Raw genomic sequence first — 230,686 nt, 5'->3', positions numbered from 1 at the left:
AGCGCCGTCCGTCAGTCCATTTGGTCTGCGAAGAGGTCGAAGGGCGGCATGGCGGCGTTCTTCACCTCTTTCGTGACGATATAGGTGAAGTAGCGCGCGATGCCGATCCGCGCGTCCAGCATCGAGTCGATCAGCCGCTGATAGGCGTCGATGTCACGGGTGACGATCTGCATCAGATAGTCGAACCCGCCGCCCAAAGCCCAGCAGCCCACGACTTCGGGGTGCTGATCGAGCGAGCGCTCGAATGTCTGGAAACTGGCGGCGGTGTGGTCGGCCAGTTCGGCGGCTACGAACAGCGTCACATGCGGCCCGAGCTTCTTGAGGTTGAACGTCGCGCGATAGCCCGCGATCAGCCCCGCTTTTTCCAGCTTTTTCAGGCGGTCCCAGGCAGGGGTGGGCGAGAGGTTGATCTTCTCGGCCAGCGCCGCCTTGGTGATGCGGCCCTCGCGCGCCAGCACGCGCAGAATTTCGATATCGCGGGGGTCGAGCTTGATCATGGCGCCACGCTACACCGGGTTAACGCCCTGCGCATCCCCGATTTTTCGGGTCCGGTACAGCTCTGCTCATTCGGCTGGTTCACGTTGCTTGGATTGCGGCGCGCGGAAGCGCTCCTTGGCCGAACCGTAGGGCTCCACCGTTCGGCGTTTGCGGCGCAACCCGTCGGCATCACCCCGGCGCAGGCGGAGGAAATAGAGCGCCGAGAGCGGCCCCGTCGCGCCCGCAATCGCAAAGCCCCAGAGGAAGGCGTGGATCGGGATCATCTCGGCCCCGGTGGTGGTCGCCGCCGAGCCTGCGGTCAGTTCCAGCACCACGCCCGCCAGCGCGATCCCGAGCGCGAGCGAGACCTGACGGCTCATCGCGGTGAAGGCGGTGGCGGGGCTCATCTCGCGCGTGTCGAGATCGGCAAACCCGATGGAGTTGATCGCGGTGAAGACGACCGATTGCGCGGCGCCCCCGATCAGCAGAAGCGGGATCAGCTGCCAGTCATGAATGCTGGTCACGGTAAGGAAGCCGAAGATCGTGGCCCCCCGGATCACCGCCGCCCAGATCATCACCCATTTGAAGCCGAACCGGTCGAGGATGCGCGGTACGAAGGTCCGCAGGCTGACCGCGCCCACCGCGTTCAGACCCGTCAACGCGCCCGAGACCATCACGGACGCGCCGAGGCCGAGCTGGAAGAACAGCGGCAGCAGCAGCGAGATCGCCCCGTTCGACAGCCGGAAGATCAGCCCGCCGGTGATCGAGACATCGAAGGTGCGGTGCCGGAACAGCCGCAGATCGAGAAGCGGCTCCTCCGTATTGCGCGCCCGCAGCCAGTAGAGGACAAGCAGCGCCACACCCGCGACGCTGAGGCCCGCGGCGGCCTGCCACGGCAGGATATGCTCGCCCAGCGCGGAAAACCCGGTCATCACCGCCGCCAGCCCCACGGCAGACAGCAGGAAGCCCGGGAAGTCGAACGGTTTCGGCTCGGGCGGGCCGTCGGCGGGCATGTGGCGCAGCGTCAGCCAGATCGCCAGCGCGCCGAGCGGCAAGTTCATCAGGAAGATCGAGCGCCAGCCGAGGAAGGTCGTCACTGTCGCGCCCACGAAGGGGCCCAGCGCCGGGCCGATCAGCGCGGGCAGGGTGACATAGACCATCGCGCGGGTCATCTCCTCCTTGGAGGTGTGGCGCAGCACGATCAGCCGGCCCACGGGGCTCATCATCGCCGCCCCGATGCCCTGCAGCGCGCGGGCCAGCACCAGCCCGGTCAGGCTCGTCTGGATGGCACAGAGAAGCGAGGCCACAAGAAACACGCCCATCGCCGCGAGAAAGGTGCGCCGCGCCCCGATCCGGTCCGCGATCCAGCCCGAGATCGGTACGAAAGCTGCGAGCGCGATCAGATAGGTCGCCATCGCCATCTTGAGCGACAGCACCGGCACCGAAAGGTCCCGCGCGATCACCGGGATCGCGGTTGCCAGCACGGTCGCGTCGATCAGCTCCATCAGGAGCGACAGCGCCACCGTCAGCGGAATGATATTGTCTCGAAGCCTGCTCAACATGACCGGGCATAGCTAGCACGCGGGCGACCGGTGTCACCCCGCGGCCGCGCGCAGGCTTGCGTGCTCTATCGCGCAGGTGAGGCGGGCAAAGAAAAGCCCCGCCCGAGAGGGGCGGGGAGTTGGGAGTGAAGGGGCCTGCTTCCGGGCAAGAGAGACAGGAGAACCCGGAAGCAGGTCGGTCGGAAACCCGGGCAGGGAGGGTGGAGAGAGAAAACCCGGTCTTTCCGTATGTCGTCGGGCATCGGCAGTGGACAGCGGTCCTCGAGGGTGGCGTGTCCCGGTTTGCCATCTCGCCTTTGCCCTTGCGTCTCGAGATGTGCAGGGTGAACCGATGCAGCAATGCCTCAGTTCCGATATTTCAAGCGCCTCCCGCCCATGTGAGATCGGCTCTTATTTGCGTGAAGAGTCGCGAGGGCGCGTTCTCTTGCGTCAGGTCAAACCGCTGTCATCGTTTTTGCGGTAAGTTCTGCGCGGAATCGCAACGCTAGGAGGCTGCGGGATGAAGGATATGGCCGGGGACAAAACGCCGCCGCGCAAGGGCACGGGCAAGGGTGCCGGGAAGGCTGCGGGCAAATCCGCACAGGTCGACACGCCTCAGGCCGAGGAGCACAGCGCGGCGCTGGCCTCGTTCGAACGGCTCGACCGGTTGTCCCACGCGCTGATGGGCCGGGCCGAGGGCGGGCTGTCTCCGATTTCGCTCGGGCTCGCGTTTTCCGATTGGGCGACCCATCTTGCGCTCAGCCCCGGCAAGCAGGCCGAGTTGGGCTGGAAGGCGGGTCGCAAATGGATGCACCTGATGCGCGAGATGGCGCCGCACCGGAGCGACGACGAGGGCGCGCAGCCGCTCGAGCCGCTGCCGCAGGATCGCCGCTTCTCTGCGCCCGATTGGCAGAAGTTCCCCTATTCCCTCTATGCGCAGAGTTTCCTCCATGCCCAGCAATGGTGGCACAACGCCACGACGGATGTGCGCGGGGTCGAGGCACGCCACGAGCAGATGATGCAGTTCTACGCGCGGCAATGGCTCGACATGGCGTCGCCCACGAATTTCATCGCGACCAATCCGCTGGTCCTTGCCCAGACGCTGAAAGAGGGCGGCGTGAACCTCATGCGCGGGGCGCGCTACTGGGGCGAGGATGCGGTCAAGGTGATGACCGGCGATACCAAGCCGGAGCCCACGTTGATCCCGGGAACCGATGTCGCGCTGACGCCGGGCAAGGTGGTGCTGCGCAACGATCTGATCGAGCTGCTGCAATACGAGCCCAGCACGCCGAAGGTCCATTCGGTGCCGCTGCTGATCGTGCCGGCATGGATCATGAAATATTACATCCTCGATCTGGAGGAGACGAATTCGCTGATCCGCTGGCTCGGGGGGCAGGGTTTCACCGTCTTCGCGATCTCGTGGAAGAACCCCGACGAGGGCGACCGCGATCTGGGCTTCGACGATTACCGCGAAGAGGGCGTGATGGCGGCGCTCGATGCGGTCTGCGAGATCACCGGGGCGGAGAAGGTTCACGGGCTGGGCTATTGCCTCGGCGGCACGCTTCTGTCGGTCGCTGCGGCGGCGATGGCGCGCGACGGGGACGAACGGCTGGCCTCGCTGACGATGCTGGCGGCACAGGTCGATTTCACCGAGGCCGGGGAGTTGAGCCTGTTTACCAATGAAGACCAGCTCAGCCTGATCGAAGACATGATGTGGGAGGAGGGCTATCTCGACAAGACCGCGATGGCGGGCACTTTCACCATGCTCAAATCGAAGGACCTGATCTGGTCGCAGGCGGTCCACACCTATCTGATGGGCGAGCGCGAGACGGATGGTGCGCTGGCCTCGTGGAGCCACGACGCGACGCGGATGCCCTACAAGATGCATTCGCAATATCTGCGCCGGCTGTTTCTCGACAACGATCTTGCCGAGGGGCGGATGGACACGCGCGGCACGCCGGTCTTCCTGCAGGATATCGAGACGCCGGTTTTCGCCGTCGCGACCCAGACCGATCACATCGCGCCCTGGCATTCGGTCTTCAAGCTGACATGGTCGCTGCCGGGCGCCGTCACCTTCGCGCTGGTCTCGGGCGGGCACAATACCGGGATCGTGCGCCCGCCGGGCGCGCCGCGCGCGAGCTACCGCTTGATGGAGCACCGCCCCGGTATGCTGCACCCTTCCGCGTCGGACTGGGCTGCGGAATGTGAGCCCCGCGAAGGGTCGTGGTGGGAGCCGTGGGCGAAATGGCTGCGCAAGACCGGCGACGGGCAGGAGATCGCGCCGCCGCCCATGGGCAAGGGGCGCAAATACCGCCCGCTCTGCGATGCGCCGGGATCTTATGTGCTGACCCGCTAGGGCTGCTCGACCTCGGGGAGAATTGCGTGCAGCGTCTCGATCCGGTCGGCCTCGCCTGCGGGCTTGTCCCAGCGGATGCGCGAGATGCGCGGGAAGCGCATCGCGACGCCGGATTTGTGCCGGGTGGAGCGGTTGAGCCCCTCGAAGGCGACCTCCACCACCAAATCGGGCGACAGGGACCGGACCGGGCCGAAGCGCTCCACCGTGTGATTGCGCACGAAGCGGTCGAGCTTGCGCAGCTCCTCGTCGGTGAAGCCGGAATAGGCTTTGCCCACGGGCACGAGCCGCTCGCCGTCCCAGACGCCGAAGGTGAAATCGGAATAGAAACCCGAGCGTTTGCCATGCCCGCGTTGCGCATACAGGATCACCGCATCGATGATGCGCGGGTCGCGTTTCCACTTGAACCACGGCCCCTTGGGGCGGCCTGCCATATAGGGCGTGTCGCGGCGTTTGAGCATCACGCCTTCGATCACCACTTCGGGCGGTTCTTCGCGAAGGGCGGCGAGGTCGTCCCACGTCTCGAAAGGCAGCAGCTCCGAGACGTCGAAGCGGTCGGAGTTCAGTTCGGCCACGAAGGCCTCCAGCCGCGTGCGGCGGGTGTCGAAGGGCAGGGGACGCAGGTCCTCCTCGCCCTCGATGAGGATGTCGTAGAGGCGCAGCGCCGCCGGATGCGAGGCCAGCATCGCCTTGCCCGGAGACTTCCGCCCGAGCCGCTTTTGCAGATCGCCGAAGGGCGCGACCTGATCGCCGCGCCGCACGATCAACTCGCCATCGAGCGCGCCCTCGAACCCCATATGCGCAACCACATCGGGAAAGGCGCCGGAGATATCCTCGCCGGTGCGCGAATAGAGCCGCCGCTCGCCGCCCTCCGCCACGGCCTGCACCCGGATGCCGTCCCATTTCCATTCCGCGGCGAAATTGCCCGGCGGCAGGCCGGTCAGCGCGTCGAGATCGGTCGGCGTCGACAACATCACCGGCCGGAACGGCGCGAGGCCCGCGCGCTCGGGCTTCTCGCCACCCTCGATCCAGTCGAAAAGCGGCTGATAGGGCGGCGAGAGCCCGTGCCAGATTTCCTCGATCTCCTCCAGCTCCGGCGCGCCCACGGAAGCCAGAGCCACCCGCGCGAGCCGCGCCGAGACCCCGACGCGCAGCCCGCCGGTCGCGAGTTTCAGCAGCGCATAGCGTTCCGAGGGCTCAAGCCGGTCCAGCCAACCCGCGATCAACGGCCCGACGCGGGTTTTCGGCGTGTCCTGCAAGGTCTCGACGATTTCCACCAGATCGACGTCCTGGGCCGTATTCTCCTGCGGCCAGATCAGCGCGATCGTCTCGGCCAGATCGCCCACGTAGTCATAGGACAGCGCGAACAGCTCGGGATCGACCCGTTCGCCCACCATCGCGCGCAGGACCGCAGGCTGCGCGCGGCCCAGCTCCAGCTCTCCGGTCAGGGCCGCCAGCGCATAGCCGCGTTCGGGGTCGGGCGCATGGCGCAGGTAATCGGCCAGCACGTCGAGCTTGGCATTGCGCCCCGGCGTGAAGGCGAGCCGTTCGAGAAGGACCGCGAAGGCTTTCATTCCGGCTCCTCCTCGTAGCCCACGAGGTGCAGTGGACGGGCGACGCGGCCCTCCAGTTCGGCCCAGCGCATCAGCGCCTCCTCGCGGCCATGGGTGATCCACAGCTCGGACGGATCGACCTCGCGCACCGTGCGCGTCAGGTCCACCCAGTCGATATGGTCCGAGATCACCAGCGGCAGTTCGACGCCGCGCTGGCGGGCGCGCGCCCGGATCTGCATCCAGCCCGAGGCGAAAGAGATCACCGGATCGGCGAAGCGCTGCACCCAAGGCGAGGAAAAGGCCGAGGGCGGCGCGATCACCAGCGCCTCGCGCAACGCCCGCGCCTCTGCCTTGTCCATCGTGGCGGGGCGCAGATCGCCCAAGGGGATGCCCTGCTCGATATGATAGTCGCAAAGCCGCTGCAGCGCGCCGTGGATGTAGATCGGCGCGTCATAGCCCGCCTCGCGCGCGAGCATGATCACCCGCTGCGCCTTGCCCAGCGCATAGGCGCCCACCAGATGCGGCCGCTCCGGCGCGGCCCGCATCGAAGCCATGAGCTTGGCCATCTCGTCAGCCGGGTCGGGATGCTTGAAGACCGGCAGCGCGAAGGTCGCCTCGGTGATGAACGTATCGCAGGGCACCGGCTCGAAGGGCGCGCAGGAGGGATTTGCCACGCGGGCGTAATCGCCCGACGCCACGATCCGCTGGCCGCGATGTGTGATCGCGATCTGCGCGGAGCCGAGAACATGGCCAGCCGGGTGAAAGCTGACATCCACGCCGCCTACGGAGAGCGGTCCCTCATAGGCCTGCCGCTGCCCCGCGAAATCCTCGCCATAGCGGATCGCCATGATCTCCAGCGTCTGGCGCGTGGCCAGCACATGCCCGTGGCCTGCGCGCGCGTGATCGGCATGGCCGTGCGTGATCAGCGCGCGCGCCACGGGGCGACTCGGGTCGATGTAGAAGTTGCCGCTAGGGCAGTAGAGCCCCTCGGGGCGCGGGATCAGAAGCGGCTCGGCCATCGGTCCTTCTCTTACGCTAACGCTTGAAATGCATACGCGGGCGCGCGTTCTCGGCCCAAATTTTCGGCATTTGCCCTGAGCCAAGCTTTTCGCGCTGCGATTGTTCCAAATCAAACGCTCTGCGCCGCACCCATGCTACGCTCGCGCCATCCAGTCACAAGGGAGGCTGACATGGCACAGAAGAAATCCGCACCCGGTATGAACATGGCTGGCTGTATGCCAGTGCCGGATATGGGGTCGGTAAGCTCGGTGATGGCACCGCAGCTCAAGATGATGGAATCGATGATCGCGCAGAATATCGAGCTGCTCGAGTTTCTGAAGACCCGCTTCGAGCGCGACCAGGAGATGGTCACTCAGTTGGCGGAAACGCCCGATCCGATGCGCGCGATGAGCCTCTGGGGCGAATTCTGGCAGCGCACGGCCAGCGATTACACCGCCGAGATGACGAAGCTCGCAACCTCGATGACTGGGATTGCGGAGCGCGCGGTGCGCTCGGCCACCGAAGAGGGCGAAGCGCTCGCCAAGGCGGTCGGAAAAAAGTGACGACTCGGGTCGGCAAGCACGGGGTGAGCCTCGGAGACGTGCCGGTCTGAGTGATCCGACAGATAGTTAGGCGCGGCAAGCTGGTGGGCTCGCCGCGCGCAGTGCTGTGTGCAGGCCTGTTCGGCGCTTACTTCTTGTAGATCCAGCCACCGCCGAAGATGCGGCTGTCTTCGGGCGCGTAGAATACGCAGGCCTGACCGGGGCTGACGCCTTCCTCCGGCACGACCAGTTCGACTTCCGCCTCGGTTTCCGAGATGGGCCGGATGATCGCTTCGCGCGGTGGGCGGGTCGAGCGGACCTTGACCTTCAGGTGCCATTCCTTGCGCGAGGTGAAGGGCTCGTCGCCCAGCCAGTTGATCTCGCGCACCGGGATGGTGCGGGTGGACAGCGCCTCTTTCGGGCCGACGACCACGTGGCGGGTGTCGGGATCGAGCTTCACCACATAGAGCGGGTCTTCGAGCCCGCCGATGCCGAGCCCGCGCCGCTGGCCGATCGTGTAATGGATCACGCCGCGATGCTGGCCGAGGACATTGCCCTCCATGTCCACGATATCGCCGGGATCGGCCGCGCCGGGACGCAGCTTCTCGATGACGCTCGCGTAATTCCCGTTCGGCACGAAGCAGATATCCTGACTGTCGGGCTTGTCGGCCACCGCCAGCCCGTATTTCGCTGCCAGTTCCCGCGTCGCATCCTTCGAGGGCAGGTGGCCCAGCGGGAAGCGCAGGTAATCGAGCTGCTCGGGCGTGGTCGAGAACAGGAAATAGCTCTGATCGCGGTTCGCATCGGCCGCGCAATGCAGCTCGGGCCCGGCCGCACCGTCCTTGCGCTGGATGTAATGGCCCGTCGCCATGCAATCAGCGTCGAGGTCCTTCGCCGTCTCCAGCAGGTCCTTGAACTTCACGCGCTCGTTGCAGCGGATGCAGGGCACCGGCGTCGCGCCGCCAAGATAGGCGTCGGCGAATTCGTCGATCACCGCCTCGCGGAAGGTGTTCTCGTAATCGAGCACGTAATGCGGAAAGCCCATTTCCTCGGCCACGCGGCGCGCGTCGTGGATATCCTGCCCGGCGCAGCACGCGCCTTTCTTGGCCAGCGCCGCACCGTGGTCGTAAAGCTGCAGCGTCACGCCCACCACGTCATAGCCTTCCTCGGCCAGTTTGGCGGCCACGACCGAGCTATCGACGCCGCCCGACATGGCGACGACGACGCGGGTGTCCGCGGGCGGTTTGGCGAAACCGAGCGAATTGAGCGGCTGATCCTTGGGCATGATGAAGCGTCCTTTAACGAGACGTGCAGCAATATAGGAAAATGCGACCCACTCTCAACCCCGCGTTTCACGCAGTGTTAAGGGCCCGCGCGCCAGTGTGGCCGGCGTGAAGAGCTTGAAGGGGTGAGCCCATGTATCTCAAGAAAGTCGATGGTCCGCGCGCGGTGACCCTCGCCGACGGCACGATCCTGACGCGCGCGGATCTGCCCTCTCCGAAAACCCGACGATGGGTGGCGAGCCGGAAAGCGGTGATCGTGCAGGCGGTCGCGCATGGGTTGATCGCCCGCGACGAGGTTCTGGAGCGTTACGCGCTCTCTGACGAAGAATTGGATCTTTGGATCGAGGGCGTCGAAAGGCACGGGATTCAAGGCCTTAAAGTCACCGCGATCCAAAAGTTGAAACAACTTTAGATTGCGACGTAACGGAAACGTGACAAGGTAACCCGGTGTTAACCATTTGGTGTAAGTCTCGACCCCTATCGAGGGATTAATGCGGAGAACCCAGGATGCGGATTTTATTGGTGGAAGACGACCCGACGACGTCGCGCAGCATCGAGTTGATGCTGACGCACGCGAATCTCAACGTCTACTGCACCGATCTGGGGGAGGAGGGAATCGATCTCGCGAAGCTCTACGATTACGATCTGATCCTTCTTGACCTCAATCTTCCCGACATGAACGGGCACGAGGTGCTGCGGCAATTGCGTCTGGCCAAGATCGACACGCCGATCCTGATTCTCACCGGCGCGGACGACACCGAGAACAAGATCAAGGGATTCGGCTTCGGCGCCGATGACTACATGACGAAGCCGTTCCATCGCGAGGAGCTGGTGGCGCGCATTCACGCGATCATCCGCCGGTCCAAAGGTCATGCCCAATCGATCATCCGCACCGGCAAGATTTCGGTCAATCTCGATGCGAAGACGGTCGAGGTCGACGGCAAGCCGGTGCATCTGACCGGCAAGGAATACCAAATGCTCGAACTGCTCAGCCTCCGGAAGGGTACGACCCTGACGAAGGAGATGTTTCTCAACCACCTCTATGGCGGCATGGATGAACCCGAATTGAAGATCATCGACGTCTTCATCTGCAAACTGCGCAAGAAGCTCGCCGATGCCACCGAGGGCGAAAATTACATCGAAACCGTCTGGGGCCGCGGCTATGTGCTGCGCGATCCCGACCCGTCCGAGTTGGAACGTCGCATCGCTATGGGTGCCTGAGTTCCCTCAAGCCGATGATCTCCGTCGTCACGGCTCTTTACGCCCCCTCGGCGCTTGCCTAAACCAAGGTCAGCACGAGGGGGTCTTTTTATGTCCGAGCCAAGCCGCACCGAGATCGACGCGCTGAGCGAGGCCGAGGCCCGCGCCGAGCTGCCCGAGCTGATCGCGAAGATCGCGGCGGCCAATACCGCCTATCACACCCATGACGCGCCCGAGATTTCGGATGCGGAGTATGACGCGCTCAAGCAGCGACTCGCGGCGATCGAGGCGAAATTCCCCGCGCTGAAATCGGAGCAGTCGCCCAGCGAACAAGTGGGCGGGCAGCTGGCTGAAGGCTTCGGCAAGATCACCCATGCGATCCGCATGATGAGCCTCGCCAACGCGTTCTCCGACGAGGACGTGACCGAATTCGACGAAAGCATCCGCAGCTTCCTCGGCCTGAAATCCGACGCGCCGCTCAACTACACGGCCGAACCGAAGATCGACGGTCTCTCGCTGTCGATCCGCTACGAGAAGGGGAAACTGATCCATGCCGCAACGCGCGGCGATGGTCAGGTCGGTGAAAACGTCACCGAGAATGCCCGCACCATCGACGATATTCCAACGTCGATTGCCGATGCGCCAGACGTGCTGGAAGTCCGCGGCGAGGTCTATATGAGCCATGCTGATTTCGAGGCGCTCAATACCCGAAACGAGGCCGCGGGCGAGAAACGTTTCGCCAATCCGCGCAACGCTGCCGCCGGGTCGCTGCGCCAGCTCGACTCGAAAGTCACTGCCGCGCGCCCGCTGAAATTCTTCGCCTACGCCTGGGGCGAGCTGTCCGCGCCGCTGGCCGAGACCCAGATCGACGCCATCGCGCGGCTGCAATCGCTCGGCTTCCAGACCAACCCGATGACCGAGCTGTGCGATGGCCCCGCCGATATGCTTAGCCATTACCGCGAGATTGAGGCCAAGCGCGCCACGCTCGGCTACGATATCGACGGCGTCGTCTACAAGGTGAACGACCTCGCGCTGCAACGCCGCCTCGGTTTCCGTTCCACCACGCCGCGTTGGGCGATCGCGCATAAATTCCCGGCCGAGCTTGCCTGGACGCAGCTCGAAGGGATCGACATTCAGGTCGGTCGCACCGGGGCGCTCTCGCCGGTCGCGCGGCTGACGCCGGTGACGGTGGGCGGCGTCGTCGTCTCGAACGCGACGCTGCATAACGAAGATTACATCGCCGGGCGCGATTCCAAGGGCGCCGAGATCCGCGGCGGCAAGGATATCCGCGTCGGCGATTGGGTGCAGGTCTATCGCGCGGGGGACGTGATCCCGAAGATCGCCGATGTCGACCTCACGCGCCGTCCCGACGATGCGGTGCCCTACGACTTCCCAACCCATTGCCCCCGCTGCGGATCCGAGGCGATCCGCGAAGAGGGCGACGCCGTGCGTCGCTGCACGGGCGGTCTGATATGCCCCGCGCAAGCCGTAGAAAAGCTAAAACATTTCGTCTCCCGCGTGGCTTTCGATATCGAAGGTCTGGGCGCGAAACAGGTCGAGCAATTCTACGAGGACGGCTGGATCAAGGAGCCCGCCGACATCTTCACGCTCGAAGAACGTTATGGTCAGGGCCTCCAGCAACTCAAGAACCGCGAGGGCTGGGGCGAGAAATCGGCGCGCAATCTCTTTGCCGCCATCGCCGAGAAACGCAGGATTCCGCTGCAACGCCTGATCTTCGCGCTCGGCATTCGCCATGTCGGCGAGACCAGCGCCGGGATGCTCGCCACGCATTACGGCACATGGGAGGCGTTCGAAACCGCGATGACGCAGGCCGAGTGCGGGCAGGGCCCGGAATGGGACGACCTGATCTCGATCGACGGGGTGGGCGAGACGCTCGCAACATCCGTCGTGACGACGTTCCAGCAAGAGGCCGAGCGCGCCTCGATCGACCGTCTCACCGCGCATCTGAGTGTCGAGGAGGCCGAGAAGCCGAAATCCGACAGTCCGGTTTCGGGCCTCACCGTCGTCTTTACCGGCACGCTGGAGAAGATGACCCGGGCCGAGGCCAAGGCGCGGGCCGAGGCACTTGGTGCGAAAGTCTCGGGCTCGGTCAGCGCCAAGACCGACCTGCTCGTCGCAGGGCCCGGCGCGGGCTCGAAAGCCAAGAAAGCGGCCGAATTGAACATCCGTGTCATCGACGAGGATGAATGGATCGCGCTCGCGGGGGGCGCATGAGCACGCGGCCCGCAGAGCTTTTCGAGCTCTTCGCCGAGCTCGACAGCCTCGCGGGCGTCGGCCCGAAAACGGCCAAGCATTTCGAAGGGTTGGGGATCACCCGCCCGCGCGATGTGCTGTTCACCTTGCCCTATTCGGTGATCGATCGCCGCCCGGTCGCGACCGTGCAGGGGGTGCCTGCGGGCACCACCGTCACCGTCGAAGTGACCATCGGCGCTCATAGCCCCGCGCGCAAACAAGGTGCGCCGGATCGGGTTTTGTGCCATGACGCGCAGGGCGATATCACGCTGGTTTTCTTCCGCGCGCGCGGCGACTGGCTCGCGAAACAGATGCCCAACGGGGCGCGGCGGATCATTTCGGGCAAGCTCGAGATTTATGACGGGCAGGCGCAGATCGTGCATCCCGATTACATTCTGCCGCCCGAGAATGCGGGTGAGATGCCCCGGTTCGAGCCGGTCTATCCGCTCACCGCGGGCGTCACGCAAAAGCTGATGGCGAAGGCGGCGGAGGGGGCCTTGGCGCGCGCGCCCGATCTGCCGGAATGGATCGATGATGCGCTGAAACGCCGCGAGGGTTGGCCGGATTGGCAGGATGCGGTGAAAACGGCGCATCACCCTGAAAAGATTGACGATCTTTCGGCCACTGCGCCGGCACGCGCGCGTCTCGCCTATGACGAGCTTTTCGCCCACCAGATGACGCTCGCGCTCGCGCGGCGCCAGTCGCGGCGCAAGAAGGGCCGAGTGACGCGCGGCACGGGCAAGCTCTCGGCGCAGGTGTTGGCGAGCCTGCCGTACAAGCCGACCGGGGCGCAGACCCGCGCGATTGCCGAGATCGCGGGCGATCTGGGCTCCGAGCGGCGGATGAACCGGCTGCTTCAGGGCGATGTCGGCGCGGGCAAGACGCTGGTCGCCTTCATGGCGCTGCTGACCGCGGTCGAGGCTGGCGGGCAGGGCGTGATGATGGCGCCCACGGAAATCCTCGCGCGCCAGCATCTCGAAGGTCTGGCGCCGCTGGCCGAGGCGGCGGGCGTCCGGCTGGAGATCCTGACCGGGCGCGACAAGGGGGCGGAGCGGGCGCGCAAGCTCGCCGATCTGGCCTCGGGCGCGATCGGCATCCTCGTCGGCACCCATGCGGTTTTTCAGAAAGACGTGGAATTTCAGGATTTGCGGCTTTCCGTGATTGACGAACAGCATCGCTTCGGCGTCGCGCAGCGGATGGAGCTGGGCGCCAAGGGGCAGGCGGTCGACGTGCTGGTGATGACCGCCACACCGATCCCGCGCTCGCTCGCGCTGGCGCAATATGGCGACATGGATGTGAGCCTCTTGGACGAGAAGCCGCCGGGCCGGACGCCGGTGAAGACCGCGCTCGTCGCGATGGAGCGGATGGGCGAAGTGGTTGAGCATCTGCGCAAGGCGGTGACCGAGGGACGGCAGGCCTATTGGGTCTGCCCGCTGGTCGAAGAGAGCGAGCGGGTCGATCTGAGCTCTGCGACCGACCGTTTTCTGGCGCTGCGCGCGGCGCTTGGCGACGATGTCGTGGGGCTGGTTCATGGCCAGATTCCGTCGGCCGAGAAAGACGCCGCCATGGCGGCCTTCGTGAAGGGGCAGACCCGCGTTCTGGTCGCGACGACGGTGATCGAGGTGGGCGTGAACGTGCCCAACGCGTCGATCATGGTGATCGAGCGGGCCGAGAGCTTCGGTCTCGCGCAGCTTCATCAGTTGCGCGGGCGGGTCGGGCGCGGGGCCGCGGCCTCGACCTGCCTGATGATCTACCAGACGCCCTTGAGCGAGACGGCCGAACGGCGCCTGTCGATCCTGCGCGAAAGCGAGGACGGGTTCCGCATCGCCGAAGAAGACCTCGCCATGCGCGGGGCGGGCGATGTGATCGGCACCGCACAGTCGGGCCTGCCGCGCTTCCGCGTGGCTGACCTCGAACGGCAGGCCGGTCTGATGGCGGTGGCGCAGTCGGATGCGCGCAAGCTCCTGTCCGACGATCCTGAGTTGAGCGGCCCGCGCGGACAGGCGGCGCGGGTGCTGCTGTGGCTGATGGAACAGGACCGCGCGATCCGTCTGATCGGCATCGGCTGAGCCCCGTTCGACTCACATTCTCCCCTAGTGTTCTCAAATGTTCCTAAAAAGTTCTTTACACGCCACGTCAACTGTGAGAACAAAGTAGCAACAGAGGGAATGGAGGTGCCAGATGGCCAAGGAAATCAAGGAACTTCTCGACCGCAATCACAGCACTTTGCTGGCCGACGCCGTGGGGGGCATCGCGCTTTGCGCAAGCTTCATCATGGCGCTTTGGCTGCCGGGGCTCCTCTAAGCCCGACCTGTCTCATCGTTACTGCCTCGCGCTTTTTGGCTGCCGCACCTGTCCCAAACCCGCGGCTTCGCCTGTCCCCCAGGCCCGCCTGTCCGTAAAGCGCAACTTCAGCCGCCGCTCTTTCGAGTGGCGGCTTTTTTCATCGCGAGGAAGAGAGGTTAGCGGCTCAGCACTGCTCGAGCGCTTCGAGCGTGGCCTCGGGGGCGAGCAGGATTGAGCCATGACGGTTGGGATAGTCGCGCGCGGCTTGCAGAACCTCATACTCGCCGAAAGGCGCATCGGGGACGGGGCCGCCCTTGAGCATCTCGGCCAACTGGTCGCGCAGATTCGCGACCTCGTCACGCGTGCGGCCCACCACCTGCGCTCCGAAAATTGCAGCCGAAGCCTGACCCAGCGCGCAGGCATGCACGGTCTGGCTATAGCCGGTCACGCGGCCGTCCGCGCAAGTCAGCGAGACTTCGACCGTGGAGCCGCAAAGCGGCGCGCGCTTGCGCACGGTCACATCGGGCTCGGGGAGCGGATCGGTGCCCGGCATATCGGCGGCGAGCGCCAGAATACGCTGCGAATAGAGCTTGATCAGATCGGTGTCGCTCATCTCTTTCCCCTTCGGCCCGTCCGGCGTAGATAGGACCTGAGCCACAGGAAGGAAAGAGCCGATGCCATTCGATCCCGCCAGCTTGACCTATGACGCCAACGGTTTGATCCCCGCGATTGCGCAGGATGCGCTCTCGGGCGATATCCTGATGATGGCATGGATGAACGCGGAAAGCGTCGCAAAGACACTTGAAACAGGGCGCGTAACATATTGGTCGCGCTCGCGGAAATCGTTCTGGGTGAAGGGCGAGACTTCGGGCCATGTGCAGCGCCTGCGCGAGATGCGGGTGGATTGCGACCGCGACGCGCTTCTGGTTCTGGTCGAGCAGGAAGGCCCGGCCTGCCACACCAATCGCAGGTCGTGCTTCTACACCGCGATCCGCGATGGCGAAGAGGTCGAAATTCTTACGCCGATGGAAGATTGAGAGCGACCCTTCGGGGAGGATATTTCCGTCAAGAGGAAGCGGGCAGCCCGACCATGCGGCGAATGTCGTCTGGGGTGGCCCCGTCCTCGCGGTATTTCGCGATGGCGCGGGCGTCGTCGCGCTTGGCGAGGCGTTTACCATTCTCGTCGCGAATCAGGTCGTGATGGCAATAGGTTGGCGTCGGAAGTTCAAGTAGGGCCTGAAGCAGCACATGGATCTGCGTGGCGTCGAACAGGTCCGCGCCGCGGGTGACATGGGTGATGCCTTGCGCGGCGTCGTCGAGCACGACGGCGAGGTGGTAGGACGTGCCCATCTCGCGCCGCGCCAGCACGACATCGCCCACCTTGTCGATCAGATCGGCGCGGGAGATGTGATGCGTGCCTTTGTGCAGCGCGCAGATTTCCTCGAAGCGGATATCGCGGGCGGCGCGGGTCATGTTCAGGCGTAGCGCGCTGTCGGGCAGCGGAGTCCCGGGGCGGCGCGAGCCACGCTCACGGCAGGTGCCCGGATAGATCAGACCGTCGGGGCCGTATTGCACGCCTTCCTGCGGTGCGGAGGCTGCCGCCTCGATGTCGCGCCGCGTGCAGGTGCAGGCAAAGAGAAGGTCGCTTTCCCAAAGCGTTTCAAGGGCTTCGCGGTAGATGTTCAAGCGGTCTGACTGGCGCAGAATCGGCCCGTCCCAGGTCAGCCCAAGCCAGCGCAGATCGTCGTATATCTGCTCTTCCCAGTGCGGTCGCGCGCGGCTTTGGTCGATGTCTTCGATCCGCAGCAGGAACTGGCCGCCGGCCTTGCGCGCCATGTCATGCGCGAAGATCGCACTATAGGCGTGGCCCAGATGCAGCGGGCCCGTTGGCGAGGGGGCGAAGCGTGTGATCATCGACGCGCGCAACCCGCCAAATCAGCCGCCCGCGCGGCGATCCGCATGCGCCTGATAGATCAGGATCCAGGCGAGCAGGATGAACATCGGATGCGTCAGCCCGCCCGAGAAGATGATCGCCGGAATCCAGATCACGAAGACGAGGATCGCAAGGAAGATGCGCCCGATCAGCACGATTGAAAGCGGCGGCAGAAACAGGGCCAGAACGTAATTCATACAGTCTCTCCTTGCTGCGCCAGCCAGTCGCCGAAGGCCGTCTTGGCGCGATCGGTATAGGCCTTGTAGCGGTCTTTGCGGCCACGCCGCCCGCCCTTGGCGTCGATCGGCGGGAAGAGCCCGAAATTGACGTTCATCGGTTGGAATGTCTTCGCCTCGGCCCCGCCGGTGATGTGGGTGATCAACGCCCCCATTGCGGTTTCGGGTCCCGGGGGCGCGAGATCGCGGCCCTGAAGCTCGGCGGCGGCCATACGACCCGCCAGCAGCCCCATCGCGGCGCTCTCGACATAGCCTTCGACTCCGGTGATCTGGCCGGCGAAGCGCAGGTTCGGGTGCGATTTCAGACGCATCTGCGCATCGAGCAGCGTCGGCGAATTGATGAAGGTGTTGCGGTGGATGCCGCCGAGACGCGCGAACTTGGCGTCCTGAAGGCCCGGAATCATCCGGAAAACAGCAGCTTGCGCGCCATACTTCATCTTGGTCTGGAAGCCCACGATATTGTAGAGCGTACCGAGCGCGTTGTCGCGGCGCAGCTGCACGACGGCCCAGGCCTTGGTCTGCGGATCGTGTTCGTTGGTCAGACCGACCGGCTTCATCGGCCCGTGGCGCAGGGTTTCACGGCCGCGTTCGGCCATCACCTCGATCGGCAGGCAGCCGTCGAAATAGCCCGCGGTTTCACCCTCGTGGAACTCGGTCTTGTCGGCCTCGAGCAGCGCGTCGATGAAGGTCTCGTATTCGTCCTTCGTCATCGGGCAGTTGATATAGGCCGTGCGCTCTTCCTCGGTCTCGCCCTTGTCGTAGCGCGACTGACGCCATGCGACGGACATGTCGATCGTGTCGGCATAGACGATGGGCGCGATGGCGTCGAAGAAGGCCAGACGCTCTTCGCCGGTGGCTTGCAGGATCGCTTTGCCCAGGGATTCCGAAGTCAGCGGGCCGGTCGCGAAGATCCATTTTCCGCTTGAAGGAAGCTCCGTAACCTCTTCCTCGGTAAAGGAAATATTCTCATGGGCGCGCAGCGCCTCGGTCACGGATTGCGAAAACGCCTCGCGGTCCACGGCCAGCGCGCCGCCTGCGGGCAGACGATGCTTGCGCGCCGTGTCCATGATCAGCCCGTTCGCAGCGCCCATCTCCCAATGGAGCTGGCCCACGGCATTGCGCTCGTGATCGTCCGAGCGGAACGAATTCGAGCAGACCATCTCGGCATAGTTGCCGGTCTGGTGCGCAAAGGTTTCGACCTTGGGCCGCATTTCGTGCAGCACCACGCGGATGCCGGCATTCGCCGCTTGCCAGGCCGCTTCCGAGCCCGCCATGCCACCGCCGACGATATGGAGTTCTTCTGTCATGGCCGCTCATGTAGTGGTCAAAGCGGCAAAAGGGAAGGCCGATCGCAGATGCTCAGTCCAGGGCGAAGGTGCCGCGCGCGAAGAGGCCGTCGAGCGGGCGGATCGGCGCGAAGCTCTTGTTGCGCACGCCGTGGCCGCGCGAGCCGAAGCGCAATGTGAGGCCGAGGGCGAGACGGGTCTCGTCGCGGCTGTCGGGGCGGCCGGTGAAATGGGCGCGCTCGATCCGGGTGAAGAGCGTCGCGGGGCCGTCGCCCAGCCGGTGGCCTATGCCGAGTGCGGCGGTGGTCTCGCGGGAGCTGAAGGCCAATTCGGAGATGTCCACGACGGAAAGGTCTGCGGTCAGCGTCGTGCGCGGGCTGACGTCCCACAGGCCGGCGAGGCCTGCGAAGACGTAATCGTTGCTGCCGGGTTTGATGGTGCCGAGCCCGCCGCGCGCCGAGACGCTGCCTCTTGCGCCGACAGCCCACATCGCTTCCGCGCCCGCCGCATAGGCCGTCTGGCTGGCGTGGCTGGTATCGGAGACGGCGGCGAAGAGCCCGTATTTCGCGCGCTCCGTGGGCGCCATGTAGAGATGCGCCGCCAGATCGCCGCGCCAGCGCGGCCCGGCATCGTTTGCGCCGAGGTCGAGTTGCAGCCCATGCGCTGGGGTCAGGGCGAAATCGGCGCTCAGATCGGCGCGGGCGGCTCCGAAGTCGCCGCTGGTGTCCTCGATCGTCAGCTCGGCCCCGGTGAAACCGAGCGCGCTTTGGGCGAGCGCGGGGCCAGCGCTGACGGCTGCGGCGAGACAGAAAACGACGCCCCGCAGGGCAAAGACAGAAGCGTGGCGCATGATCGGACCTCGTGACGCGGTAACTGAACAAGGCCGAACTTCGCCGGCTGCGCTTCGGACCCATGCTCCGCTGCGGCTTTGATCTCTTGTGGCAGGCGGGCGGGTCTTAAGGAAGGGTTAAACTTTCTAATGGGTTAACGGCCCGGAGCGTTTCCACTCCGGGCCGTTCGATAGGGTCCGACCTTGGGATCGCGCGATTAGAAATCGTCCAGCTTGGGCCGCTTGCCGATCGAGACGTGGTCGATATCCTCCAGCGCGAAGCCCTTTATGATCGAGGGGATCATCATCGACACGAGGATGAAGATCGGCAGGCCTACGACCGTGATGACCTGTTGCAGCGCGGTCAGCCCCGCATCGCCCGCCAGTACGATCAGCATCGCCGCGACCAGCCCCTCGGCCGCGCCCCAGAAGACGCGCTGATGGACTGGGCCGGGGGTTGGCGTGCCGGTGCAGAGCATGTCGACCACCAGGGACGCCGAGTCCGACGAGGTTGCGAAGAAGATCGCCACCACGATCACCGCGATGCCCTGGACGATATGGACGAAGGGGAAATGCTCGAAGAAGGCGAACATCGCGAGCGGCACGCTATCCGAGACGGCTTGCGACAATTGCCCCGCCTGATCGCCCATCGCATCGCGTGCGGCTTGGCCGATGCCGTCGAACTCCATCGCCTGCCAGCCGAAGATCGCGAACCAGATCAGCGTGAAGAGCGAGGGTGCCAGCAGCACGCCAAAGACGAATTCGCGCACCGTGCGACCGCGCGAGATGCGGGCCACGAACAGGCCGATGAAGGGTGACCAAGTCACCGTCCAGGCCCAGTAAAATACCGTCCACGAGCCCTGCCAGCCCCAGCCGGGCGTGTCGGGGTTCTCGTTGGCCAGCATGTCGTTCCAGAAGGCCAGATGCGGCAGGTTGGTGAGATAGAGGCCGACGGTCTGCACGATCCCGCGCAGCAGGAACAGGGTCGAGCCGAAGATCAGCACGAAGACCATCAAGCCCACGGCCATGCCGATATTGATGTTCGACAGCAGCTTCACGCCCTTGTCGAGCCCCGCCACGATCGAGGTGATCGCAACGGCGGTCAGCACCGTCAGGATCGCGATCTTGACGAACGTGCCGTCACCCGTGCCCAGAAGCGCATCCAGACCGGCGGCGATCTGGCTAGAGCCGAGACCGAGCGAGACGGCGACGCCGAACAGCGTGCCGAGGATCGAGGCGATGTCGATCGCCTTGCCGATCGGCCCGTTGATGCCCTCTTTCAGCAGCGGATAGAACACCGACGACACCCGCACCGGCAGGTCGTAGCGGTTGATGAAATAGGCGAACCCCAGACCGGGCAGCGTGAAGATCGTCCAGGTATGCAGGCCGAGGTGATAGACCGCGATGGAGATCGCGTCTTTCGCGGCCTCGTCGGAATAGGGCGCGACGCCCGGCAGCGGCGGCTTGGAGAAATGGCTGATCGGCTCGGCCACGCCCCAGAACATCAGCACCGTGCCGATGCCGCCCGCGAACAGCATCGTGAACCATGACAGATTGCCGTATTCCGGGCGGCTGTCCTTGGGCCCGAGCCGGATATGGCCGTGGCGCGAGATCGCGGCCCAGATCAGGAAGCCCAGCCAGACATTGACGCCGAGAATGAAGAACCAGCCGAGATTGGCGACGATCCAAGAACGGCCCGTGGCGAACGCATCGCCAATCGGGCCGGGAAAGATGACAAGTGCGAGCACGAAGAGGATCGTGAAGCCTGCCGATACGAAGAAAATGGTCGGGTCGGTTCTCAGACCGAGCCTGTCTGCAAAGGCTTTCATGAAACTCTCCCTGTTTCTAATAGTGCAACCGCAACGGGTGGCTTCAGGGGTGGTTCCGCGCAGAAGGGGCATTGGAGGAAAGAAAAAATGGAAACCGCCCGGCGCGTGGCCGGGCCGCAACATCGGATCCCGTCTGTAATCAGAAGCTGGGTCGGTAGCGGAACAGCTTCTTGTTCCAGCCTTTGTAGGGCGCCACGCGCCCGCCGAAGTTCCAGACGTCGAACCCGTGCTGTAACAAGAAAAAGCCCCCGTCCTTGCGGAGCGGGGGCTCGATTTCATTGCTTTTTGCGAAGCCGTTCCGAATTGGGAACAGCCTCGGCGGTTCAGCTTTCGCTATCCGGCGTGCCGCCGTCACCCGACGTGTCGGGCGCGTCCGGCGCATCGGTCGACCCTTCGGCGTCGGCGTCCAGATCGTCGTCATCGCCCTGATCGGCGATCCGCGCGACCGAGACCACGACCTCGCCCTTGGCGGTGTTGAACACACGCACGCCACCGGCAGAGCGCGAGCGGAAAGAGATGTCTTCCACCGGGCAACGGATCGACTGACCCGTCGAGGTGGCGAGCATGATCTGATCGCTCATCTCGACAGGGAAGGAGGCCACAAGCGGGCCGCCCCGCATCGCCTTGTCGATCGCCGTCACGCCCTGACCGCCGCGACCGCGGGTCGGGTAGTCATGGCTCGACGAGATCTTGCCCGAGCCTTTCGAGGTGATCGTCAGGATCAGATCCTCGGCGGCGGACATCTCGGCGTAGCGTTCGGTCGAAAGCTGACCTTCGGCCACGGCTTCTTCGTCCTCGTCGGGCTCGATCTCTTCCTCGGTGACGCCCGCCATCAGGCGACGTTGCTTGAGGTAGGCCACACGCTCTTCCGAAGTGGCCTCGAAGTGGCGGATGACCGACATCGAGACGACCTCGTCATCGCCCTTGAGCTTGATGCCGCGCACACCGACCGAGTTGCGCGAGTTGAACACGCGCACTTCCGGCACGGGGAAGCGGATCGCGCGACCGCTGGCGGTGACCAGCATCACGTCGTCGTCCTCGGAACAGATGCGCGCATTGATCAGGCGCATGCCTTCGTTCTCGTCCTCGAATTTCATCGCGATCTTGCCGTTGCGCATGACGTTGGTGAAATCCGACAGGCGGTTGCGGCGCACGGTGCCCTTGGAGGTCGCGAAGACCATCTGCAGGTCGTCCCATTCCGCCTCGTCGCGATCGACCGGCGTGATCGCCGCGATTGAGACGCCGGTGGGGATCGGCAGGATGTTGACGATCGCCTTGCCCTTCGACTGGCGCGAGCCGAGCGGCAGTTGCCAGCACTTCATCTTGTAGACCATGCCGCCGGTCGTGAAGAACAGAAGCTGCGTATGGGTGTTGGCGACAAACAGCGTGGTGACCGTGTCGTCATCCTTCAGCGCGCCACCCGACAGCCCCTTGCCGCCGCGCTTCTGCGAGCGGAAATCGGCGAGCGGCGTGCGCTTGATGTAGCCGCCCTGGGTGACCGTCACGACCATGTCTTCGCGCTCGATCAGGTCTTCGTCGGCCATGTCGCCGGCCCAGTCGATGATCTCGGTGCGGCGCGGCACGGCAAACAGCTCGCGCACTTCGCGCAGCTCGTCGGCGATGATCGCCATGATCCGCTCGCGCGAGGCGAGGATGGCGAGGTATTCGCGGATCTTCTCGGCCAGTTGGGCGAGTTCGTCCGTGACTTCCTTCACCCCGATCTGGGTCAGACGCTGCAGGCGCAGATCAAGGATCGCGCGGGCCTGCGTTTCCGACAGGTTGTAGGTGCCGTCATCGTTGACCGGATGCAGCGGATCGTCGATCAACTTGAGATATTCGACGATGTCATGGGCCGGCCAGCGGCGCTCCATCAGGCGGGCGCGGGCCTCTGCCGCATCGGCCGAGGAGCGGATGGTGGCCACGACCTCGTCCACGTTCGACACTGCCACGGCCAGACCGCACAGGACGTGGCTGCGCTCGCGTGCCTTACGCAGTTCGAACGCGGTGCGGCGCGCCACAACTTCCTCGCGGAAGCTGATGAAATAGCTGAGGAATTGGCGCAGCGTCAGCTGCTCGGGGCGGCCGCCGTTCAGCGCCAGCATGTTGCAGCCAAACGAGGTCTGCATCTGCGTGAAGCGGAAAAGCTGGTTGAGCACCACATCCGGGGTCGCGTCGCGCTTCAGCTCGATCACGACGCGCACACCGACGCGGTCGGATTCGTCGGCGATGTTGGAGATGCCTTCGAGCTTCTTCTCGCGTACCAGATCGGCGATCTTTTCGATCATCGCCGCCTTGTTCACCTGATAGGGAATCTCGTCCAGCACGATCGCGAAGCGGTCCTTGCGGATCTCTTCCACGCGGGTTTTCGCCCGGATAATGACCGAGCCACGACCTTCAAGGTAAGCTTTGCGTGCGCCACCACGGCCCATGATCAGGCCGCCGGTGGGGAAGTCGGGAGCGGGGACGATCTCCATGATCGCCTCGTCCGACATGTCCGGGTTGTCGATCAGCGCCAGCGTCGCGTCGCAGACCTCGCCGAGGTTATGCGGCGGAATGTTGGTCGCCATGCCCACGGCGATACCGCCCGCGCCGTTGACCAGCATGTTCGGGAAGCGCGCCGGAAGCACCGTCGGTTCTTCCTGCTTGCCGTCGTAGTTGTCCTGGAAATCGACCGTGTCTTTCTCGATATCGGCGAGAATGTAATTGGCCGGTTTCGCCATGCGCACTTCGGTGTAGCGCATCGCAGCCGCGTTATCGCCGTCCATCGAGCCGAAGTTGCCCTGACCGTCGAGCAGCGGCAGCGACATCGAGAAGGGCTGCGCCATCCGCACCAACGCGTCGTAGATCGCGGCGTCGCCATGCGGGTGATACTGACCCATCACGTCGCCGACCGGACGTGCCGATTTACGATAGGGCTTGTCGAAGGTGTTCCCGGTCTCGTGCATCGCGAAGAGAATGCGCCGGTGAACGGGCTTCAGACCGTCGCGCAGATCGGGGATCGCGCGGCTCACGATCACGCTCATCGCGTAATCGAGATAGGCGGTCTTCATCTCATCCGCGATGGAAACGGTGGGGCCGAGATAAGCGGGCCGCCCGGGGCCTTCTTCTTCGGTTTCCGGCGGTTCAGGAGTGTCGGTCACGCGCGCCTCGATATTCTAGATATTGTTGTGGAACCTTATAAAGGCCGCAAGCGGCGGGTGCAATCATGGAGAAGACCCCGGCGGGTGCGCGGGGCCTTCTTCGTGACGTCAGCTTGCGGTGTTCCGATGCGGCGCGGGCCGCAACCGATCACGCTTCGCGCGCGGCGCGCTTACGCTCGTGCGGATCAAGGTGCAGTTTGCGCAGTCGGATCGACTTCGGCGTGACCTCGACGAGTTCGTCATCGTTGATATAGGCGATGGCTTCCTCGAGCGACATCCGCGTCGGCGGGGTCAGGCGGACCGCTTCATCCGTGCCCGAGGCGCGGACGTTGGTCAGCTTCTTGCCCTTGAGCGGGTTCACTTCGAGATCGTTCTCGCGCGAATGCTCGCCGATGATCATGCCCGTGTAGACCTGCTCCTGCGCGCCGATGAACAGCTTGCCGCGTTCTTCGAGGTTCCACAGCGCGTAGGCGACCGATACGCCATTCTCCATCGAGATCAGCACGCCCTGACGGCGGCCGTCGATCGGGCCCTTGTAAGGGGTCCAGCCATGGAACAGGCGGTTGAGCACGCCCGAGCCGCGCGTGTCGGTCAGGAACTCGCCCTGATAGCCGATCATGCCGCGCGAGGGGACATGGGCCACGATGCGGGTCTTGCCACCCTCGGCGGGGCGCATCTCGGCCAGCTCGCCCTTGCGGTAGCCGGTCAGTTTCTCGATCACGACGCCGGAATATTCCTCATCCACGTCGATGATGACTTCCTCGATCGGTTCCATGCGCTGGCCGTCTTCCTCGCGGAAGATCACCTTCGGGCGCGAGATCGACAGTTCGAACCCTTCGCGGCGCATGTTCTCGATCAGAACGCCCATCTGAAGTTCGCCACGGCCCGAGACCACGAAGGCGTCGCCGCCGGGGGTGTCCTCGACGCGGATCGCGACATTGGTTTCGGCCTCTTTCATCAGGCGGTCGCGAATGATGCGCGACTGCACCTTCGAGCCGTCCTTGCCGGCGAGCGGCGAGTCGTTGATGCCGAAGGTCACCGAGATCGTCGGCGGATCGATCGGCTGCGCGTCGATCGGGGTGTCGACTTCGGGCGCGCAGAGCGTGTCGGCCACGGTCGCCTTGGTCATGCCCGCGACGGTGACGATGTCGCCTGCGACGGCTTCGTCGATCGGCTGCTGCGACAGACCACGGAAAGCGAGGATCTTGGTGCAGCGGAAGGCCTCGATGCGGTCGCCCTTGCGCGAGAGCGCTTTGAGCTGATCGCCGACTTTCAGCGTGCCCGCCTCGATGCGACCCGTGAGGATGCGCCCGATGAACGGGTCGGCCGAAAGCGTGGTGGCCAGCATCTGGAAGGGCTCGTCGGCGCGGAATTCCTGCTTCGGCGGCTCGACATGCTTGAGGATCAGATCGAACAGCGCGTCGAGGTTCTCGCGCGGGCCGTCCAGCTCTTCGTCGCACCAGCCGCCGATGCCGGAGGCATAAAGGTGCGGGAAGTCGAGCTGCTCTTCATCGGCGTCGAGGTTCGCGAAGAGGTCGAACACTTCGTCGAGCGCGCGATCGGGCTCGGCTGCGGGCTTGTCGACCTTGTTGAGCACGACGATCGGCTTCAGGCCGAGCGCGAGCGCTTTCGAGGTCACGAACTTGGTCTGCGGCATCGGGCCTTCGGCTGCGTCCACCAGCAGCACAACACCGTCCACCATCGACAGGATACGCTCCACCTCGCCGCCGAAATCGGCGTGGCCGGGGGTGTCGACGATGTTGATGCGGGTGCCTTTCCACTCGACCGAGGTGGCCTTGGCGAGAATGGTAATGCCGCGTTCGCGTTCGATGTCGTTGCTGTCCATCGCGCGTTCGGCGACGGCTTGGTTTTCACGGAAAGCGCCCGATTGGCGCAGAAGCTGGTCCACGAGCGTCGTCTTGCCGTGGTCCACGTGAGCGATGATCGCAATGTTGCGAAGGTCCATGGGAGGTCGTCCTGTTCTTGAGTTGCCCCGCCCATAAAGGAAAGATTGCCTCTCGGCTAGCCCCCAGCTCGGCAATCGCGCCGCGATGCGGCATCACGTCAGTGGAAATGCGATTTCGAGAACAGGTTGATCACGATGATCCCCATCAGAATCAGCGCGATCCCGATCAGGGCGGGCAAATCCAGCCGCTGATTGAACATCAGCCAGCCCACGCCCGCGATCAGCACCATGCCGATCCCGGACCACAGCGCATAGGTGATCCCGAGCGGCAGCACCTTCAGCACCAGCGTGAAGAAATAGAGCCCGCCGATGAAGCCCACCGCGACGCCCACCGTCGGCCAGAGACGCGTGAATTGCTGGCTGGCCTGCAGACAGGCCGAGCCGAAGGTCTCGAAGGCGACCGCGATGAGCAGGAAGAGGTAGGTGTTGAACATGCCCGGCAGTCTGCCGGATCACTCGGCGATATACCAGTCGCGACGGTGGTTCATCGCGACGATGAAGTTCAGCACGATCGCGCCCAGAAGCGAGTAGAGCACCAGCGGCGGCGCGAGGATGAAGCTAGCGATGACAAACAGGCACAGGTCATGGATCAGCTGCGTCCAGCCGGCGCGGAAGCCGAACTTGTCCTGCAGGATCACGGCGACGATGGAGACGCCGCCAAGGCTGCCCTTGTGGCGGAAGAGACCCAGCAGGCCGACGCCCGCCGAGATACCGAACAGCACGGCGGCCACGGCGGGGTGAATTTCCGCGACATGCAGGACGGGTTTGAGCGCCTCGGCCATCAGCGACACGAGCGTCACGGTCACGAGGCTTTTCAGCGCGAAACCTGCGCCGCGCGCGAAATAGGCGAAGGCGTAGAAGGGGATGTTGATCACGAAGAACACGACTCCGAAGCTGAACCCCGTGATATAGGACAGGATCAGCGCGGCGCCTGCGGTGCCCCCGGTCACGAGGCCCGCGGCGCGCAGCAGGTGAATCCCCAGCGCGGCCTGTGCGGCTGCCACGACAAGGCCCTGCAGATCCTCGAGCTTCGAGTAATGCGGACGGGTCGCCTCTTTGGCTGCGATCTGGTCGGCGGTGATATGTGCGTCAGTGGTCATGACCTAATAATAGGGCATAAAAGCTGACCTACCAAATCGCTGGGCGCAGGTCGGCTTTGCGTCGCGCGAAAGGGTCGGGGCAGGGTGCTCGGACCCGTTGCCCGCAGATCACGCCCGGGTCAGGTGGCGATATAGCGGTCGCGGCGGTGGTTGATCAGGATGATGACGTTGAGAACCATCGCGCCCAAGAGCGACCACAGCACCTTGTCGAGCGGCAGCACGAAGAGCGCGAAGAGGAACACGCCGCAGTCGAACAGGATCTGCGTGCGGCCCGCTTTGAAACCGGTCTTGTCCTGCAGATAAAGCGCCACGATCCCCACGCCGCCAAGGCTCGCGCCGTGACGGAACAGGGCCAGAAGGCCCGCGCCTGCGGTCACGCCCGCCAGAACGGCGGCAGCGCCGGGGTGGAGGATGGCGAAGCTCAGAAGATGCGGAAAAACTTCGGTAAATCCGGACAGGAGCGCGACCGAGAGCACCGTCTTCACCGTGAACCGCGCGCCCATCCGGCGGAAGGCAAGCCAGTAGAAGGGCAGGTTGAGCGTGAAGAAGATCGCGCCGAAGCTCCAGCCGGTGACGTAAGACAGCACCAGCGACAGGCCCGCGATCTGCCCGGTAAACAGCCCCGCGCCATGCAGCAGCGACACCGACAGCGCCACCAGCAAGGTGCCGGTGAGAAGCCCTTGGGTGTCCTCGGGCAGGGTGTGGCGGTGCGGGTCTTGGATACGGGTCTCGCTCATGGCGCTCAGATGCCACGCGGCAACGCCAAGCGCAAGAACTGAGGCGCATCGGCAACAGAGGTGCTCCAATACCTGCGGATCACAGTCGCGTGAGTTGCCGCCGCTTTCGGGATCGGGCCAATTGGCGCCATTCGCAATGCCCAAGACAAGAGGAGGGCCGCCATGATGTCATATCGCCAAGCCCTCGCATCGCAGTGCGAAACCCGTATCGGTTTTTCGGGCACCACTCGCGTCGCACGACGCCAGGACTGACCCTCCCGATACGCCCCGGGGCCTAGGCCCCACTCCCGCAAACTGACCCGATTTCCGCGTCCCGATCCTGTCGCGACGCATCTTGGCCGCGCTCTCGCGGTCCCCGTCGGGTCTTCTTTCACATCAGTAGAAGAAAGGCCGGTTGCGGGGATGGTCCCGCGCCGGGACATGACATGATCCAGACTCTCGAGCGTCCGAGCGACGCGTTCACCATCGAAGCCGCCATCGCCAAGTTCGGCGCAGGCAAAGTTCTCCGCGCGGCGCTGTTCGCGCTCATCGCGCGTGGCGGCAAGCCGCGCCCGCTCGATGCGGAGCAACTCAGCGACCACTTGCGCAGAGATATCGGGCTCGGGCCCGCCGAGCCTCCGCCAGAGCCGTGGAGCATGATGCGGTAAGCGAAAGGGCCGGGCGTGTGATGCGCCTGGCCCGACTAAGGATTGAGGGACGCGCCCGACCTCGGGTGGGCGCTGTGCCTCGTTCGTGATTTGGCGCTTTATCGTGCTGCCCGTGTGTCGGTCGTGCCTGCGCGGACATCGCCGATGCGCCCTCCCGGGGGGAGGTCGGGCGCGGCCCGGGGCTGGTCGCCCCATGCCAGTCAGGAGCCAACCGCCTCGCCAAATGAAAAAGGCGGGGAGAACCCCGCCTTCCTCAACCCGTTTCGCGCGCTTTACAGCGACAGCGACTTGTTCAGGTATTCGTCGATTTTCTCGAGGAAGCCCATCGTGGTCAGCCACTTCTGATCGGGGCCGACGAGCAGCGCGAGGTCCTTGGTCATGTGACCGTCTTCGACCGCCTGCACGCAGACCTTCTCGAGCGTTTCCGCGAAAGTCTGAAGCTGCGCGTTGTCGTCCAGCTTGGCGCGGTGCTTCAGGCCACCCGTCCAGGCGAAGATCGAGGCGATGGAGTTCGTCGAGGTCTCCTTGCCCTGCTGATGCTGGCGGTAGTGACGCGTCACCGTGCCGTGCGCGGCCTCGGCTTCCACCGTCTTGCCATCGGGCGTCATCAGGATCGAGGTCATCAGGCCCAGCGAGCCGAAGCCCTGCGCGACCGTATCCGACTGCACGTCGCCATCGTAGTTCTTGCAGGCCCAGACATAGCCGCCCGACCATTTCAGCGAGCTCGCCACCATGTCGTCGATCAGGCGGTGCTCGTACCAGATGCCCGCGTCCTTGAACTTCTCGGCGAATTCTTCTTCGAAGACCTGCTGGAACAGATCCTTGAAGCGCCCGTCATAGGCTTTGAGGATCGTGTTCTTGGTCGAGAGATACACCGGCCAGCCCTTCAGCAGACCGTAGTTCAGCGAGGCCCGCGCGAAGTCGATGATCGATTTGTCGAGGTTGTACATGCCCATCACGACGCCCGCGTCGGGGGCCTTGAACACTTCCTTCTCGATCACCTCGCCATCGTCGCCCACGAATTTCAGCGTGATCGTGCCCTTGCCGGGGAAGCGGAAATCGGTGGCTTTGTACTGGTCGCCATAGGCGTGACGACCCACGACGATCGGCTTGGTCCAGCCCGGAACGAGGCGCGGGACGTTCTTGCAGATGATCGGCTCGCGGAAGATGACGCCGCCGAGGATGTTGCGGATCGTGCCGTTGGGCGAGCGATACATGCGCTTGAGGTTGAATTCCTCCATGCGCGCCTCGTCCGGCGTGATCGTCGCGCATTTGACGCCGACGCCGTATTGCTTGATCGCCTCGGCCGCGTCGACGGTGATCTGGTCGTCGGTCGCGTCGCGGCTCTCGATGCCGAGGTCGTAATATTTCAGGTCGATATCGAGATAGGGCAGGATCAGCTTCTGCTTGATGAAGTCCCAGATGATGCGGGTCATCTCGTCGCCGTCGAGTTCGACGACGGGGTTGTCTACCTTGATCTTGGTCATGCGCGTTCCTTCCAAAATTCACGGGTTTGTGTTCCGGGGAGGCCGGGAATCGAAAGGGGCGGCCCGCGCCGCCCCCTCTGTCTCAGTGCTCTCAGCCGATGATGGCGTTGAGCGTTTCGCTCGGGCGCATCACCGCCGAGAGCTTTTTCGGATCGGCGTGGTAGTAGCCGCCGATATCGGCGGGCTTGCCCTGAACCTCTGCCAGTTCGGCCACGATCTTCGCTTCGCCATCGGCCAGCGCCTTGGCAATGGGGGCGAATTCGGCGGCCAGCTCGGCATCGCTCGACTGTGCGGCCAGCGCGTCGGCCCAGTAGCGGGCGAACCAGTAGTGGCTGGCGCGGTTGTCGGGCTCGCCGACCTTGCGCGAGGGCGAGCGGTCATTGTCGAGAATGCCCTGCGTCGCGGTCTCCACGGTTTCACCCAGCACGCGCGCTTTCGCGTTGTCGGTCTGGTCGGCGAAGAACTTGAAGCTCTCGCCCAAGGCGCAGAATTCGCCGAGGCTGTCCCAACGCAGGTGGTTTTCTTCAACCAGCTGCTGGACGTGCTTGGGCGCCGAGCCGCCCGCGCCGGTCTCGAACAGACCGCCGCCCTGCATCAGCTTCACGATCGAGAGCATCTTGGCCGAGGTGGCCAGCTCGAGGATCGGGAACAGGTCGGTCAGGTAGTCGCGCAGCACGTTGCCGGTGATCGCGATCGTGTTCTCGCCCTTGGTGATGGTCTCGAGCGAGGCGATGGTCGCCTCACGCGGGGCCATGATCTCGAACTTGTCGGCCACGCCTTTGGCCTCCAAGATCGGCTTCACGAAGGAGATCAGCTCCGCATCGTGGGCGCGGGTCTCGTCGAGCCAGAAGATCGCGCGGTAGCCGGTCGCCTTCTGACGGTCGATGGCGAGGTTCACCCAGTCTTCGATCGGCGCCTTGCGGGCCGAGGCCGAACGCCAGATGTCGCCCTTCTTCACGTCATGCGAATGCAGGACCGTGCCGTCGTCCAGAACCATCTTCACGGTGCCGTCGGTCGGGATCTCGAAGGTGGTCGGGTGCGAGCCGTATTCCTCGGCTTTCTGTGCCATCAGGCCGATGTTCTGAACGGTGCCCGCGGTGGCGGGGTTCAGTTTGCCGTTGGCTTTGAAATACTCGATCGTCGCATCGTAGACAGGTGCATAGGAGCTGTCCGGGATCACGCAGACGCAGTCATGCTCCTTGTTGTCCGGGCCCCAGCCCTTGCCGCCGGCGCGGATCAGCGCGGGCATCGAGGCGTCGATGATGACGTCGGACGGCACATGCAGGTTGGTGATGCCCTTGTCCGAGTTCACCATATACATCGGCGGACGCTGGTCGCGGACTTCCTCGATCGCGGCGAGGATCTCCGGCTCGCCCTTCACGCGCTCCAGCAGGTCGCCCATGCCCGAGGCCGGATCGACGCCGAGCGACTTCATCTTGTCGCCGTATTTCTCGAAGACCGGCTTGAGCCATTCCTTCACCGCATGACCGAAGATGATCGGGTCGGAGACCTTCATCATCGTCGCTTTCATGTGCAGCGAGAACAGGACGCCTTCGTCCTTGGTTTTCTTGATTTCCTCGGCAAGGAAGGCGTCGAGCTTGTCAGCCGACATGTAGGTCGCATCGACCACGGTGCCTTCGGGGTAGCTCACGCCGTCCTTGAGAATGGTTTCGCCATCGGCGCCTTCCAGAACGATCTTCGCGGTGGATGCCTTCGGCACGGTGGCCGAGAGTTCGTTCGAGAAGAAATCGCCTTCCGACATGGTGGCCACGCGGGTCTTGCTGTCGGCGGTCCACTCGCCCATGCGGTGCGGGTTGTTCTGCGCGAATTTCTTCACGGCGGCGGCAGCGCGGCGGTCGGAGTTGCCCTCGCGCAGCACCGGGTTCACGGCCGAGCCCTTGATCGAGTCGTATTTCGCGCGGACGGCTTTTTCCTCATCCGTCTTCGGCTCTTCGGGGTAGTCGGGCAGGGCGTAACCCTGACCTTGCAGTTCGCGCACGGCGGCGACCAGCTGCGGCACCGAGGCCGAGATGTTCGGCAGCTTGATGACGTTGGCCTGCGGCGTCTTCACGTAATCGCCGAGCCAAGCCAGATCGTCCGACTGGCGCTGCTCTTCGGTGAGCGCTTCGGGGAAGGTGGCGAGGATACGGCCCGCGAGCGAGATATCCTTGGTGCCCACCGAAATCCCGGCCGCTTGCGCGAATTTGCGCACGATCGGCAACAGCGATGCGCTCGCCAGTTCCGGGGCCTCGTCGACCTTGGTGTAAATGATGTCAGGAGTGTTCTTGTCGCTCATGGCACAGCCCTCTTCGGTTGAAGCCTCGGTTTGCTGCCTCTTACCCGATTCAGATGCGCTTGGCTAGACGGTATGCGATTGTATACGGAGGTTCCGCGAAATCCCGGAGGAACGCCTCGGATTAGGGGGGGGCGAGGGCCGGGCGCGGCTTAGCTGCGCGCGGCGAACCAGCCTTCGACCCGATCGCGTACCCAGTCCCACACCGCGGGCGCGCCACGGGCGATCTTGGTGCCGATGCGCTCTTCGAGTTGGGTGAAGCTGACATCGTAATCGATCCACGACCCGCCGCCCGACTGGTGGTTGAGCAGCACAGGCTGCACCCGGTCGAGCGATTTCGCGAAGATCGCGTCGGGGGTCTCGTTGGCCTCGAATTCCTGCCAGAGCGCCAGCATCTGCGCTCCCTGATCCCCGGGCAACAACCCGAAGATACGTTCGGCGGCGGCGGCTTCTGCTTTCAGGATGTCTTCCGCGCCATGCGCCGTGCCGCCTTGGCTGTGGATCGGAACATCGCCCACGTCGATCTCGACCAGATCGTGCAGCAGGAGCATCCGGATCACCCGGTCGATCGAGACGCCTTCGGGCGCCTGCTCGGCCAGCGTCAGCGCATAGAGCGCGAGCGACCAGCTATGCTCTCCGGAATTCTCGGGGCGCGAGGCGTCGTGGATCGGCGTCGCGCGGGTCACCGATTTCAGTTTCTCGGCTTCGGCGAGGAAGGTGAATTGCTGATCGAGCCGGGTCATGTACGTCTCCAGAGCCGGGGCAGAAGCAGAAGCAGGGCCACGAAAGCGAAGAGACCGCCGGCGCGCCAGCTCATCGCGCGGTCGGTATAGCCGGAACAGTCGAGGTTCGGCGCCGCGAAGGCGTAGAATAGGACCGTGGCGAGGATTGAGAAGACGACGATTCCCATCCCCAGAACCGGCGGGATCGCGCGGTTTGCGGCCGCGAGCAGCAACCCGGCCCAGCCCAGCCAGAGCGGGGCCACAACAAGGATCAGATGCATCGGGTTCGCGAGGAGTTCGCCGAGGCCCATCACCAGCGCCGCACCGCGCGACGACGCGCCGTCCCACTCTCCATCGCAAATCATGTGGCTTGCATGAAAAGCTGTCGCGATGATCAGCGACAGGGCGAGGGAGAGGGCTGCCGCGAAAACGACGCGCGCGGCCCCCGGGCTCATGACCCGGTCCCGGAATCCGGTGTCTTCGCCGCTGCCTGCGCCCGCTTTTCCAATTCCACCAGCTTGCGCTCGAAGAATTCGCGGCCACGCTGCTCGGCCATATGCAGGCGACAGGCCGTGATATAGGCCTCCTGCAGCGAGGGCGACGACGTGCCGATATAGTTGCTCACCTCCATGAAGAGGCGTTCGTCGTCGTATTTGCGCATCGCCTCCATCGTGTCGGTGGCGAGCTTTTCAGCAAGTTCGTCGATCAGCGCCATTAGCGCGTGCCCTCCGTCAGGCGGCGGCGGACATAGGTCTGAACCGTGTCGATCATCGGTTGCATATGGGCTTCTTCGTTCTTGAAGAAGTGGTCCGCGCCTTCGATGACCTCATGGGTGATCGTGATGCCCTTCTGCTCCTGCAGCTTGGAGACCAGTTGTTCGGTTTCCTTGGGCTGCGCGATCCGGTCGTTCGTGCCGTTGATGATCAGACCCGAGGACGGGCAGGGCGCGAGGAAGGAATAGTCGTAGTTGCCGGGGCCGGGCGACGAGGGGCCGGGCGGGGCCACGGAGATGAAGCCGGTGATCTCGGGGCGGCGCATCAGAAGCTGCATGCCGATCCACGCGCCGAAGGAATGGCCCGCGACCCAGCAATGTTTCGAGTTGGGGTTCATCGTCTGCAGGTAGTCCAGCGCCGAGGCCGCATCGGACAATTCGCCCACGCCTTGATCGTATTCGCCTTGGCTGCGGCCCACGCCCCGGAAGTTGAAGCGCAGAACGGTGAAGCCCATTTTGTAGAAGGCGTAGTGCAGGTTATAGACGACGCGGTTGTTCATCGTGCCGCCGAATTGCGGATCGGGGTGCAGAATGATCGCGATCGGCGCGTCGGGTGCGGGCTGCGGGTGGTAGCGCCCCTCGAGGCGACCTTCGGGACCGGGAAAAATGACTTCGGGCATCGTCTCTCGTTTTTATTGCGCCAGCTCTGGGTTCCTTGGGCGCCTGCGCTCCTGCCTTTCTTGACGGGTCGGCGCGGCTGGCCTAGGAGAAAGCCTCCCCCGGCGCCATGCCGGGAGATCGGGCATTGGTGGAGGTAATCGGCCCTCGCGCTTGCGTCAATGCTTTAGCAATGATTCACTCCTGCGCGGGCGGTGTTTTCGGGCCGATTTTCGGCTAAATACGGGTTCGGATGGGTCTCGGGCCGAGGAGGGTGCATGAAACTGTCGACGAAAGGCCGTTACGCGATGGTCGCGCTGGTCGATCTGGCGCTGGCGGGCGAAGGCAGCCGGACCTCTCTGGCGGCGCTGTCGGAGCGTCAGGATATCTCGCTGCCCTATCTGGAGCAGCTCTTCGTGCGGCTGCGCCGGGCGGGGCTGGTGAATTCGGTGCGCGGCCCGGGCGGCGGCTACCGGCTGGCGCGCTGCCCGTCGGAGATCCGCATCTCGGAGATTTTCGAGGCCGTGGACGAGACCGTCTCGGCGATGCATGTCGGCGCTGGCGCGTCAGGGGCGATTTCGGGATCGCGGGCGCAATCGATGGCGAACCGTTTGTGGGAGAGCCTGTCGGCACAGGTCTTCGTCTTCCTGCACCAGACGACGCTGGACGATGTGGTGAAAAACCGCATGAAACCCTGTCCCGCCGTGCCGAGCCTGTTCTCGGTCGTCGACGAATAATTCCAACCGCCGGGGTGTGATGGCCTCTCGCGGACGCTCCGCGGGGGATATTTTTGCCAAGTCGAAGGCACGCCCTTTCTTCTGGGGCGCGGCTGCCCTATCCCCGCCGCAGCTATCCGACACCCAACCAAGCGGAGCGTATCATGGCGCGCAGCTATCTCGACTGGAACGCGACAACGCCGCTGAGGGCAGAGGCCCGTCAGGCGATGATCGAAGCGATGGATGTGGTCGGCAACCCGTCCTCCGTCCATTCCGAAGGGCGCGCGGCGAAGGCGCTGATGGAGCGCGCGCGCGCTCAGGTCGCGGCCGCTTTGGGCGCCGAGGGGCAGGATGTGATCTTCACGTCCGGCGCGACCGAGGCGGCGGCGCTGGCGCTGAGCGGGCGCGAGGTGCATTGCGCGGGCGTCGAGCATGACGCGATCCGCAGCTGGTGTATCGAGGATTTGCCCGTGGACCGGGCAGGGCGGATCACCGTCACCGATCCCGCAAACTCGGCCCTGCAACTGGCCAATTCCGAGACCGGCGTGGTCCAAGATCTGCCCGAGGGGCTGTATCTGAGCGATCTCACCCAAGGCTTCGGCAAGATCCCGTTTGCGTTCAACTGGCTCGGCACCACCTGTGGCATCGTCTCGGCGCATAAGCTGGGCGGGCCGAAGGGCGTGGGCGCGCTGATCGTCAAGCGCGGCACGGATATCGCGGCGCAGCTCAAAGGCGGCGGTCAGGAGATGGGTCGGCGGGCCGGCACGGAGAACCTGATCGGCATCGCGGGCTTCGGTGCGGCAGCCGAAGCGGCCTCGCGTGATCTTGAGGGCGGAATCTGGCGCGAGATCGAAAAACTTAGAAACATTCTAGAAAACGCCATTGCGGATCGGGCAAGCGAGACTATTTTTGTCGGGAATGAATCGCACAGGCTTCCGAACACCTCCTGCTTCATCACGCCCGGCTGGAAGGGCGAGACGCAGGTGATGCAGATGGACTTGGGCGGGTTCGCGGTTTCCGCAGGCTCCGCCTGTTCGAGCGGGAAGGTCAAAAGCTCTGCTGCGCTGGTCGCAATGGGCTTTTCGGAAACCGAGGCGGGATCGGCATTGCGGGTCTCGCTGGGGCCGCAGAGCCGCGAAGAAGATGTCATGCGTTTCGCCGAACACTGGCTGAAATGCGAAGCGAAACACCGCGCACGGCGCGGGTAAGAGATGGGAGAGCCGGATATGGCGGGCGTTGATCAGGTGGAAGTACGTGAGGGCGTCGATCGCGAGACGGTCGAGACCGTCCAGAATATGGGCACCTACAAATACGGCTGGAACACCGATATCGAGATGGAATACGCGCCGAAAGGCGTGAACACGGATATCGTCCGCCTCATCTCGGACAAGAACAAAGAGCCCGAGTGGATGACCGAATGGCGTCTGCAGGCGTTCTCGCGCTGGGAAGATATGCCGAAGCCGAACTGGGCGCTGCTGAAGGTTCCGGAGATCGATTTTCAGGACCAGTATTACTACGCGCGTCCGAAAAGCATGGTCGAGAAGCCCAAGTCGCTCGACGAGGTCGATCCCAAGCTGCTCGCCACCTATGAGAAGCTCGGCATTCCGCTGAAGGAACAGATGATCCTCGCGGGCGTCGAAGGCGCGGAAGACATCAACCTCGAAGATCGCCAGATCGCGGTCGACGCAGTGTTCGACTCCGTCTCCGTCGGCACCACCTTCAAGGACAAGCTGGCCGAGGCGGGCGTGATCTTCTGCTCGATCTCGGAAGCGATCCAGGAACACCCGGAGCTGGTGAAGAAATATCTCGGCTCGGTCGTGCCGCAGGCGGATAACTTCTACGCTGCGCTGAACTCGGCCGTGTTCTCGGACGGCTCCTTCGTCTACGTGCCGCCGGGCGTGCGCTGCCCGATGGAACTCTCGACCTATTTCCGCATCAACGCGGAAAACACGGGGCAGTTCGAGCGCACCCTGATCATCGCCGACAAGGGCTCTTACGTGTCCTATCTCGAAGGCTGCACCGCGCCCAAGCGCGACACCGCGCAGCTGCACGCGGCCGTGGTCGAGATCATCGTCGAGGAAGACGCCGAGGTGAAATATTCCACGGTGCAGAACTGGTTCCCGGGCGATGAAGACGGCAAGGGCGGCATCTACAACTTCGTCACCAAACGCGCCGATTGCCGCGGCGACCGCGCCAAGGTGATGTGGACGCAAGTCGAGACCGGCTCCGCGATCACGTGGAAATACCCGTCCTGCATCCTGCGCGGCAATGAGAGCCAGGGCGAGTTCTACTCGATCGCCATCGCGAATAACTGGCAGCAGGCCGATACCGGCACCAAGATGATCCATCTGGGCAAGGACACCCGCTCGCGGATCGTGTCCAAGGGGATCTCGGCCGGTCAGGCGCAGAACACCTATCGCGGTCTCGTCTCGATGCACCCGAAAGCCACCGACTCGCGCAACTACACGCAATGTGACTCGCTGCTGATCGGCGACAAATGCGGCGCGCACACGGTTCCCTATATCGAGGTGAAGAACAACTCGAGCCGGGTCGAGCACGAGGCCACCACCTCGAAGGTCGATGACGATCAGCTGTTCTATTGCCGCGCCCGCGGGATGGACGAGGAAGAGGCCGTGGCCCTTGTGGTCAACGGGTTCTGCCGCGAAGTCCTCCAGGCGCTGCCGATGGAATTCGCGATGGAAGCTCAAAGCCTTGTGGCGATCTCGCTGGAGGGGAGCGTCGGGTGATCTGCACGCGCGCAAATATCGAAATTGCCGAGGATCTGCCCCATTTCGGGCATAATCCTTATGCATGTCTTAACCTGTCCAAAGGGATAGGTGAGGGCCATGACGGTATCGAGCGCCAGCTTCAACGATCGCCTCGCGCGGATCGAGAAAACGCGGAAATCGGCGAAGGGCCGGATTCAGCTGCATATAGGGGATCAGGAAGCCTGGGTGGCCAACGATTCCGCGATGCTGCGTCAGGTCATCGCCAAGCCGCGTCACTCGCGGCTGGCCGTGTTCAAGGTCCTGCCCGCGCTGATGGTCGGTGCGATCGGGATGATGGTCGTCACCGCGCTCAAGATGCGCTTTCTGACGCCGGAACTGGCCGAAAAAGTGGGCTCCAACCCGGATCTGGTCCTCGTGGTTGCGGCAGTGCTGACCGCCTTCGGGCTGGGTATGATGCTGCGGCTGGCGTCGGTGAAACTGATGGCGGTGCAGCTGCTGGGCGTCGCGCTGGCCTTCGTGGGGCTGCACAATATCGCCTTCTGGCAACCGGATATGGCGGCGCTCGCCTTCACGCCCGACTGGGTGGAGCAGCAGACCGCGCAATTCGAGCCGCGCACCCTGCGCTACGCCGAGACCACCATCCGCTTCTGACCCTTCGCGCGCCCGCTGCGGCCCGCACGGGTCGCCAAACGGGAGGGCGCGCATGATCGTCACCACCACCCCCAGCATCGAGGGTCGCCCGATCGCGACCTATCATGGCATCGTCGTGGGCGAAGCCATCATGGGCGCCAATGTCGTCCGCGATATCTTCGCGCAGGTCACCGATATCATCGGCGGCCGCTCCGGCGCTTACGAATCCAAATTGCAAGACGCGCGCGCCACGGCGCTCGGCGAGCTTGAAGACCGCGCCCGCGAGCTGGGCGCGAATGCCGTTGTCGGCGTCGATCTCGACTACGAGGTCGTCGGCCAATCCATGCTTATGGTGTCGGCCTCCGGCACCGCTGTAACCGTATCCTGAGGAAGAACCATGCTTGATATCAAGAACCTGCACGTCAAACTGGAAGAAGAGGACAAGCAGATCCTCAAGGGCGTCAACCTGAGCGTCGAGTCCGGGAAGGTCCATGCGATCATGGGGCCGAATGGCTCGGGTAAGTCCACGCTGTCCTATGTGCTCTCGGGCCGCGACGGCTACGAGGTCACCGAAGGCGAAGCGCATCTCAACGACACCGACCTGCTGGATTCCGAGCCCGAAGAGCGCGCGGCCGCAGGCCTGTTCCTCGCGTTCCAATACCCGGTGGAAATCCCCGGCGTCGGCAACATGACCTTCCTGCGCACCGCGCTCAACGCGCAGCGCAAGGCGCGCGGCGAGGAGGAAATCTCGGCTGGCGACTTCCTGAAACTGGTGCGCGGCAAGGCGAAATCGCTCAAGATCGACGCAGACATGCTCAAGCGTCCGGTCAATGTCGGCTTCTCGGGCGGTGAAAAAAAGCGTAACGAAATCCTGCAGATGGCGATCCTCGAGCCGAAGATGTGCATCCTCGACGAGACCGACTCCGGCCTCGACGTCGACGCGATGCGTCTGGTGGCCGAAGGCGTGAACGCGCTGCGCGACGAGGGCCGCTCCTTCCTCGTGATCACCCACTACCAGCGCCTGCTCGACCACATCAAACCCGATGTCGTCCACATCATGGCGGATGGCCGCATCATCGAAACCGGCGGACCGGAACTGGCCCTCGAAGTCGAGAAGAACGGCTATGCCGACCTGCTCGCAAAACACGGGATCTCGGAGGTGATGGCGTAATGTCGGCAGTCGAGAAAATGACCCCCGCCGAGACGCGGCTGGCGCGCGTTTCTCTGCCCGACGGGTTCGGGCCGCAACGCCGCGCCGCGCTGGACCGTCTGAACGCGATGGGCCTGCCGGGCCGTCGCGACGAATACTGGCGCTGGACCAATCCGACCGATTTCATCGCGCCCGATCCGGTGCCCGCAGCGCCGTTCAGCGACGACGAGCCGGAGATCTTCGGCGAGATCGATCGTCTGAAGATCGTGTTCCGCGATGGCGTGTTCGATGCTGAGGCCTCCGACGATCTGGCGATGTCCGGCGTCGAGATCCTGCGTCTGGCCGATGCGCCCGACGTGAACTGGGCCAGCAGCCTCTATGGCACGCTGGAAGCCAACGGTCAGGACCCGGTGAAACGTCCCTTCGCGGCGCTCAACACGGCGTCGGCCACCGATGGCGTGCTGATCCGCGTGACCGGTGCCGCCGAGAAACCTGTGAGCCTGATTTACACCCATGAATCAGAAACTTCCGACCCGATCCTGCATCACCTCGTGAAGCTGGAAGAGGGCGCGGAGATCACGGTTCTGGAGAACGGCCCGGCAGGTGCGCGCTTCAACAAGCTGATGGAAGTGGACGTCGCCAAGGGCGCGAAATTCCACCACATCCGCGTGCAGGGCCGCGATCACGAGCGTCGCGCCGTGACCTCGATCTTCACCCGCGTGGCGGAAGGAGGCCTGTTCAAGAGCTTCACGCTGACCTCGAACGGGGTGCTGACGCGCAATGAATGCGTGATCGACATCGTGGGCGACGACGCGAATGCCCATGTCGCGGGCGCAGCCCTTGGCGATGGCAAGACCGGCAAGTTCCACCACGACGACACCGTCTTCATCACCCACGGGGCCGAGCGCGGCGAGAGCCGTCAGGTCTTCAAGAAAGTGCTGAAAAACGGCGCCGAGGGCATCTTCCAGGGCAAAATCCTCGTGAAGCCGGGCGCGCAGAAGACCGATGGCTACCAGATCAGCCAGTCGCTGCTGCTCGACGAGAACAGCCAGTTCCTCGCCAAGCCGGAGCTTGAGATCTACGCCGATGACGTGCAGTGTTCGCACGGCTCGACCACTGGCGCGATCGACGAGACCGCGCTCTTCTACCTGCGTTCGCGCGGCGTGCCGGAAGAGGAAGCTACCGCGCTTCTGGTTCTGAGCTTCGTGGCTGATGCCATTGAAGAGATTGAGGAAGAGCGGTTCCGCGATGCGATCCTCACCCGGTTGGAAGGGTGGCTTGCACGCCATCGCGGCTGAGGCGCTGCGATGTCCGCGAGTGACGATATCCGGCGCAGCTATCGGCGTCCGCGCGTGGTGATGCGCGAGCATCTCGCGCGCCCGGCCTCCGAGCCGCGCGCGCTGGTCTTCCTGCTTGCGGCGCTGACCGTGATCTTCATCGCGCAATGGCCGCGGCTGTCGCGGATCGCCCATGAGATGCCCGACCAGCCGATGGTCGGGCTGATGATGGGCACGGTGCTGGCGCTGCTCGCGACCGTGCCCGTCTTCTACGCGATTGCGGCACTGAGCCACCTTGTGCTGAGGCTCCTCGGCGGGCAGGGAAGCTGGTATGGTGCGCGCGTCGCGCTGTTCTGGTCGCTTCTGGCGGTCTCGCCGCTGATGCTGCTGCAAGGGCTCGTGGCGGGGTTCATCGGGCGCGGGGCGGAACTTTCGCTGGTCTCCGCGCTTGTGACCGTAGCCTTCGTCCTGCTATGGGGCGCAGCGTTGCGCGTGGTAGAATTCGAAGGAAAAACAAACTGATGCAGCCCGATCTTAAAGAATGGCTTATCCGTAGCTTCACCGATCCGAAATCGGTTGCGCGCGATTTGATCGGGCTGGATTTGAACGCCAATGCGCGGTTCATGGCGATGGTTCTGGTGGTCGTGATGACCGCGATCCTCGGCACGCTCGCGCAGTTGGTCTTCAGCTTCATCACCAAGGTGGATATCGGCACGGTGACGCCGCCGCTGACCGTGGTGGGGCTGCAGGGCGCGCTTCTGGTCTATGGCGCTTTCGCCATGTCTTTCGTGGGCCAACGCTTTGGCGGGCATGGGAAATTCTCCGATGCGCTGCTGCTTCTGACCTGGATCGAATTCGTTCTGATGATCGGTCAGATGATTCAGGTCGTGCTGATGGTCTTCTTCCCGATCTCGGCCACGCTGATGTCGGTGCTGCTGGTGGCGCTGATGTTCTACTTGCTGGTGCAGTTCACGATGGTTCTGCACGGGTTCGAAAACCCCGTGGCGACCGGCTTCGGGGTTATCCTGACCTTTCTGGGCTCGGCGATGATCGCGGGGATCGTGCTGGTGTCGACCGGCCTCGTGCAAATGCCCGCAGACCCCGCGTCACTCTGAGGTGCTCCATGTATGATATCGAAAAAATCCGCGCGGATTTCCCGATCCTGACGCGAGAAGTGAACGGCAAGCCATTGGTTTACCTCGATAACGGGGCCTCGGCGCAAAAGCCGCGCGTTGTGATCGATGCAATGACCCGGATGTATGAGCACGACTATTCCAACGTGCATCGCGGGCTCCACACGCTGTCCAATATCGCGACCGAGAAATACGAGAGCGTGCGCGGGATCGTCGCGCGTTTCCTGCATGTCGCCGATGAAGAGCAGATCGTGTTCACCACCGGCTCGACCGAGGGGATCAACCTCGTCAGCTACGCCTGGGGCGCGCCGAACCTCGAGCCGGGCGACGAGATCATCCTGTCGGTCATGGAGCACCACGCCAATATCGTGCCGTGGCATTTCCTGCGCGAGCGGCAGGGCGTGAAGCTGGTCTGGGTGGAGCCCGAGGCGGACGGTTCGCTGCCGCCCGAGAAGGTGCTGGAGGCGATCACGCCGCGCACCAAGCTGATCGCGATCACCCATATGTCGAACGTGCTGGGCACACGGGTCGATGTAAAACCGATCGCGCAGGCTGCACGGACGCGCGGGATCGCGACGCTGGTGGATGGCTCGCAGGCGGCGGTGCATGGCCCCGTCGATGTCGATGATCTGGGCTGCGATTTCTACGTCATCACCGGACATAAGCTATACGGGCCAAGCGGTTCCGGGGCGCTCTTCATCCGTCGCGACCGGATGCTGGAGATGCGTCCCTTCCTTGGCGGCGGCGACATGATCGACACCGTCACCCGCAACACGGTGATCTACAATACGCCGCCGATGAAGTTCGAGGCGGGCACGCCCGGCATCGTGCAGCAGATCGGCATGGGTGTCGCGCTCGATTACCTGATGGGGATCGGGATGGAGAATATCGCCGAGCATGAGCGCGATCTGCGCGACTACACTGCCGAGAAACTGAACGGGCTGAACTGGCTCAACCAGCATGGCACGGCGGCGGATAAGGGCGCGATCTTCTCGCTCACGCTGAACGGTCCCGCCCATCCGCATGACATCTCGACCATCCTCGACAAGCGGGGCGTCGCGGTGCGCGCGGGGCAGCATTGCACCGGGCCGCTGATGGAATGGCTTGGGGTCACGGCCACGGCGCGTGCGTCTTTCGGGATGTACAACACCCGCGAAGAGGCCGATGCGCTGATTTCCGCGCTCGAATTGTGCCACGATCTGCTAGGCTAAGGGCGCCGCTCGGCGAGGGGACTTGCTTTTGCTGCGATGCAGCATAACTCTGCGGCAGGGAGGCAGGCAGCGAAAGGGCCGAGCCGATGAACCGCAAGAGCATTAACCTCGCATTGCAAGGTGGGGGCGCGCATGGCGCGTTCACTTGGGGCGTACTTGACCGTTTTCTGGATGAAGAGTGGCTGGACTACGCAGCGATCTCGGGCACCTCGGCCGGGGCGCTGAACGGGGCTGCGTTCAAGGCAGGCTATGCCCGTGCCGGTCGCCAAGGGGCGCGCGCATCTCTGGATGAGCTTTGGAGCCAAGTCGCCGAAAGCGTCGATCTGCGGCTCGAGCGGCTGATGCCTGCGCAACTGCCCGGCACCGAGGCGCTGACGCGCTGGTTCGACGCCTTCACGCCGGCGGCCTTCATCGACGGCATGTCGCGGGTCTTCTCGCCCTATGACGCGGGGCCGTTCTACGTCAATCCGCTGAGTTCGGTGGTCGAGCGGTTTCGCTATCGCGATGTCTGCGCGAGCGAGGGACCGCGGCTGCATGTCTCGGCCACTAATGTGCGCACCGGCAAGATCCGCGTCTTCACGGGTGAAGAGATTACCGCGGATGCCATTCTCGCCTCCGCCTGTCTGCCGGAGATTTTCCAGGCGGTCGAGATCGAGGACCCGAAAACTGGCCGCACAGAGGCCTATTGGGATGGCGGCTATACCGGTAATCCGCCGCTTTTCCCGCTGTTCGAACCGGCTTATCCGCGCGACGTGGTGGTGATTTCGATCAACCCGCTCTGGCGCGACGAGATCCCGAAAACGCCCGCGCAGATCGACGAGCGGGTCAACGAGATCAGCTTCAACTCCTCGCTGCTGCGCGAATTGCGAGCGATCAATTTCGTGCATCGGCTGATCCGCGAGGACCGGCTGCCCGAAGGGGCGATGAAGGATGTGCTGATCCATATGATCGCCGATGACGACGTCATGAGCGAATTGAGCGCGAAGTCGAAGATCCTGCCCGAATGGGGGATGCTCGCGAAGCTGAAACTGGCGGGCCGGGCGGCGGCGGATCGTTGGCTCGACGCCCATGCCGACAAGATCGGCAAAGAGGCGTCGACCGATCTTCAGGCCTTGTTCGACTGAAGTTTCACCTTGGTTTTCTTCGCGGGTTTCGCCTCTTTCGGCTGCGGGTAAACCAGACCGGCCGAGATGATCAGCTTCGCCGCATCCTCGACCGACATGTCGAGATAGGTCACCTGCGATTGCGGAACGAAGAGCAGGAACCCCGAGGTCGGGTTCGGCGTCGTCGGCAGGAAGACCGAGATCAACGGATCGCCGTCTTCTGCCTTGGCCGCGATTTCGCCCTTCGCGGTCGAGGAGACGAAGGCGACCGCTTTCAGTCCCTCGCGCGGGTATTCGATCATGCAGGCGCGGTCGAACTTGCCCTCGGACTGGCTCAGCACCGTTTCCGCGATCTGCTTGAGCCCGCTATAGACCGTGCGCACGAAGGGTAGGCGGTCGACGATGCTCTCGCCGAAGCGCAGCATCGTGCGCCCGAAGAAGCCCTTGGCGAGCCAGCCGACGATCACGGTGAAGACAAGGAAGATGATGACGCCGAGCCCGCGCACATTGATGCCGATATAGCGTTCGGGGCGAAGCTCTGGCGGCACCAGCGGCAGCACCCAGCCGTCGACCCAGCCGGCCATCGTCCACATGAGCCAGATCGTCAGACCGATCGGCGCAACGACGATCAACCCGGTGAAGAAGGAGGCGCGCAGCGCGGCGAAACGCGAGCGGCGGCGCGGATGGGGGTCGTCTTTGGTCATGATCTGGATGCGCCCTCTCGTGGCGATGCGTTGCCTGCTATCTAGGCAGCGCCGCCACGATGAGCAATGGGCCGCGCATCAGGCGCCGCGAGCTGTGATGATTTCGCCCGCGATTGCGGCAGCAAGACGGGCATTGTTCAGAACGAGGGCGATATTGGCCTCGAGCGAGCGGCCTTCGGTCAGCTCGAAGATGCGCGACAGCAGGAAGGGCGTGACCGCCTTGGCGGCGATACCCTGCGCCTCGGCCTCTTGCAGGGCCTGTTCGATGACCGGCACGATTTCCTCGCGGGCAATTTCGGCCTCTTCGGGGATCGGGTTCGCGATCAGCTGGCCGCCCGGCAGACCTAGCGACGCGCGCGCCAGTTGCGATTTGGCGATCTCGGCGGCGTTGTCTGCGCGCAGCGGCGCGGGCAGACCGGAATTGCGCGACCAGAAGGCGGGGAAGGCGTCCTGACCATAAGCGATGACCGGCACGCCGTGGGTCTCCAGCACTTCGAGCGTCTTCGGCAGGTCGAGGATCGCCTTGGCGCCCGCCGCGACCACGCTCACCGGGGTTTGCGCCAGTTCCAGAAGGTCGGCGGAAATATCGAAGCTGTCTTCCGCGCCGCGATGCACGCCACCGATCCCGCCGGTGGCGAAGACGTCGATGCCCGCGAGGTTCGCGCAGATCATGGTCGCGGCGACGGTAGTCGCGCCGGTCGCGCCCTTCGCAAGGCAGACCGCAAGATCGGCGCGGCTGACCTTCATCGCGTCCTTAGTCTGCGCGAGCGCCTTCAGCTCCTCGGGCTCGAGCCCGATATGGATCTTGCCGCCCATCACCGCGATCGTGGCCGGGACCGCGCCCGCCTTGCGGATCTCGGCCTCGACCGCCTGCGCGGTCTCGAGGTTCTGCGGATAGGGCATCCCATGGGTGATGATCGTCGATTCCAGCGCGACGATGGGACGGTTTTGGGCTTTCGCGTCAGCGACTTCGGCGGCGAAGGTGAGGGGAGCGGTCATGTGGCGAGTTCTCCGGAAACATAGCGCGCGGCGGCGGTCAGGGCGCTCTCGAGCGCCTCCATGCGGTTCGCGCCGCGCTGTTCGGCCACGAGATGTGCGGCCATGAAAGTATCGCCCGCGCCAGTCACGCGGGTCACGAGGACAGGGGGCGGCGCGGAGGAAATCACGTTGCCCGCCGCAGCGCTGCCGTCGGCGGCAGCCTTGCCGCCATCGGTCACCAGCACGCGTTGCGCGCCGCGCTCCAGCAGGGTCTCGGCGGCATGTTCAGCGCTGTCGAAACTGCCCTGACACAGGATGCCCGCCTCTTCGAGATTGACGTAAAGCGTCGCCGCCGGATGGGCCAGAAGCGGCGTCAGCCGTTCCGCCTTGCCGGGGCTGGCGGGGGCCACGCGCAGATCGGCCTTGGCGAAAAGCGGCGAATGCGCGATCTGGCTCAGAAGTGCCTCGGTGAGATTGCCGTCGAGCGCGATGGCGCCGGTCCATGGCTCGTTTTCCGTGCCGAGCCGCCCATCCGCGAGCGGCGCGAGGATTTTCTCGCCCGCAGCCTCCAGCGAATGCGCATCCGCAATGGCCGCAATCAGCCCGTTCGCGCCCTCGATCGCCATATAGCGGTCGGTCGGCAGATCCTCGGAGCGATACAGATAGTTGCAATCGACGCCCAGCACCTCGGCTGACTGGATCAGGTCGTTGCCCTGACTGTCGCGCCCCAGTGCGGTCAGCACCGCAGGTTTCAGCCCATAGCGGCGCAGCGTCATCGCGATATTCATCGCGACCCCACCGGGCAGCCGCTCGATCCGCCCCGGCACGTCGGAGCCTTCATGCATATGCACCGAGGCGCGGCCGATGATGTCCCACAGGACCGAACCGATGCACAGAATATCAGGTCTGGATTCGCTCATGCGCGGTTCTTGGCGCGGTTTCCCGGGCGGAGCAAGGGGCTTTGCCCCCGCTCAGGCGCGGCGCGATTTCAGGAAAGCCCAGAGCCAGATGCCTGCCAGCACGAGCGAGCCGACCGCGTTGAGGTTCGCCATGGTGATGCCGAAGATGTCCCACGGGATCTCGTCGCAGCGCACCAGCGGGGCCTCGTTGATCTGCTTGAGCAGGTCGGCGGCGGAGACGGTGGTGTCGACGGCGCTCGAGGTGCAATCGGTGGGCCCTTCGAAAATCTTCCGCTCCACGCCCGAGTGATAGAAGCCGATGACCGAGGTGGTCAGCGCGGCCAGCATCCCGAGAAGGGCAGTCCAGCCGGGCAGGCGGAAGGTGAGGATCACGATCCCGATGATCGCGGCGGCCAGATGCGGCCAGCGTTGCAGCAGGCACAGATGGCAGGGCGCGTAGCCGAACGCCTGAAAGACGAAGGCGCCGGCCAGCACGAAGGCGGAGCCCGCGGCGGCGAAGCCCACGAGGCTGCGGAAGGAGGTCAGGGTTTGCATGCGATCTTGCATCGGGGGCCTCAGAGATATTTCAGAAGATAGAACCCGCCGATCAGCAGGATGACGAAGATGGTGAAGAGCGGGCCGAGCCAGCGCTCGATGAAAGTTTTGATCGGTTCGCCGAATTTCCACAAGAGCCCCGCGACCACGAAGAAGCGTAGCGCACGGGCGACAAAGGAGACGCCGAGGAAGAGCACCGGGCTCAGGTTCGTAGCGCCGGCGAAGATCGTGATCACCTTATAGGGGAAGGGCGTGACGCCTGCGATCAGCACGGCCCATCCGCCCATTTCGTTGAACCGGGCCGCGAGCGAGTTGAAGTCGTCGGCCTTGCCGTAGAAATCCAGCACCGGCTTGCCGATCGCATCCATGAAACCATAGCCGATCAGATAGCCCAGACAGCCGCCCGCGACCGACGACAGGGTCGCCACCAGCGCGATGCGCCATGCCGCCCAAGGCCGCGCGAGGATCATCGGGATCATCAGCACGTCGGGCGGGATCGGGAAGACCGAGGCCTCGATAAAGGCGACAGCGGCGAGATACCACATCGCATGCGGGTGGCTCGCGCGGGCCATCGTCCAGTCGTAGATGCGGCGGATCATGGCGGCATCCTTTTCCTTGCTGCTCGGTTCGCTTCATCTCCCGCGCGGGCCGCAAGGTCAAGTCACGCGCGTTGCACCTTTGCTTTTCCCGACCTCACGCTAGACTTCACATAAAAGCGAGGGAGGCATTCGCGAATGCAATGGCGAGGACGGCGCGGCAGCCGCAATATCGAGGACCGGCGCGGCCAGCGCAGGGCAGGGGGCGGCGCGATCCGTCTGGGTGGCGGTGGCCTGGGCGTCGTCGCGATCGTCGTGGTGGCCTATTTCCTCGGGATCGATCTGACGCCGCTGCTTGACGGCGGGTCGGGTGGCTCGGGGCAGGTGGTCACCCAATCGGGTGAGCTGAGCGATCGCGAGAAGGCGATGGGCGATTTCGTCTCGGTGACGCTGGCCGATACCGAGGAGGTCTGGCAGGGCGTGTTCCAATCCGATCTGGGGCGGCAATACGATCCGGCGGTGCTGGTACTCTATAGTGGCATCACGCAATCGCCCTGCGGCAATGCGAGCGGCGCGACGGGGCCGTTCTACTGTCCGGGCGATCAGAAGGTCTATCTCGACACGGCGTTTTTCGACACGCTGAGCCAGCAGCTCGGCGCGCGGGGCGATTTCGCCGCCGCTTATGTAGTCGCGCATGAGGTGGCCCATCATGTGCAGGACGAGCTGGGGATTCTCAGTAAGGTTAACGAAGTGCGCGCGCAAAGCTCCGAGGCTCAGTCCAACGCGCTCTCGGTTCGGATCGAGTTGCAGGCCGATTGCTTCTCAGGGATATGGGCGCGCCGGGCCGAGGATCAGATCGGCGCGATCGAACCCGGTGACATCTCCGAGGCGATGAACGCCGCCGCGCAAATCGGCGACGACACGTTGCAGCGCGAGGCGGGCAGGGTGCCGATGCCCGACAGCTTTACCCATGGCAGTTCCGCCCAGCGGCAGCGCTGGTTCGAGCGGGGCTATCAGAGCGGCGATCTCAAGCAATGCGACACGTTTTCAACGCGTAACCTCTAAGCGTACTTGCCTCGGGCGCGGCTGCGCGCTAGAGGACTCGAACTGGGCCCGAGTGGCGGAATGGTAGACGCAGCGGATTCAAAATCCGCCGCAGCAATGCGTGTCGGTTCGAATCCGACCTCGGGCACCAGACCTTCCGAAAATGACAGATCCATGCGCCGACGGTGATCCGACCGGCGCGTTTTGCGCATGTCCTGCGCGGGTGTTTTCCGTGCCCGGCGCCCCTCTGTCCAAAACAGGCGAAATTGGGGCAGAACCCGGCATCGTGAAACGTGGTTATCAAAAGATGATTCGGAGAAATCTCGTTTCGTTCTCAGAACAAACGGGCATCAGATGCCGGATTGCGGCGGTGTTGAGGACAATTGGGACATATTCGCGGCAGAAATATGGTCGCGATTTGGGCCGCTCCGGGAAACAAATCGATCAAGGTATTGTCGCTAAATTGAAGACAGTTTTTCGCCTTTTAAGACAGGCCATACAATCGCCACACAACCCTTAGTTTAAATGTGGCAAAACTTTGGCAAGTTTCCCGACAAAAAGATAGGTCGATCTTTTGCAAAATAGAAACGTCGTTTGAAAACAGGTACTTCGCGATTCGGATTATTGGTGCTCGTTTTTCAAGCAATCCCCCGAAATGAGGCAAGAAAGCGGCAAATTCCCCTTTTCTTTGTGGCGATCAGAAGGGCAAATTGAGGCCAAGCCCTGCTGGGGGGCTTTTGGCCATGGGGGTGGCCGAAGAGAAGAGTTGTCGAAAGAGAGCTCGCCCGGCGCTGCCAAGGGGACCGATCCATAACGGCCTCGACCTTTAGGGCAAAGGAGACGCGGAGCGATCTGCGGCGACTTTGCTGGCAGCGCCCGCGCGCGCTGACGCTTTCCAATTCTTCTCGACATTCACGTTCGGGCTTCGCGTCCGGCCACGTCATGGCGCTGCCGCTTTGCGCCCAAAGTAAGCCACGGCGCGGGGCCACGGAGCCAAGCGGACGGCAAAGGAGAGTTGGGGATGACTTACTACTATTATCATCACGACGACGATGATTGCGACAAGAACTCCGATCCGAACGCTGTCAACGACAGCGCGAACGTGAAGTACAACACCGCGCAGACGATCGCCGTGCTCTCGAATGACAGCGATCCCGACAGCGATCCGCTCAAGGTGACCTGGGCGAGCGATCCGGCGCATGGCTCGGTCACGGTGAATGCCGATGGCACGATCACCTACACGCCCGATCCCAACTATTCCGGCACCGACAGCTTCACCTATCAGATCTATGACGGGCAGGGTGGCTACGACACCGCGACCGTCACGATCGACGTGAGCGCGCCCGACGGCATCGTCGAAGGCACCTCCGGCGGCGATCTGATCGACGACGACTATACCGGCGATCCCGAAGGCGACATGGTCGACAACAACGACGCGATCCTTCCGGGCGCCGCGCCGAATGACGACTACATCATCGCGGGCGACGGCAATGACACGGTCTATGCCGGTCAGGGCGACGACTCCGTCGAGGGTGGCAATGGCAACGACCTGATCTTTGGCGAAGGCGGTAACGACACGCTCGAAGGCGATGACGGCAACGACACGATCTATGGTGACAACGATCCCGCGGGTGGTCCGGCCTGCGATCCGGTCTCGGAGACCGTGGACTGGAGCCATTTCCAGACCGATTGCGGCGAGGTGAAGGACCAGACCGTCGATCTGGGCGAGACCAAGGTCCATTTCGACTTCCAGTCGCAGGATTACGGTGCGAAGGCGACGCTGACCACCGCCGCACAATATACCGAAGCGGGTGAGAACTTCGACAGCTGCTCGGCGCTGCAACTCTATGGTGCCGGCGGCGATTGCGGGGATGGCGTCTCTCCGACCTCGACGACCGTTCTGACCTTCTCGTCGGACAACAGCGATTACACCGGCGAAGTTCAGGGGCTGAGCTTCCGGATCAACGATCTCGACCGCTCCGACAGCTATGACGATCACGTTGATATCGTGACGCTTTCCGCGGTCGATGCTGATGGCAACCCGGTCGACATCACGATCGATCCCGAGGGCAACCAGACCGTCACCGACAATGGGGACGGCACCTATACGATCACCGGTGGCGATCAGGACACCGGCCATCTCGATCAGGACGACAAGATCGGTTCGGTCAAGGTCACGATCAACGATCCCACCGCGAAGCTGACCATCGCCTACTCGAACGGTGGCGATACGGATCAGGCGATCTCGATCACCGACATGACCTATGACACCTGCCCGGTAGAAGACGATCCGGGCGAGCCCGGCGATGACAGCATCATGGGCGGTCTGGGCGATGACGTGCTCTACGGTCAGCAGGGCGAGGATACGCTGGAAGGCGGCGCGGGGTCGGACAGCCTCGACGGTGGCGAGGGTAACGATACGCTCGATGGCGGCGCGGGTGCCGACACCGTCTATGGCGGCGACGATCGCGACCTGTTCATCGTCGGCTCGTCCGAGGACGGGATCGGCGACACGCTCGACGGCGGCGAGGGCGGCGACGATTACGACACGCTCGACCTGCAGGGCGCGGGCCCGCTGCGCGTCCATTCGACGGTCACCGATTACGATCCGGTCTCGGGTGTCAGCACCTATGCCGGGACGGTCGACTTCCTCGATGGCAGCGGCAATGTCACCGGCACGCTCGAATTCTCCAACATGGAGGATGTCATTCCCTGCTTCACGCCGGGCACGCTGATCGCGACGCCGCGTGGCGAGGTTCCGGCCGAGACGCTGCGCGAAGGCGACAAGGTTCTGACCCGCGACAACGGCATTCAGGTCGTTCGCTGGGCGGGCCGCGCCGAGATGAGCCGCGAGCGTCTGATGCACGCGCCGCATCTCAAGCCAGTGCTGATCCGCAAAGGCTCGCTGGGCAACGATCTGCCCGAGCGCGACATGATGGTCTCGCCGAACCACCGGATGCTCGTCGCCAATGACAAGACCGCGCTTTATTTCGAAGAGCATGAGGTTCTCGTCGCGGCCAAGCATCTCGTCGCCAATCAGGGCGTGGATACGGTGGAGACGCTGGGCACCAGCTACCTGCACTTCATGTTCGACCGTCACGAAGTGCTGCTCGCCAACGGTTCCTGGACCGAAAGCTTCCAGCCCGGCGATCAGACTCTGGGCGGCATGGGCAACTCGCAGCGTCAGGAAATCTTCGAGATCTTCCCCGACTTGCAGACCGCAAAGGGCCGCGATGCCTATCACGCGGCGCGCAAGACGCTGAAGAAGCACGAAGCGAACGTGCTGCTGATGAGCTGACCCGCGCGCCCTATCGGGGCCGTGCCAAAGCGAAAATAGCGACCGCGTCCGGGGTTTCCCCGGGCGCGGCGCTTTTTGTGTTGTTTCCGCGACTTGAACACTTCGTTTCCGCTACTCCACACGTAGAAGTGGTAAAACACGTTTTCGCCTTAGAGTTTTGTCGCTATCGTGTCATTCTGGATCTCGACTGTTGGGAGGCAGGAGGATCGGATGACGCGGAGCATGCGCGCAACGGATATCGCGGAGATTTTGGCGCAATCGCCGGCTCAGGGCCTGCGCTGCACCGCGATGGCGCGCACCGAGGCGCTGCGTCTGGAATTCGACAGCCATGACGAAACCGACGGCCATATCAGCGGCTATGACGCGGCGGGCGAGACGGTGTTTTCCGGCTCGATCGCGGCGTTCCGCGCGTCCATTCCCTGCGTCACACCTGAGACGAGCGTAGCGACCGAGGCCGGTGGCGTCGCGGCGGGCGATCTGCGCCCCGGCGCCCGGCTCGTGACCCGGGATTCCGGCGTTCAGGTGCTGCGCTGGATCGGATCGCGGGTCTTCACCGAAGCCGATCTCGCGCTCAATCCGCTGTTGCGCCCGGTGTGCATCCGCGCGGGCGCGCTTGGCGAAGGGCATCCCGCGCAGGATCTGCGCGTCTCGCCCAATCACCGGTTGCTTGCGCCGTTGCGCGGAAATGTCGTTATGGCACAGGAGCTTGTCGGGTTGGACGGGGTGGAGGTCGATCACGCGGAGGGCGGCGTGCGCTATCTCCAGCTGCTGCTCGACGCGCCGGAGATGCTGCTTTGCGAAGGTTTGTGGGTCGAGAGTTTCCGGCCCGAGACCGCCATGCTGGCAGGTTTCGATGCGGCGCAGCGGGCGGAGTTGCTGTCGCTACGTCCCGATCTTTCGCGGCGCGATGCGGGGGCCGCACCCGCCGAGATGCAGTCCAGCGAGTGAGCTTCCACTAAACGGCAAAAAAAGAGCCGGGCGCGAGGCCCGGCTAAAATACGATTCCGGTCAGGGGAATTGCCCGGATCGTTCGCGTCACAGGAAGCGGCGCCCTTCTTGCCGGGCAATCTCCCGGCTGATTCCGATATCTTCGAGCAGATGGTCATCGAGTTTCCCCAGCGCCATCCGCGAACGGCGCGCTTCGAGGACGCGCGCAACGCGCGCGATCAGGCTCAGACGGCCATGACGGGCGGGAACGGGACGGGTCCGCGACAGGGTAAACATTGCGATACCTTTCTGTATTGATACAATGTGATCTTTGTTGCTATAGAAGGGATACAATGACTCCTTTTAGGCAACCAGAGAAATATTGTGACTGATACAAGCTGGTCTCCCGAACTCGCCCATATCTCCGGCCCGAAATATCTCGCGCTGGTCCGTGCGCTGCGCGAAGGCATCCGCCGCGGCGACCTCAAGCCGGGCACAAAACTCCCTACGGTCAGGGACTTGGCATGGTCTTTGGGGGTCACGCCGGGCACCGTGGCGCGGGGGTATCAGATCGCCACGCAGGAAGGGTTGCTGGAGGCCAAGGTGGGGCGCGGCACCTTTGTATCGACACAAACCCAGCGACTCGGTCCTCGAGAGCCGCTTTATCGCCATACCGGAGAGGATATCGACGCCACCCCGGACGATCTGGTCAATCTCAGATCGCCACAATTGCCCGATGTCGGCCAGACAAAAGCGCTACAATGGGCGATGACCGAAGCCGCCCGCGACATCGGCAAGACTTATCTGCAATATCCCGGCCTGCGCCGCGACGCCTATTGCCGCGAGGCGGTGATGGACTGGTTTCCGAAAGATTGCTCGCTCGCGTCGGAGCTCAATGCCGACGACCTCGTGCTGACCCATGGCGGGCAGAACGGGATCAACCTCGTGATGCAGACCTGCCTGCGGGGCGACCGCCCCGGTGTCTATATCGAGGAGCTGGCCTATCCCGGGTTCCGGCACGCGGCGCGGCTGAACCGCGCCGAGGTGCATCCGGTCGCGATCGACGCACAAGGCATGATCCCCGATGCGCTCGACGCGGCCTGCCGCAAACATGGCGGCCAGATCGTCTGCATCACGCCCGATGCGCAGAACCCCACGGCGGGGCGGATGGACGCCGCGCGTCGCGAAGCGTTGGCCGAGGTCGCGCGCCGCCACGATCTGCAGATCATCGAGGACGATTGCTACACTGCGCCGGTCACGGGTCTCCCGAGCTTCCGCGTCATCGCGCCGGAGCGCAGCTGGCATGTCACCTCGCTGTCGAAAACGATCTCGGCGGGCATGCGCTTCGGCGTTGTGGCCGCGCCCGAGGGCATGGGCGAGGTGGGGCGGCTGGCGGCCCAGCACAGTTTCTTCGGTCTCGCGCGTCCGATCACTGACATGGTCGCGCTGCTGTTCGAGAGCGGCGAGGCGATGCGCCTGCGTTACGCCGCGCAGGAGGAGATGGGGCGGCGGCTGCAGATGACGGTGCAATCGCTGGCGGGTCAGGACTTCAACTGGCTGCCGGGGCTGAGCTTCCTCTGGCTGAAACTGCCGATGGGCTGGCGCGGCTCCACCTTCGCGCGCATGGCGGAGATGGAAGGCGTGCTGCTGCGCTCGGCCGACGAGTATGTCGTGCAGGACGGGCAGGCGCCCAACGCGGTGCGTATAGCGATGGCGGGCTCGGTGCCGGAGGAGCGTTTCCGCACGGCGCTGCGCACGCTGACGGGTCTGCTGGAGCGGATGCCCGACGATCTGCCCGTCTGATGGCCTAAGCCTCACGCATCGCCGCCGAAGCGTACTGCACAAATTTACGGCACCTGCCTTGCTCTTACGCGAGTAGGGGCGGTTGCCCTCTTTTCACGCCCGCGACCTTGTGCTTTCGTGACATCCAACGACGCCCGAGACGGGTGCAAATCGGGAGAGATGGATGGCGGGTAAAGGGGAGAGCTGGCTGCGCAGCGAGTCCGCGCAGGGCTATGCGTTGATCTCGCCGTCCTTCCTCTATGCCGTTCTTTTGCTGGCCGCGCCGCTGGTCACGATCCTTGCCTATTCCTTCTTCCAGGACGGCTATCTGACGGTGGTGCATGAATTCACCCTGCAGAATTACATCGCCACATGGACCGATCCGATCTTCCGCGTGATTCTGGTCCGCTCTCTCTTCGTGGCAGGGTTGGTGACGCTGATCACGGTCGCGCTGGCCTTCCCGATTGCCTATTATCTGAGCTTCGGTCTGGCACCGAACCAGAAGGCCCGGTGGATCTTCCTGATCACGATTCCCTTCTGGACCTCCTATCTTATCCGCGTGTTCCTGTGGAAGGTGATCCTTGGCTATAACGGCGTGATCAACTCGGCTCTGGAAAGTATCGGGATCATCGGGCCGAACGGGCTGATCGCGGACCCGCTGCAGATGCTCAATTCGGTGGGGGCGATCGCGCTGACGCTGGCCCATGCCTATGCGCCCTTCGCGATCCTGCCGATCTTCGTGAGCCTCGAGAAGATCGACCGCTCGCTGCTGGAGGCGGGGCAGGATCTGGGCGAGAGCCGCTGGCGCACCTTCCTGCGTGTGACGTTGCCCTTGGCGATGCCGGGCGTGGTGGCCGCGACCCTGATCGTCTTCATCCCGACGGTGGGCGATTACGTCACGCCTGAGCTGATCGGGGGCGGCAAGATGCCGATGGTCGCGAACCTCATTCAGGCGCAGATGCTGCCCCTGGACAACCGTCCGATGGGCTCGGCCATCGCGGTCAGCTCGCTTCTGGTGGTCGCCGCGCTGTCGCTGGTGTTCTTGTGGCTCAATCGCCGCTTCCTGAAGGTCGGAAAGTGAGCCTCGCATGAAAATCCCGTCCCTCAAGATCTACGCGATCGCTTACCTAATCTTTCTCTATGCGCCGATTTTCCTGCTGCCGCTGTTTGCGTTCAATGACGGCACGATCATCGCCTTTCCGCTGAAGGGCTTCACGACCGACTGGTTCGCGAAGATGGCCGAGAACGACACGCTGCGCCACGCGCTGTCGAATTCGCTGATCATCGCGCTGACCTCCTCGGCGGGGGCCACGATCTTTGCGATTTTCGCCGCCCGCGCCTCGACGCGCTATCGCTTCAAGGGCAAGGGCGGGATCATGGGGCTGATCCTGCTGCCGATGGTGCTGCCCGATATCCTGATGGGGATGTCGCTGCTGTTGGTGATGCTCGAAGTGCTGAAGGTGAACCTGTCGATTGCGACGGTGATTTTGGGCCATGTGATCATCTCGCTGCCCTATGCGATCGCGGTGCTGCAAACGGCTTTCGCGACGCTGGATCAGTCGCTGGAAGAGGCGGCGGTCGATCTGGGCGAAACCCGCATGTCGACCTTTCGGCTCATCGTTCTGCCACTGGTGATGCCCGGAATCATCTCGGCCTTTCTGATCTCTTTCACGATCTCGCTCGACGAATTCATCGTGGCCTTCTTCCTTGCGGGCAACCAGCCCACGCTCCCCACCTATATCTTTTCCCAGCTGCGTTTCCCGTCGGCGATCCCGGTCATCATGGCGCTTGGCACCTGCCTCGTCGCGGCCTCGATCCTGCTTCTGAGCGTGGCCGAATTCTTCCGTCGGCGCGGGGTCAAACGGACCGGCGCCAAGGATACCGGAGGTTTCCTGTGACCGACAAACCGATGATCGCCTTTCAGGACGTTCATAAATATTACGGCGATTATCACGCGTTGCGCGGCATCACCGCCGAGATACGCGCGGGTGAGTTCTTCTCGCTGCTCGGTCCGTCGGGCTGTGGCAAGACCACGCTTCTGCGCACCATCGCGGGGTTCGAGGAGATTTCCTCAGGCGCGGTGCTGATCGACGGCAAGACGATGGTGGGCGTGCCGCCGAACAAGCGGCCCACCAACATGGTGTTCCAGTCCTACGCGATCTTCCCGCATCTGAGCGTGGCCGAGAATGTGGGCTTCGGCCTGCGCCGCGATCCGCGCTCGAAATCGGAGAAAGCCAAGCTGGTCGAGGAATCGCTCGAGATGGTCGGGCTTTCCGGCTATGGCGCCCGCGCGGCCCATGCGCTCTCGGGCGGGCAGCGCCAGCGCGTCGCACTGGCCCGTGCGCTGATCCTCAAGCCTAAGGTTTTGTTGCTCGATGAGCCGCTCTCGGCGCTCGACCGCAAGATCCGCGAGCAGATGCAGGTCGAGCTGATCAAGCTGCAGCGCGAGGTCGGCATCACCTTCGTTCTGGTGACCCACGATCAGGAAGAGGCGCTGGTCATGTCGGACCGGATCGCGGTGATGTTCGAAGGCGAGATCGCCCAGCTTGCCGATCCCGAAGTGCTCTATGGCAGGCCCAATTCGCGCCGCGTGGCCGATTTCATCGGGGTGATGAACTTCCTGCCCGCCTCGGTGACGGATGGGCCGGGCGATGCGGTCACGGCGGAGGTCGCAGGTCTCGGGCGACTAGAGGTCGCGCCGAGCCAGATTTCGAGCGCGCCTGCTGGCGATGGGGCGGCGGTGGGGTTCCGTCCGGAAACTCTAACGCTTCTTTACGAAGGTCAACAGGCCTCGGATCGCGAAGCACCCGGCACGATCGACGAGGTCGTCTATTACGGCGACATGACCTATTACGACGTGCGCTTGGACGGGACCGAAAAGCCGGTCCGCATCTCGATGCGCAACGTCTTCGGGCGTCCCGTGCTGGAGGTCGGCACCCGCACCCGCGTCGCATGGTCGCCCGGGGCGCTGGTTCTGTTCCGGTGAACCGGGCAGGGGGCGTTGCCCCCGTTGCCGGGGGGCGACAGTCGATCAACAAAGAGGGGGCGCTGCCCCCGCTCCCTGCGGGAGCCCCCCGGGATATTTTACCCAAGAGGAAGGGGCTTTGGTTTTCGCCGCGACGTGCGCCTTGCACGTTTGCCATTTGACCACCCCCGGCAACGCGGCCTAGATAGGGGCCAAGTGAGGCGCGGAGGCATTTGCCATGAAGGTCATCATCTGCGGTGCGGGTCAGGTCGGTTGGCAGATCGCGCGCCATCTGGCGGGCGAGCGCAACGACGTCACGGTGGTCGATTCCAATCCCGAGCTGGTGCGGCGCGCGGCCGATACGCTCGACGTCCAGGGTGTGGTGGGGTTCGCCTCGCATCCCGATATTCTCGAGCAGGCCGGCGCGCGCGACTGCGATCTGATGATCGCCGCGACCCATTCCGACGAGGTCAACATGGTGACCTGTCAGGTCGCGATGTCGGTCTTCGGGATCACGCGCAAGATCGCCCGCATCCGGGCGCAAAGCTATCTGCAGCCGCAATATTCCGATCTTTACCGTCGCGACCACCTGCCGATCGACGTGATCATCTCGCCCGAGCGCGAGGTGGCCGAGGCCGCGCTGCGCCGATTGGCGGCACCCTCGACCTTCGACACGGAGAGCTTCCTCGACGAGCAGCTGCAGCTGCTGGGGATCGAGCTCGATGCCGATTGTCCGGTGCTCGACACGCCGCTGCGCCAGCTCACCGATTTGTTTTCGACGCTGCGCGCGGTCGTGGTGGGCATTCGCCGCGAGGGGCGGCTGTTCGCGCCCGAGCCGGGCGATCAGCTGTTTGCGGGCGATCAGATCTATGTCTTCGCCCATGTAGAGGACGTGAACCGGACGCTCGATATCTTCGGCAAGTCGACCCAGAAGCAGGAACGCATCGTCATCATCGGCGGCGGGAATGTGGGTCTCAGCGTGGCCAAGGCGCTCGAAGCGCGGACCGAGCGGGTGCGCGCCAAGATCATCGAACGCTCGCGCGCGCAGGCCGAGAAGGCCGCCGATGCACTGGACCGGACCATCGTGCTCAATGGCGACGGGATGAGCTCGGAATTGCTGGAGGAGGCGAATATCGCCACCGCCGATGCGGTTCTGGCAATCACCGATGACGACAAGACCAACATCCTCGTCTCGGTGCGCGCCAAGCAGGCGGGCTGCCGGATGGCGATCTGTCTGATCAACGATCCCACGCTGGCGCCCTTGCTGAGTGCGCTCGATATCGACGCCTATATCAACCCGCGCGCGACGACCGTGTCCTCGATCCTGCGCCATATCCGGCATGGCCGGGTGCGCGCGATCTACTCGATCGGGGATGCCGAGGGCGAGGCGATCGAGGCGCAGGTGATGGGCACCTCGCCGATGTCGGGCAAGGCGGTGCGCGACGTCGATTTCCCCGAAGGCGTGCTGATCGGCGCGATCCGCAAGGGCGACAAGATCGTCAAACCCACCGGCAATACCCGCATCGAAGAAGGCGATATCGTGGTCCTGTTCGCGCTGACCTCCGATGTGCCCGAAGTGGAGCGCCTGTTGCAGGTCTCCATCGACTTCTTCTAAGGGCGGGTCCCCGATGGAACGCATGATCAAGGCCTTGCCGCTGCCGATCCTCCTGATGGGAGTTTCGGCGCTGGCGATGTATGTGCCCGCGATCCATGCGCTTTTGACCCACCATCACCACACGGCGCGGTCCTTCTTCTATTCGGCCACGCTGTTTCTTTTCGCGACCGCGCTGATCGGCTTAGCCAACGGGTCGAACCCGCGGCCTGCGCGCGCCGGGCGGGCGAGCCTTTTGATCATGCTTGCCGCCTTCACGGTGCTGCCGCTGATGCTGGCGGTGCCGTTCTATATCGCGGTGCGCGACACCTCGTTCTTCAACAGCTGGTGGGAGATGGTTTCGGCCTTCACGACCACCGGCGGCACGCTCTACGAGCCCACCCGGCTGGTCGGGTCGGTCCATCTGTGGCGCGGGCTGGTCGCTTGGATGGGCGGGTTCTTCATCCTCGTGATGGCGATCGCGGTGCTGGCGCCGATGCGGCTGGGTGGGTTCGAGGTGTTCTTCTCGGGCGGTCCTTCCGGCGCACCGGCCGCTGCGGCCCCGGCGGCCGATGGCGGGGCGGAAATGTCCGAGCGCATCGCCCATTACGCGGTGTCGCTCGCGCCGATCTATACCGGGCTGACGGTGCTCTTGTGGGTCTGCCTGCTGATGGCGGGGGACCGGTCGCTGACGGCGCTGATCCATGCGATGTCCACACTGTCGACCTCGGGGATTTCGCCGGTCGGCGGGATGGCCAATGCGCGCTCCGGCATGGCGGGCGAGATGGTGATCTTCGTGTTCTTCCTGCCCGCGCTGTCGCGCAGGCTCTGGCCGGGCGGGGGCGAGCTGCGCGCCTCGCCGAAGCTGATCGACGATCCCGAACTGCGTCTGGCTGCAGCGCTGGTGATCCTCGTGCCGCTGTTTCTCTTCATCCGTCACTGGATCGCGGCGCTGGAAGTGCGCACGCCGGGCGATTTCGGCGCGATCTTCAAATCGATCTGGGGGTCGCTGTTCACCTCGCTGTCCTTCCTGACCACAACCGGCTTCGAATCGTCGGCGTGGCATGACGCGCGCGACTGGTCGGGTCTGGGCACGCCGGGCCTGATCCTCGCGGGGCTTGCGATCATCGGCGGCGGGGTCGCGACGACGGCGGGCGGCGTGCGGCTGCTGCGGGTCTATGCACTGCTGCGCCACGGCGAGCGCGAGCTCGACAAGCTGATCTACCCGAACTCCATCGCGGGCGGTGGCATGATGGCGCGCCGGTTGCGCCGGGAGGGCGCCTATATCAGCTGGATCGTGTTCATGTTGTTCGCGATCTCGATCGGCGGGGTGATGATGGCAGTCTCGCTGTTCGGCCTGTCTTTCGAACCGGCGACGATTCTGACGATCGCGGCGCTGTCGAATACCGGTCCGCTGGCGGGGATTGCGGCGGATGTGCCGCTGAGCTGGGCCCATCTGAGCGAGCCCATCAAGGCCATATTCGCCTTCGCCATGGTGCTTGGGCGGCTCGAGACGCTGGCCATCATCGCGCTCTTCAACCCCGAGTTCTGGCGCTCCTGAATCCCGGATTTGATACGCAAATTCTGGCTCAGGGCCTAACAAACTGTTTTTTGGGCTGGAATCTCCCGCTCTGCACTGCATACTTGAATCAAATGGGTGTCTTTGACGCAGGCGCCCGGACGCGAGACACGAACAAGGGCAAGAACAATATGGCTGGCGATAGACAGAACCTGCAGGACGCATTCCTCAATCACGTTCGCAAAACGAAGGTTCCGGTCACGATATTTTTGATCAACGGGGTGAAGCTGCAGGGTGTCATCACCTGGTTTGACAACTTCTGCGTGCTTCTGCGCCGCGATGGGCAATCTCAGCTTGTCTACAAGCATGCGATCTCGACGATCATGCCGGGACAGCCTATTTCGCTTTACGAAGGCGACGACTAAGCGTCGCGACACGCGGCTTTAGCGATACATATCTTGAGCGAAACGACCTCTACCGAGACGCCCGATACCCGGGCCTACGTGATCCATCCCGACATCCCGTCGCGAGAGGGCCAACGGCACTTGCCCCAATTCGCGCTGTCCGAAGCGGTCTCGCTGGCCGCCGCCCTGCCGCATCTGCAGGTCATCGGCGAGGAGATCGTCAAGCTGCGCAAGCCCGAGCCGGGCAAGCTGTTCGGCCAGGGCAAGCTCGCCGAGATCAAGGAGCGGCTGGAAGCGAACGAGATCGACCTCGTTTTCATCGACGGGCCGGTGACGCCCGTGCAGCAGCGTAACCTAGAGAAGGAATGGGGGGTGAAGCTCCTCGACCGGACCGGGTTGATCCTCGAAATCTTCGCCGACCGTGCGCGCACCCGTGAAGGTGTGCTGCAGGTGGAACTGGCCGCGCTGAGCTATCAGCGCACGCGGCTGGTGCGGGCCTGGACCCACCTCGAGCGTCAGCGGGGCGGGCTCGGCTTCGTCGGCGGCCCCGGCGAGACCCAGATCGAGGCCGACCGCCGCGCCATCGACGAGCAGATCGTGCGCTTGCGCCGCCAGCTTGTGAAGGTCGTGAAGACCCGCGAGCTGCACCGGGCCGCGCGCCGCAAGGTGCCGTTCCCGATCGTGGCGCTTGTGGGCTATACCAATGCCGGGAAGTCCACGCTGTTCAACCGCGTGACCGGGGCGGAAGTGTTGGCGAAGGATATGCTCTTCGCCACGCTCGACCCGACGATGCGCGGGCTGGAGCTGCCGACCGGGCGCAAGGTGATCCTGTCCGACACGGTGGGCTTCATCTCGGACCTGCCGACGCAGCTTGTCGCCGCCTTCCGTGCGACGCTGGAAGAGGTGCTCGAAGCCGATCTGATCCTGCATGTCCGAGACATCTCGCATCCCGAGACCGAAGAGCAGGCGGAGGATGTGAACGACATTCTCGCCAAGCTGGGCGTCGCCAAGGAAGTGCCGCTGATCGAGGTCTGGAACAAGATGGACGCCGTCCCGCCCGATCAGCGCCGCGCGCTGATGGTGCAGGAAGCCCGCGAGCCCGATCTGCAGGCGATCTCGGCGCTGACCGGCGACGGGCTCGACGCGCTTCTGACGGCGATCGACGAGAAGCTCTCGGAAGAACGCTACCAAGAGGAAATCACGCTCCGCTTTGCGGATGGGCGCAAGCGCGCCTGGCTGCACGAGCAAAACGTGATCCGCGGCGAGACCCAGACCGAAGAGGGCTGGAGTTTCGAGGTCGAATGGACCGGCAGCCAGCGCAACCGGTTCCGGGCGCTGTAGGCTGGGTCGACCGGGGCAGGGGCGCTGCCCCTCTTCGCTGACGCGAATTCACCCCGGGATATTTTCACCAAGCCGAAGCGGGCCGCGTGGGAAGTTTTTCGCGGTGCGTGACGTGACCGGAGGGGTTGCCAAGCCTGCGCGATGGGTCTATATCGCGCGCACTTCACAGGCGGAGGCGGGCCGATGGGGGAGACATCCTCAAAGGTCCACCGGTTGGGGCATCTGCCCTGAGACCCTCCGCTCAGGCGCAAACCGGAAAAGGAATTGGACATGGCGCTTCCTGAATTCTCCCTGCGTCAGCTCTTGGAAGCTGGCGTTCACTTTGGCCACCAGACGCAGCGTTGGAACCCCCGTATGGGTCAGTACATCTATGGCGAGCGTAACGGCATCCACATCATCGATCTGACGCAGACCGTTCCGATGCTCGATCAGGCTCTGCAGGTCATCCGCGACACCGTTGCGAAAAACGGCCGCGTTCTCTTCGTCGGCACCAAGCGTCAGGCTGCTCGCCCGATCGCTGAAGCCGCTGAGAAATGCGCACAGTATTACATGAACCACCGCTGGCTCGGTGGCACGCTGACCAACTGGAAGACCGTCTCCCAGTCGATCAAGCGTCTCAACGAGATCGACGAGAAGCTCGCGGAAGGCGCTGAGGGCCTGACCAAGAAAGAGCGTCTCGGCATGGAGCGTGACCAGGCGAAGCTTCAGGCGTCGCTCGGCGGTATCCGCGAAATGGGCGGTCTGCCGGACCTGCTGTTCGTGATCGACGTGAACAAGGAAGACCTCGCCATCGCGGAAGCCAAGAAGCTCGGCATCCCGGTCGTGGCCGTGGTCGACACCAACTGCCCGCCGAACGGCGTGGATTACGTGATCCCGGGCAACGATGACGCGGCGCGCGCCATCGCGCTCTATTGCGACCTCGCTTCGCGCGCAGCTCTCGACGGCATGTCGGCCCAGATGGGCGCCGCAGGCGTGGACGTCGGTGCCCTGACCGAGACCCCGGTCGAAGAGGCGCTGACCGAGGCTGAGGCTCAGTAAGCCACGGCCGTCACCCAGATGACATGAGGGCGGGGTATCCCGCCCTCGCAGAGTTCTTGAAGGAGATCCGACCATGGCGATTACCGCCGCTCAGGTGAAGGAACTGCGCGAAGCTACCGGCGCAGGCATGATGGACGCGAAAAAAGCGCTGACCGAGACCGATGGCGACATGGACGCCGCCGTTGACTGGCTGCGCACCAAGGGCCTCGCGAAAGCCGCGAAGAAATCCGGCCGCGTCGCGGCTGAAGGTCTCGTCGCTGTCGCCGTGAACAACGGCAAGGGCGTCGCGATCGAGATGAACTCGGAAACCGATTTCGTCGCGAAGAACGCTGATTTCCAGAAGCTGGTCTCGGACATCGCGGAAGTCGCTCTGGAAACCGGTGAAGATGTCGAAGTCGTTAAGGCTGCGCATCTCAACGGCAAGAAGGTCGAAGACGTGATCACCGACGCCATCGCGCGTATCGGCGAGAACATGAACCTGCGCCGCATGCACATCCTCGAAGGCGACACGCTGGTGCATTACGTGCACAACGCCGCCGCCGACGGTATGGGCAAGATCGGTGTGCTCGTCGCGCTGAACGGCGCCGACAACGGCATCGGCAAGCAGATCGCGATGCATATCGCGGCGACCAACCCGGCCGCGCTGTCCGAAGCCGATCTCGACCCCGCGGTCCTCGAGAAGGAAAAGCAGGTTCAGATCGACATCGCACGTGAATCGGGCAAGCCCGAGCAGGTGATCGAGAAGATGATCGAAGGCCGCATGAAGAAATTCACCGCGGAAGTCACGCTGCTGAACCAGCAATTCGTCGTCAACCCCGACCTCACCGTCGGTCAGGCTGCGAAAGAAGCTGGCGTCGAAATCACCGGCTTCGTCCGGATGGAAGTCGGCGAAGGCATCGAGAAGAAAGAAGAAGATTTCGCTGCCGAAGTGGCGAAGACCGCAGCTGGCAACTAAGCCCGCGCCTCTTCTTTGAAATTAGAAACGCCGCCCTGATCGGGGCGGCGTTTTTCGTTTGCGGGCAAGGCGTTGCGCGGCGAACTTAACGTGCCGCCGCCGCATGCGAGGCGTTGAGGAAGATCTGCTTCTGCACCGAGGCTTTCATCACCGCCTGCGCGGTGGTGTCGACATCGAGCGCTTCGCGCGCCAGCCTCAGGTGTTTCTCCACCGTGGATGGCGTCAGCCCCATGATGATCGCGATATCGGCGGTCGTCTTCCCTTCGGCCACCCATTCGAGCACTTCACGTTGCCGATCCGTCAGCGGGCGGCGTCCGGTGGAATAGGGCATGGTGGAGATGCGCAGATGTACGAGGCTGTTCATCACCATCAACTCGCGCTCGTTCTCGCGCCAGATGCGGTCGATCTCGTCCTGGCTCAACCCCGGCCGCCCCACGAGGCCGATCGCGCCGCGCGCGTAGGAGAGCGGATCGGAAAATCCGATCGAGTAGCCCGTACGGATTCCGAAGCGGTGGTTGATTTCGATGACTTCGATCTCGCCCGGAGTGAGCTCGCCCCGCATCGCACGGTCTGCCACCACGCGCCATGAACAGGGGCCGTCGTTCTGCGCTGCCCACTGAACCATCGGGGCGTTGCGGTATTTTCCCTCCCCGACAAAAATATCGAGATATTCCTTCGGGTGGTTCGATAGGATCAACAAATCGTCTTCGTGGCCGAAATTGTTGCCCTTTCGGAAACTTGTGAAGCCATAGATCAAACGATGGAACCCGTAGCGTTCCATTTCTTGGCAGTGACGTGACCAGATCTCCTGCACCGATTTCGCGCGTAAGACTGCCTCGCAAAAGGATAACATCGCGTTTCACCTCACAATTAGGTAGGTCGCGTAGCTCGTTACTACTATTCCAGCGCGCGAATTCTCCGCTCCGGAAGATATATCCGAATGTCCTATTTTCTGGGCGTTATGGCAACCCGCATGGGCGCCGATCTAGGCCGCGAAGTGCTTTAGCGATGGGTCTCGATGCGGCTCTCGTGCGCGCAACCTTGGGTGGTCTCGGGGGCAAGGGTCGCCAGCGCGTCATAATGGGTGAGGTAGATCTGCCCGGTCAGATGCGTGATCAGGTCCGAGCGCGTGAGCCGGTCCATCACCGGACCCTTCACTTCGGACAGGTGCAGCCGCACGCCCGCATCGTTGAGCTGGTCGTTCACCTCTTCCAGCGCCTCGAGCGCGGACATGTCGATATGGTTGATCGCGGGGCAGTTCAGCACGACATGCTTGATCGTCTCGTCGCTGGCGATGCGGTCGTAGATCATCTCCTCGACGAAGCGGGCATTCGGGAACCACAGGCTCTCGTCGATGCGCAGGCTGAGGATGCCCGGCGCGCAGCTCACGCGGTGGCGTTGAATATTGCGGAAATGCTCGGTGCCGGGAACCTGACCCAGTTCGGCCACGTGCGGGCGCGAGCTGGCCCATAGCCGCAGCGCGATCGAGAGAATGACGCCGAAGGCGATGCCGTCCTCGACGCCCCAGATCAGCGTGACCAGCACGGTCAGCGCCATGCCAATGCCTTCGCGCGGTGCGTATTTGAACGTACGCTTAAGCGCTTTGGTGTCGACCAGCGTCAGCACCGAGACGAAGATCGTGGCCGCGAGCGTCGCTTGCGGCAGATAATAGAGGGCAGGGGTCAGGGTGAAGGTCGCGAGCGCCACCCCGATCGCGGTGAAGGCCCCGGCGGCGGGCGTTGTCGCGCCGGCCTCGAAACTGACGACGGAGCGCGCGAACCCGCCCGTGATCGGGAAGGACCCCGAGATCGCGGAGCCGATGGAGGCGCCGCCCAATGCGATGAATTCCTGATCCGGGTCGATGCGCTGACGTTTCTTCGCGGCCAGTGTCTGGGCGACGGAGATCGTCTCGACATAGCCGATGATCGCTATCAGCAGCGCCGGGACAAAGAGTTCCTTCCAGAGCGCGAGATCGGCGGGCGGAAGGCTCGGCGTCGGGAAGCCGAGCGGCACGGTGCCCACCACGCGGACGCCGCGCCCCTCCAGCCCGAAGAGCCAGGTGATCAGGATGGTCGCGGCCACCGCATAGACGGGGGCCGCGCGGGTCAGGATCGCCGCGAGCCGCTCGGACAGCCCCGCCTTCAGCAGGCGCGGTTTCAACCCGCGCCGCGCCCAAAACAGGAAGACCAGCGACAGGATCGAGATGACGACCGTGTAGCCGTTGGTCTGGCCGAGATGCGCCCAGAGCCCGCCGAGAATGTCGAAAATGCCGCCGCTTTCGCCCTGAATGCCGAAGAAATGCTTCATCTGACCCGCAGCGATCAGGATGCCCACGGCGGAGGTGAAGCCCGACAGAACCGGGTGGCTGAGGAAGGCCGTGATGAAGCCCATCCGCAGGAAGCCCATGATCACCAGCATCACGCCCGACAGGAAGGCCAGCGCCACGGCGGCGGCGATATATTCAGGCGTGCCCTGTGCCGCGACTTTGCCCACCGCGGCAGCGGTCATCAACGAGATCACCGCGACGGGCCCCACGGCCAGAGGCCGCGAGGTGCCGAAGACTGCGTAGATCAGCAGTGGCAGTACCGAGGCGTAAAGCCCGTATTCCGGCGGCATGCCAGCCAGCAGCGAGTAGGCCAGCGATTGCGGGATCAGCATGATCGTCACAATCACAGCCGCGATCAGATCGGCCTCGAAGGTCGGGCGATCGTAGTCGCGCCCCCAGCTGAGGATCGGCAGGTAGCGTTTGAGCATCTCGGTCTTCGGATTAGGCGCGGATCAGGCCTGATCGCGGCGGCTGGCGTAATACTGCATCACCGGCACCAGCGAGGAATGGTCATAGCCCGCTTCGGCCGCCGTGGCGACGATCTTGTCGATCTCCATTTCCCCCGCTTGGCTGACCCCCCACAGATGCGACGAGCGGGTGCCCGAGCGGCAATAGCCCAAGGCGGGCTTTTCCGCGGCATCCATGATCGTTGCGAAATCGTCGACCAGTTCCAGGCTCAGTTCGCCGGGATAATAGGGAAGGTAATAGGGGGTGAGGCCATGCGACTGGCACAGCGCCGCGATTGCGTCCGAGCGTTGATCCGCGTCCTCGATCTCTTCGTCGGGGCGATTGATGATCAGCGTGCGAAAGCCCATTTCGGCGAGCTTCGGCACGTCCTCGGGCTCGATCTGCGGGGCGACGGAAAACTCGTCGGTAAGTTTGCGCAGTTCCATAATCTGTCCTGTTATCCTGCCTTTAGATGGAGACGGGCGGGATCATGCCCGCCCGCTCTCTTATGGTCTCAGAGCCCGTTCACCGGAACTTTGAGATAGGTCTTGCCCTCGTCATCGGCGGGCGGCATCTGGCCTGCGCGCATGTTCACCTGCAGCGAGGGGATGATCAGCTTCGGCATCGCCAGCGTCGCGTCGCGCTCGGTGCGCATCTTGACGAATTCGGCCTCGGACTTGCCGCCGCCGATATGGATGTTGCGCGCCTTTTCCTCGGCCACGCTGGTTTCCCACGCGTATTCGTCACGGCCCGGAGCCTTGTAGTCGTGGCCCACGAAGATGCGGGTCTCGTCGGGCAGGGTGAGGATTTTCTGGATCGAGGAATAGAGCGTTTCTGCCGACCCTCCGGGGAAGTCGCAGCGCGCGGTGCCGAAATCGGGCATGAAGAGCGTATCGCCCACGAAGGCCGCATCGCCGATCACGTAGGTGAGGCAAGCGGGCGTGTGGCCCGGCGTGTGCAGGACCTTGCCTTCAAGTGCGCCCACGGTGAACGTGTCGCCTTCCTTGAAGAGCTTGTCGAACTGTGAGCCGTCGCGCTGGAATTCGGTGCCTTCGTTGAAGATCTTGCCGAACGTGTCCTGCACGACCTGAATGCGGTCGCCGATACCGATCTTGCCGCCGACGCGCTCCTGAATATAGGGCGCGGCGGAGAGGTGGTCGGCATGGACGTGGCTCTCGAGGATCCATTCCACCTCAAGACCGTTTTCCTGCACATAGGCGATGACCTCGTCGGCGGATTTGGTATCCGTGCGACCCGAGGAATAGTCGAAATCGAGCACGCTATCGACGACGGCGCAGGATTTGCTGCCCGGATCTTTCACCACGTAAGAGACGGTGAAAGTCGCGGTGTCGAAAAACGCTTTGACGTCAGGTTTGATCATGGCGGCCTCCGTTAACCTGCCCAGCAGATAGTGCCGGGGATAATCTTATGAAATTGCGGCACTCTGTCCCAGCCCTTCCGTGATCTCGGGCGGTAAGGCATGCGAGAGGTCGGGAAGAACCCACTCCGCGCTCGAGAAATCGCCCCCGTCGGTATAGGCCGAAGGGGTTATCAGCACGCGAAGCCCAGCCCCTTGCGCCGATTGTAGACCCATTTCGCTATCCTCGAAAGCGATGCAGGCCTCGGGCGGCAGATGCAACCGGTTCAGCGCCAGCTCGAACACGTCGGGCGCGGGCTTCTTTGTCTCCACCTCGTCGCCCGCTGCGATCGCGTCGAACAGGTGATCGGGATCGGCGCCCAGCGTCGCGCGGATCAGCGCATCGACATTGGGCCGGTTCGTGGTCGTGGCGATGGCGAGCTTCAATCCCGCGTCGCGCGCAATGGCGATCAGCCGCGCCACGCCGGGGCGCAGCGGCACCTCGCCGTCGGTTATGATCTCGACATAACGCCGGGTCTTGATCTTGTGCAGTTCGGCGATTTCGTCGTCAGAGGGGCCGAAGCCCATGACCTCGCGGTGGCGCGCCATGCGCTCCTTGCCGCCGGTGGTCTTCAGGAGTTCGCGGTACGTTTCCTGCGACCAGTTCCAGTCGACGCCGCGCGCCGCGAAGGTCTCGTTGAAGGCGCGGCGATGCGCTTCTTCGGTCTCGGCCAGCGTGCCGTCGACGTCGAAGATCAGCGCGCTCACCATTTCCAGCCCTCCACCAGACCGGGCAGCATCGCCCAATCCGAGAAGGCCACGTCATGGGGCACTTCGGTCAGCGGCGTCTTGCGATAGCCCTCGGAATAGATCGCGAAGGGCGCCTGCGCGTTCACCGCCGTTTCCGCATCGACCTCGGAGTCCCCGACATAGATCATCGCGCCGCCGCCGAGCGCCTGATGGCAATGGTGCAGCATCTGCGGCTCGGGCTTGCGGGTGGGCATGGAATCCCCGCCCAGCGTCAGCTCGAAATACTCCCAGAGACCGACATGGCGCAAAGCGGCCTCGGCGGGCGCGAAGGGCTTGTTGGTGCACACGGCCATCCGGCAGCCCATCTCCTTGAGCGTGTCGAGCGCGGCGATCACGTTGGGATAGGGCACGTTGCCCTCCACGTCCGTCTCGTAGCGCGCGATCAGCGCGTGCTCCACACGGGCGAAAAGCGGCCCGTCCGGATCTTCGCCCGAGGTGATCAGCAACTGGCGCACGAGGTTGGGCACGCCCTTGCCGACGAAGCTACGGATCATTGGAAGCGAGAGCGGTTCGAAGCCCATCTCGGTCAGCACGGCATTCGAGACGGCATGGATCGCGGGCACGGAGTCGATCAGCGTCCCGTCGAGGTCGAAGATGACGGAAGGGGCGTCGCTCATGCGGCTTTCCACTTGATCGAGCAGCCCATCGACGGGATCTGGTCGCGCGGGCCTTCGCCGGTTTCCGCGACCATCATCATGCCCTCGTAAAGCTCGCGCTTGGCGTCTGCCGCAGCGGCCTGCTTGGTCGAGGCATCGAGACGCCCGCGATATTGCAGCCCGTCATCGGCGTTGAAACCGAAGAAATCGGGGGTGCAGGCGGCGCCGTAGGCCTTCGCCACCGCCTGGCTTTCGTCATAGAGATAGGGGAAGGGGAAGCCCTTCTCCTCGGCCAGTTTGGCCATGTTCTCGAAGCTGTCCTCGGGGTAGTCGTCGACATCGTTGGCCGAGATCGCCACGACCCCGATCCCCGCTTTCTGCAACTCCGCCGCATCGCGCAGGATGCGGTCGAGGATCGACTGGACATAGGGGCAATGGTTGCAGATGAACATCACGAGCGTGCCCTTGGGGCCACGGATGTCTTCAAAGCTATATTGCTTGCCATCGGTGCCGGGCAGGGTGAAGCCCGGAGCCTTCCAGCCGAAATCGCAGACGGGGGGTGTGACGGCCATGAGACCTCCTATTCGAATTCCATTTCCTCGTAGACGACGCCCGCGTTCTTCGTCGCCAGTTCCTCGAACGTGTCGAGGTTTTTGTAGGGGCTCTGATCCACGTAGTAGGCCTCGGTCAGATCGCCACCATTGTCGATATGCTCACCGATCTTGCCGCGCAGGTATTTCAGGTAGCCTGTCGTGCCCCGCGTGACCTTGTCGAGATTGGTCGGGTGGCCGTGACCGGGGATGATGAAGGCGGGCTCCAGCGGCGCGAATTTGGTCTCGAAGGTCTCGATCCAGCAGCTCGTGCAGGTGCCCGAGAAGATCGGCGGCATCCGTTCGGAGAAGGCGATATCGCCCGCGATCATGAACTTCTGCTCCGGCAGCCAGACCTGCGTGTCGCCGGGGCTGTGCGCGGGGCCGAGATGCATCACTTCGATGGTCATGTCGCCCATCTCGATGACGCGCTTGTCCTCGAAGGTCTCGGTGGGCAGTTTCGGATCGGTGCCCTCGGCGGTCTCCTTGCCGTAAGACTTCAGCGCTTCGAAAGCGCCGCCTGCGTCCTGCTCGAACTCGGCCGCCGCATCGACATGGGCGAGCACCGGCACACCCTGTTCGATCCAGTAATTATTGCCGAGCATCGCATGGCCCTGACCGTTCTCGTTGATCACCAGCTTCACCGGCTGATCGGTCACCGCCTTGATCTCGTCATGCAGCGCGCGGGCGAGCTGATAGGACGCGCCGGAATTCACCACGACCACGCCATCGCCGGTGACGATGAAGCTGAGATTGTTGTTATGGCCCGAATTCTCATAGGTCGGCGGCGCGGTGGCCCCGATCGAAGTCCAGACGCCGGGGATCACCTCATAGGGCTTCGAATAGAGAACCGAGCCGGGATACATGTCCGGCACGTCCTCCGAGGCGAGCGCGGGGCTTACATGAAGAAGCCCCGCCAAGACGCTGGTCAAAAGAAGTTTTTTCACCCTCAGACCTCCGGCACGTAGCGATAGGCGTCGCCGTCGCGCTCGACCCGGCCCAGACCACCTTCGGGCAGGTGATAGCCGATGATCGGCAGCTTATCGGTCGCAAGCTGATCCAGCAGCGCCACGCGGGTCTTTGCGCCCAGCTCCGGGTTCTGATCCGAGCCCGCCTCCATGCCCGGCGCCGCGAAGGCGAGGTAGTGGTTCACGATCGCATCGCCGATGATGAAGGCCTGCGTGTTGCCGTTCTTGATGTGGAAGGACATGTGACCGGGCGTATGGCCGGGGGTCATCTGCGCCATGATGCCGGGCAGGATTTCCGCGCCATCGCCGAAAGTGTCGATCTGATCTTCAAGGATTTCGAGGCGGCGCAGCGCGCCGGCCGCGAAGGTCTTGCGGCCATCGTCGATCGTGTCGAGCGTCTCGGGATTCAGCCAATATTCGAACTCGTCCTTGCCCATCATGTGCTGGGCGTTAGCGAAGAACGGCTCGTCGAAATCGTCGAGCACACCCCAGAGGTGATCCGGGTGGCCATGGGTGAAGACGACATGGGTCACGTCATCGGGCGCGACTTCGAGCGCATCCATCGCTTCCATCAGCTTGCCCGCCGAGGGCATGAAATCATTGCCCGAGCCCACGTCGAACAGCACCGTGTTGGTCCCGTCGCGATAGAGCGTGACATTGCAGGGCGGCTCGACCGAGTCTCCGGTGATGCCGTATTTCTCAAGGATCGGCTTGGCCTCGGGGTTATCGGTCACGAAGCCGATCGGCAGCACGAGATTGCCATCGGACAGCGTGTCGAGCCGGGCCGATCCCATTTCGAGGGTCTGGGCGGCGAAGCTGAGCCGGGGAAGGGCGGTCATGGCGCCCATCGCCAGCCCTCCGCGCAGAATGGTGCGTCGCGTGAAAGTCATGCCAGTCCTCCCTTACTGGTATTCAATTCCACGAATATGAACGAGAGGCGGCGGCAGGGCAAGCGGTCAGATCACGGTTTTGCGACCGCGCCGCCCTGCGTCGTTCTGCTCGTCATTGCGCCGCTTTGAGGGCCCCCTGTGCCGCTTCGCGGATCGCGCGCATATTCGCGCCATAGACCTCGGGTTTGTCGACCGAACCGCCCTTGAAGACGGCCGAGCCAGCCACGAAGCAATCCGCGCCGGCTTCGACCAGCGGGCCGACCGTGGTCGGATCGACGCCGCCATCCACCTGAATGTGAATCTCGCGATCGCCAATCATTTCGCGCACTTGGCGGACCTTATTGATGCTGGAGGGGATGAATTTCTGACCACCGAAGCCGGGGTTCACGCTCATCACGAGAACCATGTCGACGAGGTCGAGCAGTTCCGAGATCACGTTGGCAGGCGTTCCGGGGTTCAGCGAGATGCCGCATTTCACGCCCTGCGCCTTGATCGCCTGCAGCGTGCGATGCGGGTGCGGGCCGGCCTCCCAATGCGCCACGATCATATCGGCGCCCGCTTCGGCATAGGCTTCGATGTAGGGATCGACAGGCGCGATCATCAGGTGGACGTCCATGAAGGTCTTCACATGCGGGCGGAACGCTTTCACGGCGGGCGGGCCGAAGGTGAGGTTCGGCACGAAATGCCCGTCCATCACGTCGACATGGACCCAATCGGCCCCCTGATCTTCGATGGCGCGGATCTCGGCGCCGAAATTGGCGAAATCGGCCGACAGGATCGAGGGCGCGATCTTGATGGAACGGTCAAAGCTCATGGGGTCCTCCGGGGATCATTTCGTCAGTTGCGCGAACAGGGTCGGCAGTTTCTCGGGCAGGCGCTCGACCTGATCGATCACGGTGAAGTTGTTGGCCCCGAAAATGCGCGACACATAGGCGTCGGCCTCGGGGTCCAGCGTCAGACAATAGCTGTTAATGCCGATCTGCTGGAGTTCCGCAACCGCCTTCTTGGCATCCATGCGCAGATATTGCGGGTCGCGCTCGTCGATATCGGCCGGTTCGCCATCGGTGACGATCAGAAGCAGCTTATGCGCCTCGGGGCGCAGGCTCAGGTGATGAGCGGCATGGCGCATCGCAGCGCCCATCCGGGTCGAGAGCCCGCCTTTCATGCCCGCGAGGCGGCCTTTGACCTCGGAATCGAGCTTCTGCTCGAAATCCTTGAAGCGCTGGTACTGCACGTCGTGGCGACCGTCCGAGGAAAAGCCGTGGATCGCGAACGGGTCGCCGATGCCCGAGATTGCCGAGGCCACGAGCGCAGAGGCCTCGCGCGTCAGCTCCAGCACGGTCTTGTCCGAGCCGCGCACGGTTTCGTTCGTGCTTTCCGACAGGTCGAGCAGGATGCAGACCGCCAGATCGCGCCGGTTGATGACGTTGCGCATGGTGATCCGCATGTCGGGCTGCATCCCGATCCGCTGCATCACCATCGCATCGACGGCGGCGTTGATATCCAACTCGTCGCCATCCTCCAGCCGCCGCTGGCGCGAGATACCCTGCGGGCGCAGCCGGTCGACGATCTGTTTGATGCGATGCCGGATGCCGCGATGCGCAGTCAGGATTGTGTCGATCTCGTCCGGGTCGCCCATCGGCGGGCGGTGTTCATAGACGGTCGACCAGGATGGGCGCATCAGCTGCACCTTGTAATCCCACTCGCCGTAATGAAACGGGTCCGAGATCGGGGCCTTGCCCTCCATCTCGTTATAGCTGACGCCCTCATCCTCGTAGGGGAACAGCTCTGACGACAGCACCCAGACCTCCTGCGCATCGTCACCTGCGGTCTCGACATCGACCTCGTTGACGAATTCCATCAGGCCCACGCGCTTGCGCACCTGACCCTGCGCGGGCTGGTAGGCGTTCTGGTTCGACCAGTCGTAATCCGAGAGCGACCAGATGAAGCGGTTGTCGTCGCGATACGGAATTTTCAGAGATTCGAGAATGCGAAGGGACGGCACCGCGCGGCGCTGCGCCAGCAGGTTGAACAGCTCGACCCCGAGCGACCAGGAGAACATCGTCTCGCGCGCATTGCCCGCAATCTCGCTGTGGAAGGTCTCGACGAGATTGTCGATCTCCAGATCACCGGTGCGGGTGCCGGGCGTGTTGAGCGCGCGGGCGACTATTTCCAGCAGATACATCGTCTCGTGCTCGTAAGCTCCGTGCGGCGTGTCCGGCATCAGCCGGTCGAACATCGCGCGCAGCCCCGGAAAGGCCTGCGTCGCGCAATACTCGACGCGCGCATCCTCGATCATGCCGATCAGGAAGATCTGCGCGGGGTTCAGCGCTTCCTGCCCCAGCCCGTGATCGGAATAGACGATATGGGCCGCCATATGGGCGCACATCGCGCGGTAGAGATCGAGGCCGGAGGCGCCGTTGATCCCGTCCACCGCATCGGGCAGATGCAGCGCGCCGTCCTCGATGAAGGGGCGGAAGCCTTCGAAGTCGGCGGCAGAGGGACGCAGGAAGAAATCGCGGGCCCAGAAGGCGCGGAGGTAGAAGTTCAAGCGACGCTGGCTGTCGATGAATAGCGTGCCGCGGCGTTCCTGTTTGAGCACCGCACGGCTGTCTTCCGAAACAAGCCCGAAGTAATCCGCCTGTTTCGGCAGGTCGCGGCGATAGGCTTCGGCCCCGAAATCCACCCAGCGGCGCAGACCCGAGAGGGTGAGTTTGCTCAACAGCTCTTCGAGCACGCCGAACATCGGACGCAGGCCCCGCGGCGCGCGGGCCGCCAGCCGGTGCAGCAGCGCGAGATAGCCGCGCAGCAGTTCCGGGTCGCCGAAGCGGTTGGCGGCGCCGGGCAGCGTGTCGAGCATCAGCACCAGGATCTCGCCCGAGACCATCGAGGCCAGTTTCAGGACCGCGCCCACGACATCGCGGATCACGTCCTCTCCGCATTCCTTGGCGACCTGCGGCATCTCGTCGAGATAGGAGATCAGCAGCCGCGGGCCCTTGCCGAGCGAGGTCATGGCCTTCGCGCCGTCCATGTAATCCTTGAGACCGGCGGGCGACATCATCCGCGCCGCCTCGTGGAAGAGCCCGTCGAGGGTCTCCTCCAGCTCCGGCGCGGATTTGATCAGATCGGCGGCGTAATCGTCGAGATCGACCTTCATCGGACGCGCTCCTTACGCCACCTTCGAACTGTCGGTGATCTCGGGGAAGAAGGTCTGGACGGCCGCCTGCAACGTGTCGCGCATATCCGCGTCATCGGTCAGCGGCTCCACCAGCGCCATCTGGCAGGCGGCGGGCGCGGGAATGTCCTGCGAGATCAGCTGGCCCGCATAGACCAGAAGGCGCGTGGACATGCCCTCGTCGAGGCCGTGGCCCTTGAGGTTGCGCGAGCGTTCGGCCACCTGAACGAGGCGTTCGGCGGTCTTGAGGTCGATCCCGGCCTCGTGGCTCACGATCTCGGCCTCGGTCGCGGCCTGCGGGTAGTCGAAGCTCATCGCGCCGAAGCGCTGCTTGGTCGATTGCTTGAGGTCCTTCATCATCGACTGGTAGCCGGGGTTATACGAGATCACGACCTGAAAATCGGGATGCGCGTCGACCAGCTCGCCTTTCTTCTCGAGCGGCAGTTGGCGGCGGTGGTCGGTCAGCGGGTGGATCACGACGGTGGTGTCCTGACGGGCCTCCACGACCTCGTCGAGATAACAGATCGCGCCGATCCGCGCGGCGACGGTCAGCGGGCCGTCCTGCCACTTGGTGCCGTTGATATCGAGGAGGAACCGCCCGATCAGGTCGGACGCGGTCATGTCCTCGTTACAGGCCACGGTGATGAGAGGACGCTGCAACTTCCACGCCATATATTCGACGAAACGCGACTTGCCGCAGCCCGTGGGGCCCTTGAGCATCACCGGCATGCGCACGTCATAGGCGGCGGCATATTGCTCGATCTCGTTGCCGACGGGCCGGTAATAGGGCTCGGTCTTCACACGGAACTGGTCTGGGTCGATATCGCTCATGGGTGGCTCTCCGTCGCGCTGGAAAATCCGGAAAAATGGGGCAGGGCGGGCCGCCGCGATCGGCAGCCCGCCCCGGTGTCAGATCAGGCAGAGGCCGACATGTCGGCGCGGTGCACCACCATCGAGGTGCCCTGCGTCTGCTTGAAGTTGTCGTAGCCGACGAGGCGGACATGGTTGCCCGGGTTCGCCTTCTTGCACATCTCGATCTCGCGGAAGATCGCATCGACATCGGTTTCCCCGAACATCGGCAGCTTCCACATATACCAGAAGTTCGACCGCATATTCTCGGGCTCGGTATGCTCGATGGCCGGGTTCCAGCCTTTCGAGACGATGTATTCCACCTGCTTGCGCAGCTCGTCGTCGTTGAGCTGGGGCAGATAGGAGAAGGTGCCCATCTTGCGGCTGTTCGGGTCCGAAATACGCGAGCCGTAATCTTGCATTTCACTCATGGTGTCAGTCCTTTCTCAGGCGTTGGTGGGAGGGGCGCGCCTTAGCGGTGCGCCACGTCCAGCTTGTCCACGGTGTCGAACTCGAACTTGATCTCTTTCCACGTCTCCATGGCGATCTTGAGTTCGGGCGAGTGCTTGGCGGCCGAGGTCATGATGTCTTTCGACTCCTTCTCGAGATCGCGGCCCTCGTTGCGTGCCTTGACGCAGGCCTCGACCGCGACGCGGTTGGCCGCTGCGCCGGCTGCGTTGCCCCAGGGGTGGCCCAGCGTGCCGCCGCCGAACTGAAGGCAGCTGTCATCGCCGAAGATGTTGACCAGCGCGGGCATGTGCCACACGTGGATGCCGCCCGAGGCCACCGGGAGCACGCCCGGCATCTGGCCCCAGTCCTGATCGAAGAAGATGCCGCGCGAGCGGTCTTCCTTGACGTATTTGTCGCGCATCAGGTCGATCCAGCCCAGCGTCGCTTCGCGGTCGCCTTCGAGCTTGCCGACGACGGTGCCCGAATGCAGGTGGTCGCCGCCCAGAAGGCGCAGCATCTTCGCGAGAACGCGGAAGTTGATGCCGTGCTTGGGGTGGCGGTCGATCACGCCATGCATCGCGCGGTGGACGTGCAGCAGCATGCCGTTATCGCGGCACCAGCGGCTCAGCGAGGCCTGCGCGGCCCAGCCCATCGTCAGGTAGTCCGACATGATGATCGGCGAGCCGATTTCCTTGGCGAACTCGGCGCGCTTATACATTTCTTCGATGTTCGGCGCGGTGACGTTCAGGTAGTGGCCCTTGCGCTCGCCGGTCTCGCGCTCGGCTTTCTCGATCGCTTCCTGACAGAACTCGAAACGGTCACGCCAGCGCATGAAGGGCTGCGAATTGATGTTCTCGTCATCCTTGGTGAAGTCGAGACCGCCACGTAGCGCCTCATAGACCGCGCGGCCGTAGTTCTTCGCCGACAGACCGAGCTTCGGCTTGATCGTGCAGCCGAGGAAGGGACGACCGTATTTGTCGAGCTTGTCGCGCTCGACCTGAATGCCGTGGGGCGGGCCGTCGCAGGTGGTCACGAACCACAGCGGGAAGCGCACATCTTCCAGACGCAGTGCACGGACGGCCTTGAAACCGAACACGTTGCCCACGAGCGAGGTGAAGACGTTGACGACTGAGCCTTCCTCGAACAGACCCATCGGGTAGGCGATGAACGCGTAGTAGCTCTCGTCGTCGCCCGGCACGTCCTCGATCGCATAGGCGCGACCCTTGTAGTAGTCGAGATCGGTCAGCAGGTCGGTCCAGACGGTGGTCCAGGTGCCGGTCGAGGATTCCGCGGCGACGGCGGCTGCGGCTTCCTCACGCGGGACGCCGGCCTGCGGCGTGATCTTGAAGACGGCGAGCACGTCGCTGTCCTTGGGGGTGTAGTTCGGCTCCCAGTAGGTTTCACGGTACTCTTTGACGCCGGCGCTGTATTTACCGGGATTTGCATGCTGGTTCATCGGGGTCTCCTTATCTCCCTAAATCCGATATCTGCGGCCCCGGGCGCTCGACTGCCGGGATCGCGGGTGTGTCAGGCGGCTTTTGCAGCCGAAATCACCGGGTCGAGCGATCCGTCGGCATAGCGCTTGGCCATGTCGTCGAGGTCGATCACCTTGATCTTGCTGGCATTCCCGGCGGTGCCGAAGCGCTGGAACCGGTCGAGGCAGAGCTTCTCCATCTCTTCCATCGCGGGGATCATGAATTTGCGCGGGTCGAACTCTGTCGGCTTGTCTTGGGCGACCTTGCGGAACTGCGCCGTCAGCGCCATGCGGTTGTCGGTGTCGATATTGACCTTGCGCACGCCCGACTTGATGCCGCGCTCGATCTCTTCGACCGGGACGCCGTAGGTCTGGGGCATCTCGCCGCCGGATTCGTTGATCAGGTCCTGCAGATATTGCGGAACGCTGGACGAGCCGTGCATGACCAGATGCACATTCGGGATCTTCGCGTGGATCTTCTCGATCTGGCTGATCGCGAGGATGTCGCCCGTGGGCTTGCGCGAGAACTTGTAGGCGCCGTGGCTGGTGCCGCAGGCGATCGCCAGCGCGTCGACCTTGGTCAGCTTGACGAAATCGAGCGCCTCGTCGGGATCGGTCAGCAGCTGGTCATGTCTGAGTTTGCCAACCGCGCCCGAGCCGTCTTCCTCCGCCGCTTCGCCGGTCTCGAGATTGCCGAGCACGCCCAATTCGCCCTCGACCGAAGCGCCGACCCAATGGGCCATGTCGGCCACGCGCTTGGTGATCGCGACATTGTAGTCCCAATCGGCGGGGGTCTTCATGTCTTCCTTCAGCGAGCCGTCCATCATCACCGAGGTGAAGCCGTGGCGGATCGCGGTGAGGCAGGTGGCCTCGTTATTGCCGTGGTCCTGATGCATGCAGAGCGGGATATCGGGATACATCTCCGACAGCGCCTGGATCATGTGGCGCAGCATGATGTCGCCGGCATAGCTACGCGCGCCGCGCGAGGCCTGCATGATGACGGGGGCGTCGCATTTCGCCGCCGCCTTCATGATGGCGATCCCCTGTTCCATGTTGTTGATGTTGAACGCCGGCACGCCGTAGCCGTATTCCGCGGCGTGATCGAGCAATTGTCTAAGCGTAATCAATGCCATATCAGGTGTTCCTTACGTTGTGGGCCAAACGGTTCGAACCGCGGTTAGAGGAGCTTTCCCATCGCGACGGCGGTGTCCGCCATGCGGTTGGAGAAACCCCATTCGTTGTCGTACCAGCTGAGGATGCGGACCATCCGGCCATCCATCACTTTGGTCTGGTCCATGTGGAAGACCGACGAGTGAGGATCGTGGTTGAAGTCGCTGGAAACATTGGGTTTGTCGGTGTAGCCGAGGATGCCTTTCATCGGGCCGTCAGCGGCGGCGCGGATAGCCGCGTTGACCTCTTCGACGGTGGTGTCCTTCGCGGCTTCGAAGACCAGATCGACCACGGAGACATTCGGCGTCGGCACGCGGATCGCGACACCGTCGAGCTTGCCATTGAGCTCCGGCAGCACGAGGCCCACGGCCTTCGCAGCGCCGGTCGAGGTCGGGATCATCGACAGCGCGGCGGCGCGGGCGCGATACATGTCGGAATGCATCGTATCGAGCGTCGGCTGGTCGCCGGTATAGCTGTGGATCGTCGTCATGAAGCCTTTAGAGATGCCGATCGCGTCATTGAGCGCCTTGGCGACCGGCGAGAGGCAGTTCGTCGTGCAGGATGCGTTCGAGACGACCAGATCGTCCTTGGTTAGCGCACCGTCATTGACGCCGAAAACGATAGTCTTGTCGGCACCGGCCGCCGGGGCGGAGACCAGAACGCGCTTAGAGCCGTTCTCGAGATGGAAGGCTGCTTTCTCCCGCGCGGTGAAGATGCCCGTGCATTCCATCGCGATGTCCACGTCGCCCCAGGGCAGTTCCTTGGGATCGCGGATCGCGGTGACCTTGATCTTGCCGCGGCCTGCGTCGATCCAGTCCTCGCCGGTGGTAACCTCCTGCGGGAAGCGGCCGTGGACGCTGTCGAATTGCAGCAGATGGGCGTTGGTTTCGACCGGGCCGAGATCGTTGATCGCGATCACCTCGATATCGGTGCGACCCGATTCAATGATCCCGCGCAGCACGTTGCGGCCGATACGTCCAAACCCGTTGATGGCAACTTTAACCGTCATTCTCGTTAGTCCCTCAGATCAGTTCTTTTGCTTCCGAAACAATCGCTTCGGACGTGATGTTGAAGTGTTTGTAGAGCGCCGGGGCAGGGGCCGAGGCCCCGAAACCGGTCATGCCGACGAAGCGGTCCTCGGGCCGCAGGAAGAGATCCCAGCCCTGACGGATCGCCGCCTCGCAGCCGACGCGCGGGGCATCGCCCAGAACCTCGGCGCGATACGCCGCGTCCTGCTTCTCGAAGAGCTCGAAACACGGTGCGGAGACGACCGCCGCGTTGATCCCTTGCTCGGCCAGCTGGTCGGCTGCCGCCATCGCGATCTCGACCTCGGACCCGGTGGCGATCAGCGTCACGTCGCGGGCCTCGGGGGCACGCAGCAGATAAGCGCCGCGGGCGGTGAGGTTCTCGTCCGTGTGTTCGGTGCGAACCGTCGGCAGACCCTGACGCGAGGCCACGATCATCGTCGGCGTGGCCGTCGAGGTCATGGCGATTTCCCAGGCCTCGGCGGTCTCCACCGCATCAGCCGGCCGGAGGATGAGCAAGTTTGGAATGGCTCGGAGCGAGGCCAAATGCTCTACCGGCTGATGGGTGGGACCGTCCTCGCCGAGGCCGATCGAGTCATGGGTCATGACATAGCAGGTCGGCACGCCCATCAGCGCCGACAAACGAATTGCGGGGCGGCAGTAATCCGCGAAGGCCATGAAGGTGCCGCCATAGGGGCGCAGCCCGCCATGGAGCACGATCCCGTTCATCGCGGCGGCCATGCCGTGCTCGCGAATGCCGTAATGGATGTAATCGCCGGTGAAATCGGTGGGCGTGATCGATTTCATGCCCGAGGATTTCGTGAGGTTCGAGCCGGTCAGATCGGCCGAGCCGCCCACGGTGAAGGGCAGGGTGGCGTTGACCACTTCCAGCGCCATCTGGCTCGCCTTGCGGGTCGCGACCTTGGGTTTGTCTTCCGACAGCTTGCGCTTGTAGGCGGCGATCGCGGCGGTCAGGGGGCTGGTGTCAGCCTCTTCGGCGGCGAGGAATTCGGCGCGGGCGGTTGCGGTGTTCAACCGCTGTTCCCACTCCGCCCGCGCCCGCGCGCCTCGCGACGCGATCCGGCCCCATTCGTCGTAAATCGCCGCAGGGATGTCGAAGGGCGGGTGATCCCAATGCAGCTGCTTTCGCGCGGCGGCAATTTCCTTGTCGCCCAGCGGTGCGCCATGCACATCGTGGCCGCCTTGCTTGTTCGGCGCGCCGAAGCCGATGATAGTGCGGCAGGCGATCATCGAGGGGCGCGGATCCTGACGGGCGGCCTCGATCGCGTCGGCGATCTCGGTGGGCGTATGGCCGTCGCATTCGAGCACGTGCCAGCCAGCCGCCGCGAAACGCGCCTTCTGATCCATCGAGGTCGACAGATCCGTGTCACCGTCGATGGTGATCGAATTGTCGTCCCACATCACGATCAGCTTGCCGAGCCCGAGATGCCCCGCGAGGTCGACCGCCTCGTGGCTGATCCCTTCCATCAGGCAGCCGTCGCCAGCGATTACATAGGTGAAATGATCCACAAGATCAGAGCCATAACGCGCGTTCTTCATCTTCTCGGCAATCGCCATCCCGACCGCGGTCGCGATCCCCTGACCGAGCGGCCCTGTGGTCACTTCGATCCCATCGGCATGGCCGTATTCCGGGTGGCCTGCGGTGCGCGAGCCCAGCTGGCGGAACGCCTTGATCTGGTCCATGCCCATGTCTTCATAGCCCAGCAGATGGTTGATCGCGTAGATCAGCATCGAGCCATGGCCCGCCGACAGAACAAAGCGATCGCGGTCGGGCCATTTCGGCGCGGTGGGATCGATATTCATGAAGCGGTTGAACAGAACGGTCGCCACATCCGCCATGCCCATCGGCATCCCGGGATGGCCCGAATTGGCCTTTTGCACCGCATCCATCGTAAGCGCACGGATTGCATTCGCCATGCGCGTTTCTTGAGTGATTTGAATGTCTTTCATCACCTTGTTCATCCTTCTCAAGCCCGCTTCGATTCACGCACGATGCGCTCGATGAGGGGGGTGAGGATCAGCTGCATGGCCAGATCCTGACGGTTGCCGGGAATGACGATCGAGTTCGCGCGGCTCATCCAGGAGCCGTTGATCATCGAGGTGAGATAGGGGAAATCGATGCCGCGCGGGTTCTTGAAGCGGATCACCACGAGGCTCTCATCCGCCGTCGGGATCCACCGCGCCACGAACGGGTTCGAGGTGTCGACGACCGGCACGCGCTGGAAGTTGATATCCGTCTCGGTGAATTGCGGGGTGATGCAGTTCACGTAAGAATGCATGCGGCGCAGGATCACGTCGGTGACCGCTTCCGTCGTGTAGCCCCGCGAGGCGCGGTCGCGGTGGATTTTCTGAATCCATTCGAGGTTGATCACCGGAACCACGCCGATCTTCAGATCGGCCAGCGCCGAGAGGTTCACCTCGTCATTGACCACGCAGCCGTGCAGACCTTCGTAGAAAAGCAGGTCGGATTCGTCTTCGAAATCGCTCCATTCGGTGAAATGACCGGGCGGCGTGCCCCATTTCTCGGCCTCGGCATCGTCATGGACGTAATGGCGCGTCTTGCCCTTGCCGGTCTCGCCATATTCGCGAAAGACGCGCTCCAACTCCTTGAGTTCATTGGCTTCATAGGAGAAATGCGAAAAGCCCTGATCGCCCGCGTCATAGCGCTTTTGCAGCTCTTCCTTCATGTCGGCGCGATTGTAGCGGTGGAAGGCGTCCCCCTCGATCGAGACCGCGGAAATCCCTTCGCGACGGAAGATCTGATCGAAGGTCGATTTCACCGTCGAGGTGCCTGCACCGGAAGAACCGACGACGGAAATGATGGGGTGTTTCTTGGACATGGATTAGCTCCGGAAGAGGCCGCGGGTGTTGAAGAGCGCGTGGGCTTCATCCTGCGGCAAGTCGTGATAGGCGGCGACGCGGGCGACCTTGCTGGCCGAGCCGAAGACGAAGGGCGTGCGGGCATGCAGCCGGTCTGGCGTCGCGGACATGATGGGATCGGCGCCGTCGGTGGCCTCGCCACCGAGCTGCTCGATCAGCATCGCGATCGGCGCGCATTCGTAGACGTGGCGCAGACGGCCGCGCTCGTAGCCGTCGCGGTCGTCGCCCGGATAGAGGAAGACGCCGCCGCGCGAGATGATGCGATGGGTTTCGGCCACCAGAGAGGCGATCCAGCGCATGTTGAAATTGCGCCCGCGCGGACCTTCGGCACCGGCGACGAGATCGTCGATGAAGGCGCGGATCGGCTGGGGCCAGTGGCGATAGTTCGACGCGTTGATCGCGTATTCCGAGGTCTCGGAGGGCAGGGGCTTCGGATCGGCCACGCGGCGCCAAATATCGCTGCCGGGCTCGAGAACCCATTGCTGCACACCCTTGCCGAAGGTCACGACCAGCGCGGTCTGCGGCCCGAAGATGATGTAGCCGCCCGCGATCTGCTCATTGGCCGGGCGCAGGAAACTGGCATCCATGTCGTCGGCAGCCTCAAAGATCGAGAAGATCGTGCCGATCGAGACATTCACGTCGATATTGGAAGATCCGTCGAGCGGATCGATGGCAAGCGCGAGCGTGCCGGTCCCGAAATCGACCACCTCGTCTTGTTCTTCCGAGGCGTAATGGCGAACCGCGCCACCGCGCAGCGCATCCATGAAGGCCTCATCCGCGATCACGTCGAGCGCTTTCTGACCGTCGCCACCGGCGTTGGTGCCTGCGGCTTCCGCCAGATTTCCCTCAAGCCCGTTGCGCGCAATCATGCGGGCAAGCTGGGCGCCGACGCTGGTCAGGCGGGTCATGGTGTCGGCAAGATCGGCAGAAATACCGAGGCCGTCGAAACTCACGGACATCTTCTCCTCCTCCAAAGTCGATGTTCTTGTGAGCCAGACCATTGCCCGGATCGAATTTTTATGAAATTTAAATAAAGGGAATATGCGTTAAGGGAATTTGAAACGCTATGCGGATGAACGCTGTAACGCTGAAGCAATTGCGCGCGCTTGATGCGGTGGCGCGGGGCGGGTCTCTGACGGCCGCCGGGGAAAGCCTGAACCTCACAACGCCCGCAATTCATACGCAAATTCGGGGTTTGGAAGATGCGGTCGGGATGAAGTTGATCCAGCGCGCCGTCGACGGTGCGGGCTCCGAGCTGACCGAGGCCGGCAAGGCGCTGCGCGAAACCGCGCTGCGGATCGAGGACAACTTGTCGCAGGCTGAGGCGACCTTGAGCGCCATCGCGCGCGGGCAGGTGGGTCGGATCACGCTCGGCGTCGTCTCGACCGGCAAATATTTCGCGCCGCGGCTGGTGAAGATGCTGCAAGACGCCCATCCCGAGATTGAGGTCGCACTGCGCGTGGGCAACCGTTCGGCCATCATCGAAGGGATCGAGCGCGGCAGTTTCGACATCGCCGTGATGGGCCGTCCGCCGCGCCATCCGCCCGTTGTGGCCGAGCCGATCGGCCAGCATCCGCATGCGCTGGTCGCGCCGCCGGACCATCCGCTGATTTCCAAGGCCGACGATCTGGAGCAGCTTTTCGGCGAGACCTTCATCTCGCGCGAGGAAGGGTCGGGGACGCGCATCCTGATGTCGCGCTGGCTCGACCGGGTCGGCGACGGGCGGCTCTACGACACGCTGGAGATGGACAGCAACGAGACGATCAAGCAAGCGGTGATGGCGGGTCTCGGCATCGCGTTTCTCAGCCTGCACACGGTGACGGACGAGTTGGAGACCGGACGCCTGGCGCTGATTCCGGCGCCGGGATTGCCGCTGATGCGCCACTGGTTCCTCGTGCGCCGCGAGAGCGAACGCCCGCGCGAACTGGCGCTGCGCGTCTGGGATGAGATCGTCGAGATGAACGGCGCCTTCCTGCCGCATCCGATCCCGGATTGACGCCGGGGCCGCGCGCAGTACCTTTGCGCGGCAACAGGGAGGATAACATGGCTTATGCGATGGCAATCTCGCGCCCCGGCGGGCGCGACCAGTTCCACAAGATCGAGATCGAGGTCCCCAAGCCGGGTCCCGGCGAAGTCACTTTAAGACATACCGCTATCGGATTGAATTTCATAGATGTTTACTTCCGCACCGGGCTTTATCCGTGGCCGGTCGAGAGCGATCTGATCACCGGCGGCGAAGCGGCGGGCGTCATCGAGGCGGTCGGCGACGGCGTCGATCTGCAAGTCGGCCAACGCGTGGCCTATACGCAGCCCAACGGCGCTTATGCGAGCCACCGGGTGATGGCCGCGAAAAACGTCGTGCCGATCCCGGACGATATTTCCGATGAGGTCGCGGCGGCGGTGATGCTCAAAGGTCTGACCGTGCATTACCTGATCCATCACTCATATCCCGTAAAGTCTGGCGACACCGTGCTTTTCCATGCGGCCGCGGGTGGCGTCGGCTCGATCGCGGGACAATGGCTGAAGGCCAAGGGCGTGCGCGCGATCGGCACGGCTGGCGGATCTGAGAAATGCGCGCGTGCGCTCGAGCACGGCTATGACGCGGTGATTGATTACCGGTCCGAGGATTTCGGCGCAGAGGTCAAACGGCTCACCGATGGCGCGGGCGTCGCAGCGGTCTATGACTCGGTCGGCGCGGATACGGTGATGACGTCGCTCGATGTGCTCAAGCGGTTCGGCACGCTGGTGTGCTTCGGGCAAAGCTCCGGGCCGGCGGATCAGTTCAAGATCAACGATTTGGCGCGCAACTCGCTGTTCCTGACGCGTCCGACCTTGTTCCAGCACACGGATCAACCGGGTTGGTTGCGCAACTCCGCCGCAGAACTCTTTGAGATGATTGGGAAAGGCGAGATCAAGATCGACGTGCCGCAGAGCTTTTCTCTAGAGGATGTCGCTGCAGCCCATGAGGCGCTGGAGGGCCGGAAAACGGTCGGGAGCACGGTTTTGACCCCATAATGGGTGTCAAATCGCATTCATAATTTACATAATACCGATTATCGGTATCAATGTGGTATGAAAACGGGGGGCGATTTCAGCCCCCCGACTTTGTTTTTCGGCTGGATTTACCGCCTGCCGGGATCAGGTGATGACGTCGGGTTTCTCGCGCCCCGTGCGTTCGCGGATGCCCACCAGCGCCTCTGTCGCCCGGATGATCGGCGAAAGCGCCTCCTGCGGATCATGGTCCAGCCCATCCGGTCCCGGCGCATAGCGCTCGAGATACACGCGCAGCGTCGCGCCCTCGGTGCCCGTGCCCGACAGACGCAGTACGACGCGCGAGCCGCCTTCGAACAGAATACGGAAACCCTGACCTTCCGCGACCGAGCCATCGACCGGATCGGTGTAGGAAAACTCGTCTGAACTTTCGACCGTAAGCCCTTCGACTTGCGTCCCTTTCAGCTCTCCAAGGCGGCTGCGTAGATCGCCCAGCATCGCCTCAGCCTGCTCGGTCGGCAGCGCCTCGTAATCGTGGCGCGAATAGTAGTTGCGGCCGTAACGCGCGAAATGATCGGCCATGATCTCGGCCACCGACATCTTGCGCGCCGCAAGGATGTTGAGCCACATCAGCACCGCCCAGAGTCCGTCCTTCTCGCGCACATGGTCGGAGCCCGTGCCGAAGCTTTCCTCGCCACAGAGCGACACGCGACCCGCATCCATCAGATTGCCGAAGAACTTCCAGCCCGTCGGCGTCTCGTAGCAATCGAGGCCAAGCGCCTCGGCCACCCGATCCGCCGCCGCCGAGGTCGGCATCGAGCGTGCGACGCCCTTCAGCCCGTCCTTGTAGCCCGGCACGAGATGCGCATTTGCGGCCAGCACCGCGAAGCTGTCCGACGGCGAGACATAGGTCCCCGCGCCAAGGATCATGTTCCGGTCGCCATCGCCATCCGAGGCCGCGCCGAAATCCGGGGCATCTTCGCCCATCATCTCGTCCATCAGCTCATGCGCCCAGGTCGGGTTCGGATCGGGATGCATGCCGCCGAAATCCGGAAGCGGCGTCCCATGCGTGACGGTCCCCGCCGGCGCGCCGAGGCGGTTCTCGAAAATCTCCACCGCGTAAGGTCCGGTGATGGCGCACATCGAGTCCATCCGCATCCGGAAGCCCGATTTAAAAACGTCTCGCAACGCGTTGAAATCGAATATCATTTCCATTAGGTCGGCATAGGCGCTCACCGGGTCGACGACTTCGACGGTCATCTCTCCCAGCGGCGTTTCGCCAAGGCTATCCAGATCGGGATCTGCCGCATCGAGCAAGTGATATTCGCTGATCTCCTGCGTGCGCTTATGGATCGCAGAGGTGATCGATTCCGGCGCGGGGCCACCATTTGCAGAGTTGTATTTGACGCCGAAATCCTCGTCCGGACCGCCCGGATTGTGGCTGGCCGAGAGGATGATCCCGCCATCCGCCTGGCGCTGCCGGATCAGGTTCGACGCGGCGGGCGTCGAGAGCAACGCACCCTGCCCCACAATCACCCGCGCCGCCCCGTTGGCGGCTGCCATTTTCAGGATCGTGCTTGCCGCTTCCCGTCCGAAATACCGTCCGTCACCGCCAAGAACCAAGGTCTTGCCGCGCAGGCCGCCGATCGCGTCGACGGTCGATTGCACGAAATTCTCGAGGTAGTTCGGCTGCATGAAAACGCGGGTTTTCTTGCGCAGCCCCGAGGTGCCGGGTTTCTGGCCGTCGATGGGCTGGGTCGCGTGGCGGGTCATGATTTCTCCTGCACTGTGGCGCGGGTAAAGACTTGAACGGATTGTGCGGCAAGGCAAGCCTCGGGGGCGTCGATTTGTTCCACTTCTCGTCCCGGCAAGGCGGTATCGAGCGCGCGAGTCCAGCGGCCCGGCGGCAATTTCACTTCGCGCGCGGGGCCTGCGTTGAGGATCACATAGACGGCTTCGTTGCCGGCCTCGCCCGCGGGACCTTCGGCGGCACCGCGAATCTCGACGCCGATGCAACGCAGCTCGGGATTGTTCCAATCATGCGGCTCGGGTTCCTCGCCAGAGGCAAGTCGCCAGATCAGATCGCGCATCCCGTCCTGCTTGCGGATCAGCGAGTGTAGGTAGCGGTTTTGTCGCAGGACGCGGTGATCTTTGCGTATCTGTATCAGATGTTTGACGAAGGTTTTTAAAGTGTCATCAGGCGCGCTCCAGTCGATCCAGCCGATCTCGTTATCCTGCGCATAGGCGTTGTTGTTGCCGCCCTGCGAATTGCCGATCTCGTCACCGGCCAGCAGCATCGGCACGCCTTGGCTCATCAATAGTGTGGCAAGCAGCGCGCGTTTGCGCAGAGCCTGCGCTTCGACGCTCTCCAGCGCTTCCGAGAAATTCGCATCATGGCCGTCGCGATTTTCCTCGCCATTCGCGAGGTTCTGCTTTTCGCCATAGGAAACAAGGTCTTGCAGCGTGAAGCCGTCATGGGCGGTAATGAAATTCACCGAGGCCGTCGCGGGCCGCCCGTTCTGGTCGAAGATTTCCGCCGAGCCCGCCACACGCCGCGCCAGGTCGCCCGCCATGCCCCGGTCGCCGCGCCAGAACCGCCGCGCATCGTCGCGGAAACGGTCGTTCCATTCAGTGAACGGATGCGGGAAGCCGCCGAGATAGTAGCCGCCCGGCCCGATATCCCAAGGCTCGGCGATCAACTTCACGGTCCGCAGCACCGGATCCTGCTCGAGCGCGGCGAGGAACTGCGCATGCGCCTCGACGGCCCCCGAGGTGCCGCGCGCCAGTGTCGCGGCCAGATCGAAGCGGAAGCCATCGACGCCCATCTCCTCGACCCAATGGCGCAGGCAATCCATCACGAGCCGCAGACAGAGCGGGTTCGACAGGTCCAGCGTATTGCCGGTCCCGGTCTCGTCGATATAGGCGCCCTCGGGCGTCAGGCGGTAATAGTTCGCATTGTCGATCCCGCGCAGGCTGAGCATCGGCCCGATCGCGTTGCCCTCGCCCGTGTGGTTGTAGACGACGTCGAGGATCACCTCGATCCCGGCGCCATGGAAGCGCCGCACCATCTCGCGGAATTCGCCGCGCGGATCGGCACCGGAATAACGCGGCTCCGGCGCGAAATTGGCGATGGGCTGATAGCCCCAGTAATTGCTCAAGCCCTTCTCGACGAGGAAGCGATCGTCGAGATAGGCGCAGCTCGGCAGCAGCTCGATCGCGGTGATCCCGAGATCGGTGAGATGCGACAGGATCGGATCGGAGGCGAGCCCCGCCCAGGTGCCGCGCAAGGCTCCGGGCACCTCCGGATGGGTCATCGTCAGCCCCTTGGGATGGGCCTCGTAGATCACCGTCTCCGACCAGCTATGCTGCGGCCGATCCCAATCGGGCCGCGCGATCTCGGCCACGACGGATTTCGGCGTGACGCTTGCGCTGTTGCGCCGGTCGGGTTTGGATTTCCCATATTGCATAGGGGCTTGCCAGCTGATCTTCGAGTCGATCTCGCGCGCATAGGGGTCGATCAGAAGCTTCGCCGGGTTGAACCGATGCCCCGCCTCGGGCGCCCAGGGCCCATGCACCCGGTAGCCGTAGCGCGCCCCCGGCTTAAGACCCGCGACGAAGCCGTGCCAGGTCGGTCCGCTGCGCCCCGGCAGGTCGATCCGCTGCTCGCCAGACTTGGTAAACAGGCAAAGCTCCACCCGCTCGGCATGAGCCGAGGCCAGCGCGAAGTTCACGCCGCCCTCGCAGGGCGTGGCGCCCAGCGGGTCCGCTTCGCCGGGAGTGATCTTCATCGGGCGAGAAGCGCGTCATAAAGCGCGGCGTAGCGTGCGGCCGATCCGTCCCAGCCCCAGTCGGTCTTCATAGCTCGGCGCTGCATCGCGGCCCAGCCCTTGCGATCGGCATAGAGCGCGATCAGCTTCATCAGCGCCTGCCGCAACGCGAGATCGTCGACGGGATGGAAGACGATCCCGGTCGATGCGCCTGCAGCCTCGGTCGCAGGCGTCGCGCCCACCACCGTATCGGCGAGGCCGCCCACGGCGGAGACCACCGGCAGGCAGCCATAGCGAAGCCCGTAGAGCTGGGTCAGCCCGCAGGGCTCGAAGCGCGAGGGCACCAGCACCGCGTCGCCGCCTGCATACATCCGGTGGCTCAGCGCCTCGTCATAACCGATCTTCACGCCGACCCGGCCGGGGTGGCGCGCGGCAAGGTCGCGCATCGCATCTTCCGCCCAGCCATCGCCCGATCCCAGCACCGCAAGACCGCCGCCCGCCTCGAGATAGGGCCCGAGCGCCGGAGCGAGCAAATCGATCCCCTTCTGCGGCGTCAGGCGCGAGATCAGGATCGCCAGCGGTCCCGGCACATCGAGATCAAATTCGGCCTCCAAGGCTTTGCGGTTCTTCGATTTTCCGCCGGATTTCGCCGCAGAGAAAGACGTTACTTCCGGATCGGTCTCGGGGTTCCAGACATCCAGATCGATGCCGTTGAGAATACCGTGCAGATCGCCCGCGCGCGCCTGAATGACACCTTCCAGCCCCATGCCGAACTCGCCGCGCATCAGCTCTTCTGCGTAGCGCGGGCTGACCGTGGTGATCGCGCTCGCCGCAACCAGCCCGGCTTTCAGCGTCGAGATGTCGCCCCAGAATTCCACACCCTCGCGGGTGAAATCCCAGGTCTGCAGCCCGAGCGCCGCCAGCTTGTCGCGGCCGAACCGGCCCTGAAATGCGATATTGTGGATGGTCATCACGGTCGGGATGCCGGTGCCGCGCAGATACCATGGCACGAGCCCGGTCTGCCAATCGTGGCAATGCACCAGATCGGGCTGCCATTTGCCCGCGCCCTCGCGCGCGATCTCGGCTGCGACGAAACTGAGCGCTGCGAAGCGTTCGGCATTGTCGGGGTAGTCGCGCCCGTCTTGCGAATACGGCCCCCCGTCCCGGTCGAACAGGTGGTCGGCCTGCAGCGCCAGAACCTCGATGCCACCCGTCTTGCCCAGCACCAGCCGCGCCGGGCCGCCATAGAGGCTCTCGCTTTCCCATACCGGCTTCGGTGATTTCAGCTTTTTCAGAATCCCGCGATAGGCCGGGATCATCACCCGCATCTCCCAGCCCTGCCCTTTGAGGGCGGCGGGCAATGCGCCTGCCACATCGGCCAGACCGCCCGTCTTGATCAGCGGAACCGCTTCTGACGCAACCGAGAGCACGCGTTTCATATCTTCGCTCTTTCCAAATATCCCGGGGCGCGGGGCAGCGCCCCGCTCTCTGCCCCCGTTAGTCCAATGCCGCCGCGCGTTTGTCGAGCATAGTCTGCGTGATCAGCACGACGCCGCCTTCCGACCGGCGGAACCACTTCTCGTCCTCCTCCGGGTCTTCGCCCACGACGAGTCCTTCGGGAATATGCACGCCGCGGTCGATCACGCATTGGCTCAGCCGCGCATGCCGCCCGATATCGACGTAAGGCAGCACCACGGCCTCCTCCAGGCTCGCGAAACTATGCGCGCGCACGCCGGTATAGAGCAGCGAATTGCGCACCTCCGCGCCGGACACGATGCAGTCGCCCGAGACCAGCGAGGAGATTGCCGAGCCGCGTCTGCCATCCTCGTCATGGATGAATTTCGCGGGCGGCACGATCTCGGCATAGGTCCAGATCGGCCATTCGGTGTCGTAGAGGTCGAGCTTCGGCGTGAAATCGGTCAGGTCGATATTGGCCTGCCAGAAGGCATCCACCGTGCCCACGTCGCGCCAGTACGGCTCTGTCTCGAGCCCCGTCGTCACGCAGCTATCCGAGAACTTATGCGCCATCGCCTTGCCGTGTTTGACGATCTGCGGGATCAGGTCATGGCCGAAATCATGGGACGAATTCGGGTCTTCCATGTCGCGGATCAGCAATTCGCGCAGGAATTGCCAATCGAAGACATAGATCCCCATCGAGGCCAGAGCATGATCGGGATCGCCGGGCATCCCGGGCGGATCGGCGGGCTTTTCGAGGAAATCGGTGATCTGTCCGGTCTTGTCGATCGCCATCACGCCGAAAGCGGTCGCCTCCATCCGCGGCACGGTCAGACAGCCGATCGTGACATCGGCCTTGGTGTCGACATGCTGGCGCAGCATCACCTCGTAATCCATCTTGTAGATGTGGTCACCGGCGAGGATGATGACGTATTTCACGCCGTAATCTTCAATAATATCAATGTTCTGCGCCACCGCGTCGGCAGTGCCTGCATACCAGCGGCTGTCGGCCACGCGTTGGCTCGCGGGCAGGATGTCGAGATATTCGTTCCGCTCGGCGCGGAAGAAGTCCCAGCCGCGCTGGATGTGGCGGATCAGCGAATGCGCCTTGTATTGCGTGGCGATCGCCATCTTGCGGATGCCGGAGTTGAGCGCGTTCGACAGGGCGAAATCGATGATCCGGGTCTTGCCGCCGAAATAGACGGCGGGTTTCGCGCGCCGGTCGGTCAGTTCCTTCAAGCGGCTCCCCCGGCCGCCCGCCAGCACGAAGGCCATGGCCTGCGCGCTCAGGCGTGTGTTGGGCTGTGGTTTCATATTCCTCCCCCTCCTCTGGGCACCGCTTACGCGGGCGTGAACATCACGACTGACAGCGGCGGCAGATACACCTCCGCGCTCTGGGCGCAGCGCCCCTGCGCGTGGTCTTCGGCGCGGATCGCACCGAGATTGCCGCGGTTCTCGCCGCCGTAGAAACCGGAATCCGTGTTGAGTATCTCGCACCACTCGCCGTCCAGCGGCAGGCCGATGCGGTAGCTGTGTTCGACCGGGGTCAGGTTCGCGACCACCACGACCGGATCGGACCCGGGCGCGCGGCGTTCGAAGATGAAGACTGAGGCCTCGGAATCGTCGGCGGAGATCCATTCGAACCCCTCCGGCTCGCAATCGCCCCAATGCAGCGCGGGCGTCTCGCGGTAAAGCCGGTTGAGATCGCGTACCAGCGCGCGCAGCCCCTCGTGGCGCGGATCGTCGAGCAGATACCAGTCCAGCTCGCGCTCATGGCTCCATTCCGACCATTGGCCGAATTCCTGCCCCATGAACAAAAGCTTCTTGCCCGGATGCGCCCATTGGAAGGCGTAGAAGGCGCGCAGATTGGCGTATTTCTCGGGGTCGTTGCCGGGCATCTTGCCAAGCATCGAGCCCTTGCCATGGACGACCTCGTCATGGCTGATCGGCAGGATGAAATTCTCGCTGTAAATGTACGAGCTCGCGAAGGTCAACTCGCTGTGGTGGAACTTGCGATAGAGCGGATCGCGCGCGAAATAGCGCAAGGAGTCGTTCATCCAGCCCATGTTCCACTTGTAGCCGAAGCCCAACCCATCCTCATGCACGGGGCGCGTGACACCGGGATAGGCGGTGCTTTCCTCCGCCACCGTCATGATGCCTTCCGCGCCGCCATAAGAGGCCGCGTTCATGTTTTGCAGGAATTCGATCGCCTCGAGGTTCTCGCGCCCGCCATATTTGTTGGGCACCCATTCGCCGGCCGCGCGCGAGTAGTCGCGGTAGAGCATCGAGGCAACCGCATCCACGCGCAGCCCGTCTAGGTGATATTCCTCCAGCCAGAACAAGGCGTTGGCGAGCAGGTAGTTGGACACTTCCCGCCGCCCGTAATTGTAGATCAGCGTGTTCCAGTCCTGATGGAAACCCTCTTTCGGGTCGGCATGTTCATAGAGCGCCGTGCCGTCGAAATGTCTCAACCCGTGATCGTCGGTCGGGAAATGCCCGGGCACCCAGTCGAGGATCACACCGAGGCCCCGCCGGTGCGCCGCATCCACGAATTCCGCGAATTCCTCGGGGCGGCCGTGGCGGATCGTCGGCGCGTAAAGCCCGATCGGCTGATAGCCCCAGGAGCCGTCGAACGGATGTTCGGTAATGGGAAGCAGCTCGATATGGGTGAAGCCCATGTCGCAGACGTAATCGACCAGCTTCTCGGCCAGTTCGTGATACGAGAGCGGCCTGCCCCCCTCGTCCCAGACCCGCATCCAAGAGCCCAGGTGCACCTCGTAGACCGAGATCGGCGCGTGGCGTTCCTGCGCCTCGGCGCGGGTCTGACACCATGCACTGTCGCCGAAGCGATGCCGCCCAAGCTTGCGCACGACCGAGGCCTGCGCGGGCGGGTGCTCTGCGCCGAAACCGACCGGGTCGGCCTTCAGCGGCAGCACCGTGCCTTCGGTGTCGAGCAACTCGTATTTGTAGAGCGCGCCTGCATGGATGCCGGGAACGAAAATCTCCCACACGCCGGACGCGCCGATGCGGCGCATCTGGTGGCGGCGGCCGTCCCAGAAATTGAAATCGCCCACGACCGAGACGCGGCGCGCATTGGGCGCCCAGACCGCGAAATGAACGCCTTCGACGTCCTGATGGGTAATCACATGGGCGCCGAGCTTCTCCCAGAGCCGCGTATGCGTCCCCTCCCCGATCAGGTATTCGTCGATCGCGCCGAGCACCGGCGCGAAGCCGTAAGGGTCGTCGAAATCCCATGTCGTCTGATCGTGCCGCGCGCGCAGACGGTAGGTTTCCTCGGTCCATTTGCCGATGAAGATCCCCGGCACGACGGGCTCCAGCGCGACCTCTGTCTTGCCAAGCGCCCAGACCTCTTCGGCGCCGGGCACAAGCGCCACGATTTCCCCGTCATGCAGCCCCAGCACGGAAAACGGATCGGGATGTTGCGCGTGGATAAGCGCTTCGGCCTCGTCGCGGGAAAGTGTCATAGCGCTCCTTGGTTCACAGGGCCGATTGCGTGGTCCAGATCTCGTCCATGTAGCCCTTGATCGCCCGGTCGGAGGAGAAGAACCCCATCCGCGCGGTGTTCAAAACAGCCATCTTCGCCCAGCCTGCGCGATCGGCGAAGGCTGTGTCCACCTCTTTCTGGGCCGCCGCGTAGGCGTCGAAATCGGAAGCCACGAGGAAATAATCGCTGTGCCACATATTATGAACAAGATCGTGATAGCGTTCCGGTTCCTCAGGAGAAAACCGTCCCTCGGCGATCATCTGCAGCACGTCCTGCAAAGGCTGGCTTGCAAGGATGGCGTGGCGCGCATGTTCGGGATCGCGCCGGCGCTCCATCACCTCATCGGCGGTCATGCCGAAGAGGAAGAAGTTCTCCGCGCCAACCTGTTCACGAATTTCCACATTCGCGCCATCGAGCGTGCCGATTGTCAGCGCGCCGTTCAGTGCGAATTTCATGTTGCCAGTGCCGGAGGCTTCCTTGCCCGCGGTCGAGATCTGCTCTGACAGGTCCGCCGCCGGGATCAGCCGCTCGGCCATGGAGACATTGTAGTTCGGCGGATAGACGATCTTGAGACGCCCGTCGACGTAAGGGTCGTTATTGACCACCTCGGCCACGTCATTGATCAGCCGGATGATCTGTTTCGCGGTGTGATAGCCCGGCGCCGCCTTGCCGCCGAAGATCTTCACGCGGGGCTGGAACTCGGCCTGCGGGTTCTCGCGGATCGCGTGCCATTCGGCAATGGTCTGCAGGATGTTGAGCAGCTGGCGCTTGTATTCGTGGATGCGCTTGACCTGAATGTCGAAGATCGCATCGGGGTCGAGGGTGATCCCTTGCGTGTCGCGCACCCAATCCGCCAGATGCACCTTGTTGCGCCGTTTCGCGGCCATGAAAGCGTCGCGGAAGCTCGCATCCTCGGCGTAAGCCTCCAGCCCGCGCAGCTTGTCGAGATCGGCCTCCCACCCATCGCCGATCGTGTCGATGATCAGATGCGACAGTTCGCCATTGGCCATCCGCAGCCAGCGGCGCGGCGTGATCCCGTTGGTCTGGTTGATGATGCGTCCGGGATGCAGCCGGTCGAGTTCCGGGAACAGGTTGCGCTTGATCAGCTCGGTATGGAGCGCAGAGACGCCGTTGACCTTATGCGAGGTGATGAAGGCCAGCTCGCCCATCCGCACTTCCTGATGCTTCACGATGCCGACGTAATGCGCGCGTTTGGGGAATTTGCGCCGGTGCCAGCTGTCGATCTTTTCGATGATCTGCATATGGCGCGGCAGCACGGTGCCCATCAGATAGGTCGCCCAACGCTCCAGCGCCTCAGGCAACAGCGTGTGGTTGGTGTAGCCCAGACATTGCATGGTGATGTCGAGCGCGGCGTCGAACTCCATGTCATGCAGATCGGTGAGGATGCGGATCAGCTCCGGCCCCGCGATCGCCGGATGCGTGTCGTTCATCTGGATCGCGACGAACTCCGGCAGTTCCTCGATCGTATGCCCGGCGGCCAGATGGCGGCGCATGATGTCCTGCAGCGCGGCGGAGGTCAGGAAATACTCCTGCTTGAGGCGCAATTCCTTGCCCGCATAGGTCGTGTCATCGGGATAAAGGACGCGAGATAGCGTGCGCGCCAGCGCCTCGGGTTCGGCCGCGGCGGCGTAATCGCCATGATTGAACCGCGCGAGGTCAAACTGCTCGGTGGGCTTGGCCGACCAGAGCCGCAGCGTGTTCGCCCATTTGCCCTCCCAGCCGATGATCGGCATGTCATAGGCCTCGGCCAGAACGGTCTCGCCCGGCACCCAATGCGGCTTGCCGTCCAGCGTTTCGACATGGCCCTTGAAGCCGATCTCATAGGCGGCTTCGGGACGCTCGAATTCCCACGGGTGGCGCTGCTTGAGCCAGTCCTCCGGCGTCTCGACCTGTCGCCCGCCCTCGAAGCGCTGCTTGAAGAGACCGTGTTCATAGCGGATGCCATAACCGTAGCCGGGACAGCCCAGCGTCGCCATGCTCTCCATGTAGCACGCGGCCAACCGCCCTAGCCCGCCATTGCCAAGCGCCGCGTCGGGTTCGTTCTCGACCACGGCCTCCCAGTCCTGTCCAAGCGCCTCCATCGCCTCGCGGCAGGTGGCGCGCAGACCGAGGTTGATCGCGGCATCCTCCAGCATCCGCCCGATCAGGAATTCCATCGAGAGATAATAGACGCGCTTGCGCCCCTCTTCCCATGTCCGCCGGGTCGCTGCGAACCACGGCGCCACGACCCGGTCGCGGATCGCCAGAGACAGCGCCATGCGCCAGTCATAGACCGAGGCGTGATCGGGATCCTTGCCCATCGAAAAAGTGATGTGGTGCAGAATTTCTTCGCGAACTGTCTCGGCACTGGGCAATTGGGTGTCTTTCAAGGGGGAGGTCTCCGGAACGCGTCAGATAGCAATTGATTGATGTGCCGCCCCCTGCTCAAGGTCAAGCGAAGGCGCAGAAACGGCCTGAGCGGCGGTTGCCGTTTGCGCTAACAAGTCTACCCTTGCCGCGATAACGGGCAACAGGAAACTGAAAGAGGAGCGATTCATGGCGAAGGATTGGTGGCGCGGGGCGGTTATCTACCAGATTTATCCGCGTAGCTTTCAAGACGACTCGGGCGACGGGATCGGTGATCTGAAGGGGATCACGCGCAGGCTCGATCATGTCGCCTCGCTGGGCGTCGATGCGATCTGGCTGTCGCCGATCTTCACCTCGCCGATGGCCGATATGGGCTATGACGTCTCCGATTATCGCGGCATCGATCCGCAATTCGGCACGCTGGAGGATTTTGACGCGCTGGTGGCACGCGCCCATGAGCTGGGCCTGAAAGTCGTGATCGATCAGGTGATCTCGCACAGCTCCGATCAGCATCCGTGGTTCAAGGACGCCAAGAAGGGCGGCGCAAAGAAGGACTGGTATGTCTGGGCCGACCCCAAGCCCGATGGCAGCCCGCCCAACAACTGGCAGGCGGTGTTCGGCGGCTCGTCATGGGAATACGCCCCCGAGCGCGGCCAGTATTACCTGCATAACTTCCTGATCGAGCAGCCCGACCTGAACCTGCACAATCCCGAGGTGCAGGAAGAATTGCTCGACGTGTTCCGCTTCTGGCTGGATCGCGGCGTTGACGGCTTCCGCCTCGATACGGTGAACTACTACTTCCACGACCCCGAGCTGCGCGACAATCCGGCGATGGACCCCGATCCCGAGCGTTGGCCGCCGGTCTCGACCTACGACATGCAGGACCACGAGTTCGACAAGAACCGCCCCGAGAACATCCCCTTCCTCAAGAAGATGCGCGCGGTGATGGACGACCACGAGGCGCGCACGCTGATCGGCGAAGTGGGTGAAGCTCCCCATCGCGCGCTCGGCATCATGGAAGAATACACCCGCGGCGATGACCGTCTGCACATGGCCTACAGCTTCGACATGCTGGGGCCGAAGTTCACGCCCGCGCATTTCCGCGGCAAGATCGAGGGCTTCTTCAAGGGTGCGCCCGACGGCTGGCCGAGCTGGTCGTTCTCGAACCACGACGTGCAGCGCCATGTCACCCGCTGGGCGAAATACGGCACCGAGGACAGCATCGCGCGGCTGGCCATCGCGATGCTCGCATCCTTCCAGGGCACGATCGGGATCTATCAGGGCGAGGAACTCGGCCAGACCGAGACCGAGATGGAATATCACGAGCTGACCGACCCGCCCGGCCTGCGCTTCTGGCCCGAGAACAAGGGCCGCGACGGTTGCCGCACGCCGATGGTCTGGGACGAGAGCACGAATGCGGGCTTCTCCAAGGCCGAGCCGTGGCTGCCGGTAAAGCCGCCGCAAGCGGCCCGCGCCGTCGCGCTGGAAGAGGCCGATGAGGGCTCGGTGCTCGCCTATTACCGCCGCGTTCTGGCTTTCCGGAAGGAAAACCCGGTGCTGCGCGAGGGCACGTCGGAATTCCTCGACCTGCCCGATCCGGTGCTCGGCTTCATCCGCGACGATGGCGCGATGAAATTCGCCTGCTACTTCAACCTCGGCCCCGATCCGGTGACGCTCGAGGCGGATGGCGAGCTCGTCGGCCCCTGCCTTGCCGCAACGCTGGAGGGCGGCACGCTGTCGCTCGGCCCGAATGGCGCGGCCTGGGTGAAGATCTGACAAGCCAAAGACGCGGCGGACAGGACCGGAACAGGACCTGTCGCCGCCTCACGGACCCATGACGGCGTCGGGAGCGTTTGCTCTCGGCGCCGCGTGTGTTTCTGTTTTCTTTCTCTAGTAAGTCGCGCGGTCTCGGCCAATAAGGTGCGTTCGGGACGATTTCTTACGGAATTTTAAGAAGGCCATAAATTCCTTCTGCGATTGTCCCGCCAGAGATTGGAAAAAACGTGGAAATATAAGATGGCTCTCGCTGATCCGGCGCAAACTGCCCCTCCCCAGTCGCGCGTGAAAATTCTCTGGCCGATCGGGCTTGGACTTTTACTGTTCCTGATGGGGCTGTGGGCGCTGCATCATCTTCTTGCGAGCATCGACGTCCATCAGGTGATCGCGCAGATCAAGGCGACGCCGTGGCCCACGCTCGGTGCGGCTGTGGGCGCGACCGCTTTGGGCTATCTAGCGCTGGTGGGTTACGATTTCTGGGCGCTGCATTACCTTGGGAAACAGCTGCCGCTGCGCACCGTCGCGCTTGGCGGGTTTCTGGGCTACGCCTTCGGCAACACGGTCGGGATCAGCGTGATCTCGGGCGGGGCCGTGCGCTACCGCATCTATTCCGCCGCCGGCCTGAACGCCTTCGAGGTCGCGGCGCTGTCGTCCTATATCGCGCTCGCCATGGGCCTCGGGCTTACGATGGTTGGCGTTTTGGCGCTTTCCGTGCATCCGGCAGCCCTTGCAGGCGTAATTTCGGCGCCCGAGCCAGTGATCCGTATCGGGGCCTTGGCCGCGACGGCTCTTATTCTGGGCGGGGCGTTCTACCTGTCTTATACCGGGCGCGCCCTGCGTATTCGGAACCGAGAGATCGCGATGCCCGCGCCGCGCATCCTCGTGGGGCAACTCGCCGTGGCGCTGTTCGATTCAACCATGGCGGCTGGCGCGCTCTGGATCCTGATGCCCGCAGGCACCCCGCCGTTTGCGAGCTTTGTCGCGATCTACGCCGCAGCCAGCATGGTCGGCATCCTGAGCCACGTGCCCGGCGGCGTCGGCGTGTTCGAGACGGTGGTGATCGCCGCCCTGCCCGCGGGCGTGCCCTTGGGCGAGGCGGCAGCGGGCCTTCTGGCCTTCCGCATGATCTACTTCCTGCTGCCCTTTGTGATCGCCTTCGTCGTGGTCTCGCTGAACGAGGCGCGGCTTGCCGGCGGCTGGGCTACGCGCGTCTTTGGCGAAATATCAGAGCCGATGCGCCCGGTGATCAGCGGCATTGAGGGGCTCGCCCCCCGGATCGCCGGGGTCGCAGTGCTAGGCCTCGGCTTCTGGATGGTGATCGTCGCGCTGATGCCGGTGCTGGGCCGACAAGGCGGCGAGCCGGGGCTGATCACGGCGGTTCTCGCAGAAGGCGGCACGCAGCTTTGTGCCCTCGCGGGTGTGCTGTTGATCGTGCTGTCGCATGGCTTGGTGCGCCGGGTGAGACTTGCCTATTGGCTGGTACTTGCGGGGCTGGTGCTTGGCGTGATCTCGGTTTTGGCGGCCGATCTCGACATCGACAACGCGGTCGTCCTGTCGCTCGCCGCGGTGGTGTTGCTGCCGTTCCGCGGGGCCTTTCACCGTCGGGTCGCTCTGACCGAGGGCGGCTACGGCCCCCTGTGGTTCGCGGTGATTCTGGGGATGGTGGCCTCCGCGGCGGTGTTTTTCTTCCTCGCCTATGCGGCGCATCCGTATTCCAACGCGCTCTGGCTCGATTTCACGGCGAGTTCACCCACACCACGGGCGCTCCGGGCCGGGCTCCTGATCAGCGCGCTGCTGCTTGGGTTCCTCCTGTGGCTCACGCTGCGCCCGATGCGCCGCTTCACCTTTTCCGTCGATCCCGAACAGGACGTCGCGGTCGCTGAAATCCTCACCTCCCAAGACGTGCCGCAAGGCTGGTTCGCGCTGACGGGCGACAAATGCGTGATGTTCTCGCCCGACCGCTCGGCCTTCCTGATGTATGCGCAGCGCGGCGGGATGCGGGTCGTGCTCGGCGATCCCGTCGGCCCGCCCGAGACCGCGCGGCAATTGGCGTGGGAGTTTCACGAACGCGCGGTGAGCGAAGGCCTCACCCCCGTCTTCTACGAGGTCTCGACGAAGAACCTGCCGCTCTGGATCGAGATGGGCTACGCGCTGCACAAGATCGGCGAAGAGGCCGTGGTCGACCTTCAGAAATTCTCGCTCACGGGATCGAAATTCAAGACGATGCGGGCCGAGCAGAACCGCGCCCTGCGCGAGGGTTTCACGCTTGAGATCGCGTCCCCGCCGCACGCGCACGAGTTGATCGCGACGCTCCGTGACGTGTCCGACGCGTGGCTCGCGGGCCAAAAAGGCCGCGAGAAAGGCTTCTCGATCGGCCGCTTCGATCCGCGCTACCTCAACCATTGCGAGATCGCGCTGATCCGGCGCGGCGGTGAGATCCTCGGTTTCGCGAACCTTCTGGGCGGGCCGAATGCACGGCGTTTCGCGATAGACCTGATGCGGTACCGCCCGGAGGCGGCTGACGGCGTCATGCAATTCCTGTTCATCGGCCTGATCGAGGCGCTGCGAGATCGCGGTGCGACGGAGCTCAGCCTCGGCCTCGCGCCGCTGGCAGGCCTGCCCGACCGTGCCTCTGCGCGGCTGACCAGCCGCCTTGGCAATCTGATCTATCGTCATGGGGGAAGTTTCTATAACTTCGAAGGGTTACGGCGTTTCAAACAGAAATTCCGGCCCGAATGGCGGCCCCATTATGTCGCGCTCCCGCCCGGCACCTCCCCCTATCTCGCGCTCACCGAAATCACGCTGCTGATCTCGGGCGGCGCGCGCAATCTGCTGACGAAGGACTGAAATGCTAGACGCCATCCACCAAGTGCTCCCGAATCTCGCCGCCCTGGGGATCTTCGGCTACTGGGTGATCGGGGCGGCGGCGGGGCTGGAGGCCTTCCTGCCGACCGGGATTTTCCTGCCCGGCACCCTGCTTGTCGATGCCGGCGGCGTGATGGTTCAGCAGGGGATGCTCGACCTGCTCGACCTTCTGTGGTTCGTAGCGATCGGCTCGGTCCTCGGCGGAGAGGCCACGTTCTGGCTTGGTCGCCACGCGCGACGCGGTATGCTCGGGCGCTGGAATGTCGAAGGCATGGCCGCCTATCGCCGCGCGGAGAAGCTATTTGCGCGCCATGGCGGCTTCGCGATCGTCATGGGGCGGTTTCTCGGCCCCGTGGCGGGCTTCGTGCCCTTTGCTGCCGCCCTCGCCGGGATGGAGACGCGACGCTTCCGGATCTGGAACCTGCTGAGCGGCTTTCCTTACGCGATTTTCCATGTCGGCTTCGGGTATGCGCTTGGCGCGGGGTTCACCAAGCTCGGCCCGATGATGACACGCAACACCTTGTTCCTGCTGGGGCTCGTCGTGATCGCGGCATTGCTCTTCTGGGTTCTGAGACGGCTCGACCGGGCGGTGCCCTATCTCCTCGCAATGGCAGGCGGGCTGATGGACGAGATCGCCCGCCACCCCCGCGTCGACAGCTGGGGCGGGCGCCATCCGAAAACGGCAGCCTGGATCGCGCGCAGGCTCGACCGCAGCAAGTTCTCCGGCCTGCCGCTGAGCCTTTTGGCACTCGCCTTCCTCTACCTCGCCTCGGTGCTGGTCGGGCTGTCGCTCGACTTCCTGCAAAGCGACCCGATCGTGCAGATCGACGCGCGGCTGGCGGCACTGATGCGGCTGTTCTGGACGCCGGGCCTCATTCAGATCTTCACCTGGATCACCGCGCTCGGCGATACCCAGCTCGTGGCCGCGCTGCTCGTGCTGGCGCTTATCTGGCTCGCGTGGCTGCGTCGGTTCGATCTGGTGGCGGGGCTCGTGGTCTCGCTCGGGCTGGACCTGATCTCGGTGATCATCCTGAAGGCAAGCTTCGGGCGGCCGCGCTCGATCCTGGGCTATTTCCACGAAACCTCGGGCAGTTTCCCCTCCGGCCACGCGACGCTCTCGGTCGCCTTTTACGGGATGCTCGTCTTCCTCCTCTGGCGGCTGACGCGGCTCGGGGCGCTGAGTGCGAGCTTTCTGGCGGCCTTGGTCGCCGGTCTGATCGGGTTGAGCCGGCTCTATCTCGTCGAGCATTACCTGAGCGATGTGATGGGCGGCTGGCTTCTCGGCGCGATGTGCCTGCTGGTGGGCATCGCCGTGGCCGAGTGGTTGTATCCGCGATGGGCCGGGGCACCGCGCGCGCGGCCTAGTTGGCAAATGGGCGTGATCGGCGTCGTGACGCTGGCTCTTCTGGGCTTCACGATGGTTCGCGTGCGCGATTATTCCAAGGCGCTGAACCCGCCCCCCGTGGCGCAACCGCTGATCGTGATCTCCGAAGGGGCCGAGCCGCAGGCGCTGCGTGACGCGCCGCTGATGGCGCAGACACTCGACGCGGATCAACAGTTCCCGCTCTCTGTAGCGCTATGGGCGACGAACGCCGATCAGATCACGACGGCGCTGAGCGCGATCGGCTGGCAACGCGCCGATGCGGTGACGCTCAAGACGCTGGCGGGAGCGGCCTTCGGGGCTGTGCGCGATACGATGCGCCCCGGCGCTGCGCTTGCGCCGCTGTTCTGGAAGAACGAGCCGAGCGGGCTTGGCTTCACCCGCGTGCCGGATGGCGACGCGACCGACAAGCTGCCGCGGCTTCGGCTGTGGCAGACGCGCTATACCGATGCATCCGGTGCGCGGCTCTGGATGGGGGCGATTACTCGCGATGACGGGCTGGTGCCGAGCGACGGGTCGACGGCGGGGCGGCTGGCATCCGATCTTGCGAAGGCGTTGAGCCAGAACGGTGTGGCCGAGCCTGTGGGCCAGATCTCCGGCACGGCTGCGTCGGACATCCCGGTTCTGGCGCTGCGGTAGCGGCGCACTTCAGCCCGCGCGCAAATCTTCGAGGTAAATGCGAACCGCTTCCTGCACATGGCGGAAGCGGTCGCCGCCCAGATGCTTGCCGCCGAACCAGCGGGTGACGACGATGATATGGTCGTAGAGCTCTTCGCGCTCGAGCATCCGCAGGATCACCATTCCCGCGCCCGCCTCGCCATCGTCGTTCTTCACCGGGGCTTCCGCCGTCAGAAGCGCCCAGGTGTTATGCGTGGCCTTGGCGTATTTCTTCTTCCGGCACAGTTCCTTGACGAAGGCCTTGGCCTCCTCTTCCGAGGCGCAAGGTCCGCCCGAGACCGCGTATTTCGAGCCGCGGTCGCTGATGATGTTCTCGAGGATGCGCATGGCGCAGGTTTAGGGGCCAGGCGCCGAAGCGGCAAGGGCGGGCAGCGGACCCAATGGCCCGCCGCCCTGCCCGCTCAGCCCAGTTTGCGCAGGCGCGCGATCAGCGAAGAGGTATCCCAGCGGTTACCGCCCATCGCCTGCACGTCCTTGTAGAACTGATCGACCAGCGCCGTGACGGGCAGCGAGGCCCCGATCTCGTCGCCGGTTTTCAGGCAGATCCCCAGATCCTTGCGCATCCAGTCCACCGCGAAGCCGAAGTCGAATTCGTCCTTCGCCATGGTCTCGTAGCGGTTCGCCATCTGCCACGAGCCAGCGGCACCTTGCGAGATCACCTCGACCACGGCGGCGATGTCGAGATCGGCCTTCTCGGCGAAGTTCAGGCTCTCGGCGAGGCCCTGCACCAGACCCGCAATCGCGATCTGGTTGCACATCTTGGTCACCTGCCCCGCGCCGCTTTCGCCCAGACGGCGGCAGATCTTGGCATAGGCGTCGATCACCGGCTCGGCCTTGTCATAGGCCGCCGCGTCGCCGCCGCACATGACCGACAGCTGACCGTTCTCGGCCCCCGCCTGCCCGCCCGAGATCGGGGCGTCGATGAAGGCCACGCCATGGCCCGCCGCCTCGCCCGCCAATTCGCGGGTCACGGCAGCCGAAACCGTCGTGTGATCGACGAAGACCGCGCCGGTTTTCATGCCCTTGAACGCGCCATCCTTGCCGAGGCAGACCTCGCGCAGATCGTCGTCATTGCCGACACAGGACATCACGAAATCCGCGCCTTTCGCGGCTTCGCGCGGGGTCGCTTCGGCCGACCCGCCATGTTCGGAGACCCATTTCTTGGCCTTGGCGGCCGTGCGGTTATAGACCGTGACCTCATGGCCCGCCGATGCGAGATGCCCCGCCATCGGATAGCCCATCACCCCAAGCCCCAGAAATGCAACTTTCGCCATCGACCTCTCCCTTGCGTGAATACGAAACCGCGCCCCGTGTAGCGCGAGCGCGTTGATTGTAGCGTCGGGCTCAACTACTAACGCGCCAACCGGGCGCGTCAACTCATGCGCCGGGAGGCGGGATTTCGGGTGAGGCGCGCAGAGGGCTCGATGTATAAGGCATTTCGATGGGGCGTTCGGCTGATCATGGCCGCGATCGTGGGTGTGGTGCTCGTCGGGGGGCTGATCTATTTCTTCGCCTCGCGCTCGCTTCCTGATTACGACGCGACCTATAAAGTCACCGGGCTCACCGCCCCGGTGGAGATCGTGCGCTCCACCGAGGACGTGCCGCATATTTTCGGCAAGGACGACCCGGATGCGTTCTTCGCGCTGGGGCTCGCCCATGCGCAGGACCGGCTGTGGCAGATGACGCTGATGCGCCGCACGGTGCAGGGGCGGCTGTCGGAAGTGTTCGGTCAGGAGACGCTGAAAACCGACGAGCTGATGCGACGGATGGGCCTGTATCAGGCGGCGGTCGACTCGGTGTCCTCGCAGGACGATTACACCAAGGCCGCGCTCGAGGCCTATGCGCGGGGCGTCAACCAGTGGATCGAGATCGTCAACGAGGGCGCGATGGGGCGCGGCGCGCCGGAATTCTTCCTCTTCGACAGCAAGATCTCCTACTGGACGCCCGCGGATTCGCTCGCGATTATGAAGCTGATGGCGGTGCAGCTATCGAACCAGCTGCAAGACGAGGTGCTGCGCGCCCGTGTGTCGCTCGTCGGCAAAGACCTCGTGCGCGACGTCATGCCCGACGATCCGCAACAGGCCACCACTGCCCTGCCCGATTACGCGAGCCTGTTCCCGACCATGCAAAAGGGCATTCAGACGGCCGAGAACGGGGCGCCGGGGGCGTTCTCTCCCTTCCCCGCACGTGGCTCTGCCGGGGCATCGAACGCATGGGCCGCGGGGCCTGACCGCTCGGCTGCGGGTGGCGCGCTTCTGGCCAACGATCCGCATCTGGGTCTGACGGCGCCCTCGATCTGGTATCTCGCACGGCTGCAACTGCAATCGGGCGGCGTGATTGGCGGCACGATCCCGGGGATGCCGCTGGTGCTGTCGGGGCGCAACAAGAATCTGGGCTGGGGGCTGACCACGGCCTATGTCGACGATCAGGACCTGCATATCGAAGAAATCGATCCCGACGATCCAACGAAATACCGCACGCCCGACGGCTGGAAGCGTTTCAAGACCAAGCGTGTGATCGTCGAGGTGAAGGACGCCAAGCCGGTCACGCTGACCCTGCGCTGGACCGATAACGGCCCGGTGCTGCCCGGCAGCCATTTCGATCTGGCGACGGTCACGCCGCCGCATTCGGTGATTTCGCTCAGCTGGACCGCCTTCGATCCGCAGGACACGACGATGACCGGCGCGATGGACCTGATGCGGGCGCATTCGATACCGCAGGCAATGGATGCGGCGAAGAAGATCGTCGCACCCGCGCAGAACATCACGCTGGCCGACAAGGACGGGGTGGCGCTGGTCACGGCCGGGAAAATCCCGCTGCGCGACCGAGCGAATGACACGCAGGGCCGGATGCCGAACGCGGGCTGGAAACCCGAGAACCGCTGGAAAGGCTTCCTGCCCTTCAAGGACAATCCGCAATTCGTCGAGCCGAAAAGCGGCATCGTCGTGAACACGAACAACAAGACGGTGGACCGGCCCTTCCCCTATAACGTCTCGTTCCACTGGGGCGACACGCAGCGCATTCAGCGCCTGTCGAAACTGATGGGCGAGCGCGAGGTGCATTCGCGCGACAGCTTCATCTCGGCGCAGCTCGACACGGTGTCGCCTGCCGCGCGCGGTCTGCTGCCGCTGGTGGGCGCGAACCTGTGGTATACTGGCGATCCCGCCCCCGCCGGCACGCCCGAGCGGATGCGCCAGCGTGCGTTGGAGATGTTGGCGAGCTGGGATGGCGAAATGTCCGAGCACCTCCCCGAGCCGCTGATCTACGCCGCCTGGATGCGCGAACTGCAAAACCGGCTGATCCGCGACGAGCTGGGTCCGCTGGCGAAGAAATTCGACCATCTGGAGCCCCTGTTCATCGAGCGGGTCTTCCGCGACACCCAAGGTGCGAGCCATTGGTGCGACATCATCCAGTCGGCTCCGAAAGAGACCTGCAGCGATATCGCGCGGCAGTCGCTTGATGCCGCGCTTTTGGATCTGTCGAAGAAATACGGGCCGAATATCGAGAGCTGGCGCTGGGGCGACGCGCATATCGCCGAGCAGGACAATCAGGTGCTGGGCAAGGTGCCGGGGCTGAAATGGTTCGTGAATATCCGGCAATCGACCTCGGGCGGCGATTTCACCCTGATGCGCGGGCGCACCAAGGGCGGCGACGGCTCTGACCGCTTCGCCAATGTTCATGCTGCGGGTTATCGCGAAGTGCTCGATTTCGCGGATCCCGACAGTTCGGTCTTCATCATCTCGACCGGGCAATCGGGCCATCCGCTGAGCCGCCATTATGACGACCTGTCGGAGCTGTGGCGTTCGGGCGAATATATCCCGATGTCGCTGGATCCAGCGCTGGCACGCGCGGCGGCGGCGGGGATCACCCATCTGGTGCCGAAAGGCGCGGCGAAACCGGGCAATTGAACTGATTTGAAACGCAGGGCGGACGCAGGCCCGCCCCAGTTTGAGCCTCAGTCCTCGCGCATCGTGCGCTGCACCTGATCGGCGACCGGCTTGAGCAGATAGGAGATCGCGGTGCGCTCTCCGGTCTGGAAGAACACCTCAACCGGCATCCCCGGACGCAGGCCGCGCCCGTCGGGCAGCACCGGCGCTTCGGTCAGCGCGACGGCACAGAGGTAATAGCTTCCGCCGCTTTCGTCCTTCGTCGCCGAGGCAGCGACCACGCGCACCTCTCCCGCCACTTCCGGCGTCGTGCGTTGGTTGAAGGCGGTGAAGCGCAGGCGCACCGATTGGCCCGGCATGACCTGATCGATATCGGTGGTGCGCAGCCGCGCCTCCACGATCAGCTCGCCATCGGGCACGATCGCCATCACTCGCTCGCCGGGTGCGATCACACCGTTCACCGTATGCACGCCCAGCTCGTTCACCACGCCCGCAATCGGCGCACGGATCTCGGTGCGCGAGAGTCGGTCGCGCGCGGCCACGGCGCGTTCGTGAAGCTCGGCCAGTTGGGCGTCAATGTCGCGCAGTTCCTTTTGCGCAGCGGTGCGGGCCTGATGGTCGAGTTCGAGAATGCGCAGGTTCGACTCGCTGATCTGGCCCTTCACCCGCGCGATATTGGCCTCGATTTCACCCGAGACCCCATCGAGCCGCGCCATGTCACGCTCGACCTCGGTGATCGCGCCCTTCTCGGTCAGGCCCTTCTTCAGCAGCTTCTGCAGCCGGTCATGATCTTCGCCGCGCAGACGGCGTTCGATCTCGTTCGACTGGCGCTGCGCTTCGAGCGCACGGATTTCCTCGTCAAACTGGTCGACTTGGGACAGAAGCTGGTCGCGACGCAAATCCTGCATCGCGCGGTCATGCGCCAGAAGCTGGCGTTCGCCATCGGCAATCGCGGCGGTCTCCTCGGCGGTCTCAAATCCGTCCGGGAACACGATCTCGGCCGCGCTGTCGCGCACCGCGATCAACCGCGCGCGCCGGCCGGTGAATTCGCGGATCTGGGTCTCGACGATCCCGAGTTCCGAGCGCAGCTGCGTATCGTCCAGCAGCACCACCACATCGCCCGCCTGCACCAGATCACCGTTTTCGACGCGGATATCGCGGATCACGCCGCCATCGGGATGCTGCACGACCTTCAGTTGCGATTTCACCGCAACCTGTCCCTGCGCGATCACCGCGCCGGAGAGTTTCGCCTGCGCCGCCCAGCCCCCGAAGACGAGGATCAGCGCGCCCAGAAACGCCGTCGCGAACAGGATGCGCGCACGGATCGAGAACAGGGCCGGATCGTTGTGAGTCTTTGTCATTTTCGGTTTCCCCCCACCAAAAATTCGCGCGCAGCCCGTCAGGCGGGCACGTCGCAATCAAACAGGAAATTGGTTTCTTCGAGCGTGAGATGGCCGTCGAGTTCGATCTCGAAATCGTAATCCTCGATGCTGCCATCCTCGTGCTGCGCGCTCAGCTTCGCTTTCACGACGGTGAATTCATGCGCGTCGTCTCCGTCTTCGATCTCGTAGGCTACGAAAACGCCGCCGCGCGCCTCGGGAACCTCGCCGGTGGCGCCTGCAAAGAACAGGCGCATCTCGCCATAGCCTTCGCCCAACGGGTCGATCTGCGAGAGGTCGATCCTGTCACCGGGTTCGAAATCGGTGATGCGGTCATGGCCTTGGCCCGCGTTCTGGATCGCGGCGAGCGAGCGGAAGACGAAGACGTCCTCTCCCGCGCCACCGGCGAAGAGGTTGCAGGCATCGCTTGCGACCAGCTGATCGTCGCCCGCGCCGGAGGTGACGTTCTCGATGCTGACGAGCGTCGTCTCGCCCGCAGCGCTCGTCATCGTCCCGGCAGACAGGTCGACGGTGACGGATTCCGCGATGCGGTTGAGATCGAGCGTGTCGGAGCCTTCGCCGCCATCGTAGTTGTCGCCCGAGGCCTGCGAGATCTCTGCGACCACGATGCGATCCTCGCCCGCGCCGCCGGAGACGAGGTCTTCGCCTGCGCCCCCGTCGAGCAGATCGCAGCCCTCGTCGCCCATCAGCGTATCGTTGCCCGCGCCACCATCGAGGCTGTCCGCGCCCATGCCGCCGTCGAGATAGTCGTTGCCGTCTTCGCCATGTAGCGCATCCGCGCCCGCCTCGCCGAAGACGATATCGTCGCCCGCGCCAGCGAAGACGGTGTCATTGCCGGCACCGCCATAGATGACATCCGCGCCCACACCGCCGATCAGCACGTCGCAGCCATCGCCGCCGTCGAGCATGTCGTCGCCTTCCCGGCCATAGAGGATATCGTCGCCCGCCTCGCCCCGGATCGCGTCGCGGTCGGGCGTGCCGAGCAGCAGATCGGCCTCGGCGGTGCCGATCACGTCATGATAGTCGGGCGGCAGGATCAGCGCCGTCGCGGTCTGGCCGATTGCCAGCTCGCCATCGCTGAGGTCGTAGGTGATGACCAACTCGCCCTCGAACCCCAGATCGGGTTTGATGAGCCATTCGCCCTCGCCATGGGCGATCACCTCGCCCCCTTGGGCTTGCATCGACAGGATCGAGAGCGGGTCGCCGTCGGGATCGCTCGCCCCGCTTAGCAGCACCGCCGCGACGATAAAAAAGCTCTCGTCGCGCCGGCCGGGCGAAAGGCGCACCGGGCCATTCGTCTCGGGCGCGCGGTTGCGCGGGACCTCGGGCGCCGGACCCGGCGGACGGGGCTCATCAGGCGCGCGGTCCCCGCTCTCGCGCGCCTTGCGCGCCGCGGCACGGGTCGAGGAGAAGACCGGAACTTTCGGGAAATCGAACTCCTTCACCTCGATCGACTCGGGGAAGAACAGCGTATCGTCCTGCGCATCCACCGTCGCCTTGTGCTTGGCGTGCCAGCGTTGCGGAGAGAGCGCGAAAGGTGCCGGATTTGCGCCCGGGAACAGGATCACGTTGTCGGGCAAGGGATCGGGCTGCTCCTCCTCTTGCGCCAGTGCCGCGCTCGACCCCATTTCGGGGATGTGATGCGCGTTCGGCGTCTGCGGGCCGGCGGGGGCGTCGGGATCTGCCGGGGGTGGGCCGGGCCGTCCTGAACACCTTCCGCCTGCGCCGCATCCGTGCCGAAGAGCTTGCGCGCGAGCGCCGCCCAGGCAAGGGCTACCAGCCCCACCGCCACGCGGCCGGGCCAGACCGAGCGCCGCTCGGGCGCACGGTATTTCTGTATCGGCGCGAGGGCCGCTTCGTCATCCGGGATACCGAGCTTGAGCTTGTCCTGTTCCATGGCTCAGCCCACCGCCTGCTCGATGCTGTCCCCCAGCTCCGCCGCTGCTGCGGGGCGTTTGCCCTTGGGCAGCGGTTTGAGCCCGACGGATCGATTGACGATCTCGTCTTTCGGACCGAAGGCCACCAGCTTGCCGCCCTGAACGAAGCCCACGAGATTGACGGATTCCAGCGCCTTGGGGCGATGCGCGATCACCACGACGATGCCGCCGCGCGCCCGGACCGATGCGATGGCCGCGCTGAGCGCCGCTTCGCCATCGGCGTCGAGGTTCGAGTTCGGCTCGTCGAGCACCACGAGGAACGGCGCGCCATAGAGCGCGCGCGCAAGCCCGACGCGCTGACGCTGGCCCGCGGAAAGCGAGGTGCCGAAGGGGCCAAGCTGCGTCTGGTAGCCGTCGGGCAGATGGATGATCGTCTGATGCGCGCCCGCAGCCTTCGCCGCCGCCACGACATCCGCATCCGTCGCATCGGGGGCAAAGCGCGCGATATTCTCGGCGACCGTGCCTTCCATCAGCGAAACCTCCTGCGGCAGGTAGCCGATATGATCGCCCAGAAGGTCCACCCGCCACTGATCGAGCGCCGCCCCGTCGAAGCGGACATGGCCCCGCAGCAGCGGCCAGATGCCGACGATCCCCTTGGCGAGCGTGGTTTTACCCGAGCCCGAGGGCCCGATCAGGCCGAGCGCATCGCCCGATTTCAGATCGAAGCTGACGTCGCCCAGCAGCACTGCACCGGAGCCCGGCGCGACGACCGTCATCCCCTCGACGGTGAAGCTCTCGGTCGGCGCGGGCAAGGCGACCATTGTGTCGTCATCCTCGAGCGTCGCGAGCGTGTCGCGCAGCCGCGCATGGCTGCGACGCGCCGCCACGAAACCCTTCCAGTTGCCGATCGCCATTTCCACCGGCGCCAGCGCGCGCGACGCGGCCACCGAACAAGCGATGATCGCACCGGGCGACAGCTCGCCGACGATGGTCAGGTAAGCGCCAAGGCCCAGCAATGCCGATTGCAGCATCATCCGGGTGACCTTCGACAGGCCGCTGAGCGTGCCGGTGATGTCGCTGGTGCGCGCGTGCAGGCGCAGATGCTCGGCATTGGCGGTGTCGAACCGCTCGACCGCGCGGCGACCGAAGCCCATCGCGTGCAGCACATCGGCGTTACGCGTGTTGGTGTCGGCGATCATCGCGCGGGCGATGGAGGCCTTCTGCAGCTCCCGACCCGAGCGGCGCGACATCATTTCGGTGATGACGGTCAGCGTGATCAGAACGCAGGCCCCGCCGATGGTCATCAGCCCCAGCAGCGGGTGAAGCAGATAGACGAAGCCGAGAAACAGCGGCATCCACGGCAGGTCCAGAAGCGCGATGGCCCCGGCCCCCGAGACGAAGCTGCGGATCGTGTCGACGTCGCGGCCCCGCTCCAGAGCCTCGGAGGTCGAATAGCCGAAACGCGGCATCTCGATCGCGACGCGATGCGTGAGCGGCGCGAGGCGGTTGTCGATCCGTGCGCCGACGCGCACGAGGATCTGGTTGCGCAGCACATCGAACAGCCCCTGAAACAGGTAGAGCGCGATGGCGAGAACCGAGAGCGCCAGCAGCGTCGGCACAGAGCCGCTGGTCAGCGCCCGGTCGTAGATCTGCAGCATGTAAAACGAGCCTGTCAGCGCCAGAAGGCTGATCACGAAGGACAGGCCGAGAAGAAAGACGATCAGCCCGCGATAGCGGCCGAGACGTTCGGAGACGAGCTCTTCGCTGGCTTGGAAACGGCGACGTGCATTGCTCATGTGATCCTCCCACCAAGATCTTGAGACTTTGAAAAATCACGCCCGGCGGACCCCTCCGCCGGGCGCTACCCCCTTAGTTCACCCCGTTGAAATCAGAGGCGTCGAGCATGTGACGGCCTGCGATGTCGATCTCGAAATCGGCATCCAGATCGTCGTCGACATTGCCCGCGACAATCGTGTGCTCGCCGTCGTCGCGCATCTCGTAGGAGACCCGCAGCTCGCCCGCGGCGCTAAAATCGCCCGCCGCGAACAGGACGAAGGATTGCGAACCGGCCGCGCCCTGATCGGCGTCGATCCCGCTCAGGTCGATCTTGTCGCCCGGTGCGAAACCGTTGATCCGGTCGCCATCGGCATCGGCCGCCGAGGTGAACACGAAAGTGTCGTGACCGCCCCCGCCATCCATCACGTTGACCGCGCTGTTGGCGATGATCGTGTCGTCGCCGCTGCCGGTGATGACATTCTCGAAGCTGTAGATCTGATCCGCAGTCTCGCCGATCATCACCTGACCGTGGCCGTTCGTGCCGTGGCCCAGATAGACCTCGACCGAGGCCTGGATCGCGGCGTAGTCGAGCGTATCCGAGCCCTCCCCGCCCCAGTAGCTGTCGGCCCCGTCGTCTTCGGTCGCGATCACGGTGTCGTCGCCGTCATCGGCAAAGACCATGTCGCGGCCTTTGCCAGCCTCGATCACGTCGTCGCCCTCGCCGCCGAAGAGACGATCCGCGCCGCCGTCACCGAAGATCATGTCGTCGCCTTCGTTGCCGAGCGCATTGTCCGCGCCGCCGCCTGCGAAGATGACGTCATTGCCCTCCATGCCGATGAAGGTCTCGGCGGTGTCGTCGCCGACCAGCACCAGCCCGTCGGGCATCGCGCTGTCGGAGCCGTCATCGCTACCACTGCCGCTATCCGAGCCGTCCGGGTTCGTATTGTCCGGACGCGCGCCGTGGCGTGCATCGACAAGCACGTCCTGCGACCGCGTTCCGCCGACCAGAACGTTGTCGCCGCCGCCACCGTGGAAGACGATGCGGTGATCGGATTCGAGTTGCGAGATGTCCACGACATCGTCGCCATCATCGCCGTTCACCGTGATTGTCGAGTAGTTCAGGCTGGTGCCGGTGAAGTCGCCGACGATTTCGACATTGTCGCCGCGCCACCCGCCCGTATTGCCACCGTCGAGCCCGCCATTGCCGTTATCGGCGGTCACGTCGAGCGTGTTGATCGTGATCTCCTCGATATTGGCAAGCTCGGCGATCACCTCGCCATCGCGGGTGATGACGATTTCGGCGGCCGCGTTCTGCACCGTGATATTGGCAGCCATCGCAGCCGCGACTGTATAGATCACGAAGTTCTCACGGGTGTTGTTGCCGGTGACGACGAAGCGGTCCCCCGCGGTGCCATTTGCTCCACCATCCACGAAATCGCGCCCGTCGGGCCGTTCCGGCTGGTTGCGACGCAGATTGGTCACGTTCCAGACGATGGTGTCGTTGCCATCCCCGCCGGTAATCGTGTCATTGCCTTCGCGACCGTAGATCGTGGTGTCATTCGTCGCGCCGGTCAGGTCGATCACCTCGTCCGTCGCATCGCCGGTGACGATATCGAAGGTCTCGGTGACCTGCGTACCAGACGCGTCGGTCGCGCGGATCGTGGCGGTGAGCGCCTCGTTGTCGCCAAGCCCGCCCTGAATGCGCACCTGATCGTCATTGAAACCGCCAAGCCGCACCTCCGGCGAACCGGAAAGCAGCTCGTAGGTCGCCTGACCGCCGAAGGGCACATCCGCGCTCAGCCGGGCGATGGTGCCGCCGCCACTGCTGCCGGTCGCGTTCCACATGATGTCCGACATCGGATCGGGATTGAGCGAAATCGTCTCGCCATTCGCGAACTCGGCCCATTCGACGCCGACGAGGATATCCACCCCATCGGTCGCGACCGGGTTGCCCTGGTTGTCGGTGCCGCTGCGCAGATCGGTGATCCGAACCGCCTGCTGACCGTTCATCGCGATCAACTCAATGCGGTAATCGACGCGGTTGCCGGTATAGAGCGCGGTATCGGTGCCCTCCGTCCCGGTATCGCCGAGGATATGGCCCAGCGAGCCGTCCGAGAACTGGACGCGGGTGTCGCCCGTGCCGTACCAGTTCTCGATAAAGCCGGTGACGGTCACGCTCTGGTCGTGGCGGTTGTCGCCGATCCAGTAGAGGTTCGAGTCCACGATCACGCTGTCGCCGAAGATGAAATCGGCCTGCCCCGTGGTCTCGTCTCCGCCATCGCCCAAGCCGGTCAGACGGTCGTCTCCGCCGCCGCCCACGAGGTAGTTGTTCATCCCGTTCGAGCCGATGCCGTTCTCATCCGCGCCGGTCAGATCGTCATTGTATTGCGAACCGACAAGCCCTTCGAGGAAGGCATACTGGTCCATCAGGACCGAGCCGGTGCCTGCGTTGTTCGAAGTCTGCAGGTTCGCGACCACGTTGATATAGGCGTCCTCGTAGGAGCCGATATCCATGTCGCCCTCGGTGCCGTCTCCGTTGAACTCGATCACCGGGTTGAGCTGCGCGGGGCTGTCGCCATTGAGACGGTCGCCATCGTTCGCGGTCGGGCCAAGCCCCCCTTCGAGCAGGTCGTTGCCCGAGCCGCCGTTGATGTTGTCGTCGCCCACGCCGCCGACCATCCAGTCCGCGCCGTTGCCGCCGAACATCTCGTCGACGCTGTCGCCGCCATCCATGTAGTCGTTGCCGTCACCGCCCATCATCAGGTCGGTGTCGCCCTCGCCATAGAGACGGTCATCGCCATCGTCGCCGAAGACCTCGTCGATGCCGTCGCCGCCATGGACCTCGTCATCGCCCTCATTGCCGTGCGAGGTATCGAGCACACCGGGCCCGGCAAAGATCGTGTCGTTGCCCGCACCGCCGAGGATGAAGTCGTCATTCTCGTAATCGGTGATGTAGTCGTCGCCGTCGCCGCCATAGATGTGGTCGTTGCCCTGTGCGCCTTCGATGCGGTCGTTGCCCTCGTCGCCATAGAGCACGTCATCGCCTAGAGCCCCGACGATGAAGTCGTCGCCCGAGAGGCCGATCACCGTGATATGGCCGTCATTGGCCGGACCGCCGGGGATGCTCTCGGTGAGTTGGACGTTGTCGATCAGGATCTGGTCGTTCGACCCCGCGAGATCGAATTTCTCGATCACGATCCGCAGGTCCAGCCCCGCCGAGGACGCCGGGATCGGATCGCTCACCAAGGTCACCGTCACCTTGCCGCCATTTTCGGTCGGGGGGTCGAAGATAACGGAGCCCAGCAGGTTGCCGTTGCTATCGAACAGCTTCGCCTCGCCGCCGGTCGCATCTCGGTCGAGCCGGTCAATCACGTCGAAGGTCAGCGTGTAGGTCGCGTCCTCGACAAGCGGCGTCTCCACCGTCTTCGACAGGATCGATGCGTTGCCCATATAGGCTACCTGATCGCCGCTCAGCATCGCGCCATCCACCGGCGGGTTCGGGTCAGCCGGGAGCACCTCAGTCTCAGGGGCCCAGGTGCCGCCATTGGTCAGCTGCCAACCTTGCGGCGCGCCGTTCAGATAGGTGCCATTGGTGTTGGTCGTGCCGACACCGTTGCCCATGACCTGATCTTCGAAACTGCCATTGCCGACATCAATCTGGCGCACCTCATCGGGCAGCCGCTCCAGCGTCGCGTTGAAGTAGTCGTTGTCGTCATAGGCGTCATCGACACCCATCAGACCGTCGCGCGCATTGTCGTGGTAGTCGCCATTCGAGGTCGTCCCGTCGAGCACATAGGTGGCCGAGGGCGTGGCGAAGGCGTCCGGGATATGCTCCAGCCCGGTGGTGCGCATGATCAGATGGGCGAATTGCTCGCCGATGATCTGGTCACCCAGATGGTGGCCGACCGGCATCCGGTAGAGGTAGTAGAAGCGGTCGCCATCCTGCAGGCGCTGCGTGAAGTCCAGCATGATGAAGCTGAAGGTGGTGCCCAGCGGGCCGTCGAACATCGCCTGTTCGGCCAGACCGCCGACCCAGAGGTCGATATCCCAGAAGCCCTGATCGCCCTGCCCGCCCGAGAGCGACCAGCCCACACCCGGCGTATAGGTCGGCTCTCCCGAACCGCGCATGAACATCAGCGCTTCGTCATGCAGCGGATCGGACGCATCGGCTGCGGCATCGAGGATCGCCTGCGCCGCCGCGCGGATTTCATAAAGCTCGCCCGTGCCGGCCTGATAGGCGTCGCGCGCGGCTTGCAGCCCGAAGGTGCCATCCTCATCCCGCCCATAGGCGGCGATGAAGTTCACCAGCGATTCCGGCGTGCGCAGATGCGCCCCGAAATCTTCCCAGCTGTGATAGGGCGCGATGCCCGAGCCGTTGGTGTTGTTCGAGGTGTTCTGGGTCAGCCCGTCGAAGACTTCCATGCGCAGCTCGTTCAGCGTCGGCAGCCCGACATCGCGACCGCGCGCGATATTCAGCGCGGGCAGATCGAGCGGCACACCCACCAGCGACTGTTGCAGCGCGGCCGTGACGAATTCGTCCATCTCGTTGCCCTGCTGGGTCAGCAAACCTGCGGCGATCCCGGACGCGCCATAGACGTCGTATTGATCGGGGTTGAGGAAGACGTCGAAGAGTCCCTTCTCGACATAGGTCGGCACGTAGCCCGCCTCGCCCGGATTGACGCCCGCCTCGTCGGTCACTGCGATCTGGACGGTCTCGCGCAGCTGCGAATGGCCCAGACGGAACACGGCCTGCGCGAATTCGAGGCTGATATTGAGGTTGATATCGGCCGAGTAGGACACGAATTCCGGCAGCGCCGGGTAGAGCGTGCCCATGTATTGGTCGACCGCGATGTGGTTGTATTCGCTCTCGGTGATGATGCGCGCGGCCTGATAGACGCGCTCGCCATCCCAGGTGAGGCTGTCGACGATGGCCTGCACTGCCGCGTCGTCGGTCAGATCGGTCCCGGCCCAGCTGTCGAAGGTGATCTGGTCGATATCCACCGCCAGCCAGCCCTCATTCGCCGCATCCGTGCCGTTCAGCCCGTCGATATCGCCGCTTGTGATCGCATCGCGGACCGCCGACATCATGACGTTTTGCGCCTGAATGTTGTGCTCTTCGTGGAAGACGTGGTGCACCGAGGTCAGCGTGATGTTCTCGTTCACACGGCCATCGCCAGAGACCTTGTGACGGGCCAGAAGCGCGTCATCGTAGGTGAAGGCGCCCGCATTCGTGTCCGACGCCGGGTCGAGCTCATTGCCCTGGAAATCGGCGCCCGGCGCGGCGCCATGCGCGATATCCAGAAGGATCGCCTGATTGGTGGTGCGCACCTCGCCGATATCGGCCGCGGCGCATTTGCCCTCCATCGCATCCTGCAGGGTCCAGCGCACGAAGGGGTCGTAGCCCGCAGCTGCCACATCGGCGAAGGAGGTGTAGGTCATGCCCCCGATCTCGATCCCGGTCGTGGTGGCAATCGCTTCGAGGTCGGCGATGCTCTGATCCGAGCGGAACAGGAAATCGCTCTGCGGGGTGAAGTTCATCCGGCCGATCGCATCTGCGTTGATCCACGGGCAATCGAGCACATCCGTGTCGACCAGTTCGATCCCGATCCGAGCCGCGTTGACCTTCATGTCGGCCCAGGTCGCCAATTCGTCCTTGCCCGTGACCTCCGTGCCATCGGGTGCGACTGCCGCCCCCGTCGAGACGTCGAGTTCCACCAGATTGCCATTCGCATCCGGGCGATGGACGATCCCGTCCTCGGCCCCGGTGATCAGCTTGCCGGTGAGGACGCCATTGGCATCGTATTGGCGCAGCAGCACGTTGACCGCCTCATGCGAGCCGTAGGTCTGGCTCTGGTCGATCATCAGGCCGGTATTGTTGTTGTAGAGCGGCGTGACACCCGGCAGCAGGTTGCCCTGATCGTCGAAATCCGTATCGGGGTTCGATAGCTTCGCGCGGCTCAACATCATCATGTTCGAGACGCCGGGGATGTAGGCCGGATCGGCGGGGTCGATCCAAAGCGGATCGTTCGGGCTCAGCGGGATCATCACCACGCCGCCGGTCTTCTGGATGAAGTCCAGCCCGTGATCGAAGAACTGACCGAAGGCCACGAACCATTCGTTATAGGTCACGCCGCCGAGGATGCCGGGGTTCGGCATGAAGGCGGTGGTAATGTCGCCCACGACGGAGTTCGACACGTCCACGGCCGAGCCGCCCAGATTGTTCATCGCGGCAACGGCGGCCGGGTTGTAGTTCGGGTCGGTCATGTCGACATTCGAGCTGGTGATCAGCTGCGAGATCAGGCGCGGGGTGGAATCCACCACGACCGAGCTGTTGAGAATGTCGAGCGTCGAGCCATCGGTGCCGAACTGGTATTCCGCCTGCGCATCCGACATCGCCACCATCATCGACATCGCATCGACGGTGGGCGTGTAATCGGGATCGCCGGGCATATTCCCTGCCCCATCCGCCACGAACATCGAGGGCGACATCGACATCGGGTTGTCGACCAGCACCTGCTTGGAGGTTGCGACATAATCGGGATCGTCGGGAAGACGGCCCTCGCTGTCGGGCAGCACCAGCGTCACCCACATCTTCTGCACGGTGGCGTAAGAGGTGCCGTATTCCGGCTCGGTCGGGTGGTTGGTGGTGAACATGCGCAGGAACTCGGTATCGGCCTGCCCCCAATCGGGATGCACATTGCCGCCGGTCCAGACGATGGTGCCATCCGCACCGACGGTATAGCCGCCCGCGAGGTTGTTGTTATAGCCCGACACTTCGCGCACCCCGTTCGGGTCAAGCGCGCTCGTCAGTCGGGAATAATCGTTCAGGATATTTGCTTGTTGCAGCAGATAGTCGAGATCGGCTCCGGCCAGTTTGATCGTCATGTCAGCCCCCTAAGACCAAATCGGGCCGCATCGCGGTCCCGTGTCACACCCATCGCCGGTGCTTGGCTCATTAGGAGGCTGTACGAGACGGCACTTACCCCTGTGCCTCGCCTCGCGCCGTCACCCCCCACAAGCACGGCGCTTTTTCCTGCCTTCCATCAGGCCAGCAAAACGGGGGGACGAAAATTGTCTTAGGTCGAACGAGATTCTCCCCTATGGTCGGGAACGCTCCTCGCCAAAGGACGCAAGGGACTATGGGACAAAGGTCTAAGAGCGATGCGACCAAGGTCGGGGGTTTGGGGGCCCCGGACGCGGTGCAGACGGTGCGAAACCCGCTGCGCTGGTTTCTGGGGTTTTCGCTGTCGCTGCAGTTTCTCGTGGGGCTTGGGCTGGTGCTGAGCCTCCTGCTCGCCTCCCTCGCGTACTGGATCAACACCCGCGCGACGACCCGGCTGCTCGACGCCTCTGCCGATACGGCCGCGTTCTACATGCAGAACCTGTTGCAGCCGCATGTACAGGCGCTGGGCCGATCGGAGGCCCTGCTCCCCGAGGATTTCGCAGCCTTGGATGCGCTGGCGGAGGGGTTTCGCAAACAGGGCAATTTCCTCGCCATCAAGATCTGGAGCCGCGAAGGCAAGCTGGTCTTCGCGCCCGAGACCGGGCATGGCCACGTCCTGCCCGACGACGAGATTTTCGAGGCGCTCAAGGGGAAGGTCTTCGGGCGCTTTCCCGATCTGGAAGACGCCGCCCATGATGCCGAACGCGCGCTGGGCGTGCAGCTCTATGAGATCTACGCCCCGCTGCGCGATATCGAGACCGGCGCTATTCTGGCGGTGGGCGAATTCTATCAGAATGCCGATGTGGTCCGGGGCGCGCTGCTGACCTCCGCCAAGACGACGTGGCTCTTCGTGGGGCCGGTGGCGATCATCGTCTTCACCATGCTGTTCCTGATCGTGCGGCGCGGCAGCCTGACGATCGAGCGCCAGACCGTCGAGCTCCGCCGTCAGTTCGCCGAGCGCGAGCGTCTGCTGCTGGGCAATTCGCAATTGCACCGCTCGATTGCCGAGGCAGCCCAGAACGCCGCCAATATCGACGAGCGCGCGAAGCGGCGTATCGGCGCGGACCTGCATGACGGGGCATGCCAGCTTCTCTCCTATCTGGTGCTGGAGATCGACCGGCTGGAGCATATGATTCGTTCCCCCGGCGCGACTGATGAGCCGAAAGCGGCCGGGATTGTCGCGGAAATCAAGAAAGTCGCGCGCAAGACGATGGAGGAAATCCGTGCCATCTCGGGCGGATTGGTCGCGCCGCAATTCGATGCCGCGCCGACGCTTGCCGCGCTGATCGAAACGCTCGCCACGGACCATGGCCGACGCACCGGGGCGCAGGTCTCGCTCTCGCTTGTGCCGGGCGCGCCAGAGCTGACCGAGACGACGCGGCGCACCTTGGGTCGGATCGTGCAGGAGGCCTTGGCCAATGCGGCGCGCCACGCGCCCGGATCGAGACAGAAAATTGAAACCTATCAAGAAGATGGCTCATTCGTCCTGCGCATTTCCGACAGCGGCGCGGCCCCCGGCCAAACCGTCCCGCAGGAACGCGAATACCGCGAGGGTGGGCTTGGTCTGCCGGGAATGCAATTCCGGGCGCAATCGCTCGGGGGAACGCTCGAATTCCGACGTCTCAAGCCGCAAGGCGCGAAGGTCGTCTGCCGCATCCCGCTCGATCCAGACGCCCCCTAAAGGTGACGCGAACGTAATCCTATCGGTCTATAGCGATAGCCAGATCGGACTATTCTGTAAGCGTCTTTCTTTATTGTGTTTATTCAGGACACCTTCATTCTGTTGGTCAGGGGGAAGAAGGATTTCGCGGCATTCCGGACGGCCTGGCCGTCGCGCGTTGGGGAACGCGGTCGCGGGATCGTTTAAGGGGTATTTCCATGTCCGATTTCGTGCCGACGACGGCCTGCATTATCGATGACCATCCAATTTTCCGGCAGGGGCTGTGTGCCGTCCTGCAAGACGCGCTCGGGATCGACGTGATCGATCAGGGCAGTTCTGCCATCGACGCGATCGAGCTTGCCCGAACGCGCAGGCCGGACGTCATGATCCTCGATCTCAGCATGCCCGGCGGCGGGCTGAACGCGCTGCGCAAAATCATTGATCATGACCCGTCCATGCAATGCATCCTGCTGACGGCCTGCGACGAGCCCGCAACCGCGATCGAAGCGATGAGCGCGGGCGCGAAGGGTTACATTCTCAAGGGCGTGGGCGTCTCGGAGTTGCAGGCCGCAATCGACGCGATCCTGCATGGCGGCACCTTTGTCTCGCCCAGCTTCGCGGCGGCGCTGCTGCAGGCGGCGCTCTCTGGGCAGGAGAAATCCGAGAGCGAGAACCTCACCCATCGCGAAATGCAGGTGCTGCGGGAGTTGGAACGCGGCAAGACCAACCGCGAAATCGCCACGCGCCTCGCAATCAGCGAGAAGACGGTGAAGTTCTACATGACGAATATCATGCAGAAATACGGGGTGAAGAACCGCCTGGAGGCCGTGATCGCCCATCGACAGGCGCATGAGCGCGCGCTCTCGTCGCGCCCCTATTGATCCGGCGGAGCGTTGCCGCTCCGCCAGAGGTTCTTCCGATTACAGCGCGGTCCAGCCGCCATCGACCGAGATCGTCGTCCCGGTGATCTGCGCCGCCGCATCCGAGCACAGGAACACGGCGGTGCCGCCGATCTGCTCCACCGTCGCGAATTCCTTCGAGGGCTGACGCGCGAGGATGACCTTCTCGATAACCTCTTCCTCGGTCATGTCGTATTCCTTCGCCGTATCGGGGATCTGTGCCTCGACCAGCGGGGTCTTCACATAACCCGGGCAGATCGCGTTGACGGTGATGTCTTCCTTCGCTGTCTCGAGTGCTGTGACCTTGGTCAGGCCCACGACGCCGTGCTTGGCCGAGACATAGGCCGATTTATAGGGCGAGGCGGTCAGGCCATGCGCGGAGGCGATGTTGACCACCCGGCCCCAGCCCGCCTTGCGCATCATCGGCAGCGCGACGGCGGTGGTGTGGAAAGCCGAGGTCAGCATGATCGCGATGATCGCATCCCATTTCTCGACCGGGAAGTCCTCGATCGGCGAGACATGCTGGATGCCCGCGTTGTTCACGAGGATATCGCATTTGCCCGCCTGCTCGATCAGCGCGCGCGCCTCGGCGCCTTTCGACAGGTCGGCCTTGATATAGCGTGCGGTGACGCCGAATTCCTTTGCGATATCGGCGGCGAGCTGGTGGTCCTCATCGCGATCGGTGAAGGAGTTGATGACGACATCGGCACCGGCCCGCGCCAGTTCGCGCGCGACCCCGAGACCGATCCCGGAATTCGACCCGGTAATGACGGCGGTTTTTCCCTGAAGCGACATGTTCTCTCCTTCGGTGGCGATAAGTTACGGATTCGCCGGGATCATGCCGTGCCGCGCCTGCGAACGCCATGCTGCAAGCGCAATACCGCGTGATATCGCGGTGAGGACCTTGTTTTCTTGGGGAATGACGTAAAAAAAGACGCCCGCGCTAGGGCGGGCGTCAAGTCATGAGGCAGGTTTCATACAGGCAAGAAACCTATCGAGCAGTGCATCCCTTATAAGCAATCCTGCGCCGCTCTCCAAGGGAAAAGTTTGCGCAGTTTCAAACCTCTCGCTAGCTTGGCGCCAATAAATGCAGGCAAGGCAGGGATTGTTAACATGACGAGATCGGTGTTTTTCCATTTACTCGGCGGGGCGCTTTTCGGGCTCGCCCCTGTATTTACAGGGATCGCTGCTGCGGAGCCACAACCTGCGATTGCAATGTATGGAGAGCCTGCACTTCCGGCCGGCTTTACCCACCTGCCCTATGCCAATCCCGACGCGCCCAAGGGCGGCGAGATCAGATTTGGCGTGGCCGGCATGTTCGATTCGCTTAACCCGTGGATTTTGAACGGGCGCCCGGCGGAGGGAATCAGCCGCTATGTCGCCGAATCGCTGATGGGCCGCTCGATGGACGAGCCTTTCACGCTGTACGGGCTGCTCGCCGAATCGGTCGAGACCGATCCTGATCGGACTTGGGTGGAATTCACCCTGCGCCCTGAGGCCAAGTTCTCCGACGGCAATCCGGTGACGGTCGCGGATGTCATCTGGTCCTATGAAACGCTCGGGACCGAAGGTCATCCGCGCTACCAGAACGCCTGGTCGAAGGTCGAGAAGATCGAGAAGACCGGCGAGCGTAAGGTCCGCATCACCTTCAAACCCGAGGTGAAGGACCGCGAAATGGCGTTGATCATGGGGATGCGCCCGGTTCTGGAGAAAGCGCAATGGGAGGGGCACAACTTCGCCTCCACCACCAATATGGCACCTATCGGGTCCGGGCCTTATGTCGTGGGTCGTGTCGATCCTGGCAAATTCATCGAGCTCAAGCGTAACCCCGATTATTGGGGCAAGGATCTGGGCTTCAACAAGGGCCGGAACAATTTCGACACGATCCGCTACGACTATTTCGGCGATGGCGGGGTCGTGTTCGAGGCCTTCAAGGGCGGCGAGACCGACAGCTATACCGAATGGAACGCCGCCGACTGGGGCCGCAATTACAACTTCCCCGCCGTGCAATCGGGCGACGTGATCAAATCCGAGATCCCGAACGGGCGTCCTTCGGGCATCAAGGGGCTGGTGATGAATACCCGCAACCCGGTCTTCGCGGATTGGCGGGTGCGTCAGGCGATGATCGACGCGTTCAATTTCGAATTCATCAACAAGACCATCAATGGCGGCGCGGAGCCGCGGATTTCCTCCTATTTCTCGAATTCCGAGCTGGGAATGAAGCACGGCCCCGCAGCGGCCAAGGTCAAAGCCCTGCTGGAGCCTTTCGCTGATCAACTGCCGCCCGGCACGATTGACGGCTACAGCCTGCCCACCTCCGACGGCGGCGTGCGCAACCGCAAGAACATGCGCGCCGCGGCGAAGCTGCTGGAAGACGCGGGCTGGCAGGTCGATAGCGATGGTGTGCTTAAGAAGGACGGCAAGCCCTTCACCTTCGAGATCGTGCTGCAGCAAGGCGCGGCAGAAACGCAAAGCATCGTCGATATCTACATCGAGGCGCTCAAGAAGCTGGGTATCTTCCCGAAAGTGACCGTGATCGACGACGCGCAATATACGCAGCGCACCAATGCCTATGATTTCGACATGGCGTGGTACTGGCGCGCTCTGTCGCTGTCGCCCGGTAACGAGCAGAACCTCTACTGGGGCTCGAAAGGCGTGAAACAGCCCGGCTCGCGCAACTGGATGGGCATGAACTCCCCCGCCGCCGAGGCGATGGTCAAAGCCATGCTCGATGCGAAAAGCCACGAGGATTTCGTCGCCGCGACCCATGCGCTCGACCGAGTGTTGACTGCAGGTCGCTATGTCATCCCGATCTGGTATGCCCCGGTTGACCGCATCGCCCATATCAAGCAGCTTCACTACCCTGAGAAGACCCCGCTATACGGGGCATGGCCGGGTTTCCAACCCGATGTCTGGTGGTATCAAGAGGCAGGACAATGAAAAGACTCATCCTTCTGGCAGCAGTCGCTGCGGCATTGGCGGGCTGCAACACGGTGGCCGGTGTGGGCGACGACATCTCTGGCGGTGCGCGCTCGGTGCAGGGCTGGTTCAGGTAACCTCCCGGAACTGATCACGATATGGAACCGCGCGAGGTATCTTTGCCTTGTGCCTTGCAAAGCCCCCCGGGCGTCCCTTTCTCAGAAATAGGGCCGCCCGTGAGACGAGCCGCGAAGAAAAGGATCAAAAGCGATGAAATGGCACCATATCGAGGAAAACTGGGCGGCATTTTACGAGGCGATCGTGGACAAGTGGCCCGAAGCCGACGAGGCCGAACTTGACGAGATCGACGGCGATCAGAAAGCCTTCATCCGGTATATCGCCGAGCTGACGGAACAGGAACCGGCCGACGCGCGCGACGAAATCCGCGACTGGATGCGGGGCGAATTGCCGTCCGACGTGGTCATGGACCCGACCCATGACGGTCATTCGATTGCGCTGTCGGCGAAATATGTCGGCGAGGGCGAAGACGAATATGACGACGACGCCCGCTTCGGCGACGACGACGAAGAGTGAGCGTCGCGCGCGTGACCTAGGTTGCAGGGGGCTCTGCCCCCGCGGCTCCGCCGCTCCCCGGGATATTTTCGCCAAGGCGAAGCGAAAGTGATGTCGGCGCGTTCGGGCTTGCTCGGGCGCCCGCTGCGTCCTAGCTAGGTTGCATGGATTCCGTTTACCGCACAGACCCGATCCCCGACCCGCCTAGCGCCTTCAACATGGCCGCGCATGTTTTGGCGGCTGGCGCGGCGACCCCCGACAAGCTGGCGATGCAGATCGTGAAGCCCTCGGGCGCGCAGCGTTGGTCCTATGGGCGGCTGATCGCGGCGGTGCGCGGTGCGGGGACGCTTTTGCTCGACGCGGGGCTGACGCCCGGCGACCGCGTGATGCTGCGGCTGGGCAACGGGCCGGAATTTCCCATCGCTTTCCTTGGCGCCATCGCAGCCGGGCTGGTGCCGGTGCCGACCTCGGCGCAGCTGACCGGGGCCGAGATCACCAAGCTCGCGGCCGATCTCGATCCGGCGGCGGTCGTGGCGGGCGACGGGATCGCCCTGCCCGACCATCCGGCGCGCGTGATCCCTGCCGAAATTCTGCGCAAGGCCGAGGAGGCCGCGCCCTGCGACTACGCGATGGGCGATCCGAACCGCCTCGCCTACATGATCTTCACCTCCGGCACGGGCGGCTCGGCGCGCGCGGTGATGCACGCGCATCGTGCGATCTGGGCGCGGCAGATGATGTATCGCGGCTGGTATGGCATGGGGCCGGACGACCGTCTGATGCATGCGGGCGCCTTCAACTGGACCTACACGCTCGGGACCGGGCTGATGGACCCGTGGACCTTGGGCGCGACCGCGCTGATCCCGGCGGACGGGGTCGAGCCGCGCAGCCTGCCCCTGCTGCTCAAACGGTTCGACGCGACGATCTTCGCCGCCGCCCCCGGCGTCTATCGGCAAATCCTGAAGCATCACGAGACGCTGTCGCTGCCGAAGCTGCGCCACGGGTTGAGCGCGGGCGAGGCGCTGCCAGACCCCACGCGCGCGGCCTGGAACGCGGCGACGGGCACGAAGGTCTATGAGGCGCTCGGCATGTCGGAATGCTCGACCTTCATCTCGGGCAGCCCCGATCATCCTGCGCCGCCCGGTACCTGCGGCTATCCGCAGGCGGGTCGTCATGTCGCCGTGTTGGGCGAGGATGGGCTGCCGGTGCCGCGCGGCGAGCCGGGTCAGCTTGCGATCCATGAGAGCGATCCGGGGCTTTATCTGGGCTATTGGAATGCGCCCGAAGAGACGGCGGCGCGCCGGATCGGCCCGTGGTTCGTGACCGGCGACACGGTCTCGATGGGTGAAGACGGTGCGATCACCTATCTCGGGCGCGGCTATGATATGATGAATGCTGGCGGTTTCCGGGTCTCGCCGATCGAGGTCGAAGAGGTCATGCATGACTGCCCCGGCGCGGGCGATGTGGCCGCCGTCGAGATCGCGGTGAAGGCCGATGCGAGCGTCATCGCGCTGGCCTATACCGGCGAGGCGGAAGAAGACAGTTTGCGCGCTCATGCCGAGGCGCGGCTTGCGCGTTACAAGCAGCCCCGCCTCTACGCCCATATCGCCGCCCTGCCCCGCAACCGTAACGGCAAGGTGCTGCGCTCCGAAATCCGCACCATGCTGCAACAGGAGGTCCCCTCATGATCACGCTCGATATTTTCGCCGATCCCGTTTGCCCGTGGTGCTTCATCGGCAAGGCGCGCCTCGACCGGGCCTTGGCGCAACGTCCCAACCACCCGTTTCAGCGCGCCTGGCAGCCGTTCGAGTTGAACCCGACGATGCCGCCCGAGGGGATGGCACGCGCCGATTACCTGCAGGCGAAATTCGGTCAGGACGGGGCCGCGAAGATGCATGTGCAACTCCTCGAGATCGCCGAGGCCGAGGGCTACGATTTCCACCCCGAGCGCGTCACCCATCAGCCCAATACCCGCGACGCGCATCGCCTGCTCCATTGGGCGGGGCTGGAAGAGCGTCAGGAGGACGTGATGGAGGGGCTGCTGGCCGCGCATTGGCGCGACGGGCGCAATATCGGCGACGCGACCGTGCTGTGTGAGGTGGCGGAGGCCGCGAAGATGGATCCGCGACTGGTGGAGCGGCTGCTGGCGTCGGATGCCGATATCGACACGATCGTCGCCAAGGAAGCGCATGCGCGCGAGCGTGGGATCAACGCGGTGCCCTCGGTCGTTGTCGCCAATGCGCATCTGGTGAGCGGCGCACAACCGACCGAGCTGTGGCTGCAGGTGATCGACGAGTTGTCCGGCGCACCCTCCGACGCAACCCAGCATTGACCGCTTCGTCCGGCGTCGCAGCCGCCGTCACTATCGCGTGAGCGCACAGGGGGCTGCGCGCCCGGCCCTCTGGCCAAATCGGCGCAGCTCCCTATGCTCGCGCTTCGAATAAATCCGACTTTCGGAAAGTCCCCCAGAATGTCTCAGATCTCTGACGCGCCCCGGGCGCGCACGCCTCTTTCGCTGCCCGAACTTACGGTCATGCTCGCCTCGCTGATCGCGACGGTCGCCTTCTCGATCGACGGGATGCTGCCGGCCCTACCGCAAATCGCGGAGGAACTGAGCCCCGATGCGGTCAACCGCGCGCAGCTCGTGCTGACCTCCTTCGTTCTGGGTATGGGCGTCGGCACGCTGTTTGCCGGGCCGATCTCGGATGCGCTCGGGCGTCGCAAGACCATCGCGGGCGGGATCGCGATCTACATGGTCGGGGCATTCGTCGCCGCCCACGCCCAAAGCCTAGAGGCGCTGCTGGCCGCGCGGGTGCTGCAAGGGATCGGCGCTTCGGGGCCTCGGATCACCGTGATGGCGCTGGTGCGCGACCTGTTTGCCGGGCGCGAGATGGCGAAGATCACCTCCTTCATCATGATGATCTTCATCCTCGTCCCCGCCGTGGCGCCGTCGATCGGCCAACTCGTGATCGCGTTTGCGGGCTGGCGCGGCGTGTTCTGGGCTTTCATGGTCTTCGGCTGCGTCGGCGTGAGCTGGCTGATGATCCGGCAACCGGAAACGCTCGCCCCCGAGGATCGCCGCCCGTTGAACGTGTCGAAGCTGCGCGCTGCGGCGCTGGAAGTGATCACCCATTCCGATGTGCGGCTCTATATCGTGACGATGACGCTGGGTTTCGGGCAGATGTTCGCGCTGCTGTCGACCGCGCAACAGCTTTACGCGGCGCATGGCGTGACCGACACCTTCCCGATGTGGTTCGCCATTGGCGCGCTGATGGCGGGCACGGCCACGATCTTCAATGCGCGCTACGTGATGCGGCTGGGGATGCGCAAGATCGTCAAGGGGACCTATATCTCTCAGGTGGCGATCTCTGCGGTCATGCTGGTGCTGGTGCTTAGCGGGCTGACCGATGGCGCAAGCGGCTTCCCGTTCATCTTCGTCTATTCGGTCTCGGTCTTCGCGATGGCGGGCCTGACCTTCGGGAACCTGAATGCGCTGGCGCTGGAGCATATGGGCCATATCGCGGGCATGGCGGCCTCGATCGTGGCCGCGATCTCGACGGTGGGCGCGGTGGTGATCGCAGCCCCCGTGGGTCTGTCCTTCAACGGCACGGCACTGCCGATGGTGGTCGCGACGCTGATCTGTTCGAGCCTCGCCTGGTGGCTGATCCGCAAGACGCAGGAGACCGACTGACGGGGCTTTACGCACGGGGGCAAAGGGCGCATACCCGCGCATCTTTCCCCGGTCCCGAGTCGTTCCTGATGTCCTCGCCCTATGCCCGACCAGGGTTCTACGATGAGGCGCTCGCCAAGGGCCGCCACCGCGACATCGTGGGCGGTCGCTGGGACGAGACGGGCCGCGCGCAGATGGCCGCGCTGCTGCATCACGGATTGCGGCCCGATCACGTGCTTCTCGATATCGGCGCGGGCGCTTTGCGGCTTGGCTGCAAGGCGGTGCCCTATCTGGAGCCGGGCCATTACTGGGGTACCGATGCGTCGCGCGCGCTGATGCTCGCGGGCTATGCGGCGGAGCTTGACGCTCGCGAGCGGCTCGATCCTGTGCAGTTGGTGGAGGATGCGGATTTCACCTTCGCCGGTGTCACCGACACGATCACCCATGCCATCGCCTTCGGCGTCTTCCCGCATCTTGAGAGCGACGCAATTACTCGCTGTCTCAATGGGTTGCAGCGCTTTCCTCAGCTGGAATGCGTGCTGCTGACGGTGTTCCTCGCCCCCGACGAGGCGACCAGCCACCGCCAGAAAGACGGCGTCGTCACCCATGCCGTCCGCGCGCCCTATCACCTCTCGGAAGCGGCGCTCTACGCAATGGCGGACGCCTCAGGCTGGCGCCTCACCCGCGACGACCGGATGCTGCCGCGCGGACAGGTGATGTTCCGCGCAGAGCCCCTCAGGCCTTCGCCTTCTTCGCCTCGATAACCTTCTCGGCCAGATCGCGGGCAATCGCGAAGGCGCCCTTGATCTTGTCTTTGTCGTTCTTCCAGTCGCGGCGAATGACCAGCTTGTTGTCCTTCACCTTCGCCAGATCGCGCTGCGCGGTCAGGAATTCCACGAGACCCTGCGGGTTCGGGAATTTGTCGTTGTGGAACTGGACGGTCGCGCCTTTCGGACCGGCATCGAGCTTGGCGATCATCGCGCGTTTGCACATCGCCTTGATCCGGACGACCAGCAGCAGCGTGTTGACCTCTTTCGGCAGCTCCCCGAAGCGGTCGATCAGCTCGGCGGCGAAGCCTTCCAGCTCGACCTTGGTCGTCAGGCTCGACAGGCGGCGGTAGAGGCCGAGGCGCACGTCGAGATCGGGAATGTAGGCCTCCGGGATCATCACCGGCACGCCGAGATTGATCTGCGGCGACCAGTCGCCATCCGCCGTCTCGGTCAGCTCGCCCGATTTCAGCTTCGAGATCGTCTCTTCCAGCATCGATTGATACAGCTCGTAACCCACCTCGCGGATATGGCCCGACTGTTCCTCGCCCAGAAGGTTGCCCGCGCCGCGCAGGTCGAGATCCTGGCTTGCAAGGTTGAACCCGGCCCCGAGGCTGTCGAGCGACCCCAGCAGCCGCAGCCGTTTCTGCGCCTGCGGCGTCAGCGGCATCCGCGGCTTCGTCGTCAGGTAGCAATAAGCCCGAGTCTTCGCGCGACCCACCCGGCCCCGGATCTGGTAAAGCTGGCTCAGGCCGAACATATCAGCGCGGTGGATCACCATCGTGTTCGCGGTCGGAATATCGAGGCCGCTTTCGACGATCGTCGTCGCCAGCAACACGTCGTATTTGCCATCGTAAAACGCGTTCATCCGGTCGTCCAACTCGCCCGCCGCCATCTGCCCATGCGCCACGAGATACTTCACCTCCGGCACGTGGGTTTGCAGAAATTCCTCGATTTCGGGAAGATCGGAAATCCGCGGCACGACATAGAAGCTCTGCCCGCCCCGGTAATGCTCGCGCAGCAGCGCCTCGCGCACGGTGACCGTGTCGAATTCGGAGACATAGGTGCGGATCGCTAGCCGGTCGACGGGCGGCGTGCCGATGATCGACAGATCGCGCACCCCGGTCAGCGAGAGTTGCAACGTGCGCGGGATCGGCGTCGCGGTCAGCGTGAGCACGTGAATCTCCGAGCGCATCTCTTTCAGGCGCTCTTTGTGCTGCACGCCGAAATGCTGCTCTTCATCGATCACCAGGAGGCCGAGATTGGCGAATTTCACCGATTTCGCCAGAACCGCATGGGTGCCGATCACGATATCGACCGTGCCGTCGCGCAGGCCTTCTCGGGTCTTCGTGGCCTCCTTGGCGGAGACGAAACGGCTGAGCGGTTTCACGTTCAGCGCGGTGCCCCGGAAACGTTCGGCAAAGGTCTTGTAATGCTGGCGGGCAAGCAGCGTCGTCGGCGCGATCACAGCGACCTGCATGCCCGATTGCGCGGCGACGAAAGCCGCCCGCATCGCGACTTCGGTCTTGCCGAAACCCACATCGCCCACGACGAGACGATCCATCGGCGTACCCGATTTCAGATCGTCCACCACATCCTCGATCGCGCTCATCTGATCGTCGGTCTCGGTATAAGGGAAACGCGCAGCGAAGCTTTCCCACTCGTGATGCGGCGCTTCCAGAATTGGCGCGTTGCGCAGGTGACGCTCGGCCGCGATCCGCATCAGCTTGTCGGCGATCTGGCGGATGCGCTCTTTCAGCTTGGCCTTCTTGGCCTGCCACGCGCCCCCGCCGAGCTTGTCGAGCAAGCCTTCCTCATGGCCATAACGGCTGAGCAGTTCGATATTCTCGACCGGCAGATAGAGGCGATCTCCGCCCGCATATTCCAGCAGCACGCATTCATGCGGCGCGCCAAGAGCCGTGACCGTCTCCAGACCCTTGTAGCGGCCGACCCCGTGATCGACATGGACGACCAGATCGCCGGGCGACAGCGTCGTGTGTTCGGTCAGGAAATTCTCGGCCTTGCGCTTGCGTCGCGGCTTCGAGACGAGCCGTTCGCCCAGCACGTCCTGCTCGGAAATCACGGTCATCTCGCCGCCGTCGCGCGGGGCTTCGAACCCCTCGTCGAGCGGCCAGACGGTGAGGTTCACTCCCGGCCCGATCTCGCGCGCAGAGCCGATCAGCTTGGCGCCGATCAGCCCTTCGTCTTCCATCAACCCGCGCAGACGCTCACGTGCCCCCTCGGACCAAGAAGCGATCACTACGGGCCCATCGGCCAGACGCGCTTGAACATGATCCTTCAAGGCGCTGAACAGGCTGACGTTTTCGACCTTGCGCTCGGGCGCGAAATTGCGCCCCACGCGCCCGCCCGCATTCAGGATGCCGGGTCCGGGCGGTGCCGGGATCACCTGCAGGCGCAGCACGCGAAGCGGTTTCAACACCGCCTCCCAACCCTCTGGGTTCAAATACAAAAGCTGCGGCGGAGCGGGTTTGTAGACCGAATCCAGCCGGTCGCGCCGGGTCATCGCCTCGCGCCGCGTGTCATACTGATCCGCAATCCCGTCCCACCGGCTTTCCTGCTGCGCGGCGATCTGATCGTCGAGCATCACCGACGCGTCGGGCAGATAGTCGAATACCGTCTCGAGCTTTTCATGAAAGAAGCCCAGCCAATGCTCCATCCCCGCCTGTTTGCGCCCTGCCGAGACGGCCTCGTACAGCGGGTCTTCCGCGCCGCCCGAGCCGAATTCGATCCGGTAATTCTGCCGGAAGCGCGTGATCGCGGCCTCGTCGAGGATGACCTCTGAGACCGGCGCAAGCTCCACGCCTTTCAGCTTCTCGGTCGTGCGCTGGGTCACCGGGTCGAAGCCGCGCGCGTCGTCGAGCACATCGCCGAACAGGTCGAGCCGCACCGGGCCGCCCTCGCCGGGCGGGAAGATGTCTATGATGCCGCCGCGGATCGCGTAATCGCCGGGCTCGGAGACGGTCGAGGCCTGTGAGAAGCCCATTCGCACGAGGAATTCGCGCAACGCCTGCTCGTTGATCCGCTTGCCAACCTGCGCGGTGAAGCTCGCACCGGCCAGCACCTCGCGCGCGGGCACGCGCTGCATGGCAGCTGAGAGCGTCGTCAGCAGAACGAACGGCCCGGGCATGCCCGAGGCCAGCGCGGCCAACGTCGCCATGCGCGTGGCCGAGATATCGGCATTGGGCGAGACCCGGTCATAGGGCAGACAATCCCAAGCCGGGAAGTCCAGCACCGTCGCCTCGGGCGCGAAGAACGCAAGTGCCCCGCGCATGGCCGCCAGACGGCGATCGTCGCGCGCGACATGGATGACCGATTTGCCCTTCGCGAGCTCTTTGGCCAGCAAGGCGGCGTCGAACCCTTCCGGGGCGCCCGAGAGAAGAAAATGCTCCATAGCCAAGCGAGGTATCGGCCCTGCCGCCGGTGTCAAGTTGCTTCGCGCGTCAAACCAGCATCGAAGCGAGAAGGTTCTGATACATTCCCCAAAGCGCGCTCACGATGATCGCCACGACGCCGATCGCCTGCACGTTCACCCGGTGACGCGAGAGCGCCTTGATCGCAAGCGTCGGATCATGCGCCAGCGCTGGGTCCGCGTCGAGTTTATGCGCCAGACGCAGGCTCAACCCGAACACCCCAATCATCGGAACCAGCAGCAGCGCGAATGCCTGCGCCGTCTCCGAGCCATAGATGAAACCGGTGATCAGCAGGAAGCTCAGCATGAACGGAATGGAGATCGACATCGAAAACCCCGCATCGCGCCGGATCCGGTTCAGCCTGCGCGCGTTCAGTGCCGTCATCGCGGCGAGATCCTCGGCCGCCTCGCCGCCCTTGCGGCGCGCGCGGATCACCATGTCCCACGGCACGCCCAGCACCCAATGCGAGGCGGAGGACCAGACTGCGGCGAGCGCGATCCAGTACCACAAGTTGGAAAAGCTGCGCAGGTCGATCAGCCGCGCGATCGTGTCGAAAACTTCCAAGCCCCTCGCCCTCGTTCTTCCGGGTCGTCGTGTCGCGGCCCCTCAAGTCGATGCATAGACCAGCCTCGGCCCGAGCGGAACCCCGCGCGGATCGGCCGCGCTTGCCTGTGGCACCGATCCATGGCACCCATTTGGCCGAGCCAGAGGAGCCTGCCGATGAACCCGATCCTTCCGCCCTTCCCCCACACCCGCCTGCGCCGGATGCGCCGTACTGCCGCGCTGCGTGATCTCGCGCAGGAACACCGGTTGAGTGTGAAGGACATGATCTGGCCGATCTTCATCACCGACGTGCCGGGCGCGGATGTCGAGGTGCCGTCGATGCCGGGCGTTGTCCGCCGCACGCTGGAGGGTGCGGTGCGCGCCGCTGAAGAGGCCGCAAAGCTTGGTATCCCGGCGATCTGCCTTTTTCCCTATACCGATCCGGCGGTGAAGACCGAGGCCTGCGAAGAGGCCTGGAACCCCGAGAACATCACCAACCGAGTGATCCGCGCGATCAAGGCGGAGGTGCCCGAGATCGCGATTATGACCGATATCGCGCTCGATCCCTACAATGCGAACGGCCATGACGGGCTGGTGCGCGACGGGATCATCCTCAACGACGAAACCGTTGAATGCCTTGTGAAAATGGGGATTGCGCAGGCCGAGGCCGGGGCGGATATCCTCGGGCCCTCGGACATGATGGACGGGCGGATCACGGCGCTCCGCTCAGCGCTCGAGGCCGCAGGCCATGCTGATGTGACGATCCTCAGCTACGCCGCGAAATATGCTTCCGGCTTCTACGGGCCGTTCCGCGATGCAGTGGGCGCCACCGGTGCGCTCAAGGGCGACAAGAAGACCTATCAGATGAACCCCGGCAATTCCGACGAGGCGATCCGGCTGGTTGCGCGCGATCTCTCCGAGGGCGCGGATATGGTGATGGTGAAGCCGGGGATGCCCTACCTCGACATCTGCCACCGCGTGAAAGAGCAGTTCGGCGTGCCGACCTACGCCTATCAGGTGTCGGGTGAATACGCGATGATCATGGCGGCGGTGAAGAACGGCTGGCTGGACCACGAAAAAGTCATGCTCGAAAGCCTGATGAGCTTCCGCCGCGCGGGCTGCGATGGTGTGCTTACCTATTTCGCGCGGGAGGCCGCGAAACTGCTCGGTAACGGCTAAGCAGGGTCTTGCCACTTCAGCGTGAATGGGCTCAAGAATAAGTGACAAAGCGGGTTCCCTCGTCTATTAATTGTGCCAAGCGGTCGTAATAAGACCATTCAGCCCGGCGCGAGATCGGGCATATCGAGCGGAGCGACAGACATGACGAAACTTTCCAGACGGACCCTTCTGGCGATGGGCGGTGCGGGGCTTGGCCTTGCGGCCTGCGGCAACGGCGTGGGCAGTGCGGGCAGCGCCAAGCTGGACGCGCGGGTCGATGCGACCCGGAACTACCTTCTGACGAAATACCCCGGCACCCGCGATCTCGAGAACAAGTCGGTCGGCGTGCTCTGGATGCCTCTGATGACCGAAGCGGGTTTCGGCATCGGTGGCGCATTCGGGCGCGGCGCGCTGCGGATCAACAACGTGACCGTGGATTACTACTCGGCAGCGGCGGCGAGCTTCGGTCTGCAGATCGGCGCGCAGCAATATGCCCATGCCCTGTTCTTCATGACGCCCGAGGCGCTTGCCGGCTTCCGCCGCGGCGATGGCTGGCAGCTTGGCGCGGATGCACGCTATGCGGTGCCGGATCAGGGCGGCGCGATTTCGGCCTCCACCCTGACCTCGACCGCGCCGATCATCGCGCTTGTCTTCGGCCAGGCCGGTCTGATGGCGGGCGCGACGCTCGCGGGCACGAAATACACCCGTATTATTCCGTAAGATCAGCCGCTTCGGCGGCTCTCTTCACCCAAGACATGAAGAAAGCCCCGCAGATCGCTGATCTTGCGGGGCTTTTTTTCCGGCATCCTTAAGGATCAACCGCCAAGGATGATCCGCACATAATTCCGGGTCTCGCGATAGGGCGGAATGCCGTTATGTTTCGCGACGGCCTCCGGTCCCGCATTGTAAGCCGCAAGCGCCAGCCGCCAGCTTCCGAACCGGTTATACATCATCTTCAGGTAGCGCGCGCCGCCTTCGAGATTCTGCGCCGGATCGCGGGGGTTCACGCCGAGTTTTCGCGCGGTAGCGGGCATTAGCTGCGCCAGCCCCATCGCGCCCTTGTGCGAGCGCGCCTGCGGGTTCCAACCGCTCTCCTGCTGCACGAGGCGCAGGAACAGATCGGTCGGGATGCCATGGCGCGAGGCCACCGATTTCGCGGTGCTCATATATTGGCCGCGATACTTGCCGTTGTAGCGCGGCACGTTCTCGACACTGGCGGTCTGGGTCAGCTTACCCTTGGGCGTCAGCCGCGAGGAATGCTCGTATTGCTGCGCGGCACGGGTATCGAGAATGTTGGTCTGGTTTCGGAACAGCATCGCGCGGGATTTCGAAGAACTCCCCTGAAGCCGCAGCCCCTCTGCCTGGGCGCTCATTGGGCCCGCCATCACCGCTGCCGCGGCAATCGCCGCCAGCCCGAGAATTCCGATCGTTCTACGCATCGGCCCCCACCACTCACTGTCCACGTATTCTGGGGCAAACTATAGAGAAATCAGCGAAAAGTTAAAGCAAAACGCCAATCGCCTCGGCAACCTCCCGCCGATAAGCTGCCGTTGCGTCAGATTGCGTGCGCCTGTTGCTTTTTCGCATCGGCCTTGATGGGGCCGTGAAACAGCTCCTCCACGAAGATCGAAACGAGCTGAGAGCGGCCCGACACGCCCGCCTTGCGATAGACGGAATTGAGGTGGGATTTCACCGTGGCCTCGCTGGAGCCGCGGAAAGAGGCGGTCTCCGAGACCGAGAAGCCCTTGATGGTGAAGGCTGCGACATCGGCCTCTGCGGGGGTCAGCCCCCATTGGTCGAACTGCGCGCTCATCATCTCGGCCATTGCGCCTTGTGCAGCCCCGATCGTGCGGTCGGCATGTGCCTGACGTCGCAACAGCGCCCAAAGCACGGCCGCCTCGACGACGATCCCCGCGATCAGGCCGAGATTGGCGAAAAGCTCCATGTTGAGATGCAGAGAGAGACGCCCTGCCTCGCGGAAGTCGTCGAACACGTCGGCCACGAAGAGCGATGTGCAGGCGGCTTGGAAAATGATGAGGGCGACCAATGCGCCCTCTTTCGTCCAGATTGAGACTCGCTCTCGCGAAACCGCCATCGGCGCTTACCCTCTGTTGCCGCGGAACACCTTCTTACCGGTGATCATCGCGCGCGCAAGGTTCACGCGCAACCGGCGGCTTTCGAAGACGACGGCAGCGATATGGGCGGCGATCGAGACTTCGGCCCAGTTGACGGCGAGTTCATGCACTTCCTGAGGCCATTTCACGCCCCAATAGGCGTCAGTGGTCATCAACCAGCCCGATCCCGCAATGACGAGAAGCGTGATCAAAAGGTTGTAAATCATCAGCGCCCCGAGCGGCGAATGGCCCAGATGCGCGTGCCGCCTTCCCGTCGCCATATCGCGCAGCTGCGTCAGCGCGCCGGTGGGCGATGGCGGGAAGTCCTTGAACTTCGCGTGACGGGTGCCGAACAGACCCCAGAGGATCCGCGCGGTCACGAGCCCCGCGACCGTGTAGCCGATCCAGTGGTGCAGATCGTGCTTCGGCGAGGTGAAGAACGCATTGGCGGTGAAGAGGCCCGCAATGGACCAGTGGAACACCCGGACGAAGGGGTCCCATACGCTATGCGCACCGACGGGCGGCGGTTCTGCGTGAGACGTCTCCTGCGACGGAAGATCGGTAAAGCTCGCGTCTTCGATGGCCATGATCGGGCCCTCCTGCTGCTTCTGGAAAGACTGGCGTGAGGAAGACGGGCCGGATCATACCGGCCCGTCGAAAAGGCGCTGACGATTAGTTGTCGCCCGAGCGCTTCACCTGCTTGAGGTTGGAATCGAAGTAGAGTTGGGCGCGCTTGCCGTCCTTCATCGCGTAGACTTCGATATAGCCGTCTTCCATTTCCATCCGGCGCACGTCGTAGCCCTGATTTTTCAGCTCGGCGGAAAGCTTCTGCTCTTTCGCCGGGGCCACGGCGCCTTCGCCACCTTCTGCGAGAGCGGGGAGAGTGGAGGCAGCGGCAATCGTGGCGCTCGCGGCAATCAGCATCAGGTATTTCATGGGGTATCTCCTCATGGGATGTAGGGTTGCTCGACCGGATCGGGTGGGGTTCGTCCCCGTGTGCCGTCCGGCTCGTCCAGACCTGTGGCAAACCCACGGCGCCATCTATCGGCACAAGGTTGGAAATCCGGGGCCGAAATCGCTCTCAAACCAAAGATGCACGCGGGATTTCGCCGCTTTCCGTCACGGTTGAGCGAAGCTTCGCCCCTAGGCTCTCGCGGGGCTCTGCTCTATACCCTTTGGGACCAATTCTAGAATCGCGAGGCGGAGGCAATATGGCAGGCAGCGTCAACAAGGTCATTCTGATCGGCAATCTGGGCCGAGACCCGGAGGTGCGGACCTTCTCGAACGGCGGCAAGGTGTGCAACCTGCGCATCGCCACCTCCGAGACGTGGCGCGACCGCAATACCGGCGAGCGCAAGGAGCGCACCGAATGGCATTCGGTCGCGATCTTCTCGGAGCCGCTGGCGAAAGTCGCGGAGCAATATCTGCGCAAAGGTTCGAAAGTCTATATCGAGGGCCAGCTCGAAACCCGCAAATGGCAGGACCAGAACGGTCAGGACCGCTACTCGACCGAGGTCGTGCTGCGCCCCTATCGCTCGGAACTGACCATGCTCGACGGGCCTGGCGGCTCGGGCGGCGGTCAAGGCGGCGGCGGCGGTGGCTACGGCGGCCCGTCCTCGGGTGGCGGCGGCTACGATGATGGCGGCGGTTATGGCGGCCCGTCATCGGGCGGCTCCGGTGGCGGTGGCGGCGGTGGCCGCTCGGATTTCGACGACGAGATCCCGTTCTGAGTTAGAGACAAGAAAGGCCCCCGGTTTGGGGGCCTTTGCTTTTGTAGCTATCGGGATCGGGGCCAGTGGCGCGCTCGCGCCCTGCCCTTTATTTCGCGGCCGTCTCGCCGTTCAGAAGCGGTCGCAGATCCGAAGCGATCACGCGCTCGGTCAGCGGACCGGCGAAGCGATAGAGCACCTTGCCCGTGCCATCGATCACGAAGGTCTCGGGCACGCCGTAGACGCCCCAGTTCAGCGCCATCTTGCCGTTCGGATCGGCACCGAGTTCGGCAAACGGGTTGCCCATCTCGCTCAGGAAGCCCTGCGCCTTGGCGGGCTTGTCCTTGTAGTTGACCCCGTAGATTGGGATCCCCTCTTCGGCGAGCGCTTCGAGATTGGGATGCTCCACCCGGCACGGCGCGCACCACGAGGCCCAGAAGTTCACAAGCTTGACCTTGCCGTCCTTGAGATCGGCATCGGTGAAGGGTTTGAAATCGCCCAGCGGTTCAAGCTGCACCGGCGGCGCGGGCTTGCCCGCAAAGGCGGTCGGCAGCTGCGTCGGGTCCTCGCGCGTCATCCCCCAGATGAACACGCCCGCAAGCCCCGCGAAGATCAGCGGCGGTAGCAGCATCAGCGGCTTAACCATGGGCGCCCCCTTTCCGGCGGGCCTCGGCCTCGGCCAATTGACGTTTCACCTTCGCGCCGCGCATCAGCGAGACGACGACGATCAGCACCAGAAGCACGACCGTCGAGGCCCAGGCGATGTTGACGGTCTCGGTGTAGGATTTGGTGGACGGGTCCACGAGGACGACGCCGCCCTCAGTGACGGTGCCGCTTTGCTCGGTCGTATCACTCATGCCATGCGCTCACGTTGCTGGATGGCGCCCAGTCGGCGCGCGCGGACCTCGGTGCGGGTGCGGATCAGCACCAGCGCGAGGAAGAAGAAGATGAACCCGGCCAAGCACAGAAGCAGCGGGAACCAGTAGACATCGGCGATGTGCTGCTCGGAATCCATCGAGAGCGTCGCGCCCTGATGCAGCCCCTGGTTCCAGAAATTCGCCGCATAGCGCGAGAGCACGGCGAACACCCCGCCGACGAGGCTCAGCACGCCGGTCAGATCGGCGGCCGTATCGGGGTTCTCGACCGCGGCCCAGAGCGCGATATAGCCGAGGTAGAACAGGAAGAGGATCAGGAACGAGGTCAGCCGCGGATCCCATTCCCACCAAGTGCCCCACATCGGCTGGCCCCAGACCGCGCCGGTGATCAGCGCGATCAACGTCATCACCGCGCCGATGGGCGCTGCGGCCTTGGCGGCCAGCGCCGAGACATGGTGGCGGCGGATCAGCCAGATCAGCGAGGTCACGACCATCATCACCCAGATGTTGATCGCCATCATCGCGGCGGGGACATGGACATAAATCACCTTCACCGAGCCGCCGAAATTCTCGGCGGCCGGGACGAAGAAATAGCCCCAGACCAGCCCGACGATCAGCGTGATCGCGGCAATTCCCACCGTCCAGGGCAGGATCTTGTCCGTGGTCTTCATGAATTTGACGGGGTTGGCGTATTCCCAGATCGACATCTTGTTGTTCTGCTCACCTTCTGGCCAGGTTGGCTCTGTGTATCACGGCTCTTCCTATCACGGCGCGCGCATGGGTTGCGCTAGCGCAGATTGACGCGGATCGCGGCGGCCGAGGCGAAGGGCACCAGCGCGACCGTCGCCGCCGTGATCCCGGCCAGCATCAGAAGCGGTGTCTCAGTGTTCATCCCCTCGGCGCCACGGCGCACGAGCTCCGCACCGAAGATGAGGGTCGGCACATAGAATGGCAAGACCAGCAGCGACAACAAAAGACCGCCGCGCTTCAGCCCGACCGTCAGCGCGGCCCCAAACGTTCCCAGAACCGAGAGTGCGGGCGTGCCCAGAAGAAGCGAGATCACCATCCAGACATGCGCGCCTTGCGGCAGATGCAGCAAGATCCCGAACACGGGCGCTGCGACCACGAGCGGCAGTCCCGTGGTGATCCAATGCGCGAGCGCCTTGATCGAGACGACCCCTTCAAGCGGCACCGGCGCGGTGACCAGCAGATCGAGCGAGCCATCCTCGTAATCGAGTGCGAAAATCCGGTCGAGCGAGAGCAGACAGGCCAGAAGCGCGCCCACCCACAGGATGCCCGGCGCGATCCGCGCGAGGATTTTCCCCTCGGGACCGACGCCGAACGGAACCAGCGTCACCACGATCAGGAAGAAGGCCAGCCCGAGGCCGAAGCCGCCGCCGGCGCGCACGGCGAGGCGCAGGTCTCGCATGAGAAGTGCGATCATGCCCGACCTCCTTCGGCAGCCAAGGGGGCGCTGCCCCCTTCGCGGCTGCGCCGCTCATCCCCCGGGATATTTCCGCCAATCCGAAACAGCGTGCAGCTGCTTTCGGCTTGGTCCAAATATCCCCGCCGGAGGCTCCCGACCGCACCGCTAGCGCGCCGCGCGATCATAGGAAGGCCTCGTCGAAAGCGCCCTGCATCCCGCCCTCTTCCGGCGTCTTGGCCTTGAAGGGCGTCAGGTCGAGCACGGAGGCCTCGTTCAGCCCGAGATCGATATGGGTCGCGATCAGCGCGGCTCCGCCCCCCGCCAGATGGCCGCGCACGGCCTCGGCGAAAAGCGCGACGGAGGCGGTATCGAGCGACACGGTCGGCTCGTCCAGCACCCAGATCGGGCGGCCGGTCACGAGAAGTCGCGCAAGACCGAGGCGGCGTTTCTGCCCGGCGGACAGGCTATGGGCGGGCCGCGTCTCGAGGCTTTGCAGGTTCATCCGCTCAAGCGCCGGTTCGATGTCGTTCGTCGCATAGACCGAGGCCCAGAAGCCGAGGTTCTCGCGCACCGTCAGCGTCGATTTCAGCCCGTCGGAATGGGCGGCATAGGCCATGCTCTCGGGCGGCATCGAGACCGTCCCGGCCAGCGACGGTTGCAGCCCGGCCAAGGTGCGCAGAAGCGTCGTCTTGCCGACCCCGTTCGGCCCACGCAGCACAAGCGCATGGCCTGCATCGAGCGAAAAACTCAGGTTTTCCAGAACCGGGAGACCACCGCGCGACACCGCGAGCCCTTCGACCGACAGCATGCTCATTCAGGCGTCTCGGGCGCGGCAGGGTTTTCCGGCATCGCGATCAGAGCGCAGCCGACCCGGCGGCCTTCGGACAACAGCACGTTATAGGTGCGGGCCGCCGAGGGCGTGGCCATGCCCTCGCACATCAGGCCCTCGGCCTCCAGCTCTGCCACGAGATCCTTCGGCAGATGTGCGATCTCGTCGCCCGTGCCGATGAACAACACGTCGAGCTTGTCTGCCAGCGCGCGCAGCGCAGCGCGGTCGTCCAGACCGCCCCAGCTGCCCATCTCCTCGCCCGCGACCCAGATCGAGCCTCGCGTGACCTCTCCGGCCACGCGGAAAAACCCCGGCCCGTAGCCGTCGATCGGCAGCGAGGCCCCGAAATTGGCTTCAGTCAGTAGCGACATCCGTTTTGTCGAAGAACTTCTCCGAGGGGTCCTTCTTCTCCTTGTTGCGGTCGAGCCCGATGAACAGGACGATGTTCTTTGCGACATAGACCGAGGAATAGGTACCCACGATCACGCCCCAGGTCATCGCGAAGACGAAGTTGCGGATCACGTCGCCGCCCAGAACGAGCAGCGAAATCAGCGCCAGCAGCGTGGTGCCTGAGGTCATCACGGTACGCGACAGCGTCTCGTTGACCGAGAGGTTCATGACATCACGCAGCGGCATCTTCTTGTATTTCACGAGGTTCTCGCGAAGACGGTCGAAGACGACGACGGTATCGTTGATCGAATAGCCGAGGATCGTCAGCAGTGCCGCGATGATCGACAGGTCGAACTTGATCTGGAACAGCGCGAAGATCCCGACCGTGACGGTCACGTCATGGATCAGCGCGGCAACCGCGCCCACCGAGAACTGCCACTCGAACCGTAGCCAAATATAGACGAGGATCGCGGCCACGGCGGCCAGAACGGACCAGATCGCGGTCCAGATCAGCTCGCCCGAGACCTTCGGCCCGATCGACTCGGTCGCGACGATCTTGATGTCCTTGTTCACCGATTTGAGCGATTCCAGCACTTTGGCCTGGGTATCGGGGCTGATCGCCTCCTGACCGTCCTGCGCCTGAATTCGGATCGTGACGACCTTCTGATCGGCGCGGAAGTTCGGGTCATAGACCTGCGTGATCAGCACGTCGCCCAGATCGAGCGGCGCGATCGCCGAGCGGTAGGCGCCGATGTCGACCGGCTCGGTCTGATCGGCCTCGGTCCGGATCGTGGTGCCGCCCCGGAAGTCGATGCCGAGGTTCAGCCCCATCACGAGCACCAGCACGATCGAGGCCAGCACCATGAAGACGGAGAAGCCGAAGGTCGCGACCTGATGTTTGAAGAAGTCGAAGTTGGTCTTCTCGGGGACCAGTTTCAGACGGAATGCCATGTCTCGATCTCCCTTACAGTACCAGTTCGCGGGGACGACGGCGCGCGAACCAGATGCTCACGAACAGCCGCGTCACCCAGATCGCGGTGAAGACCGAGGTGATGATCCCGATCAGGAAGGTGACGGCGAAACCGCGCACCGGGCCTGCGCCCAGCACGAAGAGGATCACCGCCGTGAGGAAGGTGGTCACGTTGGCGTCGACGATGGCGGACATCGCGCGCTCATAGCCAAGCTCGATCGCGCGGGCGGCTTTCGCCTTCTGCTGATTGCGCAGCTCCTCGCGGATACGCTCGAACACGAGCACGTTGGCGTCGACCGCCGTACCCATCGTCAGCACTATCCCTGCGATACCGGGCAGCGTCAGCGTGCCGCCAATCACCGAGAGGATCGCGAAGATCAGCGCGATGTTGATCGCCAGCGCCAGCGAGGCGAAGACGCCGAAGGTGCCGTAAGACGCGATCATGAAGACCACCACGAGCACTGCGCCGACGGCTGCGGCCATCTTGCCGGCCGCGATCGAATCTGCGCCCAGCTCCGGGCCGATGGTCCGTTCTTCGAGGAAGGTCATCGAGGCGGGCAGCGCACCGGCGCGCAGCAGCAGCGCCAGATCGGTCGCCTCTTTCACCGTGAACCGGCCGGTGATGATGCCCGAGCCACCCGCGATATGCGATTGGATCGTTGGCGCCGAGATCACCTTGTTGTCGAGCACGATGGCGAAGGGCTTGCCGATATTGTTTTGCGTGTAATCGCCGAAGGTGCGGGCCGCGCTCGCGTTGAAGCGGAAGGCCACCGCCGGATAGCCGTTCTGATCGGTATCGGGGCGCGCATCCGTCAGGTCTTCGCCGGTGACGACCGGAAGGCTGTCGAGAATGTAATAGAGCCCCTTCTGATCGGCCGAGGGCAGGATTTCCTGATCCGAGCCCACCGCCTCGTTCGGGTTCGAGCTGGTGCCGATCACCGAGTTGAAGGTCAGTTTCGCCGTGGTGCCGATGAGCTGCTTGATCTCCTGTGCGGAGCTTGCGCCCGGCACCTGGATCAGGATGCGGTCGGCGCCTTCGCGCACGATCGTGGGTTCACGGGTGCCCGCGGCGTCGATCCGGCGGCGCACGATCTCCAGCGATTGCTGCATCGTGCGGTCGTCGGTCGCGGCCTTCTCGGCATCCGAGAGCTGGATGATCAGCTGGTTGCCCTCGGTGGTGATCGCGAGCGTCTTCTGCCCCACACCGGTCAGCGACGAGACCGGGTTGTTCAGCGTCTCGGCGATCTTCTGGGCTTCCGCGATCTGGTCGGCATTGCCGATCTGGATACGCAGGACGCCCGGATCGGCGTTCAGGCGACGGATCGAGCCGAGCGTACCGCGTTCGGCGGCCAGCGCCTTGCGGAACTCGGGCCAGAGCGCATCGACGCGCGCCTTGTAGACCTCACCGACATTGACCTCGGCCAGAAGCTGCGCGCCACCGCGCAGATCGAGGCCGAGATTGACGATGTCGGAGGGCAGCCAATCGGGCCAGCCAGCCTGCGCGGCCTGCTGCTCGGGCGTCAGAGACTCGCCCTTCGCGGCGGCGGCAACGGCATCGTTATGCCCCTCCACCCGGTTGTAAAAGATGTTCGGCGCGGCAAAGACGACCCCGATCAAAACGATGATCAGGATCAGCACGCGCTTCCACAGCGAGATGTGCAACATGGGGGACGGGCCTTTTATGGCTTATTCAGAGGTCTTGGCGGGTTCGGTGCGCGAAACAACCTGCACGATGGTCGATTTCACCACGCGGACTTTGACGCCCTGCGCGATCTCGACCTCGACCTCGCCGTCTTCCTTGATATGGGTGACTTTGCCGAGAATGCCGCCCTGGGTCACGACCTGATCACCGCGGCGCAGAGCCTCGAGCATCGCCTTGTGCTCCTTGGCTTTTTTCTGCTGCGGACGGATCAGCAGGAAATACATGATCACGAAGATCAGGATCAGGGGAAGGAACTGGCCGAACGCGGCGGCGGGGTTACTGGCGCCACCGGCGGCCTGCGCGAAAGCGGGGGTCACGAACATGATCTATGGTCCTTTGTCATGGGCCTTGGGGGCAGCAAGCCCCGGTTGTCGGCGCGCACCCTAGCCGTGGCCCTGAGGCTTGGCAAGGCGAAGCCGCCCCTGTGAAGGCGACCTCACGTCGCGGTGACGCGGCGAAGGGAAACCGAGCGCAGGCCCCATGTCGCCGGAGGGTTGTGATCGGCAAGGAAAAAGGGGCTCTGCCCCCGCTCCTGCGGAGCGTCCCCGGGATATTTTTCCCAAGGGGAAGAGAGGCGGCTCAGCCCAGGGGCAAGGCGCGTTCGGCCAGACGGGCGAGGTAGGAGGCCCCCACGGGCGCCGCCTCGTCGTTGAAATCGAAGCGCGGATGGTGGAGCCCCGCGCCCTCGCCGGTGCCCATGAAGAGATAGGCGCCGGGCCGGGCCGCCAGCATATAGGCGAAATCCTCTGCACCCATTTCGCGCGGAGCATCGGTCACGACCCGCTCGGGGCCTGCGATTTCACCTGCGACTTCGGCGGCGAAGCCGGTCTCGTCGGGGTCGTTCACTGTGGGCGGATAGCCACGCTCGTATTCGATCTCGACGCTGACGCCGTGGGCCGCCGCGATGCCTTCGCAGATCTCGCGCAGACGTTTTTCCGCCAGATCACGCACCTCCGGCTCGAAGCAGCGAATCGTCGCGGTGAGGAAGCCGCTTTCGGGGATGATGTTGAGCGCGGTGCCCGCATGGATCTGGGTGACCGAGACGACGAGCGCATCGCCCGCGCCCACGTTGCGCGACACCAACGTCTGCAGCGAGGTCACCATCGCCGAGAGCGCCGGGATCGGATCGATGCAGCCCTGCGGGGTCGCGGCATGGCCGCCGCGCCCGGTCACCGTAACGCGGGCCTCGTCCACCGAGGCGAGATAGGGGCCGGGCGTGGTGTAGAAATGCCCGAACGGCAGCCCCGGCGCGTTGTGGATCGCGAAGACGCGCGAGATGTCGAAACGCTCCATCACGCCCGCATCGACCATCACCTCGGCCCCGCCGCCGTCTTCCTCGGCGGGCTGGAAGATCAGCGCCACGGTGCCTGCGAATTTCCGGGTCTCGGCCAGATAGGCCGCAGCCCCCAGAAGCATCGCAGTATGCCCATCATGGCCACAGGCATGCATCTTGCCGGGCGTCTCGGAGGCGTAATCCGCATGGGTCTCTTCCGTGATCGGCAGCGCGTCCATGTCGGCGCGCAGGCCGATGGTTGGCCCCGCGCCCTGCCCTTTGATCAGCGCCACGATGCCGGTCTGCGCGATCCCTTCATGGATCTCATCCACCCCGATTTCGCGCAGCCTTGCTGCGACAAACTCCGAGGTCTGGTGCAGATCGAAACGCAGCTCGGGATGGCGATGCAGCCAGTGCCGCCATTCGGTCATTTGCGGGCCGAGATCGGCGATACGGTTGAGAACGGGCATAGTGGACTTCCCCTTGCGGGCTGGTTAGGCCAGAGGCATTCGCATGGCAGGAGGCAAGCTGCAATGGCCAAACCCGACGACGCACTCATCTTCGACGATACGGGCGATGCGGCCCATCAGTTCACTCGGCTGACCGCGATCATGGAATGCCTGCGTGATCCGGAGAGCGGTTGCCCGTGGGATCTGGAGCAGGATTTCGCCTCCATCGCGCCCTACACGATCGAGGAAGCGCATGAGGTGGCCGATGCGATCGCGCGGCAGGCCTGGTCGGAATTGCCGGGCGAGCTGGGCGATCTGGCGCTGCAGGTGGTCTATCACGCGCAGATGGCGTCCGAGGACGGGCGGTTCGATATCTCCGACGTGCTGCGTGCGATCAACGCGAAGATGGTCGCACGTCATCCGCATGTCTTCGGCGACGAGAGCCGCGAGAAATCGGCCGAACAGCAGACCGCCGATTGGGAAGCGATCAAGGCGGCCGAGCGCAAGGCTGCGGGTAAATCCGAGCGTGTCGGTGTGCTCGATGGGGTGGCTCTGGGTCTGCCCGCGCTGACCCGTGCGATCAAGCTGCAGAACCGTGCGGCGCGGGTGGGGTTCGACTGGCCCTCGACCGATGAGGTGCTCGACAAGATCGTCGAGGAAGCGCGCGAGTTGGAAGAGGCGCGTGACGAGTTGGGTCCGGAAGAGCTCGCCGAGGAATATGGCGATCTGCTGTTTGTGATGGTCAATCTCGGGCGGCATCTGGGGCTGGACCCGGAGGCGTCCCTGCGCGCGGCAAATCTGAAATTCACCAATCGGTTCAAACATATCGAGCGTGAACTTGAAGCGCGCGGTAAGGCACCCAAGGACAGCGATCTGGCCGAGATGGATGCGCTTTGGAACGAGGCGAAGGCGCGCAAGATCAAGTGACGGAGGGGGCGCTGCCCCCGTGCGCGGCTGCGCGCAAAACTCAGAGGTTGAGGGGGCGCTGCCCCCGCGCTAGCGCGCCCCCCGGGATATTTTCGCCAAGAGGAAGTTCAGAGAAACGCTTTGCGGAGCATGTTGAGTGCGACGAGCATCAGGAAGCCCGCGAAGACGCGCTTGAGCTTCTTGGGGTCGAGCTTGTGGGCCAATGCCGCGCCCAGGGGGGCGGTGATCGTCGTCATCGCAATGACGATCAGAAAGGCGGGAATGTTGACCGCACCGATCGAGTAAGGTGGCGCGTCGGCCACCGGCGTCAGCAGGAAGCCGATCGCGGAGGGCAGCGCGATGGTCACGCCGAAGCCTGCCGAGGTCGCGACCGCACGGTGGATCGGGATACCGTGGAGCGTCTGCATCGGCGTGCCGATCGAGCCGCCGCCGATCCCCAGAAGCACGGAGAGGAACCCCATCAGCGGGCCGAACCAGGCGCGGAAGAATCCGCCCGGCAGCCCGTCCGAAATCCGCCAGCTCGACTTGCCGAACATCATGTAGCAGGCAATAACCAGCACCATCACCGCGAAGATGATCTGCATGGTCGAAGAGCGCAGTTGATGGACGACCAGCACCCCGATGATCGCGCCGATGGCGATGGGCGCGATCCATTGCTTGAGGATATCCCAATCGACCGCGCCCTTGCGGTTATGGGCCATGACCGAGCGGATCGAGGTGACGATGATCGTGGCCAGAGAGGTCGCGACGCAGACCTGCATCAGATCGTTCGATCCGTAGCCCAAGCCGCTGAAAAGGTAGAAGAAGGCTGGCACGAGGACGATCCCGCCGCCAACACCCAGAAGTCCCGCCAGAACGCCTGCGAACGCCCCCACTGCCATCAGGATCAAGACGAGCGGCGCGAGCGTGGCGAAATCGGGCATGTCGGGAAATCTCCTTGGGTTCCGCTCAGTTAACCCGTTCACGTACGGCTGACAACGCACTCTCGAAAAGTTCAACCCCGGCGCCGTCGCGGGTCGCGCCCTCCGAGAGGATCTGCCGGAAGCGGCGCGCGCCTGGCTTGCCGTGGAACAGGCCCAGCATGTGGCGGGTGATCTGGTGCAGCCTGCCGCCACGCTCGATATGACGCGCGATATAGGGGATCATCGCCTGCGCCACGTCGAAGGGATCGCGGGCCGCGCCCTGCCCCCAGATCCGCTGATCGGCGGCGCCCAGCACCTCCATCGGCTGATGATAGGCGGCGCGGCCCACCATCACCCCGTCGAGCCCTTGCGCGAGTTCCACCTCGGCTGCGGCGAGATCTTTGATGCCGCCATTGATCGACAGATGCAGCTGCGGATAGGCCGCCTTCATCGCGTGGACGAGCGGGTAATCGAGCGGCGGGATTTCGCGGTTGTCCTTGGGCGAGAGGCCTTGCAGCCAAGCCTTCCGGGCATGGATCGTGATGCGGGTCACGCCGGCAGCGGCGACCTTTTCGATGAACTCGGGCAGCACTTCGTGCGGGTCTTGGTCATCCACGCCAATGCGGCATTTCACAGTAACCTCAACCGGTTGTGCGGCGATCATCGCGGCACAGCAATCGGCTACCAGATCGGGTGACTTCATCAAAACCGCGCCGAAGGCCCCGGATTGCACGCGATCCGACGGGCAGCCGCAATTGAGGTTGATCTCGTCATAACCGAAATCTGCGCCGACCTTCGCCGCCTCGGCCAGTTCCTTAGCGTCCGAACCGCCCAGCTGCAGCGCCACCGGATGTTCGGCGGCGTCAAACCCCAGCAGCCGCTCCCGATCGCCGTGAACCACCGCAGGCGCGGTCACCATCTCGGTATAGAGCAGCGCGTTGCGGCTGATCTGACGGTGGAAATAGCGGCAATGGCGGTCGGTCCAGTCCATCATGGGTGCCACGCTTAGCCGCGAAGATACGCAAGTATCTGATTTTTCGTCACTAATCATCTATCACCCGTCGGCTTCTCAGATTCAAAACCACCCAATTCCGGCGCGTTATGCCTTATTTTGCCAGGTTTCGCGAGCCGAGTTGCTACGGCGTAGCAAATCGCGGCGCCCCCCGCCCAAGCGGTCGAGAGGCCCTCCAGAGTCGTCAGAGCGTCCCGATTTCCGGGGTTCTGACCTCGGACCAACCTTCTGTCAACAATCGACCAAGGAAGTCCAACCATGACCGAAAACATTATCCAGTTTCCCGGCAAGCGAGTGGCCGCACCGCTTCCCACTTCTCAAAATGGAAAAGCGCGTGATGAAAGTGCGGCGACGACGAAGCCGCCGAGAAGGGTTTCGAAGCCGCCATCTGACGGTCGCCGCACGAACAACCCTAAATCTCGCAGTGTCGAACCCAACATTCAGGAGATGCCTGGCGAGAATGGCGGATGCTCCTATCGCGTCCAGATCCGCAAGACTGTTCAGGGAGAAAGCGTCAGCTTCACAAAGACGTTCACCAAGCTTGCCATGGCGAAGAAATGGAAGACGCGGAAGCTTGCGGAAATCGAGGTCCATGGTGTTCAAACGGTTTCGAGAAAGGGTGATACGGTAGCTGATGCCATCACAGCCCGCCTCGCAAAGCACAAGCACTTGGGCCGTTCGGCGAGGCAGCAACTCGACTGGCTGAAGAAAAGCGACTTCGGAGAGAGGAAGTTAAGCGAGCTGTCTTTGGAAAGCCTGACCGACCTCGCAGACGACATGCTGGCGGAAGAGCGGCAACCTCAGACGGTAGCCGGGTATCTTACAATTCTCGTGAACACGCTACACTGGGCGTCCCGGCGCAATTTCATCATTCCTGTTGCCGCGCTCAAAGAGGCGATGGAACATATGTGGGAAGACGAGATTTTCGCTCGCTCAGAGGAGCGGGATCGTCGGCCCGCCATAGCCGAGTTGGACAGAATTCTCGGAGCTGCGGTAGAGAATAAGCGACAGAAAATCCCTCTCGCAAAGATGATCGTCTTCGCTATTTTCAGTTGCCGGCGTCTGGGAGAAATATGCCGCCTCCGGTGGGAAGACCTGCGTATCGAGCAGAAGAAGATCCTCGTCCGCGACATGAAGCATCCGAGGAAGAAAAAAGGCAATAATGTATGGTGCAATTTGACCGACGAAGCGCTTGCCATCATCCTGTCAATGCCCCGGGAAGGAGAGTTTATCTTCCCGTTCAACGCGGCGTCCGTCGGGACCGCTTGGCGTCGCCATCGCGATCGGCTCAAGATCAAAGATCTTCGGTACCACGACCTTCGGCATGAAGGCATCACCAGGCTCTTCGAAATGGGAATGCCTGCAGCCTTCGTTGCCAAGCATTCGGGACACAAAAACGGCGGATGCCTCTATCGCTACGAGCATGTCGAAGAAGAAGGCGACAAGTTCGCTGGATGGCCTTGGACCAAGTGGGCTGCTGGAGAGGGTGTAAGCAACCTTGTCTGATGCCACCGAAAATTTCTGATTCCTCGCCTGAACAGGATGAACCCACTTCCTGAGCATCCTGAAATCGGAGGCTCAGATGGACACCTTGGAATTGCTCCTAAAACACTTCAACTTCCTGCCTTTCATTCCCCTTGGAGAAGCAGGAACCCTTTGGGGACACACGGAAAAGACGATGAAGGAGAAGATCGACGCCGGCGATATTCGCCTTCCCTATTTTACCCCTGATGGAAAGCAGAAATCAGTCAAGCTCGTCCGCCTCGAAACCGTTGCAAAGATCTTAGACCAAAGGGCGACGGACGCAGACAAAGAGTTCCAGAAGCTCTGGAGCTGATTATCTCACCAAACGTTTTGGAGCGCGCGCAAGGTATCATTCGAGCCATGCGCGTCCTCCCGCCCCATCACCCTCATAAAAAAGGAGGGGGCCGCAAACCGTGTTGGTCCGCGATGCGGACCTTCCGCCGTTAGCCGCACGCGCCCAGTTTATACTGCGCCTGCACGGTCACACGGGAAGAAGGGCGGATTTCGGAAGTTCGCTGCAAACGCGAGCGCACCACTTGACCAGCCACCGAAGCGCGCATTCGGCCAGGATTTTACTGCTTGATGTGGCATGATCGACGCAACAGACGGCTCGCCCAAATTCGAAGCAGTGGGATGCGCAACACCAGTGTGTGTAAGTTAACTACAGGTATTTAGGAAACCTGAGGCTCAGCTCACAATTCATGTGCAGAAAGTCTTAGAATTTGACCCTTGCTACTTTTCACTGCCAGCATGCTTCCATCCGCGATTCGAGCATCTATCCATCGTTTTATTGCCCGTCGCGCTATCCCATCACAATCGGGAAAGCTGCTATCTATGCGCGCAATTGTTTCTTTTCGGAGTATTCCGACTTCCCCAACCGCCTTTAGTTCTGCGTGATAGTCCTCGATCGCGGTGGCAATTGCCTTACATAAAGAGAAGCCATTGGAGAGCTCTGCTATGGGAGCTGATTTCAGAGCCCGAATACTGTCATTTGCAGCATGTATGTTCTGAATGGGGTCCTTGTCTTCCAGTAGGATGCGCAACGCGTGCCCAACCAAAGACAGTGGCCCTTCCCAATCCGGAAAGAGAGCAGACCATTCGAACACCAAATCATCATTGATATCGGATATCGGATCGGGAAAATCTGAGGACGTGAGACCAAAAGGCTCGTCAACAATTGCAATCCCCCTTGCCTGAGCTTTCTCCAAGGCAATTAGCATAAGCGCTTTCACCTCAGCGTTAAAATCCGCAAGAGATCTAAGTGCATCGAGTGCGGCACCTACTTGTATTTTTCCCTGTATGTTGCCCCACAAGTGCTCCAGTTTGCTATGGAGATCAGCCATGTTCGGATCTTGTTTGAGCTCCTCAGCAAACGAAAGGGTGTTGTCTAAAGCTTCATCTCCGGCTCGACCATCCGGCGCCTCTTCTTCGCCAAAGACCTCGATCTTGAATGTCGCCTGGTCAGTGGTAATCAGAATTTCAGCTGTCCAAAAATCGCTGTGGTTTTGAAAGTCCATGAAACGGACACGTTGAACCTCGCGCAGTTTAGGAAAGCTGATACCCATTCTGATCAGCCCGCCTACAGGAATGAAACCAAACCCGTCGCCCTCTTGTAGACCCTCTCCTTTTAGTTCCAGTGCGGACATGAGCCAGACGGGAAGAAGCTCTTTATGGCCCTCCACCTTGATCAGCAGGTTGCCATTCACGATCCGGGCGGCCGTTACATTGTGGATACTACCGAGGTCGATGTGTGGGCGGGAGCGAACCGCTATCTGTCTTCTTTTCTCAAATTCCGTCGCCGCGTCCCTCGCGTAAGTCACGTGATCAAAAGGATACACGTCACGCAATGCGTTTAGTGTTTTTCGGCCGATCCCGGGAATTCGCAGGATCTCTGCGTCAGTGAGATTTGAGATTTCTTCTGGGCGCGAGAGTTTTCTATTCTGCACGACGAATTCAGCAGATCGCTTCAGGGTTTTCGCCGATTGGTTCATAAAAACGGACTCTTGACTGGGATTGGCCCTTCAATCGTCGAGATAGGTTGAAGAAGCTCAGAGCACGCGAGTAGCCAATTTGCCCTCAAGTCGTCAAGAAGCCACATCCGTTATCTGCGTATAATGGACATAGAAGCTGTTTGCTTCGGCACTCGAGGTGAACGGCAGGAATATCCGCACTGCGGACTTCGGACAGGAAGACGATGCTGGACGTTGGCGCGAAGGTTCGGTTCGGCGAATCTGCGCCGCAGCAAAGTCCTGTCTGCGGAATGACCGCAACGGGCCGTACTGACCTCACTGATGAAAGGGCGGAAAACGGACACGCGGCGATGCCGCGTTGCTTCCGCAGTATCGCTACAACGCGGAGATTCGCGGAAGCATCAAATCAACGCTTTTGTGCTGATACTCTATTTTATCTGGTATTTCAGTCGTCGTTGAACGAACGCGGGTTTGGAGCCCTCCAGAATTTTGACGATGGCATCGTTGATACGCGGGTTTTCAATCGAACCACTTTCATAGGTGAATTTGTAGTTGTCGGCCTTGTCGAGCGTCACGTGAAGGATTTGCTCGGCGTCGGCCCCGACGGCAAGGTTCGGGTTGTGAGTGACCAATATCACCTGCCGAGATTTCTTTGCATCGCGAATGCAGCGCGCGAGCACCGTAAAGATGCTGTCATTATCGAGGTTGTCTTCCGGCTGGTCGATAATTAGCGGTGTTTTTTCTTTGTCGAGATGCAGGTAGAATACCAGCAGCAACAGACCTTTTTCGCCTGGGGAAAGCTGGTTCAGGTTCTTTCCGCCCAATCGAAGCTCATAACGCGGCTCAAAATATTCCAGCGAGAAAAGCAGATCGTAAAGACGCTTAACGTCCTTGATCTGTTTCGAGATATCTTCTGCTTTGACGTCGGCAATGATGGTCTTGGCAAAGCTCAGGATCGTTTCAACATCATTCCAGCTCACGTCTGTCATGCGCCTCTCCAGATCCCTGCGCCCCTCTACGGCACCGCGAAACGGCCCGCGCGCCGTCTGGGTCACGATTTCCAGAAAGCGCCCCGGGAACTCGTGCGAGGGCACAAAAGACGCGTCGATCGATACATCGAATTCCTCCGAACTCACGGTTGCCAGCTTCTCCTCGACGCTGGATTTCAAGCCTTCGTAGAAAGAGCGTACCTTTTCCTTGGAGTTGAAAATCGAACGCGCGAGACCGTCGCGGTCGGAATAACGGGTATCAAGTTGTGCCTGCAGGTCTTCCTCGATGTAGCGAATACGGGCGTCCAAGTCCTTGATGGTACCAGGCTTGGGGCTATCGTCTTCGCCCATGACCTCTTCCATTTTCTTCGTGATTTCTGAAAGGGTCTGGAGATAACGCTGATAGCGGCGCTGCGGCGCGGACAGAGTTTCCTGCAAGGCCTTCAGTTTGTCAGCGAGATACTGATGGGCTTTGCGTAGAGCGGGGACACCCGTGAGCGCACCAAAGTCCGTGCCCTCGATAAACTCGCCGGCGTGCTCGACCTCCAGCGCCTTCACCTCGGCGGCAAGTTCGGCAGCCTTGGCGTCGATGCTTGCGGTGCCCATCTTGTGGGAAACGATGAGGTCAATATCCAGACCAAAACGTGTGCAGATAGGCCTAAGTTCTTCCTTGCTTTGCTTCACGTGAGCATCAAGAGCGTTGACGGACTCCTTGAGCGATCCGAGCGACACCAGGTCGGTCTTGATGGCGGATAGTCGGTCGACCGCCTGCGTGCTGCGTTCTGTGATGGTAGCCTGAAGGGCACGCGTTCGTTCGATCTCTTCGGATACGGCACGCTGCTCCGGCGTTTCTTCCTCCGGCTTTTCGACAGCCGCCGGTTTCGAATTCTCAAGGACGCGGTATTCTTCACACCGTTGTTTCAACTGCTCTTTCAGCCGCGCACTGGTCGAAGGGTCTGCTTGCTGCTCAAGTTCGACGATCTCGATGTTTAGCTCGCTCAGGCGTACCTTGAGGGTGCTGATGTCGCTTTTGCTCTGCGCAGTCTTTAGGTCTTCGAGTTCTGAAAACGTCGATTTTCCCATGCGGTCGGATTCCTCGACATGCGAGAAAACAACTTCTTCGATCTCCTTTCGAAAGGCTTTTACCTCGATCTCGTTCGTCAGGTTTTCGAAATAGTTTTGAGGAAGGTACTTGACGGCTTCGGGCCGGAGTTCATCAACATCCTCATCGAGTTTCTTTGCGCGCTCGGTTCCGCTCGCCCAGGTGACAGTTGCTGTGAAATTCTCTGCGTAGCCCTTTTGGCGGAATTTTCGGTTGCGGGCTTCGTCGGTCAGAAACGAGAAATGCTCTTGCTGGCGCGACTCCCCGAGGAGCCCAAGAATGTCGGCGATAGCGCTCTTGCCGCTCCCCTTGTTGCCGATAATTGCCGTCAACTCGGGGTTGAAGGGTATCGAGACGTTCTTGAACCAAGAGCCATTGGCTGCGGCGTATCCCGCAATCTGATTAACGCGCAGCTCCGCGATGAAGCGGGTTGCGTCTTGGTTGATCCGTTCCAACACGGTGGGACGCTCGCCGATATGTACGCGCCCCTTCGGTTCGAACAACGTTTGCCGGAGCCCTCTAAACGTCAAATCGGCCTTGATCCATGTTGGCGGGAACCCTGCCTCGTCACCCGAAAGCCTCGCCAGATCGGACATCGCGTGAGCGTCCGAGCCTGAATAGACAGGCTTCTTCTCGGAAGGGCTGCCGTCTTCGTAGCGGTTCGTACTAAGGAAATAGCCGGTGCTTTTGTCTGATCCGAAGAAAGCGTGGCTGGCCTTGTCCAGCTCATCGGAGATCGACTTGCTGCGGGCAGATTTAGTGTCAACGCCCCGTAGACCATCATTGCCCGCGGCCGTGACGATCATATAGGCCGTCTCGTCAGGGAAGACCTTCTTGAGAGCCGTTTGAAGATCGGACAGGCTGATTGTTGCTTGATGGTATTCTTCGCGCGAGGTGAGATCGCTGCAGCGAAGGCGCAGCCCATCGCGAGTTTTGTGCGTCTGCAGATCGCTGAGCAAGGTGCGCAGCTTCGTTTCGGAAGCAAGCGCAGGGTCGATCAGGACATGGGTGTGAACATTCCGGCCGTCCGAACTCACGGTTTCGGTCAGGCGGAATTCGCAGTTCGGGATGAAGATTTTTTTACCTTCTGGGTAAAGGCGAGCATACTCAGCAGATACAGCGAAGTAGGAGTCAAAGGAGAAATAATCTGTGATCCCAAATACCTGAACGTCCGAGTCCTCCAGAATTTCGAGATAGGCGCGGAGATTTTCGTCACTGGCGTCGCCGTAGCCATTTGCCAGTTTGGTACCTGGACCGTGAAGATGGAGATCCCACCGATGCCATCCCGACCCATCTTTCTTGTATTCAATTGTCATCGCTTTTAATCCACTTGCGCATATCGGAAGCGCTTCAAGTCACATCGGATACATTGTCCCGTGCAAATCTCTGCTGCAACCTTGAATGACCGATCAAGGGTCTCAGTTCACGTCCTTCGCTTGGACGGACCGGCTGCGTCGATCCGGCGTGCGCATATCGAAGGATGGGAAAGGCCATTCATCGGGCTTACGCTGCGCCACTGGCGCGACAGTCCCCCTTCATTTCGATAACATCTTCATCGAGAGGCTGTGGCGCACCCGGAAATACGAGTGCCTCTACCTGCATGCCTGGGAGACAGGATCGGAGACGAAGGCGGCGATCCGGAAATGGATGACCTTCTACAACCACCAGCGCCCTCACTCAGCCCTTTGCGGCAAGCCACCGGCGCTGGTCTATTGGCAGAGAAATGGTGTCAACCAACCCGGTCAGCTGGCGCAACGAGTAGCTTAAGTTACGCCAGATCCCGTCCAAGAGATGGGGAGTAGCGCACCCCCCACAGGAATTTCATTATCCGCCGCAAGATTCCGCTTCCTGCCGTTTCCGCCAGAAAACCGATCGACCGATTTCCTGGTCACAACCCGAGCAGCAACGGAGATCAGGAATGCTTGCCCGTATCAGGTCCCTCGTCGGCAGGGGTGACGCGAACGCGTCGAAGCCGAACTTTTCAGTCCCGTCCGGCGACACCGCCCCTGCGCCCGAGGAGCCCGTGCCGCTGCCTCACGCGGAGCCACCCGCCAGTGCTTTCCCCCTCGACTGCCTGACGCCGAAGCTCCGTAGCGCGGCAGAGGCAATCGTCAGGAAGACACAGGGGCCGGCCGCCCTTGCCGCGCAATCCGTCCTGTCCGTGGCCTCGCTCGTCGCGGGGAGCCGGGCGAAGGTCCAGACACTCGGTTCGCCCTCGAACGCGACCGCAGCTTTCGTCACGATCGCTCTGTCAGGCGAGCGGAAGAGTGCCGCGGACAAGATCGCCAAGACCGGTATCGACCGGGTGATCATGCGTCTCCGGAAGGAACACGAGATCGCCATGGCGCGGCACAAGTCCGAGATTGCAAGCGCCGGGCGCGGAGAAGAAAAGCCTGCGGCTCCGGTCTGTCCAAGCTTCCTGGTGACAGAACCCACGGTCGAGGGTGCCTTCAAAGCAATCGCGTCCGGATGCGGTTTCCTGGGCTGGTTCACCGACGAAGCGGCCAGCTTCTGGGGAGGCCATTCCATGTCGAAAGACCAACGTGCGAAGACCAGCGGCATCGTGTCGAAATTCTGGGATGGCGATTACTTCTTCCGTCCGCGTGCCGGTCAGGAGGGCGACGGCTATGTCCCTCCCACTGCAACCACGATCAACCTCATGTTCCAGCCGACGCTCATCCGTGACACCTACGGTGACGAATTCCTGATCGGCCAAGGAATTCTGGCAAGGATGCTCCCCTGCTGGCCCGTCAGCAACATGGGTAACCGAAAATATCGGCGGCCGACCAAAGAAGACGAAGCCGCCGTGAGTTGCTTTCATGACGAGGTGGAAGCCGCGCTGATGACCACGCTGGAGGACACCACCGAGCGGCTTCTCGCGCTTTCGGACGACGCTTTGGCCATCTGTATCGAGTTTCACGACAAGATCGAAACCGAACTCGGCCGCGGCGGATGGGCCGCGGACATCTCAGGGTTCGCGTCCAAGGCGCCGGAACACGCATGCCGGCTCGCCGCGATAATGACGCTCTTCGAGGACCGGGACGCCGTGACAGTATCCGGCGAGGTGATGAAAGCCGCCTGCGAGCTGGTAAAATACTACCTCGGCCAATACAAGTTCCTCTGCATTGCGGCCACGAACGAGACCGAGATCGCCCAGGCCCAGGCCCTCCTCGACTGGCTTCTGAAGAACCTGCAGCCCGGCGACGGGTTCGCGACCGACCGGGTCCTCCAGTTCGGGCCGGTTTCCGCCCGGCGGTCGAGGGGCCTGGATCGGCAGCTGGGCGTCCTGAAGCAATACGGATGGGTCCAGGACCTTCCGGCCGGCACGAAGATCGATGGCAAGAAGCGGCGCAAGGGCTATCGGCTCAGCCCGAAGGCATGACCCCGGGGCGGTGGCCGGCGTTCCTGCCGGCCACCAGGACTATCCGCCAGCCCATGTGGGAGCGCGCCTCACTGCCCCAGCAGGAACTTCTCGGCATCGATGCGTGCCCGGCAGATGGAGCGGATATGTGCGATGCGCCGCAAGGACCTGACGCACGCGTCGATCGCCTGTCCCCTGTCCGTGAGGTCCACCATCTCCCGCACCTCTCCGATGGCGCCGAGATCAGGATCCTCGTGGCCGTCGAACACCATGAACGAGCCCAGGACCTCGCACCCGCGCTCCCGGTCCAGGACGGACGACAGGAGTTCGATGTCGGTATCGTCGCGGCGCGAAAGCCCGGCACGGGCGCGCATCGCCTCGAGGGTGCGGCGCAGCGACCCGCGCTCGATCGCATCGGCGGCGACCTCGTTGGCCGGGAAATGCTCGATGAAGCTCCGGGTCATCCCGATCAGCAGCGAACACAGTTCATCGAGCGGCATCTGGTAATAGGTCTGCATGTCTTCCTCCAGAAGAATCGGCCACGGCGGAATTGCCGCGCCTTCAAGCTGTCGGCCCGACGGACCGACAGGCGTCATGCAGCGGAGAGGTCGAAGAGTTCGCCCGAGATGACATCGCACCCGGGATCCAGATCCGAGATCGCGACGAGAAGATCGTAGAGACGGTCGGCCTCGAGGCAGATCTCCTCGACCCGGGGATCCAGCAGGTCGATCATCGCGAAGCGGGCTGTTTCTTCGGTCTCCGGATCCCCGACGAGATCGAGGCAGACAAGCCGATGCAGCCAGACCAGCTCCTGCCTGAGTGCCGTCGCGAGCGAGGAACTTTCGGAAATTCCGGACAGAAGCCGGAGGCAGCGACGGTGCGCAGTCGGGCCGCCGAGCAAGGCGGCGGCATTGAGCAGCGCAGTGCCGCGCCCCTGGAAGAAGGTCCTGGTTGCGACGAGCGCGGGATCACGGCTCGCGTGGAGGGAATTGCTCGAGAAGTTGAACATGGGGGTCTCCTGTAGAGGTCGACGCCGTTCGTGGCAGTCAAGGCCCCGAGAAATCTCCTTTCCGTATCGGGGGTGTTTTGCCGGCGCATCTGTAGCAGCAGGAGGTGTGGTCGCCGGCGTGGTTGAGTTCGTTGATCGCGAGGCGCCGCATTTCCGTTGGCCGCGCTCTCGCCCCGAGGAGCGCGGCCAACGGAATGACGGCGCCCATTCCCTCTCTTCACCCTCGGCTGGACGGTTCTGGGCCTGAAATTGTAGAATTGGCAATCTCGGTCCGGATGTTGCGGCAGGTTGCGGCGAAGGACGGAAAAAATTGAGAATGGGCCTTTCCTACCCCGTGAGGGTGAAAAGGACCCGTCCTAAATTGAACCGGAAAAATGCAGATGTTACGGTATTTTGCGGCGGTGGATGGCGGGCCTATCAGCACCTGCGGACAGGCTCAGGCACCATCATGTCCGCATGACGGTGATCACTGGGCATCCCTGCCCGAAGTTGCATTCATGGCGTCTTCGACCCTCGAAATTGCCGCGAGGCCTTGGTGGAAGGAGAGCACGCGCCCTTCACCCTGAACGAATATTGACCAGACGTCTCGCCCCTCCGGCTTCAGCGTCCACCCCAACGCCTGCAAGGCTCTCTCGGCCGCCGCCCGCAGTTTCCGGCCTGCCTCCCGCTCCGTCACATGGGGCACGACATGCGCGATCTCGTGGTCTTCGCAGCCATGATGCCGCTGGATCTCGAGGCGGACGAGAATGCCGGGAGCCCCGGCCTCGAGCCAGACGGCAACGTCGCGGACGTCCGTTTCGAGCCGCCTCGCCGCCGCCCGGGTCCTTTCCATGGCAGCAAGAGTTTCGGGAGACCTTTGAGGGCAGTCGTGCATCGGTTCCTTCCTGATCGTTCATGCCTGGTTCCCGGTAACAGGGTCCCCGGGAAGGAGCCGGCAAAGCGCGCCGTCCCTTTCGATATCCATGCCGGGCTCTCATTCGCGGGGCACTTTCGGCGTCTCGTTAACCGGACCGGCCGTCGGCGCTGAGGCTACACGCGCAAGGTCGTGGGGGCCGACCTCAGGCCAGCAATGCGTGCACCATGCTCACGCGCGGCCCTCATCCCCTGTGCGTGATCGTAGCTGTCCCTGGTCGTGCCGGCGCTCTTGTTGCCCAAGAGAGCCGGCGCCAGGTATCCCCCGCTTTGAATTTCCTCCGAGGCTTCGGTCGCGGCATTGTCCCGGACCCGATGGATGCTCACCCGCACGCCGAGATGCTTGCAGGTCAGATCGCCGACCAGACGGCCGAGTTGCGCGGAGGTGATGGCCGCACCCATATCGATCATGCTCGGAAAGAGCGCCGGTCCCTCATCGAACAGTGGCCGGACACTCCGTTTGTAGTCGTCGAGAGCCGACCATAGCATCGAGTTGCACAAGACCTTGTCATAGCCAGCGAACCGCTTCTTCGCCTCACGCATTTTCAGCACGCGCCCGGGAAGCACGACATGAACGTAGGGTTTCTCGAGGAGCATGACGGTCGTGCCGAAGGAAAGGTGCGAAAGAGCCCGCGCCCGCTGCGGCAGGGCCGCGGCAAACGACAGCAGCAGCCCGTTGCGGAAGTCCCGGGCGACATGCAGACCGCGAGGGCCTTTCTCCCGCGCCGTGTCCATCAGTTCGACGCCGAGATCGAAAATCGTCGACGCGCCGACAATCTGCGCGCCGGTCTTCGTCGGTCGGCCGGCGACTTTGGCGAGGCCATCATGCCGCGCGATGACATGGTCGCATCCTGCGCTACGGAAGCCGGGATCCGCCACGACCCGGAAAGCGGAGACGATGCGCGACAAATAGTCGGAGACGCTCCGATCCGAGACGCCGTCAGCCCTCAGGTCGGTCGCGTAGACGTGGAACGAGGAACCCGAGGGCCGCACCTCTCGACCGAGAACGGCCGACGCGCGACACCATCGCGCCAAGGCATGCGCCACAGACTGAACATGGTTCGCGCTCCATTTCTCGGAGTGAGGTCCGGGTTCACTGATCAGTTTCGCGATGAGCTTCCCTTGCCATTCGTCCGGGAGCGACGAGATGGCGGATCGGGCCCGCTCGTCGATTGACTGCGCCGCGACCTTCGGGGTGCAACGGCTCTGCCGCAGGACCTGGCCGATCATGCCCGCGACCGGGACACCCCACAGGACGGGGGCGCCGAGCTGAATGTATGCGAGCTCCGAAGCAGCATATTCTGCCCCGAGGCGCGCCGAGAGCGCGTCGAGATAGCCGGATATTTCCGTCCGGTCCGGCACAGGCATGGGCCAGCCCATGTCGCCGCGCCACTCCGAAAAACCACGCACCGAGCGGAGAACGGGCCCGGGATCGACGCCTGGTCGATCCCGGCCGAAGGCGTCGCGGAATTCCTCAGGTGAGGACGGTGCGGCCCGACCGGACTGAGATTTCGTGGCCCTCATCAGGAGATCTCCCGTTCTTTTGCATTGGTCGGTCGTTCCGATCGCGTCGCCTGATGGGCTTGGCAGGTGCACCCGGGTCCCGGCTCAGGGTCGACGACGAGACGGGAATATTGGTCGATGATTGCGTCCACGCGGGTGCGGAAGCGTTTTCCTTGGTCCGATCGCTTCTGGAGTAGGGTCTTCATCCTGTTTTCCTTTTCTTCTTGGTTTTTTCGGGCTGCCGGGATTTCTGATCAGCGAGGTATTTGCTCCACCGGTCGAGGGCGAGGTCCTCGTCGATCTCGGCATAGTGAGCGAGGGTCGTCTCGAGCCGCTTATGTCCGAGGAGACGCTGGACATCAGGCAGCCGATCCGGATCTTCCCTGAGCCAGAGCCAGCCCAGAAAGTGTCGATAGAGGTGGGGATTCATCTTGAACCCCACAATCCGTTTCGTGTGCCGGACGAGACGCTCGAGCAAACCGGCATAGGGTTGCCCCGGATCGCCCCTTTCCCCCTGTGACGGGAAAAGGAATGGATTTTCGTCGTCTCCTGCTCGCAGAGCCTTCGGCCGGATCTTCTCGATGAACGATTTCAACCTGGCCGAAGCATGCTCATCGAGCGGTATATGCAGATCCGGATCGTCGCTGTCACGACCCTTCACCTGCACATTCGGAACAATGATGCGCGCCGTTCCACCCGCCCAGGAAATCCATGACAGACGAATACCGGTAATGTTGGCCCGCCGCGGGGCCCGCGCCAGGAGAATGTCGCTTGCGATGGCGCACATGATGTCCCTGGCCTCTTCCGGTCCGAGCAGGTCGATCCTGGTTTTTCCGCGGCACTTCCGTTTCCGTTTGTCGATGATCGAGTTGACCTCGCCGGTCAGGATGTCGCTCAGATCGATCAGCCTTTGTTGACGGTCTCCGATGATCTGGCGCAATCGGGCCTTGTTGCGACGCGAGATGCCCGTCTCGCCGATCGCATGTTCCTTGATATGCCCGGCGATGGCATTCACGTCGTCGGCGCTTCGACCGCTGTAGTCCCGCGCCAGCTTCTTCAGTGTCTTCCCGACCGACTCGGCATAGCTGCTCGGGTATTCGTCGTCGGAGTTTCCGGAGCTCAGAGCGTCGAGGACGCTCTCGATGACATCCGGATCCGTATACTCGTTCAGATCCTCGATAAGATACCCTGTCGCCGCGTAGAGTGCCTTCGCTCCCGCGATCAGCTGGTAGCGCCGGTTTTCGAGTGTCCTCTCGCTCCATGTCTGTCCGGGCAGAAGGAAACCAGCCGACTGCCGCTCCTCCTCGGAGCGCTTGCGGCCCCCGTTCTTCCTTTTCAGCAGGGCTTTCTTCGGGTTCACCGGGCGCATGGCGTCGGCGGCGTCCAACAGCGCGAGAAACGCTTCTTCCGACAGCCCGTCACGAGATGCATCTCCCCGCAGCCACTGGCTGACGGGACCGTCGAACTCGGAGAGCAGCTCGGAGAAGACTGATGCATCGACGCCATACTTGTTTCGCCCGTCCGGGAACGGGTGGTCCACCAGTTTGAACCCATAGGAGCTGAAATCTGCTTCGGCCGCGAGGCGTGTGCAGAGCGCCGAGATGCGCTGCACGTGCTTCTTGCAAGTCGCTTCGCCCTTCGGGCTGACCGCGAGCCGGTGCAGATAGTATTCGTGGAGAACCTCCGTGGAGATTTCTCCTGGTGAAATTTCCCGTTTGTGGAGGAAATGGAAGAACGTCCCGGAGATCAGCTTCAGGTCATCTGGACAATCGGACTCCGACAGCACATCGTGGATTTCGCGATAAATGCCTGTCACGTCCCGAATTCCGGACGGCCGATTTCGACCGCCATTAGCGTGAATAGCCGCCAGGATGTCGGACTTGTAGGTGCCGAAGCTGTTTTCAGTCAGGTTGAGGGTTGCAGCCGACCAACTCGACAACTTCTCGATCGCGCGCCGGCGGTCCACGATTTCGATCTCGGCCACCCAGCCCGCGGCCTTCAGGAAAGCATTGAGGCGGGAGATGAGTACACGGTTGCGACTGTCGGTTTTCTCATCTCCCGTCGTGCGGGCCAAGTCGCTCATCAGTCGGGAGTAAGTCATCTGACCCGCCGGCGTCGGCAAGTGGATCCCCATGACCTCGCCGAGCGCATCGAGAGTTTTCCTGTCAGATCGGATTCCGGGGATCTCGAGAATATCCTGCACAGCCCGCGGGTTCAGACCCGCCTGCAGGGCGAGCGCCCGCTTGCTGATCCCGGATGCCCCGAGATAATCCAGAATTTGTTCTTGAACCGTCATGTCTTCATTCCCGTGCTTGGCTCGGCGCTCACTCGAGATCGAGATCCGCCCTCCTCAAGGGGCGGATTCGATGCTCGAAGAGCGCCAGCCAATCGGGGTGCACGAGCCAGCTCTTGCCCGGTTTTGTCCCGTCCAGGAAAACCCGGCCGCGTTCAGTCACGGTCCCTTTCACGATCCAGTCGCGGATCGTCCGCGGGTGTCGTCGGAGCTTCTTGGCGACCTCTGTGGTTGTCAGATATTCATTCTGGGTTTTGTTCTCGGACATCTTGGTCTCCTCTTTGCTATAAGAGGGACCTACTTCCCGGTCGGGAGGCCCCAAAACGCCGGCGCAATCTTTTTTGGAGGCTTGGCGAAAACCCGGCGATGAGCGGCGAGAAGAAATCTGCTAATTTTGCGAGTTCCGCTGCAGGTTAGCCCGATTAGCAAGGAGTCGACGGGCGCTTTGGCGATGTATCGCTGTAGGCCGCGCGGTAACCGTGCGAACTTTCCGGAATCACCTCGCTCTCTCGCGCGGTGGCAAGAGAGAGACGCTATAAGACCGGTTTCGCCCGACCGTTCCATGGTTGAAACAACCTTGTCTCGACATCTCGGCGGGACACTATCCCCCTCGTGCAGGACAGTTGTGGAGACTCTCTCCACATGCGAAGACTGTTCCCAAAAGGCCGAGAGCAGACAGATGAACCCGATTACACAACAAGAGATCAACAAGGCCGCCTGGGGCGCCTGTGACACATTCCGCGGCGTGGTCGATCCGTCGATCTACAAGGACTACGTCCTGACCATGCTATTCCTGAAATACGTCTCGGACGTCTGGAAGGACCACCGCACGCGCTACGAAGCCGAGTATCCGGACGCGCCCGAGCTGGTCGACGCCATGATGCAGGAGGAGGCCTTCGTCCTCCCCGAGGGCGCCGCGTTCGATGCCCTGCACAAGCGCCGTTTCGAGGCTGGCAACGGTGAGCGTATCGACAAGGCGCTGCATGCCGTCGAAGAGGCCAATGGCGCCAAGCTCAAGGACGTCTTCCAGGACATCAGCTTCAACTCGAACAAGCTGGGCGACGAGGAGCAGAAGAACGACATCCTGCGCCATCTGCTCGAAGACTTCGCCAAACCCGCGCTCGATCTGCGCCCGTCCCGCGTTGGCGCGCTCGACATCATTGGCGGCGCTTATGAATACCTGATCTCCCGCTTCGCCGCCTCGGCTGGCAAAAAGGCCGGCGAATTCTACACCCCCGCCGAGGTCTCGGAACTCATGGCTCGTATCGTCGACCCGCAGGAGGGCGACGACATCTGCGATCCGACCTGTGGCTCTGCCTCGCTGCTCATGAAATGCGGGCGCCTCGTGCGCGAACGCAGCGGCACGCGCCGCTATGCCCTCTTCGGGCAAGAGGCCATCGGTTCCACCTGGGCGCTCGCCAAGATGAACCTCTTCCTGCATGGCGAAGAGAACCACCAGGTCGAATGGGGCGACACGATCCGCAACCCCAAACTGCGCACCTCGGACGACATGTTGCGGCATTTCGATATCGTGGTCGCCAACCCGCCCTTCAGCCTTGAAAAATGGGGCGTCGAGACGGCTGAGAACGACAAGTTTGCCCGCTTCCGCCGGGGCATTCCGCCCAAGACCAAGGGCGACTATGCCTTCATCCTGCACATGATCGAGACGCTGAAACCCGCCAGCGGGCGCATGGCCGTGGTCGTGCCCCATGGCGTGCTGTTCCGCGGTTCGACCGAAGGCAAGATCCGTCAAAAGCTGATCGAAGAGAACTTGCTGGACGCCGTGATCGGCCTGCCGGAGAAGCTGTTTTTTGGCACCGGCATTCCGGCGGCGGTTCTGATCTTCCGCAAGCGCAAGGCAGACGACAGCGTGCTGTTCATCGACGCCAGTCGTGAGTTTGTGGCGGGCACCAACCAGAATGTGCTGACTGAAGAGAACCTCGTGAAGATCGAGGAGACCTTCCGTGCGCGTGAGACGGTCGACAAATACGCCTATCGCGCAACCAAGGCCGAGATCGTCGAGAACGACTTCAACCTGAACATCCCGCGATATGTCGATACCTTTCAGGAAGAAGCCGAGATAGACCTGATGGCAGTGCGCGCAGAGCGCACCCAACTGAAAGACGGTTTGGTCGAACTGGAAGCGCGCATGGAAGGCTATTTGCGGGAGCTCGGCTATGGTGCCTGAGGGATGGGTCGCAGGCCAAGTCTCCGACATCTGTCGCTTGCAAAATGGCAGAGGGTTCAAACCGGAGGATTGGGGCGCTGAAGGATTGCCCATCATACGCATCCAGAATTTGAACGGTTCAAAGAACTTTAATTACTATTCAGGCAAACCTGAGGAGAAATGGCTCGTTGAACCCGGCCAGATGCTTTTCGCATGGGCTGGGACGAAGGGTGTCTCTTTTGGCCCAACTGTTTGGCGTGGCGAAACCGGTGTTCTAAACCAGCATATCTTCAAGGTCTTCCAACAAGACGGCGTAGACCATGATTGGCTCTATCTCGCCCTTCGACACGTAACTGATCGTGTCGAAGGAAAGGCCCACGGCTTCAAGGCCACGCTCGTGCATGTGAAAAAGTCGGATATTGAGCGGCAGCCTGTAGCGATCCCCCCACTCCCCGAGCAAAAAAAGATCGCGGAGATCCTGTCGACATGGGACCGGGCCATCGAGACGGCCGAGGCGCTGCTGGCCAACGCCCGCACCCAGAAACGCGCCCTCATGCAAACCCTCCTCACCGGCAAACGCCGTTTCCCCCAGTTCGAAGGCCAAGACTGGCGCGAGGTGCGCTTTGAAGAGGTTTTTGGTCGCGTTCGCCGCAAAAACACAGTCGGCAACGAAAACACTTTGACCATATCTGGCCAAGACGGTCTCGTTTCGCAGCAAGAATATTTCAACAAGCGCGTGGCCGCGGCTGACCTATCCGGATACACACTCTTGGTGGGCGGTGACTTCGCATATAACAAGAGTTATTCGGCGGGCTACCCAATGGGGGCCATCAAGATGCTACCTGATGGCCAATCCGGCGTGGTCTCAAGCCTCTATCTTTGCTTCGCGCTTGGAGATCCTGATGCTCACTGTAAAGAATTTTTCCGCCACTTCTTTGAAGCGGGTTGTTTCAACCATGAGATTTACAAAATCGCTCAGGAGGGCGCACGTAACCATGGTCTCTTGAATGTGAGCGTAACCGACTTCTTCAGAGCCAAAATCAGAATCCCAAGTCGTGAAGAACAACGACGTATCGCCGACGCCATCAATCTTGCCGAACGAGAAGAAGCCCGTGATCTGGCGGTCCTCGAAAAACTCCGCACCGAGAAAAAAGCCCTGATGCAGCAACTCCTGACCGGCAAGAAAAGAGTGCGGTTATAGCATGTCACCGGAAGTTACCGCGCCACCGATCATCGATTTTTCTGAAGCTTTGCGTGGCGCAAGCTCGATTAAGCGAGGCTTCATAAAGTGCCGACTCGTCCACATGAAAGACCGCTCCTTTGTCCTGCCAGACATTCTTCTATCCAGTGAGATTAAGGGGGAATTCTATTCGCCGAAATTCTTTACGCCGAACCAGATCGCGTTCTTCGGGGGTGACGGATCTGCGGACTTTTGCCGTCTGACACTTGAACTTCTGAACGGCAATGATGTCCAAGTCGCCTTCTTTGGTCGCGATCTGGTAAAAACCTGCTCTGACGGCTCGTTCATTTATAAGTGCGCATTCAGCCCAAGCGTCAAGAAAGGTCTGCCCGCTCCCTGTGGTAAATGGAGACGGCGAGACGGGTCATTTGAGGTCCTGCTATATCACCACACCAATTCCAGTGCCGCTGCGGGGATAAAAGCCAGCAAGGAGTTGTGGGACTCCCCTTGGAACATCCAAGGCAGCAAGAAGCTTGAAAATATCGGCTATTGCTACTTCACGAGCATACCGGCAATCAGGTCTGAGTTGCACCTTCGAGAAGTCGCCATGTCTCAGATGGGCACAGCTCACTTTCTGCCTACGAATGCTCCTTACAGCGCAGAGTTCGCGTCAGCACTTGCTGTTCCTAAGCGGACTCCCAAAGACATGGATCGCAGCTTACGGTTCTGGGTTGATCTTGAAACAGTATCGCCCAGCCATATCTGGCTTCACCGCCCATGGAGCGCGCCTGCATACTACGAAAATGTTCTGCCCCGGGTTTTTCGGCTGGGGGTGAACCCAGGCTACCACCTACCACTGGATGGCAACCGTATTTCAATAGACCCTGCGCAAGCAAAAGTGTTGAAATATGTTGTCGTAGGCGATGCTTCTTCCCCCGAAGGCCTCGCAGCCCCTTATAATGAAGAAAACACGCTGCTTCTCGCGAAAATTGACGATATTTCAAACGGTTCAGAGATTATCGCCCGCTGGAAGGAGAAACAAAACAGCCATCTTTTTCCATCGATGAGTGTAGAGATGGCAAGAATGATCGAAAATAGTTCCTGATATGCATTCGATGACTCCAGACACCCGCGAAGAAGCCGCCGCCAAGCTCCCTGCGCTGCATGTGCTGATGGCAATGGGCTACACCTATGTCAGCCCGGGCGAGGCGCTGACGATGCGCGGGGCTGGCACGGGCGTGCTTTTAGAAAGCGTGTTGCGGGCGCGCCTGAAGCGGTATCGGTTCGATCATCGGGGCAAATCCTGTGCACTCTCCCCCGGCGGCATCGATGAGGTCGTGCGGACCTTGAACTCGACCGGCCTGACCGAAGGGCTGATCCCGGCGAACAAGGCGCTGACGTCGCATATCACCAAGGGGATCACTGTCACCGAGTTTGTCGATGGCGAGAAGACCAGCAAGACCATCCCACTGATCGACTGGATCGATGTCGGGGCCAATGAGTTCCACGTGGTCGAGGAGTTCAGCGTGCAGCGCCCCGGCGGGCTTGGCAACTACCGGCCCGACATCGTGGCCTTCGTCAACGGCATTCCGTTGGCCATCATCGAGGCGAAGCGCCCGGTTTCCACGACACGTGACAAGGCGATGGTCGAAGAAGGCATCAGCCAGCACCTGCGCAACCAGCAGGGAGACGGCATCCAGGACCTCTATGCCTATTCGCAGCTGCTTCTGTCGATTTCCGGCTCGGAGGGGCTTTATGCGACCACTGGCACCAAGAAGAAGTTCTGGTCGCTCTGGCGCGAGGAAGAGCTGTCCGAGGCTGAGCTTTCGGTTATCCGCAATACTCAGCTGACGCCTGTGCAAGTAGACAGCCTCTTTGCCGAGCGCCCGGCCTATGCCTTGGCAGACTACACACGCCTGCACGCAGCGCCTGTTGCTGTTACAGAGCAAGACAGGCTTATCATTGGGCTTCTGCGCCCCGACAGGCTACTGGATTTCACGCGGCGCTTCATGTTCTTCGACAAGAAGCTCGGCAAGATCGTAGCCCGCTATCAGCAGGTCCGCGGCGCGAAGGCAATCATCGAGCAGGTGTCCAAGAAGAAGCCAGACGGAAGACGCGAAGGCGGTGTGATCTGGCACACGACCGGGTCAGGCAAGTCGAACCTAATGGTCTTCCTGACCAAAGCATTGCTCGTCGAGCCGGAGTTGGCGGGCGCAAGGGTGATCGTAGTTACCGATCGCGTCGATCTGGAAAAGCAGCTGGCGGGCACCTTCCTGACCGGTGGCGCCTTTGGCTCCGATGTAGCGACCAAGAAGGATGGCGAGAAGGCGAAGGTTCAGTCAGGAAAAGAGCTGGCTGAGCGGATAGGCAGTGGCAACGAGCGGATCATTTTCACGCTTCTGCAGAAGTTCAACTCGGCGACCAAGCTTCCTGAGTGCCACAACCCCTCGGACCAGCTCATTGTGCTTGTGGATGAAGGGCACCGCAGCCAAGGGGGCGAAAACCACGAGAGGATGCGCAAGGCGCTGCCCAATGCCGCTTTCATAGCCTTCACGGGCACGCCCCTTCTGAAGGACGACAAGACCCGCAATAAGTTTGGGCCCATCTTGCACGCTTACACCATGCAGCGCGCTGTTGAAGACGGCGCGGTAACGCCGCTGGTTTATGAGGAGCGGCAACCAGTCGTGGACATCAACGAGGCTGCAATCGACGCTTGGTTCGACAGGATCACCAAAGGCCTGACCGACAGCCAGAAATCGGATCTGAAAAAGAAGTTCTCCACCCGGGGGAGCATTTATCGCGCCGCCAACCGGATCGACCTGATCGCTTGGGATATCGCGGAGCATTTCAACGAGAACTTCAAGAAACTCGACCTTGGTCTGAAAGCACAGCTCGCGACAGACTCGAAGCTGTCGGCGATCCGCTACAAGGCCGCGCTCGATGCGACCAACTTGGTGACCAGTGCCGTCGTGATCTCTGCCCCTGACACGCGCGAAGGCCACGAGGACACTGATGAGACCAAGACTCCGGAAGTTCAGGCCTGGTGGAAGGCGAATGTCGGCAACGATCCCAAGTCCTATGAAGACGGCATCATCGAGGATTTCAGCACCGATGGAGATCCGGACATCCTGATTGTCGTCGACAAACTGCTGACCGGGTTCGACGAGCCGCGGAACGCCGTGCTCTACATCGACAAGCACCTCAAGAGCCATAACCTTTTGCAAGCGATTGCCCGGGTCAACCGCTTGCACGAAGCGAAGAAGTTCGGGCTGTTGGTCGATTATCGCGGTATTCTTGCTGAGCTCGACACCTCCATTCAGGACTATCAGGATCTGGCCGCACAGACGCAGAGCGGCTACGACATTGAGGACCTTGCCGGAACGGTTGCCAACATGGCCACCGAATACAAACGCCTACCATCGCTTCACGACGCGCTCTGGGCCATCTTCAAGCCGGTGAAGAACAAGCACGACTGGGAGCAATTCCGCCAGCTCTTGACCCCCCGCCTGTCCGATGACGGCACCGGTCATATGGTCGACGACAACCAGAAGATCCGAGAGGATTTCTATGAGGCGTTGACCGAATTCGGGATGTGTCTCCAGCTTGCCCTATCCTCTCGCGCATTCTTCGATGATGGCGCGTTCGATGAAGCCCAGATACGGACCTACAAGCGTGATCTAAAGTTCTTCACCGAGCTGCGAACACAGGCGAAGCGGGACGCCCAGGAAACTGTCGACTTCTCCGAATACGAACAGCAGATTCGCAAAATGGTCGACACGCAAGTGATCGGTCAGGATATCAAAGACCCGCCCGGCGTTCTTCAGGTCGGCACGCTTGGAGAAGACGACCCTGAGAGCTGGTCTGATGAGAAGACACGCACCGAAGCCGACCTCATCAAGACCCGGATCCGGAAGACTATCGAGCAGGACCTGAGCGATGACCCTTATGCCAAGCGGGTTTTCTCGGAGCTCCTCAGAGATGCCATTCGGCAAGCAGAGGCATTGTTCGATCACCCCGATAAGCAATACGTGCTGTTCAAGGACCTTCAGGAGCAAGTCGACCAACGCAAAACACCTGGTGTCCCGGATCGTTTTGACGGACATCCCAAAGCTCAGTCTTACTTTGGCGTGCTGAGGGTCGAGACAGAGGGTTTCGAGACCGAACTCACCGAAGAACGCATGGTCGAAGAGGCGTTTCACATCGACGAGACCGTAGAGAACGCAGTCAAGACACACTCGATCAACCCCGGCAACATCGAAGGCGAGATCCGGAAGCAACTTTTGCCCCACTATTTCAAGGTGCTCGGCGGCCTCGACGCGGCCAAGTCGCTCATAGAGGAAATCGTGGCAATCGTCCGCGCGGGACGGACCAAGGGTGTCCAATGACCGTCGATCCAGTTCTGACCTATGGCGGAGAGACCCTCTCCTATCGGGTGCAGACCGATGGCTCTCGGACGACGAAGATCGCTATCCACGTCGAGCCAGACGGAGAAGTCATCGTTGATGCGCCAGACGGTGCCGACCCCGCAGAGATCCGCAGAGCGGTGCACAAGCGTGCTCGCTGGGTCTTTGCGCAGGTCGAGAAGGCAAGCGAGCGTTTCAGGCATGTGCGGGACAAGGAGTATGTGTCCGGCGAGGAGGTCCTGTATCTGGGCCGCCGATACGTCCTGAAAGTCATCAAGGGCGACACGCACCGTGGCGCGGTCAAGCTAAAAGGAAATCGCCTTGAAGTTCCCAGCCGATCGGGCTCGCCTGAAAGCGTCAGTGCAGGCGTCTGGGCATGGTATCGTGTGAAGGCACGAGACTACTTTGATCGGCGGCTTGCCGAATGGGAACAGAAGCTACCTTGGATAAGCAGCCGCCCACCGTTTCGCCTGCAAGAAATGGAGAAGCGCTGGGGAAGCTGCACGGCCGATGGGGCCATTATTCTAAATCCCCACCTGATCAAGGCACCGCGAGAGTGCATAGACTACGTTATTCTGCACGAATTGGCGCATCTCCGCCATCACAACCACAGCCCAGAGTTCTGGAAGACCATCAGCTTTGCCGACCCAGACTGGCAACGAAAGAAGGCGCTACTGGACGGCGCCGCTGAACAGCTCACTGCCAAGTAGCATCCTGACCGGTTTGGGGAGCGACCGCTCGACCTTGGCGCTGGCTGGGCCGGTTTGCCACGGACCGCTTCCTACGCACTGCTGCCGTTCGTGCCAAGCGCAACGAACGGCATCCGCCCGCATTTTTCTTCCGAAGATCGCATTCTCCGCCCTACTTCGTTTCCGTGACGCCGGCGTCGGATCTATCTTCTAAGAAGTAGCAAGCGCGGCGGGAACCCCGTCCTGGCAAATAAAGGGAAGACGATAATGACGAATCAGGACAAAGCTGTGGCCATCGCCAAACTGCCTTCGGATCAGCAGGTCGACCTGATGCGTGCAGCGGCGCAGGCCACGAAACCGACGCCGGTGAGAGGGAATACGAAAAACCGTTTTTATGCTCATGAGTGCGGTTTGTCCCGGCGCGTTGTCGCAGCTATGCGCAAAGAAGGCCACGGCGAGAAGATTTACAGTGGAAAGGGTGTCAATTCCGGCCGCTGGTGTTTTCCCATCGAGATTCTGGAACGCGCAGCCACAGCCGCGCAGTCTTCTCATGCCCGGATCGGACTCTACGCCGCCTGCGGCAAAAAATGAAAACACGAGCGCCTGACCAATCGGCCGGGCGGTGTATTCCAAATCGGAGTAGAGATGAATGCAGCCCACGCTTACCGACATCGCCGACATTGAGGACATCATGAAACTCAGGTTCCGGCCCGCGTTGCGGGCGGGTTCTGCGCATCTGATGACACCAGCCGAGTTGGATGAAGCTATCGACGAAGCGCGGTGCCGCTACGAGGAGAATCCGCGCGGTGCGAACCGGCTCGAAAGCCTCGATAGGTTCCTTGCCGAATCCGAGCGACGTCAGCACGAGACGCCCTCCGATCGAGCAAATCGCCTACGGAAGCGCATCGCATGGGAAGTTGCCCAGGATCGACGCGAAGAGAAGGCCAGCAACTGGTGGAGCTCTGACGACGGTCCGGTCCGCTACTGATGCCGCCAAGAGATTTTATCCTGAACTTTCAATCGAAGTCAGCGACTTATCCCTCGGCGTCACTACGAACTGCTCACCTCCACTCTGAGCTGAAGATCAGTCATATCTTCGCGTCGTCGGTAGCTCTCGCTGCGGATGATAACGACATGGCTGTGATGGAGCATCGGGTCGAGGATTGCGGTGATAAGCTGCTCCCCTTGGAGCCCGCACTTATAGATTAGCTCTGTTCAGGGTTTGGTTCTCTTTCGACCGTTGGTGATACTCCCACGGAGTGAGCCCGTCGAGGATCGCGTTGCTGGCCAGCTCGGTCCCGTTCTCGCCGACCACTATGCAAAGATGTCCCTTTCTCTCGAGGATCCGATCCAGTTATTTAGCCACGCTTCGAGCGGAGAGCGAGGTGTCCATGAGCCTCGCAGCAGCAGGCGGCCTCAAGTACTTCGTAATCGACGCCAAGCCAGGCATGCGAGTGGCATCTCCCACTCATTGATTAGGGCTTTTTTACTGGCCCTTTGCATTGGTTTCCAGTGCATTGCGACGGTCGTCGGCAGCATCGCTGACGTGATCCGCACAATAGGCAAGTAGCCGGTGCAACCGCCGCGACGCTCTAAACAACGCAGCTTGCGGACGCGCCCAACTTTTTTCTTCGTCCCAAAAATATTGGCCAATCTTCAAATTGAGAGACCGAAAAAAACAGTCCTTCAGCTCAGCGCCGGACCAAGAAAGGCGCCCAGACAAGTGAGACCCTACAGGCTTGAAAGCTGCCAGAATGGCAGTCACGCAACAAAAGGAGAACATCATGCTCAACACCAGCAACATCGAAAATGCCGAGGCCTGTCATGGGGTGAGCTGTGCCCAACTGGAGCGGGATATCTGCGACGTGAAGCTCTGGCTCATTGAGACGTACGGCGTTGTTCCTCTCCATGTCTCGGTTGAACGGCACTTCTCTCAAGCCGACTGTGATCTCGCGGGCGTCGCCGTTATGATCCTATCGAGTCCTCCGCCAGGACTGATCGAAGCGGCGCACGAAGCGTTTCTGGCTCTCGGCTACGTCTTCGAAAGTTGGGCTGCGGACATCTACGTCCATCAATCCACCCGAGATCAACATTCGAGACACGAGGCCATTCAGGCCTATGCGCGCGTCGAAAATGCATTGCGCGTGTGGCGATCCGCATAGAGAAATCAGGTGCACCCCGCAAAAGGGCGGCAAAAGCCGCCCTTTCTTATGACCTTCGTTCCTTGGCCACGTCCCAAAAAGTTTCACAAATGTAAGCGCAAGAATGGCGCCGCCCTGCCCTCTGAGCATCTGGGTCTTGATATGTTACGCCATCAATCAGGGAGCATGCGCGCCCTCTCGAAATCATACAGCAGTCAATGCCGAGACCTTAATTCGCTCAGCGCGTCTTTGACTAAAAACGCCGTTATCGCTTTGCAGCGCTCAACATCACTTAGGCTGCGCACCCGCAGCACCTCATGTGCAGACATCCCGCGTTCGCGGAGTTCTGCATCTGAGATTTCTTCAGCTTCGGCGCGGTAATAATCGCCGTAGCTGTCGAAATTTATAGTCCAGCTGTTCATTGCTATTATCTCCGTCAGCGGCACTTAAAGTCAGCCCTTGAAAAGGCCAGAGAATGCGGCAGAAAAATCAAGCTCTCCAGGCGATGGGAACACGAAGCCAGTCAAACAGGCAAGCGAGCACCGATTCCAAAACCGGGTACAGGTAGAGCATCTTGCAAATCGCCGATCCTCGAGACTGCTGAGGCCGATCTCGCGGTCGCCGACGCCGGAAAACATCTGCCTACGCCGGTACGACAAGATTAGTAAAGACTTCCCTCATGTGGTCGACTGGGGAATTGAATTCGCGGTGCTCTGCGGCCTGCACGGCGCCTTCGGTTGGCAGATCCCAACCCGCCTCCTAATCTAAACCCTGTAGACACTCGTTATGAACGAGGGCCCAAAGGGGGGCGGCTCGCTGACTATCCTACAGCATGCTCCAAGGAACAGAAATCACATGCCATCGGCGCGAGCCGAGACGATGCCATCCATTCGGCCGTCAGGCCATTGTTCATGTTCGACCAGATAGTCGGATTTGCGAAACGCTACCGCACGAAAGTTTCTTCGCCAGCGCATCTGCAGCTTGCGTGACAACGTGCTACAAAACCGCTACGAACGCTTCCGATACACAGCAAGTTACCGTTTTCGAACGGTTTTTTTAGAGTAGGTCCAGTCCATCATCGGCGCGACCGAGAGCTTCGCTGCGCGGATCAGGGCGTCATCTGTCGTCATCGCATCTCTCATCGGGTCTGTCTCGGGGCCGTCTCGATAGCGTCTGTGCCGCCCCCAAGGCGCTGAAATTCCGGAAACTGGGGGAAGTGGCGCACCCAGAAGGATTCGAACCTTCGGCCTCTGCCTTCGGAGGGCAGCGCTCTATCCAGCTGAGCTATGGGTGCCTGAAGCGGCGTATAAAGAAGGAGCGCGCGGCTCGCAACTGGGAAATCGGCTTACCGCGCGGCGAGCGCGTCGTCGAGCACGCCAGCCAGCACATCGCGTGGCACATCCGAGGTCACGAAAGCCTCCCCGATGCCGCGCGCGAGGATAAAGCGCAGCTTGCCGTCGAGCACTTTCTTGTCCTGCGCCATCAGGTCGATCAGCGCGTCGCGGCCCGGCAGGTCGCCCTCGATATCAGCGAGATCGGTCTTCATTCCCATGTCGCGCAGATGGGCGCGCACGCGGCTCGGCGCTTCTTGCGAACACAGGCCGAGGCGCTGGCTGAGCTCGAACGCCATCGCGCAGCCGATCGCCACGCCCTCGCCATGCAGAAGCCGGTCGGAATAGCCGGTCGCGGCCTCCAGCGCGTGGCAGAAGGTGTGGCCGAGATTGAGGAGCGCGCGGTCGCCCTCCTCCGTCTCGTCGCGGGCCACAATCTCGGCCTTCATCTCGACCGAGCGTTTCACCGCATGCAGGCGTTTTTCCATATCGCCCGCGGCCATTGCGGGGGCGTTCGCCTCGAGCCAGTCGAAGAATTTCGCATCGCCCAGAAGGCCGTATTTCACTACCTCGCCATAGCCCGCGAGGAAGTCGCGCGGCTCGAGCGTGCCGAGCACGTCGAGATCGGCCAGCACCAGCGAGGGCTGATGGAAAGCGCCGATCAGGTTCTTGCCCTGCGGCGCGTTGATCCCGGTTTTGCCGCCCACCGAACTGTCGACCTGCGCGAGAAGCGAGGTTGGGATCTGCACGAAACGCACGCCCCGGCGCAGCACGGCGGCCGCAAAGCCAACCAGATCGCCGATCACGCCGCCGCCCAAAGCGATGACGATATCCTTGCGCTCGACCTTCTCCTCCAGCAGCCATTCCACGGTGCGGGTGAACTGCGGCCAGCTTTTCGTGCCCTCGCCCGGCGGCAGGGTCATCGAGACCATCTCGATGTCGCCAAGGCCGCGGCGCAGGGTCGCGAGATGCAGATCGGCCACTGTCTGATCGGCGACGACAGCCACGCGTGGACGGCGCAGCAAGGGCGCGATCTCAGTGCCTGCGTTTTCCAAAAGCCCGGTGCCGATGCGCACCTCGTAGGAACGCTCGCCCAGCTCGACCGGCACGATCTCACGCATCTTTCACCTCTTCGATCAATCCATCCACTTCGCGCAGATGGCTCACCACCTTCCGCGCCATGCCCTGCACCGAGAGGCCCGGTTCTGCCTCGACCACGATCTGGGCCTTTTGATAATGCGGAATGCGCGCGGCCAGAAGATCGCTCAGCGTCCGTTTGGGGTCGGCCGTGCGCAGCAGGGGCCGCGTGTTCTTGTGGCGCACCCGGTTCCACAGGATCTCCAGATCCGCCTTCAGCCAAACCGAGACCCCGAGCCTGTTAATCAGATCGCGGTTCTTCTCGGAGAGAAACGCCCCGCCACCGGTGGAGATCACGCCGGGCGGGCCCATCAGCAGCCGCTCCAGCACTTCCGATTCGCGGGCGCGGAAGAATGGCTCACCATCGCGGGCGAAAATCTCGGCCACGGTCATCTGGGCGGCGCGTTCGATTTCATGGTCGCTGTCGAGAAATGCCGAATCGAGCATCTTGGACAGGGCGGTGCCGACCGCTGTCTTGCCCGAGCCCATCATGCCGACGAGCACGACGGAGCGCGTCAGATGCCCCTCGATCCCGGTTTCGCCTTCCACCTAGCGCCCCCTGCCTCGCGTCGCCTGCGGTATTCCTGCCCTGTCAATCCCGGCGGGACGGACAAGGCTTGCCATCGGCGGAGCCTTGCACAATCGTGACGCAGGACCCCTTGAATGGCGTGAACTTCCCTGAAATGCCATATATGATCAACGCGAAACCGCAACCAAGAACGGCCCGCCCGCCGAGAGACACGTTATGGGACGGGCCGCGACAGACGGCAGAAAAGAGAGATTATGGGGCGCATCTTCAAGCTTATCGTCATCCTTCTGGTGCTTGGCGCGATCGGCGTGATCGGCTTTGCTTACTTGGGCGACATGAGCCCCGACAGTCAGGAACAGCGTATCGAAGTCACCCTGCCCGACGGCTCGGGCATGGCGGGCACGAGTAATTCCGATGCAGGTACTGCGACAGGCACTGACAGCGAGGCTGCGAGTGGCAACTGATCGCCGTGCGGCGACCCTTGGCCGGATCTGGCTGAGCGGGTTCGCGCTTGGCGGTCTGGTGGCGGGTCCCGCCGCCGCGCAATCGAATGCCGCGGCGGACGCAACCCCTACGGCCAGCAGCCCTATGTCGGCGATCGACTGGCTGTCACATTCCCTGAAGTCGGCACCGCGCGATGGCCCGGTGGGCTCGACCGCGCCGGTCACCGGGGCGGGCGGGATCGAGGATATCGCGGTGCTCTCGCTCGACGCGCCCTCCGCCGATACTTTGGGGCTGTTGACGCCGGATCGCACCGGGTTGCCGCGCGATCTCTGGGGCAAGACGCCCGAGCCGGAACTGGCGCAGGCGCTGCGGGCGATGCCGCTCGATCAGCTGCCCGCGCTGCGGGAGCTGAGCCTGACGCTGCTGCTGGCCGAGCTGAACCCGCCGCAGATCGAGACGCCGTCACAGCGCAACCAGCTGTTCCTTGCCCGGATCGACCGGCTTCTGGACATGGGCGCGCTGGAACAGGCCAATGCGCTTCTGGGACAGGCGGGCACGGCCAGCCCCGAGATTTTCCGCCGCAGCTTCGACGTGGCGCTGCTGCTTGGGCAGGAAAACCGCGCCTGCAAGATCATCGAGCGTACACCCGGCATCGCGCCCTCTTACGCGGCGCGGGTGTTCTGCCTTGCGCGCAACGGGCAGTGGGACACGGCTGAGTTGACCTATGGCACGGGCGCCGCGTTGGGGCAGATCCCGCAGGAGGATCGCTCTCTGCTGGAGCAGTTCCTCGACCCGGCCCTGGCCGAAGAGGCGGGGGATGCGCCGCCCCCCGATCACGTCACGCCGCTTGCGTTCAAGATGATGGAGGCGATTGGTCAGCCGCTGCCCACCGCAACGCTGCCTTTGGCCTTCGCGCAGGCGGATCTGACCGAGAATAACGGCTGGAAATCGCAATTGGAGGCCGCAGAGCGGCTGGCCCGCGCGGGTGTCCTCGATCCGAACCGGCTGCTGGGACTTTATACCGAGCGCAAAGCGGCGGCGTCCGGCGCGCTCTGGGATCGCGTGTCAGCCGTGAGCGCGCTCGATGAGGCGCTTGAGGCGAGCGATGCCGACAAGGTCGCGACCGCCCTGCCCGACGCTTATGACGTGATGGCCTCGGAAGATCTCGCGCCGGTTCTTGGCGCACTGTTTGGCGACCAGCTCGCGGGGATGGACCTGCCGGGCCGCGCGGGCCGCCTCGCCTATGAGCTGAGCCTGCTGACCCCGAATTACGAAGAAAACGCCCGCAAAGGCACGCAGAGTTCGGCGCAGGCCGCGCTGCTCAAAGGGCTGGCCGCTGGCGATACCAGCGCAACCCCCGCAACGGGCGCGCGCGATCAGGCGCTGAAGGCGGTCTTCGATGCGCCGCCGGGTGCCGCGCCCGACCGCTACAAGGGACTGCTGCCCGACCAGCTTGGCCTCGCGCTGATCGAAGCGATCGGGGATGTGGGCGACGGCGCGAAGGGCGACTATCCGCGCCTGCAGGACGGGCTGAGCCTGCTGCGACTGGCGGGGCTCGAAACCGTCGCGCGGCGCGCCGCGATCGAGCTGATCGTGCTGGGAGATCGCGGATGACCGGACCCGGTTCAGACGCGCCGCCCGATCCGCAATGGCTGCCGAGTTTTCTCGACGCGCAATCCGCCGAAGCCGGTGCCGCACGCAACACGATCCTGAGTTACGGTCGTGATCTCAACGACTTCGCAGGCTTTCTTCAGGCAAAGGGCCTGAGCTACGCGACGCTGACCCGCGCCGATATCGAAACCTATCTGATCCGCTGCGAGGCGGAGGGGCTGGCGAAATCGACCCGCGCGCGCAGGCTCTCGGCGATCCGGCAACTCTATCGCTTCGCTTATGAGGAAGGCTGGCGCGCCGACAATCCGGCGATCCGCATCGCAGGCCCCGGACGCGCGCAACGCCTGCCGAAGACGCTGAGCCTCGAGGAGGTCGAGGCGCTGCTGGAGGCCGCGCGCGATCAGGGCCGCTCGCAGAAAGACCAGATCCGCAATCGCTGCCTGATGGAGCTGCTTTACGCGACCGGGATGCGGGTCTCCGAACTGGTCTCGCTGCCGGTGTCCTCGGCGCGCGGCGATCCGCGGATGCTGCTGGTGCGCGGCAAGGGCGACAAGGAGCGGATGGTGCCGCTCTCGCCACCGGCGCGCGAGGCGCTGGCCGACTGGCTAAGCGCGCGCGACGCGGCCGAGGAACAGGCACGGATCGAGCATCGCGCGCCGCCCTCGCGCTTCCTCTTCCCCTCGGGCGGCAAGGAAGGCCACCTGACGCGTCAGGGCTTTCACAAGCTGCTGAAAGACATCGCGGTGAAGGCCGGGGTCAGCCCCGCCAAGGTCACGCCCCATGTGTTGCGCCACGCCTTCGCCACGCATCTTCTGCAAGGTGGCGCGGACCTGCGTGCGATCCAGATGCTGCTGGGGCATGCCGACCTGTCGACCACGGAGATTTACACCCATGTTCTCGACGAACGGCTCAAGGAGCTGGTGCTGACGCATCACCCGCTGGCGAAACCGCGCGGCAAAAGTGACGGCACCGCTTGAATGCGCCCTGCCCGCGCCCCATAACCTGACACCATGGAAAACACTCTCGATTTTGCCTTCTGGCTCACCGCTGGTGCCATCGTTCTGCTGCTGGCGCTCTCGGCCTTCTTCTCCGGCTCCGAAACGGCGCTGACGGCGGCCAGCCGCGCCAAGCTGCGTGCGCAGGCCGACAAGGGCGAAAGCGGCGCGCAGACCGCGCTGGAAGTCACCGAGGATAGCGAGCGGCTGATCGGCGCGATCCTCTTGGGCAATAACGTGGTCAACATCCTGTCGGCTTCGCTCGCGACCGCGCTTTTGACGCGGGTCTTCGGGCAATCGGGCGTGGCGCTGGCAACGGTGGTGATGACGGTGCTGGTGCTGGTCTTCTCGGAAGTCTTGCCCAAGACCTACGCGATCACCCTGCCCGAGAAAGTCGCCTCGAAGGTTGCGGGTCCGATCCGCGTGGTCACACTCGTCCTCGCGCCGATCGTCGCCATCGTACGCATGATCGTGCGCGGCATTCTCTACGCCTTCGGGATGCGGACCGACAAGGACACCCATATGTTCTCGATCCACGAGGAGATCGCGGGCGCGCTGGCGCTGGGGCAATCCGAGGGCACGGTCGACAAGGAAGACCGCGACCGCCTGCTGGGCGCGCTCGATCTGGGCAATCGCACGGTCGAGGAGATCATGCTCCACCGGAGCCAGATCGAGATGATCGATATCGAGGAAGATCCCGACACGATCCTGACGGCGGTGCTGTCCTCGCCCCACACCCGCCTGCCGCTCTATCGCGGCGAGCGCGAGAACGTGGTGGGCGTCATCCACTCGAAAGACCTGCTGCGCGCCGTGGAGAAAGTCGTGCGTGGCGGCGACGGGACGTTGGAAAGCGTCGCCGATCTCGACATCGCCAAGGTGATGATGAAGCCCTATTTCGTCCCCGAGACGACGCCGCTCGACGAGCAGATGCAGGAGTTCCTGAAGCGTCGCACCCATTTCGCGCTGGTGGTAGACGAATATGGCGATCTGCGCGGTCTGCTGACGCTGGAGGACATCCTCGAAGAGATCGTGGGCGAGATCACCGACGAGTTCGATCCCAAGGCCGAGAAGCGTCTGAAGCCTACCGAGAGCGGTGATTACATCGTCGACGGCGCGATGACGATCCGTGACCTGAACCGAGAGACCGACTGGACGCTGCCTGATGAAGAGGCCAACACCGTGGCCGGTCTGGTGATCCACGAGGCGCAGACCATCCCGACCGAGGGGCAGGTCTTCTCCTTCCACGGCTTCCGCTTCGAGGTCGCAGGCCGCAAGGACAACCGGATCACGCGGCTGAAGATCCGGCCGCTGATCCCGGGCGGCTATCCGGAGAGCTGAGCGGCGATCCCGGAGGGGGCGCTGCCCCCGCGGCTGCGTGGCCCTTCGCTTGCGCTCCGGGCGTTCGGCGGGGCGTCCTTCCACTGGAAGGCCGCGCGTCCCGCCTCACCCCCCGGGATATTTTTGCCAAGAGGAAGGGGGCCGCCGCGCGATAAATTACCGTCGCGCAAGCTGCCCTCTTGCCAAGCGCGAAAACGCGTCCTAATGCCAACGGCATGACAGACCATCAGCGCCTCCTCATCATCGACTTCGGCTCTCAAGTCACGCAGCTGATTGCGCGGCGGCTTCGCGAGCTTAACGTCTATTGCGAAATCCATCCCTATCAGAACGTCACCGACGCCTTCCTGAAAGAGTTCGCCCCGAAAGCGATCATCTTCTCGGGCGGGCCGGATTCGGTCACGCGCGAGGGCTCTCCCCGGCCGCCGAAATCGGCCTATGAGCTGGGCGTGCCGATCCTCGGTATCTGCTACGGCCAGCAGGTGATGATGCAGGATCTGGGCGGTCTGGTGGAGGCCAAGCACGGCTCCGCCGAATTCGGGCGCGCCTATGTGACGCCGACCGAGACGCGGATCGATTTGCTGACCGGCTGGTTCATGGATGGCGCGGGCCGCGAGCAGGTCTGGATGAGCCATGGCGACCATGTCAGCCGCATCGCGCCGGGCTTCGAGGTCTATGGCACCTCGCCGGGCGCACCGTACGCGATCACCGCCGATCTGAGCCGTCGCTTCTACGCGGTGCAGTTCCACCCGGAGGTCCATCACACGCCCAACGGCAAGACGCTCTACGAGAACTTCGTGCGCGACGCGGGCTTCACCGGCGACTGGACGATGGATGCCTATCGCGACGAGGCGATCCGCCAGATCCGCGAACAGGTGGGCGACAGCCATGTGATCTGCGGTCTCTCCGGCGGCGTCGACAGCTCGGTCACCGCGATCCTGCTGCACGAAGCGATCGGCGATCAGCTGACCTGTGTCTTCGTGGATCATGGTCTGCTGCGGCAGAACGAGGCCGAAGAAGTGGTCACGATGTTCCGCGACCACTACAACATCAAACTGATCCATGCCGATGAGAGCGAGCTGTTCCTGGGCGAGCTGGAAGGCGTCACAGACCCCGAGGTGAAGCGCAAGACGATCGGGCGCCTCTTCATCGACGTGTTCCAGAAATACGCGGGCGAGATCGAGGATGCGAGCTTCCTCGCGCAGGGCACGCTCTACCCCGATGTCATTGAATCGGTGAGTTTTTCGGGCGGCCCTTCGGTCACGATCAAGTCGCACCATAACGTTGGTGGCCTGCCCGAGAAGATGGGCCTGAAACTGGTCGAGCCGCTGCGCGAGCTGTTCAAGGACGAGGTCCGTGCGCTCGGTCACGAGCTGGGTCTTCCGGCGTCGTTCATCGGCCGTCACCCCTTCCCCGGCCCCGGCCTCGCGATCCGCTGCCCCGGCGAGATCACCCGCGACAAGCTGGAGATCCTGCGCAAGGCCGACGCGGTCTATATCGACCAGATCCGCAAGCATGGGCTTTATGACGAGATCTGGCAGGCCTTCGTCGCGATCCTGCCGGTGCGCACCGTCGGCGTGATGGGCGACGGGCGGACCTATGATTACGCCTGCGCCCTGCGCGCGGTGACCTCGGTCGACGGGATGACGGCGGATTACTACCCGTTCAGCCACGAGTTCCTCGGTGAGACCGCGACGCGGATCATCAACGAGGTGAAGGGCATCAACCGGGTGACCTACGACATCACCTCGAAGCCCCCCGGCACGATCGAGTGGGAGTGAGTTTCAGGCCCGCGTCCGAAAGGCGCGGGCCTTTTCTTTTGGGGAGACAAAGATGGCCGTCAAACTGACCGGGCGCCTGATCTGCGCCGATGCCGCCGAGGTCGGAATTGTCCGCGTTCACCTGCCCGAGCATATCGCGCTCACCCATGCCGAGCCGGGATGCGAGATGTTCGAGGTGAGGCAAGGAGCCGATCCGCTGGTCTTCACCGTCACGGAACGCTTCACCGACCGGGCCGCGTTCGAGGCGCATCAGGCGCGGACGAAGGCCTCGGAATGGGGCCGCGCGACCCAGGGGATCGCGCGGGACTATCAGATCGAGGAAGACTGAGCGGTTACAGGAAGGCGTCGGGAACTTCGGCCTTCTTGCGCGCGACGTAGGCCGCCAGCGCCTCGGCGACGCTCGGGTCCATCGCGGGCTGCTGATACTCGCCGAGCATCTTCTCCACCCGCTTCGTCGCGAGCGCCATGGTGTCGGGCGCGCCCTGCTCTTCCCAGGTCTCGAAGGGGCGGTAATCGAGCAGTTTGGTGCGCCAGAACGCATCCTTGAAGTTCGCCTGCGTATGGGCGCAGCCGAGATAGTGACCGCCCGGGCCCACCTCGCGTATCGCATCCATCGCCTGACCGTTCTCCGAGATGTCGACACCCTTGGCGAGGCTGTGCAGAATGCCCAGCTGGTCGGCATCCATCACGAATTTCTCGTAGGACGAGACCAGACCGCCCTCCAGCCAGCCGCAACCATGCAGCATGAAGTTCACACCCGCATAGAGCCCGTTATTGAGCGTATTCGCGGTCTCGTAAGCAGCCTGCGCATCGGGCAGCTTGGACCCGGTGAAGCCGCCCGCCGAGCGATACGGCAGGTTCAGACGCCGCGCGAGCTGCCCCGCGCCCAGCGTGATCAGCGAGGCTTCGGGCGTGCCGAAGGTCGGTGCGCCCGAGTTCATGTCGATCGAGGTGACAAACGCCCCGAAGATCACCGGCGCGCCGGGACGGATCAGCTGAGAATAGGCCACGCCCGCCAGCACCTCGGCCAGCACCTGCGTCAGCGTGCCCGCGACCGAGACCGGCGCCATCGCGCCACCGACGATGAAGGGCGAGATGATGCAAGCCTGATTGGCCTTCGCATAGACCTCGAGCGCCCCCATCATGGTGGAGTCGAAGGTCAGCGGCGAGTTGATGTTGATGAGCGAGGTCATCACAGTGTTCTGGTCGACGAACTCGTCACCGAAGAGGATCTTCGACATCTCGACGCTGTCGGCGGCACGCGAGGGCTCGGTGACCGAGCCCATATAGGGCTTGTCGCTAAGCGTCATATGCGCGTGGAGCATGTCGAAATGGCGCTTGTTCACCGCCACATCGGTCGGCTCGCAAACGGTGCCGCCCGAATGGTGGACCCATTTCGACATGTAGCCGAGTTTCACGAAGTTCCGGAAATCCTCGATCGTCGCGTAGCGGCGGCCACCCTGGCTGTCGCGCACGAAGGGAGGGCCGTAGACCGGGGCGATGACGAGGTTGCGCCCGCCGATCTCGACATTGCGCTCGGGGTTGCGGGCGTGCTGGGTGAATTGCGACGGCGCGGTCGCGCAGAGCTTGCGGGCAAGGCCGCGCGGGATGCGCACGCGCTCTCCTTCGATCGAGGCACCGGCCTCGCGCCAGCGTTCCAGCGCTTCGGGGTTCTCGACGAAGTTGACGCCGATCTCTTCGAGCACGGTTTCCGCGTTATGCTCGATGAGCTCGAGGGCTTCCTCGTTCAGGATTTCCATGTCGGGAATGTTGCGCGTGATGAAGCGCGAGAACTCCACCTTCACGGCCGTGCGTTCGGCCCGACGGGCTGCCCCGCCACCACCGCGCGCGCGACGCCCCACACGTTCACCCAGTTCCGAATCGGCCATGATTGCCTCCGCCCGTTTATCTCGCTTCAAACTAACGGGCAGAGGGATGCGCGATGGCCTGTTTGCGTCCGTCAGCGGTAGAGAAGCGACTGCCCGTCCGCGAAGAGATGCACTTTGGACGGATCGGCGCCGAGAGAAATCTCAGTATAGCGACGGTCGTGATGGATGCCGGGCAGTTTCGCGATGATCGGGTCGTGACCGCCTTCGGCCTCGAAATAGAGAAGCGTCACTTCGCCCAGAGCTTCGACGATATCGACGCGACCGGTGTAGATCGCCGCGTCCTCGATGGGCACGAAATCCTCGGGGCGCACCCCGATTTTCACGCGCCGCGACAGGTCCTCGGGACGCGTCGCGATGGTGGAGCGTGCGATGCCGCCGCCATCGAGTTTCACCGTGGTCATCTCACCCGTCTCGGTGATCTCGCCCGAGAGCAGGTTCATTGCGGGAGACCCGATGAACTGCGCGACGAACTCGTTGCGCGGCTGCTCATAGAGTTCGAGCGGCGTGCCGACCTGCGCGATCCCCTTATTCGCGAGCACCACGATCCGGGTCGCGAGCGTCATCGCCTCAACCTGATCGTGGGTGACGTAGATCATCGTGCGATCGGGCATCGCCTCTTTGAGCTGGGCGATCTCGATCCGGGTGGCGACGCGCAGCGCCGCATCGAGGTTCGAGAGCGGTTCGTCGAAGAGATAGACCTTCGGGTCGCGCACGATGGCGCGCCCGATGGCGACCCGCTGCCGCTGACCACCCGAGAGCGCTTTGGGCAGACGGTCGAGATAGTCGGTCAGTTGCAGCATATCCGCCGCCTTATTGACGGCGGCATCGATCTCGTCCTTGCTCATCTTCGCGATCTTCAGGGCGAAGGCCATGTTGTCGCGCACCGTCATGTGCGGATAGAGCGCGTAGGACTGGAAGACCATCGCGATGCCGCGGTTCGAGGGCGGCACGTCATTCATCCGCACCCCGTCGATCTCGAGCGTGCCGCCCGTGATCTTCTCGAGCCCCGCGATCATCCGCAGAAGCGTCGATTTCCCGCAGCCCGAGGGGCCCACGAAGACAATCAGCTCGCCCGCTTTGATGTCGAGGTTGATGTTCTCGAGAACCGACACCTCGCCATAGCTTTTCGCGACGTTTTCCAGTTTGAGTTCGGCCATAGTCTCCCCCTCAGGCCTCGTGTTCGTCGAGGCGCAGAATGCTCGGCTGCCATGGGCCGAGATGCAAAGTGTGATCGGGCATCGGTCGGATCGAGCCCAGCTCGCCCCCGACCGTCACCCAGTTGCCCGGCGGAACGGTGGCGTTCACCGGATGATCGGACAGGTTGAAATAGCACAGGATCGTCTCCTCCTCGTTCCTGCGCGTGAAGACCAGCAGGTCACCGGAGCAATACATATCCTCCATCGCGCCGGTCCGAAGCACGTCGTGATTGCGACGGAATCCGATCGCGCGGCGGTAATGGTGCAGGAGCGAGGCCGGATCGTGCTCGGCCACATCGGTCGCGATGTTCTGGTGCGTGGTGGGCACAGGCAGCCACGGGCGCGCCTGCGAGAAGCCCGCATAGGCGGCGTCGCGTTCCCAGACCATCGGCGTGCGGCAGCCATCGCGGCCCTTGAATTCGGGCCAGAATTCCTTGCCGTAAGGGTCTTGCAGGTCTTCGTAGGACAGCTCCGCCTCGTGCAAGCCCAGTTCCTCGCCCTGATAGAGGCAAAGCGAGCCGCGCAGGCACATCATCAGCGAGGTATAGAGCCGCGCCGAGGCCGGCGTCAGTTGCCAGCGCGAGATATGGCGCTCCACGTCGTGGTTCGAATAGGCCCAGCAGACCCAGCCGTCCTTGGCGACCGTATCGACCTTGTCGAAGACGGATTTGAAATAGCTCGCCTTGAGCGGTTCATGCCCGGAGAGCAGCTCGAAGGCGTAGGACATCTGCATCTTGTCCGCGCCGGAGGTGTATTCGCCCAGGATCTCCAGTCCGCGCTGGCTGTCGCCCACTTCGCCCACGGCCGCCGCGTTGTAATTGTTCATCAGCGTCCGGAGCTTGCGCAGGAAGCGCAGGTTCTCGGGGTTGTTCTTGTCGTAGATATGGCGCTGGTGATTGTAGGGGTTCACCTTGGGCGCGGTCTGGTCGTTACGCTCTTCCGGCGGCAGCGGCGGGTTATCGCGCAGCTCGTCGTCATGCATGTAGAAGTTGATCGTATCGAGGCGGAAGCCATCGACGCCGCGCTCCAGCCAGAACTGCGCGACATTGAGCAATTCCTGCGTCACTTCCGGGTTGTGGAAGTTCAGATCGGGCTGCTCCACGAGGAAGTTGTGCATGTAATACTGCTCGCGCCGGCTGTCCCAGTGCCAGCCCGGACCGCCGAAGATCGACAGCCAGTTATTGGGCGGCGTGCCGTCGGGCTTGGGATCGGCCCAGACATACCAGTCGGCTTTCGGGTTGTCCCGGCTCGACCGGCTTTCCTGGAACCACGGGTGCTGATCGGAAGTGTGGCTCAGCACCAAATCGATCATCACTTTGAGACCCAGCGCATGGGCCGTCGCGATCACCTGGTCGAAATCGGCGAGGTTGCCGAACATCGGGTCGACGTCGCAGTAATCGCTGACATCGTAGCCGAAATCCTTCATCGGCGAGGTGAAGAAGGGAGAGATCCAGACCGCATCCGCCCCGAGGCTCGCGACATGCGGCAGGCGGCGGACGATCCCGAGAAGATCGCCGATGCCATCGCCGTTGCTGTCTTGAAAGCTGCGCGGATAGATCTGGTAGATCACGGCCCCGCGCCACCAGTCTTCTTTCTTAGTAAGGGTTTTCATCAACCACCTTTAACCGAACCCGCCAGCAGACCGCGGACGAGATATTTCTGCATAGCGAAGAACACCAGAAGCGGCACGGCGATGGAGATGAAGGCGGCGGACGCCAGAATGCCCCAGTCGCCGCCGCGCGACCCCAGAAGGTCGTCGGCGATCTTCACAGTCATCACCTTCGAGGCGTCGTTCGCCGGAAGGAAGACTTTCGCGACAAGTAGGTCATTCCAGACCCAGAGGAATTGGAAGATTGCAAAAGAAGCAAGCGCCGGGAATGACAAAGGCAGCACGATTTTCATGAAGATCTGGAAATCGGTCGCCCCGTCGACCTTCGCACTCTCGATGATATCGCGCGGAAGACCGACCATGTAGTTGCGCAACAGGTAGATCGCGAGCGGCAAGCCGAACCCGGTATGGGCCAGCCATATCCCGAGGAAGCTCTGCCCGATGCCGATCTCCTGATGGAGCCGTAAGAGCGGCACCAGCGCGAGCTGCAGCGGCACGACCAGAAGGCCTACGACCGCCGCGATCAACAGGCCCCGGCCCGGAAACTCCATCCAGGCCAGCGCATAGGCCGCGAAGGCCGCGATCAGGATCGGGATGATCGTGGCCGGGATCGTCACCGTCAGCGTATTGATGAAGGCCTGCCCCATCCCGTCGGAGAACAGCACGTTGCGGTAATTTGCCAGCGTGAAGGCGGGCGGCATGTCGGCCACGAAATAGACCCGCGGGCCCGAGCCCTCGAAGCTCGTCTTCGACGTGGCCTTGTAGGTGCCGTCCTTGGCGACGCTCAGCGTGCCGCCATCGCCGGTATCGACCGTCTCCCCCGCCTTGTAGGCGCCCGGCTTGATGCCCGAGGTGCCGAAGGCGGTGATCGTCGTGCCGGATTTCAGGTCATTCGCGTTCTGCCCGTTATTGAGCAGATCGCCCTCGAGCACATAGAGCCCGTCGACCTGTTTCTCGCCGTCGGCCGGGATGCGGTCGCGGAAGGCTTTCTCCACCGAGAAGGCCGCGTCCCACCAGCCCGACTGGCTGATCTGGTCGGTCGTGCGGAAGGAACTGACCAAGAGCCCCACCGTCGGCACGAGCCAGAGCACGACCATGAAGACGACCGAGAGTTGCACCGCCCATGTCAGGCGCGATTTCTGTCCTGCGATAGCGGCCATCAGCGCGTCTCCCTACGGGCTTGAATGATGTTCCAGATCATCACCGGCAGCACGATGATCATGATGACGAAGGCCACAGCCGTCGCGCGCCCGTCATCGCGGAACATGTATTGCATCATGTAGCTGGGCAGGATCTGCGTGCCGAAATTCCCGCCCGTCGTTGCGTAGACGATATCGAAGACCTTCAGCACGAGGATCGTGATCGTGGTCCAGACCACGACGATCGTCGGCATGATCTGAGGCACCTTGATCTTGAAGAACAGCTGGAACGGGTTCGCGCCGTCGAGCACTGCAGCCTCGATCGTCTCCTCGGGGATACCGCGCAGCGCGGCCGAGAGGATCACCATCGCGAAGCCGGTCTGGATCCAGATCAGGATCACCATCAGGAAGAAGTTGTTCCAGAACGGCACCTGCAGCGGGTCGAGCGGCTGCATGTGGAAGGCCACGCGGATCGCGTTGATCATCCCGATATCGGGGTTCACGGCATAGACGAATTTCCAGATCAGCGAGGCGCCCACGAAGGAAATCGCCATCGGCATGAAGATTAGCGATTTCGCGATGTTACCCCATTTGATGCGGTCGGTGAGCTGCGCTGCCAGCAGACCGAGGAAGGTCGCGAGCGCGGGCACCACCAGCACCCAGAGGAAGTTGTTGAACACGGCCTGACGGAAGCTCGGATCCATCGCGAGCCGTTCGTAATTGCCAAGGCCCACGAAAGTGCCGCCGTCGCGGTTGAACAGCGAGCGCCAGAACGAGCCGACCACCGGATAGGCCAGATACAGACCGAGCGCGAAGATCGCCGGGAACAGGAACAGCCAAGGGCGGACCATGTTCGCGCGGTTGATATTGCGCCCCGGGTCTTTGCCGCTCGGCGGGAAGATGACTTTGTCGAGGACGATATTCGCGGCGTAGAAATAGGCGACGCAGCCGCCCACCCCAAGCGCGATCGTAATCAGACCCTGCAAGATCGGTGACATCTGGCCCCTCCCCGAACCGGCGTGAAAAGATGCGAACGCCCCCGGACCATGATCCGGGGGCGCAGGCGTTACTTACTTCTGGATGCTGTCCCAGCGCTTCTGGACCGCGTCTGCGGCCTCTTGCGCGGTCTCGTCGCCGGTGGTGTAGGCGACCATCGCTTTCCAGAACGCATCCGTGCCGATCTCGCCCGGCATCTGGTCCGACCCGTCGAAGCGGAAGGTCGTCGCGTCCAGCAGGATCGAATTCATGTGACGCTGCACGTCATTGGCGAAGGCCGCCGGATTGACGTTCTTGTTCGGCGTCAGGAAGCCCGATTGCGCCATCCAGATTTCCGAGGCGATCGGCGTCTCGAGGAACTTCACGAAGGCTTCGGCGGCCTTGGAGTCCTTGGTGATGCCGAACATCGTGCCCGCGCCGAGAACCGGCTTGCCCAGATCCTTGCTGGCATAGGACGGGAAGTAGAAGAAGTTCACGTCCTGACCCACCTTGGTCCCGTCGGGGAAGAAGGTCGGGATGAAGCTCGCCTGCTTGTGCATGTAGCATTTCGGCGGGAAGTCGAAGAGACCTTTCGGGCTGTCGCGGAAGTCGGTGGTGGCCACCGCCTGCTCGCCGCCTTCGGCGAAGCCGGGGGTCTTGGCGAACCAGCCGTAATCCTTGATCGCCTCGACGACCTTGGGATCGTTGAACTTCAGCTTGTTGGTGACCCAGTCGTCATAGGTCTCGGGCGACTGCGTGCGCAGCATGAAGTCCTCGACCCAGTCGGTCGCGGGCCAGCCGGTCGCTGCCCCGGAGCCCAGACCGATGCACCACGGCGTGCCGCCATCGGCCTTGATCTGCTCGGTCAGCGCCTTGAGGTCCTCCATCGTCTCGGGAACCTTGTAGCCCGCTTCCTTGAAGTTCTCCGGCACATACCAGACGAGCGATTTCAGGTCCGCCTTGAAGGGGAAGGTGAAGGTATGGTTCTCGCCGTCCTTGCCCTTGTAGGTGGACAGATCCTCCCAGGACTTCCCGGCGGCGTAATTGTTCTTGATCCAGTCACCCGTGCCATCGGGCATCGCCGTCAGGTAGCCCTGCTTGGCCATGTCGGAGGCGAGGCCCGGCTGCGGGAAGACCGCGATGTTCGGCGGCGTGCCAGCCTTCGCGGCGATCACGATATCCTGCTCGAAGCTTTCCGAACCGGAGTAGTTCACCTTGGCGCCGGTCGCGGCCGAGAAATAGGCCAGAACGCTCTCAAAAAGCGCCTTGTCGTTGCCCGTCCACGGGCCGGTGATCGTGAGCGTCTCGCCGCTCAGATCGGTGTCGTTCTTGAATTGATCATAGCTCGCCCAGTCAAACTTGTCGGCATCGCTGCCCGGCGCGAATTTGAGATCCTGCGCGTGAGCGAGCCCCGCCGACAGCGCGAGCGCCGCGATCCCAAGCATCAGATGTTTGGTCATGAAATCCTCCCGGTGTGTCGCGCTTTTTGGCCCAAGGCGACTCGCCCGCCCAAAGCGCTTTGGACAGCTCCGACCGTTTCAGAGCCTCGCGAAGAAGTCAATTGTGCCTGCTCACGCTAAAATCAATTCCGCTTTATATCCTCATGACTTACCCAGAAGTTTATGCCGCATCGCAGCATATGCCGCGCCGCACGCGCATCATTGACGTCGATAGACGCGCACCCTAGTCTCGCGATAATCCAAAGCGGTTTGGCTCATGAATCTCAAGACATTGGCACTCGAATTGGGGCTGTCGCCCACCACTGTGAGTCGCGCGCTCAACGGGTACCCGGAAGTGTCCGAGGCCACGCGGCGTCGGGTGCGCGAAGCGGCAGAGGCCGCCAATTATCGCCCCAACACACAGGCCAAACGGTTGGCGACGGGGCGTGCAATGGCCATCGGCCACATCATCCCGATCTCGGACCGCCACGAGATCGTGAATCCGGTTTTCGCGGATTTCATCGCGGGCGCCGGTGAAGTCTATGCGCGTGCGGGCTACGATATGGTCATGACCATCGTGCCCGACGATTCCGAGGCCCGCGCCTATGCCGAGCTGCGCTCGAAAGGGAATGTGGACGGCGTGCTGATTCACGCGCCCAAGGTCGAGGATCACCGCATCGCCATGCTCGACGCGCTGGGGATGCCCTATGTGCTGCACGGGCGGGTCAGCGGAACGAACGCCCCCTTCAGCTGGGTCGATGTGAACAACAAGCGCGCCTTCGAGCGGGCGACGAATTTCCTGCTCGATCTGGGGCATCGCCGGATCGCGCTGATCAACGGCATCGGAGAGATGGATTTCGCCCGCAGGCGCCGACGCGGCTATGAGGCGGCGCTCAAGGCGCGCGAGATGGCAATCGACCCGGCTCTGATCGTCGAGGGCGAGATGACCGAAGCGCAGGGCCATGATGCGGCGCGCGAGATGCTGCAATGGCCCGACCCGCCGACGGCTTTCCTGACCGCCTCGCTGCTCTCTGCGATGGGCGCGCGGCGCGGCATAGAAGAGGCCGGGTTGGTGATGGGGCGCGACGTCTCGATCGTGACCCATGACGACGAGCTGGGTTACTTGAAAAACGGCACGGCGGAAGAGCCGATCTTCACCGCGACGCGCTCTTCGGTGCGCGAAGCGGGACGGCGCTGTGCGGCGCTTCTGATCGAACAGATCGAGAGCGGCGACCGCAGCCCGCGCCATGAATTGATGGAGGCGGTTCTGGTCGTCGGCCAGTCCACCGGTCCGGTCCCCACCCAATGAGGCGCGCTGCGCCCGAGTTGAAACCAATTTTATATACAGGATGAAGATGCTCCCGAAACGCTCTGATTTTCCTGCCGATTTCCAGTTCGGCGTTGCCACCTCCTCCTATCAGATCGAGGGCCATTCCTTCGGCGGTGCGGGCCCGACCCATTGGGACACTTTCGCCGCCACGCCGGGCAATGTCGTGCGCGCCGAGAACGGTGCGGTCGCCTGCGACCACTATCACCGCTGGGAGGAAGACCTCGACCTGATCGCCAATGCAGGCTTCGACATCTACCGCTTCTCGACCTCCTGGGCGCGGGTGATGCCGGAAGGGCGTGGCCCGGTGAACCGTGAGGGGCTGGATTTCTACGACCGGCTGGTCGACGGAATGCTGGAGCGTGGCCTCAAACCGGCGCTCACCCTCTATCACTGGGAATTGCCTGCCGCGCTCGCCGACAAGGGCGGTTGGCGCAACCGCGACATCGCTTCCTGGTTCGCCGATTTCACGCAAGTGATCGCGGATCGACTCGGCGACCGTATCTGGTCCGCCGCCCCCATCAACGAGCCGTGGTGCGTCGGTTGGCTCAGCCATTTCCTCGGCCATCACGCGCCGGGCCTGCGCGACATCCGCGCCACGGCCCATGCGATGCATCACGTGCTGCTCGCCCATGGCAAGTCGATCCGCGTGATGCGCGCGCATGGGATGAAAAACCTCGGCGCGGTGTGCAATCTCGAATACCCGATCCCTGCCGACGAGACGCCCGAGGCCACGGCGGCGGCCAATCTCTATGACGCCTATTACAACCGCTTCTTCGTGGAGGGCATTTTCAAGGGCCGCTACCCTGAGGAGGTGATGGAGGCCTTCGCCCCCCATATGCCGCACAATTGGGAAGACGATTTCGCGCTGATCGGCGAGAAGCTCGACTGGCTCGGCCTCAATTACTACACCTGCAAGCGCATCGCGCCCACCGAAGGCCCGTGGCCCGCGCATCACGAGGTCGACGGCCCGCTGCCGAAAACTGCGATGGGCTGGGAGATCTATCCCGAGGGGCTCTATCAGTTCCTGACACGGCTCAAGCGCGAATATACCGGCGATCTGCCGCTCTACGTGACCGAAAACGGCATGGCCGCGCCCGATGTGGTCGAAGACGGCAAGGTCGAGGACCCGCATCGCATTGCCTATTACCGCGATCACCTCGCCGCCGTGCAGCGCGCGATTGCCGAGGGTGTTCCGGTGAAGGGCTATATCGGCTGGTCGCTGATGGACAATTACGAATGGGCCCTGGGTTACGAGAAGCGCTTCGGGCTCGTCCATGTGGACTTCGACAGCTTGCAGCGCACCCCCAAAGCGTCCTATCTGGCATGGAAAGACGCATTGGGGAGCCGCGGATGAGCGATCAAATCACCCTGCTGGCCGATATCGGCGGCACCAATACACGCGTGGCGATGGCCCGTGACGGCAAGCTGATCCATTCCACGATCCGCCGCTTCTCGAACAAGGGGCGGGGCGCGCTTGAGGACATCCTCGAGGAGTATATCCGCGACGAGGATTGCGGCGAGATCGCGGGTGCCTGCGTGGCCGCCGCCGGTCCGGTGCGCGACGACGTGGCCGAAATGACCAACCTCGCCTGGGTGATCCGCGCCGACAATATCGCGCGGCTGACCGGGACCGATCATGTCTTCGTGCTCAACGATCTGCAGGCGCAGGGCCATGCGCTGGGAAGCCTCGCCGAAGATGCCGTGCACCCGATCCTGCCCGGCCTGCCTGCGAAGGAGGGCTCTGCGCGGCTGGTGGTCGGGATCGGCACCGGGTTCAACGCAGCTCCGGTGCATGAGGGGCCCGGCGGGCGCGTCGTGCCGCCCTCGGAGGCGGGCCACACCACCTTGCCGATCGAGACCGAGGAGGATTTCGCGCTCAAGACCTATCTCGACGCGAAGCACGATTTCGCCAGTGTCGAGCATGTCGTGTCGGGGCGCGGTCTGGAACGGCTCTACGCCTATCTCAGGGGCGAGGACGACGCGACCACCTCGGGTCAGGAAATCCTCGAGGCGATCACCCGCGGCGAAGAGACGGCCGTCGCGGCAGGCCAGCTCTTCGTGCAAATGCTGGGCCGGGTCGTGGGCGATCTGGCGCTGACCCACCTGCCCTTCGGCGGCATCTACCTGATCGGTGGGGCCGCGCGCGGCGTCGTCCCGTGGCTCGACGAGTTCGGTTTCGCCGAGGCGATGCAGGCCAAGGGGCGCTTCTCGGAATTCCTGCGCGCCTTCCCGGTCAGCGTGGTCGAGGACGACTACGCAGCGCTTCAGGGCTGCGCCTCCTATCTTTCTTCGCGCATGCTGCGATAGGCGCGTTTCCGTCAAGGCTATTTTAACGGCTTGGGCTTAGACCTCTTTCACGGATGTGTTTGAAAGAGGTTGCCGATGCGTACGCTCTGCCTTCGTGACTTTGTGGTGGCGCCATGACCGCGCTTGCCCTGCCCGACCGGATCGACCTTGCGACCGTGCGCCCCCTGCAAGCGTCGCTGCAATGCGTGGCGACGGAAGATGTCGCCCTCGATGCCTCCAGCGTGACCCATTTCGGCGCGCTGGGGCTGCAACTGCTGCTTTCTGCAGCGAAGACTGCCCGCATCGCAGGTCACCGCCTCGAGATCGCCGACAGTTCGGAGGCGTTCGACAGCGCCCTGACCCGGTTCGGCCTCTCGCATGAGGATCTCCAGCACCTGCCGGATGCGGAGGCCCCATGTCACTGAAAGTTCTCGCGGTCGATGACAGTCGCACCATTCGCGACATGCTCAAGCTCACCCTCGAACATGCCGGGATGGAGCTTTACCTCGCCGAAGACGGCGTGCACGGGCTGGAGGTGCTCGACGGGCTGGAGCCTGACGCGATCATCTCCGACATCAACATGCCGCGCCTCGACGGGTTCGGCTTCATCGAGGCCGTGCGCGGGCAGGACCGCCACCGCGCGACCCCGATCCTCGTCCTCACCACCGAATCCGCGGCCGAGCTGAAAGCCCGCGCCCGCGCTGCCGGGGCAACCGGCTGGATCGTGAAGCCCTTCGACCCGACCAAACTGGTCAAGGCGCTCAACATGGTTGCCGGATAAGGAGTGCGACATGTCCGACCCGATGGCAGAAATCAAAGCATCGTTCTTCATCGAATGTGAAGAGCTGCTCGAAAGCCTGCAAGATGCGCTCTCCGATCTCGACGAGGGCGCTGACGATGGGGAGACAATCAATGTCGTCTTCCGGGCGGTCCATTCGATCAAGGGCGGCGCAGGCGCGTTCGGGCTCGATGCGCTTGTCGCTTTTGCGCATCGGTTCGAAACCGTTTTGGACGAGCTACGCGCCGGCAGGCTCGACCTGACGCCTGAGGCGGTGAAACTCTTTTTTCAGGCGGCCGATCTGCTTGCAGACGAAATCCACGCCGCGCGCGAAGGGTCTTCCGAACCCGAGGCCGCCGAGGAGTGCCTTCAGGCGCTTGAGGCGCTTTTGGGGGATCGGGGCCCTGCACATACGGCTGATGCGGAAGACGAGACCGAGGCCGCGGACTTCCAGCCGATGGGCCTCGCGCTCGACCTCGACTTCGATTTCACCCCAGAGGACGCCTCCCCGACCGGCTTCACCCTGCAGTTCCGCCCCGACGGCGCGCTCTATGCCTCGGGCAACGAACCGCTGCAGCTGCTCCGTGCGCTCGCCGAAATCGCGGAGGTCTCGATCACGACCGACGCAGAGGCGGTCCCGCCACTCGATACGCTCGACCCGGAGGAGAACCATCTCTGCTGGACAGTCCAGATCACGGGAGATGTGACAGAAGACGAAATCCGGGAAGTGTTCGAATTCGTCGAAGACGTCTGCCAGATCGATATCTCGCCGATCCTCGATTCACCTGAAACGCCCCTCCCGGAGCTGCCCGAATTAGAAAGCGAGCCGTCCGGCGACACTGACGAAGATGAGAAATTTGAACCCGCGGCGCCTCCAACCGATGAGATCGCAGAGATCGCGACCGAAGCTCCCGCGCGCACGCCTGACCCGGCCCCGACAGAGCAACAAGCCGAGGCCGCGAAGCCCTCCGCCGCTCAGCCTACGGCATCTAACACCGCTTCCGCTGCAGAGCCCGGCGCCACCGTGCGCGTCGATATCGAGCGCATCGACCGCTTGGTGAACCTCGTCGGCGAATTGGTGATCAACCAAGCCATGCTTGCTCAATCTGTGGCCGAAGCCGGTCTGCCGCCAAACTCCGCCGTGAATACCGGGCTCGAAGCCTTCATGATGCTGACCCGTGACATTCAGGACAGCGTGATGATGATCCGTGCTCAGCCGGTCAAGCCGCTGTTCCAGCGGATGGCCCGGATCGTGCGCGAAGCCTCTTCGGCGATCGGCAAGGACGTCCGCCTCAAAACCGAAGGCGAAACGACCGAGGTCGACAAAACCGTCATAGAGCGCCTCGCCGACCCGCTCACCCATATGATCCGCAACGCCGTCGATCATGGCCTCGAATCCCCCGACATGCGCGAAGCCTCTGGCAAACCACGCGAAGGAATCGTCACCCTCTCCGCTCACCACCGATCCGGCCGTGTCGTGATCGAAGTCAGCGATGACGGTGGTGGCATCGACCGCAAGAAGGTCTTCGAAAAAGCCATCGAAAAGGGGCTTGTCACCCCGGATGCCCTGCTTTCCGACAGCGAAATCGACAACCTTCTCTTCCTGCCCGGTTTCTCCACTGCGGACCAGGTCTCCGCACTCTCGGGCCGCGGCGTTGGCATGGATGTCGTGAAAAGCTCGATCCAATCGCTAGGGGGTCGGATTTCGATCACCTCTGAACCTGGCAAAGGCAGCTGCTTCTCGATCTCCCTGCCACTGACCCTAGCCGTGCTCGACGGCATGGTCGTCAATGTCGCGGGCGAAACCCTCGTGGTTCCGCTCTCCTCGATCCTCGAAACCGCGACGCTCACAAGCGAAGACATCCGCGCGCTCGGCCCGTCGACCAACGTCATCCATCTGCGGGGCGCCTTCGTCCCTCTTTTCGATCTCGGTGCAGAACTCGGATACCGCGCACCTAAGCGCTCGTATAGCGGCGACGTCGTTCTGCTCACCGCTCAGGAAGATGGCGCCCGTTCCGCCCTCGTCGTCGATTCAATCCTTGAGCAGCGCCAGGTCGTCATCAAGGGGCTGCAGCAGTCCTACGGTCATATCCCGGGCGTCGCTGCCGCCACAATTCTTGGCGACGGTCAAATAGCGCTCATTCTCGACCCCGCCGATCTCGTCCAATCCGCATCGGGCAATACCCGCGCCACTGATCTCTCACTCGCAGGATAAGCCATGACAGAAGACACCATGCCGAAAACCGAAGCCGCAGAGGTTGAGCTTCTCTCTTTCCGACTCGGTGATGAAGAATACAGCGTCGACATCATGTCCGTGCGCGAAATTCGAGGTTGGACCCGGGCGACGCCGCTCCCGCACGCCCCCGCATTTGTACGCGGCGTGATCAACTTGCGAGGTACCGTTCTACCTGTCGTCGACCTTTCCATCCGTCTCGGTATGGAACCGGTCGCCGGTGACGCACGCAACGTGATCATTGTCGTCCAGGTCGGCAGCCAAACCGCAGGGCTTCTCGTCGATGCGGTCTCGGACATACTCGCCCTGCCCCGCTCTGAAATGCAATCTCCGCCCGACCTTAATGCCGACATTTCGCAACGATACATCTCGGCGCTCACTATCGTAGAAGGCCGGATGATCAGGATTCTCGATCTCACGTCCGTGTTGCCACAAGAGGCGATCGAAGCTGCATGAACGTGCCCCTGTCCACATTGGGGCAGGTCGCACCGACCGAGTCCGAATTCAGAGCTATCGCTCAGCTCCTGCACGAGACGACGGGCATTGTGCTTGCGCCCGGAAAATCTTCGATGGTGCAAAGCCGTCTTGCAAAGAGACTTCGGACCTTGGGGCTCGCGCAATACAAAGACTATATCGCCCTCGTGACCTCCGAATCTGGTCGCGAAGAGCGTCGACAAATGGTGTCCGCACTCACCACAAACGTGACCCATTTCTTCCGCGAGAACCATCATTTCGAATCTTTGCGCCGTATCGTTCTTCCCACCCTCTTGGAAACTGCAAGGAATGGTGGTCGCGTTCGGCTCTGGTCTGCGGGATCGTCGAACGGACAAGAAGCCTATTCGATAGCCATGACGATTGCCGAATGCGCGCCTGATTTTGCGAAGCTAGACCTTCGGATACTCGCAACCGACATCGACCCTCTTATGATCGCAGCAGGGTCGAAGGGTTTCTATCCCGCGACCGCAGTTGCAGCTGTGCCCGAGACTTTGCGAAAGAAATATTTCCGACCGGAGGGTGAAGACTTTCAGATCATCTCAGAGCTCCGCGATATCGTGAAGTTTCGCGAACTCAATCTTCACGATCCTTGGCCAATGCGCGGAAAATTTGACGTGATCTTCTGCCGCAACGTCGTCATCTATTTCGCGCCCGAGGCACAAGTCAGTCTTTGGAAACGGTTTGAGGAACAGCTAGCGCCAGGCGGATACTTGTTTGTTGGCCATTCGGAAAGGGTGACAGATGGCGATCAGTCTAAACTCAGAACAGCTGGTGTCACCTCTTATAAACTGACTTAACCTAACTGGACAGGATCGCATTTTATGGCATTACGAGACCAATTACGCATCCTCGTGGTCGATGACATGTCGACAAGCCGCGGGCTCATCATGCAGGCGCTTGACGCGATGGGAATCCGGCAGGTCGGATACGCAACCGACGGCAAAAGCGCGCTCCAGATCCTCGAAGCCAAGCCTGTCCATCTTGTGATTTCTGACTATAACATGCCGGGAATGGACGGACTGCAATTCCTTCAGGCGATGCGAAAGGATGCTCGCACAAAGGGGTTAGGCTTCATCCTGATCACCGGGCGGGCCGATCCTGAAGTCATCGATACGGGTCGACGGTTCGGGATGAATAACTTCATCAAGAAACCATTCACTCCGCCCGAACTAAAAGCGTGTATTGAAGCAGTTGTAGGACGTTTGTAATGCAACAGCAGGCACGCCGAGTTCCGCTTGCTGATCTAACTGCGCGCGTCGGGCGTGAACTGGAAGCGCTCGCTCGCATGTCGATTTCACTCCAGCGTGCCCTTTCGGCGAGCGGGATCGACAGCAGCCTTGCTCCGCAGATCATTCGCGAGTTACAGAGCATTGATCGCATCAGCCAATCGCTCGAAGATCTCGGGGTGTTCGTCAGCACACTAGCTGAACAGATTTCACCCGACTTAGCCTGTGATGCGGACCCAATTTTCGCCTCGCTTCGACTTCAAGATCTCGCTGATGCACTCGATCCGCAGCACTTCACGGAAATTGAAACGCGCGCCTCAGAAGGTGACGTCAGTTGGCTTTGATTGAATAGCCCCGTGTATCGTCGACGCCTTCTTTGCTAATTTTGAAGCACGGAGGCCATGATGAGCAGCGACCCACGTTCTGCGACGATTTCAAGCGAGATGCCGTCGCGCAGCTCTCGGAGAGGAGTTCCCCGTTCAGGGAGGTAGCCGAGCGCTTGGGCGTGAGCCAATACTCCCTCTACTAAGGATGCCGAGATCCGTCGGCTCAAGCGTGACCTCCTGAGAGTGACGGAGGAGCGGGACATTAAAAAAAATTGCGAGCCATTGTCCGCCATTGGTCCGAGGACAATGGCGAGCGCCTATTTCGCCAGGGATGCCAAGTGAGATACGCGTTCGTGGCCGAGCATCGCGGGCAGTTCTCTATTCGGGCGATGTGGCGTTGCTTACGTATCCAGCCGAGTGGCTTCTACGCGTGGCTGAAGGCCCCACTGAGCAAGCGAGCTCGAGAAGGCGAGCGGCAGATTGCGCTGCTGAAGGAGGCGAGGGTGGAAAACGGCAAGGTCTATGGTCACCGCAAGCTACATCACGACCTTCTCGAGCAGGGCGAAAGCATCTGCCTGAACCGGGTCGCCCTTTTAGCCAGGCTGACGGGCATCAAGGCGCAGATCGGCTACAAGCGCCGACCGGGAAAGTATGGGGGAAAGCCTTCGGTCGTGGTCGACAACACTCTGGACCGACAGTTCAGCGTGGCGACACCGGATAAGGCCTGGGTGACCGCGATTTCCTATCCGCAAACAGGAAGGTTTCGCCTATCTCGCCGTGGTCATTGATGGTCGTAAGGAAAACGATCCCCCGGATCGTTTTCTCATCCTCATCTATCTCGCGTCGTGTCGTCGGCTAGGCAATGCAGAGCCGCCAGACGACAGACGTTGTCCTGCAAGCGCTACTCATGGCGACATGGCGGAGGAAACCCGAGCGAAAAGTTCTGCTCCACTCCGAAAAGGGAAACCAATTCAACATCATGGACTGGGCAGAATTCCATCGCGCTCACAATCGGGAGCAATTGATGGGCCACCGTGGAAACCACCATGACAACTCGGTCGCAGAGAGCTCGTTCAACTTGCTGAAACGCGAGCGGATCACGCGAAGGACGCACCGGACACGCGAAGAAACCAGGCTGGATGTAGTCAACTACAACGCAAGCATGCCCGGAACGCAATGATGTTGCCCGTCGTGTTCGAGCGGCAACAGAAACTGAGACGCGACTGCGTCCACGAAAAACGGGGCCATTCATTTGACATGTATTGCAACCATTCAACACATCAGAACAGTTCGATTTCGCGAGCCGGCGCGGGCGTGACATCGCGCTCAAAGACTTCTGCATTACCAAGCATTTTCTGGCGCGCACGGCCAGTATCGGGCCAGAACTCTACCCTACGCGCTTGAGAACCGCCCAAACTCTGGCTGACACATGTGATACGCTCCTTAGCTAGGAACGCGATTGAGAACTCGCTATTCTTCAAGCCGATGTCCGAGAGGCCGTTGACCATGCGCGCACCACCAAATAGCTTCGCACGTAGATCACTGCGCTTCGCCCCGTGTTTAATAAGTTCATTGATCAAAAGCTCCATCGCATTCACGCCGAAGCTTGCCGCTTGAAAGGTTGAACCAGTCGTATTCGGCAATAGAAAGTGGTTCATACCACCGACCTGCGCATTTTCATCGTAGAGACAACAGGCGACACAAGAGCCGAGGATCGTTGTAATCGATTTCGCGCCCGTGCCGGCGACGAGAAACTCGCCTTGCGAAATATGGATCGGTCTGTCTGTGGAAACTGCATTCATGTTTCACCGACTTTCCTGACCTTTGCCGGGCTCTGAGCACATCTCCTGAGAATTTCTGGGGCGATTTTTTCAAGGGCCACCGAATAGGACGCCGCGCCAATTTCGAGCGCCGCCCTCGGCATTCCAAAAACAGTCGACGTCTCCTTGTCTTGGGCAAAACAATGTGCTCCGGCTCGGCGCAAGAGCATCATCCCCTCTGCGCCATCTCGGCCCATACCGGTGAGTAAAACGACGACGGCATTCGTAGCCATATTCAGTGCGGATTCGAACAGAATATCCACCGACGGTCGATGTCCGTTTCGCTTCTCGCTTTCAAGCAATGACAGGTAAGGTGTTCTGTCATTTTGAACCGTGAGATGCGTCGGGCCACCAGGCGCAAGATAGACTTGCCCTTGTGCGAGAGGGAGGCCCGTTTGGCCAAGCCGCACACTTGGCGCGATGATACGATCAAGCCGTTCGGCGAAGCTCGCGAGGAAGCTCTCTGGCATGTGCTGCGCTATGAGCGTGGGCGGGCAATTTTCAGGAAATCCCTTCAAGATCGTCTCGAGGGCGTCAACGCCTCCGGTCGAGGACCCGATCAGCACGATTTGACCGGCCCAGTGAAAGTTTCGTGCGGGCCTCACCGCAGCTCGCGAGACCCCACTTTGAGGCAGGCGCGCGTTTGCTGCCGCAAGAAGAATATCTGGAAGCGTCTCAAAGCTCTTTTCGAGGTGACCAGACCGCGGCTTTCCCACGCAATCGATCGCACCGAGGGCGAGCGCTTCGATTGCGGCGCGCGATCCGCTATGGGTTTCCGTCGACACCATGACCACAGGCATCGGTCTCAAACGCATGAGGCGTTCAAGAAAATCGAGGCCGTTCATCCGCGGCATCTCGACATCGAGCGTGATCACATCCGGCGAAAGCGCTTTAATTTTTTCACGCGCCTCAAACGCGTCCGCCGCTTCGCCGACGACGGCTAGGCGCGCGTCGTTTGTCAGACGCGCTCGAATAAGTTGACGCATCGTAGCCGAGTCATCGACGATGAGAACTTTCTTGGCGAGCGGCAATTCGTTTGGCATCGCGTGTCCTTCGTGCGAATTCAAAACTCTTCCCAGTCTTCAGCTGAAAAGGTGGTACCGCGCGGAGCGGTTTCGCCCACCGCTTGCGGAAGTTCACGGCCTCCTTCGCTTGCCTGAACCTCATATTGATTTTGCGCCGACAGAGTGCTCTCGCCTTCTTTTGACGTCGCCCGCATACTGACTTTGAACTGGGCAGTGATGTCGCGCAGGGATGTCGCATTTGTCATCAGAGCGTGACTGGCCGCGGTCGTTTCTTCGAACATTGCTGCGTTTTGTTGCGTCACTTGGTCCAGCTGATTCACCGCGGCATTTATCTCTTTCAGCCCCTCTGCCTGCTCATGGGCACCGCCCGCTATTTCAGAGACACGCGCCGAAATATCGACGACAGCGTTAAGAATTTCCGTGAGCGCACGGCCGGTTTCGCCGACGAGGCCCACGCCTCGGGTCACCTGTTCGCTCGACGCGGTGATCAGGGTGTCGATTTCGCGTGCGGCTTCGGAAGACCGTTGCGCGAGGGCGCGTACTTCTGAAGCGACAACGGCGAAACCGCGACCCGCTTCACCGGCGCGCGCGGCTTCGACACCAGCGTTGAGCGCAAGTAGGTTGGTCTGGAAGGCAATCTCGTCGATCACGCCGATGATCTTGGAAATCTGCTGTGAGCTGGTTTCGATTTCGCTCATCGCCTGTATGGCCTGCTTGACCACTTCACCAGAGGTTTCCGCGCTGCTGCGGGCTTCTGACACCACCCGATCCGCTTCCGCCACGCCTTGCGCCGAGGTCGTGACAGACGATGAGAGCTGATCGAGTGCGGCTGCGGTTTCTTCAAGCGTCGCAGCCTGTTGCTCCGTTCTGCGGCTGAGGTCGTCAGAAGCAGAGGCGATCTCACTGGCCTCAGTGTCGATCGCCGCAGCGTTGTCGATGACTGAAACGATCGCTGCCGCAAGGTTTTGCGCTGCAGCGTTGAAATCGTTGCGCAACGCCTCGTATTCCTGGGAAAACTCCGTGTCGAGCGTCAGGCTCAGATCGCCGCGCGACAGGGCTGCAAGGCCGAGTTGAAGCGTCTCGACGACGGACTTCTGAGCCTCGATCATTTTGAGATTTCGGTGTTGGGCGGAGGCAAGCGCAGCTTCCGCGACGGTCACGTCACTGGCCATGAGCACGATCTTCATCAAGCGCCCTGCTTTATCCGAGATCGGATTGAGCGAGCCGTCGAGCAGAAAGGTATTGCCCTGACGGTCACGTATCGAAAAGCGGGCAGTGACGGGCTCACCGGCGGCAATCGAAGGCCAAGGATCACTGCCATCAACCGTGCTTAGCCAGTCCTTCAGCGGCTCTCCCATGAGGCTTGGTGCCTGCCCCCCGAGGAGCGATTGCAGATTTGCGTTCATTCGAACAACCATCCCGGCAGGGTTGGCCTCGCAAAAGAGCTGGCCACGCTCGATGGCCGCGATAAGGGCATCCTTCATCCGTCGTTCGGTCACGTCGCGCCACTCGACCACGAACCCCGCCTGATTGCCCTGCCCATCAACGAATTCGGTGACGTCGACGCCAAACCGACCCTCGCCAACCTTGATATCGACATGAAGGGGCAATTGAGTTGGATCACCGAGCAGCGCACGGGCGTGTCCCCGATTGGCGTGGAAATCATCCATCGAGCGGCCCACAAGATTCTTAGGATCGAGGTCGGTGCTGACAACGCGAAACTCGTCGAGCCGCGACTCGACCAGATCGACGAGCGCACGATTGACATGGGTGATACGGAAGTCGCGATCGACGATCATCAGAGCGGCGGAGGCGTTAGCATAGGCTGCGCCCTGTCGCGTGGCCTCGCGTTTGATCCCTTCAGACTGATCAAGCTCGTTGCGCAGGTTGCTCAGCGCGGAGGCGATTGCACCGACTTCGTCGCCACGGCGAGTCTGTGCGATCTCGCTCGCGTAATCGCCTCCGCTGATCTTGCGAATGGATTTTTCCAGGCCCTTGAGAGGGTTTGAGACGGATCGTGCCATCCAGGCAGAAAGGGCCGCCAATAGAAGGATGAGCCAGGACGCGTTGAATAGCATCGCACGGGCAAGTGACGTGGCAGGAGCGAACAGCTCTGCACGGTCTTGCTCGACGACCGCCCAATAGGGCTGATCGAATAAAGTGACCTTCTGGGTTCTCTCGATCGCTGGATGCCCATGCAAAGAGATCACCTCTTCCTGCGCCTGTTCTACAGCACTCACGGTAGCCGCGGGCAAAACCTCCCCCGGTTTCGGAGCGTTGGCCGGAAAGCGCAGATCGCTCATCAGCCTCCCTTTCTCGTCAATCAGGAAACCTTCACCGGTCTCGCCGATGCCGCGCGGGTTGGCCATGATCCCCCCGAGTTCGGCCATCGGCTTTCGCAAGACAACAGCACCGAGCTTGAGACCATTTCCGCTTCGCACGGGGCGTGCGGCGAAGAACCGACCCTTGGCAAACTCGAAATGCGGGGGTGAAACGGCGACGGTATCGGCCGCCACCATGCCCGTCGGCGCGCTCAACCAATCCAGCGCAGCGGTCGCGGCCTCGATCAGCCCCGCCGGTTCATCCGCAAGCGCGTGGCCAACTGCGCTATGATCGCGCGCGGCAAAAACAATGCGACCGTCGCGATCGATCAGATAGAGATCTTTCAGGCCATTCTCCGCCAAAATCTGATCAATGGCGGGACCATAGCGATCCAGTAGCAGGCGATAGTCCCGGAGCGGGCCGCTCACCTCGCCCTCGGACGCCCCGGCCTCTGCGGCCCCGGTCCGCAGGCTTTCGATGGCGGTAGGATCGAGCCGGTTGAGGCTCTTGGTGAAATCGTAAAGCGCCCGCGCCGTGTCGGGATTCGCGGCGATCGTGCGGGTATTGGAGGCCAGTGTCTGCGCCCAGTCTTCCGCAAGAGCGACGCGCGCGGCCAGAGTTCGCGTGAGGCGCTGTGTCCCTTCGCTTTCCAGCAGTCCGTAGGCGGTACGATAGGCTGAAATTCCCATAATCGTCAGAGCGACCATGGCAATCGCCACCAGCATCAGCGGCAATTTCAGTCCAAGTTTCAAATTGTCGAGAAAGCGCATCAACGTCCTCCGGCGAACTGCGGCAGCGACCCGACCTATCGGGGCAATCGCGATCACCATCAGGCGAAGAGTTGAAGATTCCTCTAATTTCCGAAAATTACCCGCACGCTGGCCCTAAGGGGTCAGACGCCAAGCAGCGCGGCGCGCAAAAGTCCCGATCTGCGGCGGAATTCCGACAGCGCCAGCGCACCCGGCGCAAGCGGGTCTTCTATGACGCGCGCGCGCGCGAGGAGCGCCCGAGCCTGCCATCCCGGAAGAAGTGCTGCCTTCGCCGCTCCCAGACGCAGCTTGCGGGCGGGTTCGAGTCGCACTTGGCCCTCCGCCGCGAGCTGATGCAGCGTTGCGATGTCCGGTGCGACAAGCGGTGGACGCCCCCGCGCGACGAGATCGGGCCATGCTTGCAGGAGCGCCGCGAGCCCGGCGCCTGCACCGAAACTGCGCACGGTAATTTCCGCTTCCTCAGGCGCGCCGAGCGCCTCGGCCGCGGCCCAGTAGAGCGCGCCGGACGTCTGATCGAGATAGGCCCAAAGGCTTGAAACATCGTCGAAAGGATCGGGCCAGCAATCGGCACGACGGGCTTCGGCCGCGGCAATCAAATGGCGCGCGGGCTGTGCCACCGAGACAAGCGCCGGGCCGATCTCATGCGGCGGTTCGCGGCCCTCGGACAGAGCCTCCAGCGCATCGACCCACCATTGCAGGCGCATCTCGGCAACCATCGGCTCAGACGAGGCCCAGGGCGCACGCGCGATCTCGAGATTGGCGGCGTAGAGCGGCCAGAGGCGGTCGCGCAGATCCGCAGGTGCGGCCATGGTGGCGGCGAACCGATCGGGGTCGCCCTGACGCACGGCCTCGGCCGCCGCTTGGAGAGACGCGGCCAGATCGCTCATGCGGGCTGCGCCCCGTCGCGCATCAGCTTCCAGATCATCGCGTCGAGCAGCGCCTCGAAACTCGCGTCCACTATGTTCGGCGACACGCCCACGGTTGACCAGCGCTGGCCCGCATCGTCTTCGCTATCGATGATGACGCGGGTGACGGCCTCGGTGCCGCCTTGCGTGATCCGCACGCGGAAATCGACCAGCTTCATGTCGTCGATCAGGCTCTGATAGGGGCCGAGATCCTTCGACAGCGCTTTCGAGAGCGCGTTTACCGGGCCGCGGTCATGCCCCTGCTCGTCCATGCTTTCCGAGACCGAAAGCATCTTCTTCCCGCCGACTTTCACCACCACGACCGCCTCGGAAATCGAGACCATCTTGTCGTAGCGGTTCTTGCGCCGCTCCACCGTGACCTTGTAGCGCTTCACCTCGAAGAACTTCGGCAATTGCCCCAGCTCGGCCCGCGCGAGCAGCTCGAAACTCGCCTGTGCGCCGTCATAGGCATAGCCCTGATCCTCGCGCTCCTTGATCAGATCGAGGATGCGGGCGAGGCGTGGATCGTCCTTCGCGACCTCGATCCCCATGCCTTTCAGCCGCGCGCGCAGGTTCGACTGGCCCGCCTGATTGGACATCGGGATCAGGCGCGTGTTCCCCACGACGGCGGGGTCGATATGCTCGTAAGTGTCTGGATTTTTTAGGATCGCCGAGGCGTGTAGCCCCGCCTTATGGGTGAAGGCCGAGGCACCCACATAGGGCGCGGAGCGCAGCGGCACCCGGTTCAGGATATCGTCGAGCTTGCGCGAAAGCTTGGTGATGTCGCGCAGGTTTTCGGGCGCGATCCCGGTGTCGAGCGTCGAGGCGTAGGGCTCTTTCAGCAGAAGCGTCGGGATCAGCGTGATCAGGTTCGCGTTGCCGCAGCGCTCGCCCAGCCCATTCAGCGTGCCCTGAATCTGGCGCGCACCGGCCTCGATGGCCGCGAGGCTGCCCGCCACGGCGTTGCCGGTATCGTCATGGCAGTGGATGCCGAGACGGTCGCCGGGAATGCCCGCCGCGATCACCGCTTCGACGATCTTGCCGATCTCGCCCGGCAGCGTGCCGCCATTGGTGTCGCACAGCACGATCCAGCGCGCGCCCGCCTCATAGGCCGCGCGGCAACACTCCAGCGCATAGTCGGGCTTCGCCTTGTAGCCGTCGAAGAAATGCTCGGCGTCGAACAGTGCCTCGCGGCCTTGCGCCACCATATGCGCGACCGAGGCGCGGATATTCTCGAGGTTCTCCTCCAGCGTGATCCCGAGCGCGGTGGTCACATGGTAATCATGCGTCTTGCCGACGAGGCAGACGGCCGGGGTGTTCGCGTTCATCACGCCCGCCAGCACGTCGTCATTCGCGGCCGAGCGCCCTGCCCGCTTGGTCATCCCGAACGCGGTGAAGGTCGCCCGCGTCTCGGGCCGCGCCTCGAAGAAATCGCTGTCGGTCGGGTTCGCCCCGGGCCAGCCGCCCTCGATATAGTCGATGCCGATCGCGTCGAGCGCCCTGGCGATCTCGATCTTCTCCGGCACCGAGAATTGGACGCCCGCCGATTGCTGCCCGTCACGCAGGGTCGTGTCGTAGAGATAGAGGCGTTGTTTGGTCATTGGTTGCCTCCGTTGGCGCCTTGGTTCGCCCGTTCAGGCCGTCCTTCACTCAGAGCTCCCGCCCGGCGGAACGCCGGGCTGCGCCCGACCCGCCCCCAGGGCGGGCGCGATTGCGCCCCCTCGGGTCCGGCGCGTCCCTTATCGCTGTAGCTGCGCGCCATCACAGGCCCTCCAGCTTGGCGGGGTCAAAATCGGGTCCGGGCAGCAATTCCACCCCGGCCTTCGACATGCGGACCTCGACACCCGCATCGATGAGAGCCTGTTTCATGGCATCGACTGGAGCGAAGTCCTTGGTTTCCATTGCCTCTTTACGCATTTCCGAAAGGCGATTGCCCAATTCGGTCATTCGATTTGGGTTCTCCGATGCCTCGTCTCCTCGAGTGGACATCCGAAAACCTGAAGAAAATTCGTTGGAGGAAGCTGCGAATTGGAACTGCGAGAATTTCTGAACCAAGACTTGGTGGTCAAATCCCAAGAGTAGAAGCGCCCCAACGAGCTTGAACTCATCTCGTTCTTTCAAATATTTGCGCACAAGGGAGAGCGCCAAAGACGTATTCAGGTCATTTGCAAGCGCGTCAATGAACTCTTGAGGCGGCTTCGCATTTCGAATTTCACCCCAACGCTTCGTAAGAGGTTCCTCTGCCAAGAACTCTGCAATGCGCCGTAAAGTCCTCTCAGCCTGCCGCGCCTTCTCCGCCGTCCAATCCATCGGCTTGGTGTAATGCGTCTGCAGGAACACGAACCGGATCACTTCGCCCGGAATACCCTTCTCGCCGTCATGACCATCCAGCAGATCGCGCACGGTGAAGAAATTGCCCAAGGACTTGGACATCTTCTTGCCCTCGACCTGCAGCATCTCGTTATGCAGCCAGTAATTCGCAAAGGAGCCTTCGGGATGGGCGCAGCAGCTCTGCGCGATCTCATTCTCGTGGTGCGGAAATTGCAGGTCGATGCCGCCGCCATGGATGTCGAACGACGCGCCGAGCAGTTCGTAAGACATCGCCGAGCACTCGATATGCCAGCCCGGTCGGCCCCGGCCCCACGGGCTCTCCCAACCCGGCAGCCCCTCGTCGGAGGGCTTCCACAGCACGAAATCCATCGGGTCTTCCTTGAACGGCGCGACCTCGACCCGGGCGCCCGCCATCATGTCGTCGACCGTCCGCCCCGACAGCGCGCCGTAATCCTTGTAGCTACGCACCCGGAACAGCACATGGCCCTCGGCGGCATAGGCGTGACCGTCTTCGATCAGCGTCTCGATCATCGCGATCATCGCGCCGATATAGTCGGTTGCGCGCGGTTCCTGATCTGGGCGCAAGGCGCCGAGCGCATCCATGTCGGCATGATACCAGCCGATGGTCTCCTCGGTCCGCGCGCGGATCAGCTCTTCGAGCGACCCTTCGGCCCCGGCCTCCTTGCGCGCCTGCGCCGTCGCGTTGATCTTGTCATCCACATCCGTGAAATTGCGCACATAGGTGACGTGCTCCGGCCCGTAGACGTGGCGCAGCAACCGGTAGAGCACGTCGAAAACCACCACCGGACGGGCGTTGCCGAGATGCGCGCGGTCGTAAACGGTCGGGCCGCAGAGATACATCCGCACGTTGTCGGCATCGATCGGACGGAAATCCTCGACTTTCCGGGTCAGGGAATTGCGCAAACGGATCTGGGTCATGTGTCCTCGCAAAGGGTCGGCGGCACCTGCCGGCGGGCTTACAAGGTCATGAGAAATTTGGAAAGAGAAGACCAGCCCGCGTGACGTATGTCAGCGGATAATGCAGCAGATGATGATGGTCTTCGTGGTCATGTCGGCAGCATAGGACGCAGCGCGCCCGAAGGTCCAGAGCAAAAACGACCGGGCGCAACGTCATAGAAAAAGGCGGCCGCAGCCGCCTTCTAAATGATTTCCGATCAATACCTTACAGGCCGATCTTCATTTGATTTCGACGTCGTCCATCGCCTCGACGATCATCAGGTCACGCTCGGATGCGCCTTTGGCATGGGCCAGCGCCGCCTGATAGTCGTCGGAGTAGTAGCAGGTTTCGGCCGCTTCCAGAGACGGGAACCAAGCGACGACATTGCGCGCGCGGTCATTGCCTTCGAGTTGCACATAGCGCGCGCCACGAGCGAGGAAGCGTCCACCATGTTTCGCGATCGCGGGGCCCGCGCCCTCGGCGTATTTGCCATAGGCCTCGTCGTCGAGCACCTTCACATGGGCGATCCAGAATGCGCCTGCCATTACAATCCCTCCAGAACAGTTTTCACGGCCGCGATGGCCTCATCGGCTTTCGACGGATCGGCCCCGCCGGCTTGCGCCATATCGGGACGACCGCCGCCGCCTTTGCCGCCAAGCGCCTGCGCCGCGGCCTTCACCAGATCGACCGCGCTGACGCGCTCGGTCAGGTCCTTGGTGACGCCAGCCGCCACGGCCGCCTTGCCGCCCGCATCGGCCACCACGAGGATCACGCCGGAACCGACATTCTCTTTCAGCTCGTCCACGATCCCCGGAAGGTCCTTGCCGGTCACGCCGGTCACAACTTGAGGAACGAACTTCAAGCCATTGATTTCGCTGATGTCCGGGCCACCGGAGGCACCGCCGCCCATCGCCAGTTCGCGACGCAGCTGCGCGATCTCGTTGGCCTGCGCCTTGCGCTCGTCGAGGATCGCCTGAAGACGTCCGATCAGATCGGCCTCGGAGGTTTTCACCAGCCCTTCGATCTCGCCCAGCAGCTTGTCGCGGCGGCGCAGTTCGGCCATCGCGATATCGCCGGTCAGCGCCTCGATCCGACGCACGCCCGACGAGGACGCGCTTTCGCCGGTCAGGACGAAGGTGCCGATATCGCCGGTCCGCTTCACATGAGTACCGCCGCAAAGTTCGAGCGAATAGACATTTCCGTTCGTGCCCTTGCCGGAATTGGCCAACTCGCCCATCGAGACGACACGGACCTCATCGCCGTATTTCTCGCCGAACAGCGCCTGCGCGCCCAGATCGCGCGCATCGTCCGGCGTCATGATCCGGGTATCGACCTGCGTGTTTTGGCGAATGAATTCATTTACTTCGCGTTCGATCTTCGCGACTTCCTCGGCCGAGAGCGCCTTGTTATGCGAGAAGTCGAAGCGCAGACGGTCCTCGGCATTGAGCGAGCCGCGTTGGGCCACGTGATCGCCCAACGTGCGGCGCAGCGCCTCGTGCAGCAGGTGCGTGGCCGAGTGGTTCGCGCGGATCGCGCTGCGGCGTGCATGATCGACCTCCAGTTTCGCGCCCTGCCCCTTGGCGATCTCGCCCTCGGTGACGCGCGCGAAATGGATGAAGACGCCTGCGACTTTCTTGGTGTCGGTAACTTCAGCTTTACCCGTCTCGGTCACAATCCATCCGCGATCGCCGACCTGACCGCCGCTTTCGGCGTAGAACGGGGTCTGGTTGACCACGATCTGCACCTCGCCGGAGGCTTTGTCGATCTCTGCGCCCTCGGTCACAAGCGCGGTGATCTGACCTTCCGCGGTCTCGGTGTCGTAGCCCAGGAATTCGGTCGCGCCGAGCTTCTCGGACAGATCGAACCAGATCGCGGCATTCGCGGCCTCGCCCGTCCCGGACCAGCTGGCGCGCGCCTTGGCCTTCTGCTCTTCCATTGCGGCGTCGAACCCTTCGGTATCGACCTCGCGCTCACGTTCGCGCAGCGCATCCTGCGTCAGATCGAGCGGGAAGCCGAACGTGTCATAGAGTTTGAACGCAGTCTCGCCCGGTAGCCTCTCCCCTTCGGGCAGGTCCACAAGCGCCTCGTCGAGCAGCTTGAGCCCGCGATCGAGCGTGGTCTTGAAGCGGGTTTCCTCGCCCAGAAGCGTCTCTTCGATCAGCGCCTGCGCCCGGCCCAGCTCGGGGTAAGCCGCACCCATCTCGCGGATCAGCGACGGCACGAGACGGTGCATGACCGGATCCTTCGCGCCCAGCAGGTGCGCGTGACGCATCGCGCGGCGCATGATCCGGCGCAACACGTAGCCGCGCCCGTCCGCCGAGGGCATCACGCCATCCGCGATCAGGAACGAGGTCGAGCGCAGGTGATCCGCGATCACGCGGTGATGCACGTTGCCCGGCCCGTCCGGCGCGCCATCGGTCGCGTTGGCCGAGGCCTCGATCAGGTGGCGCATCAGGTCGGTGTCGTAGTTGTCGTGCTTGCCCTGCAGCAGCGCGCCGATCCGCTCAAGCCCCATGCCGGTGTCGATCGACTGCATGTCGAGCGCGCGCATCGAGCCGTCCTCGAACTGCTCGTTCTGCATGAAAACGAGGTTCCAGATCTCGATGAACCGGTCGCCATCTTCCTCGGGCGAGCCGGGCGGGCCGCCCCAGATGTGATCGCCGTGATCGAAGAAAATCTCGGTGCAGGGGCCGCAGGGACCGGTCGGGCCCATCTGCCAGAAGTTGTCCGAGGTCGGGATACGGATAATCTTCTCGTCGGGCAGGCCTGCGACCTTCTTCCAGATATTCGCCGCCTCGTCATCGGTGTGGTAGACCGTGACCAGCAGCTTGTCCTTCGGAATGTCGAAATCCTTGGTCAGCAATTCCCAGGCGAACGGGATCGCGTCTTCCTTGAAATAATCCCCGAAGGAGAAATTCCCCAGCATCTCGAAGAACGTATGGTGGCGCGCGGTGTAGCCGACATTGTCGAGGTCGTTGTGCTTGCCGCCTGCGCGCACGCATTTCTGCGCGGTCGTTGCGCGGTTGTACTCGCGCTTCTCCACCCCGGTGAAGCAGTTCTTGAACTGCACCATGCCGGAATTGGTAAACATCAGCGTCGGGTCGTTGCGCGGAACGAGGGGCGAGCTGTCAACGACCCGGTGGTCGTTACGCTCGAAGTAATTGAGGAAAGTGGAGCGGATTTCGTTAAGGCTGGGCATATCGTCCTGTCTCGCCTGATCGGGCATGTTCGGTCCCGTTTAACGCCGCCCCTTCCCCCTGTCCAGCAATCGCAAAAAGGCCGGGAGACGACGCTCCCGGCCTATGCATGAATTTGCGGTGACGATCAGTCTTCGGTCAGCGCGTCATCTTCGGATAATTTGTCGAATTCGAGCCCGTGGCTGGCGCGAATCTTGTCTTCGATCTCATAGGCGACATCGGGGTGTTCGCGCAGGAACGTCTTCGCGTTTTCACGGCCTTGACCGATGCGTTCGTCCCCGTAGGAATACCAGGCGCCGGCCTTGTCAACGACCCCGGCCTTGACGCCGAGATCGACCAGTTCGCCCATCTTCGAGATGCCCTCGCCATACATGATGTCGAACTCGACCTGCTTGAACGGCGGGGCCACCTTGTTCTTCACCACTTTCACGCGGGTCTGGTTGCCCACCACCTCATCGCGATCCTTGATCGAACCGATGCGGCGGATGTCGAGACGCACGGAGGCGTAGAATTTCAGCGCGTTGCCGCCCGACGTCGTCTCCGGCGAGCCGAACATCACCCCGATCTTCATCCGGATTTGGTTAATGAAGATCACCATGCAGTTCGAACGCCCGATCGAGGCGGTCAGCTTGCGCATCGCCTGGCTCATCAGACGGGCCTGCGCACCCACAGTGTGATCGCCCATATCGCCTTCGATTTCGGCCTTCGGCGTCAGCGCCGCGACCGAGTCGACCACGACGAGGCTGACCGCGCCGGAACGCACCAGCGTGTCGACGATTTCCAGCGCCTGCTCGCCTGCGTCGGGCTGCGAGATCAGCAACTCATCGAGATCGACGCCAAGTTTGCGTGCATATTGCGGATCGAGCGCGTGTTCAGCGTCGACGAAGGCACAGACGCCGCCCTTCTTCTGCTCTTCCGCGATCGCGTGCAGCGTCAGCGTCGTCTTACCCGAGCTTTCCGGACCATAGATCTCAACGATCCGGCCTTTCGGCAGCCCGCCGATGCCGAGCGCAATATCGAGCCCCAGCGAGCCGGTCGATGTCGCCTCGATTTCCCGCGCGGGCGTGTCGCCGCCGAGCTTCATGATCGAGCCTTTGCCGAATTGCCGCTCGATCTGCGCCAGCGCCGAGTCGAGCGCCTTTTGCTTGTCTGCCTTGGGAGATTTATCCATATCGAAAAGCTTCGCTACTGCCATTTGTCCGCTTCCTTATTTCACAGCGACGGCTGGTCGGCAATGCGACGCCCTCGCGCGGATGTTCACCTCATGTTCTGACCGCACTATGCGCACAGAACGTGAACATTACAACAAAATTTTCCACAACTCACTGAACCGCCAATTCGGTTAAGAAACGGTTTACCCGCGTCGGCCGAATGATTATCACCGGCGCAGTTAGGAGCTGACCCGCCAAGATGCTGATTTTCTGGAAACAAAAACTCGTCTTCCTCGCCACGCCCAAGGCAGGTTCCTCTGCGGTCGAGACTGCGCTGGAGTCTTTGGCCGACGTCGCGCTGACCCGTCCGGCTGTTCTCAAACATGCCTCGGCCCGCGATTTCCGAGATCATCTTGCGCCGTTGCTGTCTTCGAAGACCGAGGCCAGCTTCACCACGGTCGCGCTGATGCGCGAGCCGCTCGACTGGTTGCGGTCGCTCTATCGTTTTCGACTGCGCGATTTGATCGAGGAAAGCGACATTTCAGCCGGCTATTCCTTCGACCAGTTCGCGCGCGACTACATCGAGGACCCGCGCGCAGGGTTCAGCGATGTGCCCAGTCAGGCCGTGTTTCTCTGTGATGATGAAGGCACGCCGCTGGTGGACCGGATTTTTCCGTATGAGCGGATCGAGGATTTCGTGCATTTTCTCGAAGATCAGCTCGGCTTCGCCATCACCCTGCCCCGCGTGAACGTCCCCCCTGCGGTCGAGACCGGGCTCGCCCCCGAGACCGAGGCTGCGCTACGGGTCGCGATGCAGGACGATCTTGCGCTGTATGATCGGGTCACCCGCGCCTTAGCGTGAGAGCAAGTCCTGCACCGTGGCTGTCAATTCGCTCAGCGAGAAAGGTTTCGGCAGGAAGACAGAATCCGGCACGGGGGACGTTCCGTTCTGGAACACTTCCTCTGCATAGCCTGACATGAAAACCGTGCGCGTGCCCGGCCGCGCCTCGAGCGCGCGGCTGACCCAGCTTGGCCCGTCGAGCCCGGGCATGATCACGTCGGTGACGAAGATATCGACCTGCAGATCAGCATCTTCGAGCAGCTCCAGCGCCTCTTCCGCGCTCTCGGCCTCCAGCACGGTGTAGCCGCACAGTTTGAGCGCGCGCGCGGCGAAGGCGCGCACCGGGGGCTCATCCTCGACCAGAAGCACGGTCGCCTCGCCGGCCATCACCGGGGTCGCCTTTGTCGCGCGCGGCGCAGCTTCCGCTTTGGGCATGACGGAAGGCGTCGTGGGGCCACGCGGGGCAGTTCGCGCCTCCGCCGTTGCGTCTTCGGCACTCGACACGTCTGCCTCTTCGGTAGCGGCATAGGCGGGCAAAAGGATCGTGAAACTCGTTCCTGTCCCGATGACGGAATCGCAAAAGATATACCCGCCGGTTTGCTTCACGATTCCATAGGCCGTCGAAAGCCCCAGCCCCGTGCCCTCGCCCGTGCGTTTTGTGGTGAAGAAGGGCTCGAAAATCTTGCTTAATTTATCGGCTGCGATACCGGTGCCGGTATCGGTGACCTTGATCGCGACATAGTCGCCTTTGGGTACCGCCACGCGGTCGCGGGTGCGGTTTTCGGCAAGGTGCACCGCGTCGGTCTCAATCCGAATCTCGCCCCCGCCGGGCATCGCGTCGCGCGCGTTCACCACGAGGTTCATGATGACCTGTTCGAGTTGCCGCTTGTCCGCGCGCACCCGTCCGGAATCGCTTTCATGCTTGACGCTCAGGACGACCTTCTCGCCAACCAACCGATTGAGCAGATGGGTCAGATCGGACAGCGTGTCGTGCAGATCGAGGATCTCCGGCTTCAGCGTCTGCTTGCGCGAAAAGGCGAGCAACTGACCGACCAGCGCCGCGGCGCGATTGGCATTCTGGCTGATTTGGTCGAGATCGGCATAGTCGCCATCGCCCTTGTCGTGTCGCAGCATCAGCAGGTCGCAATGACCCGAAATCGCGGTGAGCAGATTGTTGAAATCATGCGCGACACCGCCTGCCAGCTGACCGATCGCCTGCATCTTCTGGCTTTGCACGAATTGCGCTTCGAGCGTCTTGAGCTGCGTCGCGTCGGACAGCACGGCGAGCAGCCCCGCACGCCCGTTTTCCACGATCCGCGAGAGTGTGACCTGAAGAAAGACCTCCTTGTCGCCGCGCCGGGCGCGCAGCACTTCGGGTCGGCCATCGGCACGGCCTGCGAGCGCGTCGTTCACCCAGTCCGAGACCGGGCGCCCGAGCCCTTCGAGGAGGTCAGCAAGGCGTGTCTGTGGCTCGATCCCGCCCAGGAGGCCACGCGCGGCACGATTGGCTGCGCGCACGCGGCCATGGGCTGACAGGCGCAGCATAGCGACGGGCAGCGCCTCGAAATTCGCGCCTTCCTCGGCGGAGCGCGGTGCGCCGATCGGGAGCAGATAAACCTCGGATCGACCGCCCACGCCTTCAAGCTGGGCCACGACCGCGGTGACGGGGCCGTCCTCTCCCTTGATCTCGTGCTCTTCGCCCGAGCGCAGTGGCAGATCGGTGAAAATACGATCGAGAGAGCGCACCCGCTCCCCCACGAGCCGCCGCAACGCCTCGTTCATGAACAGGATCGTGCCGCCATTCGAGACGGTGAGCATCGGCAAGCTGATCGTTTCCGCGCCGCGCCCGCCAATCGCCCGTTCGGCCATATCTTCGAGCCGCCAGAGAAAATCGCCAGAGCCGATACGGTGAACAGAGAGCCGCAGATGGCCGCGCCGGGTCACGAGATCCTCGCGCGCGGCCCCCGTCGCCTCTGCCTTGCTTTGCAGGCGGCGCAACACCGCGCCCGGATCGGCGAAAAGCTCCGCCAGGGTTCGCGCCAGGCCCTGCCCGCCTCGCGAGCCGAACCGCTCCACGGCGGCGCGGTTCTGATAGCCGATCTCGCCCTCGGGATCCGTGGTAAAACTCGGCGCGGCGTCATGGGCGATGAAATTCGCGAGCGTTTCCTGCTGTCGTGCGCGCCGCCTTCGGTCCTGCGCCAAGGCCAGACGCAGCCAAGCGGCGGTGATCACGAGCGTCCCTGCGACGGAGAACATTGCCCAAGTCACCACCTCATCGGGCATCACGAAGGCAATTGCCGCCGCAATTCCCGCTGCAAGCAGCAAATAGACCGCACCCGGCGCCAGCGCCGCCATCGTCTTCGAGAGTGGCTGCAGCATCAATTCGTTCCGCCCCACGCTCGCCTCCCTGCCTGACAGATCGGCCCCATAGCGCGGTAAAATAATTAAAACCCAATTAACGCGACTAGACTTTCAACTGACGATTGTGTCAATCACGCAGCCGTGATCCGGGCGGCAAAAGTGGCAGAAAAATCAGAGCTGGAGCTGGGCGACGAAAAACCCGTCTCCACCGGAGAGCGGCGTGAATTGCCGCTGCGACACGAGCTCGCAGCCGTGACGCGTCACGAAATCGGCGATCTGCGCGCCATTCTCGACCGAGAGAAGCGAGCACGTCATGTAAACCAGACGTCCGCCGGGGGCGACGAGGTCGAGGGCGACGTCGAGAATTTCGCTCTGGAGGGTCACGAGTTCGGCCAGCCGCGCAGCGCTCAGACGCCATTTCGCATCCGGCGTCCGGCGCCAGGTCCCCGAGCCCGAACAGGGCGCATCGACCACGACGAGGTCATAGCCCGTCCCCGGATCGCCCGGCGCGCGCACGGCCACTTTCGTCCCGGCCCGTTTCGCACGGACGGGCAGATCGCGCATCCGCCCCGCATCGATGTCATGCGCGGCGATCTGCGCCTCGGGACAGGCTGCGGCCAGCGCCAGCGCCTTGCCCCCGCCGCCCGCGCAATAATCGAGCACGCGCTGACCCGCCGCGATCGGGACAGAGGCGATGGCCGCTTGCGACGCCGCATCCTGCAACTCCACCAGACCGTCCGTATAGGCCGCCGCCTGTTGAATGCGCCGCGCGCCCTCGCCAAGCTCCAGCGCGGTCTCTGCGAGCGGATGCGGGAACGCCTCGATCCCGTCCTTGGCGAGCGCCGCGATCGCCTCCGCACGGTCTGTTTTCGCAAGATTGACGCGCAAGAAGACCGGCGCCCGGGCGCGCATCGCCTCGGAAATGGCGTCGAAGTCGGACCCGAGATCGGCGGCAAGCTGGTCGCGCAGCCAGTCGGGCCAGTCCAGTTGCGCAATTGCGTCGGGCAAAGGCTCGGACAGGGCCGCGCGCTCCTCGTCGGAGAGAGGATCAGGGGCAAAGCCCTCGCCCGTGAAGACCGTTGCGGGATCGGTGCCCTGCAAGCGGAGCAGCCCGGCGACTAGAGTGCGACCCTGCTGCCCGCCCCCGGCAAGCGCGGCACTGGCCTTGCAGCGCGACACATCGAAGACGTGATCGCGGATTGCCGCGCGGTCCTTGGAACCCGCGAACCGGTGGCCGCGGGCCCAGTTGGTCAGCGCGCGCTCGGCCACCTCGCCCGTCTGGATGCGGTCGAGAATATCGATGGCGGCGGCATAGCGCGCGGCGGGCGTCATGGGCGAGCTCCGAATTAAGCTGTGGTCTGGGGGCGTTGTAGGCGGCGGCGGGGACCGGCGCAACGTCGCGCTGCAAAGACCGCAGCCCTAAGCATCGCGCGCCCAAATGTGTCGATTCCGATCAATTTCTGCCTCAATTTCGCAATTTCGCCATATTTACGCCGCGGTAGTTTCGCTTTTTGCAACTGGAGATAGTTAATCAACCGTTTTCAACCATGGGGCGTCCTGTCTTGAAGCGTTTAAAGAGTTTCTTCTCCGCCGAAGACGGCGCCACAACGATCGAAGCATTGCTCTGGCTGCCGTTGTTTATCGGGATGCTCGCCGCGACCGTCGACGTTTCCCTCATCTTCAACGCACAGTCACGGATCCTCGGTATCGTGCAGGATGTAGATCGCGCCTACTCGGTCGGGCGGTTCGAGAATGACGAGGACACGATGGCGCGCCTGCGCGCCCTGCTCCCCTATGACGAGACCACCTACACGGTCGACACGCAAGTCACCGACGGGATCATCGAGACCCGCGTGACGATCCCGATGTCCGAACTCGTCGCCACAGGTCTTTTCACCAGAGTTCTCAACATGGACCTCACGGTCCACGACTACCGCTACATGGAGTCCTGACATGAACCGCGTAACGATTACCGAATTTACCGCTGAAGAAGATGGCGTGATCACCCAGCTTTCGCTGTTCTGGACGATCCTGTTCCTCGCTGTCGGCAGTCTCGCGCTCGACGTCTCGAACGGCTATCGCAATCGGGTGGTGATGCAGGACGCGGCCGATGCGGCGGCGCTCGGCGCGATGTATCTCTCCTCTGACCCGCTGATCACCAAAGACGAGGCGAAGACCCGTGCGGCCCAGCTGGCCCATTCCAACCTCGCCTCCGATGACGGGACTTCGGTGATCACCAAAGACGACGTGACCTTCGGCTATTACGACGCGACCAATCACCGCTTCGTCACGGATTACGCCGAAGACCTCGATCTGAGCCCGGCCGTCCGCGTGATGGCCCATCGCACGACCGAGCGCGCGAACGCCGCACCCACCTTCTTCGGCAAGGTGATCGGTCAGGACGGTTGGCAGATCAACACCGGCGCCGTAGCCGAAGCCTATCAGCCCGCCTGCCTCACCGAAGGTCTGGCCGCGAAAGGCGTGATCGACCTGCAATCGGGCAACAGCTTCGCTTCGGGCTTCTGCCTCTATGCGGCGCAATATGTTTCGCTCAATCAGAACAACCTCTTCGAGAGCGGCGCGATCGTGTCGATGCCCGACACCAGCAAGCTCGACATCCCCGCCTCGGGGTTCAAGCAGAATGACGGGCTGCAAGAGGCGCTGCGCACCTCGTTCTACAAGCTGCGCATCATCGATCGCATTCCCAAGATCATCGAGTCGATGCGGGACGGCACCGGCTATCTGCCCTCCTACATCACCAACAAGAGCCCGACCGTGCTGACCGGCACCAAGCTCGACACCACCGACTTCACCCCGGGCAATCTCTATGTGCTCAACTGCAATTCGAGCGTGACGATCTCGGTCCCGAACAAGACCGATACAGGAAATGGCAAGAAAAGTGCCGATACGGCGGATACCACGGCAGAAGAGACGACCGATCCCGCCGTGATCTCGGAAGTCGCTGTGATCGCGGATTGCCCGGTGAAATTCGGCAATGGCGTTGCACTCGAAAACGCAATCTTCGCGAACACCTCGACCGACGATCGCAGCTTCTCGGCTCCGCAGGGGCTGCGCATTGGGCGCGATGACAATTGCGCCCCTGACGGCGGCGCGAAACTGATCACTATGGGCGGTGTCTCCTCGGCAGCGAAAATCTCCTTCTTCGGCGGCCAGATCCTCGCGGTGAAGGATGTGAGCTTCTCGGCACAGGCCGAGGGGATCGAAGGTGTCGCGATCGTCTCCGGCGGCAAGATCGACGGCACCTCGAACTCGCGCTTCGGTCATTGCGATACCGGGATGGAAGGCAATATCGAGATGAGCTACTTCCGGCTGCGGATGTAACCGGTTTGCGGCGGGTCGCCAGACGCACAAAGCGCGATTGAAACGATCCGCCCAAGATGGGATAGGAGAGGTTACGTTTTCGCCGCTCCTGTCTCACCCGCTCCGAGGTCGCCATGCAAGATCGCGCCGCTTCCGCGCAACCGCACTCCCTGCCGCGCGTCGTCGCAATCGGTTTCAACAAATGCGGCACGCGCTCGCTGGCCGAGCTGTTCCGCGCGGCAGGCCACCCCGCCGTTCATCACAAGATCCGCGAAGGCCGCCCGGTGCCGCGCCGCATCGGCCGGGTGATGCGCGAGAATCTCGCCGCCGGGCGCAAGGTCTTCGCCAGCGCCGAGGATTTCACCTTCTATTGCGACCTGATCTACAGCGACGGCACCGTCAGCTGGGAAGGCGCCACGGCCTTCCGCGAGATCCTGCGCGACTATCCCGACACGATCCTGCTGCTGAACTTCCGCGACCGCGAAGGCTGGATCGCCTCGCGTCTCAAGCATGGCCATGGTGAGTTTGCCAAGCGCGAACTGGCGGCGCGGGGCCTGAGCGATCTCGAGGTGCTCAAGGATCAATGGCGCGCGGAATGGGATGCGCATCTGGCCGATGTGCGCGCCTATATGGCCGACAAGCCGGATCAATACGTGGAATTCGATCTCGACAATGACAGCGCCGACGACCTCGCGGCCCGCCTGCCCGCCTATGGGCTCGATGCGGCCCATCTGCAGGATATCGGGCGCACGCGCGGCAAGAAGATGCACCCGCTCAAGCGCTTGGCGAAAAAGCTCAACGCCCATCTGCGGCCGCGCTTCTTCCGCTGACCCCTCCGATCCGCGATTGCACGGCCCCGCCCGCTGGGGCTATTGAGGGCGCGTAACTCAAAAAGGTGACGCATGAAGAAACAGATCATCTGTATCCGCTGGGGTGAGAAATACGGCGTCGATTACGTCAACCGCCTCTACGGTATGGTCGCGCGCCATGTGACGCCGCCCTTCGATTTCTACTGCTTCACCGACACGTTCGAGGGGCTCGATCCCGGTATCACCGCGATGCCGCTGCCCGAACTCGATTGCGACATGCCCAATGTGCGTCAGGGCATCTGGGGCAAGTCGCGGCTGTGGCGCTCTGATCTGGGCGGGCTGTCGGGGCCGGTGCTGTTTCTCGACCTCGACGTGGTCGTGACCGGCAATCTCGATGCGATGTTCGAATACGGCGACCCCGATGACGTGATCCTGACCCGCAACCCGAACACCCCGTTCGAGCGGCTGGGCCAGACCTCGCTCTACCGTTTTCCGATTGGCAAGCTGGCACCGCTGCGCGAGGAATTCCTCGCCGATCCGCAGGCCACGGCGGAGAAATACGTCTTCGAGCAGCGCTTCGTGACGCGGCGCACGCCGGGCGGCGTGAAGTTCTGGCCGAAAGGCTGGGTCGCGACCTTCAAGTGGCACTGCATCCGGCAATTCCCGATCAACTTCTTCGCGCCGCCAAAACTGCCGAAGGATGCGAAGGTGGTGATCTTCCCCGGCGGGCTGAACCCGATCGACGCGATCGAGGGGCGCTGGAACAGCCGCTCTACCCACATGACACCGATGGAGCATGTGAAGGCGGGCCTGCGCGGCGAGCGGGACGGCTCGATGCTGCGCCACCTGCGGCATTTCCTCTGGCCCACGAAATGGGTCGAGGAGAACTGGCGCAAGGATCCTTAACCGGTGATCCCGAGGCGCGCGGCCAGATCGCGGGCGCGCGTATCCCCGACCGTATCCGCCTCGACGCTGTTGACCGTGCGCATCACCTTGCGCCGATAAGCCTCGCGCTTGGCCACAAGGTTCGGCCCGCGCGCGATCTTGGCTTCCAGATCAGCTTTCGAGCGCGTGTAATAGTGGTTCAGCTGCACGGCAGCGGTGGAGTAGAACTCCGGCTTGTCGCGCGCACTCATGTCGGATTTCACCCCCGCGTCGTTCCACGTCGCCTGCCCGTCCTCGGTCTCCATCGAATGGACGCGCAGCGCCGTCAGGCGGCACGGATCGACGAGCATCTTGAACGCCCGCAGCCCCGGCGCATCCCCCATCGGATCGCGCGCGCGGGTGGTGAAATTGGCGAGCATCCCGCCCTCGGGCGTCGTCTCATGTCCCGAAAAGCCGAACATGTGCCACGGCAGCGAGACATTCGGGATATCGCCCAGAGGCGCAAGCGCCGCGTTCAAATCGTCACCCGCGGTCGGGATCAGGAACTCGTCCACGTCGATGAAGGCCATCCAGCGCACGTCGCTCCCGAAGTTCCCAGCCGCATGCGCATAGGCGAGTACCTGATTGTGGATTTCGCGCCCCAGTCGGATATCGCTGAGCCGTTGTGCCCAGGGGATGATCGTCAGCGCCTCGGGCGGTAGCGCGCCTTGTAACACCGCGCGGGTCTCATCCGTGCTGGCATCGTCGTAGATCACGAAATGCCGCACGCCTGCCGCATGGTGGAACCGCGCCCATTCGCCGATGAACCGCGCCTCATTGCGCACGATCGCGGCGATGGCGATGCCATGACGGTCCGGACGCGGCTCGGGCGTGGTGATCCCGAGCTTCGAGATTTTCGCCCGGCCCAGCAGTTTTCGCAGCATTCGCGCCTCCCGTCCGAGTCACGAACGGGACGCCCCCGCTCAGTCGTCGGATTTGTAGCTGTAGCGGTAGTTATAATGATATTGGTAATGGCCGCCATAGCGCTCACTCGCCTCGGCCTTGAAGCCGTTGAGGACCGCACCGGTGATTGAGGTGCCCGCCGCCTCGAAGCTCGCCTGCACCGCGCGCACCGCGCCCTGCATCGTCTCGAGATGGCGCGCAACCGCGATACTCGCCCCGACCGAGCGCCCGATCACCACCGGATCGGTCACGGCCAGCGCGGGCGGCGCGTCGACGATGATCAGATCGAATTCGCTATCGAGTTGGCGCAGCATGGTCCCGAACTCGGCCCGCATCAGCAGCTCGGACGGGTTCGGCGGATAACGGCCCGAGGTGATGACTTTCAGCCCCTCGACCGGCCCGTCGCGCATCACCTCCGCCAGGGATTTCTCATGGCCGAGATAGTCGGAGAGGCCTTCAACCGTTTTCGGCAGATGCAGGAAGCGCGCGAGGTAGCCTTTGCGCATATCCGCATCGATCACGCAGACCCGCTGCCCTGCCTGCGCCGCAACCACGGCGAGGTTGATCGACATGAAGGTCTTGCCGACGCCCGGTGCGGCGGAGGTGATCTGGATCGAGTTGGTCTGCGCATCCAGCAGCCCGAAATGTAGCGAGGTGCGCAAGGAGCGCAGCGCCTCGGTCGCGACCGCCTCGGGATGTTCGAGCGCGAAGATCGGCAGATCGCCCTTGCGGTTGCGCAGATCGGCGGCTTCCTGTGCGAAGGGCACGGTTGCGAAGACCGGAAGGCCGAGCGCCTCGATCTCTTCGGCGCCCTTGATCCCCCGGCGCAGCGCGCGACGGATCAGCACGATGGCCGCCCCGATGATCAGGCCGAGGATGGCCGCGAGGGCCACGATCCGCGATTTGCGCGGCGCGACCGGGATCGTGCTCGCATAGGCTTTGTCGATCACGCGCACCGAGCCCACCGTGGAGGCGCGCACGACTTTCAGTTCCTGGGAACGGTTCAGCAGCTGCGTGTAGACCTGCTGCGCCACTTCGAGATTGCGCTGCAGGTTGAAGATGTCCTTCTGCGTTTCCGGCAGACCTTGGGTCGCCTTCTTCGCCTGATCGAGCTGCGCCTGCAGCTCTTTGCGGTTCTGCAGCAGCGCCTGATAGGCCGGGTGATTGACCGTGTACTGGTTCTTCAGCTCCGCCTCTTTCAGATCAAGCGCGGAGAGTTCGCCTTCGATCTTGGTGACGCGTTCCAGCAGGGCCTGCGTCTCATATTTAACGTCGACCGATTTTTGCTTCTGACGATAGGCATTCAGCGCCTGCTCCGCGTCGGACACGTTCTGGCGGGCGTCGGGAAGCTGCTTTTCGATGAAATCGAGGCTGTTCTCTGCGGAGGCCGAATTGCGCTCGATATTCTGTTCCACGAAGGAGGTCGCGATCGCATTCAGGATCGCTTCGGCCCGCTGCCGATCGGTGTCCTGATACGAGGTCTGAAGGATGTTCGAGCCGCGCGGGCTCTCGGAGACCGAGAAATTCGCCTTCATCGTCTTGATCGCAGCGTTGAGCGATTGCCGCCCGACGTAGAATTCCCGCCCGGCCGGGGCATCCATCGACGCCACGGCCAAGGTGAAATCGCCATCACGCGCCGTGATCTCATGGCCCACCGTGCCAGCGAGATCGGTCCCGTCCGGCAGCGTGACTTCGTAGCTATCCGCACCGGTGACGCGCAGGTCGATCATCTCGCCCAACCATTGCTCCGGCACCTTCATGCGCCCGATCTGAAGGCTCTCATTGCCCCATTGATACTGATCGAGCAGGCCCGGATCCGGCAGATGCAGATTGGTCGGCAGCAGACCGATCACCGGCAAGCGCCGCGGGATCACGAAATTCTGCAGATTGAGCTTGTTGGCCGCCTCCCCCAGAACGAGCCGCGAGGACATGATCGCGATCTGGGTTTCCGCCTCCGATTTGCCGCCACCGTCGCTGCCGAGAATGTCCTGCATTGAGGTCGGGAGCGCGGCCAGCGCGTTTTGCGATTGCTCTAGCTGCAAGAGCCCGGTGGCCTGATAGATCACCGGTTTGCGCAGCGCGATGAAGGCACCGAGGATCACGGCGACGACGAAGGCCAGCGCGATCCATTTCCAGCCCGCCAGAAGCGCGCCAGCCAGCGCCATCAGGTCGATCTCGTCATCCTCGACTTCGGGCTGCGCGGCATGTTTCTGCGTCATTTCGGAAATTTGCTTCATCTGTCCCGTTCAAACTCTCAAATGCTTATTCAAAACCGCGCCTATGCCGCCGTGACGCGGATCACCGTTTCGGTGCGAGCCGCGAGACCCATGCCTCGCTCGCGGCGGAAATCTCGGTGAAGGCCTTGCGATGGGCGTCGATCGGTTCCCGGTACGGGTCGGCGATCCCTTTGCCCCCCATCCATTGATCGAACAGCATCACCCGCCCGCCCAGTTGCGGCGCCCGACGCGAGATCTCGCGCTTGTGGCCCGCCTCCATTACGAGGATCAACTCGTGCTCGGCGCCGATCTCGGCGGTGAACTGGCGCGCAACGTGACCGTCGAGGCTCAGCCCGTGTTCCGCCGCGACTTCGCTCATGGTCTTGTCCGCGCTCGCACCAACAACCGCGCCGATGCCCGCCGAACTGACCTTGCAGTCAGGCAGCGCCGCGGCCAGAAGCCGTTCGCCTACAGGAGAGCGGCAGATATTGCCAACGCAGACGACGAGGATGGATCCGACTTTCGCCATGGATCAGTTCGCGAGCGCGGAGGCCGCGCGCGCCGTGCTCAGCGTCGGAAGGATGTTGGAGACCACGCGGTTCCATTTCGCGACCGGTGCGGTCGTGACATAGACGACGTCCTGCGGATGCAGGAAGAATTTCGTGCCGACCACGTAGGCCGCCGCGCTCGAGGTATCGAGCTGGAACACGATCACCCCGCTCGGGCTGTCGCGGAACACGAAGACACCGCGCGCATCGGCCTGATTGGTGTTCAGCCCGCCGACGGAGGTGACGGCTTCGGTGAGGCTCACGTCATCCTTGGTCAAGTCGATCGGGCCGGGTTTCACCAACTGCCCCAGGAGATAGGCTTCGAGCTTCGTCGCGCGCTGCACCGAGACGACATCGCCATTGCGCAGCACGGGGTTGTTCGAGGCGATGCCCTGGTTGAGGAAGGCCTGCAGGTCGACCGCGTAGCTGCGCCCGCCGCGGCGGACGAGCACCTGGCGCGCATCGGCCGTCTCATTCAGGCCGCCCGCCTCGTTGATCGCATCAAGCAGCGTAAGCGACTTGGAGGTCAGCGGGATCCGGGCAGGCTTGCCCACCTCGCCGGTGACGGAGACGGTCTGCGAGTTGTAGCCCACGACGCGCACCGACACCTGCGGCGAGGGAATGAACTCCTTCAGCTGGCGCGAGAGATCGGCGCGCACCTGCTCCGGCGTGCGGCCCGCGGCGCGCACATTGCCGACATAGGGATAGTAGAAGGTGCCGTCCGAATTGACGCGCAGACCACCCTCGGCGGGCGTCCGGGTCGAGCCCGCGGGCGAGGTCAGCTCGGGATGCTCATAAACCACGATATCAAGCAGGTCGCCCGGCCCGATCCGGTAGTTCCAGTAGTCGCTCGAGGGCAGCGTCGTGCGTCCGCCGCTCAGATCGGACGGTGCGCCGAAAGTGGCCACATTGGCGAGGCTGAGCCGAACGATCGCGACATCGCCCGCCACCGGATCCTCGACGGAACTGACATTGCGGGTGTTGACCGGGAAATTTGTGGTCGAGGTGTCGCAGGAGGCCAAAAAGAGCAACGCGCAAAGCGCCGCGAAAATCCTCGTCATTGCCCCCATCGTGCCCTCCTGAGCCTCGTAACCTATGCCTGCCACCCATTCCTCGGCCAAGGGACCTGAGACGGGCTTCATCTAGCGCCTCTGAATAGAGAAGCTGTCGCTGTTTTCAACCGCCCATTCATACTTCGGCATGAATCGCCCGCCAAGCCTTTCAACCTTGTGGCGAGCAGCGCACAGCGTGAAACCGGATTGATTTCATCGCGTTCGTGACACCGTTCAGGCGACGCCACGTCACCCCGGGTCTAACGAAGAGGTGATGAGGCGTTGTCGCGAATACTCGCCTAAGGCGTGTGAAAGGACGTTGACCCCCGGGAACAAAGTTAAGTATCTCTCTATCGACGGTATTCGTACGATTTTCAGTATTTTTCACTCTATCGCGTTAGCAAAATATTAAGATTTGCCGCCGCGATAATGATTTTTATTGCCGGGGGGCAGTGTATGATTGGTCTTGAGTATGTTGTGACAGCTTTTTTTGCGTCGCTGTTAATGGCGGTCCTGATCGTTGCGACCAAAAGCTTTCATGGCAAACTCACGCTCGACGGCGATCATGGTATCCAGAAAATCCACGCAGCTCCAACTCCGCGCATCGGGGGCTTTGCGCTCCTCGCAGGCGCGTTGGCAGCCGGCCTGACGCTCGATGCGCAGACGCAGGCACTCTGGTGGACGATCTGTCTTTGCGCCATTCCCGCCTTCGGCTCCGGCGCGATCGAGGACATCACCAAGAAAGTCTCCGCCAAGTGGCGCCTGATCGCCACCGTGTGCGCCGGGCTGATCTTCTGCCTCGTATCCGGCTATCATATTCATCGCTCGGACATTCCCGGCCTCGACTACGTTCTGCTCCACTACCCGGCCTTCGGCATCGCGCTCAGCGCCATCGCGATCGGCGGGATCGCCAATTCGCTCAACATCATCGATGGCGTGAACGGGCTCGCATCCGGCTCCGCGATCATTGTCTTCTCGGCCTTCGCGGTGATCGCCGGACAGACCAATGACGGACCGATCCTCGCGATTTGTCTGCTGATGATCGGCTCGATTGCGGGGTTCTTTGTGATGAATTTCCCCTCCGGTAAGCTGTTTTACGGCGATGCCGGGGCCTATGCGACGGGGTTCGTGCTCGCGGTGATCGGAATTGTCCTTCCCGCCCGAAATCATGAGATTTCTCCGCTGATCGCCGTACTCGCACTCGCCTATCCGTGGATCGAAACCGTGGTCTCGATCCGGCGTCGCGTGAAGCGGGACGGCACGCATCCTGGGGCGGCGGACCGCCTGCATCTCCACAGCCTCGTCTATCGCAGCCGCGCGAAACGAATCGCCGAGTCGCTCGGACGCCCGGAGATGCGCAATCCGATCACCTCGGTTGTGCTCTGGTCGCTCAGCTTGATCGCATGTTCCATCACTGTGCTCAGCGCGACCTCCCCCGCAGCCCTCGGTGCAGGCGTGGGCGTGGTCT

The 230,686-nt window shown here is 63.0% G+C and carries 197 protein-coding genes, 2 tRNA genes and 2 pseudogenes (1 of these 201 running past the window's edge); 88 read left to right on the top strand and 113 right to left on the bottom strand.

The features are described from left to right. Positions 1–11 precede the first annotated feature (11 nt). The gene (locus AKL02_RS10735; RefSeq protein ID WP_152844310.1) at positions 12–497 is read right to left on the bottom strand and encodes an Lrp/AsnC family transcriptional regulator; all 486 of its coding nucleotides are present in this window, start codon (positions 495–497) and stop codon (positions 12–14) included. A 66-nt stretch (positions 498–563) separates the two neighbouring features. Further along, entirely contained in the window at positions 564–2,039 is a 1,476-nt protein-coding gene (locus AKL02_RS10730) for an MFS transporter (RefSeq protein WP_078605458.1), read from the bottom strand. A gap of 508 nt (positions 2,040–2,547) precedes the next feature. Here AKL02_RS10730 and AKL02_RS10725 point away from each other — a divergent pair. After that, complete coding sequence (locus tag AKL02_RS10725; protein ID WP_083077545.1) at positions 2,548–4,374, top strand: PHA/PHB synthase family protein; 1,827 nt, start codon at positions 2,548–2,550, stop codon at positions 4,372–4,374. Here AKL02_RS10725 and AKL02_RS10720 read toward each other — a convergent pair. Further along, the gene (locus AKL02_RS10720) at positions 4,371–5,945 is read right to left on the bottom strand and encodes a cisplatin damage response ATP-dependent DNA ligase (RefSeq protein WP_083076975.1); all 1,575 of its coding nucleotides are present in this window, start codon (positions 5,943–5,945) and stop codon (positions 4,371–4,373) included. The genes AKL02_RS10725 and AKL02_RS10720 overlap by 4 nt on opposite strands. After that, positions 5,942–6,943, bottom strand: coding sequence for a ligase-associated DNA damage response exonuclease (locus tag AKL02_RS10715; RefSeq protein WP_083076971.1), 1,002 nt, complete (start codon positions 6,941–6,943; stop codon positions 5,942–5,944). Before AKL02_RS10715 ends, AKL02_RS10720 begins: the two co-directional genes overlap by 4 nt. Before the next feature lie 171 nt (positions 6,944–7,114). Here AKL02_RS10715 and AKL02_RS10710 point away from each other — a divergent pair, with 171 nt between their 5' ends. Beyond that, positions 7,115–7,486: a phasin family protein gene (locus tag AKL02_RS10710; RefSeq protein WP_165756948.1), complete on the top strand. Its 372-nt coding sequence runs from the start codon at positions 7,115–7,117 to the stop codon at positions 7,484–7,486. A 127-nt stretch (positions 7,487–7,613) separates the two neighbouring features. Here AKL02_RS10710 and mnmA read toward each other — a convergent pair whose 3' ends face one another. Continuing rightward, entirely contained in the window at positions 7,614–8,750 is a 1,137-nt protein-coding gene (gene mnmA, locus AKL02_RS10705) for a tRNA 2-thiouridine(34) synthase MnmA (protein WP_083076968.1), read from the bottom strand. A 131-nt stretch (positions 8,751–8,881) separates the two neighbouring features. Here mnmA and sciP point away from each other — a divergent pair, with 131 nt between their 5' ends. The 5 genes from sciP (at position 8,882) to AKL02_RS21215 (ending at position 14,505) form a co-directional block, all read left to right on the top strand. Beyond that, positions 8,882–9,160 (top strand): CtrA inhibitor SciP, encoded by a 279-nt coding sequence (gene sciP, locus AKL02_RS10700; RefSeq protein WP_078520740.1) that lies wholly within the window; start codon positions 8,882–8,884, stop codon positions 9,158–9,160. A 95-nt stretch (positions 9,161–9,255) separates the two neighbouring features. Next, the gene (gene ctrA / locus AKL02_RS10695) at positions 9,256–9,969 is read left to right on the top strand and encodes a response regulator transcription factor CtrA (RefSeq protein WP_083076965.1); all 714 of its coding nucleotides are present in this window, start codon (positions 9,256–9,258) and stop codon (positions 9,967–9,969) included. 90 nt (positions 9,970–10,059) lie between these two features. After that, positions 10,060–12,183 carry an NAD-dependent DNA ligase LigA gene (gene ligA, locus AKL02_RS10690; protein WP_083076961.1) on the top strand — a complete coding sequence of 708 codons (2,124 nt, stop codon included), beginning with the start codon at positions 10,060–10,062 and terminating at the stop codon, positions 12,181–12,183. After that, positions 12,180–14,270 (top strand): ATP-dependent DNA helicase RecG, encoded by a 2,091-nt coding sequence (recG, locus tag AKL02_RS10685; protein WP_083077543.1) that lies wholly within the window; start codon positions 12,180–12,182, stop codon positions 14,268–14,270. The genes ligA and recG overlap by 4 nt, the downstream gene beginning before the upstream one ends. Positions 14,271–14,382: 112 nt before the next feature. Next, positions 14,383–14,505 (top strand): hypothetical protein, encoded by a 123-nt coding sequence (locus AKL02_RS21215; protein ID WP_255266459.1) that lies wholly within the window; start codon positions 14,383–14,385, stop codon positions 14,503–14,505. Between the two features lie 166 nt (positions 14,506–14,671). Here AKL02_RS21215 and AKL02_RS10680 read toward each other — a convergent pair whose 3' ends face one another. Then, entirely contained in the window at positions 14,672–15,100 is a 429-nt protein-coding gene (locus AKL02_RS10680) for an iron-sulfur cluster assembly scaffold protein (RefSeq protein ID WP_083076958.1), read from the bottom strand. A gap of 61 nt (positions 15,101–15,161) precedes the next feature. Between AKL02_RS10680 and hisI the strand changes: the two genes are divergently transcribed. Beyond that, positions 15,162–15,524: a phosphoribosyl-AMP cyclohydrolase gene (gene hisI, locus AKL02_RS10675; RefSeq protein ID WP_078540842.1), complete on the top strand. Its 363-nt coding sequence runs from the start codon at positions 15,162–15,164 to the stop codon at positions 15,522–15,524. A 28-nt stretch (positions 15,525–15,552) separates the two neighbouring features. Here hisI and gluQRS read toward each other — a convergent pair whose 3' ends face one another. The 10 genes from gluQRS to AKL02_RS10625 form a co-directional block, all read right to left on the bottom strand. Then, on the bottom strand, positions 15,553–16,401 hold the full coding sequence (gluQRS, locus tag AKL02_RS10670) for a tRNA glutamyl-Q(34) synthetase GluQRS (RefSeq protein WP_083076955.1): 849 nt from the start codon (positions 16,399–16,401) through the stop codon (positions 15,553–15,555). A 21-nt stretch (positions 16,402–16,422) separates the two neighbouring features. Continuing rightward, entirely contained in the window at positions 16,423–16,617 is a 195-nt protein-coding gene (locus AKL02_RS10665) for a hypothetical protein (protein WP_078520734.1), read from the bottom strand. Further along, positions 16,614–17,963 (bottom strand): methylenetetrahydrofolate--tRNA-(uracil(54)-C(5))-methyltransferase (FADH(2)-oxidizing) TrmFO, encoded by a 1,350-nt coding sequence (gene trmFO / locus AKL02_RS10660; RefSeq protein ID WP_083076951.1) that lies wholly within the window; start codon positions 17,961–17,963, stop codon positions 16,614–16,616. Before trmFO ends, AKL02_RS10665 begins: the two co-directional genes overlap by 4 nt. A 52-nt stretch (positions 17,964–18,015) precedes the next feature. Beyond that, entirely contained in the window at positions 18,016–18,792 is a 777-nt protein-coding gene (locus AKL02_RS10655) for a hypothetical protein (RefSeq protein ID WP_078540850.1), read from the bottom strand. Between the two features lie 197 nt (positions 18,793–18,989). Continuing rightward, positions 18,990–20,600: a BCCT family transporter gene (locus tag AKL02_RS10650; RefSeq protein WP_078540853.1), complete on the bottom strand. Its 1,611-nt coding sequence runs from the start codon at positions 20,598–20,600 to the stop codon at positions 18,990–18,992. Positions 20,601–20,923: 323 nt separating this feature from the next. Continuing rightward, positions 20,924–23,740: a DNA gyrase subunit A gene (gene gyrA / locus AKL02_RS10645; RefSeq protein WP_083076947.1), complete on the bottom strand. Its 2,817-nt coding sequence runs from the start codon at positions 23,738–23,740 to the stop codon at positions 20,924–20,926. A 148-nt stretch (positions 23,741–23,888) separates the two neighbouring features. Continuing rightward, positions 23,889–25,706 (bottom strand): translational GTPase TypA, encoded by a 1,818-nt coding sequence (typA, locus tag AKL02_RS10640; protein ID WP_078540857.1) that lies wholly within the window; start codon positions 25,704–25,706, stop codon positions 23,889–23,891. Positions 25,707–25,804: 98 nt separating this feature from the next. Next, positions 25,805–26,140 (bottom strand): DMT family transporter, encoded by a 336-nt coding sequence (locus AKL02_RS10635; protein ID WP_083076943.1) that lies wholly within the window; start codon positions 26,138–26,140, stop codon positions 25,805–25,807. An 18-nt stretch (positions 26,141–26,158) separates the two neighbouring features. Beyond that, positions 26,159–26,806 carry a YitT family protein gene (locus tag AKL02_RS10630; RefSeq protein WP_083076940.1) on the bottom strand — a complete coding sequence of 216 codons (648 nt, stop codon included), beginning with the start codon at positions 26,804–26,806 and terminating at the stop codon, positions 26,159–26,161. 119 nt (positions 26,807–26,925) lie between these two features. Continuing rightward, positions 26,926–27,543: a YitT family protein gene (locus AKL02_RS10625; RefSeq protein ID WP_083076936.1), complete on the bottom strand. Its 618-nt coding sequence runs from the start codon at positions 27,541–27,543 to the stop codon at positions 26,926–26,928. A 425-nt stretch (positions 27,544–27,968) separates the two neighbouring features. Here AKL02_RS10625 and AKL02_RS10620 point away from each other — a divergent pair, with 425 nt between their 5' ends. After that, complete coding sequence (locus AKL02_RS10620; protein WP_078550289.1) at positions 27,969–28,190, top strand: hypothetical protein; 222 nt, start codon at positions 27,969–27,971, stop codon at positions 28,188–28,190. A 272-nt stretch (positions 28,191–28,462) separates the two neighbouring features. Here AKL02_RS10620 and AKL02_RS10615 read toward each other — a convergent pair whose 3' ends face one another. The 6 genes from AKL02_RS10615 to AKL02_RS10590 form a co-directional block, all read right to left on the bottom strand. Further along, positions 28,463–29,677 carry an NADP-dependent isocitrate dehydrogenase gene (locus AKL02_RS10615; RefSeq protein WP_083076932.1) on the bottom strand — a complete coding sequence of 405 codons (1,215 nt, stop codon included), beginning with the start codon at positions 29,675–29,677 and terminating at the stop codon, positions 28,463–28,465. Positions 29,678–29,768: 91 nt separating this feature from the next. Next, the gene (locus tag AKL02_RS10610) at positions 29,769–31,973 is read right to left on the bottom strand and encodes an NADP-dependent isocitrate dehydrogenase (RefSeq protein ID WP_083076928.1); all 2,205 of its coding nucleotides are present in this window, start codon (positions 31,971–31,973) and stop codon (positions 29,769–29,771) included. Between the two features lie 149 nt (positions 31,974–32,122). Then, positions 32,123–32,713, bottom strand: coding sequence for an HD domain-containing protein (locus AKL02_RS10605; protein ID WP_083076925.1), 591 nt, complete (start codon positions 32,711–32,713; stop codon positions 32,123–32,125). After that, positions 32,710–33,147 (bottom strand): hypothetical protein, encoded by a 438-nt coding sequence (locus tag AKL02_RS10600; RefSeq protein ID WP_083076921.1) that lies wholly within the window; start codon positions 33,145–33,147, stop codon positions 32,710–32,712. The genes AKL02_RS10605 and AKL02_RS10600 overlap by 4 nt, the downstream gene beginning before the upstream one ends. Next, a complete protein-coding gene (locus AKL02_RS10595) occupies positions 33,144–33,407 on the bottom strand; it encodes a hypothetical protein (protein ID WP_198453180.1) in 264 nt (87 codons plus the stop codon). The genes AKL02_RS10600 and AKL02_RS10595 overlap by 4 nt, the downstream gene beginning before the upstream one ends. Then, positions 33,407–34,084 (bottom strand): alpha/beta hydrolase, encoded by a 678-nt coding sequence (locus AKL02_RS10590; protein ID WP_078550297.1) that lies wholly within the window; start codon positions 34,082–34,084, stop codon positions 33,407–33,409. Before AKL02_RS10590 ends, AKL02_RS10595 begins: the two co-directional genes overlap by 1 nt. A gap of 255 nt (positions 34,085–34,339) precedes the next feature. Here AKL02_RS10590 and iscR point away from each other — a divergent pair, with 255 nt between their 5' ends. The 11 genes from iscR (at position 34,340) to AKL02_RS10535 (ending at position 44,031) form a co-directional block, all read left to right on the top strand. Continuing rightward, positions 34,340–34,798: a Fe-S cluster assembly transcriptional regulator IscR gene (gene iscR / locus AKL02_RS10585; RefSeq protein WP_078520720.1), complete on the top strand. Its 459-nt coding sequence runs from the start codon at positions 34,340–34,342 to the stop codon at positions 34,796–34,798. Between the two features lie 143 nt (positions 34,799–34,941). Beyond that, the gene (locus tag AKL02_RS10580; RefSeq protein ID WP_083076917.1) at positions 34,942–35,985 is read left to right on the top strand and encodes a cysteine desulfurase family protein; all 1,044 of its coding nucleotides are present in this window, start codon (positions 34,942–34,944) and stop codon (positions 35,983–35,985) included. Between the two features lie 18 nt (positions 35,986–36,003). Then, positions 36,004–37,524: a Fe-S cluster assembly protein SufB gene (sufB, locus tag AKL02_RS10575; RefSeq protein ID WP_078571053.1), complete on the top strand. Its 1,521-nt coding sequence runs from the start codon at positions 36,004–36,006 to the stop codon at positions 37,522–37,524. A gap of 99 nt (positions 37,525–37,623) precedes the next feature. Beyond that, positions 37,624–38,157 carry a hypothetical protein gene (locus AKL02_RS10570; protein ID WP_078540878.1) on the top strand — a complete coding sequence of 178 codons (534 nt, stop codon included), beginning with the start codon at positions 37,624–37,626 and terminating at the stop codon, positions 38,155–38,157. A 52-nt stretch (positions 38,158–38,209) separates the two neighbouring features. Beyond that, positions 38,210–38,524, top strand: a complete 315-nt coding sequence (locus AKL02_RS10565; protein ID WP_078520716.1) for a heavy metal-binding domain-containing protein — start codon at positions 38,210–38,212, stop codon at positions 38,522–38,524. Between the two features lie 9 nt (positions 38,525–38,533). After that, positions 38,534–39,307, top strand: coding sequence for a Fe-S cluster assembly ATPase SufC (sufC, locus tag AKL02_RS10560; RefSeq protein WP_075774850.1), 774 nt, complete (start codon positions 38,534–38,536; stop codon positions 39,305–39,307). After that, complete coding sequence (gene sufD, locus AKL02_RS10555) at positions 39,307–40,584, top strand: Fe-S cluster assembly protein SufD (protein WP_083076913.1); 1,278 nt, start codon at positions 39,307–39,309, stop codon at positions 40,582–40,584. The genes sufC and sufD overlap by 1 nt, the downstream gene beginning before the upstream one ends. Positions 40,585–40,593: 9 nt before the next feature. Further along, the gene (locus AKL02_RS10550; protein ID WP_083076910.1) at positions 40,594–41,085 is read left to right on the top strand and encodes a Yip1 family protein; all 492 of its coding nucleotides are present in this window, start codon (positions 40,594–40,596) and stop codon (positions 41,083–41,085) included. Further along, on the top strand, positions 41,085–41,678 hold the full coding sequence (locus AKL02_RS10545; RefSeq protein WP_083076907.1) for a YIP1 family protein: 594 nt from the start codon (positions 41,085–41,087) through the stop codon (positions 41,676–41,678). Before AKL02_RS10550 ends, AKL02_RS10545 begins: the two co-directional genes overlap by 1 nt. Positions 41,679–41,686: 8 nt before the next feature. Continuing rightward, positions 41,687–42,907 (top strand): cysteine desulfurase, encoded by a 1,221-nt coding sequence (locus tag AKL02_RS10540; RefSeq protein ID WP_083076904.1) that lies wholly within the window; start codon positions 41,687–41,689, stop codon positions 42,905–42,907. A gap of 86 nt (positions 42,908–42,993) precedes the next feature. Beyond that, positions 42,994–44,031: a patatin-like phospholipase family protein gene (locus AKL02_RS10535; RefSeq protein WP_083076901.1), complete on the top strand. Its 1,038-nt coding sequence runs from the start codon at positions 42,994–42,996 to the stop codon at positions 44,029–44,031. Here the strand turns inward: AKL02_RS10535 and AKL02_RS10530 are convergent. From AKL02_RS10530 to AKL02_RS10510, 5 genes are all read right to left on the bottom strand, one after another. Beyond that, positions 44,013–44,714: a DUF502 domain-containing protein gene (locus AKL02_RS10530; protein WP_078571060.1), complete on the bottom strand. Its 702-nt coding sequence runs from the start codon at positions 44,712–44,714 to the stop codon at positions 44,013–44,015. The two genes, AKL02_RS10535 and AKL02_RS10530, sit on opposite strands and share 19 nt — an antisense overlap. A gap of 78 nt (positions 44,715–44,792) precedes the next feature. After that, entirely contained in the window at positions 44,793–45,713 is a 921-nt protein-coding gene (locus AKL02_RS10525; protein WP_198453179.1) for a pseudouridine-5'-phosphate glycosidase, read from the bottom strand. Further along, positions 45,710–46,612, bottom strand: coding sequence for a PfkB family carbohydrate kinase (locus AKL02_RS10520; RefSeq protein WP_083076892.1), 903 nt, complete (start codon positions 46,610–46,612; stop codon positions 45,710–45,712). Before AKL02_RS10520 ends, AKL02_RS10525 begins: the two co-directional genes overlap by 4 nt. A gap of 51 nt (positions 46,613–46,663) precedes the next feature. Next, complete coding sequence (locus AKL02_RS10515) at positions 46,664–47,158, bottom strand: disulfide bond formation protein B (protein WP_232621596.1); 495 nt, start codon at positions 47,156–47,158, stop codon at positions 46,664–46,666. A gap of 8 nt (positions 47,159–47,166) precedes the next feature. Next, entirely contained in the window at positions 47,167–47,745 is a 579-nt protein-coding gene (locus AKL02_RS10510; RefSeq protein ID WP_078520707.1) for a YqaA family protein, read from the bottom strand. Positions 47,746–47,880: 135 nt separating this feature from the next. Between AKL02_RS10510 and ypfJ the strand changes: the two genes are divergently transcribed. The 4 genes from ypfJ to AKL02_RS10490 all read left to right on the top strand — a co-directional run bounded on the left by ypfJ (position 47,881) and on the right by AKL02_RS10490 (position 52,972). After that, complete coding sequence (gene ypfJ / locus AKL02_RS10505; protein ID WP_083076888.1) at positions 47,881–48,747, top strand: KPN_02809 family neutral zinc metallopeptidase; 867 nt, start codon at positions 47,881–47,883, stop codon at positions 48,745–48,747. A gap of 46 nt (positions 48,748–48,793) precedes the next feature. Further along, positions 48,794–48,877 (top strand) — tRNA-Leu (locus AKL02_RS10500). A gap of 870 nt (positions 48,878–49,747) precedes the next feature. Next, positions 49,748–52,024 (top strand): Hint domain-containing protein, encoded by a 2,277-nt coding sequence (locus AKL02_RS21210; RefSeq protein ID WP_083076883.1) that lies wholly within the window; start codon positions 49,748–49,750, stop codon positions 52,022–52,024. Positions 52,025–52,234: 210 nt separating this feature from the next. Then, positions 52,235–52,972: a Hint domain-containing protein gene (locus tag AKL02_RS10490; protein WP_083076878.1), complete on the top strand. Its 738-nt coding sequence runs from the start codon at positions 52,235–52,237 to the stop codon at positions 52,970–52,972. Positions 52,973–53,059: 87 nt separating this feature from the next. On the opposite strand, the gene AKL02_RS10485 is transcribed toward AKL02_RS10490, so the two are convergent. Continuing rightward, entirely contained in the window at positions 53,060–53,248 is a 189-nt protein-coding gene (locus AKL02_RS10485) for a DUF1127 domain-containing protein (RefSeq protein WP_078550323.1), read from the bottom strand. Positions 53,249–53,335: 87 nt separating this feature from the next. On the opposite strand from AKL02_RS10485, the gene AKL02_RS10480 reads away from it, so the two are divergent. The 10 genes from AKL02_RS10480 to tsf all read left to right on the top strand — a co-directional run bounded on the left by AKL02_RS10480 (position 53,336) and on the right by tsf (position 64,546). Further along, positions 53,336–54,754, top strand: a complete 1,419-nt coding sequence (locus AKL02_RS10480) for an aminotransferase-like domain-containing protein (RefSeq protein ID WP_083076873.1) — start codon at positions 53,336–53,338, stop codon at positions 54,752–54,754. Between the two features lie 163 nt (positions 54,755–54,917). Further along, positions 54,918–55,814: an ABC transporter permease gene (locus AKL02_RS10475; RefSeq protein ID WP_083076868.1), complete on the top strand. Its 897-nt coding sequence runs from the start codon at positions 54,918–54,920 to the stop codon at positions 55,812–55,814. Positions 55,815–55,821: 7 nt separating this feature from the next. After that, entirely contained in the window at positions 55,822–56,631 is an 810-nt protein-coding gene (locus AKL02_RS10470; RefSeq protein ID WP_083076865.1) for an ABC transporter permease, read from the top strand. An 11-nt stretch (positions 56,632–56,642) separates the two neighbouring features. Beyond that, positions 56,643–57,719 carry an ABC transporter ATP-binding protein gene (locus tag AKL02_RS10465; RefSeq protein ID WP_078571093.1) on the top strand — a complete coding sequence of 359 codons (1,077 nt, stop codon included), beginning with the start codon at positions 56,643–56,645 and terminating at the stop codon, positions 57,717–57,719. Positions 57,720–57,936: 217 nt separating this feature from the next. Then, positions 57,937–59,313 carry a Trk system potassium transporter TrkA gene (trkA, locus tag AKL02_RS10460; RefSeq protein ID WP_078520699.1) on the top strand — a complete coding sequence of 459 codons (1,377 nt, stop codon included), beginning with the start codon at positions 57,937–57,939 and terminating at the stop codon, positions 59,311–59,313. Between the two features lie 13 nt (positions 59,314–59,326). Further along, entirely contained in the window at positions 59,327–60,850 is a 1,524-nt protein-coding gene (locus tag AKL02_RS10455) for a TrkH family potassium uptake protein (RefSeq protein WP_083076861.1), read from the top strand. A gap of 149 nt (positions 60,851–60,999) precedes the next feature. Beyond that, positions 61,000–61,233 carry an RNA chaperone Hfq gene (hfq, locus tag AKL02_RS10450; RefSeq protein WP_078521029.1) on the top strand — a complete coding sequence of 78 codons (234 nt, stop codon included), beginning with the start codon at positions 61,000–61,002 and terminating at the stop codon, positions 61,231–61,233. A 33-nt stretch (positions 61,234–61,266) separates the two neighbouring features. Beyond that, on the top strand, positions 61,267–62,553 hold the full coding sequence (gene hflX / locus AKL02_RS10445) for a GTPase HflX (RefSeq protein ID WP_083076858.1): 1,287 nt from the start codon (positions 61,267–61,269) through the stop codon (positions 62,551–62,553). A gap of 270 nt (positions 62,554–62,823) precedes the next feature. Next, positions 62,824–63,591, top strand: coding sequence for a 30S ribosomal protein S2 (gene rpsB, locus AKL02_RS10440; RefSeq protein WP_078540912.1), 768 nt, complete (start codon positions 62,824–62,826; stop codon positions 63,589–63,591). Positions 63,592–63,664: 73 nt separating this feature from the next. After that, positions 63,665–64,546, top strand: coding sequence for a translation elongation factor Ts (gene tsf / locus AKL02_RS10435; protein WP_078520695.1), 882 nt, complete (start codon positions 63,665–63,667; stop codon positions 64,544–64,546). 85 nt (positions 64,547–64,631) lie between these two features. Here tsf and AKL02_RS10430 read toward each other — a convergent pair whose 3' ends face one another. The 19 genes from AKL02_RS10430 to AKL02_RS10340 form a co-directional block, all read right to left on the bottom strand. Further along, entirely contained in the window at positions 64,632–65,399 is a 768-nt protein-coding gene (locus AKL02_RS10430; protein WP_078520694.1) for a helix-turn-helix transcriptional regulator, read from the bottom strand. Positions 65,400–65,548: 149 nt separating this feature from the next. After that, positions 65,549–67,300, bottom strand: a complete 1,752-nt coding sequence (locus tag AKL02_RS10425; RefSeq protein ID WP_083076855.1) for a SulP family inorganic anion transporter — start codon at positions 67,298–67,300, stop codon at positions 65,549–65,551. A 24-nt stretch (positions 67,301–67,324) separates the two neighbouring features. Beyond that, positions 67,325–67,765, bottom strand: coding sequence for a protein tyrosine phosphatase family protein (locus tag AKL02_RS10420; protein WP_083076851.1), 441 nt, complete (start codon positions 67,763–67,765; stop codon positions 67,325–67,327). Between the two features lie 68 nt (positions 67,766–67,833). Beyond that, entirely contained in the window at positions 67,834–68,697 is an 864-nt protein-coding gene (locus AKL02_RS10415) for an MBL fold metallo-hydrolase (RefSeq protein WP_167543750.1), read from the bottom strand. Between the two features lie 48 nt (positions 68,698–68,745). Next, positions 68,746–69,447, bottom strand: coding sequence for an HAD family hydrolase (locus tag AKL02_RS10410; RefSeq protein ID WP_083076843.1), 702 nt, complete (start codon positions 69,445–69,447; stop codon positions 68,746–68,748). Continuing rightward, entirely contained in the window at positions 69,441–70,103 is a 663-nt protein-coding gene (locus tag AKL02_RS10405) for a phosphoglycolate phosphatase (RefSeq protein WP_078520689.1), read from the bottom strand. Before AKL02_RS10405 ends, AKL02_RS10410 begins: the two co-directional genes overlap by 7 nt. Beyond that, positions 70,100–70,654, bottom strand: coding sequence for a thioredoxin family protein (locus AKL02_RS10400; RefSeq protein WP_083076841.1), 555 nt, complete (start codon positions 70,652–70,654; stop codon positions 70,100–70,102). The genes AKL02_RS10405 and AKL02_RS10400 overlap by 4 nt, the downstream gene beginning before the upstream one ends. Before the next feature lie 8 nt (positions 70,655–70,662). Then, positions 70,663–71,619 (bottom strand): MBL fold metallo-hydrolase, encoded by a 957-nt coding sequence (locus AKL02_RS10395; protein WP_232621595.1) that lies wholly within the window; start codon positions 71,617–71,619, stop codon positions 70,663–70,665. 2 nt (positions 71,620–71,621) lie between these two features. Then, complete coding sequence (locus tag AKL02_RS10390; RefSeq protein ID WP_083076839.1) at positions 71,622–72,530, bottom strand: MBL fold metallo-hydrolase; 909 nt, start codon at positions 72,528–72,530, stop codon at positions 71,622–71,624. A gap of 112 nt (positions 72,531–72,642) precedes the next feature. After that, positions 72,643–73,344, bottom strand: a complete 702-nt coding sequence (gene rpe / locus AKL02_RS10385; RefSeq protein ID WP_083076837.1) for a ribulose-phosphate 3-epimerase — start codon at positions 73,342–73,344, stop codon at positions 72,643–72,645. 15 nt (positions 73,345–73,359) lie between these two features. Next, entirely contained in the window at positions 73,360–75,687 is a 2,328-nt protein-coding gene (locus AKL02_RS10380; RefSeq protein ID WP_083076836.1) for a nitric oxide reductase activation protein NorD, read from the bottom strand. A gap of 12 nt (positions 75,688–75,699) precedes the next feature. After that, positions 75,700–76,536: a CbbQ/NirQ/NorQ/GpvN family protein gene (locus AKL02_RS10375; protein WP_078550355.1), complete on the bottom strand. Its 837-nt coding sequence runs from the start codon at positions 76,534–76,536 to the stop codon at positions 75,700–75,702. 83 nt (positions 76,537–76,619) lie between these two features. Further along, positions 76,620–76,985, bottom strand: a complete 366-nt coding sequence (locus tag AKL02_RS10370; protein WP_078520682.1) for a ribulose bisphosphate carboxylase small subunit — start codon at positions 76,983–76,985, stop codon at positions 76,620–76,622. Positions 76,986–77,026: 41 nt separating this feature from the next. Beyond that, a complete protein-coding gene (locus AKL02_RS10365; RefSeq protein WP_078540934.1) occupies positions 77,027–78,460 on the bottom strand; it encodes a form I ribulose bisphosphate carboxylase large subunit in 1,434 nt (477 codons plus the stop codon). Positions 78,461–78,531: 71 nt separating this feature from the next. Further along, positions 78,532–79,611 carry a class II fructose-bisphosphate aldolase gene (fba, locus tag AKL02_RS10360; protein WP_083076834.1) on the bottom strand — a complete coding sequence of 360 codons (1,080 nt, stop codon included), beginning with the start codon at positions 79,609–79,611 and terminating at the stop codon, positions 78,532–78,534. Positions 79,612–79,655: 44 nt separating this feature from the next. Continuing rightward, the gene (gap, locus tag AKL02_RS10355) at positions 79,656–80,657 is read right to left on the bottom strand and encodes a type I glyceraldehyde-3-phosphate dehydrogenase (protein ID WP_078601427.1); all 1,002 of its coding nucleotides are present in this window, start codon (positions 80,655–80,657) and stop codon (positions 79,656–79,658) included. 13 nt (positions 80,658–80,670) lie between these two features. Then, complete coding sequence (gene tkt, locus AKL02_RS10350; RefSeq protein ID WP_083077539.1) at positions 80,671–82,644, bottom strand: transketolase; 1,974 nt, start codon at positions 82,642–82,644, stop codon at positions 80,671–80,673. Positions 82,645–82,661: 17 nt separating this feature from the next. Continuing rightward, on the bottom strand, positions 82,662–83,534 hold the full coding sequence (locus AKL02_RS10345; protein ID WP_078520678.1) for a phosphoribulokinase: 873 nt from the start codon (positions 83,532–83,534) through the stop codon (positions 82,662–82,664). Between the two features lie 3 nt (positions 83,535–83,537). Further along, positions 83,538–84,533, bottom strand: coding sequence for a class 1 fructose-bisphosphatase (locus tag AKL02_RS10340; protein ID WP_083076832.1), 996 nt, complete (start codon positions 84,531–84,533; stop codon positions 83,538–83,540). Positions 84,534–84,640: 107 nt separating this feature from the next. Here AKL02_RS10340 and cbbR point away from each other — a divergent pair, with 107 nt between their 5' ends. Beyond that, complete coding sequence (gene cbbR / locus AKL02_RS10335; protein WP_078540940.1) at positions 84,641–85,570, top strand: LysR family regulator CbbR; 930 nt, start codon at positions 84,641–84,643, stop codon at positions 85,568–85,570. Positions 85,571–85,617: 47 nt separating this feature from the next. Continuing rightward, positions 85,618–86,589: a quinone oxidoreductase family protein gene (locus AKL02_RS10330; protein WP_083076829.1), complete on the top strand. Its 972-nt coding sequence runs from the start codon at positions 85,618–85,620 to the stop codon at positions 86,587–86,589. Between the two features lie 123 nt (positions 86,590–86,712). Here the strand turns inward: AKL02_RS10330 and AKL02_RS10325 are convergent, their stop codons facing one another. From AKL02_RS10325 to AKL02_RS10300, 6 genes are read right to left on the bottom strand one after another with little or no spacing between them, the layout of a single operon-like run. After that, entirely contained in the window at positions 86,713–88,338 is a 1,626-nt protein-coding gene (locus tag AKL02_RS10325) for an alpha-D-glucose phosphate-specific phosphoglucomutase (protein WP_083076826.1), read from the bottom strand. Further along, on the bottom strand, positions 88,335–90,353 hold the full coding sequence (gene glgX, locus AKL02_RS10320; RefSeq protein WP_083076822.1) for a glycogen debranching protein GlgX: 2,019 nt from the start codon (positions 90,351–90,353) through the stop codon (positions 88,335–88,337). The genes AKL02_RS10325 and glgX overlap by 4 nt, the downstream gene beginning before the upstream one ends. Next, positions 90,350–91,771 (bottom strand): glycogen synthase GlgA, encoded by a 1,422-nt coding sequence (gene glgA, locus AKL02_RS10315; RefSeq protein WP_083076820.1) that lies wholly within the window; start codon positions 91,769–91,771, stop codon positions 90,350–90,352. Before glgA ends, glgX begins: the two co-directional genes overlap by 4 nt. A gap of 58 nt (positions 91,772–91,829) precedes the next feature. Then, positions 91,830–93,101: a glucose-1-phosphate adenylyltransferase gene (gene glgC, locus AKL02_RS10310; RefSeq protein ID WP_083076818.1), complete on the bottom strand. Its 1,272-nt coding sequence runs from the start codon at positions 93,099–93,101 to the stop codon at positions 91,830–91,832. A gap of 26 nt (positions 93,102–93,127) precedes the next feature. Continuing rightward, entirely contained in the window at positions 93,128–95,272 is a 2,145-nt protein-coding gene (glgB, locus tag AKL02_RS10305) for a 1,4-alpha-glucan branching protein GlgB (RefSeq protein ID WP_083076815.1), read from the bottom strand. Between the two features lie 13 nt (positions 95,273–95,285). Next, entirely contained in the window at positions 95,286–97,613 is a 2,328-nt protein-coding gene (locus AKL02_RS10300) for a glycogen/starch/alpha-glucan phosphorylase (RefSeq protein ID WP_108722351.1), read from the bottom strand. A gap of 235 nt (positions 97,614–97,848) precedes the next feature. Here AKL02_RS10300 and AKL02_RS10295 point away from each other — a divergent pair, with 235 nt between their 5' ends. From AKL02_RS10295 to AKL02_RS10285, 3 genes are all read left to right on the top strand, one after another. After that, positions 97,849–99,435, top strand: coding sequence for an alpha-glucosidase (locus AKL02_RS10295; RefSeq protein WP_083076809.1), 1,587 nt, complete (start codon positions 97,849–97,851; stop codon positions 99,433–99,435). 240 nt (positions 99,436–99,675) lie between these two features. Beyond that, positions 99,676–102,282 carry a bifunctional lysylphosphatidylglycerol flippase/synthetase MprF gene (gene mprF / locus AKL02_RS10290; RefSeq protein WP_083076805.1) on the top strand — a complete coding sequence of 869 codons (2,607 nt, stop codon included), beginning with the start codon at positions 99,676–99,678 and terminating at the stop codon, positions 102,280–102,282. A gap of 1 nt (position 102,283) precedes the next feature. Further along, the gene (locus tag AKL02_RS10285; RefSeq protein WP_083076802.1) at positions 102,284–104,320 is read left to right on the top strand and encodes a bifunctional DedA family/phosphatase PAP2 family protein; all 2,037 of its coding nucleotides are present in this window, start codon (positions 102,284–102,286) and stop codon (positions 104,318–104,320) included. Between the two features lie 9 nt (positions 104,321–104,329). Here AKL02_RS10285 and AKL02_RS10280 read toward each other — a convergent pair whose 3' ends face one another. After that, on the bottom strand, positions 104,330–104,686 hold the full coding sequence (locus AKL02_RS10280; protein WP_078550384.1) for a YigZ family protein: 357 nt from the start codon (positions 104,684–104,686) through the stop codon (positions 104,330–104,332). Between the two features lie 74 nt (positions 104,687–104,760). Then, a complete protein-coding gene (locus tag AKL02_RS10275) occupies positions 104,761–105,735 on the bottom strand; it encodes an NAD(P)-dependent oxidoreductase (protein WP_269780165.1) in 975 nt (324 codons plus the stop codon). A gap of 48 nt (positions 105,736–105,783) precedes the next feature. Here AKL02_RS10275 and AKL02_RS10270 point away from each other — a divergent pair, with 48 nt between their 5' ends. Then, positions 105,784–108,267, top strand: coding sequence for a penicillin acylase family protein (locus tag AKL02_RS10270; RefSeq protein ID WP_083076796.1), 2,484 nt, complete (start codon positions 105,784–105,786; stop codon positions 108,265–108,267). Positions 108,268–108,314: 47 nt separating this feature from the next. On the opposite strand, the gene AKL02_RS10265 is transcribed toward AKL02_RS10270, so the two are convergent. The 5 genes from AKL02_RS10265 to AKL02_RS10245 form a co-directional block, all read right to left on the bottom strand. Further along, positions 108,315–109,607, bottom strand: a complete 1,293-nt coding sequence (locus AKL02_RS10265) for an HlyD family type I secretion periplasmic adaptor subunit (protein WP_078601441.1) — start codon at positions 109,605–109,607, stop codon at positions 108,315–108,317. Positions 109,608–109,645: 38 nt separating this feature from the next. Further along, positions 109,646–111,226 carry a cadherin-like domain-containing protein gene (locus AKL02_RS10260; RefSeq protein ID WP_198453178.1) on the bottom strand — a complete coding sequence of 527 codons (1,581 nt, stop codon included), beginning with the start codon at positions 111,224–111,226 and terminating at the stop codon, positions 109,646–109,648. Continuing rightward, positions 111,211–111,543: a hypothetical protein gene (locus tag AKL02_RS10255; RefSeq protein ID WP_198453177.1), complete on the bottom strand. Its 333-nt coding sequence runs from the start codon at positions 111,541–111,543 to the stop codon at positions 111,211–111,213. The genes AKL02_RS10260 and AKL02_RS10255 overlap by 16 nt, the downstream gene beginning before the upstream one ends. A gap of 3 nt (positions 111,544–111,546) precedes the next feature. Next, positions 111,547–113,319 (bottom strand): type I secretion system permease/ATPase, encoded by a 1,773-nt coding sequence (locus AKL02_RS10250; protein WP_078520660.1) that lies wholly within the window; start codon positions 113,317–113,319, stop codon positions 111,547–111,549. A gap of 73 nt (positions 113,320–113,392) precedes the next feature. Further along, a complete protein-coding gene (locus AKL02_RS10245) occupies positions 113,393–120,184 on the bottom strand; it encodes a peroxidase family protein (RefSeq protein ID WP_083079302.1) in 6,792 nt (2,263 codons plus the stop codon). A gap of 254 nt (positions 120,185–120,438) precedes the next feature. On the opposite strand from AKL02_RS10245, the gene AKL02_RS10240 reads away from it, so the two are divergent. Both AKL02_RS10240 and AKL02_RS10235 read left to right on the top strand, forming a co-directional pair. Beyond that, positions 120,439–121,923 carry a sensor histidine kinase gene (locus tag AKL02_RS10240; protein WP_165757032.1) on the top strand — a complete coding sequence of 495 codons (1,485 nt, stop codon included), beginning with the start codon at positions 120,439–120,441 and terminating at the stop codon, positions 121,921–121,923. A gap of 197 nt (positions 121,924–122,120) precedes the next feature. Beyond that, complete coding sequence (locus tag AKL02_RS10235) at positions 122,121–122,783, top strand: response regulator transcription factor (protein WP_078520657.1); 663 nt, start codon at positions 122,121–122,123, stop codon at positions 122,781–122,783. A 39-nt stretch (positions 122,784–122,822) separates the two neighbouring features. Here the strand turns inward: AKL02_RS10235 and AKL02_RS10230 are convergent, their stop codons facing one another. Beyond that, positions 122,823–123,596, bottom strand: coding sequence for a 3-hydroxybutyrate dehydrogenase (locus AKL02_RS10230; protein ID WP_078540977.1), 774 nt, complete (start codon positions 123,594–123,596; stop codon positions 122,823–122,825). Between the two features lie 318 nt (positions 123,597–123,914). On the opposite strand from AKL02_RS10230, the gene AKL02_RS10225 reads away from it, so the two are divergent. The 7 genes from AKL02_RS10225 (at position 123,915) to AKL02_RS10195 (ending at position 130,724) form a co-directional block, all read left to right on the top strand. Then, positions 123,915–125,741 carry an extracellular solute-binding protein gene (locus tag AKL02_RS10225; RefSeq protein ID WP_083079300.1) on the top strand — a complete coding sequence of 609 codons (1,827 nt, stop codon included), beginning with the start codon at positions 123,915–123,917 and terminating at the stop codon, positions 125,739–125,741. Beyond that, entirely contained in the window at positions 125,738–125,857 is a 120-nt protein-coding gene (locus AKL02_RS10220) for a lipoprotein (protein WP_108722431.1), read from the top strand. Before AKL02_RS10225 ends, AKL02_RS10220 begins: the two co-directional genes overlap by 4 nt. A gap of 133 nt (positions 125,858–125,990) precedes the next feature. Beyond that, positions 125,991–126,314, top strand: coding sequence for a hypothetical protein (locus AKL02_RS10215; protein ID WP_078520654.1), 324 nt, complete (start codon positions 125,991–125,993; stop codon positions 126,312–126,314). Positions 126,315–126,457: 143 nt separating this feature from the next. Further along, positions 126,458–127,978, top strand: coding sequence for a class I adenylate-forming enzyme family protein (locus AKL02_RS10210; RefSeq protein WP_083079299.1), 1,521 nt, complete (start codon positions 126,458–126,460; stop codon positions 127,976–127,978). Beyond that, on the top strand, positions 127,975–128,622 hold the full coding sequence (locus AKL02_RS10205) for a DsbA family oxidoreductase (RefSeq protein WP_083079298.1): 648 nt from the start codon (positions 127,975–127,977) through the stop codon (positions 128,620–128,622). Before AKL02_RS10210 ends, AKL02_RS10205 begins: the two co-directional genes overlap by 4 nt. Positions 128,623–128,760: 138 nt before the next feature. Then, complete coding sequence (locus tag AKL02_RS10200) at positions 128,761–129,981, top strand: multidrug effflux MFS transporter (protein ID WP_232621594.1); 1,221 nt, start codon at positions 128,761–128,763, stop codon at positions 129,979–129,981. Next, positions 129,948–130,724: a class I SAM-dependent methyltransferase gene (locus AKL02_RS10195; RefSeq protein WP_232621593.1), complete on the top strand. Its 777-nt coding sequence runs from the start codon at positions 129,948–129,950 to the stop codon at positions 130,722–130,724. The genes AKL02_RS10200 and AKL02_RS10195 overlap by 34 nt, the downstream gene beginning before the upstream one ends. On the opposite strand, the gene mfd is transcribed toward AKL02_RS10195, so the two are convergent. After that, positions 130,696–134,139: a transcription-repair coupling factor gene (gene mfd, locus AKL02_RS10190; RefSeq protein WP_083079296.1), complete on the bottom strand. Its 3,444-nt coding sequence runs from the start codon at positions 134,137–134,139 to the stop codon at positions 130,696–130,698. The two genes, AKL02_RS10195 and mfd, sit on opposite strands and share 29 nt — an antisense overlap. Before the next feature lie 49 nt (positions 134,140–134,188). Then, positions 134,189–134,722 carry a hypothetical protein gene (locus tag AKL02_RS10185; protein ID WP_083079295.1) on the bottom strand — a complete coding sequence of 178 codons (534 nt, stop codon included), beginning with the start codon at positions 134,720–134,722 and terminating at the stop codon, positions 134,189–134,191. Positions 134,723–134,878: 156 nt separating this feature from the next. Between AKL02_RS10185 and hemB the strand changes: the two genes are divergently transcribed. Further along, positions 134,879–135,880 carry a porphobilinogen synthase gene (hemB, locus tag AKL02_RS10180; RefSeq protein WP_083079294.1) on the top strand — a complete coding sequence of 334 codons (1,002 nt, stop codon included), beginning with the start codon at positions 134,879–134,881 and terminating at the stop codon, positions 135,878–135,880. A 141-nt stretch (positions 135,881–136,021) separates the two neighbouring features. Further along, positions 136,022–136,579, top strand: coding sequence for a lipid-binding SYLF domain-containing protein (locus AKL02_RS10175; protein WP_078520647.1), 558 nt, complete (start codon positions 136,022–136,024; stop codon positions 136,577–136,579). A 95-nt stretch (positions 136,580–136,674) separates the two neighbouring features. Here the strand turns inward: AKL02_RS10175 and AKL02_RS10170 are convergent, their stop codons facing one another. The 4 genes from AKL02_RS10170 to AKL02_RS10155 form a co-directional block, all read right to left on the bottom strand. Further along, positions 136,675–137,298, bottom strand: a complete 624-nt coding sequence (locus tag AKL02_RS10170) for a lytic transglycosylase domain-containing protein (RefSeq protein ID WP_078520646.1) — start codon at positions 137,296–137,298, stop codon at positions 136,675–136,677. Between the two features lie 116 nt (positions 137,299–137,414). After that, positions 137,415–137,906, bottom strand: a complete 492-nt coding sequence (locus AKL02_RS10165) for a helix-turn-helix transcriptional regulator (RefSeq protein ID WP_232621768.1) — start codon at positions 137,904–137,906, stop codon at positions 137,415–137,417. Positions 137,907–137,960: 54 nt separating this feature from the next. Continuing rightward, on the bottom strand, positions 137,961–138,560 hold the full coding sequence (locus AKL02_RS10160) for a cytochrome b/b6 domain-containing protein (RefSeq protein WP_083079293.1): 600 nt from the start codon (positions 138,558–138,560) through the stop codon (positions 137,961–137,963). A gap of 85 nt (positions 138,561–138,645) precedes the next feature. After that, positions 138,646–138,909: a PepSY domain-containing protein gene (locus AKL02_RS10155; RefSeq protein WP_158522159.1), complete on the bottom strand. Its 264-nt coding sequence runs from the start codon at positions 138,907–138,909 to the stop codon at positions 138,646–138,648. Positions 138,910–139,184: 275 nt separating this feature from the next. Here AKL02_RS10155 and ssb point away from each other — a divergent pair, with 275 nt between their 5' ends. After that, a complete protein-coding gene (gene ssb, locus AKL02_RS10150) occupies positions 139,185–139,703 on the top strand; it encodes a single-stranded DNA-binding protein (RefSeq protein WP_078572308.1) in 519 nt (172 codons plus the stop codon). A gap of 88 nt (positions 139,704–139,791) precedes the next feature. On the opposite strand, the gene AKL02_RS10145 is transcribed toward ssb, so the two are convergent. The 10 genes from AKL02_RS10145 to AKL02_RS10100 all read right to left on the bottom strand — a co-directional run bounded on the left by AKL02_RS10145 (position 139,792) and on the right by AKL02_RS10100 (position 147,617). Further along, the gene (locus AKL02_RS10145) at positions 139,792–140,328 is read right to left on the bottom strand and encodes a DsbE family thiol:disulfide interchange protein (protein ID WP_108722430.1); all 537 of its coding nucleotides are present in this window, start codon (positions 140,326–140,328) and stop codon (positions 139,792–139,794) included. Then, the gene (gene ccmD, locus AKL02_RS10140; RefSeq protein WP_083079292.1) at positions 140,321–140,539 is read right to left on the bottom strand and encodes a heme exporter protein CcmD; all 219 of its coding nucleotides are present in this window, start codon (positions 140,537–140,539) and stop codon (positions 140,321–140,323) included. The genes AKL02_RS10145 and ccmD overlap by 8 nt, the downstream gene beginning before the upstream one ends. After that, positions 140,536–141,264, bottom strand: coding sequence for a heme ABC transporter permease (locus AKL02_RS10135; RefSeq protein WP_083079291.1), 729 nt, complete (start codon positions 141,262–141,264; stop codon positions 140,536–140,538). The genes ccmD and AKL02_RS10135 overlap by 4 nt, the downstream gene beginning before the upstream one ends. 80 nt (positions 141,265–141,344) lie before the next feature. After that, the gene (gene ccmB, locus AKL02_RS10130) at positions 141,345–142,001 is read right to left on the bottom strand and encodes a heme exporter protein CcmB (RefSeq protein WP_078550436.1); all 657 of its coding nucleotides are present in this window, start codon (positions 141,999–142,001) and stop codon (positions 141,345–141,347) included. A gap of 163 nt (positions 142,002–142,164) precedes the next feature. Continuing rightward, entirely contained in the window at positions 142,165–142,797 is a 633-nt protein-coding gene (ccmA, locus tag AKL02_RS10125) for a heme ABC exporter ATP-binding protein CcmA (protein ID WP_083079290.1), read from the bottom strand. Then, on the bottom strand, positions 142,794–143,183 hold the full coding sequence (locus AKL02_RS10120) for an Mth938-like domain-containing protein (RefSeq protein ID WP_083079289.1): 390 nt from the start codon (positions 143,181–143,183) through the stop codon (positions 142,794–142,796). The genes ccmA and AKL02_RS10120 overlap by 4 nt, the downstream gene beginning before the upstream one ends. Then, complete coding sequence (secF, locus tag AKL02_RS10115) at positions 143,167–144,153, bottom strand: protein translocase subunit SecF (RefSeq protein WP_078520635.1); 987 nt, start codon at positions 144,151–144,153, stop codon at positions 143,167–143,169. Before secF ends, AKL02_RS10120 begins: the two co-directional genes overlap by 17 nt. A gap of 13 nt (positions 144,154–144,166) precedes the next feature. Next, a complete protein-coding gene (gene secD / locus AKL02_RS10110) occupies positions 144,167–145,837 on the bottom strand; it encodes a protein translocase subunit SecD (RefSeq protein ID WP_083079288.1) in 1,671 nt (556 codons plus the stop codon). A gap of 21 nt (positions 145,838–145,858) precedes the next feature. Continuing rightward, positions 145,859–146,197, bottom strand: a complete 339-nt coding sequence (yajC, locus tag AKL02_RS10105; protein ID WP_078520633.1) for a preprotein translocase subunit YajC — start codon at positions 146,195–146,197, stop codon at positions 145,859–145,861. Between the two features lie 256 nt (positions 146,198–146,453). Continuing rightward, on the bottom strand, positions 146,454–147,617 hold the full coding sequence (locus AKL02_RS10100; RefSeq protein WP_083079287.1) for a M20 aminoacylase family protein: 1,164 nt from the start codon (positions 147,615–147,617) through the stop codon (positions 146,454–146,456). Between the two features lie 63 nt (positions 147,618–147,680). Here AKL02_RS10100 and mazG point away from each other — a divergent pair, with 63 nt between their 5' ends. Then, the gene (gene mazG / locus AKL02_RS10095; protein ID WP_083079286.1) at positions 147,681–148,523 is read left to right on the top strand and encodes a nucleoside triphosphate pyrophosphohydrolase; all 843 of its coding nucleotides are present in this window, start codon (positions 147,681–147,683) and stop codon (positions 148,521–148,523) included. A gap of 107 nt (positions 148,524–148,630) precedes the next feature. Here the strand turns inward: mazG and AKL02_RS10090 are convergent, their stop codons facing one another. Together AKL02_RS10090 and dusA are read right to left on the bottom strand one after the other, a co-directional pair. After that, positions 148,631–149,446, bottom strand: coding sequence for a sulfite exporter TauE/SafE family protein (locus AKL02_RS10090; RefSeq protein WP_083079285.1), 816 nt, complete (start codon positions 149,444–149,446; stop codon positions 148,631–148,633). 25 nt (positions 149,447–149,471) lie between these two features. Further along, positions 149,472–150,419: a tRNA dihydrouridine(20/20a) synthase DusA gene (dusA, locus tag AKL02_RS10085; protein WP_232621767.1), complete on the bottom strand. Its 948-nt coding sequence runs from the start codon at positions 150,417–150,419 to the stop codon at positions 149,472–149,474. 276 nt (positions 150,420–150,695) lie between these two features. Here dusA and AKL02_RS10080 point away from each other — a divergent pair, with 276 nt between their 5' ends. Both AKL02_RS10080 and AKL02_RS10075 read left to right on the top strand, forming a co-directional pair. Continuing rightward, on the top strand, positions 150,696–151,943 hold the full coding sequence (locus AKL02_RS10080) for a tyrosine-type recombinase/integrase (protein WP_232621766.1): 1,248 nt from the start codon (positions 150,696–150,698) through the stop codon (positions 151,941–151,943). 76 nt (positions 151,944–152,019) lie between these two features. Next, positions 152,020–152,274 (top strand): pyocin activator PrtN family protein, encoded by a 255-nt coding sequence (locus AKL02_RS10075; protein ID WP_083079283.1) that lies wholly within the window; start codon positions 152,020–152,022, stop codon positions 152,272–152,274. A gap of 379 nt (positions 152,275–152,653) precedes the next feature. Here AKL02_RS10075 and AKL02_RS10070 read toward each other — a convergent pair whose 3' ends face one another. Both AKL02_RS10070 and AKL02_RS10065 read right to left on the bottom strand, forming a co-directional pair. Next, entirely contained in the window at positions 152,654–153,952 is a 1,299-nt protein-coding gene (locus AKL02_RS10070; RefSeq protein ID WP_083079282.1) for a hypothetical protein, read from the bottom strand. Positions 153,953–154,359: 407 nt separating this feature from the next. Beyond that, a complete protein-coding gene (locus AKL02_RS10065) occupies positions 154,360–157,338 on the bottom strand; it encodes a TrlF family AAA-like ATPase (protein ID WP_083079281.1) in 2,979 nt (992 codons plus the stop codon). 88 nt (positions 157,339–157,426) lie between these two features. Between AKL02_RS10065 and AKL02_RS10060 the strand changes: the two are divergent. Together AKL02_RS10060 and AKL02_RS10055 are read left to right on the top strand one after the other, a co-directional pair. Further along, positions 157,427–157,789 (top strand): annotated as a pseudogene (locus AKL02_RS10060) (transposase); the annotation flags it as partial. 151 nt (positions 157,790–157,940) lie between these two features. After that, positions 157,941–159,404 (top strand): DUF3987 domain-containing protein, encoded by a 1,464-nt coding sequence (locus AKL02_RS10055; protein WP_083079280.1) that lies wholly within the window; start codon positions 157,941–157,943, stop codon positions 159,402–159,404. A 68-nt stretch (positions 159,405–159,472) separates the two neighbouring features. Here the strand turns inward: AKL02_RS10055 and AKL02_RS10050 are convergent, their stop codons facing one another. The 6 genes from AKL02_RS10050 to AKL02_RS10025 all read right to left on the bottom strand — a co-directional run bounded on the left by AKL02_RS10050 (position 159,473) and on the right by AKL02_RS10025 (position 165,368). After that, positions 159,473–159,901, bottom strand: a complete 429-nt coding sequence (locus AKL02_RS10050) for a hypothetical protein (RefSeq protein ID WP_083079279.1) — start codon at positions 159,899–159,901, stop codon at positions 159,473–159,475. Between the two features lie 74 nt (positions 159,902–159,975). Continuing rightward, complete coding sequence (locus tag AKL02_RS10045; protein WP_083079278.1) at positions 159,976–160,392, bottom strand: hypothetical protein; 417 nt, start codon at positions 160,390–160,392, stop codon at positions 159,976–159,978. A 466-nt stretch (positions 160,393–160,858) separates the two neighbouring features. Continuing rightward, positions 160,859–161,266, bottom strand: coding sequence for a hypothetical protein (locus AKL02_RS10040; RefSeq protein ID WP_083079277.1), 408 nt, complete (start codon positions 161,264–161,266; stop codon positions 160,859–160,861). Between the two features lie 155 nt (positions 161,267–161,421). After that, positions 161,422–162,828, bottom strand: coding sequence for a site-specific integrase (locus AKL02_RS10035; RefSeq protein WP_133051996.1), 1,407 nt, complete (start codon positions 162,826–162,828; stop codon positions 161,422–161,424). Between the two features lie 181 nt (positions 162,829–163,009). Next, positions 163,010–165,103 carry a tyrosine-type recombinase/integrase gene (locus AKL02_RS10030; RefSeq protein ID WP_083079274.1) on the bottom strand — a complete coding sequence of 698 codons (2,094 nt, stop codon included), beginning with the start codon at positions 165,101–165,103 and terminating at the stop codon, positions 163,010–163,012. A gap of 28 nt (positions 165,104–165,131) precedes the next feature. After that, positions 165,132–165,368 carry a helix-turn-helix domain-containing protein gene (locus tag AKL02_RS10025; protein WP_083079273.1) on the bottom strand — a complete coding sequence of 79 codons (237 nt, stop codon included), beginning with the start codon at positions 165,366–165,368 and terminating at the stop codon, positions 165,132–165,134. A gap of 411 nt (positions 165,369–165,779) precedes the next feature. On the opposite strand from AKL02_RS10025, the gene AKL02_RS10020 reads away from it, so the two are divergent. From AKL02_RS10020 to AKL02_RS09990, 7 genes are all read left to right on the top strand, one after another. Continuing rightward, positions 165,780–167,288 carry a type I restriction-modification system subunit M gene (locus AKL02_RS10020; protein WP_083079272.1) on the top strand — a complete coding sequence of 503 codons (1,509 nt, stop codon included), beginning with the start codon at positions 165,780–165,782 and terminating at the stop codon, positions 167,286–167,288. Then, complete coding sequence (locus AKL02_RS10015) at positions 167,278–168,468, top strand: restriction endonuclease subunit S (protein ID WP_083079271.1); 1,191 nt, start codon at positions 167,278–167,280, stop codon at positions 168,466–168,468. The genes AKL02_RS10020 and AKL02_RS10015 overlap by 11 nt, the downstream gene beginning before the upstream one ends. 1 nt (position 168,469) lies before the next feature. Continuing rightward, the gene (locus AKL02_RS10010; RefSeq protein ID WP_083079270.1) at positions 168,470–169,552 is read left to right on the top strand and encodes a hypothetical protein; all 1,083 of its coding nucleotides are present in this window, start codon (positions 168,470–168,472) and stop codon (positions 169,550–169,552) included. A gap of 1 nt (position 169,553) precedes the next feature. Next, the gene (locus AKL02_RS10005; protein WP_083079269.1) at positions 169,554–172,832 is read left to right on the top strand and encodes a type I restriction endonuclease subunit R; all 3,279 of its coding nucleotides are present in this window, start codon (positions 169,554–169,556) and stop codon (positions 172,830–172,832) included. After that, complete coding sequence (locus tag AKL02_RS10000; protein ID WP_083079268.1) at positions 172,829–173,560, top strand: M48 family metallopeptidase; 732 nt, start codon at positions 172,829–172,831, stop codon at positions 173,558–173,560. The genes AKL02_RS10005 and AKL02_RS10000 overlap by 4 nt, the downstream gene beginning before the upstream one ends. 246 nt (positions 173,561–173,806) lie before the next feature. Further along, on the top strand, positions 173,807–174,130 hold the full coding sequence (locus AKL02_RS09995) for a hypothetical protein (RefSeq protein WP_083079267.1): 324 nt from the start codon (positions 173,807–173,809) through the stop codon (positions 174,128–174,130). 58 nt (positions 174,131–174,188) lie between these two features. Then, on the top strand, positions 174,189–174,527 hold the full coding sequence (locus AKL02_RS09990; protein ID WP_083079266.1) for a hypothetical protein: 339 nt from the start codon (positions 174,189–174,191) through the stop codon (positions 174,525–174,527). A gap of 62 nt (positions 174,528–174,589) precedes the next feature. Here the strand turns inward: AKL02_RS09990 and AKL02_RS21300 are convergent, their stop codons facing one another. Beyond that, positions 174,590–174,691, bottom strand: coding sequence for a hypothetical protein (locus tag AKL02_RS21300; RefSeq protein WP_408648136.1), 102 nt, complete (start codon positions 174,689–174,691; stop codon positions 174,590–174,592). 632 nt (positions 174,692–175,323) lie between these two features. Here AKL02_RS21300 and AKL02_RS09985 point away from each other — a divergent pair. Next, positions 175,324–175,701: a hypothetical protein gene (locus tag AKL02_RS09985; RefSeq protein WP_083079264.1), complete on the top strand. Its 378-nt coding sequence runs from the start codon at positions 175,324–175,326 to the stop codon at positions 175,699–175,701. 194 nt (positions 175,702–175,895) lie between these two features. Here AKL02_RS09985 and AKL02_RS09980 read toward each other — a convergent pair whose 3' ends face one another. The 4 genes from AKL02_RS09980 to AKL02_RS09965 form a co-directional block, all read right to left on the bottom strand. Beyond that, positions 175,896–176,102, bottom strand: coding sequence for a hypothetical protein (locus AKL02_RS09980; RefSeq protein WP_083079263.1), 207 nt, complete (start codon positions 176,100–176,102; stop codon positions 175,896–175,898). 795 nt (positions 176,103–176,897) lie between these two features. Beyond that, positions 176,898–176,974: transfer RNA gene (locus AKL02_RS09975), tRNA-Arg, on the bottom strand. 51 nt (positions 176,975–177,025) lie between these two features. After that, on the bottom strand, positions 177,026–178,132 hold the full coding sequence (gene aroB / locus AKL02_RS09970; RefSeq protein ID WP_083079262.1) for a 3-dehydroquinate synthase: 1,107 nt from the start codon (positions 178,130–178,132) through the stop codon (positions 177,026–177,028). Continuing rightward, positions 178,125–178,697, bottom strand: a complete 573-nt coding sequence (locus AKL02_RS09965) for a shikimate kinase (protein ID WP_083079261.1) — start codon at positions 178,695–178,697, stop codon at positions 178,125–178,127. Before AKL02_RS09965 ends, aroB begins: the two co-directional genes overlap by 8 nt. A 234-nt stretch (positions 178,698–178,931) precedes the next feature. Between AKL02_RS09965 and AKL02_RS09960 the strand changes: the two genes are divergently transcribed. The 6 genes from AKL02_RS09960 (at position 178,932) to AKL02_RS09935 (ending at position 185,171) form a co-directional block, all read left to right on the top strand. Further along, positions 178,932–179,141, top strand: a complete 210-nt coding sequence (locus AKL02_RS09960) for a hypothetical protein (protein ID WP_078520626.1) — start codon at positions 178,932–178,934, stop codon at positions 179,139–179,141. Beyond that, positions 179,131–180,735 (top strand): hypothetical protein, encoded by a 1,605-nt coding sequence (locus AKL02_RS09955; protein ID WP_083079260.1) that lies wholly within the window; start codon positions 179,131–179,133, stop codon positions 180,733–180,735. Before AKL02_RS09960 ends, AKL02_RS09955 begins: the two co-directional genes overlap by 11 nt. Continuing rightward, positions 180,732–181,709 (top strand): site-specific tyrosine recombinase XerD, encoded by a 978-nt coding sequence (locus AKL02_RS09950; RefSeq protein ID WP_083079259.1) that lies wholly within the window; start codon positions 180,732–180,734, stop codon positions 181,707–181,709. The genes AKL02_RS09955 and AKL02_RS09950 overlap by 4 nt, the downstream gene beginning before the upstream one ends. 33 nt (positions 181,710–181,742) lie before the next feature. Continuing rightward, positions 181,743–183,065: an HlyC/CorC family transporter gene (locus tag AKL02_RS09945; protein ID WP_083079258.1), complete on the top strand. Its 1,323-nt coding sequence runs from the start codon at positions 181,743–181,745 to the stop codon at positions 183,063–183,065. A 215-nt stretch (positions 183,066–183,280) separates the two neighbouring features. After that, positions 183,281–184,843: a glutamine-hydrolyzing GMP synthase gene (guaA, locus tag AKL02_RS09940; RefSeq protein ID WP_078572295.1), complete on the top strand. Its 1,563-nt coding sequence runs from the start codon at positions 183,281–183,283 to the stop codon at positions 184,841–184,843. Between the two features lie 52 nt (positions 184,844–184,895). Further along, positions 184,896–185,171, top strand: a complete 276-nt coding sequence (locus AKL02_RS09935) for a putative quinol monooxygenase (protein ID WP_078520621.1) — start codon at positions 184,896–184,898, stop codon at positions 185,169–185,171. A gap of 4 nt (positions 185,172–185,175) precedes the next feature. Here AKL02_RS09935 and AKL02_RS09930 read toward each other — a convergent pair whose 3' ends face one another. The 6 genes from AKL02_RS09930 to AKL02_RS09905 all read right to left on the bottom strand — a co-directional run bounded on the left by AKL02_RS09930 (position 185,176) and on the right by AKL02_RS09905 (position 193,111). Continuing rightward, complete coding sequence (locus AKL02_RS09930) at positions 185,176–186,732, bottom strand: trimethylamine methyltransferase family protein (RefSeq protein WP_083079257.1); 1,557 nt, start codon at positions 186,730–186,732, stop codon at positions 185,176–185,178. Positions 186,733–186,803: 71 nt separating this feature from the next. Continuing rightward, a complete protein-coding gene (locus AKL02_RS09925; protein WP_083079256.1) occupies positions 186,804–187,889 on the bottom strand; it encodes an ABC transporter ATP-binding protein in 1,086 nt (361 codons plus the stop codon). Between the two features lie 10 nt (positions 187,890–187,899). After that, on the bottom strand, positions 187,900–189,540 hold the full coding sequence (locus AKL02_RS09920) for an alpha-glucosidase (protein WP_083079255.1): 1,641 nt from the start codon (positions 189,538–189,540) through the stop codon (positions 187,900–187,902). Beyond that, a complete protein-coding gene (locus AKL02_RS09915) occupies positions 189,540–190,697 on the bottom strand; it encodes a carbohydrate ABC transporter permease (RefSeq protein ID WP_083079254.1) in 1,158 nt (385 codons plus the stop codon). Before AKL02_RS09915 ends, AKL02_RS09920 begins: the two co-directional genes overlap by 1 nt. Continuing rightward, complete coding sequence (locus AKL02_RS09910) at positions 190,697–191,674, bottom strand: carbohydrate ABC transporter permease (protein ID WP_078520616.1); 978 nt, start codon at positions 191,672–191,674, stop codon at positions 190,697–190,699. Before AKL02_RS09910 ends, AKL02_RS09915 begins: the two co-directional genes overlap by 1 nt. A 72-nt stretch (positions 191,675–191,746) precedes the next feature. Further along, positions 191,747–193,111, bottom strand: a complete 1,365-nt coding sequence (locus tag AKL02_RS09905; RefSeq protein WP_078520615.1) for an ABC transporter substrate-binding protein — start codon at positions 193,109–193,111, stop codon at positions 191,747–191,749. A gap of 256 nt (positions 193,112–193,367) precedes the next feature. On the opposite strand from AKL02_RS09905, the gene AKL02_RS09900 reads away from it, so the two are divergent. From AKL02_RS09900 to AKL02_RS09850, 11 genes and pseudogenes are all read left to right on the top strand, one after another. Next, entirely contained in the window at positions 193,368–194,399 is a 1,032-nt protein-coding gene (locus AKL02_RS09900; protein WP_083079253.1) for a LacI family DNA-binding transcriptional regulator, read from the top strand. A 46-nt stretch (positions 194,400–194,445) separates the two neighbouring features. After that, a complete protein-coding gene (locus AKL02_RS09895; protein WP_083079303.1) occupies positions 194,446–195,774 on the top strand; it encodes a GH1 family beta-glucosidase in 1,329 nt (442 codons plus the stop codon). Beyond that, the gene (locus tag AKL02_RS09890) at positions 195,771–196,727 is read left to right on the top strand and encodes a glucokinase (RefSeq protein WP_083079252.1); all 957 of its coding nucleotides are present in this window, start codon (positions 195,771–195,773) and stop codon (positions 196,725–196,727) included. Before AKL02_RS09895 ends, AKL02_RS09890 begins: the two co-directional genes overlap by 4 nt. Before the next feature lie 113 nt (positions 196,728–196,840). Then, positions 196,841–197,131, top strand: coding sequence for an STAS domain-containing protein (locus AKL02_RS09885; protein ID WP_078601476.1), 291 nt, complete (start codon positions 196,841–196,843; stop codon positions 197,129–197,131). Beyond that, positions 197,122–197,487 carry a response regulator gene (locus tag AKL02_RS09880; RefSeq protein ID WP_078520611.1) on the top strand — a complete coding sequence of 122 codons (366 nt, stop codon included), beginning with the start codon at positions 197,122–197,124 and terminating at the stop codon, positions 197,485–197,487. Before AKL02_RS09885 ends, AKL02_RS09880 begins: the two co-directional genes overlap by 10 nt. A 10-nt stretch (positions 197,488–197,497) precedes the next feature. Continuing rightward, complete coding sequence (locus AKL02_RS09875) at positions 197,498–199,699, top strand: chemotaxis protein CheA (RefSeq protein WP_083079251.1); 2,202 nt, start codon at positions 197,498–197,500, stop codon at positions 199,697–199,699. A 3-nt stretch (positions 199,700–199,702) separates the two neighbouring features. After that, positions 199,703–200,173, top strand: a complete 471-nt coding sequence (locus tag AKL02_RS09870) for a chemotaxis protein CheW (protein WP_078520609.1) — start codon at positions 199,703–199,705, stop codon at positions 200,171–200,173. Next, on the top strand, positions 200,170–201,009 hold the full coding sequence (locus tag AKL02_RS09865) for a CheR family methyltransferase (RefSeq protein ID WP_078520608.1): 840 nt from the start codon (positions 200,170–200,172) through the stop codon (positions 201,007–201,009). Before AKL02_RS09870 ends, AKL02_RS09865 begins: the two co-directional genes overlap by 4 nt. A 24-nt stretch (positions 201,010–201,033) precedes the next feature. Then, on the top strand, positions 201,034–201,420 hold the full coding sequence (locus AKL02_RS09860) for a response regulator (protein ID WP_078520607.1): 387 nt from the start codon (positions 201,034–201,036) through the stop codon (positions 201,418–201,420). After that, positions 201,420–201,782, top strand: coding sequence for a DUF8776 family protein (locus AKL02_RS09855; protein ID WP_078520606.1), 363 nt, complete (start codon positions 201,420–201,422; stop codon positions 201,780–201,782). The genes AKL02_RS09860 and AKL02_RS09855 overlap by 1 nt, the downstream gene beginning before the upstream one ends. Positions 201,783–201,823: 41 nt before the next feature. Beyond that, positions 201,824–202,973, top strand: a pseudogene (locus AKL02_RS09850) (IS3 family transposase); the annotation flags it as partial. 71 nt (positions 202,974–203,044) lie between these two features. Here the strand turns inward: AKL02_RS09850 and AKL02_RS09845 are convergent. The 9 genes from AKL02_RS09845 to recA form a co-directional block, all read right to left on the bottom strand. Further along, positions 203,045–203,566, bottom strand: a complete 522-nt coding sequence (locus AKL02_RS09845; RefSeq protein WP_083079250.1) for a chemotaxis protein CheD — start codon at positions 203,564–203,566, stop codon at positions 203,045–203,047. Further along, entirely contained in the window at positions 203,563–204,627 is a 1,065-nt protein-coding gene (locus tag AKL02_RS09840) for a protein-glutamate methylesterase/protein-glutamine glutaminase (RefSeq protein ID WP_083079249.1), read from the bottom strand. The genes AKL02_RS09845 and AKL02_RS09840 overlap by 4 nt, the downstream gene beginning before the upstream one ends. A gap of 20 nt (positions 204,628–204,647) precedes the next feature. Further along, positions 204,648–207,701 carry a methyl-accepting chemotaxis protein gene (locus tag AKL02_RS09835; RefSeq protein ID WP_165757031.1) on the bottom strand — a complete coding sequence of 1,018 codons (3,054 nt, stop codon included), beginning with the start codon at positions 207,699–207,701 and terminating at the stop codon, positions 204,648–204,650. A 122-nt stretch (positions 207,702–207,823) separates the two neighbouring features. Beyond that, positions 207,824–208,588, bottom strand: a complete 765-nt coding sequence (locus AKL02_RS09830; protein ID WP_083079247.1) for a squalene/phytoene synthase family protein — start codon at positions 208,586–208,588, stop codon at positions 207,824–207,826. Continuing rightward, entirely contained in the window at positions 208,585–210,207 is a 1,623-nt protein-coding gene (gene cimA / locus AKL02_RS09825) for a citramalate synthase (RefSeq protein WP_083079246.1), read from the bottom strand. The genes AKL02_RS09830 and cimA overlap by 4 nt, the downstream gene beginning before the upstream one ends. Positions 210,208–210,367: 160 nt before the next feature. After that, positions 210,368–211,876, bottom strand: a complete 1,509-nt coding sequence (cysS, locus tag AKL02_RS09820) for a cysteine--tRNA ligase (RefSeq protein WP_083077931.1) — start codon at positions 211,874–211,876, stop codon at positions 210,368–210,370. A 258-nt stretch (positions 211,877–212,134) separates the two neighbouring features. Then, on the bottom strand, positions 212,135–212,440 hold the full coding sequence (locus AKL02_RS09815; protein WP_078523379.1) for a DUF1330 domain-containing protein: 306 nt from the start codon (positions 212,438–212,440) through the stop codon (positions 212,135–212,137). Next, complete coding sequence (gene alaS, locus AKL02_RS09810; RefSeq protein ID WP_083077952.1) at positions 212,440–215,094, bottom strand: alanine--tRNA ligase; 2,655 nt, start codon at positions 215,092–215,094, stop codon at positions 212,440–212,442. Before alaS ends, AKL02_RS09815 begins: the two co-directional genes overlap by 1 nt. 125 nt (positions 215,095–215,219) lie before the next feature. Next, positions 215,220–216,287 carry a recombinase RecA gene (gene recA, locus AKL02_RS09805; RefSeq protein WP_078523378.1) on the bottom strand — a complete coding sequence of 356 codons (1,068 nt, stop codon included), beginning with the start codon at positions 216,285–216,287 and terminating at the stop codon, positions 215,220–215,222. A gap of 215 nt (positions 216,288–216,502) precedes the next feature. On the opposite strand from recA, the gene AKL02_RS09800 reads away from it, so the two are divergent. After that, a complete protein-coding gene (locus AKL02_RS09800; RefSeq protein WP_083077930.1) occupies positions 216,503–217,105 on the top strand; it encodes a hypothetical protein in 603 nt (200 codons plus the stop codon). Here the strand turns inward: AKL02_RS09800 and AKL02_RS09795 are convergent. Both AKL02_RS09795 and AKL02_RS09790 read right to left on the bottom strand, forming a co-directional pair. Then, positions 217,097–219,463: an ATP-binding response regulator gene (locus tag AKL02_RS09795; RefSeq protein WP_083077951.1), complete on the bottom strand. Its 2,367-nt coding sequence runs from the start codon at positions 219,461–219,463 to the stop codon at positions 217,097–217,099. The genes AKL02_RS09800 and AKL02_RS09795 overlap by 9 nt on opposite strands. Before the next feature lie 153 nt (positions 219,464–219,616). Then, a complete protein-coding gene (locus AKL02_RS09790) occupies positions 219,617–220,777 on the bottom strand; it encodes an RsmB/NOP family class I SAM-dependent RNA methyltransferase (protein ID WP_083077929.1) in 1,161 nt (386 codons plus the stop codon). A 230-nt stretch (positions 220,778–221,007) separates the two neighbouring features. Here AKL02_RS09790 and AKL02_RS09785 point away from each other — a divergent pair, with 230 nt between their 5' ends. From AKL02_RS09785 to AKL02_RS09770, 4 genes are all read left to right on the top strand, one after another. After that, positions 221,008–221,397, top strand: coding sequence for a TadE/TadG family type IV pilus assembly protein (locus AKL02_RS09785; protein ID WP_165756979.1), 390 nt, complete (start codon positions 221,008–221,010; stop codon positions 221,395–221,397). Between the two features lies 1 nt (position 221,398). Further along, positions 221,399–222,787 carry a pilus assembly protein TadG-related protein gene (locus AKL02_RS09780; RefSeq protein WP_083077928.1) on the top strand — a complete coding sequence of 463 codons (1,389 nt, stop codon included), beginning with the start codon at positions 221,399–221,401 and terminating at the stop codon, positions 222,785–222,787. A gap of 113 nt (positions 222,788–222,900) precedes the next feature. Next, the gene (locus tag AKL02_RS09775; RefSeq protein ID WP_083077927.1) at positions 222,901–223,596 is read left to right on the top strand and encodes a sulfotransferase; all 696 of its coding nucleotides are present in this window, start codon (positions 222,901–222,903) and stop codon (positions 223,594–223,596) included. Between the two features lie 72 nt (positions 223,597–223,668). After that, entirely contained in the window at positions 223,669–224,481 is an 813-nt protein-coding gene (locus AKL02_RS09770; protein WP_083077926.1) for a glycosyl transferase, read from the top strand. Here AKL02_RS09770 and AKL02_RS09765 read toward each other — a convergent pair. From AKL02_RS09765 to AKL02_RS09750, 4 genes are all read right to left on the bottom strand, one after another. Then, the gene (locus AKL02_RS09765) at positions 224,478–225,383 is read right to left on the bottom strand and encodes a glycosyltransferase family 92 protein (protein ID WP_083077925.1); all 906 of its coding nucleotides are present in this window, start codon (positions 225,381–225,383) and stop codon (positions 224,478–224,480) included. The two genes, AKL02_RS09770 and AKL02_RS09765, sit on opposite strands and share 4 nt — an antisense overlap. Positions 225,384–225,422: 39 nt before the next feature. Further along, positions 225,423–227,639, bottom strand: a complete 2,217-nt coding sequence (locus tag AKL02_RS09760) for a polysaccharide biosynthesis tyrosine autokinase (protein WP_232621765.1) — start codon at positions 227,637–227,639, stop codon at positions 225,423–225,425. 61 nt (positions 227,640–227,700) lie between these two features. Continuing rightward, positions 227,701–228,147, bottom strand: a complete 447-nt coding sequence (locus AKL02_RS09755) for an arsenate reductase/protein-tyrosine-phosphatase family protein (RefSeq protein ID WP_083077924.1) — start codon at positions 228,145–228,147, stop codon at positions 227,701–227,703. Positions 228,148–228,150: 3 nt separating this feature from the next. Then, positions 228,151–229,308 carry a polysaccharide biosynthesis/export family protein gene (locus AKL02_RS09750; protein WP_232621764.1) on the bottom strand — a complete coding sequence of 386 codons (1,158 nt, stop codon included), beginning with the start codon at positions 229,306–229,308 and terminating at the stop codon, positions 228,151–228,153. Positions 229,309–229,722: 414 nt separating this feature from the next. On the opposite strand from AKL02_RS09750, the gene AKL02_RS09745 reads away from it, so the two are divergent. Beyond that, on the top strand, positions 229,723–230,686 hold the 5' portion of the coding sequence (locus tag AKL02_RS09745; protein ID WP_232621763.1) for an MraY family glycosyltransferase. 95 nt of this gene lie beyond the right edge of the window; 964 of the gene's 1,059 nt are visible here — the first part of the coding sequence; the start codon lies at positions 229,723–229,725; the stop codon falls past the right edge of the window.

Origin of the sequence: Thioclava electrotropha, assembly GCF_002085925.2 — a bacterium.
GTDB classification, from domain to species: Bacteria; Pseudomonadota; Alphaproteobacteria; order Rhodobacterales; family Rhodobacteraceae; genus Thioclava; species Thioclava electrotropha.
The sequence above is the reverse complement of the archived record's forward strand: the minus strand, read 5'-3'. Positions and strand labels throughout refer to the sequence as shown.

Bases quoted from the DNA above. Each gene is read 5' to 3' on its own strand.
- secF (WP_078520635.1), bottom strand. From the start codon at position 144,153: ATGGCATTCCGTCTGAAACTGGTCCCCGAGAAGACCAACTTCGACTTC.
- glgA (WP_083076820.1), bottom strand. From the start codon at position 91,771: ATGAAACGCGTGCTCTCGGTTGCGTCAGAAGCGGTTCCGCTGATCAAG.
- AKL02_RS10330 (WP_083076829.1), top strand. From the start codon at position 85,618: ATGGCTTATGCGATGGCAATCTCGCGCCCCGGCGGGCGCGACCAGTTC.
- AKL02_RS09790 (WP_083077929.1), bottom strand. From the start codon at position 220,777: ATGACGCCCGCCGCGCGCTATGCCGCCGCCATCGATATTCTCGACCGC.
- AKL02_RS10050 (WP_083079279.1), bottom strand. From the start codon at position 159,901: ATGCAGACCTATTACCAGATGCCGCTCGATGAACTGTGTTCGCTGCTG.
- alaS (WP_083077952.1), bottom strand. From the start codon at position 215,094: ATGCCCAGCCTTAACGAAATCCGCTCCACTTTCCTCAATTACTTCGAG.
- AKL02_RS10080 (WP_232621766.1), top strand. From the start codon at position 150,696: ATGACCGAAAACATTATCCAGTTTCCCGGCAAGCGAGTGGCCGCACCG.
- AKL02_RS10210 (WP_083079299.1), top strand. From the start codon at position 126,458: ATGGATTCCGTTTACCGCACAGACCCGATCCCCGACCCGCCTAGCGCC.
- AKL02_RS10545 (WP_083076907.1), top strand. From the start codon at position 41,085: ATGCAGCCCGATCTTAAAGAATGGCTTATCCGTAGCTTCACCGATCCG.
- hisI (WP_078540842.1), top strand. From the start codon at position 15,162: ATGCCATTCGATCCCGCCAGCTTGACCTATGACGCCAACGGTTTGATC.
- AKL02_RS10520 (WP_083076892.1), bottom strand. From the start codon at position 46,612: ATGAGCGAATCCAGACCTGATATTCTGTGCATCGGTTCGGTCCTGTGG.
- ccmD (WP_083079292.1), bottom strand. From the start codon at position 140,539: ATGAGTGATACGACCGAGCAAAGCGGCACCGTCACTGAGGGCGGCGTC.
- AKL02_RS09765 (WP_083077925.1), bottom strand. From the start codon at position 225,383: ATGCTGCGAAAACTGCTGGGCCGGGCGAAAATCTCGAAGCTCGGGATC.
- AKL02_RS10650 (WP_078540853.1), bottom strand. From the start codon at position 20,600: ATGAAAGCCTTTGCAGACAGGCTCGGTCTGAGAACCGACCCGACCATT.
- AKL02_RS10265 (WP_078601441.1), bottom strand. From the start codon at position 109,607: ATGACAAAGACTCACAACGATCCGGCCCTGTTCTCGATCCGTGCGCGC.
- AKL02_RS09755 (WP_083077924.1), bottom strand. From the start codon at position 228,147: ATGGCGAAAGTCGGATCCATCCTCGTCGTCTGCGTTGGCAATATCTGC.
- AKL02_RS10345 (WP_078520678.1), bottom strand. From the start codon at position 83,534: ATGTCCAAGAAACACCCCATCATTTCCGTCGTCGGTTCTTCCGGTGCA.
- AKL02_RS10580 (WP_083076917.1), top strand. From the start codon at position 34,942: ATGGCGCGCAGCTATCTCGACTGGAACGCGACAACGCCGCTGAGGGCA.
- ccmB (WP_078550436.1), bottom strand. From the start codon at position 142,001: ATGATCGCACTTCTCATGCGAGACCTGCGCCTCGCCGTGCGCGCCGGC.
- AKL02_RS09990 (WP_083079266.1), top strand. From the start codon at position 174,189: ATGCAGCCCACGCTTACCGACATCGCCGACATTGAGGACATCATGAAA.
- AKL02_RS10215 (WP_078520654.1), top strand. From the start codon at position 125,991: ATGAAATGGCACCATATCGAGGAAAACTGGGCGGCATTTTACGAGGCG.
- AKL02_RS09865 (WP_078520608.1), top strand. From the start codon at position 200,170: ATGAACGTGCCCCTGTCCACATTGGGGCAGGTCGCACCGACCGAGTCC.
- cimA (WP_083079246.1), bottom strand. From the start codon at position 210,207: ATGACCAAACAACGCCTCTATCTCTACGACACGACCCTGCGTGACGGG.
- AKL02_RS09770 (WP_083077926.1), top strand. From the start codon at position 223,669: ATGAAGAAACAGATCATCTGTATCCGCTGGGGTGAGAAATACGGCGTC.
- AKL02_RS10630 (WP_083076940.1), bottom strand. From the start codon at position 26,806: ATGACCACTGACGCACATATCACCGCCGACCAGATCGCAGCCAAAGAG.
- AKL02_RS09960 (WP_078520626.1), top strand. From the start codon at position 178,932: ATGGGGCGCATCTTCAAGCTTATCGTCATCCTTCTGGTGCTTGGCGCG.
- AKL02_RS10625 (WP_083076936.1), bottom strand. From the start codon at position 27,543: ATGAGCGAGACCCGTATCCAAGACCCGCACCGCCACACCCTGCCCGAG.
- AKL02_RS10590 (WP_078550297.1), bottom strand. From the start codon at position 34,084: ATGCCCGAAGTCATTTTTCCCGGTCCCGAAGGTCGCCTCGAGGGGCGC.
- AKL02_RS10375 (WP_078550355.1), bottom strand. From the start codon at position 76,536: ATGAGCGATATCGACCCAGACCAGTTCCGTGTGAAGACCGAGCCCTAT.
- AKL02_RS10030 (WP_083079274.1), bottom strand. From the start codon at position 165,103: ATGACGGTTCAAGAACAAATTCTGGATTATCTCGGGGCATCCGGGATC.
- AKL02_RS09950 (WP_083079259.1), top strand. From the start codon at position 180,732: ATGACCGGACCCGGTTCAGACGCGCCGCCCGATCCGCAATGGCTGCCG.
- mnmA (WP_083076968.1), bottom strand. From the start codon at position 8,750: ATGCCCAAGGATCAGCCGCTCAATTCGCTCGGTTTCGCCAAACCGCCC.
- tkt (WP_083077539.1), bottom strand. From the start codon at position 82,644: ATGAAAGACATTCAAATCACTCAAGAAACGCGCATGGCGAATGCAATC.
- AKL02_RS09895 (WP_083079303.1), top strand. From the start codon at position 194,446: ATGCTCCCGAAACGCTCTGATTTTCCTGCCGATTTCCAGTTCGGCGTT.
- AKL02_RS09855 (WP_078520606.1), top strand. From the start codon at position 201,420: ATGCAACAGCAGGCACGCCGAGTTCCGCTTGCTGATCTAACTGCGCGC.
- AKL02_RS09835 (WP_165757031.1), bottom strand. From the start codon at position 207,701: ATGCGCTTTCTCGACAATTTGAAACTTGGACTGAAATTGCCGCTGATG.
- AKL02_RS09885 (WP_078601476.1), top strand. From the start codon at position 196,841: ATGACCGCGCTTGCCCTGCCCGACCGGATCGACCTTGCGACCGTGCGC.
- AKL02_RS09800 (WP_083077930.1), top strand. From the start codon at position 216,503: ATGCTGATTTTCTGGAAACAAAAACTCGTCTTCCTCGCCACGCCCAAG.
- recA (WP_078523378.1), bottom strand. From the start codon at position 216,287: ATGGCAGTAGCGAAGCTTTTCGATATGGATAAATCTCCCAAGGCAGAC.
- AKL02_RS10565 (WP_078520716.1), top strand. From the start codon at position 38,210: ATGATCGTCACCACCACCCCCAGCATCGAGGGTCGCCCGATCGCGACC.
- AKL02_RS10000 (WP_083079268.1), top strand. From the start codon at position 172,829: ATGACCGTCGATCCAGTTCTGACCTATGGCGGAGAGACCCTCTCCTAT.
- AKL02_RS09930 (WP_083079257.1), bottom strand. From the start codon at position 186,732: ATGGCCGATTCGGAACTGGGTGAACGTGTGGGGCGTCGCGCGCGCGGT.
- AKL02_RS10325 (WP_083076826.1), bottom strand. From the start codon at position 88,338: ATGACCCGCCACGCGACCCAGCCCATCGACGGCCAGAAACCCGGCACC.
- dusA (WP_232621767.1), bottom strand. From the start codon at position 150,419: ATGATGGACTGGACCGACCGCCATTGCCGCTATTTCCACCGTCAGATC.
- iscR (WP_078520720.1), top strand. From the start codon at position 34,340: ATGAAACTGTCGACGAAAGGCCGTTACGCGATGGTCGCGCTGGTCGAT.
- AKL02_RS10365 (WP_078540934.1), bottom strand. From the start codon at position 78,460: ATGAACCAGCATGCAAATCCCGGTAAATACAGCGCCGGCGTCAAAGAG.
- sufD (WP_083076913.1), top strand. From the start codon at position 39,307: ATGTCGGCAGTCGAGAAAATGACCCCCGCCGAGACGCGGCTGGCGCGC.
- recG (WP_083077543.1), top strand. From the start codon at position 12,180: ATGAGCACGCGGCCCGCAGAGCTTTTCGAGCTCTTCGCCGAGCTCGAC.
- AKL02_RS10010 (WP_083079270.1), top strand. From the start codon at position 168,470: ATGTCACCGGAAGTTACCGCGCCACCGATCATCGATTTTTCTGAAGCT.
- AKL02_RS10020 (WP_083079272.1), top strand. From the start codon at position 165,780: ATGAACCCGATTACACAACAAGAGATCAACAAGGCCGCCTGGGGCGCC.
- AKL02_RS10280 (WP_078550384.1), bottom strand. From the start codon at position 104,686: ATGCGCATCCTCGAGAACATCATCAGCGACCGCGGCTCGAAATACGCG.
- AKL02_RS09985 (WP_083079264.1), top strand. From the start codon at position 175,324: ATGCTCAACACCAGCAACATCGAAAATGCCGAGGCCTGTCATGGGGTG.
- AKL02_RS09900 (WP_083079253.1), top strand. From the start codon at position 193,368: ATGAATCTCAAGACATTGGCACTCGAATTGGGGCTGTCGCCCACCACT.
- AKL02_RS10245 (WP_083079302.1), bottom strand. From the start codon at position 120,184: ATGACGATCAAACTGGCCGGAGCCGATCTCGACTATCTGCTGCAACAA.
- AKL02_RS10485 (WP_078550323.1), bottom strand. From the start codon at position 53,248: ATGTTTACCCTGTCGCGGACCCGTCCCGTTCCCGCCCGTCATGGCCGT.
- typA (WP_078540857.1), bottom strand. From the start codon at position 25,706: ATGGACCTTCGCAACATTGCGATCATCGCTCACGTGGACCACGGCAAG.
- AKL02_RS10075 (WP_083079283.1), top strand. From the start codon at position 152,020: ATGGACACCTTGGAATTGCTCCTAAAACACTTCAACTTCCTGCCTTTC.
- AKL02_RS10615 (WP_083076932.1), bottom strand. From the start codon at position 29,677: ATGACCAAGATCAAGGTAGACAACCCCGTCGTCGAACTCGACGGCGAC.
- gap (WP_078601427.1), bottom strand. From the start codon at position 80,657: ATGACGGTTAAAGTTGCCATCAACGGGTTTGGACGTATCGGCCGCAAC.
- AKL02_RS10035 (WP_133051996.1), bottom strand. From the start codon at position 162,828: ATGAGGGCCACGAAATCTCAGTCCGGTCGGGCCGCACCGTCCTCACCT.
- AKL02_RS10160 (WP_083079293.1), bottom strand. From the start codon at position 138,560: ATGGCCATCGAAGACGCGAGCTTTACCGATCTTCCGTCGCAGGAGACG.
- tsf (WP_078520695.1), top strand. From the start codon at position 63,665: ATGGCGATTACCGCCGCTCAGGTGAAGGAACTGCGCGAAGCTACCGGC.
- AKL02_RS10370 (WP_078520682.1), bottom strand. From the start codon at position 76,985: ATGAGTGAAATGCAAGATTACGGCTCGCGTATTTCGGACCCGAACAGC.
- AKL02_RS10730 (WP_078605458.1), bottom strand. From the start codon at position 2,039: ATGTTGAGCAGGCTTCGAGACAATATCATTCCGCTGACGGTGGCGCTG.
- AKL02_RS10145 (WP_108722430.1), bottom strand. From the start codon at position 140,328: ATGGTTAAGCCGCTGATGCTGCTACCGCCGCTGATCTTCGCGGGGCTT.
- AKL02_RS09860 (WP_078520607.1), top strand. From the start codon at position 201,034: ATGGCATTACGAGACCAATTACGCATCCTCGTGGTCGATGACATGTCG.
- sciP (WP_078520740.1), top strand. From the start codon at position 8,882: ATGTATCTCAAGAAAGTCGATGGTCCGCGCGCGGTGACCCTCGCCGAC.
- hfq (WP_078521029.1), top strand. From the start codon at position 61,000: ATGGCTGGCGATAGACAGAACCTGCAGGACGCATTCCTCAATCACGTT.
- AKL02_RS09910 (WP_078520616.1), bottom strand. From the start codon at position 191,674: ATGTCACCGATCTTGCAGGGTCTGATTACGATCGCGCTTGGGGTGGGC.
- AKL02_RS10005 (WP_083079269.1), top strand. From the start codon at position 169,554: ATGCATTCGATGACTCCAGACACCCGCGAAGAAGCCGCCGCCAAGCTC.
- AKL02_RS09925 (WP_083079256.1), bottom strand. From the start codon at position 187,889: ATGGCCGAACTCAAACTGGAAAACGTCGCGAAAAGCTATGGCGAGGTG.
- AKL02_RS10600 (WP_083076921.1), bottom strand. From the start codon at position 33,147: ATGAGCCCGGGGGCCGCGCGCGTCGTTTTCGCGGCAGCCCTCTCCCTC.
- AKL02_RS10285 (WP_083076802.1), top strand. From the start codon at position 102,284: ATGCTAGACGCCATCCACCAAGTGCTCCCGAATCTCGCCGCCCTGGGG.
- AKL02_RS10170 (WP_078520646.1), bottom strand. From the start codon at position 137,298: ATGCGTAGAACGATCGGAATTCTCGGGCTGGCGGCGATTGCCGCGGCA.
- rpe (WP_083076837.1), bottom strand. From the start codon at position 73,344: ATGAGCTTTGACCGTTCCATCAAGATCGCGCCCTCGATCCTGTCGGCC.
- glgB (WP_083076815.1), bottom strand. From the start codon at position 95,272: ATGACACTTTCCCGCGACGAGGCCGAAGCGCTTATCCACGCGCAACAT.
- AKL02_RS10240 (WP_165757032.1), top strand. From the start codon at position 120,439: ATGGGACAAAGGTCTAAGAGCGATGCGACCAAGGTCGGGGGTTTGGGG.
- AKL02_RS10620 (WP_078550289.1), top strand. From the start codon at position 27,969: ATGATCCAGACTCTCGAGCGTCCGAGCGACGCGTTCACCATCGAAGCC.
- AKL02_RS10430 (WP_078520694.1), bottom strand. From the start codon at position 65,399: ATGTTATCCTTTTGCGAGGCAGTCTTACGCGCGAAATCGGTGCAGGAG.
- AKL02_RS10405 (WP_078520689.1), bottom strand. From the start codon at position 70,103: ATGAGCGACGCCCCTTCCGTCATCTTCGACCTCGACGGGACGCTGATC.
- AKL02_RS09830 (WP_083079247.1), bottom strand. From the start codon at position 208,588: ATGAGCGATCTGGCCGCGTCTCTCCAAGCGGCGGCCGAGGCCGTGCGT.
- AKL02_RS10390 (WP_083076839.1), bottom strand. From the start codon at position 72,530: ATGACTTTCACGCGACGCACCATTCTGCGCGGAGGGCTGGCGATGGGC.
- AKL02_RS09915 (WP_083079254.1), bottom strand. From the start codon at position 190,697: ATGGCCGCTATCGCAGGACAGAAATCGCGCCTGACATGGGCGGTGCAA.
- AKL02_RS10100 (WP_083079287.1), bottom strand. From the start codon at position 147,617: ATGCCCGTTCTCAACCGTATCGCCGATCTCGGCCCGCAAATGACCGAA.
- AKL02_RS10250 (WP_078520660.1), bottom strand. From the start codon at position 113,319: ATGAGCAATGCACGTCGCCGTTTCCAAGCCAGCGAAGAGCTCGTCTCC.
- glgC (WP_083076818.1), bottom strand. From the start codon at position 93,101: ATGAAACCACAGCCCAACACACGCCTGAGCGCGCAGGCCATGGCCTTC.
- AKL02_RS10665 (WP_078520734.1), bottom strand. From the start codon at position 16,617: ATGAATTACGTTCTGGCCCTGTTTCTGCCGCCGCTTTCAATCGTGCTG.
- trkA (WP_078520699.1), top strand. From the start codon at position 57,937: ATGAAGGTCATCATCTGCGGTGCGGGTCAGGTCGGTTGGCAGATCGCG.
- AKL02_RS09845 (WP_083079250.1), bottom strand. From the start codon at position 203,566: ATGAATGCAGTTTCCACAGACAGACCGATCCATATTTCGCAAGGCGAG.
- AKL02_RS10710 (WP_165756948.1), top strand. From the start codon at position 7,115: ATGGCACAGAAGAAATCCGCACCCGGTATGAACATGGCTGGCTGTATG.
- AKL02_RS10065 (WP_083079281.1), bottom strand. From the start codon at position 157,338: ATGACAATTGAATACAAGAAAGATGGGTCGGGATGGCATCGGTGGGAT.
- AKL02_RS10465 (WP_078571093.1), top strand. From the start codon at position 56,643: ATGATCGCCTTTCAGGACGTTCATAAATATTACGGCGATTATCACGCG.
- rpsB (WP_078540912.1), top strand. From the start codon at position 62,824: ATGGCGCTTCCTGAATTCTCCCTGCGTCAGCTCTTGGAAGCTGGCGTT.
- ssb (WP_078572308.1), top strand. From the start codon at position 139,185: ATGGCAGGCAGCGTCAACAAGGTCATTCTGATCGGCAATCTGGGCCGA.
- AKL02_RS10070 (WP_083079282.1), bottom strand. From the start codon at position 153,952: ATGAACCAATCGGCGAAAACCCTGAAGCGATCTGCTGAATTCGTCGTG.
- AKL02_RS10155 (WP_158522159.1), bottom strand. From the start codon at position 138,909: ATGAAATACCTGATGCTGATTGCCGCGAGCGCCACGATTGCCGCTGCC.
- AKL02_RS09875 (WP_083079251.1), top strand. From the start codon at position 197,498: ATGTCCGACCCGATGGCAGAAATCAAAGCATCGTTCTTCATCGAATGT.
- secD (WP_083079288.1), bottom strand. From the start codon at position 145,837: ATGTTGCACATCTCGCTGTGGAAGCGCGTGCTGATCCTGATCATCGTT.
- AKL02_RS10300 (WP_108722351.1), bottom strand. From the start codon at position 97,613: ATGGGCAAGGATCCCGATCACGCCTCGGTCTATGACTGGCGCATGGCG.
- AKL02_RS10040 (WP_083079277.1), bottom strand. From the start codon at position 161,266: ATGCACGACTGCCCTCAAAGGTCTCCCGAAACTCTTGCTGCCATGGAA.
- AKL02_RS21215 (WP_255266459.1), top strand. From the start codon at position 14,383: ATGGCCAAGGAAATCAAGGAACTTCTCGACCGCAATCACAGCACTTTG.
- mfd (WP_083079296.1), bottom strand. From the start codon at position 134,139: ATGGAGCATTTTCTTCTCTCGGGCGCCCCGGAAGGGTTCGACGCCGCC.
- mprF (WP_083076805.1), top strand. From the start codon at position 99,676: ATGGCTCTCGCTGATCCGGCGCAAACTGCCCCTCCCCAGTCGCGCGTG.
- AKL02_RS10205 (WP_083079298.1), top strand. From the start codon at position 127,975: ATGATCACGCTCGATATTTTCGCCGATCCCGTTTGCCCGTGGTGCTTC.
- gluQRS (WP_083076955.1), bottom strand. From the start codon at position 16,401: ATGATCACACGCTTCGCCCCCTCGCCAACGGGCCCGCTGCATCTGGGC.
- AKL02_RS10540 (WP_083076904.1), top strand. From the start codon at position 41,687: ATGTATGATATCGAAAAAATCCGCGCGGATTTCCCGATCCTGACGCGA.
- ccmA (WP_083079290.1), bottom strand. From the start codon at position 142,797: ATGAGCATGCTGTCGGTCGAAGGGCTCGCGGTGTCGCGCGGTGGTCTC.
- AKL02_RS10655 (WP_078540850.1), bottom strand. From the start codon at position 18,792: ATGCGCCACGCTTCTGTCTTTGCCCTGCGGGGCGTCGTTTTCTGTCTC.
- yajC (WP_078520633.1), bottom strand. From the start codon at position 146,197: ATGTTCGTGACCCCCGCTTTCGCGCAGGCCGCCGGTGGCGCCAGTAAC.
- AKL02_RS10200 (WP_232621594.1), top strand. From the start codon at position 128,761: ATGTCTCAGATCTCTGACGCGCCCCGGGCGCGCACGCCTCTTTCGCTG.
- cbbR (WP_078540940.1), top strand. From the start codon at position 84,641: ATGCGGATGAACGCTGTAACGCTGAAGCAATTGCGCGCGCTTGATGCG.
- AKL02_RS10410 (WP_083076843.1), bottom strand. From the start codon at position 69,447: ATGGTGAGCGCGCTGATCTTCGACGTCGACGGCACGCTGGCCGAGACC.
- AKL02_RS10090 (WP_083079285.1), bottom strand. From the start codon at position 149,446: ATGCCCGATTTCGCCACGCTCGCGCCGCTCGTCTTGATCCTGATGGCA.
- AKL02_RS09880 (WP_078520611.1), top strand. From the start codon at position 197,122: ATGTCACTGAAAGTTCTCGCGGTCGATGACAGTCGCACCATTCGCGAC.
- AKL02_RS10235 (WP_078520657.1), top strand. From the start codon at position 122,121: ATGTCCGATTTCGTGCCGACGACGGCCTGCATTATCGATGACCATCCA.
- AKL02_RS21300 (WP_408648136.1), bottom strand. From the start codon at position 174,691: ATGCTCCATCACAGCCATGTCGTTATCATCCGCAGCGAGAGCTACCGA.
- ypfJ (WP_083076888.1), top strand. From the start codon at position 47,881: ATGCAATGGCGAGGACGGCGCGGCAGCCGCAATATCGAGGACCGGCGC.
- AKL02_RS09795 (WP_083077951.1), bottom strand. From the start codon at position 219,463: ATGCTGCAGCCACTCTCGAAGACGATGGCGGCGCTGGCGCCGGGTGCG.
- AKL02_RS10510 (WP_078520707.1), bottom strand. From the start codon at position 47,745: ATGATCCGCCGCATCTACGACTGGACGATGGCCCGCGCGAGCCACCCG.
- AKL02_RS21210 (WP_083076883.1), top strand. From the start codon at position 49,748: ATGACTTACTACTATTATCATCACGACGACGATGATTGCGACAAGAAC.
- AKL02_RS09780 (WP_083077928.1), top strand. From the start codon at position 221,399: ATGAACCGCGTAACGATTACCGAATTTACCGCTGAAGAAGATGGCGTG.
- AKL02_RS10610 (WP_083076928.1), bottom strand. From the start codon at position 31,973: ATGAGCGACAAGAACACTCCTGACATCATTTACACCAAGGTCGACGAG.
- AKL02_RS09995 (WP_083079267.1), top strand. From the start codon at position 173,807: ATGACGAATCAGGACAAAGCTGTGGCCATCGCCAAACTGCCTTCGGAT.
- AKL02_RS10225 (WP_083079300.1), top strand. From the start codon at position 123,915: ATGACGAGATCGGTGTTTTTCCATTTACTCGGCGGGGCGCTTTTCGGG.
- AKL02_RS09920 (WP_083079255.1), bottom strand. From the start codon at position 189,540: ATGAAAACCCTTACTAAGAAAGAAGACTGGTGGCGCGGGGCCGTGATC.
- AKL02_RS10175 (WP_078520647.1), top strand. From the start codon at position 136,022: ATGACGAAACTTTCCAGACGGACCCTTCTGGCGATGGGCGGTGCGGGG.
- AKL02_RS10455 (WP_083076861.1), top strand. From the start codon at position 59,327: ATGGAACGCATGATCAAGGCCTTGCCGCTGCCGATCCTCCTGATGGGA.
- AKL02_RS10120 (WP_083079289.1), bottom strand. From the start codon at position 143,183: ATGTCGCTACTGACTGAAGCCAATTTCGGGGCCTCGCTGCCGATCGAC.
- sufC (WP_075774850.1), top strand. From the start codon at position 38,534: ATGCTTGATATCAAGAACCTGCACGTCAAACTGGAAGAAGAGGACAAG.
- AKL02_RS09980 (WP_083079263.1), bottom strand. From the start codon at position 176,102: ATGAACAGCTGGACTATAAATTTCGACAGCTACGGCGATTATTACCGC.
- AKL02_RS10680 (WP_083076958.1), bottom strand. From the start codon at position 15,100: ATGAGCGACACCGATCTGATCAAGCTCTATTCGCAGCGTATTCTGGCG.
- guaA (WP_078572295.1), top strand. From the start codon at position 183,281: ATGACAGACCATCAGCGCCTCCTCATCATCGACTTCGGCTCTCAAGTC.
- glgX (WP_083076822.1), bottom strand. From the start codon at position 90,353: ATGAAGATCACTCCCGGCGAAGCGGACCCGCTGGGCGCCACGCCCTGC.
- AKL02_RS09935 (WP_078520621.1), top strand. From the start codon at position 184,896: ATGGCCGTCAAACTGACCGGGCGCCTGATCTGCGCCGATGCCGCCGAG.
- AKL02_RS10720 (WP_083076975.1), bottom strand. From the start codon at position 5,945: ATGAAAGCCTTCGCGGTCCTTCTCGAACGGCTCGCCTTCACGCCGGGG.
- AKL02_RS10400 (WP_083076841.1), bottom strand. From the start codon at position 70,654: ATGGCCGTCACACCCCCCGTCTGCGATTTCGGCTGGAAGGCTCCGGGC.
- AKL02_RS10490 (WP_083076878.1), top strand. From the start codon at position 52,235: ATGACGCGGAGCATGCGCGCAACGGATATCGCGGAGATTTTGGCGCAA.
- AKL02_RS10470 (WP_083076865.1), top strand. From the start codon at position 55,822: ATGAAAATCCCGTCCCTCAAGATCTACGCGATCGCTTACCTAATCTTT.
- AKL02_RS10425 (WP_083076855.1), bottom strand. From the start codon at position 67,300: ATGCTCAAACGCTACCTGCCGATCCTCAGCTGGGGGCGCGACTACGAT.
- AKL02_RS09870 (WP_078520609.1), top strand. From the start codon at position 199,703: ATGACAGAAGACACCATGCCGAAAACCGAAGCCGCAGAGGTTGAGCTT.
- ligA (WP_083076961.1), top strand. From the start codon at position 10,060: ATGTCCGAGCCAAGCCGCACCGAGATCGACGCGCTGAGCGAGGCCGAG.
- AKL02_RS10340 (WP_083076832.1), bottom strand. From the start codon at position 84,533: ATGTCCGTGAGTTTCGACGGCCTCGGTATTTCTGCCGATCTTGCCGAC.
- AKL02_RS10420 (WP_083076851.1), bottom strand. From the start codon at position 67,765: ATGGAACTGCGCAAACTTACCGACGAGTTTTCCGTCGCCCCGCAGATC.
- AKL02_RS10135 (WP_083079291.1), bottom strand. From the start codon at position 141,264: ATGTCGATCTGGGAATACGCCAACCCCGTCAAATTCATGAAGACCACG.
- AKL02_RS10595 (WP_198453180.1), bottom strand. From the start codon at position 33,407: ATGGCGCTGATCGACGAACTTGCTGAAAAGCTCGCCACCGACACGATG.
- AKL02_RS10045 (WP_083079278.1), bottom strand. From the start codon at position 160,392: ATGTTCAACTTCTCGAGCAATTCCCTCCACGCGAGCCGTGATCCCGCG.
- AKL02_RS09760 (WP_232621765.1), bottom strand. From the start codon at position 227,639: ATGAAGCAAATTTCCGAAATGACGCAGAAACATGCCGCGCAGCCCGAA.
- AKL02_RS10025 (WP_083079273.1), bottom strand. From the start codon at position 165,368: ATGTCCGAGAACAAAACCCAGAATGAATATCTGACAACCACAGAGGTC.
- aroB (WP_083079262.1), bottom strand. From the start codon at position 178,132: ATGCGTGAGATCGTGCCGGTCGAGCTGGGCGAGCGTTCCTACGAGGTG.
- AKL02_RS09750 (WP_232621764.1), bottom strand. From the start codon at position 229,308: ATGAAGCCCGTCTCAGGTCCCTTGGCCGAGGAATGGGTGGCAGGCATA.
- AKL02_RS10220 (WP_108722431.1), top strand. From the start codon at position 125,738: ATGAAAAGACTCATCCTTCTGGCAGCAGTCGCTGCGGCATTGGCGGGC.
- AKL02_RS09890 (WP_083079252.1), top strand. From the start codon at position 195,771: ATGAGCGATCAAATCACCCTGCTGGCCGATATCGGCGGCACCAATACA.
- AKL02_RS09775 (WP_083077927.1), top strand. From the start codon at position 222,901: ATGCAAGATCGCGCCGCTTCCGCGCAACCGCACTCCCTGCCGCGCGTC.
- hemB (WP_083079294.1), top strand. From the start codon at position 134,879: ATGAACCCGATCCTTCCGCCCTTCCCCCACACCCGCCTGCGCCGGATG.
- AKL02_RS10725 (WP_083077545.1), top strand. From the start codon at position 2,548: ATGGCCGGGGACAAAACGCCGCCGCGCAAGGGCACGGGCAAGGGTGCC.
- AKL02_RS10605 (WP_083076925.1), bottom strand. From the start codon at position 32,713: ATGACCCGGCTCGATCAGCAATTCACCTTCCTCGCCGAAGCCGAGAAA.
- AKL02_RS10635 (WP_083076943.1), bottom strand. From the start codon at position 26,140: ATGTTCAACACCTACCTCTTCCTGCTCATCGCGGTCGCCTTCGAGACC.
- AKL02_RS10550 (WP_083076910.1), top strand. From the start codon at position 40,594: ATGTCCGCGAGTGACGATATCCGGCGCAGCTATCGGCGTCCGCGCGTG.
- AKL02_RS10535 (WP_083076901.1), top strand. From the start codon at position 42,994: ATGAACCGCAAGAGCATTAACCTCGCATTGCAAGGTGGGGGCGCGCAT.
- AKL02_RS10255 (WP_198453177.1), bottom strand. From the start codon at position 111,543: ATGGAACAGGACAAGCTCAAGCTCGGTATCCCGGATGACGAAGCGGCC.
- AKL02_RS10525 (WP_198453179.1), bottom strand. From the start codon at position 45,713: ATGACCGCTCCCCTCACCTTCGCCGCCGAAGTCGCTGACGCGAAAGCC.
- cysS (WP_083077931.1), bottom strand. From the start codon at position 211,876: ATGACCCAGATCCGTTTGCGCAATTCCCTGACCCGGAAAGTCGAGGAT.
- AKL02_RS10015 (WP_083079271.1), top strand. From the start codon at position 167,278: ATGGTGCCTGAGGGATGGGTCGCAGGCCAAGTCTCCGACATCTGTCGC.
- AKL02_RS09945 (WP_083079258.1), top strand. From the start codon at position 181,743: ATGGAAAACACTCTCGATTTTGCCTTCTGGCTCACCGCTGGTGCCATC.
- AKL02_RS10515 (WP_232621596.1), bottom strand. From the start codon at position 47,158: ATGCAAGATCGCATGCAAACCCTGACCTCCTTCCGCAGCCTCGTGGGC.
- fba (WP_083076834.1), bottom strand. From the start codon at position 79,611: ATGGCATTGATTACGCTTAGACAATTGCTCGATCACGCCGCGGAATAC.
- sufB (WP_078571053.1), top strand. From the start codon at position 36,004: ATGGCGGGCGTTGATCAGGTGGAAGTACGTGAGGGCGTCGATCGCGAG.
- AKL02_RS10715 (WP_083076971.1), bottom strand. From the start codon at position 6,943: ATGGCCGAGCCGCTTCTGATCCCGCGCCCCGAGGGGCTCTACTGCCCT.
- AKL02_RS09840 (WP_083079249.1), bottom strand. From the start codon at position 204,627: ATGCCAAACGAATTGCCGCTCGCCAAGAAAGTTCTCATCGTCGATGAC.
- AKL02_RS10570 (WP_078540878.1), top strand. From the start codon at position 37,624: ATGACGGTATCGAGCGCCAGCTTCAACGATCGCCTCGCGCGGATCGAG.
- AKL02_RS10055 (WP_083079280.1), top strand. From the start codon at position 157,941: ATGCTTGCCCGTATCAGGTCCCTCGTCGGCAGGGGTGACGCGAACGCG.
- AKL02_RS09905 (WP_078520615.1), bottom strand. From the start codon at position 193,111: ATGACCAAACATCTGATGCTTGGGATCGCGGCGCTCGCGCTGTCGGCG.
- trmFO (WP_083076951.1), bottom strand. From the start codon at position 17,963: ATGACAGAAGAACTCCATATCGTCGGCGGTGGCATGGCGGGCTCGGAA.
- AKL02_RS10530 (WP_078571060.1), bottom strand. From the start codon at position 44,714: ATGACCAAAGACGACCCCCATCCGCGCCGCCGCTCGCGTTTCGCCGCG.
- AKL02_RS10270 (WP_083076796.1), top strand. From the start codon at position 105,784: ATGTATAAGGCATTTCGATGGGGCGTTCGGCTGATCATGGCCGCGATC.
- AKL02_RS10475 (WP_083076868.1), top strand. From the start codon at position 54,918: ATGGCGGGTAAAGGGGAGAGCTGGCTGCGCAGCGAGTCCGCGCAGGGC.
- ctrA (WP_083076965.1), top strand. From the start codon at position 9,256: ATGCGGATTTTATTGGTGGAAGACGACCCGACGACGTCGCGCAGCATC.
- AKL02_RS10230 (WP_078540977.1), bottom strand. From the start codon at position 123,596: ATGTCGCTTCAGGGAAAAACCGCCGTCATTACCGGGTCGAATTCCGGG.
- AKL02_RS09815 (WP_078523379.1), bottom strand. From the start codon at position 212,440: ATGGCAGGCGCATTCTGGATCGCCCATGTGAAGGTGCTCGACGACGAG.
- mazG (WP_083079286.1), top strand. From the start codon at position 147,681: ATGGCCAAACCCGACGACGCACTCATCTTCGACGATACGGGCGATGCG.
- AKL02_RS10380 (WP_083076836.1), bottom strand. From the start codon at position 75,687: ATGAAGGTCGATCTCGACGATTACGCCGCCGATCTGATCAAATCCGCG.
- AKL02_RS10735 (WP_152844310.1), bottom strand. From the start codon at position 497: ATGATCAAGCTCGACCCCCGCGATATCGAAATTCTGCGCGTGCTGGCG.
- AKL02_RS10295 (WP_083076809.1), top strand. From the start codon at position 97,849: ATGGCGAAGGATTGGTGGCGCGGGGCGGTTATCTACCAGATTTATCCG.